The sequence below is a fragment of the Cytobacillus horneckiae genome, assembly GCF_002835735.1.
GTDB classification, from domain to species: domain Bacteria; phylum Bacillota; class Bacilli; order Bacillales; family Cytobacillaceae; genus Cytobacillus; species Cytobacillus horneckiae.
Map to the genome: position 1 here is coordinate 115,343 of NZ_PISD01000030.1, position 176,945 is coordinate 292,287.

Annotated in this window: 163 protein-coding genes and 4 pseudogenes (1 of these 167 cut by a window edge); 31 read left to right on the plus strand and 136 right to left on the minus strand. The window is 39.1% G+C overall.

The window, feature by feature from the left end; all coding sequences use genetic code 11:
* A protein-coding gene (locus tag CWS20_RS13970) for a M24 family metallopeptidase (protein WP_066189451.1) crosses the window boundary here: on the plus strand, positions 1-111 show its final stretch. The gene continues 1,023 nt to the left of window position 1, outside the view; only the last 111 of its 1,134 coding nucleotides appear in the window; the start codon falls outside the window, past its left edge; its stop codon occupies positions 109-111.
* A gap of 15 nt (positions 112-126) precedes the next feature.
* On the plus strand, positions 127-1,557 hold the full coding sequence (locus CWS20_RS13975; RefSeq protein WP_241504188.1) for a sodium:solute symporter family protein: 1,431 nt from the start codon (positions 127-129) through the stop codon (positions 1,555-1,557).
* Positions 1,558-1,646: 89 nt separating this feature from the next.
* Here CWS20_RS13975 and CWS20_RS29430 read toward each other — a convergent pair.
* The 15 genes and pseudogenes from CWS20_RS29430 to CWS20_RS14040 form a co-directional block, all read right to left on the minus strand.
* Positions 1,647-1,946: pseudogene (locus tag CWS20_RS29430) on the minus strand (transposase); the annotation flags it as partial.
* A gap of 25 nt (positions 1,947-1,971) precedes the next feature.
* A pseudogene (locus CWS20_RS29435) lies at positions 1,972-2,187 on the minus strand (IS3 family transposase); the annotation flags it as partial.
* 30 nt (positions 2,188-2,217) lie between these two features.
* Positions 2,218-2,406 (minus strand): TetR family transcriptional regulator C-terminal domain-containing protein, encoded by a 189-nt coding sequence (locus tag CWS20_RS13990; RefSeq protein WP_066189445.1) that lies wholly within the window; start codon positions 2,404-2,406, stop codon positions 2,218-2,220.
* Between the two features lie 71 nt (positions 2,407-2,477).
* Positions 2,478-2,648 carry a hypothetical protein gene (locus CWS20_RS28025; protein WP_157090475.1) on the minus strand — a complete coding sequence of 57 codons (171 nt, stop codon included), beginning with the start codon at positions 2,646-2,648 and terminating at the stop codon, positions 2,478-2,480.
* Positions 2,649-2,806: 158 nt separating this feature from the next.
* Positions 2,807-3,064 (minus strand): YiiX/YebB-like N1pC/P60 family cysteine hydrolase, encoded by a 258-nt coding sequence (locus CWS20_RS29310; RefSeq protein WP_142385387.1) that lies wholly within the window; start codon positions 3,062-3,064, stop codon positions 2,807-2,809.
* Between the two features lie 114 nt (positions 3,065-3,178).
* Positions 3,179-3,322: pseudogene (locus CWS20_RS13995) on the minus strand (thermonuclease family protein); the annotation flags it as partial.
* A 416-nt stretch (positions 3,323-3,738) separates the two neighbouring features.
* Positions 3,739-4,677 carry a fumarylacetoacetate hydrolase family protein gene (locus CWS20_RS14000; protein ID WP_066189442.1) on the minus strand — a complete coding sequence of 313 codons (939 nt, stop codon included), beginning with the start codon at positions 4,675-4,677 and terminating at the stop codon, positions 3,739-3,741.
* Positions 4,678-4,728: 51 nt separating this feature from the next.
* The gene (locus CWS20_RS14005) at positions 4,729-5,499 is read right to left on the minus strand and encodes an SDR family NAD(P)-dependent oxidoreductase (RefSeq protein WP_066189439.1); all 771 of its coding nucleotides are present in this window, start codon (positions 5,497-5,499) and stop codon (positions 4,729-4,731) included.
* A 35-nt stretch (positions 5,500-5,534) separates the two neighbouring features.
* Positions 5,535-7,004: an alpha-ketoglutaric semialdehyde dehydrogenase GucD gene (gucD, locus tag CWS20_RS14010; protein ID WP_066189436.1), complete on the minus strand. Its 1,470-nt coding sequence runs from the start codon at positions 7,002-7,004 to the stop codon at positions 5,535-5,537.
* A 51-nt stretch (positions 7,005-7,055) separates the two neighbouring features.
* Complete coding sequence (locus tag CWS20_RS14015; RefSeq protein WP_066189434.1) at positions 7,056-7,955, minus strand: fumarylacetoacetate hydrolase family protein; 900 nt, start codon at positions 7,953-7,955, stop codon at positions 7,056-7,058.
* Positions 7,956-7,982: 27 nt separating this feature from the next.
* Positions 7,983-9,266, minus strand: a complete 1,284-nt coding sequence (locus CWS20_RS14020; protein WP_066189432.1) for a TRAP transporter large permease — start codon at positions 9,264-9,266, stop codon at positions 7,983-7,985.
* A 1-nt stretch (position 9,267) separates the two neighbouring features.
* Entirely contained in the window at positions 9,268-9,750 is a 483-nt protein-coding gene (locus tag CWS20_RS14025; protein ID WP_066189429.1) for a TRAP transporter small permease, read from the minus strand.
* Positions 9,751-9,823: 73 nt separating this feature from the next.
* Complete coding sequence (locus CWS20_RS14030) at positions 9,824-10,837, minus strand: C4-dicarboxylate TRAP transporter substrate-binding protein (RefSeq protein ID WP_083957119.1); 1,014 nt, start codon at positions 10,835-10,837, stop codon at positions 9,824-9,826.
* Positions 10,838-10,913: 76 nt separating this feature from the next.
* Positions 10,914-12,086, minus strand: a complete 1,173-nt coding sequence (locus tag CWS20_RS14035) for a UxaA family hydrolase (RefSeq protein ID WP_066189426.1) — start codon at positions 12,084-12,086, stop codon at positions 10,914-10,916.
* The gene (locus CWS20_RS14040; protein ID WP_066191980.1) at positions 12,076-12,357 is read right to left on the minus strand and encodes a UxaA family hydrolase; all 282 of its coding nucleotides are present in this window, start codon (positions 12,355-12,357) and stop codon (positions 12,076-12,078) included. Before CWS20_RS14040 ends, CWS20_RS14035 begins: the two co-directional genes overlap by 11 nt.
* A gap of 422 nt (positions 12,358-12,779) precedes the next feature.
* On the opposite strand from CWS20_RS14040, the gene CWS20_RS28995 reads away from it, so the two are divergent.
* Together CWS20_RS28995 and CWS20_RS14050 are read left to right on the plus strand one after the other, a co-directional pair.
* Positions 12,780-13,439 (plus strand): FadR/GntR family transcriptional regulator, encoded by a 660-nt coding sequence (locus CWS20_RS28995; RefSeq protein WP_101226330.1) that lies wholly within the window; start codon positions 12,780-12,782, stop codon positions 13,437-13,439.
* A 265-nt stretch (positions 13,440-13,704) separates the two neighbouring features.
* On the plus strand, positions 13,705-14,568 hold the full coding sequence (locus tag CWS20_RS14050; protein ID WP_066189421.1) for a LysR family transcriptional regulator: 864 nt from the start codon (positions 13,705-13,707) through the stop codon (positions 14,566-14,568).
* Here CWS20_RS14050 and CWS20_RS14055 read toward each other — a convergent pair.
* The 4 genes from CWS20_RS14055 to tcuA all read right to left on the minus strand — a co-directional run bounded on the left by CWS20_RS14055 (position 14,565) and on the right by tcuA (position 19,286).
* Positions 14,565-16,073 carry a tripartite tricarboxylate transporter permease gene (locus tag CWS20_RS14055; RefSeq protein ID WP_066189419.1) on the minus strand — a complete coding sequence of 503 codons (1,509 nt, stop codon included), beginning with the start codon at positions 16,071-16,073 and terminating at the stop codon, positions 14,565-14,567. The genes CWS20_RS14050 and CWS20_RS14055 overlap by 4 nt on opposite strands.
* Before the next feature lie 37 nt (positions 16,074-16,110).
* Positions 16,111-16,572, minus strand: a complete 462-nt coding sequence (locus CWS20_RS14060) for a tripartite tricarboxylate transporter TctB family protein (RefSeq protein ID WP_066189413.1) — start codon at positions 16,570-16,572, stop codon at positions 16,111-16,113.
* Between the two features lie 18 nt (positions 16,573-16,590).
* On the minus strand, positions 16,591-17,586 hold the full coding sequence (locus CWS20_RS14065; RefSeq protein ID WP_066189411.1) for a tripartite tricarboxylate transporter substrate binding protein: 996 nt from the start codon (positions 17,584-17,586) through the stop codon (positions 16,591-16,593).
* Positions 17,587-17,780: 194 nt separating this feature from the next.
* Positions 17,781-19,286 carry an FAD-dependent tricarballylate dehydrogenase TcuA gene (tcuA, locus tag CWS20_RS14070; protein WP_066189408.1) on the minus strand — a complete coding sequence of 502 codons (1,506 nt, stop codon included), beginning with the start codon at positions 19,284-19,286 and terminating at the stop codon, positions 17,781-17,783.
* A gap of 308 nt (positions 19,287-19,594) precedes the next feature.
* Here tcuA and CWS20_RS28030 point away from each other — a divergent pair, with 308 nt between their 5' ends.
* Positions 19,595-19,747 (plus strand): hypothetical protein, encoded by a 153-nt coding sequence (locus tag CWS20_RS28030; RefSeq protein WP_157090474.1) that lies wholly within the window; start codon positions 19,595-19,597, stop codon positions 19,745-19,747.
* Between the two features lie 32 nt (positions 19,748-19,779).
* On the opposite strand, the gene CWS20_RS14080 is transcribed toward CWS20_RS28030, so the two are convergent.
* The 14 genes from CWS20_RS14080 to CWS20_RS14145 form a co-directional block, all read right to left on the minus strand.
* Positions 19,780-20,718, minus strand: coding sequence for a hydroxymethylglutaryl-CoA lyase (locus CWS20_RS14080; RefSeq protein WP_066189403.1), 939 nt, complete (start codon positions 20,716-20,718; stop codon positions 19,780-19,782).
* 12 nt (positions 20,719-20,730) lie between these two features.
* On the minus strand, positions 20,731-21,942 hold the full coding sequence (locus tag CWS20_RS14085; protein WP_066189400.1) for a CaiB/BaiF CoA transferase family protein: 1,212 nt from the start codon (positions 21,940-21,942) through the stop codon (positions 20,731-20,733).
* A gap of 36 nt (positions 21,943-21,978) precedes the next feature.
* The gene (locus CWS20_RS14090; protein ID WP_066189398.1) at positions 21,979-23,307 is read right to left on the minus strand and encodes an MmgE/PrpD family protein; all 1,329 of its coding nucleotides are present in this window, start codon (positions 23,305-23,307) and stop codon (positions 21,979-21,981) included.
* A gap of 20 nt (positions 23,308-23,327) precedes the next feature.
* A complete protein-coding gene (locus CWS20_RS14095) occupies positions 23,328-24,065 on the minus strand; it encodes an IclR family transcriptional regulator (RefSeq protein ID WP_066189396.1) in 738 nt (245 codons plus the stop codon).
* 46 nt (positions 24,066-24,111) lie between these two features.
* Positions 24,112-24,822: an ABC transporter ATP-binding protein gene (locus CWS20_RS14100; protein WP_101226331.1), complete on the minus strand. Its 711-nt coding sequence runs from the start codon at positions 24,820-24,822 to the stop codon at positions 24,112-24,114.
* Positions 24,822-25,550 carry an ABC transporter ATP-binding protein gene (locus tag CWS20_RS14105; protein WP_241504189.1) on the minus strand — a complete coding sequence of 243 codons (729 nt, stop codon included), beginning with the start codon at positions 25,548-25,550 and terminating at the stop codon, positions 24,822-24,824. Before CWS20_RS14105 ends, CWS20_RS14100 begins: the two co-directional genes overlap by 1 nt.
* Positions 25,522-26,535, minus strand: a complete 1,014-nt coding sequence (locus CWS20_RS14110) for a branched-chain amino acid ABC transporter permease (RefSeq protein WP_066189386.1) — start codon at positions 26,533-26,535, stop codon at positions 25,522-25,524. The genes CWS20_RS14105 and CWS20_RS14110 overlap by 29 nt, the downstream gene beginning before the upstream one ends.
* Complete coding sequence (locus CWS20_RS14115; RefSeq protein ID WP_066189383.1) at positions 26,532-27,401, minus strand: branched-chain amino acid ABC transporter permease; 870 nt, start codon at positions 27,399-27,401, stop codon at positions 26,532-26,534. Before CWS20_RS14115 ends, CWS20_RS14110 begins: the two co-directional genes overlap by 4 nt.
* A 264-nt stretch (positions 27,402-27,665) precedes the next feature.
* Positions 27,666-28,868, minus strand: coding sequence for an ABC transporter substrate-binding protein (locus CWS20_RS14120; protein ID WP_066189380.1), 1,203 nt, complete (start codon positions 28,866-28,868; stop codon positions 27,666-27,668).
* Positions 28,869-28,889: 21 nt separating this feature from the next.
* Entirely contained in the window at positions 28,890-30,272 is a 1,383-nt protein-coding gene (locus tag CWS20_RS14125; RefSeq protein WP_066189377.1) for a dihydroorotase, read from the minus strand.
* Positions 30,262-30,972 (minus strand): isochorismatase family protein, encoded by a 711-nt coding sequence (locus CWS20_RS14130; protein WP_066189374.1) that lies wholly within the window; start codon positions 30,970-30,972, stop codon positions 30,262-30,264. Before CWS20_RS14130 ends, CWS20_RS14125 begins: the two co-directional genes overlap by 11 nt.
* A complete protein-coding gene (locus CWS20_RS29000; RefSeq protein WP_101226332.1) occupies positions 30,969-31,181 on the minus strand; it encodes a hypothetical protein in 213 nt (70 codons plus the stop codon). The genes CWS20_RS14130 and CWS20_RS29000 overlap by 4 nt, the downstream gene beginning before the upstream one ends.
* Positions 31,175-32,350, minus strand: coding sequence for an FAD-dependent oxidoreductase (locus CWS20_RS14140; protein WP_158237007.1), 1,176 nt, complete (start codon positions 32,348-32,350; stop codon positions 31,175-31,177). Before CWS20_RS14140 ends, CWS20_RS29000 begins: the two co-directional genes overlap by 7 nt.
* Positions 32,351-32,469: 119 nt before the next feature.
* A complete protein-coding gene (locus CWS20_RS14145) occupies positions 32,470-33,801 on the minus strand; it encodes an MmgE/PrpD family protein (protein ID WP_066189368.1) in 1,332 nt (443 codons plus the stop codon).
* A 227-nt stretch (positions 33,802-34,028) separates the two neighbouring features.
* Between CWS20_RS14145 and CWS20_RS14150 the strand changes: the two genes are divergently transcribed.
* The 3 genes from CWS20_RS14150 to CWS20_RS14160 are packed head-to-tail and all read left to right on the plus strand — an operon-like array spanning position 34,029 to position 36,523.
* Entirely contained in the window at positions 34,029-34,784 is a 756-nt protein-coding gene (locus CWS20_RS14150) for an IclR family transcriptional regulator (protein WP_066189365.1), read from the plus strand.
* Between the two features lie 6 nt (positions 34,785-34,790).
* Entirely contained in the window at positions 34,791-36,035 is a 1,245-nt protein-coding gene (locus CWS20_RS14155) for a 3-isopropylmalate dehydratase large subunit (protein ID WP_066189361.1), read from the plus strand.
* Positions 36,032-36,523, plus strand: coding sequence for a 3-isopropylmalate dehydratase small subunit (locus CWS20_RS14160; protein WP_066189358.1), 492 nt, complete (start codon positions 36,032-36,034; stop codon positions 36,521-36,523). Before CWS20_RS14155 ends, CWS20_RS14160 begins: the two co-directional genes overlap by 4 nt.
* A gap of 135 nt (positions 36,524-36,658) precedes the next feature.
* Here CWS20_RS14160 and CWS20_RS14165 read toward each other — a convergent pair whose 3' ends face one another.
* From CWS20_RS14165 to CWS20_RS14175, 3 genes are read right to left on the minus strand one after another with little or no spacing between them, the layout of a single operon-like run.
* Positions 36,659-38,470 carry an ABC transporter substrate-binding protein gene (locus tag CWS20_RS14165; RefSeq protein ID WP_066189354.1) on the minus strand — a complete coding sequence of 604 codons (1,812 nt, stop codon included), beginning with the start codon at positions 38,468-38,470 and terminating at the stop codon, positions 36,659-36,661.
* A 27-nt stretch (positions 38,471-38,497) separates the two neighbouring features.
* Entirely contained in the window at positions 38,498-40,003 is a 1,506-nt protein-coding gene (locus CWS20_RS14170) for an ABC transporter permease (RefSeq protein ID WP_066189351.1), read from the minus strand.
* A gap of 13 nt (positions 40,004-40,016) precedes the next feature.
* A complete protein-coding gene (locus CWS20_RS14175; RefSeq protein ID WP_083957116.1) occupies positions 40,017-41,477 on the minus strand; it encodes an ABC transporter permease in 1,461 nt (486 codons plus the stop codon).
* A gap of 119 nt (positions 41,478-41,596) precedes the next feature.
* Between CWS20_RS14175 and CWS20_RS14180 the strand changes: the two genes are divergently transcribed.
* On the plus strand, positions 41,597-43,351 hold the full coding sequence (locus CWS20_RS14180; RefSeq protein ID WP_066189348.1) for an ABC transporter ATP-binding protein: 1,755 nt from the start codon (positions 41,597-41,599) through the stop codon (positions 43,349-43,351).
* A gap of 392 nt (positions 43,352-43,743) precedes the next feature.
* On the opposite strand, the gene CWS20_RS14185 is transcribed toward CWS20_RS14180, so the two are convergent.
* From CWS20_RS14185 to CWS20_RS14255, 15 genes are all read right to left on the minus strand, one after another.
* Positions 43,744-44,910, minus strand: a complete 1,167-nt coding sequence (locus CWS20_RS14185) for a nucleotide sugar dehydrogenase (protein WP_066189345.1) — start codon at positions 44,908-44,910, stop codon at positions 43,744-43,746.
* A gap of 95 nt (positions 44,911-45,005) precedes the next feature.
* Complete coding sequence (locus tag CWS20_RS14190) at positions 45,006-46,304, minus strand: lipopolysaccharide biosynthesis protein (RefSeq protein WP_066189339.1); 1,299 nt, start codon at positions 46,302-46,304, stop codon at positions 45,006-45,008.
* Between the two features lie 219 nt (positions 46,305-46,523).
* Positions 46,524-47,456, minus strand: coding sequence for an ATP-grasp fold amidoligase family protein (locus CWS20_RS14195; protein ID WP_206605389.1), 933 nt, complete (start codon positions 47,454-47,456; stop codon positions 46,524-46,526).
* 127 nt (positions 47,457-47,583) lie between these two features.
* The gene (locus tag CWS20_RS29315) at positions 47,584-48,774 is read right to left on the minus strand and encodes an O-antigen ligase family protein (RefSeq protein WP_066189336.1); all 1,191 of its coding nucleotides are present in this window, start codon (positions 48,772-48,774) and stop codon (positions 47,584-47,586) included.
* 472 nt (positions 48,775-49,246) lie between these two features.
* On the minus strand, positions 49,247-50,401 hold the full coding sequence (locus tag CWS20_RS14205) for a glycosyltransferase (RefSeq protein WP_066189332.1): 1,155 nt from the start codon (positions 50,399-50,401) through the stop codon (positions 49,247-49,249).
* Positions 50,402-50,405: 4 nt separating this feature from the next.
* Complete coding sequence (locus CWS20_RS14210) at positions 50,406-51,569, minus strand: glycosyltransferase family 4 protein (protein ID WP_066189327.1); 1,164 nt, start codon at positions 51,567-51,569, stop codon at positions 50,406-50,408.
* Positions 51,570-51,679: 110 nt separating this feature from the next.
* Positions 51,680-52,882, minus strand: coding sequence for an ATP-grasp domain-containing protein (locus CWS20_RS14215; protein ID WP_066189324.1), 1,203 nt, complete (start codon positions 52,880-52,882; stop codon positions 51,680-51,682).
* Positions 52,883-52,919: 37 nt separating this feature from the next.
* Positions 52,920-54,110, minus strand: coding sequence for an ATP-grasp domain-containing protein (locus CWS20_RS14220; RefSeq protein ID WP_101226334.1), 1,191 nt, complete (start codon positions 54,108-54,110; stop codon positions 52,920-52,922).
* On the minus strand, positions 54,097-54,735 hold the full coding sequence (locus CWS20_RS14225; RefSeq protein ID WP_066189321.1) for a sugar transferase: 639 nt from the start codon (positions 54,733-54,735) through the stop codon (positions 54,097-54,099). The genes CWS20_RS14220 and CWS20_RS14225 overlap by 14 nt, the downstream gene beginning before the upstream one ends.
* Positions 54,736-54,852: 117 nt before the next feature.
* Positions 54,853-56,079, minus strand: a complete 1,227-nt coding sequence (locus CWS20_RS14230) for a DegT/DnrJ/EryC1/StrS family aminotransferase (protein ID WP_066189318.1) — start codon at positions 56,077-56,079, stop codon at positions 54,853-54,855.
* Between the two features lie 377 nt (positions 56,080-56,456).
* On the minus strand, positions 56,457-57,341 hold the full coding sequence (galU, locus tag CWS20_RS14235; protein WP_066189315.1) for a UTP--glucose-1-phosphate uridylyltransferase GalU: 885 nt from the start codon (positions 57,339-57,341) through the stop codon (positions 56,457-56,459).
* A gap of 13 nt (positions 57,342-57,354) precedes the next feature.
* Positions 57,355-59,175 (minus strand): polysaccharide biosynthesis protein, encoded by a 1,821-nt coding sequence (locus tag CWS20_RS14240; RefSeq protein ID WP_066189312.1) that lies wholly within the window; start codon positions 59,173-59,175, stop codon positions 57,355-57,357.
* A gap of 215 nt (positions 59,176-59,390) precedes the next feature.
* A complete protein-coding gene (locus CWS20_RS14245; RefSeq protein WP_066189309.1) occupies positions 59,391-60,152 on the minus strand; it encodes a tyrosine-protein phosphatase in 762 nt (253 codons plus the stop codon).
* A gap of 109 nt (positions 60,153-60,261) precedes the next feature.
* The gene (locus CWS20_RS14250) at positions 60,262-60,960 is read right to left on the minus strand and encodes a CpsD/CapB family tyrosine-protein kinase (protein ID WP_241504191.1); all 699 of its coding nucleotides are present in this window, start codon (positions 60,958-60,960) and stop codon (positions 60,262-60,264) included.
* A complete protein-coding gene (locus CWS20_RS14255; protein WP_066189307.1) occupies positions 60,944-61,687 on the minus strand; it encodes a YveK family protein in 744 nt (247 codons plus the stop codon). Before CWS20_RS14255 ends, CWS20_RS14250 begins: the two co-directional genes overlap by 17 nt.
* A 225-nt stretch (positions 61,688-61,912) precedes the next feature.
* Between CWS20_RS14255 and CWS20_RS14260 the strand changes: the two genes are divergently transcribed.
* Positions 61,913-62,671 (plus strand): SGNH/GDSL hydrolase family protein, encoded by a 759-nt coding sequence (locus tag CWS20_RS14260; protein WP_066189302.1) that lies wholly within the window; start codon positions 61,913-61,915, stop codon positions 62,669-62,671.
* A 43-nt stretch (positions 62,672-62,714) separates the two neighbouring features.
* On the opposite strand, the gene CWS20_RS14265 is transcribed toward CWS20_RS14260, so the two are convergent.
* The 3 genes from CWS20_RS14265 to trhO form a co-directional block, all read right to left on the minus strand.
* Positions 62,715-65,966: a fibronectin type III domain-containing protein gene (locus CWS20_RS14265; protein ID WP_066189297.1), complete on the minus strand. Its 3,252-nt coding sequence runs from the start codon at positions 65,964-65,966 to the stop codon at positions 62,715-62,717.
* Positions 65,967-66,258: 292 nt separating this feature from the next.
* Positions 66,259-68,277, minus strand: coding sequence for a penicillin-binding transpeptidase domain-containing protein (locus tag CWS20_RS14270; RefSeq protein ID WP_066189292.1), 2,019 nt, complete (start codon positions 68,275-68,277; stop codon positions 66,259-66,261).
* A gap of 273 nt (positions 68,278-68,550) precedes the next feature.
* Positions 68,551-69,498 carry an oxygen-dependent tRNA uridine(34) hydroxylase TrhO gene (gene trhO / locus CWS20_RS14275; protein ID WP_066189289.1) on the minus strand — a complete coding sequence of 316 codons (948 nt, stop codon included), beginning with the start codon at positions 69,496-69,498 and terminating at the stop codon, positions 68,551-68,553.
* Between the two features lie 382 nt (positions 69,499-69,880).
* On the opposite strand from trhO, the gene CWS20_RS14280 reads away from it, so the two are divergent.
* Both CWS20_RS14280 and CWS20_RS14285 read left to right on the plus strand, forming a co-directional pair.
* Positions 69,881-70,768: a helix-turn-helix domain-containing protein gene (locus CWS20_RS14280; protein ID WP_066189286.1), complete on the plus strand. Its 888-nt coding sequence runs from the start codon at positions 69,881-69,883 to the stop codon at positions 70,766-70,768.
* Positions 70,769-70,812: 44 nt separating this feature from the next.
* Positions 70,813-71,013 (plus strand): hypothetical protein, encoded by a 201-nt coding sequence (locus CWS20_RS14285; RefSeq protein WP_066189283.1) that lies wholly within the window; start codon positions 70,813-70,815, stop codon positions 71,011-71,013.
* A gap of 68 nt (positions 71,014-71,081) precedes the next feature.
* Here CWS20_RS14285 and CWS20_RS28035 read toward each other — a convergent pair whose 3' ends face one another.
* Positions 71,082-71,228 carry a YwzD family small protein gene (locus CWS20_RS28035; RefSeq protein ID WP_157090473.1) on the minus strand — a complete coding sequence of 49 codons (147 nt, stop codon included), beginning with the start codon at positions 71,226-71,228 and terminating at the stop codon, positions 71,082-71,084.
* Positions 71,229-71,620: 392 nt separating this feature from the next.
* Here CWS20_RS28035 and CWS20_RS29320 point away from each other — a divergent pair, with 392 nt between their 5' ends.
* The 4 genes from CWS20_RS29320 (at position 71,621) to CWS20_RS14305 (ending at position 73,972) form a co-directional block, all read left to right on the plus strand.
* Positions 71,621-71,896: a helix-turn-helix domain-containing protein gene (locus CWS20_RS29320; protein WP_350339529.1), complete on the plus strand. Its 276-nt coding sequence runs from the start codon at positions 71,621-71,623 to the stop codon at positions 71,894-71,896.
* Between the two features lie 75 nt (positions 71,897-71,971).
* Positions 71,972-72,403 carry a tetratricopeptide repeat protein gene (locus CWS20_RS14295; protein WP_083957113.1) on the plus strand — a complete coding sequence of 144 codons (432 nt, stop codon included), beginning with the start codon at positions 71,972-71,974 and terminating at the stop codon, positions 72,401-72,403.
* Positions 72,404-72,564: 161 nt separating this feature from the next.
* A complete protein-coding gene (locus tag CWS20_RS14300) occupies positions 72,565-73,605 on the plus strand; it encodes a C40 family peptidase (RefSeq protein WP_066189281.1) in 1,041 nt (346 codons plus the stop codon).
* A gap of 55 nt (positions 73,606-73,660) precedes the next feature.
* Positions 73,661-73,972: a hypothetical protein gene (locus CWS20_RS14305; protein ID WP_066189279.1), complete on the plus strand. Its 312-nt coding sequence runs from the start codon at positions 73,661-73,663 to the stop codon at positions 73,970-73,972.
* 133 nt (positions 73,973-74,105) lie between these two features.
* Here the strand turns inward: CWS20_RS14305 and CWS20_RS14310 are convergent, their stop codons facing one another.
* Both CWS20_RS14310 and CWS20_RS14315 read right to left on the minus strand, forming a co-directional pair.
* Entirely contained in the window at positions 74,106-75,371 is a 1,266-nt protein-coding gene (locus CWS20_RS14310) for an efflux RND transporter periplasmic adaptor subunit (RefSeq protein WP_066189277.1), read from the minus strand.
* 15 nt (positions 75,372-75,386) lie between these two features.
* The gene (locus CWS20_RS14315) at positions 75,387-76,049 is read right to left on the minus strand and encodes a hypothetical protein (RefSeq protein WP_066189274.1); all 663 of its coding nucleotides are present in this window, start codon (positions 76,047-76,049) and stop codon (positions 75,387-75,389) included.
* 308 nt (positions 76,050-76,357) lie between these two features.
* Between CWS20_RS14315 and CWS20_RS14320 the strand changes: the two genes are divergently transcribed.
* From CWS20_RS14320 to CWS20_RS14330, 3 genes are all read left to right on the plus strand, one after another.
* Positions 76,358-76,849, plus strand: a complete 492-nt coding sequence (locus tag CWS20_RS14320) for a transposase (RefSeq protein ID WP_241504192.1) — start codon at positions 76,358-76,360, stop codon at positions 76,847-76,849.
* Positions 76,850-77,168: 319 nt separating this feature from the next.
* On the plus strand, positions 77,169-78,797 hold the full coding sequence (locus CWS20_RS14325) for an SWIM zinc finger family protein (protein ID WP_241504196.1): 1,629 nt from the start codon (positions 77,169-77,171) through the stop codon (positions 78,795-78,797).
* Positions 78,790-81,606 (plus strand): DEAD/DEAH box helicase, encoded by a 2,817-nt coding sequence (locus tag CWS20_RS14330; RefSeq protein ID WP_066189267.1) that lies wholly within the window; start codon positions 78,790-78,792, stop codon positions 81,604-81,606. Before CWS20_RS14325 ends, CWS20_RS14330 begins: the two co-directional genes overlap by 8 nt.
* Positions 81,607-81,660: 54 nt before the next feature.
* On the opposite strand, the gene CWS20_RS14335 is transcribed toward CWS20_RS14330, so the two are convergent.
* From CWS20_RS14335 to ssb, 3 genes are all read right to left on the minus strand, one after another.
* On the minus strand, positions 81,661-82,014 hold the full coding sequence (locus CWS20_RS14335) for a hypothetical protein (RefSeq protein ID WP_066189265.1): 354 nt from the start codon (positions 82,012-82,014) through the stop codon (positions 81,661-81,663).
* A 462-nt stretch (positions 82,015-82,476) separates the two neighbouring features.
* Positions 82,477-86,421 (minus strand): S8 family serine peptidase, encoded by a 3,945-nt coding sequence (locus tag CWS20_RS29005; RefSeq protein WP_066189263.1) that lies wholly within the window; start codon positions 86,419-86,421, stop codon positions 82,477-82,479.
* Positions 86,422-86,834: 413 nt separating this feature from the next.
* Positions 86,835-87,272: a single-stranded DNA-binding protein gene (gene ssb, locus CWS20_RS14350; RefSeq protein WP_083957110.1), complete on the minus strand. Its 438-nt coding sequence runs from the start codon at positions 87,270-87,272 to the stop codon at positions 86,835-86,837.
* Between the two features lie 271 nt (positions 87,273-87,543).
* Here ssb and CWS20_RS14355 point away from each other — a divergent pair, with 271 nt between their 5' ends.
* Complete coding sequence (locus CWS20_RS14355; RefSeq protein WP_066189260.1) at positions 87,544-87,975, plus strand: YwpF-like family protein; 432 nt, start codon at positions 87,544-87,546, stop codon at positions 87,973-87,975.
* Positions 87,976-88,049: 74 nt separating this feature from the next.
* Here the strand turns inward: CWS20_RS14355 and CWS20_RS14360 are convergent, their stop codons facing one another.
* The 7 genes from CWS20_RS14360 to spoIIID all read right to left on the minus strand — a co-directional run bounded on the left by CWS20_RS14360 (position 88,050) and on the right by spoIIID (position 93,217).
* Positions 88,050-88,343, minus strand: coding sequence for a hypothetical protein (locus tag CWS20_RS14360; RefSeq protein WP_101226336.1), 294 nt, complete (start codon positions 88,341-88,343; stop codon positions 88,050-88,052).
* 298 nt (positions 88,344-88,641) lie between these two features.
* Positions 88,642-89,064 carry a 3-hydroxyacyl-ACP dehydratase FabZ gene (gene fabZ, locus CWS20_RS14365; protein WP_066189258.1) on the minus strand — a complete coding sequence of 141 codons (423 nt, stop codon included), beginning with the start codon at positions 89,062-89,064 and terminating at the stop codon, positions 88,642-88,644.
* A gap of 124 nt (positions 89,065-89,188) precedes the next feature.
* On the minus strand, positions 89,189-89,464 hold the full coding sequence (locus tag CWS20_RS14370; protein ID WP_066191966.1) for a DNA-directed RNA polymerase subunit beta: 276 nt from the start codon (positions 89,462-89,464) through the stop codon (positions 89,189-89,191).
* A 15-nt stretch (positions 89,465-89,479) separates the two neighbouring features.
* On the minus strand, positions 89,480-90,322 hold the full coding sequence (locus CWS20_RS14375) for a flagellar hook-basal body protein (RefSeq protein WP_066189256.1): 843 nt from the start codon (positions 90,320-90,322) through the stop codon (positions 89,480-89,482).
* A 36-nt stretch (positions 90,323-90,358) separates the two neighbouring features.
* Positions 90,359-91,177 (minus strand): flagellar hook-basal body protein, encoded by an 819-nt coding sequence (locus CWS20_RS14380; RefSeq protein ID WP_066189252.1) that lies wholly within the window; start codon positions 91,175-91,177, stop codon positions 90,359-90,361.
* A gap of 187 nt (positions 91,178-91,364) precedes the next feature.
* A complete protein-coding gene (locus CWS20_RS14385) occupies positions 91,365-92,366 on the minus strand; it encodes a rod shape-determining protein (RefSeq protein WP_066189249.1) in 1,002 nt (333 codons plus the stop codon).
* A gap of 578 nt (positions 92,367-92,944) precedes the next feature.
* Positions 92,945-93,217, minus strand: coding sequence for a sporulation transcriptional regulator SpoIIID (gene spoIIID, locus CWS20_RS14390; protein ID WP_066189246.1), 273 nt, complete (start codon positions 93,215-93,217; stop codon positions 92,945-92,947).
* A gap of 657 nt (positions 93,218-93,874) precedes the next feature.
* On the opposite strand from spoIIID, the gene CWS20_RS14395 reads away from it, so the two are divergent.
* Positions 93,875-94,531 carry a LysM peptidoglycan-binding domain-containing protein gene (locus CWS20_RS14395; protein ID WP_083957109.1) on the plus strand — a complete coding sequence of 219 codons (657 nt, stop codon included), beginning with the start codon at positions 93,875-93,877 and terminating at the stop codon, positions 94,529-94,531.
* A 99-nt stretch (positions 94,532-94,630) separates the two neighbouring features.
* Here CWS20_RS14395 and spoIIQ read toward each other — a convergent pair whose 3' ends face one another.
* The 41 genes from spoIIQ to prfA form a co-directional block, all read right to left on the minus strand.
* Positions 94,631-95,569, minus strand: coding sequence for a stage II sporulation protein SpoIIQ (spoIIQ, locus tag CWS20_RS14400; RefSeq protein ID WP_066189243.1), 939 nt, complete (start codon positions 95,567-95,569; stop codon positions 94,631-94,633).
* Between the two features lie 172 nt (positions 95,570-95,741).
* Positions 95,742-96,770, minus strand: a complete 1,029-nt coding sequence (spoIID, locus tag CWS20_RS14405; protein ID WP_066189241.1) for a stage II sporulation protein D — start codon at positions 96,768-96,770, stop codon at positions 95,742-95,744.
* Between the two features lie 786 nt (positions 96,771-97,556).
* Complete coding sequence (murA, locus tag CWS20_RS14410; RefSeq protein WP_066189238.1) at positions 97,557-98,870, minus strand: UDP-N-acetylglucosamine 1-carboxyvinyltransferase; 1,314 nt, start codon at positions 98,868-98,870, stop codon at positions 97,557-97,559.
* A gap of 33 nt (positions 98,871-98,903) precedes the next feature.
* Complete coding sequence (locus CWS20_RS14415; RefSeq protein ID WP_066189235.1) at positions 98,904-99,650, minus strand: YwmB family TATA-box binding protein; 747 nt, start codon at positions 99,648-99,650, stop codon at positions 98,904-98,906.
* 210 nt (positions 99,651-99,860) lie between these two features.
* Entirely contained in the window at positions 99,861-100,109 is a 249-nt protein-coding gene (locus tag CWS20_RS14420) for a DUF1146 family protein (RefSeq protein ID WP_066189232.1), read from the minus strand.
* Positions 100,110-100,332: 223 nt separating this feature from the next.
* Positions 100,333-101,844 (minus strand): NADH-quinone oxidoreductase subunit NuoN, encoded by a 1,512-nt coding sequence (gene nuoN, locus CWS20_RS14425; RefSeq protein ID WP_066189230.1) that lies wholly within the window; start codon positions 101,842-101,844, stop codon positions 100,333-100,335.
* 6 nt (positions 101,845-101,850) lie between these two features.
* Complete coding sequence (locus tag CWS20_RS14430; protein WP_066189227.1) at positions 101,851-103,350, minus strand: complex I subunit 4 family protein; 1,500 nt, start codon at positions 103,348-103,350, stop codon at positions 101,851-101,853.
* Positions 103,350-105,215, minus strand: coding sequence for an NADH-quinone oxidoreductase subunit L (gene nuoL / locus CWS20_RS14435; protein WP_066189224.1), 1,866 nt, complete (start codon positions 105,213-105,215; stop codon positions 103,350-103,352). The genes CWS20_RS14430 and nuoL overlap by 1 nt, the downstream gene beginning before the upstream one ends.
* 60 nt (positions 105,216-105,275) lie before the next feature.
* Positions 105,276-105,590: an NADH-quinone oxidoreductase subunit NuoK gene (nuoK, locus tag CWS20_RS14440; protein ID WP_066189221.1), complete on the minus strand. Its 315-nt coding sequence runs from the start codon at positions 105,588-105,590 to the stop codon at positions 105,276-105,278.
* The gene (locus tag CWS20_RS14445; protein WP_066189219.1) at positions 105,587-106,102 is read right to left on the minus strand and encodes an NADH-quinone oxidoreductase subunit J; all 516 of its coding nucleotides are present in this window, start codon (positions 106,100-106,102) and stop codon (positions 105,587-105,589) included. The genes nuoK and CWS20_RS14445 overlap by 4 nt, the downstream gene beginning before the upstream one ends.
* Complete coding sequence (nuoI, locus tag CWS20_RS14450) at positions 106,099-106,518, minus strand: NADH-quinone oxidoreductase subunit NuoI (RefSeq protein WP_066191963.1); 420 nt, start codon at positions 106,516-106,518, stop codon at positions 106,099-106,101. Before nuoI ends, CWS20_RS14445 begins: the two co-directional genes overlap by 4 nt.
* A gap of 108 nt (positions 106,519-106,626) precedes the next feature.
* Positions 106,627-107,634, minus strand: coding sequence for an NADH-quinone oxidoreductase subunit NuoH (gene nuoH, locus CWS20_RS14455; protein WP_066189217.1), 1,008 nt, complete (start codon positions 107,632-107,634; stop codon positions 106,627-106,629).
* Positions 107,634-108,734 (minus strand): NADH-quinone oxidoreductase subunit D, encoded by a 1,101-nt coding sequence (locus CWS20_RS14460; RefSeq protein ID WP_066189214.1) that lies wholly within the window; start codon positions 108,732-108,734, stop codon positions 107,634-107,636. The genes nuoH and CWS20_RS14460 overlap by 1 nt, the downstream gene beginning before the upstream one ends.
* Before the next feature lie 4 nt (positions 108,735-108,738).
* Positions 108,739-109,812 carry an NADH-quinone oxidoreductase subunit C gene (locus tag CWS20_RS14465; protein ID WP_066189211.1) on the minus strand — a complete coding sequence of 358 codons (1,074 nt, stop codon included), beginning with the start codon at positions 109,810-109,812 and terminating at the stop codon, positions 108,739-108,741.
* Positions 109,813-109,815: 3 nt separating this feature from the next.
* Positions 109,816-110,328 (minus strand): NuoB/complex I 20 kDa subunit family protein, encoded by a 513-nt coding sequence (locus tag CWS20_RS14470; protein WP_066189209.1) that lies wholly within the window; start codon positions 110,326-110,328, stop codon positions 109,816-109,818.
* Complete coding sequence (locus CWS20_RS14475; RefSeq protein WP_066189206.1) at positions 110,319-110,693, minus strand: NADH-quinone oxidoreductase subunit A; 375 nt, start codon at positions 110,691-110,693, stop codon at positions 110,319-110,321. Before CWS20_RS14475 ends, CWS20_RS14470 begins: the two co-directional genes overlap by 10 nt.
* 568 nt (positions 110,694-111,261) lie before the next feature.
* Positions 111,262-111,669, minus strand: coding sequence for a F0F1 ATP synthase subunit epsilon (locus CWS20_RS14480; protein WP_066189203.1), 408 nt, complete (start codon positions 111,667-111,669; stop codon positions 111,262-111,264).
* Positions 111,670-111,691: 22 nt separating this feature from the next.
* A complete protein-coding gene (gene atpD / locus CWS20_RS14485) occupies positions 111,692-113,113 on the minus strand; it encodes a F0F1 ATP synthase subunit beta (RefSeq protein WP_066189199.1) in 1,422 nt (473 codons plus the stop codon).
* Positions 113,114-113,174: 61 nt separating this feature from the next.
* Positions 113,175-114,035, minus strand: coding sequence for a F0F1 ATP synthase subunit gamma (locus CWS20_RS14490; protein WP_066189196.1), 861 nt, complete (start codon positions 114,033-114,035; stop codon positions 113,175-113,177).
* 148 nt (positions 114,036-114,183) lie between these two features.
* The gene (gene atpA, locus CWS20_RS14495) at positions 114,184-115,692 is read right to left on the minus strand and encodes a F0F1 ATP synthase subunit alpha (protein ID WP_066189193.1); all 1,509 of its coding nucleotides are present in this window, start codon (positions 115,690-115,692) and stop codon (positions 114,184-114,186) included.
* A gap of 24 nt (positions 115,693-115,716) precedes the next feature.
* Positions 115,717-116,253, minus strand: a complete 537-nt coding sequence (locus CWS20_RS14500) for a F0F1 ATP synthase subunit delta (RefSeq protein ID WP_066189190.1) — start codon at positions 116,251-116,253, stop codon at positions 115,717-115,719.
* On the minus strand, positions 116,250-116,768 hold the full coding sequence (locus CWS20_RS14505; protein WP_066189187.1) for a F0F1 ATP synthase subunit B: 519 nt from the start codon (positions 116,766-116,768) through the stop codon (positions 116,250-116,252). The genes CWS20_RS14500 and CWS20_RS14505 overlap by 4 nt, the downstream gene beginning before the upstream one ends.
* Before the next feature lie 207 nt (positions 116,769-116,975).
* The gene (gene atpE, locus CWS20_RS14510; protein ID WP_101226337.1) at positions 116,976-117,188 is read right to left on the minus strand and encodes a F0F1 ATP synthase subunit C; all 213 of its coding nucleotides are present in this window, start codon (positions 117,186-117,188) and stop codon (positions 116,976-116,978) included.
* 77 nt (positions 117,189-117,265) lie between these two features.
* Positions 117,266-117,976 (minus strand): F0F1 ATP synthase subunit A, encoded by a 711-nt coding sequence (atpB, locus tag CWS20_RS14515; RefSeq protein ID WP_066189182.1) that lies wholly within the window; start codon positions 117,974-117,976, stop codon positions 117,266-117,268.
* Positions 117,977-117,982: 6 nt separating this feature from the next.
* Positions 117,983-118,372: an ATP synthase subunit I gene (locus CWS20_RS14520; RefSeq protein WP_066189179.1), complete on the minus strand. Its 390-nt coding sequence runs from the start codon at positions 118,370-118,372 to the stop codon at positions 117,983-117,985.
* A 5-nt stretch (positions 118,373-118,377) separates the two neighbouring features.
* Entirely contained in the window at positions 118,378-118,599 is a 222-nt protein-coding gene (locus CWS20_RS14525) for an AtpZ/AtpI family protein (protein ID WP_066189176.1), read from the minus strand.
* 284 nt (positions 118,600-118,883) lie between these two features.
* A complete protein-coding gene (locus tag CWS20_RS14530; protein ID WP_066191960.1) occupies positions 118,884-121,148 on the minus strand; it encodes a S8 family serine peptidase in 2,265 nt (754 codons plus the stop codon).
* 116 nt (positions 121,149-121,264) lie between these two features.
* The gene (gene wecB / locus CWS20_RS14535; protein ID WP_066189173.1) at positions 121,265-122,407 is read right to left on the minus strand and encodes a non-hydrolyzing UDP-N-acetylglucosamine 2-epimerase; all 1,143 of its coding nucleotides are present in this window, start codon (positions 122,405-122,407) and stop codon (positions 121,265-121,267) included.
* Between the two features lie 117 nt (positions 122,408-122,524).
* Positions 122,525-123,154, minus strand: a complete 630-nt coding sequence (gene upp, locus CWS20_RS14540; RefSeq protein ID WP_066189170.1) for a uracil phosphoribosyltransferase — start codon at positions 123,152-123,154, stop codon at positions 122,525-122,527.
* Positions 123,155-123,370: 216 nt separating this feature from the next.
* Complete coding sequence (gene glyA, locus CWS20_RS14545) at positions 123,371-124,612, minus strand: serine hydroxymethyltransferase (RefSeq protein WP_066189168.1); 1,242 nt, start codon at positions 124,610-124,612, stop codon at positions 123,371-123,373.
* Positions 124,613-124,740: 128 nt separating this feature from the next.
* Positions 124,741-125,109, minus strand: coding sequence for an anti sigma factor C-terminal domain-containing protein (locus tag CWS20_RS14550; protein WP_241504194.1), 369 nt, complete (start codon positions 125,107-125,109; stop codon positions 124,741-124,743).
* A gap of 189 nt (positions 125,110-125,298) precedes the next feature.
* Positions 125,299-125,844: a TIGR01440 family protein gene (locus CWS20_RS14555; protein WP_066189164.1), complete on the minus strand. Its 546-nt coding sequence runs from the start codon at positions 125,842-125,844 to the stop codon at positions 125,299-125,301.
* 18 nt (positions 125,845-125,862) lie between these two features.
* Positions 125,863-126,309 carry a ribose 5-phosphate isomerase B gene (gene rpiB / locus CWS20_RS14560; protein WP_066189159.1) on the minus strand — a complete coding sequence of 149 codons (447 nt, stop codon included), beginning with the start codon at positions 126,307-126,309 and terminating at the stop codon, positions 125,863-125,865.
* Between the two features lie 315 nt (positions 126,310-126,624).
* Positions 126,625-127,917 (minus strand): methyl-accepting chemotaxis protein, encoded by a 1,293-nt coding sequence (locus tag CWS20_RS14565; RefSeq protein WP_180321487.1) that lies wholly within the window; start codon positions 127,915-127,917, stop codon positions 126,625-126,627.
* Between the two features lie 20 nt (positions 127,918-127,937).
* Positions 127,938-128,399 carry a low molecular weight protein arginine phosphatase gene (locus tag CWS20_RS14570; protein ID WP_066189155.1) on the minus strand — a complete coding sequence of 154 codons (462 nt, stop codon included), beginning with the start codon at positions 128,397-128,399 and terminating at the stop codon, positions 127,938-127,940.
* A gap of 142 nt (positions 128,400-128,541) precedes the next feature.
* Entirely contained in the window at positions 128,542-129,090 is a 549-nt protein-coding gene (locus tag CWS20_RS14575) for a manganese efflux pump MntP (protein ID WP_066189153.1), read from the minus strand.
* 254 nt (positions 129,091-129,344) lie between these two features.
* A complete protein-coding gene (locus CWS20_RS14580; protein ID WP_066189150.1) occupies positions 129,345-130,388 on the minus strand; it encodes an L-threonylcarbamoyladenylate synthase in 1,044 nt (347 codons plus the stop codon).
* 176 nt (positions 130,389-130,564) lie between these two features.
* Complete coding sequence (locus CWS20_RS14585) at positions 130,565-131,011, minus strand: GNAT family N-acetyltransferase (RefSeq protein WP_066189148.1); 447 nt, start codon at positions 131,009-131,011, stop codon at positions 130,565-130,567.
* 85 nt (positions 131,012-131,096) lie between these two features.
* Positions 131,097-131,783 carry a stage II sporulation protein R gene (gene spoIIR, locus CWS20_RS14590; protein ID WP_066189146.1) on the minus strand — a complete coding sequence of 229 codons (687 nt, stop codon included), beginning with the start codon at positions 131,781-131,783 and terminating at the stop codon, positions 131,097-131,099.
* Positions 131,784-132,085: 302 nt separating this feature from the next.
* On the minus strand, positions 132,086-132,952 hold the full coding sequence (gene prmC / locus CWS20_RS14595; RefSeq protein ID WP_066189144.1) for a peptide chain release factor N(5)-glutamine methyltransferase: 867 nt from the start codon (positions 132,950-132,952) through the stop codon (positions 132,086-132,088).
* Positions 132,945-134,018, minus strand: a complete 1,074-nt coding sequence (prfA, locus tag CWS20_RS14600) for a peptide chain release factor 1 (RefSeq protein WP_066189141.1) — start codon at positions 134,016-134,018, stop codon at positions 132,945-132,947. Before prfA ends, prmC begins: the two co-directional genes overlap by 8 nt.
* A 220-nt stretch (positions 134,019-134,238) precedes the next feature.
* On the opposite strand from prfA, the pseudogene CWS20_RS14605 reads away from it, so the two are divergent.
* A pseudogene (locus tag CWS20_RS14605) lies at positions 134,239-135,208 on the plus strand (DMT family transporter).
* 73 nt (positions 135,209-135,281) lie between these two features.
* Here CWS20_RS14605 and CWS20_RS14610 read toward each other — a convergent pair.
* From CWS20_RS14610 to CWS20_RS14650, 8 genes are all read right to left on the minus strand, one after another.
* Entirely contained in the window at positions 135,282-135,728 is a 447-nt protein-coding gene (locus tag CWS20_RS14610) for a hypothetical protein (protein WP_066189135.1), read from the minus strand.
* Between the two features lie 166 nt (positions 135,729-135,894).
* Positions 135,895-136,509 carry a thymidine kinase gene (locus CWS20_RS14615; protein ID WP_066189132.1) on the minus strand — a complete coding sequence of 205 codons (615 nt, stop codon included), beginning with the start codon at positions 136,507-136,509 and terminating at the stop codon, positions 135,895-135,897.
* Between the two features lie 223 nt (positions 136,510-136,732).
* Positions 136,733-136,939, minus strand: coding sequence for a 50S ribosomal protein L31 (gene rpmE / locus CWS20_RS14620; protein WP_066189130.1), 207 nt, complete (start codon positions 136,937-136,939; stop codon positions 136,733-136,735).
* A 155-nt stretch (positions 136,940-137,094) separates the two neighbouring features.
* Entirely contained in the window at positions 137,095-138,363 is a 1,269-nt protein-coding gene (gene rho, locus CWS20_RS14625; RefSeq protein ID WP_066191959.1) for a transcription termination factor Rho, read from the minus strand.
* Between the two features lie 360 nt (positions 138,364-138,723).
* Positions 138,724-139,686 (minus strand): class II fructose-bisphosphatase, encoded by a 963-nt coding sequence (gene glpX, locus CWS20_RS14635; protein ID WP_066189126.1) that lies wholly within the window; start codon positions 139,684-139,686, stop codon positions 138,724-138,726.
* A 97-nt stretch (positions 139,687-139,783) separates the two neighbouring features.
* A complete protein-coding gene (murA, locus tag CWS20_RS14640) occupies positions 139,784-141,070 on the minus strand; it encodes a UDP-N-acetylglucosamine 1-carboxyvinyltransferase (protein WP_066189123.1) in 1,287 nt (428 codons plus the stop codon).
* A gap of 510 nt (positions 141,071-141,580) precedes the next feature.
* Complete coding sequence (locus CWS20_RS14645; protein ID WP_066189121.1) at positions 141,581-142,438, minus strand: class II fructose-bisphosphate aldolase; 858 nt, start codon at positions 142,436-142,438, stop codon at positions 141,581-141,583.
* 234 nt (positions 142,439-142,672) lie between these two features.
* The gene (locus CWS20_RS14650) at positions 142,673-143,041 is read right to left on the minus strand and encodes a response regulator (RefSeq protein WP_066189118.1); all 369 of its coding nucleotides are present in this window, start codon (positions 143,039-143,041) and stop codon (positions 142,673-142,675) included.
* A gap of 177 nt (positions 143,042-143,218) precedes the next feature.
* On the opposite strand from CWS20_RS14650, the gene CWS20_RS14655 reads away from it, so the two are divergent.
* Positions 143,219-143,746 (plus strand): DUF2529 domain-containing protein, encoded by a 528-nt coding sequence (locus CWS20_RS14655; RefSeq protein WP_066189115.1) that lies wholly within the window; start codon positions 143,219-143,221, stop codon positions 143,744-143,746.
* 315 nt (positions 143,747-144,061) lie between these two features.
* On the opposite strand, the gene pyrG is transcribed toward CWS20_RS14655, so the two are convergent.
* The 9 genes from pyrG to CWS20_RS14700 form a co-directional block, all read right to left on the minus strand.
* On the minus strand, positions 144,062-145,663 hold the full coding sequence (gene pyrG, locus CWS20_RS14660; RefSeq protein ID WP_066189113.1) for a CTP synthase: 1,602 nt from the start codon (positions 145,661-145,663) through the stop codon (positions 144,062-144,064).
* 306 nt (positions 145,664-145,969) lie between these two features.
* A complete protein-coding gene (gene rpoE / locus CWS20_RS14665) occupies positions 145,970-146,503 on the minus strand; it encodes a DNA-directed RNA polymerase subunit delta (protein WP_066189110.1) in 534 nt (177 codons plus the stop codon).
* A 561-nt stretch (positions 146,504-147,064) separates the two neighbouring features.
* Positions 147,065-150,331 (minus strand): fused isobutyryl-CoA mutase/GTPase IcmF, encoded by a 3,267-nt coding sequence (gene icmF, locus CWS20_RS14670; protein ID WP_066189105.1) that lies wholly within the window; start codon positions 150,329-150,331, stop codon positions 147,065-147,067.
* A gap of 169 nt (positions 150,332-150,500) precedes the next feature.
* Positions 150,501-151,136, minus strand: coding sequence for a TetR/AcrR family transcriptional regulator (locus CWS20_RS14675; RefSeq protein WP_066189102.1), 636 nt, complete (start codon positions 151,134-151,136; stop codon positions 150,501-150,503).
* 135 nt (positions 151,137-151,271) lie between these two features.
* On the minus strand, positions 151,272-152,411 hold the full coding sequence (locus tag CWS20_RS14680; protein WP_066189099.1) for an acyl-CoA dehydrogenase: 1,140 nt from the start codon (positions 152,409-152,411) through the stop codon (positions 151,272-151,274).
* Between the two features lie 33 nt (positions 152,412-152,444).
* On the minus strand, positions 152,445-153,575 hold the full coding sequence (locus CWS20_RS14685; protein WP_066189096.1) for an acyl-CoA dehydrogenase: 1,131 nt from the start codon (positions 153,573-153,575) through the stop codon (positions 152,445-152,447).
* 33 nt (positions 153,576-153,608) lie between these two features.
* Complete coding sequence (locus CWS20_RS14690; protein ID WP_066189094.1) at positions 153,609-154,460, minus strand: 3-hydroxybutyryl-CoA dehydrogenase; 852 nt, start codon at positions 154,458-154,460, stop codon at positions 153,609-153,611.
* Between the two features lie 24 nt (positions 154,461-154,484).
* A complete protein-coding gene (locus tag CWS20_RS14695) occupies positions 154,485-155,672 on the minus strand; it encodes an acetyl-CoA C-acetyltransferase (protein WP_066189091.1) in 1,188 nt (395 codons plus the stop codon).
* A gap of 244 nt (positions 155,673-155,916) precedes the next feature.
* Positions 155,917-158,025: a heterodisulfide reductase-related iron-sulfur binding cluster gene (locus CWS20_RS14700; protein WP_066189088.1), complete on the minus strand. Its 2,109-nt coding sequence runs from the start codon at positions 158,023-158,025 to the stop codon at positions 155,917-155,919.
* 243 nt (positions 158,026-158,268) lie between these two features.
* Here CWS20_RS14700 and cls point away from each other — a divergent pair, with 243 nt between their 5' ends.
* Positions 158,269-159,480: a cardiolipin synthase gene (gene cls / locus CWS20_RS14705; protein WP_066191958.1), complete on the plus strand. Its 1,212-nt coding sequence runs from the start codon at positions 158,269-158,271 to the stop codon at positions 159,478-159,480.
* An 18-nt stretch (positions 159,481-159,498) separates the two neighbouring features.
* Positions 159,499-160,455, plus strand: coding sequence for a UV DNA damage repair endonuclease UvsE (uvsE, locus tag CWS20_RS14710; RefSeq protein ID WP_066189085.1), 957 nt, complete (start codon positions 159,499-159,501; stop codon positions 160,453-160,455).
* A 47-nt stretch (positions 160,456-160,502) separates the two neighbouring features.
* Here uvsE and argS read toward each other — a convergent pair whose 3' ends face one another.
* The 4 genes from argS to speE form a co-directional block, all read right to left on the minus strand.
* The gene (gene argS / locus CWS20_RS14715) at positions 160,503-162,173 is read right to left on the minus strand and encodes an arginine--tRNA ligase (protein WP_066189083.1); all 1,671 of its coding nucleotides are present in this window, start codon (positions 162,171-162,173) and stop codon (positions 160,503-160,505) included.
* Positions 162,173-162,613, minus strand: a complete 441-nt coding sequence (locus CWS20_RS14720; RefSeq protein ID WP_066189081.1) for a YwiB family protein — start codon at positions 162,611-162,613, stop codon at positions 162,173-162,175. The genes argS and CWS20_RS14720 overlap by 1 nt, the downstream gene beginning before the upstream one ends.
* A gap of 238 nt (positions 162,614-162,851) precedes the next feature.
* Positions 162,852-163,724 (minus strand): agmatinase, encoded by an 873-nt coding sequence (gene speB / locus CWS20_RS14725; RefSeq protein WP_066189080.1) that lies wholly within the window; start codon positions 163,722-163,724, stop codon positions 162,852-162,854.
* A gap of 22 nt (positions 163,725-163,746) precedes the next feature.
* Entirely contained in the window at positions 163,747-164,574 is an 828-nt protein-coding gene (gene speE / locus CWS20_RS14730) for a spermidine synthase (protein WP_066189077.1), read from the minus strand.
* Between the two features lie 248 nt (positions 164,575-164,822).
* Between speE and CWS20_RS14735 the strand changes: the two genes are divergently transcribed.
* Positions 164,823-166,898, plus strand: coding sequence for a transglycosylase domain-containing protein (locus CWS20_RS14735; RefSeq protein WP_066189075.1), 2,076 nt, complete (start codon positions 164,823-164,825; stop codon positions 166,896-166,898).
* A gap of 195 nt (positions 166,899-167,093) precedes the next feature.
* Here the strand turns inward: CWS20_RS14735 and CWS20_RS14740 are convergent, their stop codons facing one another.
* Positions 167,094-167,600 (minus strand): YwhD family protein, encoded by a 507-nt coding sequence (locus CWS20_RS14740; RefSeq protein WP_066189073.1) that lies wholly within the window; start codon positions 167,598-167,600, stop codon positions 167,094-167,096.
* Between the two features lie 25 nt (positions 167,601-167,625).
* Entirely contained in the window at positions 167,626-168,285 is a 660-nt protein-coding gene (locus CWS20_RS14745; protein ID WP_066189071.1) for a site-2 protease family protein, read from the minus strand.
* Between the two features lie 327 nt (positions 168,286-168,612).
* Between CWS20_RS14745 and thmT the strand changes: the two genes are divergently transcribed.
* Positions 168,613-168,798 (plus strand): 2-hydroxymuconate tautomerase, encoded by a 186-nt coding sequence (gene thmT, locus CWS20_RS14750; protein WP_066189068.1) that lies wholly within the window; start codon positions 168,613-168,615, stop codon positions 168,796-168,798.
* A gap of 50 nt (positions 168,799-168,848) precedes the next feature.
* On the opposite strand, the gene CWS20_RS14755 is transcribed toward thmT, so the two are convergent.
* Both CWS20_RS14755 and CWS20_RS14760 read right to left on the minus strand, forming a co-directional pair.
* The gene (locus CWS20_RS14755; protein ID WP_066189065.1) at positions 168,849-169,358 is read right to left on the minus strand and encodes a YwgA family protein; all 510 of its coding nucleotides are present in this window, start codon (positions 169,356-169,358) and stop codon (positions 168,849-168,851) included.
* A 54-nt stretch (positions 169,359-169,412) separates the two neighbouring features.
* Entirely contained in the window at positions 169,413-170,714 is a 1,302-nt protein-coding gene (locus CWS20_RS14760) for an HD domain-containing protein (protein WP_066189063.1), read from the minus strand.
* A gap of 551 nt (positions 170,715-171,265) precedes the next feature.
* Here CWS20_RS14760 and CWS20_RS14765 point away from each other — a divergent pair.
* A complete protein-coding gene (locus CWS20_RS14765) occupies positions 171,266-172,006 on the plus strand; it encodes an RsfA family transcriptional regulator (RefSeq protein ID WP_066189060.1) in 741 nt (246 codons plus the stop codon).
* A gap of 47 nt (positions 172,007-172,053) precedes the next feature.
* Here the strand turns inward: CWS20_RS14765 and lipL are convergent, their stop codons facing one another.
* Both lipL and pta read right to left on the minus strand, forming a co-directional pair.
* On the minus strand, positions 172,054-172,890 hold the full coding sequence (gene lipL / locus CWS20_RS14770) for an octanoyl-[GcvH]:protein N-octanoyltransferase (protein ID WP_066189057.1): 837 nt from the start codon (positions 172,888-172,890) through the stop codon (positions 172,054-172,056).
* Positions 172,891-173,063: 173 nt separating this feature from the next.
* Positions 173,064-174,041 (minus strand): phosphate acetyltransferase, encoded by a 978-nt coding sequence (gene pta / locus CWS20_RS14775; protein ID WP_066189055.1) that lies wholly within the window; start codon positions 174,039-174,041, stop codon positions 173,064-173,066.
* Positions 174,042-174,383: 342 nt separating this feature from the next.
* Here pta and hemQ point away from each other — a divergent pair, with 342 nt between their 5' ends.
* The 3 genes from hemQ to gerQ all read left to right on the plus strand — a co-directional run bounded on the left by hemQ (position 174,384) and on the right by gerQ (position 176,250).
* On the plus strand, positions 174,384-175,136 hold the full coding sequence (gene hemQ / locus CWS20_RS14780; RefSeq protein WP_066189053.1) for a hydrogen peroxide-dependent heme synthase: 753 nt from the start codon (positions 174,384-174,386) through the stop codon (positions 175,134-175,136).
* A gap of 169 nt (positions 175,137-175,305) precedes the next feature.
* Positions 175,306-175,728 carry a cell wall hydrolase gene (locus tag CWS20_RS14785; protein WP_066189049.1) on the plus strand — a complete coding sequence of 141 codons (423 nt, stop codon included), beginning with the start codon at positions 175,306-175,308 and terminating at the stop codon, positions 175,726-175,728.
* A 30-nt stretch (positions 175,729-175,758) separates the two neighbouring features.
* Positions 175,759-176,250 carry a spore coat protein GerQ gene (gene gerQ, locus CWS20_RS14790; RefSeq protein ID WP_066189046.1) on the plus strand — a complete coding sequence of 164 codons (492 nt, stop codon included), beginning with the start codon at positions 175,759-175,761 and terminating at the stop codon, positions 176,248-176,250.
* Between the two features lie 139 nt (positions 176,251-176,389).
* On the opposite strand, the gene CWS20_RS14795 is transcribed toward gerQ, so the two are convergent.
* A partial coding sequence (locus CWS20_RS14795) for an ABC transporter substrate-binding protein (RefSeq protein ID WP_158237008.1) occupies positions 176,390-176,945 on the minus strand: 556 nt, incomplete at its 5' end.

The window sequence follows — 176,945 nt, forward strand, 5'->3', positions numbered from 1 at the left end:
TATATTCCTGGCGTTGGAGGATTCCGTCATTCAGATACAGTAGTGTTGACAAAATATGGTTCCCACTTAGTTACTGAATACCCAAGAGATTTGGATTCTCTCATTTTTTAACAACAACATCATCATGTGAAAAGGTGGAAACTTATGACTGGATATTTAGTTGCTGTTGGTGTCTACTTATTAGCTATGGCATTGATAGGGGTATATTTTAGTAGAAAATCCATTAGTGATAACGAAGACTTTATGGCTGCTGGAAGGTCGCTACCACTCTGGGTAGTGGCTGGTACACTTTTAGCTACTTTTACTGGTTCAGGTACAATAGTTGGAGGAGCCAGTTTCATTTATCAATATGGTCCTTTTGCAGCGATTTTCAACCTGTCTGGCGGAATCGTCGGAACAATTGTCTTATACTTCTTAGCAGGAAGAATAAGACAAGGCGAAGCTTATACAGTACCTGAAATTATTGAAAAAAGATTTGGTAACGTAGCAAGACTGGTTTCTTCCATTATAATTCTTTTTGCCTTTATAGGAATTACTGCATACCAATTCACTGGTGGAGCGTATGTTTTACAGATAACAACAGGGCTACCTGTAGAAACAGGAGCCATAATTATAGGCGTTTTAGTAATATTTTTAACAGTTAGTGGAGGATTATTTTCCGTAGCTTATACAGATGCGATAAGCGCACTATTGATCGTAGGTGGCTTTCTACTCGGACTTCCATTTATTTTAAATACAGTTGATGGATTTTCAGGTTTAGCAGCGTCACTACCCGAAGTTCAAAAGTCATGGAATGGTGGACTTAGCATTCCTCAACTTTTAGGTTATTTCTTGCCATTATTCCTTCTAGTATTGGGAGATCAAAATATGTACCAACGCTTTGCTTCTGCGAAAAGTCCAACTGTTGCTAGAAGATCTACTATAGGATTCTTTTTCGGAAGCATTACGGTTATCGGATTAACGATTATTTTTGCAACTGCTGCAATCGTCTTATTTCCAAATATCGCACCCGATACAGCAGTCTTACATTTAGCTACTAACGGATTACCAATACCAGTAGGCGTGATTATCCTATGTGCAGCTGTAGCATTTATCATTACGACTGCTACTTCATACTTGTTATCCGCTTCTGGAAATATTATTTACGATCTATTTAAAAGATATAGTAAAAAAGATATTAGTGATAAAAAATTACTAAAATATAACCGATATACTGTTATTGCACTTGGTGTGTTAGCTTATGCATTAGCAATGTACTTCCCAACTGTCTTGGAACTTCAAATGTATTCGTACACCATGTATGGTGCTGCTCTTACACCTGCAATATTAGCTACAATTCTGTGGAAAAGAGCTACAAAAGCTGGGATTCTAGGTTCCATGTTTGTTGGTGCAACAGGTACAATATTTTGGGAAGTTATCTTAGATAAACCGTTTGACTGGAACAGTGTTTTGTTCGCACTTCCCCTTTCTGTACTTACATTAATTATTGTGAGTTTATTGACTGGTAAGAATAAAGATAGAGAACTTGGAGTAGCAAGTGAGATAGATAAGGCTTAAAAGTTGGTATAATAAAATAAGTTTCAAATCAACTAACCACCCAAAGATAGCCAATTATTGAGGTGACCCCTAAAAGTTAGAATTTAATATTAAGCAGCTAATTGGCTTGTGTGAATCCGGTATTGAACGGGACTCATGCCTGCCAATTTTTGCTTTATACGCTTGGTATTATAATACTCTATATATGCTTCAATCATCTTCTTTAAATCTTCAAACGAGCATAGTTCCTCGCCGTGATACATTTCTTGTTTTAATAAACCGAAAAAGTTCTCCACTGGTGAATTATCTATACAATTGCCTTTCCGTGACATACTCTGGAATATTTTATTTTCCTTAATTGTTTTTAACCATTTATTATGTTGATAATGCCAGCCTTGGTCAGAATGAATTTTTTACACCGTCTAAACACTTGAATTCTGTAATATCAGTAGTTAACTTTTGATGGCATACATTTGTGTGAAAACGGCGATTAATACGGTTCTTCGCAATAGTCACAGTCCCTTTGTAAGAACCATACTTACGTGATTTTCTTATGAACTTATCCCCTTTGAGGCCTAACTTCTTCATGATACGTTGAACCTTTTTATGATTGACTTTATGTCCCCGGTTTCTCAATTCCAAATGGACACGACGATAGATCAAGATTGTCTTTTGCAAGTTCTAATGCTGTAAGGTAAGAACGACATTTTTTAAACCTTGATGCATGTCGTTGTACACTTTATTGCTCAGCTCATGAAGTGTTGTATCGACAAGAACTTTTGCGGAAAAAGCCAGCCACACCTCCATTTCTATTTTCCGCTCTACATTGATGGGGAGAACTTCACATACACTCTCTATGATAAATCCCAACGATACCGGCCCCATTGAAAGTAAGCGGATTAGCTAATTCTTCTTTTTTGAGGGTTCCACTGTTATTCAATTTATAATTTAGGTGTATAAGTAGGTGTGAATTCTATTTTTTCCTTATTTTCATAGTCTGCTATGTCATGTAAATCTCCGACGTTTAGAGTGTTTTTGGCAAATTCTTTACCGTCTTCTGTAGAAATAATATAACTTTTTTCTTCAAAAGGATGAGAGTAAATAAAATTCATTATTGCTTTTCCTGTCCTTGTTTTATCATTTAATTGATAAAAATATAAAGCCATTATAACAATAAATATTATTGCACCGAATATTTTTCATATATTCTCCTCATGAAAAATGCCACTTCTAAGCTTTAAGACACTTAAAAGCGGCAATATGTTTAAAATTAGTAGACTATCGTTTGAGAATCCTTTTCTAAGTCAGCTGGTGTAACAACTAGCACTCCATTTCCATCTAAATCAAACCCTTGCCTGTTCCAGGATTTCCAGACTAAAAGAGAGCAATAATATTTGATTTTCTGGTCTTTGGCTGCTGCTAAGCTGTATGGTTTTCCGACTTGGTCTTTTGCAAATGCAACAGCATTAGAATAATCCTTGTTTGCTGCCCCTTTAAACCCGGAGGATGGGGGAAACTTAGTCAGAATATTCGTTTATCATGGTGATATGATTAATAGGGAATGAGAGCATAGGTCTAAAGATGACGAAAATGGAAGCAGCAGAAATCTAAATTTATATATTTTATTACCTTGATTTACACTCTACATACCAATTTTTTCTGCGATTGCTTTTTTTTCAATGGTCTTAAACTGTTCTAAATATTTCTTATTGGGTTCAAAAACAACTACTTTTGCAAGCCCTTCCCGTAATAATTCTTCATTTAGCATACGGTCATCTTGTAGATATACATATGCGAGGTTCTATCGTAAGGATCTAACTTTTCAATGTCATATTCTAATTACACAGTTTGACCTTCTAGTAACTCTTTTGGAAATGCTGAAGCTTCTTCGCTATAAGGTTCTGGACTAGAGACATTATGTACGTAGACTGACTTAACATACTTTGCCCCCTAATAAATTTATAGAACGAATATTCACAACAAAGAAGCACCGTATACATTCACTTTAGCCACCTATCAGCTTCAATTAATCTGTAATTTTACTTACTCTGTGAGAATTAGCAGAACCTCATAAATATAATTATTACACTTCCTTTTTTCAATTTAGTAGCACGTCCATTACAGGCAACCTATATAAAAAAACTCCCACATAGAGACTTGTTCAACAGCCTCTACAATAGGAGTTCCTAGATTACAATAACGTTAATTATTTATAAGATTTCCGTCTAGTGCACTTGCATTTATTTTCTGTGAATCTTCTTTAAATATATTTGTTAATTTGCCAAGCTTTTCAATTTCAATTGTTACTTGATCTCCATCCTTTAGATAAACTCTTTGATTTTCAGGATAACCAAATGCTACTCCTTCAGGCGTACCTGTTAAAATAATATCCCCGGGATTTAGCGTCATATGTTCTGATATATAGCTTACAATTTCATCACATTTAAATATCATATCTGATGTATTTGAATTTTGACGAACTTCTTCATTTACTGTTGCCTTGATAGTTAGCTGATTGGGATTTCCAACTTCATTACTTGTTACTATATATGGGCCAATTGGGCAAAAGCCGTCACAGCTTTTCCCTAACAGCCATTGGTGTGTGCGAAATTGCAAATCCCTGGAGGATAAATCATTAGAATTACAGTATCCAAATACATAGTCTAATGCTTCGTCTTTTGTAACGTTCTTTGCTTGCTTTCCAATGACTATAGCAAGTTCTGCTTCATAATCATTTTCTTTAGAGTTGAATGGCAGAGTAATGACTTCATTAGTAGCTGCAATCGTATTATTATACTTATTAAATAATATAGGATAATCAGGCAAAGGCATATTGGATTCCTCTGCATGTTTTTTATAGTTAAGCCCTACACAGATAATTTTCTCTGGACTCGGGACAGCTGGTCCATAGATTAAATCATTTTCTTCCAAAAATAATTCCTCTTTATTCTCTTCAACTGCTTTTTTAATTAATGATTCTAGCAAAGGAATCAATCTCACATTATCTTTAATCATTTCTTTTATTTCTTTTGGAACTTCTGCATTGAATAAAGCTGCTGTTTTTTCAACATGTAAAACACCATGATCTGTTTTTACTCCTGCTTTTAATTGGCCATCCTCTTCAAATGTTAATAATTTCATGATTAGATCCCCCATTTTCATAAAGTCTTAAAACTAGGAATGAAAAACATACTAACTATTTTTCCCATTCACTACACCGCCATCAATCATAAATGGCGTCCCCATCATAAATTTTGATTCATCGCTTGCCAAATACAAGGCACCATGGGCAACATCAATCGGTTTACCTAAATCACCGCTTAGCTGCCTTTCCTTAATTTTAGCTATTGCTGCTTCAGGATCGGATTCCTTTGACAAATAATCTTCAACAAATGGAGTGTAGATTGTTCCAGGCATTAGAGCATTTACTCTAATGTGATAGGGCGCGTAATCGACTTGCATTGATTTGGTTAATGATAGTATGGCTCCTTTACTTGCAGCATAGGGCGCTCTATTGGCTAAGCCTATTTCAGCTATACAGGAAGACATGTTGATAATAGATCCGCCTTTATTTCCCATCATGAAAGGTAGGACGGCCCGAGAAACCAAGAATACGCCAGTAACATTCACCTCAAATACTCTCTTCCATGACTGTAAATCTAATTCATGCAATTTACCTATACCGCTTATCCCTGCATTATTAAATAGAATATCGAGGGTCTGATAGTGATTTTTTATTTCTGTCACCATCTGGTTTACACTGTTTTCATCCGTTACATCCACATTAATAAACATGGAATCCCCTTGGATTTGTTCAATTTCTTTAACTGTTTGATTACCTGAAGATTCATTGATATCTACAACAATAATCCGCGCACCCTCTTTAGCAAATAATAAAGCAGTCTCTTTTCCAATACCAGAGCCTGCCCCGGTAATAAGGGCAACTTTATCTTTCAATCGCATTGATTTCCCTCCGCTCCTCAAAAGATGAGATTTGATTAAGAGCCTTTTACAAAGACTGTTTTAATGGCTGTATAAAATTCAATAGCCGCTTGGCCTTGTTCCCTCGAATGAGAGCTTGATTGCTTCATTCCTCCAAATGGAGCCTGCAATTCAACTCCTGCACTTTCAGCGTTTATTCTAACGAGGCCAGCCTCGATATTTTCGATAAAATTAAGCATTTTTTGTATATTGGCAGTAAAGATAGACGCACTTAAACCAAATTTAACATCATTCGCAATATTAACGGCTGCTTCCATTGAGTCTACCTTGATTAAAGCAAGGACCGGTCCAAAGATTTCCTCTTGAGCAACGGTCATATGATTATCAACTTCATCAAATATAGTCGGTTCAATAAAATAACCATTTTCTCTCCCTTCATCTGAGAGACGATTACCTCCGAAAAGCAGTTTGGCACCCTCTTGCTTTCCTTTTTCTATATAGCGTAAAACAGTATTTAACTGCCGTTCACTTACACTTGGTCCCATCCATACTCCAGCATCTAATCCATTACCAACTTTAATCTGCTTAACTTTTGATACAAGCTTATCTTTAAATGCTTCATAAACATTACGATGGACAATGACACGGCTAGTTGCAGTACACTTTTGTCCAGTTGAACGTAAACCTCCGCTAATTGTCGCTTCTACTGCCAAATCTAAATCGGCGTCTTCCGCAACAATCACCGGATTTTTACCACCCATTTCAAGCTGGTATTTTGTTCCTCTTGCTAAAGCTGCTTGACCTACTGCTTTACCTACTACATCAGAGCCTGTAAAGGTAATTCCCTGTATATTTGGATGGTCAGCTATTCCTTGACCAATGACTGAGCCTTGACCTGTTACAAAATTGATTACTCCATTTGGAATCTTGGCTTCATAAAAGCACTCAATGATTTTTGCTGCAGTTGCTGCAGCTTCGGTTGCCGGCTTAAAGACAACCGTATTGCCATAAATAAGCGCAGGTGCTATTTTCCAAATAGGAATGGCAACTGGAAAGTTCCATGGCGTAATCACACCAATAACACCAAGAGGTGAACGTGTGGTAAACATAAACGCGCTTGGATCAGACGATGGAATGACATCACCAACTTTTCGCATTCCTTCACCGGCATAATACCTTAATATTGCCACACCACGCGCAGTCTCACCTTTTGCTTCAGGCAGCGTTTTCCCCATTTCACGAGTCATCATTTCTGCAATTTCATCCATTCGCATTTCAAGAATATCCGCCACTTTAAATAAATAGCTTCCTCGTTCAGCACCAGAAAGCTTCTTCCATTGTTTTTGTGCTCTCGCCGCTGATTCTACCGCTTTATCAAGGTCTTCCTTAGAAGAGTTTTGAACATATGCGACTATTTCATTGAAATTGGCTGGATTTATACTTTCTTCCACCTCTGAACTTTTGGACCCTTCCCATGATCCATCGACAAAATTTAGAATTGTTTTTACATCTGCACTTGTAACCATCTATAACTCCTCCTAAGAAATAAATTATTTTGAATAGTTACTTAATTTATTTTAGCTTACTGCTTGGTTGACCTGCACTTTTACAACATTGTTTAATATTCCAATGCCGGAAATTTCAATCTCAACCCGATCTCCATCTGCTAATGTGAATTCATTCGGAGGTACAATACACGTTCCTGTTAATAACACTGTCCCCGGAAACAGGATATTATCTCTTTTTAAATAGTGTACTAACTCCTCATATCGGCGTTTAAGCTGACTTGTATTCGCATTCCCTTCAAATAGGAGTTTTTCGTTGCGGAAAATACTGCAATGAATATTAAATTTGTACGGATCGGACACCATATCGGCTGGAAGAATCGCTGGGCCAATGGAGCAAGAGCGTGCCCATACTTTTGCTTGCGGCAAATAAAGCGGATTTTCTCCTTCAATATCACGGCAGCTTAAATCATTTCCAATTGTATAGCCAATAATTTCGCCATCACTACTAAGCACTAAACCCAATTCAGGCTCTGGAATTTGCCAATTCGAGTCACTTCTTAGGAATAGTTCCTCATTTGGCCCCATCGTCCGATCCTTTGTTGATTTAAGAAAGATTTCTGGCCTTTCTGCGTCATACACCTTATCATAAAAAGTTGTTGCGTCTAATTTTCCATTTGTCGCTTCATAATTACGGGCTTCCTTACTTTTTTGATAAGTCACTCCGGCCGCCCATACTTCCGGTGACTCGATTGGCACTGCCAATTCCAGCTCCTCCAGTTGTTCATTCAAAGGTAAACTATCATTAATTAACTCACTTAATAGATTAGCAGTTTTTATAGTTCTCTTCTTTGCTTGTTCAACTAACTCTAAATAATTGTTATAAGGCAATGAATAAATGTATCCTTGGTCTGTTATTGCTCCTAGGGATAATTTTTGTGATTGTTTTTGTAAATAACGAATAATCCTCAATTTAAACCACCTCATATTTTAGTCTATTTATGAAAAGATTGTAGGAATCCATAAAGAAATTCCAGGAACAAAGGCAATTAGCATCGCAGCAATAATTAATACGATTAAGAAAGGGATGCTGTGCTTAATAAAGTCTTCTACTTTAGTTCCAGTTATAGAACAAGTAGTAAACATGATTGTCCCTAACGGCGGTGTGAGCGTCCCTATACTTATACACACAATAAAGAAAATCCCAAAATGAACGGGGTCTATACCATATTGCTGGAGCATTGGCATAAATAAAGGGGTTAATATAATGATAGAGACATTCCCTTCTACAAACATTCCTACTATTAATAGGAAAATAAGAACGATAATAAAGAACATTATTGGCGAAGAAATATAATCTGCCATAAATACGGTCATTTGCTGGGGAACTTGCTCTAAAGTTAGAACCCAGGCAAAAGCTGAACCTGCCGCAATGATAATTAATATAGACGCAGCCGTATGTACTGTCTCCACAAGCGCACTTATAAGTTGTTTCAATTTCATCTCACGGTAAACAACTAAACCAAGAAATAATGCATAAAAGACAGCAATAGCTCCGGCTTCCGTAGCACTAAAAGCACCAAAACGAATGCCTCCAATAATAATAATTGGTAGGAGCAATGCAAGTAGCGCATCCTTCAAAGAGAAGAAGAATTCTTTTGCTGTAAATTTTTTCTTGTTTTCTGTTTCAAGATTATTTTTTTTAGCATGAAAATGTACATAAATCATGAATATTAAACATAGAACAATTCCGGGCAAAACCCCGGCCAGAAAGAGTTTCCCAATAGAAACATTTCCAACATATCCATACATAATTAACGCAATTCCTGGAGGAATGATTGGTGTAATTAAAGAAGTTGCAGCTGTTAAAACGGTTGCATAGGATTTGTCGTATCCTTTTTTAACCATTTCAGGAACCAATATTTTAGATTGCATGGCAGCATCTGCAATATTTGATCCCGAAAGCCCTCCCATTAATGTACTGAGCACTACATTTACTTGGGCCAAAGATCCAGGCAATGGACGAGTAATTACTTCTGCAAATCTAAGCACCCTCGAAGTAATACCTGTATAGTTCATCAATACACCCGCTGTCATAAAGAAAATAATGGCAAGCAGAGGGACCGATTCAATTCCACCTACCATTCTTTGAATAAGGACAGTACTTGAAAAGCTTTCATCAAACAAAAAGTAGACAGACGTACTAATTATTAAGGCAAAGGCAATAGGGACATTTAATAGAAATAGAACTATCAGGACACATAATATTACCGCTATTTCCAATTTAAGATCCGCCTCCATTCCCAGACTGAGATAGGTCAGATCTTATTAATTTTCTAGTAAAATGTATTGCCGTCAACAGCCCGCCTATCGGAACTGCAATATCAATAAATTGGTAGCTTAAACCAAGTACAGGAGTTAACTTATTTTCAGCATGAGAAGTTAAATCCAACCCGAGAAAAATTAATACATAAATGAGGGCATAGTATATCGCAACAGCTCGAACAATTGAACTAAGTATACGCAAAGGCTTTGGCATCTTTTTCACAAAGTAATCAACCCCCACATGGCCGTCACGCTTCATTGCAGAACTAATCCCTATAAAAACCATCCAAATAAATAAAGCTAAAGTAATTTCTTCCGCCCAAGATATCGGGTTATTTAACACAAAGCGAAAAAAAACATTCAGGCTGGTAAATACAATAATACCTGCGAGTGCAACAGTCGCAATGATATCATCAATACCTTTTAACCACTTAATAACCATCTTCTTTGCTCCTTTATCAAGAAAATGAAAACTAGTTTAATTGCAGATTAATATTCTTAGTAAGTTTTTATTTTTATGATGGTCGATTTTCAAGCAGCTCTACTATCCTTTCATAGAGGCCCGGCGTCCAAGACGGAAACTTATCATATACATCCTTTACCTTCTCTTTAAATGGTTCAATGTCAACTTCATGTACTTCTACACCCTGTTTTTTGAATTCCGCCAAGACTCTTTTATCTTCTTCCTCCAAAACGCCTCTTGCATATTCGCCTGCCTCATCACCTGTTTCCTTCAGCATTTGAACAACATCGGCTGGAAGTGAATCACTGAAATTTGTCCCAGATATCCAAGCAACAATAAATTTCTGATGGCCAGTTAAAGAGAGATGCTTCGATACTTCATGCGCCTTTACTCCTTCCAGTACAGGAAGCGGGTTTTCTGCACCATCAATTAATCCTTGTTGTAACGATGTATATAAATCGCCTAATGGTGTAGGAGTTGCTGCTGCACCTAAAGCTTCAAATGTCGTAATCGACATTGGATTATTAGGAACCCTAATCTTCTTGCCTTTTAAATCTTCTGGTATGGATACCTTTTCATTACTCAAAAGATGCCTTTCACCATATACAGTGTTTGTTGATACGATACTAATTTCCTTCTCATTTAGATCACGCTTTATTTCATCAAACCAGTCCGTTGTAGTTAAATATAATAATTCATCAAAATTCTCAACTAAATATGGCGCATTCATAATTCCTGCATCTGGAACATAGTCCATTAAAAAGTCATAACCAACCATTGTGATCACATTGCTCCCCATTGTTGCCTGTTCAAGCACATCCTTTTCAGAGCCTAATTGGGAGCTAGGGAAAAGTCTTAACTCAATTTCTCCATTGCTTCTTTCATCAACTAATTCCTTCCATTTTTTCGCAAGTTTATCAATAGGCTCACCTGGTTGATTTCCATACGCAACATTAATCACCAATTTTTCTTCAGATTCACCTGATGCAGTTGATGAACATGCAGCCATGGTAGCAACTAAGAATATTGAAACAACAGCTAACATCAACTTTTTCATTTGATTCATTCAAACCCTCCTCTTCCTCCAAATTCATTTAGCAGTGAATGTAAACTTGCCTGATTATTTTTCTTATTATTCTGAATTAAAAGGTCGGACCTATTCTCCATATCCCAAAGTCATGTTGTTTAAGGATTTCAGCTTTCGTAAGCTTGCCGGAGCTTACTAAGCCGATCTCATGTAAAATTCTTTTACCGACCTCTTCAACCGTCTCTTTTCCTTCTATTATTGTTCCCGCATTCAAGTCCATATTATCGCCCATCTTCTCGAACATAGAGGTATTCGTAGAGATCTTAATAACCGGGGCTATCGGCGAACCTGTTGGGGTGCCCCTTCCCGTCGTAAACAATACGACTTGGGCTCCTCCGGCAACCATTCCCGTTAGCTGCTCTATATCATGGCCTGGCGTATCCATCCACACTAAGCCTTTTTCTGTCGGTTCTTCTGCGTAATCTATCAATTCATTTAACATGCTTTTCCCCGATTTATTTGCTGCTCCCAAGGACTTTTCTTCTAATGAACTTAAACCTCCGGCAATATTGCCCGGACTCGGATTACCTGTTCTAATGTCGACCCCCATTTGAATCGAACGATTTTCCATAGCATTGATTACTTCATATACACGCTTGGCCACTTGATCATTTGCTGCTCTTTTTGCAAGTAAATGTTCAGCTCCAATTAATTCTGTTGTTTCTGCTAAAATCGAAGTCCCACCTAACTCAACGATCATATCGCTCACTGAGCCGACCGCAGGGTTAGCTGATAAGCCTGAACAAGCATCAGAGCCACCGCATTCTGTACCAATGATTAACTCGCTAAAATCGCACCATTCTTTCATTTGAGTTGACGCTTCTTGAACTAATTTTACTGCGGCCTTTGCACCTTCAGCAATCGTTGACAATGTTCCTCCATGGTCCTGAATAGAAATAGTCTCAACTGGCTTTCCACACTTAGCAATCTCCGCAGCAACGCTTCTTGCTTGATGGGTCTCACACCCTAAGCCTAAGACTACTACACCATAAACATTCGGATTTTTTCCCAACCCTACATAGGTTCGAAAGGTTTGTTCATAATCAACACCCACCTGTGCACAGCCGTGCTGATGAATGAAAGTTACTGTCCCCTGGACAAGCTCTGTTATACGCTGGGCTGTTTGAGTTGCACAAGTAATCGTTGGCAAGATTAATACATGATTTCGAACACCTACTTTACCATCAGGACGCCGATAACCTAAAAATTTCCCTTCGTTATTTTGCAACCTTGTCACCTCTTCCTCTTATTCCTTCAAGATTGTGAACATGAACATGCTCACCTTCTACAATAGCCATCGTTGCTTTACCAATTACTTCTCCGTACTTTAATATTTCATCGCCTTTTTTAATTGGACGTACTGCAAATTTGTGCCCAAATAATATTTCCTCTTTTATTGTTATTTTTAATGACAAATCATTGGAAAAGTTCACAATTACCTCTGTTTGGGTAGGTATATCCTGTAAAGCAACTGCAACATTATCAATCGGTCTCATCATTAAAGTTCGATACTTTTGTTCACTCAAAATGATTTTTCCTTTCTTTATTTCATGTTTTATAGATTCATATAGATAATCAAATACTTGTGGTGTGGTAGTACCAATGAAATGAGTAAATAACTTTAAAATCTCCTTTCTCCTTAACGTCTTGTCATCATTTTTCTAACTAAATAAAGCGTTTTCATTTCCAACGAAAAACTAAATCACGTGGTAGTACCAGGTACAATTGAAATATTACCATGTGTATAAGTATAATTCAATATATTTTTAATTATCTATATATTCTAATAAGATAAACTAGAATCTTAATTTAGATGACATATTTTGTTGTTCATCTCTCATATTATTTAATTTTCAAAATATTAGTGGTATATTGGTAGTACCTCATCAAATTTACATGAATTTTCATTAAGGTGGTATTTATGGTAAAGATTAATCCTATTAAAAAAATTACAGTTACGGAACAAGTGATGGAACAAATAGCTTCATGGATTACTTCCAATGAGTTAAAACCAGGAGATAAATTGCCAAATGAGCGGCTTTTAGCAGAAGAATTTGGAGTAAATAGAGGCAGGGTAAGAGAGTCCTTACGAGCGCTTGCACTCATAGGTCTCATTACAATCAAACCTGGAGAAGGAAGTTTTGTAAGTGAACACGAATCACCGATTCCAGCCGAGACGATTGTATGGATGTATTACAAAGAAATTGATAACTTCGAAGATATTTATGCAGCACGTAAATTAATAGAATCTGAAGTATTACTCGAAGCTTCCCAACATTTATCAGATAATGAAATAAATAACCTCGAAGAGATTTTGCAAAACTTAAATAATTTATCAATTAAAGAAAAAAACAACGCTGCTTTCCAACAGCTTCTAGATGAATTTGACCTACATTTAGGACTATGCAGCAGCAACAAAATATACAGTAAACTAATGCAAACGATTATCCACCTTCGCCATGAGTCAATGTTAAAAATTCTTAATGTGCCAGGCGCTTGGGAAAATAGCATTGAATGGCGAACAAGATTTATCCAGGCGATTAAAGATCGAGATACGGAAATGGTAAAAAAAAGCGATTGATTTCAACTTTACGAGAGCAAAGCTTTTTTATGCAAAGGTAGATTAACAGTAGAGATGCCATGAACCTTTCCCCAATTTATAAAAAAGAGAGAGAAAAAAACACTAATTACTCTCTCTTTTTTAATTTCATTATACTTCTATATTTGCTAGTTCTTTTGGAAAAGACCGGCAATCTTTTATATAAAAAATCCGCCAGTAAAAACATTTATATTCTGAAAAATGTGATAAATTTATAAATAAGCAGCTATGCAAAGGAGCGTTCATAGTGAATGATAAGGATTGGCTGATTTTAAAAACTGTGGCTGAGGAAAATAATATTACAAAGGCAGCTGAAAGATTATACATATCACAGCCTGCTTTGACTTATCGCATTAATCAAATTGAGCAGGATGTAAAAGTACAAATATTAGAAAGAAAGAAAAAAGGAATTAAGTTTACAGATGAGGGCAAATTTTTGGTGCAATATGCGAATGAAATGCTGCACCGACTTCAGCATGTGCAGGAAGAACTCGCTAATATGAGCGACCGTACGAAGGGAATCATTCGAATCGGTGTTTCCAGCAACTATGCAAGAATCAAGCTCCCTCCAATACTGCAAAGCTTTCTCGAGCAATACGATCGGGTTCAATTCAGCGTGATTACAGGCTGGAGCGATGAAATTTATAAAAGACTGCAACAAGAGGATATACGAATGGCCATCATTCGCGGGGAGAACGATTGGCACCATGATAAAATTCTTTTGGAAAGAGATGCAGTCGCCGTCATTTCAAAGGAACCCATACTGATAGAAGAGCTCCCTTCATTGCCGAGAATCACCTATCAAACAGAACCAAAGCTTCAGCAATTAATTGACGACTGGTGGAAAGAGCAATATCAGGTTCCACCGAATATTACGATGGAAATTGACAATATTGAAACGTGTAAAAAGCTTGTAGCGAATGGACTGGGATATGCGATTGTTCCGAGCCTTGGACTTTCGCAACTTGAAAATATTCATGCCCAGACGATTCAAGCGAAAAATGGAGACAATATTGAAAGGGAGACATGGCTTCTTTATAAACAAGAAGATATTCGCTCAACTGTCTCCCAAGCATTTATTGATTTTTTGAGGGAAAGAGAACAAGCTTAGGCAGATAGGTTCGTAGTATTTCTGCCTTTCTTGATTATTCCTTTTAAAACTGGTACGAATAAAAAGAGAACAGAAACGATAAAGATGGTTAACGCGATTGGGCTTTCATAAAAAATAGCCAAGTCTCCCCCTGAGATGGTTAATGATTGCCGCAATGATTGCTCCATCATCCCTCCTAAAATAAATGCAAGTATGAATGGTGCAGCTGGAAACGCAAATATACGCATGAGATAACCTAAAATGCCAAATAACAATAGTAAATACAAATCAGCTATATTAAAGCTAACCGCATAAACACCTAAGAAGCAAAACATGAGAACAAGCGAAATTAACAGCGGACGAGGGATTAGAAGAATCCGCGCCAAGTATGGAATCAACGGTAAATTCAAAATCAATAGAATGATATTGCCGATATACATGCTGGCAATCACCCCCCAGAACACATCAGGATGTTCGCTGACTAACAGTGGTCCAGGTTGTATACCTAGTACTAGGAAAGCGCCAAGCATGACCGCAGTTGTGCCAGACCCCGGAATTCCCAGACTTAAGAGAGGAACAAAAGCCCCTGTAGTTGCTGCATTATTGGCCGTTTCAGGACCTGCCAACCCTTTCAGTGATCCTTTCCCGAAATCTTCAGGTTTTTTGGCCAGCTTCTTCTCTGTAATATAAGCAATAAAGGAAGAAATGGTCGCACCAGCCCCCGGCAAAACACCTAAAAAAAAACCGAGAAAGGATTGCCTTGTCGTTGGGCCAGCAATTTCTTTCGCTTCATCCTTCGTAAGCTTTAAAGTGCCAATACTCTTTGCATCCTTTAAGCCACCAGCTTTTCGAAATAAAATAAGAAAAGCGACTTCTGCTATTGCAAAAAGACCCAATGCGATAACAAGAAAATCAATTCCATCTAGCAAATTAATATTGCCAAATGTGAAGCGGCTTGTGCCTGTTTGAGCATCAATGCCAATCATCACAACAATAAAGCCGAGCGTAGCCGAAATGAAGGCTTTAACAACAGAACCGTCGGAAAGGCTGGCAATGGCCAGCAATCCCAATAACATTAATGCAAAATATTCCGGTGGTCCAAAGCTGATCGCTACCTTTGATAGGAGCGGCGAGAATACCATTAGCAGCACCACGCCCACGGTACCGCCGATAAAGGAACAAATAGCTGAGATGGCTAAAGCCTTCCCTGCCTTCCCCTGCTGAGCCATTGGATAGCCATCAAAGGATGCCGCTACGGTCCCAGCGACACCTGGTGCATTTAACAAAATCGAAGAGGTTGAGCCACCATACATGGAACCATAATAAACTCCTGCCATCATCAGCAATGCAATCGCCGGATCCATCCCATAAGTGATCGGAATCATGATTGCAATAGCACTTATCGGTCCCAGCCCTGGAATCATGCCAATGATGGTTCCTAATAAGACACCTATAAAGACAAATAGAATACCTTGTAAACTAAAAGCTACCTGCAACCCTGTAAGCAGCCCATCAAACACACCCATTCTCATTCCTCCTTGTCATATAATTAATAGCTGCTTATTAGAACGGTAGAATGCCCGATGGCAAATTAACTGCCAGCACATAGTTAAACAGCAAATAGATGGAAACAGAAAACACAACCGCTGTAACGATCACTGTAGTCCATTTCTTATACCCTAAAAAAATTGAACAACTAATAATAAAAGCCGTTGTCATCATTAAAAAACCAAGAAATTCAAAGAAAAGTATATAAACAAGAAGCTGAAATAAAACACCTAGCAAAACATAAAGCTCCTTCTTTTCAATTTTCCTTTTTTTCCTCTGTTCTTCTGTATCACCATCTTTCGAAAAGAACAGAACGATAGACAGAAACATCAATAAGAACCCAAGCAGCTTAGGCACCAAATCGGCATCTACTGGGATAACAAACGGAAATGTCGGCAGTTGATAACATAAAACTAAAAAGAAGATGGAGAATAGAATTAAAACAAAGCCAATTTTTCTGTTTACAGTTTGAAACAATAGAATCCCTCCCTCTGTTTATTCTTTTTTGAATCCTGTTGCCTTTAACAGGCGGTCCATATCATTCTCCTGCTCTTCAAGAAATTCCGTAAACTCTGAGCTATCCAAATACATTGTGTTCCAGCCAAACTGCTCCTGAATTTCGGCAAACTGCTCAGTAGCTAGCATTTTTTCAAACAGCTTCTCATAATAGTGAATTTGTTCGTCTGTCATATTAGGCGGTCCCAGCACACCTCGCCAATTGACAAACTCCGCATCATAGCCCTGCTCCTTTACCGTTGGAATATCAGATAAGAAATCACCTTGCAGTCTGTCTGATGATGTAACGCCTAATATTTTTATTTTGCCGGCTCTAGCCTGATCGACCGCAACTGAAACACTCGTCGAAAACACATCTACACTCCCATTTAATAACGATGTAATTGCCCCGCCATCTTGCTCTGTAATGTACCTTACATTCTTCACATCAACGCCGGCCTCCATCGCAAATTGGACAAATTGCATATGAGCCATGCTGCCAGGTGTCGATGTTCCAATGACTGTCGCTGCAGTTGGATCTTTCTTTAAATCATCAAAAAGCTCTTGAAGATTATCCCACTTTGCATCCGCTCTAACTGCAAAGGCACCGTAATCTGCGATTAAATTGGCAAGTGGGGTAAAATCTTTAAATCCATACTTCGATTGTTCATTCAAATGAATAAAAATTAGCGGGGGAGATGCAACAAAGATGTTATGGGGGTCATTCCTGCGATAATTATCTGCCCAGCCAATCGCACCTCCTCCTCCAGGTTTATTGATTACACCAAAGCTTTTATTAGCCAAATTCGCTTCATCAATCACCTTTGCCACCATTCTTGCGGTCGTATCCCAGCCGCCGCCTGCTCCAGATGGCGCCACCAATTCCACTGTCTTCGCCGGCTCCCATTCTCCACTACTGCTGTTTGCTGCCTCACTTGAACAAGCACCTAGCATGAATCCGGCAATGCATATACTAGCCATTAAAGTACACTTCATCTTCCCCCTCCTTCTGTAAACGTTTGCATAATAAACAACATTTACACTATTAATAAATTGTTTATTTTTATTATTTAGAATTTTACATCCATTGAGGGAACTAGTGAAATATAAAATGTTTATCGGTTAAATAAAGAAATTTGATTATCTAAACGTAAAAAAGCTATCCAATAAAACAGGATAGCTTTCATCTCTTATTGAGGAATGCGCCTTTCTGTTACATAGGCTGCAGCAGATTGGCCGGCAAGCTTGCCAAATACAGCACCGGACATTAAGCCGGACCCGCCTGGATAATTGTCATAAAAAATTCCGCCGATCATTTCGCCGGCAGCAAACAGACCGTCGATAGGCTTCTCACCTTCTGCAAGCACCTTGCCCGTTGGATCAGCCTTAATTCCTTGAAAACTGAAGGTAATCCCGCATGTCACAGGGAAAGCATAAAACGGTCCTTCACTTACCGACAATGCCCAATTCGTTTTTGGCGGTGTAATGCCACTCGTACATTTGCTGTCTTTAATGGTCGGATTATATTCTCCATCCTGCACAGCTTTGTTATAAGACTGAACCGTTTCAAGGAAGCGCTCCTGCTGAACAGGCAGCTGCTCCACTAAGGCCTCGAGCGTATCCGCTTGATAAAATGTTGCTTCATGCAAATCATATTCTTTCCTTAGCATCGACCTTACTTGGCTGTCGAAGATTTGATACGCAATATGACCCGGCTGCTTTAATATTTCCTTCCCGTACTTTGCATACGTATAATTGCGGAAGTCAGCCCCTTCATCAACAAAGCGGTTGCCCTCCTTATTTAATAATAAGCCGAGTGGATAGGAATGCTTTTTGAAAATGTCCCCAGGCTTCTGGAAATCGCCGACCTTCGGCGCATTTGCATCTGTCCCAATCGCATGACAGCCATCTAATTGACCATATCTTTGCGCCCCCACTTCAAGCGCCATACTGATTCCATCACCCGTATTGTATTCAGTCCCTCTAACAATCGCATGCGCCCATTCTTCTCCAAGCTTCTCTTTCCTTACTGCTTTATTCGCTTCAAAGCTTCCGCAAGCTAGCACGATGCATGAGGTTTGTACTACATTACTTCCATCGGGCGTCTGCACTTGCAATGAGGAGACCTGCTCATCAGCCATATGGATTTTCGTCGCCTGCGCATCATACCATACATCAATCCCGAGCTGTTCGGCTCGTTCATTTAATGAACGAACCAAACCGATTCCCTTGTCTTTCGTCTTAACAGGCAATCCTCCCCAAAAATGAGAGACACCATCCTTCAAGAAAGACTGATTATCATAAATCAACTCAAACTCAATCCCATGCTCGCGCATCCACTGAATCGTTGGCAGCGACTGGCTCACAAGCTGCTGTGCTAGTTCAGGCGTGCTCTTTCCGCTCGTCACCCGCATTAAATCATCATAATAATTCTGCTCCGTATATGCCGGCATCACAATCTTCGCCGCCTCTTCATCGGAAATCTTCGGAATCACTTTGCGAATATCCGCCAAACCATTAAACGCAAACCGAATCGCCCCATCGGTAAAAAAGGAGTTCCCCCCTCTTTTATGCTTCGGCCCCTTCTCCAGCACTAGCACACGCGCCTGATTCTCCGCCGCGGAAATCGCAGCACACAACGCCGCATTTCCAGCGCCGACCACAACCACATCATAACGATTCTCAAACTCTCCCATCTAGAACCCCTCCTATAAGTAAGCTACCTTTTATGGAAAAGTTTAAGCGAAAATTTAATGAGTGTGAAATATAAGTTTTTTATGAGTGGAATAGAAAAATTTTTAGGAAGGAAGGCTTTTAATGAAAGAAGAACGCATGAGGCATCACAAATCACTTTTCGCAAACGCTTAAAGTTGCGTTATAAGACAAGTAATGAAGATAAGATCAAGGATGAATTGCTCAATAACTTGGGGATTCCGGTCTTACGAAATAAAACTTAAACCATAACCCCTTTTCTCCAAGTCGGAGTAGGAGGGAGGTGACCGTAATGGACGTACTAGTGGAATACCTATTAACTCTTGCTAAGGCAATAATTACTCAATTTGTTGCCTATCTATTCAGTATGATTCTTTATAAAAAATCCAAAAATAAAGCCGCCGGTAATACGACTCTCCAAAGAAAAATCACCCCCAAGTGCTAACAATATCGCATATGGAGGTGGATGATTTATGCTTATCCCAGCTTTTCTTGTGTTTTTGGAGCCAGGTGCAAGTCAGAGCATTTGCCGGCCTTCAAAATGAAGCTATCGGAATATTGCGGATATTTTATTTCTAATTCTTTTCCTAGCTTAATGACTTTATCCAAATCTACTCCAGTTAAAATACCCATCTCTTCAAAACCATGAATAAGGTCTTCAGAGGCGATATTGCCAGTTGCGTTTGGCGCATAAGGGCAACCGCCTAGGCCGGCAATGGCGCTATCAAAATCTCGCACACCCATTTCATAGCCTGCTACTGCATTGGCAAAGGCCATCCCTCTTGTATTATGCAAATGTAAGGAGAAAGATAATTCTGGAAATTTATTAGAGATATGTCCAATAATACGCTTGATTTTGACTGGATTCGCCATCCCAGTTGTATCAGCTAATGATAGCTGATAAATTCCCATATCTATATATCTTTTACAGATCTCCTCAATTCTCTCCAAAGGAACATCGCCTTCATAAGGGCACCCAAAAATGACAGAGATGCTGCCTGATACAGCCATAGAAGCTTCTGTTGCACGCTTCACTAAAGGCTCAAAGCCTTTCATTGCATCAAAGGTTTTGCTATTAGCGTTACTGATGCTGTGGGAATCTGTTGCTGAAAGCATTAGTTTTACTTTATCTACTTTTGCTTCAATCGCTCTTTCCAATCCTCGTAGATTCGGAACAAGCGCACGCAGTTTTACGCCTTGCTTGCGATTAATTTTTTGCAGGACTTCACCTGCATCGCGCAGCTGCGGGATCGCTTTTGGATGAACAAAGGATGTGACCTCAATTTGCTTAAATCCGCAGTCAATCATTGCATTAATCCATTCGACCTTTTCTTCTGTAGGGATGATGTCTGCCAGACTTTGAAAGCCATCGCGTGGACAAACTTCAGAAATAATGACTTCATCTTTCAAATTCATGTTGCTCCCTCCTTAGATCACATTATTTTCTTTTAGCGCCTCGATTTCCTCATGCTTATAATTAAGAATGCCAGATAGGATTTCCTCATTGTTCTCTCCTAAATCTGGTCCTACATTACGAACAGCTCCAGGTGTCTCAGAGAATTTCGGTATGATGCCAGGCATTTTTATTTTCCCAAGACGAGGGTGATCCACTTCTATGATATTTTGCCTTTCTTTGTAGTGAGTATCTTCAAAAATATCTTTAATACTATAAATCGGACTAATTGGAACTCCATAATCGTCTAACAGCTTTTGCAAGTCTTCTCTATTAAATTGTTTTACCCAGTCTGCTACAATGCCGTTTGTTTCTTCAAAACGGCTAAGCCGGGCTGCATTATTATGATATCTCTCATCTTCGAGCATATCTTCCCTGCCCATTGCAGCTGCTAAACGTTCAAAGGTTCGGTCGGAGCTGGTGACAAGTGACATCCAGTGCCCATCTTTTGTTTGAAATGTTCCTGCAGGACTGGAGTGTCCGCTTAAACCTGGCGTACGCTCTTTCACAATTTGCTTTTGATCGTATTCCGCTATAAGAAACTCCAGCATTCTAAACATAGATTCATATAATCCGATATCTATAAACTGCCCCTTCCCTTGTTTAGCTGTATCACGATGATATAGGGCTGTAACCGTCGCAAAAGCAACATAAATGCCCGTCACATAATCTGTTAGGGAAAAAGATGGACTGATAGGAGGGCGGTCTGTATATCCATGTAAATAAGTGAAGCCGCTATAGGCAGTCGCAGGGGTGCCAAAGCCGGCTTTACTGGCATTCGGTCCTGTCTGGCCATACCCCGTAACTCTTGTCATGATAAGGTTCGGGTTCTCTTTCTTTAAATCTTCGTAGCCAACTCCCCATTTTTCTAATGTTCCGGGCCGGAAGTTTTCTATTACTACATCAGACACTTTCACAAGCTTTCTTAAAATCTCTTTGCCCTCTTCTTTATGCAAATCTAACGTAAGGGATTTTTTATTTCTTGCCAAGGCAGGCCAGCGTAATGGCTCATCTTCACGAAAGGGTCCCATTCCTCTTAATGTATCCCCCTTACCAGGAATCTCCACCTTAATTACCTCAGCTCCAAAATCCCCAAGCAATGTGGCACCAAAAGGCGCCGCAATCATTGTAGACAAATCTAGCACTCTCTTACCAGTTAGAGGGCCATATTTCTGTGTATTTTCCATCGTTTTCAACCTCTCTTCTGTCTAAAAAATACGCTTCTATTGCAACTGCAATAAATCAAATAGCTTCTTCACATTCGTTTCCGCTTCTAAATTGAGAATAAAATCAATCATTTTTTCCTGTTGGGCGCTGCTATAAACGACAGATGTCAAAGCCTGAAATTTTTCTATCAATTCGCTTTCAGATAGTTTCTTACCCGGACCGCCCTTTGCAATGTCCACACGTTCACTATATTTATTTCCGTGTGCATCTATAACTTCCACTTGCGCTGGCATCTGATTAGGATAGTCCTTCTCCAGCTCCTCAGCATATTGAACAAACACCTTTTTAGCGAATGCTTTTATTTCTTCATCCTCGTGTAGCTGTTCTACGAATACAGTTTGATTCGCTTTCTGATGATATAGCTGAACAGCGATAGCAAAAGGAATGCTGAACTTCGATGACAGTATATTTTCATAATCCTGATGTGATAAGGAGGATGCCCTTGCATACGTATAAACATTTACTGTTTCGATTTGATCTGGATTAAGTTGTTGTTTGGCGATAATGGACTTAAAAGCATCAATTGGTGCATGTACATAACGACAAAAAGCATAAGGTTTAAAATAATTGAGCTCAATATCCCATGGCTCACCCTTAACCCTTTCTAAATCAGTCCAATTAAAGCCGCTACCGAGAATAGAGGAAAACACAGTTGAAATATTATTTTCTGGCGCCAAATGATTCGAACGGGCAAATATCACACTTTTCATTCCCATTTCGATCGCATGGCCTGCGTATATATTTCTGATCAATTTACCTTCTAACGCTGATGTCCATAAAGTCGGCAATGAGAAGCTGGCGCTTAAATTCAATCCTTCTTGAAATACAGCTTCATCTGCTCCATCGATTATTAGTGCAGTTGCTGCAGCGCCCATTACTCCCCATGTTCCATGGGCATGGGCTTCAGGCAATAGAGTCGTTGCTCTGCCAAACCTTGAACAGTATTCATAGCCTTTTATAGTCATACTAAGCAGCTCTTGTCCGGAAACATTTTTTCTCCCTTGCAGCATCGTAAGAATCACAGGAATCACATGCGCTGCTGGATGGCCTTTGCTATATTGGTTTCCTTCATCCATCTCTGTGGCCACACATGCCGCCCCATGTACTAGTCCCGCACTATATTTATCTGCATGGTAGGCTGTACCAAGCAGCTGATAGATGCCCGTTCCGGAAAATTGCTTAGCTAATTCGAGCGTATCCTGCTGCTGCATGCCAGCAATCAAAGCGCCTAATGTATCTAGCAATATCCATTTAGCAGAATCAATTGTTTCTTCACTAAAGTCTGACCAGACTGCATCATTTATTGCTGAAGCTTCCTTGATCAATCGGTCTTCTCCTCCTTCTTTTACTCAAAATACCCGAGGCTATTGCTGATTTGTCTGGCACCTTCATTTATTTTTGCGACCAATTCATCCTCATGTTCTGGTGTAAGTCTCTGAATGGGACCGGCAATCGTAAGGCTCGCAACCATCTCCTTGTTCTGATCAAACACAGGTGCAGCAATAGCAAAGCTGCCAGGGACCCTTTCACCTTTCGTCACACAAAAGCCACGTTCGTTGATTTGGTTAAGTTCTTCTCTAAGCGCTTGAATAGGTATATTACTGTTTTGCTCAGCTAGATTATCTAATATTTTTTCTAGGTCAGTTTCCTTTTGGAATGCAATCAATACCTTTCCTGAGGCACCTAAATGAAGCGGCTTTCGTTCTCCAATTCTTACAAAGTTCCGAACGTCCTGAGGACTATCAACCTTCTCAACGCATACTCTATTAAGGTCGTCTATTATATTGAGTTCCACTGTTTCGCTCGTCTCTTCTACTATTTTCTTCATAATCGGCATAGCTACATGCCTAAAATCTAATTGGCTTTGAACAATGCTGCCAAGCCTAAAGAAATTGACGCCTAAAGAATATCTATGTGTATCATTATTTCTTTCAATATAATCAAATTCTTCTAGTGCGTTTAAAATTCGAAAGACGGTGCTTTTTGGGTATCCCAGCTCCTCCTGCACCTCACTAATAGATAAGCTTGTTCGATCCATAGAATATAAAGATAGTATTTTAGCCATTTTTTCAATTATTTTCATTATGTGAGCTCTCCAGTCTATCAAAAAACTATTCGGTGCAAGGTACTTAATTGGCTAGTCCTAAATAGGATTCTCTTAATTTATTGTCCTTCATCAAAGACTCTGCTGTACCTTCCATTACTATTTCGCCATTCTCAATCACATATCCCCTGTCAGACATAGATAATGCTTGATGTGCATTTTGTTCAACTAACAGGACAGTGACTCCCTCTTGCTTAATTTCGTTAATGATGTCAAATACTTGTTTTGTTAATAACGGCGATAATCCGGTGGAAGGTTCATCTAACAAAAGAATCTTAGGTTCAGCCATCAACGCTCTTCCAATCGCAAGCATTTGCTGCTGGCCACCGCTGAAGCTTCCTGCCATTTGGTTTTCCCTTTCCTTTAAAATCGGAAAAAGCTGAAAGCAGTACTCGATGTTCTTATTCATATTTTTACGCGCCCCAGAAGAGTAAGCACCTAATTCCAGGTTTTCACGCACTGTCATTTCAGTAAATAACAATCTGCCTTCAGGCACCTGGATTAATCCTTCTTTGACAATATTTTCTGGCCGCATTTTTTGTATCTGCTTTCCACTGAACTCTATTTGTCCGCTTCCAGCAGAAATTAACCCCGATAGCGTCCTTAATAAAGTAGTTTTACCTGCACCGTTCGTTCCTAGTATACTGACTAATTCGCCGGAGTTCACTTCAAAGCTGATATTTCTTAACACCTGTAGATTCCCATATCCTGCATTCAGGTTCGATACTTTTAGCATTATGATACTTCCTCCCCTAAATACGCCTCTATTACAGTCGGAATTTTCATTACTTCTTGCGGATCGCCATCAGCTATTTTTTCCCCAAGATGCATAACAGCCAAGCGATCAGATAATGCCATTACCGCTGACATGAGATGTTCAATGAAGAAGATGGAAATTCCGCTGGCTCTTATATGCTTGATAAGCTCAATGAATTCATTTACCTCCGACGGATTCAGCCCTGACATCACTTCATCTAAAAAAAGAACCTCAGGACTTGTAGCAAGTGCCCTCGCTACTTCCACTTTCTTTTGATACGGAAAGGTCAGGTCTTTCATTCTGGAATAAGCAAAAGAAGAGATACCAATTAAATCTAGTTTTTCTAAAGCTAATCTTTCCGCTTCTTTATAGCTTTTTACTCGATTAAATGCGCCTACAATGACATTCTCCAACACGGTCAGATTGCCAAAGGGCTGCACAATCTGAAATGTCCTCGCAATCCCTTCTTTACATATATGCTCAGGTTTATTTCCAATCAGCTCTTTTCCTTTATACGTAACAGATCCTTCCTCCGGTTTGTGAAATCCGCATACTGAATGGAATAAAGTTGTCTTTCCTGCTCCATTTGGACCGACTAAGCCAACGATTTCCCCTTTGTTGAGCGTTAAGCTGACATTGTTTACCGCTACTAGGCCAGCAAAGCGTTTTGTCAATCCTTCAATTTTTAAGAGTTCCAACTTCTTCACCCCCGCTTATGCTGCTATCTTTATTTTTCTTTGCACTTTTTTTCTTCCCAAATTTGTTTTGGAACCATCCAACAATTCCTTCCGGCAAGTACAGCATGACAAGAATTAAAATGACCCCGTAAGCCATTAAATTAACGCCTACAAAGTTTCCGAACCAAGTGGTTGTAAGCTCGCCAATCGGAATGATAATAAGTGAACCTACGATTGGACCTAGAACTGTTCCTGCTCCACCAATGATAGCTGGCAGCAAAATATTGATCGAGACATCATTGGAGAAAGTCGTCGCAGGCTCAATAAAAAGCATATATTGCGCATAGAATGTCCCTCCAATTGCCGTTAAGCTTGCACTGATTGCAATAGCAATCATTTTATTCTTATACGTATTGACACCAAGCGATTGAGCAGCATCTTCATTTTCCCGGATAGCAACCAAGTTGTAGCCTAATTTGGAACGGCTGATATAATAGACTAGTGCCGTTACTGCTATAGCAAATATTAAAATGATGTAATAATAAGTCGTCCGCGAGCTAAATTGAAACATGAGTGGATCAGGTTTGTATGGAATAAGCACCCCAAGTGTTTTATTAAAAACGTCAAAATTCTGAATAATTATTCGTAAAATTTCGGCAAATGCCAGTGTCCCGAGAGAAAAAAACACACCTCTTAGCTTAAAGCGAAAGGATAAGTACCCTATAAAAAGGCCAATCACTGCTGCAATTACTGCGCCGATTATCAAGCCAATCCAAGGTGACATGCCGAGTTTAGTAAACAAAATGCTTGATGTATAAGCCCCTGTTCCAAAAAAGGCCGCATGTCCGAAGGAAAACTGCCCAGAGTATCCGCTCAGTATATTCCACGCCTGGCTCACCAACGCATAATACAAAATTAGAATCGCGATATGCATATAATACTGGTCCTTAACAACAAGAGGAAAAATCGCAAAAACAACTAATGCTAAGGTGATTAGAATAGGAGATTTCTTCATCGCGCTTTCCCTCCAAACAAGCCATTAGGTTTTGCCATAAGTACAATCACAAATATGATATACGTCATGAGCTCTTTCAAACTTCCTGGTAAAAATGCGCCTCCTAAGGCTTCGGAAACGCCAATAATGAGACCACCGATGATGGCTCCGATAAAATTCCCAAGTCCGCCAAGCACGACTACGACAAATCCCTTTAAAATAAAAGTAGCTCCAACTGTAGGTGAAGTATAGAAAAATGGCGTAATAAGCGACCCAGCGATTGCTGCAAGTGAAGCGCCCAAGCCAAAGGCAATATAGTTAATGCGGTTTGTGTTAATACCTGATAGCAATGCACCGTTCCGATTGATTGATGTTGCACGAATCGCCTTCCCGAGCATCGTTTTCTTAAGAAACAAAAACAGGGCTATAGATAATACAATAGCTGCAATAAAAGCGATTAGCTTCGGGACATTCACTCCTATTCCGCCTATATTTAGCGTTTGAATAAAACCGTCTAATTTTACACTGCGAAAGTCAGGGCTCCATAATATTAAAGCTAAATTTTCGATCACGAGCATAATTCCGAGCGTCACCAGCAATTGATTATGCTCCGGCGCATTCAGCATCTTTGATAAAATCGTCTTCTGAATAAGCGCGCCAATAAAAAATAAAGAAATTGCACTTAATGGGATAGATAAATAAGGATTGATTCCAAGATAGATAAAAGACCAGTATGAAATATACATGCCAAGCATTAATAATGCTCCTTGAGCGAAATTAATAATTTTCATTACGCCAAAGATCAAAGTAAGGCCAATTGCTACCAGTCCATATATGCCTCCCATAAGAATACCGTCCACTAAGGACTGCAAAATCAAAGTGAGCATCAACTTCCCTCCTATTCTTAGTCTTTTTATAAAAGTGAACTAAATCAGTTCCCCTGTAGAGAAACTCATCTCAAAAATGAAAATGAAGGGTTTGCGATTCTCCGAGGCTAACCGCTCGCTTCGGCGCTACGCGCCTTTAGTGTCTCGACTGTCTCGCTACTCTCTCACCGGAGTCGATCGGACACCTCTCCAATTTCAATTAAATTTTCCTATCATCACTTTCGAAGGCACTCTGAGGGAACGATATTTGTTCCCTGTTTATCTTTACTTTGTTGGCAATACAGGGTCTGCATTCTTGTATTCATCAGGGTAAATAACTTTTGTTTCTCCGTTGATGATTTGATTCAGGACGGCTTGAGCATTTGCATTTTGCCCACTTTCATCAAATACAATCGTATCCTGCGGAAGAATGTGCTCTGTTAGATTCGTTTCTGATAATGCCTCTTGGATTTTTGCACGGTCGGTTGAGCCCGCTCTCTCTACTGCATCAATCAGGACCTTCGTGGCAGTGTAAGAATATGCTGCATTCGGTCCCATATGTTTATTAAATTGGTCCTCATATTTTTGCGAAACTTCCAAAGCCAGTTCGCTTTGAGGATTGATAGAATAATTGACATCCATAATATGTTGATTAATATCTGTTTCATCATTTATAAATGCTGTATTACTAAAGGCTCCATTGGCTACACCAATGATTACCTTAGGCTGGAAGTTAGATTGATTTAATCCGTTTACTAGCAGCGTTCCGTCACGCAAATAGGTCGTTGCAATCACCGCATCTGGCTTAAGCCGATTGATTTTATTTATTGTTGAAGATATGTCTGCGGCTGTCGCAGCATGAGGGATATTATCCAATACATCAATTTGATGATCAGATGCCCCTTTCTCTATTAAACTGGCTATACTAGTTCCAAACACTGAATCTTCATGGACAAGAACAACCGTTTCTAAAGGCGTTTCACTCATTTCATTCAGAACATCGAAGTATTCTAAAAAGTTCTCAGCCATCATTGAAGCCGGCGGCTGCACCCTGAACGTGTATTTAAAGCCTCTTTCCGTTACCTCTTCGACTGTGGCAATATCGACAACAAAAGGTATGCCCGCTCTCTCCGCTTCTTGTGTTGCAGGCAATGTAACGCCACTTGAATAAGCGCCAATTACACCGACTACTTTCTCTCGATCTAGCCTTTGAATTTCTGACATCCCTTTTTCTGGTGCACCTTCATGATCTGCCTCGATCAATTCTACCTTCGCACCGCCTAAAGACTTGATTCCCCCTGCTTCATTGACTTCCTTCACTGCAAGTCTGGCTGCATCCCGCATTTCCTGTCCTTCATTAGCCAATCCGCCACTCAATGGATGAAGCGCGCCGATTTTAACAATATTCTCCTCGCCTGATTGTGCCTTTCCGGTACAGCCAGTCAATATGAGCAGCGTTGCCAGCATAAAAAAAACGATTTTTTTCAATTCCATCCCCCGCTTTTATCATTAAATGAACCTTCTGACAAACTTACCTCTACCACTTTCCTTCGTTGGCTTCCCGTTGTCTACAATTACTTCTCCCCTGCTGATGGTGTACACAGGCCATCCTACTGTCTCAAACCCATCAAATATAGAATAATCTGAATTCGAATGAAGCACTTCCGGGGATACCTTTTTCGCATTATCTAAATCGACAATGGCAAAATCGGCATCAGCGCCCACTTCAATTCGGCCTTTCGTTTCCAAATTAAAAGACTCCGCTACCTGATAGGATGTAATATCGGCAATTCTCTCAAGCGGAATGCCTCTCTTTACATGGCCTTCAGTAATCATCATTGGCAACAAGGCACCTGCACTTGGGAATCCGTATTCTGCCTCAAATACTCCATTACCCTTGGAGAATTTTGTAGCAAGTGATCCTGGCACATGGTCTGTCCCAATCGCATTCACAATGCCTTTCTTTATGCCATCCCATAAACGGTCCGAATCATATTGCCCATGAATCGGCGGGCCTACCTTTGCTTTCAATCCGGTCGACGATTCTTCTGTTAAGTTTAAATAATGGGGGCAGGTTTCTACTTTTACTCCTTTTTCGAGCAGCCATGGTGCCTTTTCAAGCACGTCGATACTGGCACCTGAAGTCAAATGAACAATGAAAACATTTCCGCCAACAATCGAATTAATATACAATGTGCTTAATAGTGATTCCGCTTCTGCAAAACCAGGACTTGTAAGAGACCATGTTTTCAGTCCTTCGTCCACACCCTCTTCTTTATAGTTCTTAATCAAGCTGCGATTAATATCCATATTCTCGCAATGAATCGCTAATAGCAGTTTAGGAGAGATAGATTTAAATTTCTCCAAAAGACGCATCAAATCATAAGAAGACAAGTTAATGCCATTGGAAATTTTAAATTTATCATTTAGTTGCCGTTCATAATTTCTAAAAAACTTAAAGGAGGTTAGTCCAAATCGTTTAACCGTCTCTTCAAGCTCATCAATATGCTGTTCTGTCAAAATGCCCAAGCTATATGTAAAATCGATATAACTATGCTTTTCGCCGATATCTTGTACTTTCGGGAAAAAGTCTAAATAGCTGACCGGTTGCCGGTCATAATTGACAAGCGTTGTGATTCCTCCAACCGCATGCTGTTTCGTATCGAGAAAATCTTCTTCAATAGAGTTATAGATTCCTAAATGCTGGTGGGCATCGATGACTCCAGGAAACACATGCAAGCCATTTGCATCAATCACTTCATCAGCCTGCACCTCATTTTCTCGACTGAAAACACCAGCGATTTTTCCATCAACTACACCAATATCAACAGCTTTTACTCCTTCTTTAGGGAAAACGACAAGACCGTTTTTAATCAGCTGATTAACCTTCAACTTTGACTCCTCCTTCTTGAAATTGTTTTAAATAAGTGTAAATTTCATCTGACGGCAGTACATCACAATATTTCATCCAAAGATCAAGTAGCCCGGCTTTATGCGAAAGCTCGATGCGATCATATACACAATCCTCGACAACTGCTACATTAAAATTATGAGTGACTGCATCAACCGCTGTTGCTCGTACACACCCACTCGTTGATCCGCCAACGATAATTAATGAATCTACACCCATTTTTACTAAATAACTAATAAGCGGCGTGCCAAAAAATGCGCTTGCATAGCTTTTATCAACGACGAGATCTTTGCTTTCCGGCTCCAGTTCAGAAACAATTTGCGCTTCTGGCCTTCCGTCAATATACTTAGAGTTATCTCGCTCAGCTTTAACCGCAAAAGAATCAAAATTTATTGTTTTCTTTTGTACATTCCTTGTATAAATCGTCGGTATATTTAATTGATCAGCAAACTTTTTCATTTCCTTAATTTTCGCGATGGCCTCCCATGCCTTTGCACCTCCGCCGCTTGGCCAAGTATCTAGCTGATCCTCAATCGGAAGGTTTGCTCCTACATAGTTATGCTGAATGTCTATAATGACAAGCGCTGGCTTGCTCCCTAACCCTCTCTTTTTTCCATAACCACCCTTTTGAATAACCAGTCTATCTACCTCAGTTAACATATCTTCCCATGGTCTTGTCATTTCACTTCCATCCCTTCATTTAAAATTGATAATGCCGCATGATCGCCTGCAATTTTCCCAAAACCTAATGCGGCTAAGAGGCCGTTGCCTGACATATAACCATAAGAATGGTCACCTGATATCCCGACCGCAGCACCTCCACCTGCATATAAATTCTGGATGGATTTTCCTTCTTTATTGATCACCTGAGCATGTGTATTAATTAGCAATCCACCTTGCGTATGGAAAAGAGCTGTGACACTTTAATCGCATAATAGGAAGAAGCTAACTTTCTCGGCCATTCTGTTCTTCCAAATGAATCAGTTCCTTCTTCAACTGCTTTATGAACTGATTTGAAGGTTTTATGGAGATGATCTGCTGGCAATTGTAACAAACTGGCTAGCTCATCGATTGAAGTACTTGTTTTAAAAGCTTCCATCTCAACAAGCTGTTTAAAATCTTCAATACTTATCAGCTGATCGTAAATATGCTGATCGATAATAATATAGCCGCATTGTCCTGGCTGTTTTAATACCTGGATAGCGAATTCTGAATATCCATGAGATTCGTCTCCAAACCGGTCGCCATTTTGATTGACCATAAAACCGCCCATCATGATGGTTCCCCATGTCACTAAGATGCCTTGTGATTCTGCAACAGCAGAGTGCCCTTGATAGCCTGTTAGCGAAGCAATAGATGCATCCACTTTCTCTCCCATCCTGATGGCATCACCTGTATTTGCTTCATAGCCGAAATAGAGGGCATCAGCTATTTCCGGAATATATTTACGCACCATCTCTTTATTTGCTCCAAAGCCATTTGTCGCTAGTATCACCTTTTTAGCTTTAATCCTCTGCACACCATCGCTTGTTTTTACTTCTATTCCAATCACTTCATTATTCTCATTTGTTATTAATTCGCTGACTTCCGATTTTACAAGCAAGTATATATTGTCCTTGCTTGTAACAGCTTGTTTAAGTTTTTTAATTAGCTCCAAACCCGATCTCGAGGGCGGTGCATGCATTCGAAAATTTCTTTGCCCTGGATACTTAAATTCCTTAACTAGTGAAAGCTGAATTTGCAGTGAATCAACCATCCATTCCACTAAATACCCCGATACTTTACACACCGCTAAAGTTAAATTGTAGTCACTCTCATAGTGGTTTTTCTTTAAAATATCCTCTGTCATCTCTTCTGCAGTCTCGAAAATTCCTGCCTCTTTTTGAAATCTCGTATTTGCTGCAGGAATCATTCCGGCACTGGCAGCTGTATTGCCTAATACAAATTCCGTTTTTTCGAATATACCCACCTCTAAGCCTTTTTCTGCTGCTGCTAATGCAGCCACCAAGCCGCAGCCTCCAGCTCCTGCTACAACTACATCTAACTCGGCATCCCACATATTGTTGAATCCTCCATATTGTTCCATATTGTGAAACGTGTTTCATTTAATCCTCATAGTAATCCTATATAAATCAAATGACAACTATAATGTCAGATTTATTTACAAAATTTTTTATTTTAAAATAATTCAAAAGCTGGTTTCATTAATTTTGTAATTGTTGAAGTATCTTTTATTTCTTCTAAAGATAAAATTTTATCTACAAGCATCCTTGCCTGCTCAATGCCGAAATGCTTACATAAAATGCTTTCATTTTTAGCAATTACGCTTTCTTCAAGATTAGCCTCATTGGAATCTCCGCTTGCTCCGCTCACTGCCATCGTATATTGTCGTTCGTTTGTCATTTTCAGCTCAACACGTGAATTCCTTTTATTTGGCAGTAATCTCGTCATATTTGGATTCTCATGAACAAATACTTTTTTGGCAAACATAAGCCTCTCTTCATGCTGTTTTCCCTTTGGATAAAATAAACTTGCTACAGCATATGGTATAGAAAATTTGCCTGCATACTCATTTTTCACATTTTGATTATTCAGCTTTGCTGCCATTGAATATGTAAAGATATCTACTCTCTCCACATCTTCAGGTAGAATTGTTTCTATTTCTAATATCTTATTCACTCCATCCATCGGAGAGTGGCAAAAACGGCAAAAGTCATAGAATTTAAAATACGTCTTCAGCAAATAGTATTCATCACCAAGATTTTCTGTTAGTTTCTCGCTTTGAAAGCGCTTCCCAATTATCCCACTCCCATAGATTTGTTCAACGGCATCAGGACTGCTTGAAAAACCAGCCTTTACAAGATGGTCAATTAAGAATGTATGCATATTATTCAAGCCGATATACACATCCCTTAATCGATGACCTTCAATCACGGGCTGCCATAAAGAAACATTCGGCAATGAGCTGCTTAAATAAAAACCACGCTCATACTCACTTGCTTGATAGTTTTTTAGCTTGCCTAAAGCAAAAACAGCCCCCATCACTCCCCAATTTCCATGTGGATGTATATCTTCACGCAAAGTAATTGCTGCACCTGCTCGTGCTGCGATCTCATAACCAATAATGAAACTTTCTAAAAAGCTTCTGCCATTGCACTGACTCGTTTCAGCATGGGCCAACAAAGACGGAAAGAAGTGACAACTCGGATGGCCTTTTGCAATTGGATTGCCTTCATCCATCTCCTCACTCACCATAGAGATGCCATTAATAAAAGCTGCCATCGGCGGGCTAACAAGAGCATCTCGCCCTCCAATTGTCGCAGAGCCCTCATAAGCTCCATTCCGACCTATATCCTCTTGCAGCTTAACCATGTGTGAAGATTGGTTTCCGTGAATGACGGCAGTAATTGAATCAAGAATGATTAGCTTCGCCCTTTGCAATACTTCTTCCGATACGTGATGAAGTTGAAAATTAATCGCGTACTCGCTTAATAATTTTTGATATTCCATTCAGTCACCTCCAATCGTTCCATATTGTGAAACGTGTTCTATTTTTAATAAATTCTATCATCATTTAAATTTTCAAGTCAATGAATTTTATCAAATGTTTTAGAATTAATTTTAAATTAAAATAAATCAGATAAATCAATTGACATCTTTTTTATCTTCCCTTACGATATCTGTATGTTCGTATAGTGAACACACTGTTCACAATATGCAATAAGGAGATAATCAATTTGAAAACAAATGACACGGTACAATCGGTTGAAAGAGCGATTGAACTATTATATTGCTTCACAGCGCAAACACCAGAGTTAACACTGAATGATTTCGTTAAACGTACAGGCTTAAATCGAACAACCGTCTTTCGATTGCTCTCTTCATTGATGAAAAAAGAACTGATTAGTAAAAATGAGGGGAAGAATACTTACCAGCTTGGCCTCCCATTTATTCATTTCGGCCAGATTGTCAGTGAAAATCTAGACTTAAGAAGAATGGCCTTGCCTGTTATGAATAGACTTACAGAAGTGTCTAAGGAAACGATAAGCTTGAATATCGTTCAAGGAGCAGCAAGAATATGTGTTGAAAAAATAGAGGGAAAGGAAGATATACGCCAGTTTATCCACTTAGGCATCCCCTACCCGCTTTATAAAGGAGCTTCCGGGAAACTGTTGCTCGCCTATTCCACTGAGGAACTAATTGAAGAAGTTATTGAAGGATCTGGAATGACGAACGATGAAACAAAGGCACTAAAAAAAGATCTCATACAAATCAAGGACCAGGGATTTGCCTTCAGTAGAAATGAACGGATTACAGGAGCATTTGCAATATCCACTCCCATTTTAAATAGCCAGCATGAGCTCATGGGCGGACTCTCCATCTCAGGACTTTCTGCAAGGCTAGATAATAATAAACAATTATTCATAGAAGCAGCTATTCAGTCAGCAGAGAAATTATCAGCTATGATGGGTTATCAAAAATTAGGAGGATGATTCATTATGGGACAAACCATTATTGAAAAAATCGTATCAACTCATGCAAATAAACAAGTTCACCAAAATGAAATTGCTATTGTCAATGTGGATGGTGTAATGGCTACCGACACAACTGCACCACTTACAATTAAAGCTTTTCAGGATATGGGTGGAGAAAAGGTGTGGGATTCTAAAAAAGTCTTCCTTATTATTGACCATGCTGCACCAGCACCTAACGAGAGAATCGCCAATCTTCATACGTTGATGAGGGAATTTGCGAAAGTACAGAATATAAAGCTTTACGATATCGGTGAAGGCATATGCCATCAGCTGATGGTAGAAAATCATCATGTGAAGCCGGGGCAATTGTTTTTAGGAGCGGACTCTCATACTTGTACATACGGTGCATTGGGTGCCTTTGCAACAGGCGTTGGATCAACCGATTTGGCAGGTGTCATGCTGACAGGGCAAACTTGGCTAAAAGTACCTGCTTCATATAAGATCACTTTAAATGGAAAGCTGCAAAGCGGTGTAGCTGCCAAAGATCTGATTTTATATATCGTCGGGCAGTTGGGAATCGAAGGCGCTACCTATAAAGCAATTGAATTCACTGGCCCTGCAGTCGATTCTCTCTCACTTGATGAAAGGATGACTCTATCCAATATGGCCATTGAAATGGGAGCTAAAGCTTGCTTTGTTGATACTACAGGATTAGAGCTACCATACGATTTCAACCATATATATGGTGATGATGATGCAGAATATGAGAAGGAATACGTTTTTAATGTCAGCCAAATTAATCCTGAAATTGCCATACCACACTCACCAGACAATGTAAGGGATATTGCAGAGGCAATTGATACTCCTATCCAAATGGCTTTTATCGGAAGCTGCACCAATGGCAGATTGGACGACTTGCACGTGGCTGCGGAAATTTTAAAAGGAAGGCGCATTCACCCAGATGTCCGCCTAATCATTGCTCCTGCATCCCAAAAGGTATTTTTAGATGCACTTAGAGATGGCACCGTTGAAACCTTAACAGCAGCAGGCGCTTCCTTCATCTCTTCCGGCTGCGGACCATGTGTTGGGACACATCAAGGAGTGCCAGGGAATGGAGAAAATGTAATTTCCGCAACAAATCGCAACTTCCAAGGAAGAATGGGCAATCGCCACTCCAATGTGTATTTAGCATCGCCAGCAACCGTGGCAGCCTCCGCCTTGAATGGAAAAATTACTGATCCTACAACACTTAAGGAGGCAGTTTCATGATTATTACAGGAAAAACACATGTATATGGAGATAATATCGACACAGACCGGATTATACCCGGAAAATATACTAAGACTCTTAATCTTCAAGACTTAGCTGATCATGTCCTTGAGGATTTAGACCCTGAATTCCGTTCAAGAGTGAAGCAAGGCGACATCATTGTTGGAGGAAGCAACTTCGGTTGCGGCTCATCAAGAGAACAGGCTCCTCTCGCTTTAAAAAAAGCAGGAATTTCTGCTGTTGTCGCTCAATCCTTCGCCCGCATCTTCTTTCGCAACGCAATCAATATCGGCCTGCCGGTCATTGAAGTAAAAGATCACTCTATCACTATGAATGATGAAGTAGAAGTAGACTTGCAGAATGGACAGGTTACAAATCTATCAACAAATGAGGTATATGAAGGAACGCAAATCCCTGAGGTCATGGTTAAAATCCTCAACGAAGGCGGATTAGTTCCTTATTTGAAAGAGTATAAATCTTATTCTTAACCTTATGAGCTGACTATTTAAAAGATCTTCTTAATATAATCCCAGCTCTTTGCAGAACCCTTCTGAACATCGAATCATTATTTTAGCCAAAAAAAGCATATCCTCATGTAAAGAGGATATGCTTCAAGCCATTGTTTAGTTACCTGATTGGTATTTTTCGAGGAATTCTTTTGCTTTGTCAGCGTCAGCTTTTAATTCATTGCCTGTGTTGACAAGCGGGCTAACGGTAGAAACGGCTTTGATTTTGTTACCTTGGTAGTAATCAATGATTTCATCCTGGTTGATGGAGTATAGCACAGCTTTTCTTAGATCTTCACTTTTAGATACTTCGCGTCCTTCTGTATTAAATAGAAGATAAGAAACCGCGTTGCTTTCCATGCTTTGCAGCTGCAATTTATCATCTTTTTCGACTGTGTCGTATTTATTTTCAGGTACATTGTAGAGAATATGTGTTTCGCCGTTGCGCAGTGCAGATAATGAGCTATCCACGTCTGCGATGAAACGAACGTTAATATTTTCAATTTTTGGCTCATTTTCTGTACCTGTCATGTAGCCAGGGTTTTTATAGAAAACAGCTTCGTAATCGTTTTTATGAGAAAGGATATACGGACCGCTCGCATATAGCGTGTTGTCGTATTGTGCCCCTTCAGTTATTGTATTTTGATCCCCGTAAGGAATATCTTTGTTCACGTCAAACTTATCTACATCATATGTGTTGATTGCTTCTACTTGCTTTTTAGATACGATACCAGCAGATTGGTGGGCTAAGTAGTTTAATACTTGCGGGAATGGCTCAGTTGTTGTCATTTTCACCACTTGGTATTTACCAGCCCCATTGTCCACAGCATCGTTATTGTCTACTAGCTCAGTAATTTCATTGTCTAAGCCTTCTTCAAGCGCCGCTCTTACAGATTCGTCACTGCCAGATTGCTTGATCTTCTCAAGTTCAGAAAGATCAGTTACCACTTCTGCTTTTTCAATATGCTCATGCAAGCTGTAGGTGCGGTGATCTGGCACAGAATCTTTATTTTTCGCACGGTCTAGCGAGAAAATAACATCCTCTGCTCCAACCATTTCACCTGTATCTACAGCTTCTTTATCAGTAATTTTTGCAAAATTAATATCATCCCTTAGTAAGAAATAATATTCAGAGTTGCCTTCAGCGATACTGAAGTTATGAGAAAGAGAACCATCCGCTGTCACTTTATCATCGTCTGTTAAGTTAACTAAGCGAACATACATATTGCTGTTAAGCATGTTAATGGAACCGTCATTTCCTTTAATCGGATCAAGAGATGTGAGTGTAGATATCGCTTGTGAAAGAATTAACGGATCTGTTGATCTTTTTGCTTCATCTTGGAAATCAATTGTCTCCCAAGCAAGTGAACGTGATTTAGACAAGCGGACAGAGTCCGGCTTTAATAAATCTTTATTTAATGCTTGTGTTTTATATGAGCTGTATAAAGGAGCAATATAAGCTTTATCAAATACAAGTGCTTGCTCTAGCTCTTTATACGTAGCCGCATACTCTTCAGGTGTTTGCGTGCTTGCCTCATCAATCAGTGCATCGACATCTTCATCAGCCATAATGCTGTAGTCGCCGCCGCTAATAAACAGCGAACGCACTGCATAATCTGGGTTACCTGTTACTGTCGTCCAGCTAGAGATTGCAACATCAAAGTTGCCCGCATCTTGCTGTGCTTTATAGCTGCCGTAATCAGGCTGTACATTTAGCTTCACTTTAAAGCCATTTTTCACGAGCTGATCGCGAACAATATTCATGTCCTCTTCATTGCTGCTCATACCTAAGATTTCAATCTCAGGTTGAGAGCTGTCTCCGCTTCCGCCTGAGCCAGAAGATTTCTCTTCCACATCAGACTTCGTGTTTACGCATCCTGTTAATATCAAAGTAAAAATTAACAAGAATGACAATATTGCTTTCTTCATTTCTTTCCCCCCTGGAAGTTATGTCTATTAATCTAGCTTAGGATCAAGTGCATCACGCAGCCCATCCCCAAGAAAATTAAACGATAATACAAGTCCGATGATAGCTAATCCCGGATAGATAGCCAAATAAGAATGAGACTCTAGATAGGCGCTCCCGACTTTTAATATATTGCCCCATTCCGGTATATGAGGTTCAATGCCAAGGCCAAGGTAGCTCAAACTGCTCGTCGCTATAACGGCCCCCCCAATCGTGAGTGTGGCCTTTACAATCATCGGTGCCATCGAGTTAGGCACGATTTGTTTAAAAATAATCGAAAGATTGCTAGAGCCAAGCGCTCTTGCGGATATGACATATTCCATATTCGAAAGCATCAGCACATTCGCACGCATCGTTCGTGCATAGGTCGGAATCGATCCGACACTTAAAGCTATTATTAATGTCACTGTATTAGAACCGAAAGCGGCGATAATAACGATTGCCAACAGAATTCCAGGTATCGCGTAAAGAATATCTAACAATCTCATCAAAATATTATCTGTTCGTTTGCCGTAGTAACCTGAAATCGCACCGAGAATGCCACCGATCACAAACGGAATGAGTGTTGATAAAACACCAACAATGAGCGAGATGCGCGCACCGAAAATAATTCTTGAGAAAAGATCCCTGCCAAAGTTATCCGTGCCTAACGGATAAGCTAGGCTTGGTGACTGCAGTATCGCTGCATAGTTGTTCTCAATAGCCATGTCATAATCGAAGGTCCAATAACTGCAGACCGAAATGGAAAAAATAAAGACGATGAAGAACATGCCGAGCATCGATGTCATATTGCCCGCAATTTTCTCCCAAATGTTATACCACTTATCAATTGTCGATTGATTACTGCTGAATACTTCAAGCAGCATAAACAAGCCGAGTGCAAGTGCAAATAGATTGCCAGTAAAGGAAATAAGCAACAGCATCATTCCGACAGTCAGCTTCCATTTCGGCGTGTTCGGCTGCTGCTTCTCCTTCACAATCAAAAACAACACGATGAGCTGAAACACAAGGATGGCTATTAAAGCAAACATTCCTGTTAAAAAAGTGTCAGCTACATAAGGCTTAAACAGATTCAACGCTGAGACAGCAATTACAAAAACTTGAGCCATCACCATGAATTGCGCAAAGATATATTGCGGTGTTTTCCTCTTCTTAATGAGGGAAATCGCAAATGAGGCCGTAAAAATATTGCCTGTCAAGATACTTAAAAGCTGTACATATCCCCACGCTCTTGTGGAACGCTGAATTTCCCCTTCTTGGTTCAGGTCACGCTTCACTTTATAGGTGATAAAAGCCTGTATCAGTGTAAAAAAGGCATAAGCGATAAACACTGAAAACAGAACAGGCTTCACCGCCATTTGTGAGAAGTCTATCCCGGCAATTAGGAAAATGAACGTTAATGCAGCCGATGTTACTAAGGTAAAATTCGCCTGAGCATATTCAGATGTCGCCTTTAAGGCGTATTTTTTCATAAAGCTTTGTTTTGGAGTAGACATGCTGCACCTACTTTTAATATTGTTTCATCTTCGAGCGGATGCGTGGATCAATGAAAGCGTACATAATATCGATTAATAAATTCACAATAGAAATAGTAATCGCAATATATACAACCCCGCCCATGATGCTTGGTATATCAGGGATAAATTGCTTATCGACAATATAGCTGCCGATACCGCTAATGTTAAATACTTTTTCTGTGACCGCAGCTCCTCCGAGCATACCGCCAAACATTAAGCCAATGACTGTGATAATGGGAATTAATGCATTTCCAAAAGCATGACGCCATAAAATATGACGCTCGCTCAAGCCCTTTGCCCTTGCCGTAATAATATAATCCTCATTGATTACTTCAAGTGTAGACGAGCGGGTCATTCTGGCAATCGATGCCATTAATCCTGTACCTAATACGACAGCCGGCATAATGATAGAAAGCCAATTCCCCGGAGTAAAGGTCGCTGGCAGCCACTTTAATTCAATCGAGAAGGTAAGAATAAAAATTAACCCTTGCCAAAAATTTGGAATAGACAGCCCGATTAATGCAATAAACATTAAAGTATAGTCAAGGAACGAATTCGACTTTGTCGCAGAGATGATACCAATTGGAATAGCAACGACAACAGCCAGCAATAAAGCAATAAAGGTTAAAATTAATGTAATTGGAATCTTACGGGCTATGCTGTCAATTACATCTTCATTCCCTGCAAAAGACGACCCTAAATCAAAGGTAAAAATGCCCGTGATTGCCTGCCATAGCTGCGCCCAATAAGGCTGATCCAATCCATATATTTGATTAAACGCAGCGATTTGTTCCTTCGTCGCCGTGACACCAAGAATATTAGCAGCCGGATCAAACGGAGAAATATACAATATAGTAAAAACAAAAAACGCTACGCCGATGATAACAAATAAACTGGAAATGAGGCGTTCAAAAATATATTTAATATACGGATTGAAATAGAGCAAAATCAATAGATATAAGAGCACGCCAGGAATTAAGGTTAAAGCAACGAATAAAGGCTGTCTTATCAACGATTGCATTGTTGATGCAAACGATAATCTTTCTTCGCTGTTTAGCATCATCATTTCCGCCACTTTTTCTTCCAGTAGCTTCTGAAATTCTGCTTCAGCTAATTTTTCTGCTTCCTGATTCGTTTGCTGCTCGCTCACATTTTGCCCAAAAAAAGAGTGCTTCCGCTTAAGCTGCTCAATATGCTTATCGATTAACTGCCCTTTCACATCAGCCTGTGCCAGTTCTGCCGCCAGATCCTGACGAAGCTGCTTGTGCGTATCATTCTTCCGCTTGAAGAGATAAATAAAGAAACTAATCACATAAACTGGTAATCCTATAATCAACATGACCCATTTCAAAAGTGGATATTGATTCATTTTCCAAAAAGTGTTACTTAACCTCATAAAAATAGCTGGAAAGTTAGATGAATGCTCTGATTTCAAGTTTCTTGCCGTTTCCATTCATCTGCTCACCTCCTCGTTCCCGATAATTCCTAGTTGTATAGTATATTTTAATTCTAGTATAATATTACTGTCAATATAATCGAAAGTAAACATCAAAAGTTTGGTAGGTGGAGAATGTGGGACCGTTATTAAAAGTAGACAATTTACGCGTATCCTTTATTTCACGCGAAAGAGAATTTGAAGCTGTTCGCGGTGTGAGCTTTGAGGTAAATAAAGGAGAAACATTAGGAATAGTTGGTGAATCAGGCAGCGGAAAAAGTGTCACTGCCCGTTCTATTATGCGACTTCTCCCATCCCCTCCTTCACTGCTGAAAGATGGAGATATACAATTTCTTGGCATGGACATGGTAGGCAAGAGTGATAAGGAAATGGAAAATATCAGGGGGAAAGATATCAGCATGATTTTCCAGGACCCGATGACCTCGTTAAATCCAACTATACGCATCGGCAATCAAATGACAGAAACGATGCTAAAGCATAATAAAGATTTATCAAAACAAACGGCCAAAGCCGAAGCGATCGAGTTGCTTAAACTCGTCGGCATTCCAAATCCAGAAGCACGCTATAGCCAGTATCCGCACGAGTTTTCCGGTGGGATGCGCCAACGTGCAATGATTGCCATGGCGTTATCATGCCGCCCAAAACTATTGATCGCTGATGAACCAACAACGGCGCTCGACGTGACAATTCAAGCACAAATACTGAACTTGATGAAAAATATGCAGGAGCGTTTTGGTACTTCGATCATTCTTATCACCCATGATCTCGGTGTCGTTGCCGGCATGTGCGACCGAGTCGTCGTCATGAAGGACGGAGAAATTGTCGAAAAGGGCACAACAGAAGAAATTTTCGAACAGCCAAAGCATCCATACACAATCAAATTGTTAAATGCGCTTCCGAAGCTGCATGAAAAGAAAAAAGCAAAGCCTGCACCACGCATTAGCGAAAATATCAATCCAAATGAGCCACTGTTACAGGTTCGCTCGCTGAAGCAGCACTTCGACATGGGTAAAGGCAATGTGCTAAAAGCCGTCGATGATATTAGCTTCTTCATTAAGCCTGGCGAAACTCTTGGACTTGTAGGCGAATCAGGATCAGGCAAATCGACGACCGGCCGGGCCATTCTCCGTCTAAACGAGCCAACAGCAGGCGAAATTCTCTATCAAGGAATCCCGGTCAACCAGCTTAATACTAAGGAAATGAAAATGATGCGGCGCCATATGCAAATGATCTTCCAGGACCCGTACGCATCTCTCAATCCGCGCTTTAAAGTGCTGGATATTATCGGCCAGGCATTAGATATTCATAAGCTCGTAAAATCAAAAGCAGAAAGAAGAGAACGAGTCGAGGAACTGCTTGAAATGGTCGGATTAGATGCAGCGCACGCCATGCGCTACCCGCATGAGTTTTCAGGCGGACAAAGACAGCGCATCGGCATCGCCCGTGCCCTTGCCGTTGAGCCAAAGTTCATCGTCTGCGATGAACCGCTCTCCGCATTAGACGTATCCATCCAAGCACAAATCGTCAAGCTCCTTGACGATCTCCAGCAGCGCCTGGGCCTGACCTATCTATTCATCGCCCATGACCTGTCAATGGTCAAGCACATCAGCGACCGTGTCGCCGTAATGTTTGGCGGCAAAATTGTTGAGCTCGCTGAAAGCGAAGAGCTCTACACCAACCCGCAACACGAATACACTAAATCACTGCTCTCTGCCATCCCCATTCCCGATCCAAAAATCGAGCGGCAGAAGAAACGCATATTACTAGAAGAACAAGAACAGCGCCGAGACAAATACCAGCTTGATCAATCTGAGTTGGTTGAGGTAAGTGAGGGGCATTGGGTGGCAATGCCGAGAGTGGTTGTGGAGTGAAATTGGAAAGCCCAGTTTTTTTGGAGGAACTGGGCTTTTTTTGTGAATTTGTTGTATTGCTTACGTATTAAAAATAATGTAAGTAAATTAGGATTGAAGTATAAATAAATGAAGCCGTTTTATTCTATTGAGAGGAATAATATTACTTTCGGGGCAAAACTGTAATCTTATTAAAGAAAGCGGTGCTATCCAACACTTCCAACCTATTAAATATTTCTCAAAATCAATCAGCGATTTTGTAGTTAAATTTTGTAGGGGCTGTCTGTTTTTACATAGAAGCCCCTTAAGTATATTTTCCATAGATAGTATCTAATTTTCATAAAAATATTTAATAGGAAAATGATAGAATCAATTAGCCTACTCAACACTATCCTTACAATTATTCCCTTGAACTAATCCCTACTAAACAAATCTCTAGTATAAACCTTATCCTCTACTTCTTTTAAATCATCAGATAGTCTATTAGCTACGATTACATCGGAAACTTTCTTAAATTCTTCAAAGTCATTAATTACCATTGAATTGAAAAATGTTTCTTCATGAAGAGCTGGTTCGTACACTATAACTTCAATACCCTTCGCCTTGATGCGTTTCATAACACCTTGAATAGCAGATTGCCTAAAGTTATCTGAATCCATCTTCATTGTTAGCCTATAGATACCTACTGTTTTAGGACTCCTCTTAATAATCATTTCAGCAATATGATCCTTTCTTGTCCTATTAGCATCAACAATTGCTGTCATTATGTTATTAGGAACATCGGAATAATTTGCTAACAATTGCTTAGTATCTTTAGGCAGGCAGTAACCACCATAACCAAATGAAGGATTATTGTAATGATGTCCAATTCGTGGATCAAGTCCAACTCCATTGATTATTTGCGCTGTGTCTAACCCTCTAATCTCTGAATATGAATCCAGCTCATTAAAAAAAGCGACTCTCATCGCTAAGTAGGTGTTCGCAAATAGTTTTATTGCTTCTGCCTCAGTTGAATTTGTAAACAGTAATGGAATATCTTCTTTTATTGCTCCTTTAACGAGTAAATCAGCAAAAACCCTAGCTCTATCTGTTTGTTCTCCAACTATAATTCTCGAGGGATGCAAGTTATCATGAAGTGCATTTCCTTCTCTTAAAAACTCAGGTGAAAAAATAATATTATCTGTTTCAAACTTCTCTTTTACCTTTTCTGTATAACCTACCGGAACTGTTGATTTAATTATCATAATCGCATCTGGATTAATTGATAAAACATTAGCAATGACTGCTTCAACCGTTCTGGTGTTAAAATAATTTTTTTCAGGGTCATAATTAGTTGGTGTGGATATAATGACATATTCAGCATCTTGAAATGCTCTATAATTATCAGTTGTTGCAGTTAGGTTTAATTCTTTATTTGCTAAATATTCCTCAATATCATTATCAATAATAGGAGACTTTTTATTGTTAATCATATCTACTTTTTCTTGTAGTATATCAAGAGCTATTACCTCATTATGTTGGGCTAATAATATTGCATTGGATAATCCAACATATCCCGTTCCAGCTATGGTAATTTTCAATTAAGACGCCTCCTTAACAGTAGTTGTATTAATCAGTGCCGATATTAATAGTTACGTTCTATCTAAATTTATTTATCAAACATAATATCATTTACTTAAGAGAAACTATTAGCTTTGTCATATTTTTTACTTATTTTAAGCGTTATCAGTATTAAGCCTAAATTAAGAATTGCACCTGATATTCCAAAAAGCGCGATTGCCACCTTATCACTAGAAAAAACAAAATAACCAATACTTAACATAACTATTCTAGTTATTAACATAAAGATAGTATATTTTAATTGAAATGCTTGTGCTGATAATACAGGAAGAGATTTTACACTTGGTAAGTTTATAAAAGCAAAAAAGGACCAAAGTGCAACCCATCTTGCATATTCTCCAGCATTCAACCATGCAGAACCGAATATAATACTAAAAAGCCAAGGACCAAATATAATTACAATTCCAAAAGGAATTATACCAATAATTGCAAGTGATATTGTTGCTTTTTTAATCAACCTTGTTAAGTTTTCATTATTATTAGCAGCATCGGATACTCTTGGATAAAAAACATCCCCTACTGATTTACCAATTAATTGCACTGGTAGATTTAGTACAGTTTTACTGATGGAATAAAACCCAGCAGATACCGGACCAAAAAAGCTTGTTAACATTAAAATAGGCAAACTTTGAGAAAGGCCATTTAAGAATACTTCTGGAGCTCTGAATACTGGAAAATCATAATATTTCTTAAGAAGTGTTTTTTTGAAGGCACCTTTACTTTTCAAATCAAATAGATGATCCCCATCTTTTCTCCTGACAAATAAAAACATTAAAGCCGCTTTAAGACCTTCTCTTAATGATTGTATAATGACTAATATTTGTGCCATCGGATAAAAAAGACCTATTCCAACAATACTACCTTGTGATAGAAGAGCTTGAATAAAAGTTACTTTAGCAGTTATTTTAAATTGCTTCGTACGAATAAGCCATTGCTCTGTTACTTGAAGTATTCCTGCACAAAGAATTGTTATTGGTATTAAATAAAGAAAACCTCCAATTTCATTTAGATGAAATAAGTCAACGATTGTTTGGTTAAATAACCAAAGTAAAAGTGATATTATTACAGCAGTAATTATACATATAGTTAAAGAAATTTTTATCAGCCCTTTGGCCTCTACATCACTCTTAGGCAACACAATAGCAATCGGATATGTAAGAGAAGCTATTGGAGTCAATATTGCCACTATGGCCATAAACGTCCCCATTACTCCATATGCTTCTGGTCCATACAAACGAGTAATAACAGGAGACATAAATATCGAGATAACCTGTGCTGCAGCTGTCCCAGTAGCCATTATCATTACATTTCGGACAAAGGGATTTGAAATTATACTATTAATTTTATTTTTCATTTGCTTTATTCCCTTTCAAAGCATAGACAGAATACTTCAAAATATAATTTCCAACCTTAGTAAAAAAACGATTAAGAACTTTTGGTGATAAATGGAAAAAAGGCAACTAGCTATTTATCTAATTGCCAATCTTCACATTGTTTTTGAGTATTTATAGTAGTATGTTTTTTTCTATATATTTAAATAGTATCTATATTACATTGTTCAATCATAAAAATATTATGAAGTTCTGTAATTCTCCCAAATGCCTCCTAAAACGTTATCGTATTCTCTTGGGTAAATCAAATCATATCCACAACCATTAGTAAATGTCATTTCACCAAAATAAATTTTCCCATCAACATTATATAAATCAACTCTTACATGAGAAAATCCAGCTGCTAATTTCTCAGCTAAAACAACCATCTTATTGAACTGTGCTGGTTTTGCAATTTCTTTTTCAGTATTTTTCTTTGATTGTCCCCAAGGTTGTAAATTCCAATCAAGATCATAAACATTCCTTCTATGATCACCATGTCTATCAACATCAACCCAACAATAATAAGCTTTACCATCAAAACAAAGAAATTTAAAATCCTGCAAGTTCTGTTCCTTTGTCTCAATAAATTGCTCAGAATATATCTTTCTAGTAATTCCAGAATAGTGTAATTCAAAGCCATGGCTATAACCAAAATCAGTCTTTAGCCATCCGTTAATTAATATCTTGGCGGTTTTTTTATCAAATTCATTTTTATTATTAACGATGATATTAGTACCAGAACCATGATTAGTTTTTAGTACAAAAGAGTTTGGGAGTAAATTGAAATTAATTTCATCAAATGATTCCCATTCACCTAAGAGTGGAATAAGATATTCCTCACCAATAATATTTTTAACATAATCCCTGACAAGAATTTTATCAGAGTACTCGGTCATACGTTTATCTTGATAGTATATTTTTCTCCACTGCATTTTATCTGTATATTTTTTCGGATTTTCCCATTCTATTTCTTCTTTAATTCTTAAAAAATATTCTTTTTCAATTATTCTTTTCATTTCTTCTATGCTCATGTCTTTACGCTTTTCACAAATTCTAATAGTTTTATAAAACCTATATTTGAGATACATTCGATAAATGATTTGATTTTTTTTCAACATTTTCTTAATATCCAAAATCAATTCCTCCATAAAGTTAATTTTAATCTTATTCACAATGCTATTTATTTTCCTCATGCACATGTAAACAATCTTACAGTTTCTAAGTTCTATGAGAATAAAATCAACTTTAACTATTTAAAATTCAAGCGTCATAATAATAGGTTGAAATCGTTTCTATTCGAGGAATCAATACAAAAAAGATACTAAACATAAGATATTCTGTAGATAAAAAAGGTTCAGAAATCCACATTACGAAATATGCACAACAAGTCCCTATTAGAACCCTTTTAACAAGATTATTTTTACATTTCGATATATTTCTACCAAAATAAAATAAACCTATAATCAAAAATACTAATGAAACCAAACCACCTCGAAATGCCGTATCTAAATAATAATTATGGGATCCATGTACATTCCCTATGTACTGCCATATTACTTCTGAACTTTGAACCCCATACCCCCAGATGGGAGAAGATTTAATACTATTTATTGCATTTATCCAAAGTACATCGCGATTGGAGAAGGTAAGACTTTTTCCAAATAACCCAACAATATTTTGAAGGAAATTACTCTCATGTTTTAAAACTACAACCATTATAAAAACAACTAATGACATAACAAGCATAGAAAAATAGTTAAAAAATGATAGATTCTTTCCCGATCTCTTATATACAACAAAAAATGTGAACACAAGGCATCCTATAACAGCCGTAACTGACCAAGAATTTATGAATGTTATCCATACCATTAAGAGTAATAACCAACTTTTCATTCTAATCTTCTTGAATTTTAATAAGTCATACAGAAATGCAAAGCACAATCCTGGGAGAACAACCTTTATTACACTATTTGTATTTCCAAACACATACTGTGGGAAATTAATATTATTTGTAATTGAAGGTATACCGTTTGGATATACCAACATTGTAAATAAATTTGTAACTACATAAATGTACAGGAGAAAGTAAATAGCAGACAGAAAATACAAAAATTCATTTTTACTTTTAAGAGAATTATTGACAAGTAGCCCAAAACCGATAGAAAATGCAAATAATGAATAATATTCAGAGTTGAGCGAGTTACTTATAATTGAAGAAACTAATATTAATAAATAATAAAATATAATAAAGCATATACCAATATTAAAATTTATACGTGGCAATTTTATAATGTAAAATAACCCGATTATTATCAGAGAAATTGCAAATAAAAGTTGATTAACAAACGGCATTATTCCTAATACTGAAAAGAAATAAGGCTTATAAAAAGGATAAACTATAATTATATATAGCAGCTGTTTAATATTTAAATTTAAGTTATATATTTTCATAAAAACATCCCCAGTTCATATAACAATCTCTCTCATTAGATATTTGTATATTATACGGTGCCTTCTAATATACAAATTAACATTTTTAATCGTGAATATATTTGATAGATTGTAAACTTAAGTGCGTCAGTATATATACAGTGATAATGTTATTCATATCGCAAATCTTTGTATAGAAAAAGTCACCATTTTAACAGAATTCACTCTATGAGTTACCATCATCATACCACTTATGTACGCGCACAAAAGGTGAAAGCTAAGGGTGTTTTTCAACTTTTGTATAACGCAAAATAATTTATTCACATCGATTAAAATTCTGGATAGATCATCAAAATCCATATAAGGAGCATTACCGCTACCTCTGAAAAGAGACTACAAATAACTAATTATTACTAACTCTAGAAAATCTATTAAAATATTTTGATAAATCAAACACCTTGATAATAATTTACCATAATTATAAATTCACATATTAAAAAAGATTATCTATTAGCTCTATATATTTTTTATTTTGTATGCTTCTTGAGTATTTTTCTGCATTCCCTGCGTTGGTCAATAAACTAATGCTATCTTCTTCAACTTTACTAACCGCTTCCATTAAATCTTTTTCCGTATAACAGGAGAATCCATTTTCAAACCTTTGCACCAATCGATCTAAATGAGTATTCTTCTTTCCCAAATAAATTAACGGCTTATTCACAAAAACATAATCGTAGAACTTGGTTCCCATTGCACCTTTTCTAATATCAATAATCACGCATGCGTTTGAATTTTTAAGCAGTTCAATTCCATTTGTATAGTTTACAAATCCAGTATTTACATATTTTTCCAAATCAAACCCACTAATCCTCATTGCTTCTTCTGTTTCTTTTTCGGGTAGCCCAATGTGCAGAACAAGTAGATTTGGATATTTCTTACTTAATGTATCCATAGCACTAAAGAATTTAATACCATATTCTACAGAGTAGTAGGAAAGTTTCCCAAATACTGCTATTACAAGTCTATCATGGTAAGGATAATCTACTGTGTTTGTTATATTTTTCAATTGTTCATCATCATATCCATTTGTAATGACTTCGAATTCTTCCCTCTTATATACTTTTTTTAAGATTTGACGCCATTCTTCAGTAACAGTAACTACTAAATCGGCGCATTTTATATTCCTTCTTTCAATCGGTAAGTAAACTAATTTTTTTATAAGGTTAATAGGTTTAAAGAAATCAATTTTATTCCTCATATCAAAAATCCATAAATCTCGATAATCAATGATACATTTAGTGTTGTATTCTTCTTTAGCTACTTTACATAGAGGGATTGTGTAATAAGGTCCTGCCGTAATGAATACTAAATCGAAATTTTTTTGATCCATTATTTCTCTAAAAACTTCTTTATAACGTTTGCTTGCTTCGAAGTATCTTACTGATTGATTCACTTTCACGGTATAGGTTTTAAGGTTTATTAATTCCACATCACTATTTGACAACTTATCAATTCGCTCATCATATTCGTTTCTTATTATGGTTAGTTCATGCCCCTTTTTTAGCAACTCTTTAGCTAAACTGGATATTCTTACAATTGCCACTGTTGCACTTGGTGGAAAAAAAGGAGAAACTATTAGTATTTTCAATTCTTTACTCCTTATTAACTTCTTTATTTATGCAGCTACTGTATATAGAAAATAACTTTTCAGCAATTGCCCTCTCACTAAAGTTCATTTTTGCAAATTCAGCAATTTCATAAGATTTGTTGATAAAACGCTGTTCATACATTTTTTCCATTGCACTTGCTAAACTTTCAAGATTATCAACTTTGAATAAAAAGCCTCTTTCTTCACTGATATACTGTTTTAGAGGTGAGGTATCGGCAGAAATCACTGGTTTTCCGCAAGACATCGCCTCTACTAATGGAACCCCAAATGTTTCGAATGAACTCGCCGTAACATAGGAATTACTACTTGCAAGTATCTGAGCAGTTTCTTCTCTTTTCAAAAAACCTGTTAGTCTAATTTTATGTTCCATATTTAGTGAGACAATCTGCTTTTTTAAATTGGTATATTCCTCACCGCCACCAACAATTATGAGTTCTACATTAGTTACATCCTTAAATTTTTTTACAAACGCTTCAATAACTAAATCAAATTTCTTATCCTTTACCAGTCGACCAATAGAAATAAAACGATATACATCATTTTTAGTTTCTTTTTCACGTGAAAATATAGGAGCTACAACATTAGGTACTATAATAAAATCTCTTTGTACTCCTGTTAATTCTTCAATACTCTTCGGCAAAAATTCATTAACACAAAGAAATTTATCTGCTCTCTTTGCTATCTTCCTAAGTAACTCTATTTGTTGAACCGTTAATTCCTTGTTTTGTACCCTTGAATAATGCTCTGTAATGACTATTTTACTCCCCAAGGAAACTAAATACTCCCATATTTCCTCTGTTAAAGTAATAATCGGGAAATGAATATGGATAACATCTGGTTTTCCTAATTTAATTATTGCCTTTCTAAGAATATTTACACTTAATTTAGATTTAATTTTGTCAAAAATTCTGTTGGGAACCCCCCCTATAGGGAAATATTTCCCATACGTAACAATACTACTATCATTTTTCAAAATGCTATTTATCCTTCGTAGTCTAAAAATCGAACGATTATCACAAAAGCTATATAAAATACTAATTTTATTTTCAGAGAGATTCGAAACAGCCTGAGCCTGTTCATATTCAAAGATACCAACCATCCCTGTTTCAACTTCTGGATAACTTCTTCCCAATATTAATAGTTTCATATTTTTCCTCTTAGTCTGTCAGAATTAATTAACACAAAACAATAATTGATTTCTAATAATTAAGTATCATAATTTTAAGTAAGAAAAACATATTTAATAAGCTATCTTATTTACCATAGCTGCAATATGATGTCATTTTCTATTTGCTTTATTTTCATTTCACATTCCTCATAAGTATTGCCTCTAACAATTACTTGTCCAATGCAATCATTTGAATTATTAAATGCTCTTATTTCATCACCAGGTTTTTTAAAGAATGTAACTTCAAGAACTTCTTCATCAAAGGATCCAGTGTATTCTATTTTTTTGAGTATTCCAGTATCCTTTTCAGAAAAGAGCATTTTAGCTAGACCAGCACTAGTTTCTTTATCACGCTTCTCCCATATTTCTTTAGGGTTATCACCTATTGCCATAGCTACAATCATTTGATAATAGTTAATACCAAAATTTATAGAAACCAATTCAGGAAGACAATTAGCTCCAACACGACCTGTAAGTTCAATGATATATACCTTTCCATCCTTAACAATTAGATCCACATTTACAGCACAATTATTAAGATCAAGAGCTTTTATTGCGCCACGAACACATTCTTCTGCTTGGCTTAATATATCTTCCGAACATTTAATAGGTACAAAATGTCCTACTGGAATTGCAGTATGGCTCATGAATGTATCGTCTCCGTGCGGCATAACAAATAATACTTCCCCATCATAAACGAAAGACTGTGCGCCAAATTCCCATCCTTCTATAAACTCTTCGACTATACAATACTCCCTTTTGGTATCGAGCATGGCACTTCTATATCCCTCATAAGCTTCTTGTTTAGTATGTGCAATATATATTCCTTTACTTCCCTGTAAATCAGTAGCTTTTATGATAACGGGCAACATTATATTTTCTAGAGATTTACTAAGTTCTTCCTCTGAAGATACTTTAAAAAATTTAGCGGTGCTAATCCCGCTCTCCATCAGTGCCGTTTTCATCTTTAACTTATCCTGACATAACACTGCTGCATTTTCTTTTAAACCTATCAAATCCAATTGTTCACAGGATCTCCCTAAGGAAGTAACTCCGGTATCCAAACAACATGTAGCTATACCATTTAAATTTAAACCTTTCGCCTTTGACAGTACGTCATCTGGGTTAGAAATATCCATATAACATACTTCATCTGAAAGGCTTATACCTGGTGGATTATTGTTTGGCATTGTGCCAACCACTGTAACGACTCCCATATCTTTGGCAGTCTTTATTAATCCAACTTGTCCTCTTCCTGCTCCCAAAACTAATAAACGTTTATTTTTATCCATTAGATTATCTCCTTTGATTTTTTATTTCTAATCATTTTTATTCGATTTCTATTGAGATTGCAGAAAGAGCTTTTTCACAAGTGTTCATCGCAGTGTATACAGTTGAACCTTGAGCAATTACATAGCCTAACCTATCATGGCTATTGAAAACCCCTCTTGATTGATCACCTATATTCTTTAACATCTTAATTTCATTAACCCCAACTATTTGACTAGCTAAGCCTAATCCATCAATCTTTTTAATGAAACCAACATCCCCGGTGATATACTGTATGGCACTTCCTTTTTTAAACTTAGTCTTCAAATCTACTTCTTCACCACAAGCTAGGGTGATTACTGCCTTCATCATGTCCACCCCAGTCGAGAGTGGTACCAAATGAGTAGATATAAAATCACCACCCATACGTGCTCCTAGTTCAATTAGCTTTGGACCTTCATTGGTAAACATTATTTCGACATGAGCTGGACCATTATTAATACCTACAGCTAAAACAGCTTTTACAGCAAGGTCTTTAATATTCTCAATATTCTCTTTACCAAGTCTACTCGGTTGGGTATGACGCGTTTCTACAAAATGCGGCGCACCCGTTGTCAATTTATCAGTCACTGCTAATATATGTACTATTTCATTCACAACTACTATTTCTACGCTCACTTCTTTACCATTCATATATTCTTCAATGATTACTCCTGTTTTAGGACTATGTTTCAAGCTATACGAAATAGATTTCCTTAATTCCTGAGGGCTCTTAATAAGTACAACGCCTCTGCTACCTGAACTATCTATTGGTTTACTTATACATGGATAAGTTAATTTACTTTCAATGCTATCGAGTTGTTCGACCTCTTGCAAAATATAATACCAAGGGTGTGTAACTCCATGAGCTTCAAAAGCCTTTATCATCTCCCCTTTGTTTGTAGATTTTATTGCCGTATCATATGAAATACTATTCAGTCCAAGTTTTTCACAAGCATATGCTACAGCACGCATAGGCATATCCGTTGCTAAGGTAATTACTCCATCTGCACAAAAATCTTTAGCTGCTTCATAAATACCATTCTCATCAATTGTACTAACGTTATAATATTTGTCCGCATAAGAAACACCTATAGCATTTTGATTATAATCAGCAACCGCAACCTTCATTCCCATTTCTTTTGCTTTTATAATTGCTGGTAGCTGTAAATACGAGCCACCTACTATAAGTAGTTTTTTATTTTCTATCATTATGATTACCTATTTCGATACCTTTCTTTTTAATTGAATTTGTATTAATATTTTTCGCTAAAAGGACAGTATTCACTGTCTGAAAAATAATTTTAATATCCAACCAAAAAGATATATGATCAACATAATAACAATCATTTATATATTTTTCTTTTTGTGGAATAGAATTTCTAAAATACGCCTGATTATATCCTGTTATCCCTGGTCTAACCGAAATTCTTTTCCATTCAATTTTATTGAAGGATTCCAATGATTTAGTAGTCAAATTGGGCCTAGGACCTATTAAACTCATATCTCCTTTTAACACATTCAGAAATTGTGGAACTTCATCTAATGACGTTTTTCTTAAGAAACGCCCAATTTTTGTTACTCTAAAATCTGTATCTCCGTTATATGTAGAAGAATCATCATTTCTTATATCAGGCGCATTAACATACATAGATCTAAATTTATACATTTTAAATACTTTGCCGTTAAGTCCTCTTCTTTCAGCATTATAAAAAACCGGCCCTCGATCCTCTAAATATATAAATGGTGATAAAATCAAAATTAAGAGAATAATAAATGGCAATGCTACTAGACCAATTAATATATCTAACAACCTTTTGAGTAGTTTTTTATACATTATTTCCCCCACTTTACATATTTCTCACGAATAAAAGATTTATTATTACTAGAAGATATAGAAAAAATAATTATGGTTATTGTAATTCATGAAGTAATCACTTGATTCACTTTTAATTTATATTTTTATCACTTCAGACATAGCTCTTTTTAAGCTATCAATTATATGATGTACATCATCTACGCTTAACAAAGGATGTAGCGGCAGAGTAATTTCATTCACATACTGTTTATAAGCATTCGGGTACATATTTATATCAAACCCTAAATCCTTATAAGCCGTAAACAAAGGCAAAGGCTTATAGTGGACATTACAAGCAACCCCCATTTCAGCCATTTTAATAATTATTTCATTTCTTTCTTCTTCACTAATTCCATTAATCCTTAGTAAATAAAGATGGCCCGAAGAAGTAAATCCTTCTCCATAATGTTGTAAACTTTGAATTCCCAGTGGTAAGAGTGTTTTATCATATGCCTCAATAATCTCTTTACGTCTTTTCTGTAGACCTTCATATCTATCTAACTGTATTAAACCTATACTTGCCATAATATCAGTCATATTGCACTTATAAGCAGGGTAAACAATGTCATATTCCCATGATCCTTTTTGTGTTTTGGAAAGTGCATCTTTTGATTGACCATGGAGACTATACAACATGTATTGATTATAAAGCCAATTATCATCTAAACCGAGGTCTCTACGCCAAACGACTGCTCCACCCTCAGCAGTTGTCAAATTCTTTACCGCATGAAAAGAAAAACAAGTAAAATCAGCGACTTGCCCACAGTTTAAACCATTTCTTTTTGCTCCAAATGCATGAGCAGCATCGGCCATTACAATGACTCTATTAAATAACCATTGAAGTTCATTATTTGGCTTAAACAAGTGGGTTTTATTTTCTACAATTTCATATATAGCATCGTAATCACACATCTTTCCGGCAAGGTCAACAGGAATAATCATCTTCGTTTTTTCTGTAATTGCATTAGCCAGTTTTGTATAGTCCATTTCAAAAGAATTAGGTGCAGTATCAACTAGTACAATCTTTGCCCCAACATGTTCTATAATAGAGGCAGATGCCGTATAAGTATATGCTGAAGTAATAACCTCATCGCCAGGTCCAATTCCTAGGATTCGAAGAGTAAGCTCCATTGATGATGTTGCAGAATTTAAACAAACTGCTTTGTCAGTACCAACGTATTCTGCTATTCTTTTTTCAAACTCTTTTGTTCTTGGCCCTGTTGTAATCCATCCAGATTTCATTGTTTTTATTACTTCTTCAATTTCAGTATGCGTAATATCTGGCGGAGAAAAGGGAATATTCCTTACTTTTATATCATTCATTTTAGTTCTCCTCAAATTTATTCGAATATTTAATTACAAATATTTATTTCTTTAGTCTCTAAGTAGTTAGTTAAAACTAATTTCAATTAACTACTTAACTACCAAACTTTTAAAAATTTTAACAATGCCACTGATTAAGTACATAACTATAGAAGTGAATATATTTATAATTTAACAGGGCATCCAACCCCACCTCACATCACACTACCGACAACTAAGTATCTAAGGCATTTCAGCCCACAGCATAACCGAGTGCCTTCATTGATATAGGTAAGAAGACATCACCTTTTGTTCTTGTATCTAACTTATTTACAAAAAATACTCTAGATACTCCAAATTTAAACAGAATATCTAGAATTGATTTGTCCATATAAACTCTATATTTTATTGACTTGCATCTCGCTTAATTTCGCGTCTAAAAATGTCATTAAGTCACCTTTTAATTCTGGATCTTGCAGTGCCATTTCAATTGTTGTTTTAATGAAGCCTAGTTTTTCGCCGACGTCATGACGCTGGCCTTGAAAGTCATAGGCAAAGACTCTTTGGATTTGGTTTAGTTTTTGAATGGCGTCGGTTAGCTGGATTTCTCCGCCGGCTCCTAATTCCTGCTCTTCTAAGAACATGAAGATTTCAGGTGTTAGTATATAGCGGCCCATGATCGCCAGGTTGGATGGTGCGGTTCCTTGCTTTGGCTTTTCGACGAATTGATTGACTTGGTACCGTCTTCCTGTTTGCATTGCCGGGTCGATAATGCCATAGCGATGGGTTTCCTCTTCAGACACCGTCTGTACCCCGATGATTGATGAGAGGGTCGATTCGTACTCGTCCATTAGCTGACGCAGGCAAGGTTTTTCGGATTGGACGATATCGTCTCCGAGCAATACAGCAAAGGGCTCATCGCCAATGAATTTGCGGGCGCACCAAACTGCATGTCCCAAACCATTTGGTTCTTTTTGTCTAATATAGTGAATATCCACTTTGGATGACTCTCTTACCTTTTCAAGCAGATCAAATTTTTGCTTTTGAATGAGGTTTTCTTCAAGTTCAAAGGAGTGATCAAAATGATCTTCAATCGCTCGCTTCCCTTTGCCTGTCACGATGATGATGTCCTCGATTCCTGAGGCTACTGCTTCTTCTACGATGTATTGGATCGTTGGTTTATCTACGATTGGCAGCATTTCCTTTGGCATTGCCTTTGTTGCTGGCAGGAATCTCGTTCCTAACCCAGCCGCTGGTATTATCGCTTTACGTACTTTTTTCATGATAAATCCTCTCTTATTTAACGATTGATAAAATATTGTTCTTCCTTTTATTTGCTACATTTAAGACAAACTCTCTAATTTCTTTCGAATTCATTCGGCTAAATTGTTCTATTAAATATTGAACTTCATTTTCCTGATCTAAGACGGCTTTGCCAATAAAGATTTTTGGGAAGACGGCTTGTTTGTGTATCTCTTTGTCACCGAGCAATTCCTCATACATCTTTTCACCAGGGCGAATGCCCGTATATTGTATTCCGATTTCTTCTATTGTATAGCCAGATAATTGGATTAGATTTTTTGCCAAGTCGACAATTTTGACCGGTTCTCCCATATCTAATACGAATACTTCTCCGCCTTCAGCAAGTGAGCCAGCTTGGAGAACAAGCCTTGAAGCCTCAGGAATAGTCATGAAATATCTCGTCATATCCGGATGTGTGACAGTAACAGGCCCGCCGATTTGTATTTGTTTTTTAAATAGCGGAATTACACTGCCTCTGCTGCCTAGCACATTTCCAAATCGTACGGCAACAAACTTGGTTTTACTATGCTGGTCCAGCTGCTGTACAACCATTTCTGCGATTCGTTTCGTAGAACCCATTACATTTGTTGGATTGACCGCTTTGTCTGATGAAATCATCACAAAGGTGTCGACGGAAAATGTGTCTGCAGCTTCAGCGACATTTCTTGTGCCAAGGATATTATTTTTCACTGCTTCTTTCGGGTTGTACTCCATTAGCGGAACATGTTTATGTGCAGCTGCATGATAGATGACATGCGGCTTATATCTATCCATTGTTTCAAAAATTCTTTCCCTATCCTGAATATCTGCAATGACAGGGATGATTTCTATTTCATCCTTATATTGATTTTTTAATTCCATATCAATTTGATAGATTGAATTCTCTCCATGACCCAGTAATAAAATTTTGCTCGGCTGGAACTTGCAAATCTGGCGGGAAATTTCTGATCCTATCGAGCCGCCTGCACCAGTAACTAATATGGTTTTGCCTTTAATTGTTTTTGATATGCTCTCTATATCAAGTTCTACAGGCTCACGGCCAAGCAGGTCTTCCACTTGTACATCACGAAATTGATTGACCGATAGTTTGCCGAGCATAATATCTTCAATTCGAGGCATTTTTACAGTTTTCGCTTTTGTTTTTGCGCATTCATCAAATATTTTCTGCATTTCCTCCTTGCTCAAAGAAGGAATGGCAATAATGATTTTATCAATTCGTAACTTTTCAACTGTATTGCTTATTGTTTGTGAATTCCCAACTACTGGGATACCGTAAATCTGCAATTTGTATTTCGTCGGATTATCATCTATAAAGGCTACTGGCAAGATGCCCGTGTCTCGGTTATTTTTTAATTGCTTTACTAACATCGTTCCTGCCGCTCCTGCACCAACAATGAGTGCACGTGATAGATTTGGTTGCGGCTTAATATATCTATCTCTGTAAATTCGCCATGAAAAGCGCGATCCACCAATCAATATCACATGGAGCATCCACGTCATAATCAAGGCCCTAAAATAAATATCCCCTATAATTACTTGCTGAAAGATAGCAGTCATGAGCACCGACCAAGTGACTGCCTTTACAATCGCAACTAGCTCCCCTACACTGGCATATTCCCACGCTTTGTTGTAAAGCTTGTAGATTGACGCAAATAAATGATGTGATATGAGCAGTGTAATAGAAGTTACTAATAATACCTTTGATGTGAAAATCTGCAGCTGCGGATGGAGTATAAAATAACTGACATAGATGGCTGATAAAACGATTAAAGAATCTAACAGCACCCAAAATGTCATTCTTTTTTGATAGGTCATTTGATATCCCCTCTTATCAATAATGATTCCTAGTTGTTTTAATCTTTATATGTATGATCATTCGCGTCAATTCAAGTAGATCGTTTTACCCAATATATATAAAAATACAACATTTGTCTTATTTTCAAACATTACTTTATACCTATAAAAAGACAATAGTTAATACCGATATTATCAATGATTACAAGATTATCTGAATTTTTGATAACAAAGACCTAAAAGATACCTAGGATCTTTTTCCTTTTTATTTTCGTTGGTATTTCTTTATAAATGTTTTGCCCATCCACGACTAATTGTGCGTTTTCAGTTAATAAATAAACCATATCCATTCCGTATTCTTTTTCAATTACATCTAAGGCTTCATTGAAACGAAAGGATCGACTAGTAATGTTATGTGCATCTGAGGCGATAAAATGAGTGAGGTTCGCTTCGATGATTTGTTGTGTAAATTTCTTTATATTTTTGCCAAAATGTCCACATACACTGGATGAAGTTATTTGGGTTAGCGCTCCCTTATCAACCAAGTTATATAATATGTCAGGTTGTTGGATTAGCTGTGCATTTCTTTCTGGGTGAACAATAATCGGTATGATTCCTTCTAAAAGAAGGTTATATAAGAGGCCCTCTGCATATTTAGGGACGTGATCAGCCGGAAATTCAATAAATAGATATTGTGTTTCACAAAGTGTTTGGATCTTACCTTGATTGTAATCCTGAAGGATATCACCGTAGATTCTCACTTCTTGGCCTGGATAGATAGTTAGTGGGATGTTTTCTGCTAGTAATCTATCATTTAAATCTTTTACACCATTTACAATTTTTTGTTTTTCGTTTTGATACTTATGGTTGTAATGAGGAGTGGCAACAATCGACTGAATTCCATTATTTATAGCTTCTTTTGCCATTTCTATACTATCTTCCATTGTTTGTGCGCCATCATCCATATCCGCTAAAATATGACAGTGCAAATCAACCATTACCAAACACCTCCATTATTTCCTTTTTTGTAAATTAACTGATTATTTTGTCATATTATCACTATTCACTTTGTTAGTTAATAGCGAAACATGTCGAATGACACATTTCCTATTTACCGTAATAATAGTATTGATCAGATTCCTTCATTTTAACGTTATTTAGAATAACCCCTAGTATTTTCCCCTTTGCCGCTTGCAGCAATTCTTTGGCCTTGAGCAGCTGGTCCTTCTCTGTTTTTTTACTTTTCGCTACTAATATTGTTCCGTCACATTTATTAGATAGAATTTGTGCATCCGTCACTGCAAGCAATGGCGGTGTATCGAACATGACTAAGTCATATTGGTCTAAAGCTTCATCTAAGAAGCGATCCATCGCTTTCGATCCTAGCATTTCTGAAGGATTTGGCGGGATTGGTCCGCTCGTTAATACGGACAAATTTTCAATATCAGTCTCTTGTACAGTGTCTATAATTGAAGTTTGGTTAGATAAAATATTTGATAATCCACGCGTATTTAATAGATTAAATGTATAGTGAGCCGTTGGTTTACGTAAGTCTGCATCAACGATGAGCACCTTTTTTCCCTGCTGAGCAAAAACAACGGCAAGATTTGCTGATGTAGTGGATTTCCCTTCTGATGGCCCTGCAGATGTCACCATGATGGTTCTAACCTCTTCGTCCAATGAAGAAAATTCTATATTGGTCCTTATTGTCCGGTATTGTTCTGCAACCGGGGACTTCGGTTTAATTTTCGCAATTAATTTCCTTCTTGTCTGCATTGCTGATTGCTTCTTACCTTTCAGTGCCAACTGACTCACCCCTTACACTTGCTCTCCGAACTGACCGGCTTGTTTGTTCTTCCATTTCGTCAATCGTCGCAATTTTGCCTAATAGAGGCAATCCGATTACTTTTTCAATATCTTCTTCATTTTTCACAGTATTATCGAGGTATTCCAGAAGGAAAGATAAGCCAACTCCGGCCATTAAACCAACAACAAGGGCGATAGCGATATTTAATAATGGCTGCGGCTTCACAGGTGATTGATTCTCTCCTACTTCAGCCTTTGCAAGGATCGTTACATTATTGATTTTCATAATATTTGCAATTTCCTTTTGGAAGACTTCAGCTGTTTTATTTGCAATAGCTGCCGCCTGCTCTGGACTTTCATCCTGAACAGAAATGTTTACAACTTGAGAATTTTGTTCACTTTGAACGGTAATTTTTTCATTTAATTGTCTCGTTGATTCTGATAAATTAAGCTCTTGCTTTACGATATCTAAGATTGCTGGACTCTTGATGATGACATTATATGTATTGATTAATTGCAAATTCGTTTGAACTTCAGTCGTACTATATTGTTGATCTTCTTTTGCTTGATTTACTAAAATTTGTGTAGAAGATTGATAGATTGGCGTTAAGATAAAGTAACTAACCACTCCGCTAATCATAACAGCCGCTAATACAATAGAAATAATTAGGACTATTCTCTTCTTCAATATTAGAAATAATTCTTTTAGACTAATAGTTTCTTCCATCATTTCCTCCTGGCAACTTATTAAAACAAAGTATAGTATAACACAATTTTAGACAATTAATTGCATAATAATATCTATTTATCCCAAAATTTAATATTTTTTTTGGCAAGTTTTCTTTTGTATACTATTATTTAACAATAACCTCTAGTAATTTAGTAGTATATTTTTATAATTGGTAGTAATTACATATTTTTCAGATTAATTAGGTCAATTGGGGGTATTAATGTGAGGAATTTACTTGTTTTTTTATTAGTTGTTGTTTCTGTAGGTATTTTATTTTTTAGCCATAGTTATTGGGAAGAAAAGACTACATTTACGAGTGGAATGAAAACAAATGAGAGGAACGAAGATTTGACTGTAGATGAGCGCGGCAGTGGCGGTGATGATTATTTAGGAAAAGCAGGAAAATGGCCTCAGTCTGCAAAGTATCGATATGAGAAGCTACTGCTAGAGGAAATCCCTTTTCAAATTGTCATTGCCGGTTCTTCTTCTAACATGGAGAATGAGAGAAGCTGGGCAACCTTAACGAAGGATGCTATTAAACGAGCTTATGGAGAGACTGCGACCGTAGATTTGCTTTCATTTGCCGGAAACTCTGCCGAATTCGATGTTGAGAATATTACTGGGAATGAACCTGACTTAGTCTTGTTAGAGCCGTTTTTAATGGCGGATAATTCTTTAGGTTTTATTTCTTATGATGAACTGTCTGGTTGGATAGATGATATTTATAGCGCAAACGAAGAAGCAACAGTTATTCTTCAGGCTGCCAATCCTTTTTATATGCCTGAAAAGTATCAGCAACAAGTGAATGAGTTAATGGTATTTGCAGAAGAGAATAATCTTGTGTTTTTAGATCATTGGGAAGCTTGGCCAGATACAGATGATGACACAATCTCTGATTACCTCACAAACCTGTATTATCCTAATGAACTCGGTCATGAGCTGTGGTCCGATTATCTAATTAACTATTTTATTTCAGAGTAATGAAAAAGGGAGGCTCCAATTTTCTGAAGAGCCTCCCTTTCTATTATCCTTGGACTTTTCTCTTTCTTGAAACGAGGAGTAAAATCATTCCTGCTAACAAGATGGTTACGCCCATCGCGATGTAATTGTACATATTTGTTGATGTGTTTGGCAGTTTTTTGCCTGTTTGTTTCTTTTTGTCTTCACCCTGCTTGTTTGGCTTAGAGCCGAAGTTTTGCTTTTTATCATCGATAATGTCTGATGGTTTTTTAGAGCCGCCTGGCGTTTTGCCTGGTGGTGGTGTTTGCCCGTCTCCATCACCTGGGTTGCCGTCCTCGCTGTCAGTAGTTGCTTTTGAGAAAGTATAGCCAAGCAGCTCATCTTCTTCTGACCATGCATAAAGCTCTACTTTATAAAGTGTATCTGACTCTAGTTCTTCGAATACATATTCTAATGTATCTGGTTCAACCGAATCATAAATCTCGCCATCTAAGATTAAATCATACTCATAAACTTCTTCTTCGCCTTCGTATACCCATGCTGCATTAATCGTATCTGTAGTTGTTTGAATGTCTGTGAAATATAAATCTTCACTTAATGTATGAACAAGCTCGTATGCCCAATCAACTTCTTCACCATCTGCATTTACCGCTTCAATCTCAACTTCATAGCTAGAATTTGGCGCTAAACCAGTGTATAAGTAGCTGTTAGCTGAAGCTGGAACGTTGTCAACTTTCTCTCCGTCAAGGTACAGATTATAGCTCTCAATCTTTTCCTCGCCTTCATATGCCCAAGTTACATTTACAGAATCATAGGATGATTCCCAGTCGGAAATATAGAAAAACACTTCCTCAGTCGCTTCACCGTAATCAACCATGACTCCTCTTGCAATCAATTCTTCAATGACCTTCATCGCGTCTGAGCCTTCAGAAATATCTAACGTCTGGATATTGACTAAAGATACGTAGAATAAATATGGAAGGTCAAGCAATGTCTTAATATTCGTTAATTCTGTTTCATCCGCAACTAACATTTGTAAATGTCTCATGCCTTTTAACGGGCTAAGGTCTGTTACCGGGTTGCCAGTAAGAATTAAAATCTCCATTCTTGAAAGCATATCTGTTGCTGCCCAGTCAAGGCTAGACATTGCAGTATAAGCGGCTGATAAACCGAGAATAGGCAAGTTAGATAATGCACTATAGTCTGATAGCGGGTTGAAATCAACTGTTAAATATTGAAGTCTGTTTGCTCCTTCTAACCCTTTCAAACTTGCTAATTCATTGCCAGTAAGATCAAGCTCCACTAGATTATTTAATGATGATAGGTTCGGTAGCTTCTTAAGGTCATTTCCTGCTAAACCTAATGCATTAAGGTTTTTAAGGCCAAGAATCGGTGAAAAGTCTTTTACGCCTAAATATGAAACATATAGTGACGAGAGGTTTGTCAGTGATTTTATTGGATGAAGATTTATTACACCTGTTTCATCAAGATCAAGATAAGCAAGTTTTGTTAGTCCTTGAATCGGTGTTAAATCTACAACCTTCGTGCCCCATAGAGAAAGCGTTTCTAGGTTTACTGCCTTTTCTAAGCCAGAAAGGTTTTTAATATTTTCTCCATCTACCATTAGTTGTGTTAATCTTTCCATGTCGCTTTCTCTTATATCTCTATCTAAACCTAATGTTCTCTTAATCGCACTTGCCAGGTTTTTATCCTTGATTTTCACAGCTTCGCCAGTTGGTTCTTCTGCTGTTTTAATTTTCATAGTTAATTTACCAATGAGGCGATTGCTTTCATATGCTTTAATAACAATTTCATATTCTGTATTTGCCTTCAGATTAGTAAACGTTTTATCCCAAGTATCACCTGAGAGCTCTTCCTTTTTTCCATCAATAGATACGATAAAGCTGTCTGGATAGGAATCAAAATTGGCTTCTGGCCAATAATCCCATACGACTTGAATTTTTGATTCATTAACAAAGCCTTTTTCCACATAAAGATTTAGGTCAGATTCATAATCGCTGTATACGGTAATGCCTTTCGCTTCAAGCTCACTTATTACTTTTTGCGCTGCTGGACTCTCAGCAATCCAGAGTTCACCGTACAAATAAACGATTTGTAAGTTTGGCATAGATTTTAAGAAATCCAGATTTGGTAAATTTGTATGGGACACATAAAGTTCCTTAATGTTTGTTAAACCTGTGATGACACTCGTATCCTTGATAGTTAAACCACTAACATCCAGAGTATTTAGTTTATTTAGATTTTTGATCGGAGAAAGATCTGTAATACTGTTATAGCCAATAAATAATTGTTCAAGGTTTACTGCGTGCTGCAATCCTTCTAATGATTCAACAAATAACCAAGAGATGGATAATGATTTTAATTTTTCAATATCTGTTTGATAGATTTCACGCTTAAGTCCTAGTTCTTCTTGTACTGCTAAATAAAGTGCTTCATCTTTAAATTCAACTGGCTTTCCTTGCGGAGCAGGTGAAGTTTTAATTTCAAGCTCGCTAGATACAGCCACTTTTCCATCTTTCAAGCCATCAATTCTGATTTTATACGTTTTATCAGCTTCAAGGCCTTCTATGTGATAATAAGATTGATAACCTGGTAATGTTGCTTTTAGTTCATCATTGACGTAAACTTCAAAATCTTCTTCATCATTCGGATTCCATGATATTTGTGCAGACGTGTCTGTTACACGGTGTGCAACTGCTCCAAATTCATGAACTGGCTGCTCCTCTGTTTCTTCTGTTTTCTCTTCTTCTTTAGCAGGATTTTCTTCAGGAGCGGTCGCTGTTTCTTCTTCAGTAGCTGGTGCTTCTGTTTCATCCGGCTGCGCCGGTTCGCTCTCTTCTGACTGAGTTTCATCCTTAGTAGAAACAGTCATTTGGTTACTTGACGTTTTTTCTTGAGTGATGGAGTATGTATACTCATCATTCTCTATTACTTTCTCGTCAGTATATTCATAAACTGTGTATACCTTTGTTTGATCGGGATTTTTTTCTGTAGCAAGCGGTTTAAGCGTAACAAGAACGAGTTCTTCGTTTTTCTTGATTGTGAACGCTTGTCCCTCTTCCGGTAAAGTTAGCTCTGTATCAGAAACAATACGCCATTTAAGCTTTACTTTTCCCTCTTCAAACTTTGGTTCCTGCAGCTGAATGTCGAATGCTGCCTCTGTTGCTGTTGTTGCCTCAGTGCCCTCAGTATCCGTATTTTCTTCAATTGTGTCTGTTGTTGTCGCATACACAGATGATCCGAAGATAGAGAATACCAACATCACACTAAGTAGCAGATGGAAATATTTCTTCATTGATAATTACTCCCCCTTTGTATGTTACTGGAAAATCTTCCTTTTATATTCTAAATCTAAGAGAATCATATAACGAACATTCAAAAAAGTATAGACACTTCTCGCTATATATTTTTCGACAAAATTAGATATTGACACCAGATCTCCAACTGCTTACAAACCCTTGTCGAAATACGTTCAATTTTGTCGGTTTATGGAGGATTTTGTAGGTGACAGGTACCTATTTTAAATAGAACAAGGGACTTGCCTTCGGCAAGTCCCTTGTTTAGTGCTTTATAGTGTATAGCGGGTATTATTGAAAACGATCTTTGTTTGCTTTGAAGGTGTCTGTTACTTTGTCGATGACGATTTTGGAGCCACCTTGTTTTTCAACGCCTTCTATCATCATCGAAATGAGCAGTTTAGGATTTTCAGGATTATAGGCAACAAACAAGCCATTTTCCTGACCTTCTTCATCCGCGCTAAGCTTTAGCTCAGCTGTGCCGGTTTTCCCTGCTAGCGGGTAGCCGTCGATTCTCGCTCCTCTTGCAGTCCCGCCTGGTTCATTGACAACCTTCTTCATCGCAGTTTCTACGGTTGCAGCAATATCTTCACTAATAACGTTTTCCTTCCATACTTGGCTCTTTTCATCGTTAAGCTGCAAAATCGGCTTGATGATGGATCCCTTGTTAATGAAAGCTGTATAAGCAGTTGCCAAGTGAACGACACTCATTTCCACATGACCTTGTCCATAGCCTGAATCAGCAAGAAGGATTTCTGTACCAAGTTCACCGATTTGCGAGTTCTCAATCGGGAAATCGAATGGAATGTCCTCTTCAAATCCAAAATCCTTCAGTCCTGCAGTGAATTTATCATTTCCTAAATTAAGTGCTGCTTGGGCAAAGTAGATATTATCAGAAATCATCATGGCCAAGTCAAAATCGACTGGCTTGCCTGGATCAGAGACTCTCGTTACTTTATAAGTGCCCCATGATTCACCCTTGCCCCATTTTAACCCTTTAATATCCATCGCGTCATTTGGGTTCAGCGTTCCTTCCTTAAGCCCAACCGCACCAGTAATCGGCTTAATCACAGAGCCTGGTGCATAAGTGTGCTGGAACCGATTAAGAAACGGCTGGTTTTTATCATTTTCCAGCTCTTCTAACTTTGCACCCGTGTATCCTAATGTCGCTTCATTCGGATCAAAGCTTGGGCTGCTGACAAGTGCCAGTGTTTCGCCTGTCACCGGATCGATTGCCGCGGCTGTACCCTGTTTTCCATCAAGTTGTTTATAAAGATCCTCCTGGAGGGTTAAATCAATTGTTAACTGAACATTGTCGCCATTTTCTACCGGTTTTTCAGCTATGGTTACTTCTGACCCGTCCTCTTTATTTATACCAATTGTCACTCCATTGGTCCCTTTTAGTTTCTCTTCAAATACGCTCTCAAGTCCTCTTTTTCCAATGACATCATTGTTCGAATAGCCTTTGTCTTTGTTTTTCTCCAAATCATCTGCTGTAACTGTAGCAACATTACCGATAAGATGTGCTGCCGCTTCTCCTGCAGGGTAGACTCTTCCTTGTACATCCTGCTTCAGGACACCTGGAAGTGCAAACAGCTTCTCTAATAATGATTGATTATCTGGTGATACTCTTTTAATCGGTACAAAATGCTCAGGCTGTACCCAATCTGCTTCAATTGTTTTTTTCACTTGATCAGCAGACATATTGAGCAGCTTCGCTAATTCTTCTATTGTTTTATCTGCCTGATCACCCATTTGCTGGGGAACGACACCGATTTGATAGATTGTGCCGTTAAAAGCAAGTATATCTCCTGTGCGGTCAACAATCTCTCCCCGCTGTGCCGGAACAGTCTGATAAGAAATCTTATCTTTCGGTCCAAGCTCTGGAAAAATATAAGTTGTATCCCAATCGATAAACCAATTTTCCTCGTCCTCAGCTTCTTCTTTAACAAGTGTAGCCTCATGTGTAAATTTAATCTCGCCAGCAGCACTATTCATCTTAGCTGAGAAAGGTAAATCAATTGTTTTCTCATCTTTATTTATTTCTTTTTCTTCATCTTTTTTATATGTAATTTCTAGGTCAGTAATGTCCAAGTCTTTATATACTTTCTCATAACGCGCAACAAAATCCTCTTTGCTAATTGCTTCTTTTGCTTCGGTTGAGAGCAAGCGATACATTTTATCAAAATCCTCTTTATTCCAATATTCGATATATTGTGATAATCGATCTTCCGGATTCACATCTTTATTACATGCACCTAGTACAACCAAAAACAAGATAGAAACACTAAATACAAGTATCTTTCTCATCTATCTCCCCCCTGCTACCATTTTACCATTGAAGTAGTAAATATTTCTATAGAGAGGCAATAGGGTTTTGTGTCTATTTATCGTTCTTTTGAATATGAAAGGCTCTCTAGGAAAAACTTTTGTTTTTACTGGCTAATGAAATCGAAAAAATAGCGGAATAGGTAGATTGTCCGACCGTCTTTGTGGAACACCTTGTTTACTAACTCCTCGGCAGCATCCAATTCCTCACTTCAAAAAAAGCTACCGACATTGTCGACAGCACTCTAAAATTTATTATGAAAGTACAGCTAATCTTTTTTCCACTTCTTCTTCAGTTAAGCCGTGCTGCGCAATATAGCGGTTACGCGGATGTGTACGACAGTGGTCTGAGCAGCTGCGCAAATATTTGTGTTCGTTTTCTTCGGAGCAAAGGATTTTTTTGTTGCACTCAGGATTGGCACAGTTTACATAGCGCTCACATGGTTCGCCTGTGTAGTAATCTTTACCAACAACAACATGTTCCTTTTGGTTGACTGGTACAGCGATTCTTTCATCAAATACGTATAGCTGTCCATCCCAAAGATCGCCTTGTACTTCTGGATCTTTACCATAAGTTACAATTCCTCCATGAAGCTGGGCCACATCCTCAAAGCCTTCTTCTAAAAGCCAGCCAGAGAATTTTTCACAGCGAATGCCGCCTGTGCAATAAGTAACAATCTTTTTGTCACCTAACATTTCTTTATTATCTTGAACCCACTTAGGAAGGTCACGGAAGTTTGTAATATCTGGACGAATCGCCCCTCTAAAATGTCCAAGGTCGTATTCGTAATCATTTCTCGCATCCAATACAACAGTATCCTCATCATTTAAACTCTCGTAAAACTCTTTAGCGCTTAAATATTTTCCCGTTGTTTCATTTGGATTAATATCATTTTCTAATCGAAGCGTCACAAGCTCTGGACGATAGCGAACCTTCATTTTTTTAAATGCATGTTCATCTGATTCATCGATTTTGATGATCATATCAGCAAAACGTGGATCTGCTTTCATATGTTCAATATAACGATCCGTTTGTTCTACTGTTCCTGAGCAAGTACCGTTGATTCCTTCGTCAGCAATAAGAATACGTCCTTTTATCCCTAACTCTTTACAAAAAGCTAAATGCTCTTGCGCGTATTCCTCACCATTTTCAATTGGTACATACATGTAATACAGTAATACTCTATAAGGTTTTTGTTCCATTTTACTTTTTCCACCTATCACTTTTATATTTGCAAGATATAATGGTTCAATAGGTTTTTAACACCATTTTCTTACTGATAATATTATAACAAATTAAACAAGAATTATTTAGTCTATTTTCGACACCTTTTTTTGGCTAAATAGGAAAGGCTAACTTAGCTTATATGTAGAAGGTGTTCCTAAAGCTTTCTGCCAAGGCATAACGAATCCATAGGCGTTGTTTCACAGGTCATTCTTCTCCTACTATAAGTAAGTAAACTGCTTTCTAGCCAGTATAATCGAATAAACAAAAAATAATCGAAAATACCCATATCTGAATATTTATAATTATTGATTAATATATACAATCTATCATATTATTAGAAGTAAAGGAGGTATCGATATGAGCCTTGATACAGTAAGCTTTGGGGAAATTCTCAGCGATCTTCGCCACTACAAGAAAATCGGGATTGAAGATCTTGCATATGAGATTTGTTCAGTGGAAGAGTTAATAGAGTTTGAAAAAGGCAAGAAATATCCCACCTTAGATCAGTTATATGAAATAGCCGCTAGACTGAATGTCGAAGTAAGTCATTTCATTAACTACGCATCCTCGAGTACCTTCAATTATGTAACGGCTGTGTTTCAATTAATAAAAAAATATAAACGTGAACGGGACTATGAAGCGATTTACGAGATTGTCAAAGGAGAGAGGGATAATCCGCTATTCAAGCAAAGTTTATCGCAGCAGTTTATGCTGTGGCATGAAGGCATTTGCAAGTATTACTTGCACAATGATTTAGCTGAGTCAGTTCAGCTGCTATACAGAGCGATTGATTTAACGAATCCGGACAGAAGCAATCTTTCTGAAAATGAAATTGAGATCCTCACAAGCTTGGCAATTATTAAATTTGAAGAAAAAGATTATATTTCAGCAACCAATATGTTTGAGGATGCACTGGATAATTTGGATTCTCTCCCACATATTCTAGATCCAAAAGTAAAACTGCGGATACTTTACGGATTATCGCAGACTTTGTCTGGAAGGGATATGTATAAAGAATCTTTAAAATATAGCAATCTAGGACTTAATTATTGTATAAATAATGAACTTCTCTATCTATTTGGAGAATTCTACTACCAATCTGGTGAAAATTATATAAAAATAAACGAGATTGATAGAGGAATTGAATATATTAATAAAGCAAAATCAGTCTTTTTGCTCCAAAATGATGAAAAATTTGCCAAATTAGTAAGTTTAGAGCTAGATAAATTATTAGAAAAGTGTTAATATTTAATTGTAATATATTTCAAATTTCGAAAGGAGTGTAATGCATGAAGAAGTTAGTTTCTGCTTCTGTTGTGGCTTTATCTGTTTTCGCTTTTAGTGGTTTTGCTGGTGCTTCAGGACTCCCTACTCAACATGGTGCCGAAGGTCTGCCTACTCAGCACGGACTTCCTACTCAACATGGTGCCGAAGGTCTGCCTACTCAGCATGGACTTCCTACTCAACATGGATTACCTACACAACATTAATAATTAAACATACGATAGAAGGCATCTCCCCGCCAGGAGGTGCTTTTTTCTTTTGTTCATGCTGTATTCTATGATTTTGTCGAATAGAGGAGAGTTTCAAGATCAGCTGCAATGCTATCAAGCATTTGTTGAAGTTTAATGTCATTATTACTAGTTCCTGTTTCATACGCCTTTGTAAGCACTTCTAACAGGAACGAATCGTTCTCGTGGTTCAATTTATTTCTATCCTCCTACATATCATTAGGTATATAATACTAAAATATTCTGAAAACATCAATAGATTAAATTAAAAAAGTACCGTTTCCATAGAATTTTTGGAAACGGTATAAAAGAGAATTGATTTGATAGGATAGAGATCCAAAGAAATGCGTTATATTAACGACCTATAAGGGTATTAAAACACAAGTCGGATAATTATGTATTCATAATAATCAGCGATATTCTAAAATTTCTCTGCCTTTTTCGATCAATTTGACTACTTTTCTTTATTAATTATAACTCTAGGAATATCGAAAGGATTGATAGAGATGGATTTTTCTGCGATTGGAAAAAAGTAAAAGAACTGCGCAAAAGTTTAGGACTATCACAGGCTGAATTAGCAGAAGGCATATGTACTCAAGCACAAATTAGCAAAATTGAAAACGGCGATGTGATTCCCCTCGCCTCGACACTCTACTTGCTTGCCCAGCGATTAGGCTTAAGTGTTGACTACTTTTTTGATATTAGTTTATCTCCAAGGCTAGATTATGTACATGAGGTATCAGAGCAATTGAAGTTAGCACGGAAAAGAGTGAATTATGCATTGATAAAAGAAATTGTTAAGGCAGAAGAAAATAATCCATTATTTATAGCTAATAAATATCACCATCAGCTTCTCATTTAGCATAAGGCCATTTATTGTTATCATCTCCATCGCAATTTTGAGCTTGCCGTTCAATTGATAGAAGATGCAATCGCAATGACATTTGAGAAAGTACCTAGCGAAAGAGAGATTGAAATTTATTTTAGTAAAGGGATATTCTTTGCAGAGGAAAAACGACATAAAGAGGCACTTGAAATCTATCAAGAAGCTGACAGACGATTAAAAAATCTACTTTACTTAAAGGATACAACAATTCGCTCACGCATTTCTTTTAACTTGGCAAAGTCCCTGACCAATTTAGAACAATATGAGAAGTCGATAAACACTTGTCATTTCCCCATAAAAGAATGTCTACAAAACGATGATTTTTATTTATTAGGTGACCTTAACTACCAAATTGGTTTTAACTACGAGCTACAGAAAGAGTGTCAAAAAGCAATTATTTTTTATGAAAAAGCATTTTTTATTTTTACAATGCAAGGAAGTCCGTTTATTCAAATTGTTACCGATAAAATTAAGAACTTATAAAGTCAGATTTTGTCGTAAGTCCTTTATTCACATGTCTTTAGTCATCGATTTTTGCAAGTTTTGCTGTTTTTTTGTCAAAGGATGTAAAAAATATGATTCTATAGCCGATATTATGATAGAATTTACCTTAAAATATAGCAAAAAAGGAGAGATTACGAGACGTGAAAAAACAAATGGTGTCGCTAGCTGCAGTCGCTATAGTTTCCTCTGCTTTTGCCGCTCAGGCGTCCGCAGATTCGACGCATACCGTAAAAAAAGGTGATACACTGTGGGAATTGTCAAAGAAATATAACACATCAGTTGCTCAATTAAAAAAATGGAATAATTTAAGTTCGGATTTTCTACAAATTAATCAGAAGCTGATTATCTCGGGTGATTCTTCAACAACTTCTAAACCTAATGCTCCTGCAAATCAGCCTCAAGCTAAGAATACATATAAAGTTGTATCGGGTGACACTTTATCTAAAATTGCCAAACAACATAATATGTCAGTAAAAACACTGAAGGATTTAAACAAGCTGACTAGCGATCTTATTTTTCCAGGACAAGTCTTTACCGTTTCTGGCACTGCCAGCGGAAGTAACAATAACAATAATTCTTCACCATCTCCTGCTCCGGGCGGAGGAAATTCGAATAGTGGAGTATATGTCATTAAGCCCGGTGACACTCTGAGCGGAATTGCAGCAAAAACAAATACAACTGTCAGCAATCTAAAAAAGTGGAATAATCTAAAGTCTGATTTTATTCTTGCTGGCCAAAAGCTTGTACTTAACGGGAATCAAGGCGGCAGCGGTAAGCCTGCGGAAACAAAGCCTTCAACTCCTAATGAAAATGTATCTGGCAATGCAGCTGCTATTTTAAATGAAGCTAAGAAGTACCTTGGAACACCATATGTGTGGGGAGGTTCATCTCCTAGCGGGTTTGATTGCAGCGGGTTCATTTATTATGTGTTAAATCAAACGGGTACGAATATTGGACGTACTTCAACTGAAGGCTATTATAGCCGCTCATACTATGTGGACACCCCTCAGCCTGGAGATATTGTATTTTTCGAAGGCACATATAAGAGTGGACCCTCTCATTTAGGATTTTACTTGGGGAATAATGAATTTATTCATGCTTCCTCTAATGGAGTTGAGATTACTAACCTTAATAACTCTTACTGGAAAAAGCATTTTGACGGGTTTAAACGATTTTATTAAGACACCTTCTCAGGTGTCTTTTTAGTAAAATACTATTTTAATATGAGGTGAGAAAGTGGACTTATTATTAATTATTACTATTTTAACCTTGCTATTGCTTTTACTAAGTCTATTATTAATTTATTCTAAAGTTTACCGTAAAACTCTCGGCAGACTAAGCTTTGTTTTAATTCTCTTTGCAATGCTCTCCTTTCCTCATTACTCTATTATTCGCAAGGAAAGTCAGGCTCTGCTTAGTGTTGATTTAAATACGGTAAGTACTGTGTTTTTAATCACTTGGATAACAACGGCTATTTGTTTATTGATAGGTACTTTCTTTCGCTTTGGTGTAAGAATTGAAGATGAAAGTGATATGTATATGAATTAAAAAAAGCAGCGGAGAATTTCGCTGCTTTAGTGTATTGATAAAGTTTGGTTTACTGTGAAGAAGAGGTCTCGCCTGTCCCGCCGAACGCAAGCGGTAACATCGAAAATCCCAAGCGCTCATAATGATGTTGCTTTTATCTAGCTAGGAAACCTTTTGTAATTGATTTTGCGATTTCACCGCCTGATAATTTCCGATAGCTTGCTTTCGTGTTTTGCGTTGGAGCTAGCCGCGTAATAAAAGGCTGATTTGCTTTTATAAAAAGAGGTCGTTCCATAGCGACAAGCTCGCTGTATTCAAGTCCTGATTTAACCTCTTGTGTTTGGTTGAGCTTTAGCCCGGGTTCGATTTTTCTCCTATCAACAATGCCTCCTGTGCCTAGGACATAACTATAATAATTTTCCTCCCCCTTCTTCACTCCTCTTACAGGGATCGTTAATGCGTCAGTCACTTCATTTGTTATGATTTTCAAATTGACATGCTGTCCATAAATATTTGTTTGTTCCATCTGTTCTTCGAGTTGAACTGTAAAGCGGTAACTGTTTTCTTTTCCCACTGCAGGTTTTTTATTTGGATACGTAAATACTTCATCTACTACGCCATTAATTTGTTTATTGCTGTTATCGTAAGTAATGAAAACCTTCATACCAGGCAGAACTTGCTGAACTTCATCCTCGTTAAGGTTGCCTTCGATTTTCTGATCGTTGGAGATAATTGTTATGATCGGATTGTCCAGTTCATGCTTAATATCTTTGACTGTTCCAGATAGCTCGCTTGTTTCCGTTAATTGCATGAGGGTGGTATCTGTCGATTGAATCAAGTCTTCATATTTTTCGATTTCAGTTTCCAGCTTGCTTTTTTCCAGCTTTTTATCTTCGATATCTCTCGCAATGGATTGGCTTATGTATGGGCCTGCATCAAAAGGATGTACTTCCACGACTACTGAATCGCCATTGTTAGTTGTTGCTCTATTTGTTTGTGATGTTGTGTTTGTATTAGTATTTGGTTGAATCCTTGTCATATCGGAAATATGCTGATCAATGCTCGTGATTTCTTTTCTTAATCGGTCGATTTCAGCCTGGAAGGACGCTCTCGTAGCGTTAATATCCTCTGGCGAGTATTGAAACAGCTCCGTTCCCGGTTCCACCGCTTCCCCTTTCTGAACTAAAAATCCGTCAAAACTGCCATTATTAGGGTCGTAGTAAAGATGCTGTTCTTCCTTTGGAATGTAGACACCCGCTGACGGCATTGTTTCTAGCAGATCCTGCTCCTTGACCGAGGTCCACTTTGTTATATAATTGACACGCCTAATATCCTCCTCGCCCTTAAAAATCAGGACGATGTTCACTGTAAGAAAGATGGCTATAGCCAGAGCCAGGGCTGTAATTAGCTTCCACTTCATGAAGGAATCCCTCTTTTAAATAATATTTTCAAACTTAATATAAGATAAAAGTGCCGCAATGATGGCGACAAATACGTAAAAACCAATGAGTGTGAAAATGAGGAAACGCGGTGATTTCTCAGATAGGTTTTTATAGTATATATATATAAGAATAATAGCCCAGATTTTAAATAATGTAATATTGGAAAAAAAATGAATAATGAGCTCGATTGAGGTAAACGCTTGAGCAATAATTCCAAATGAAAATATGTTCGATTCCACTCCTACTCCGAGAATAAGATTTATAGGAATACTGATTAGTTTTTCTAATAGAAAGATCATAAATATAATCAATTGCACGATTAATAGTTTTCGATATTCAACATCTAACAACGTCCAAAAGAATAGGGATGGTATGAATATGGCTAACAGCGACCAGACAAGCCCCCATAATATTTGTCCAGAAGCAAATAATGTTTTTTGCGCTTCATACTCTCCTCTTGAAAGGTCAGTTAAAGCTTTTGAAACAGATTCACTGCCAATGCCAAAATATGCCGAAATTCCTACGATTATCATACTTGCGATTGCCAGCAACAGGATAGGCCTCCATAAGCCGACAAAACTCTCCTCTTTCCTTAACTGATATGAAATAAAACGCGGTTCTCTCAGCCCACGAAAAAGAGGTACTCGATAGCCCATAAAATATGTCCCCCAAGCCAAAATTTACTAGTCTACCTATATTGTAACTTATAAATCATATTTTTGAATAGTTTAAAGTTACCAATAGATAAAAGCTTAAAACCGCGTTGGTGCCTGTCACCTCCAGGTTTCGACACGGAATGTCGAACCTTGGAGGTGACAGGCACCAAGGAGTATTCATCATACAAATATTAGGAGGTAATAAAATGGTTAGAAAGAGAAGAATCTGGAGTCCGGAGCATTTTCATCATGTGGGGAATCGAGGGAATTGGCAGGAGAATTTGTTTAGGGAGAGGAGGGATTATTTCGTGTTTTTGAAGATTTTAAATCGTGTCCATCAGTTTAGTAAAATGGAAATTTGCAGCTATTGTTTGATGAGCAATCATTATCATCTGCTTATTCGGACCCGTTCCATCCCTTTATCAAGTGTAATGAGGAGAATCAATAAAAGCTATACAGATTATTTTAATGAGAAATATGAAGTAAGGGGGCATTTGTTCGAAAAACGTTTTTTCAGCAATCCCGTTTACGATGATTATGGGTTGTTAGAAGTTAGTCGCTATATTCATATGAATCCAGTTGACGCAAAGATCTCCTCAACCCCTCAGAACTATTATTGGTCAAGCTACAAATATTTTTTCTCCCCATACATTAAACAACCCAATTTTTTTACCTCAAATCCAATTGTTTCATCTTTTCCAGGAGAGTCGATTCATGCAAAAAAAGGAACGTATTGCCAATGGTTAGAAAGAGCTTACCGCCTGGATAGTTTATATAAAAAGAATGATTTAGAGCAATAATATTTTCTTTTGATGCTGTTTTCACTTTATCAAGGTAGATGAATCCAACTCCAATGAAATTATATAAACCTTAAAGAAACGCACTGTCATTCTGGTTTGTGCGTTTCTTTCGTTAATTTAACTTTAAATTCGCCCTATATAAACACTGCTTCCTGCAAATATTAAGATGCAAAAAAATACACTATATATCCAACCCTCTCCCCCACTACAACCTAGCATCTAAAAATGATATAATTAAGGAATGCAAAAAAAGGGTACCTGTCACCTACAAAATTCGACATGGATGAATAGGAATGTTGTGAAGGAGGGTGTGTGTTTGATGGAGTTGATGATTCCGGAGAGGTTTTTGGAGCCTTTGGAGGTCGCGGCGAAGAGGATTGCAGAGAGTTTGAATCCAAATCAGCCTGAGGATCAGTCGCTTGTTCAGAAAGGGTTGATTTTATATCGTCAGGGACTTGTCAAGAATGTCCGGTTTGAGCAGTCGACGATTAAAGCCGTTGTGCTCGATGTGACTCGTGTGAATGTTGAGCTTAACCTTGATGACTTCTCATTCAGTACTTGCTCTTGCCCTGCCGAAGAATATTGCCGCCATCAAATGGCCGTCTTTTTCCACCTATTATCAAAGAAAAACAGTGTATCAACTTGGCTAGAAGGATGGCGTTTACCAATTAAGGAGAAAAAAACGCTGGCAGAGCTCGGGCTAAAGCGGGCAAAGGATTTAATTAAAAATGAAAAGGATGCTGAACCGGATTATGACCGCTGGATTCAGTTATTTAATGAGAACTTCGAAAACATTATGCTGCAATCAAGTAAATATCCGAAACCGTATGTCGTTCCTGACCTTTTTCACATATATTTAAGAAGAATCAATGCTAGCTCTCCAATGAAAAAAGAATGGAAATCACTTTACCAGCTTATCTGCTCCATCCATTCCTTTGATTTATTGGATCGTTTTGCTGCTGATTGCGGTCATGATACGGATGATATCAATCGCTATTATCTTCACCTTTTTCAGGACTTGATGGAAGAAGCGGTTGTCATGATGAAGCGATTGTCTGCTGTCACCGTCCCCTTTGCTTTCGATTCTTATATCACTAAGCTAAAAGATCATTCAGCAAACTTAATTCATAATACTAGCACATTGGTTGAATATGAACGGACCCAGCTTTATCGCCGCCTTTGGACTAATTTTTTCAAGAATAAAGACTGGCGTGAAGCTGAACTGGAAAAGTTAAATACATTCGATGATCCATCTACTCTTCCTATGATTGTTGGAAAGGCGCATATTCATATTCTGCTGCATAACGATGATGCTGCACTTGCTATGTTGCCTAAGGAAGATGGAGAATTCGCACCGTATCTTTTTTACTGGATAGATTATTTTAATGGCCAAAAAGAATATACGAGGCTGGAAGGCTTTATCGAAAAACTTTTATCAAATACAAGACATTATTTAGAGACGGAATATTATCATCATAAATGCGTAGAATTTGTAAAAATCGTACTGGATGTGATTACACCTTATTGCAGTCACATGAACCGGAGCGACTTATATGAAAAAGCACTGATGGAAACATTGCCATACAGCTTTTATTACTATGAGGAGTTCCTTTTCGAACAGGCTCAGCTAGAAAAATGGACCGACCTTCAGGCTCTTATTGGCATCGGTCTAACAGACATTCCTGAAAATCGTTTGAAGGTGATTGAAAAAGAATATCCGCAGCTTTTATTGCCGCTCTATCATCAAGCGATTCAAAAGGATATTGATATGAAAAACCGTGACCATTACCGCCATGCTGTCCGAAAAATGAAAAAGCTGCGCACACTATATAAAAAATTAAAACAGAGCGAACAATGGGAACAATTTTTAGAAGAGCTATTGGAAAAAACTAAACGTCTTCGAGCCTTCCAGGAAGAGTGTAAAAGGGGTAAGCTCATTCATGCTTAAAACTAGATATATTCATATAAAAATAAAAAGAATAAATCACGACTCCTTTCTCATTTATGCACTAAATGAAAAGGGGCGTCCCCTTAACCCATTAGATTGGAAACCGATGCTGTTTCATTCACATGCAGAAAGCTTCTATGGGACGATGGTTGAAGATAAAAATATTGATGGCATCCACGGGTTTATTCTCGACAGCTGGTCATTAATTACTTTATTTGCGACTGAGCAATTCAATCGTCTCATTGAGTGGGACTGGGACGAGGCGGCAGAAATTTGTTTATCCTCAGCCCCCATACTTAAAGAATCCATTGATGAAAAAATGTGGATGCCTGACTTTTCATCATGGGAGAATGACGAGTTCCGGTGGGCACTGCCGACCGATGTAATTGATGAATTCCATCACTCCTTCTGGACTCAAACCATCGGTTCAGAAGAAGTGAAACCATTTGTTGAACAACTTTTTCATCATGCGCTTGATCACTATTTAAATCGCAATAAACAAGCAAAGGCTGCGTTTGGTGAAAAATTAAAAGCACTTCGCAGTGAGCATTTGTCGCCGAAAGCCTTAACTGCTTATTTTGATGAGGAAAGCTGGCAGGAATGGATTCGCGTCAGCGCGAATCCTATTCCGTTTACCATTGGATTAAAACTTGAGGAGCCTGCGGAGTTAGATGACAGCTGGGAGCTTTCTATTTTTTTGCGAGGAAAAGAAGATCCTGATATCTTTGTTGACTTTAAAGACTATTCAAATTACCCGCTTAACTGGCATGATTATGAAGATGACATAGAAAAAGAATTCAAGCGCTGGATACAAGTGTTCCCATGGCTGCAAGGTGAAAAAAACAAGCTCACAACCCAATTGACCGAAGATGAAGCGTGGACATTCCTTACTGAAGCGAGTGAAACATTGCTTGCACTCGGGGTGGAAATACTTTTACCATCCTGGTGGCAGGCAATGCAAAAGGCTAGCATGAAAGTAAAGGCCAAAGTAAAAGGTTCCAGCAGCAATCGTCCTTCATTTGTCGGCTTGCAAGCGATGCTTGATTATGATTGGCGCTTTTCCATGAATGGCATTGACCTTTCTGAAGAAGAATTTCGTACAATGGTGGAAGAAAAACGGCGACTTGTTTATATCCGTGGCCGTTGGATTAAGCTTGATCCACATTTTGTGCGACAAATTCAGGATCTCATGAAGCAGGCGGAAAAGGAAGGCCTGCATGTGCGCGATTTAATTGAGCAGGAACTTCTTCATGAGGAAGAAGACAGCGATGATTTGTTAAACGATAAGGCTTTCGCCAAGATCCAGATTGAAATCAACCGCCAATGGAAGCAAATGGTGAAACAGCTGCGCAGTATTAAAGATATTCCGCAGGAAATGGTTCCTACAAGCTTCAAGGGTGAACTTCGCCCCTATCAGCAGCTTGGGATGAGCTGGCTATTATTCTTGCGGCAATTTGGATTTGGTGCCATATTAGCAGATGATATGGGACTCGGGAAAACCGTCCAGCTATTATCCTATATCCTTAAAGTGAGAGAACAAGGTGAGGACGGTCCTGCTCTTATTATTTGCCCAACATCAGTGCTTGGAAACTGGCAAAAGGAAATAGAACGGTTCGCACCTAAACTGAATGTCCATCTGCACTATGGAACACACCGCCTGAAGGGGCAAGACCTTAATAAAGCGGTGATGAATGCAGATATAGTTTTAACCTCTTATGGTTTAACGCATTTGGATATTGAAAGCTTGGAGCAGGTTGAATGGAGCTCTGTCAGCATCGATGAAGCGCAAAATATTAAAAATGCACAAACTAAGCAATCTCGTGCAGTTAGAAAATTAAAAGGCAAGCACCATATTGCACTCACCGGTACGCCGATGGAAAATAGATTAACTGAGCTTTGGTCCATATTCGATTTTACGAATCATGGCTATTTGGGCAGCCTTGGCCAGTTCCATAAACGCTTTGTTCTTCCAATCGAGAAGGATAATGATAAAGGGAAGGTTCAACAGCTGCAGGCGTATATTCGCCCCTTTCTATTGCGCCGTACGAAAAAGGATGAAGATGTGGCACTCAATCTGCCGGATAAACAGGAACAAAAAGAATACTGTCCACTCACAGCCGAACAAGCATCTCTATATGAACAGCTCGTTCAAGATACTTTTGCCCAAATTGAAAAGCTGACTGGCTTCGAAAGAAAAGGTTTAATTTTACAATTATTAAGCCGATTAAAGCAGTTATGCAATCATCCAGCACTGTATTTGAAAGAATTTACCGGGGATGTATCAATTGGGCGTTCGACAAAGTTAGAGAAGCTGGATGAACTTGTCAGCGCTGTCCATCACCAGGGCGAAAGCTGTTTAATATTCACCCAATATATTGAGATGGGGAAGATGATCCAGAAAATGCTTGAAGAAAAATATGGATTTGATGTGCCATTTTTAAATGGTAGTGTACCTAAAAGTGAACGGGATCTTATGATTGAACGCTTTCAAAAGCAAGAATTTCCAGTTTTTTTACTGTCATTAAAAGCTGGGGGGACGGGTCTGAACTTAACAGCCGCCAATCATGTGATCCATTATGATCGATGGTGGAATCCAGCAGTTGAAAATCAAGCAACTGACCGGGCATACCGCATTGGTCAGAAGCGTTTTGTTCAAGTTCATAAACTGATTTGTACAGGAACTTTAGAAGAGAAAATTGACGCCATGCTCGATCAAAAGCAAACGCTAAATGATCAGATTATCCAGAGCGAAGGCTGGTTAACAGAGCTTTCTACGGATGAGCTACGTGATTTAATTTTGCTTTCCTAAGCTTACTGTGTTGCACTGACTGCCCCTAAAGGAGTTATTTCCTTAGGGGTATTTTTAATTTTGTAACCGTTTACTAACAACACCTGGGGCATTTCTCTTATTTGTCATGTATGTCACACGCTCTCCATCCTTAATGAGGAAACAAGATAAGAACTTTAACAAGTCTCCCGCATGTACATCGTGTACGAATAATATTTTTTTCTCAAATTCAAGCTTATATTGTGGTGGTTGTTTCTTGATGTAGTGAAGAATGATTGGGGTATTTTTCTTAATTGGAAGTTTGTGATATGTTGAAATTTCAGGACGTTTAATCAGTTGAAGGGCGTCATAAAATGTCGGCTGATGGTTAATATTAATTTGATTTTCCCCCCTCTTAAAAAAATAAAGATATCTTTCTCTTTCTTTCAAATGATCAGCCTCCTTTCGCCTATATTTAAACTGCTAAAAATAAATGGTCAATCCGCTAGCCTCTGCAAAGCGCAGCAACCCCTAACCTTAAATTATAATTCGACGAAACATTGCACATTCCTCCCAGTTCTTAATACCCACATCAATATTTTTAAACTTTTTTTCGAGCTTGTCGAAATTTGTGGGTGACAGGTACCTTTGTCGAATTATGGAGGTGACAGGTACTCAAAAAATCCCCCAGCCGCTTTGCGGGTGGGGGATTTTTTGAAATTTTTTGATTTTGATTTTGATTTTTTGATTTTTTGATTTTTTGATTTTTTGATTTTTTGATTTTTTGATTTTGATTTTTTGATTTTGATTTTTTGATTTTGATTTTGATTTTTTGATTTTGGGATTTAATTTTTTCTCTCTTTCATTCTTCCTTTGTCCTTACCGTGAATTTACTTTGTGTAAGCATAAGGTTTATAAGCTTATTTTAACACCGATGCCTGGATTGCCAGTGGTAATCGGCTTGGTAGGTGAAGGTGCTGGGGCTTTAATGCCGCCACCGCCACCCGGAAGCTCAGGCTTAATGATTTTTCCTGGTTTTTCAGGGACTGGGTTCGGGTTGAATTTCCCTCCGTCTGGTGTTTCGCCAGTTTCCGGAGCTGTTTCACCTTCACCAAGTTTGAACAAGTCCAATGTTCTTACTGTTTTGTTTCCTGCAAGGTCTGTTGCTTCAAATGTAAATTGGTTAGGGCCCTCTTTTAGCTCTAATTCAATTTCTTCAATGACATGCTCGAAGCTTCTCATTTCATATGGAGCTTGGAACTCCTTGAAGAACAGCTCGTCTCCATCTAAATAGAAGCGAATTTCATCAAAATTATCAGCCACTCTCACATCAACAATCGGATTGTCAGCACCATGCTCGATATACTCGCTAGCAGGAGCGCCGATTACTTCAACTTCTGGAGCTGTTGCATCAACCATGATTGTGCGCTTGAATTTAGAAACATTCCCTGCAGAGTCAACTGCTTTCACTTCAAATGAAGGAACACCATCTTCAAAATGAAGCGTTGTATCGAATGTATACTCAGCTTTCTCTTCATTGTAAGTTAACTCTACGTCTTGTCCAGCAATCGTAAATTCGTCAATATCAGACTCATCTACTACCTTTCCGGTGAATTTAACATCATTTGTATTTACCGTACCTAATGCGTCTGGACTATCCAAATAAACCTCTGGCGCTTTTTTATCATGGTTCACTTCAGTTACCTCAGCCTCAACTGCTGTTTTGTTGCCAGCAAAATCATAAGACTCAACAGTTACTACGGAACCAACTTCTAATTCTTCACCAAATGCGTATTCACTTGCATCTCCAGCAAGAGGCTCATCAAGAACAGTCTCGCCATCTATTAAAATATCTAAATAGGATATGCCAGAACCGCCTTCATTATCCTCAGCATTAATGCTTAATGCTGTATTATCCTCAACAACATCAAACGCCACTTCCGGTGCAATTGTATCGATTTTAACTGGAATCTTAACTGATTGCCACTCAGCATCAGGGAAGTCAATAACCGATTTAATTTCAAAATAATATTGACCATCGGCAGCTACCTTGTTTTTGATTTTCCCGTCCCATTTCCAACTAGGATTCAATTTATAATACGAACCGTTTCCACGATCATAATAGTCTTTACGCACTTCATTTTCGGTGCGCAGCTTTCTTAATTGCTTGCCGTCTTCATCAACGATATTGAATTCTACCTTTTTTGCATTTCGCAAGAAAGTAAGAGCTGGAATGAACGCTTCCTGAACTTTATCTCCATTTGGAGAAATTGCTATTTTATCCGCTTCAAATTTTCCGTTGATCGGATTATATCCTAAATAATTATAGCTGTCATTTTCCGCATAAACTGCTCCAGCCATACCGTAGAAAGAATCATCATCATACTTCAATCCATCCAAAATAGGCGCTTGATCCCAGTTGCCTTTAAAGCCAACATACGGAACAGATAATTGCGGATGTGTATCTGCTGAATCAGTTAATGTCACATAACCTTCAACAAAATATCCATTCGGGAATACTTCATCTACATCAACTGGAGTCGTCCAATCACCAGTGCGGCTAGGATCTACCACTTGAGCATTACTCACGTCTGCGACTACTGTGAATGTGACTGAACCTCCAGCTGGAACAGTAATTTCAGCTGAATCCTGACCATCAACAGTAACATTTACATTCAATAACCCTTGCGTTTCAAGCTCGTCTACTGCCCATCCTAATTCTCCATAGGCAGCAAAATCAGTTTGAATATTGGCTGCAGCATCATAGGTTACATCTTCGTCACTAAAGTTTTGAGCCTTTAAAGTGAATTCGAACTGATTGCCCACCTCTTTCAAAGCAACCTTTGCTTCATCCGTTTCGACTTCTGTGACTACAACAGGCGTTGAAAGAGCTGAATGAAGCTGCATAATTCCAGAGCCTTGACGACGTGGAGAATATGGCAGGTTCCATTCAAGTGAACTATTCACTGTTCCTTGATCGACAACAGGCTGAGCTGTATTCATCATAATATTTTTCGCAGTATACACACGATCATAGCCGATTAAATCAAAGTCCGCATCTACTCTTTGTAAAACAAGGGCTGCACCACCGGCAACGTGAGGAGCTGCCATAGATGTACCGCTCATCATTCCGTATTGTCCATTTTCTAAAGTAGAATATATTTGTCCACCTGGTGCTGTAATTTCCGGTTTGAAATCAAGGCTAGGCGTCACACCCCATGAAGTGAAATCACTCATTTTTCCGCCTTCAGGGTTTGGCGCTGTTGTTTTTTCACCTTCAAATGTAAAAGTCACTTTTTCACCACCACGAATAGCTGATACAATTTTGTCCCCATCATTCTTAAGCATGAATAATTGAGGAATTGTAATGCTTGGATCAGATGCCATGTTTACATAGCCATCTGCATTATTGTAAATAATTACTCCAACCGCTCCAGCAGCTTGTGCATTTACAGCCTTTTCAATAAACGTTAATCCTCCGCGTTGAACCATCGCATACTTTCCAGAAACATCTGAGAGTTCCTCAGGGTATCCTAAACCGCCATCAGCCACATCAAAAGTTTTTGTTTCAACATCATTTGGATGCTTGCTTCCAGCAGATAAGAATGGTGATTCACTAGATTCCCCGCCAAACTCTACTTTGACTGCATCAAGATCCATAAAATGATTTTCAATTGAAGCCACTTGAAGTGAATCATAAGAAATACCTGGTGCACCCACTACACCTACATCAGGGTTTTCAGAAGTGGGGTTAGCGAATCCATTGCCAAAGTGTGCAGAGTTACCCGCAGAAATTGACATTAAAATACCGTTTTCAACTGCTCTGCCAACCGCTTTATGCTCAGCTGAATCAGGAGATACAAAACTCGCTGGAGAACCTAAGCTCATGTTCAGCACGTCTGCACCAAGAACGATTGCGTCATCAATTGCCTTTACATAAATATCACCATATGTTGAGCGAAAGTTTGGATCATTGCCAAAAACCTTTAATCCTAAAATTTGCGCTTCAGGTGCGACACCCTTAATACCGCCGTCATCTTCGTTTCCATTAGCTCCAACAGTGCCCGATACGTGCATGCCATGCATGTTGGCACCTGGTGCTACATCCTGGATAATGTCATTTTCGTCCATATAGTTATAGGCATATGGAACTTTTTCTGTATAGTATGAACCCGACAGGTCGCTATCTCTTTTAATGCGGTCGACCTTACTCTCTGTCAAATCCACTTCTGTTTCATCTGATAAAACCATATCTTGGTGACCTGGGTCAATACCCGTGTCAATCACGCCAACGACCATGCCATTCCCTTTATAGCCATAGTCTCTCCAAGCTTCTTGCGCTTGTACTAATTCTTTACTGTAAACCATATCTGGCGCTTCTTCAGGTCGCTCATATTCATTTACAACTTCAACCGAAGAGACATTTTTTATTTCTTTTACTTTTTCTATATCTCCGTACATCATTTCTGCACTGAAGCCATTCACAACCGTTGTAAAGCTTTCATGTTCTACCAATTTAACTTTGTTTTTCTTCACTTGGTTTTTTACTGCTTGCTGCTCCGCTAATTTTTCATTTGTGAGCTGCTTCTTTTTTGCCTCAGGCAATTCTTTATACATTTTCTTTTGTTTTTGGGCATACAGAATGGTTGGGTCACTCTTCATTTCAACGATGACACGAACAATATCTGTATTTTTATACTGCTTGTCCACCTCGCTTTTTTCAAGCTTCTGTAAAGTGGTCTGATTCTCTTTTGCTTTTGTATTCTCGACCTTGTTCGGCACTGCGGCTGAAACAGAACTTGAGAACACGAGCAGAAAAGCGATTAAAACGACTAGAATTCGGCTTTTCCTCACCATCCAACTCCCCTTTTTTATAATTCAGAATTTTTTTATTTCTATTTAAAGGTAACACAACCATTTTTTTAGTTTTAGAGTACTAAAGTACTGATTACCAAAATTTATGATAGGTCCTTTTATTTATTTTTAATCTTCTGATTTATTTACGCAAATTAGAGGCTATGCTGATTTAACGCATAAAATCAATAAGAAAATGCCAATGCACTTTTGCATCGGCAATAATGGGGAGAAAGATCGAGGATGTTAATTGATTTTCTATAATGAGGCTTTTGCGGGGATTGTCCTGAATGATGATAAATTATGAAAATGTCCTTAATCCTTCAGTATTTCTCTCATTGGAGTCTCGTGATTCATGGATATACATTTCCAATTGTATAACGCGATGATATAATTCATCCACACGCTGATTAGATCTACCAAGCATCTTTATTAGACTTTCCAGCAAGGACTCTGTCGCTTTCACTTCGACTGATTTCCCTTCCATCTCGTCTCATCTCCTCTTTTTTTAAAGATCGTTCAGGCATCTCTTTTCTTTTATTATCCAAAAACTGAACCTGCTCCGCTATCACTTCTGTCACGAAAACACGCTTTCTATCGCTATTATCGTAGGATCTAGTTTGAATCCTGCCTGTAATACCAATAAGAGACCCTTTTGTACAATACTGTGCAAGATTTTCAGCCGTTTTCCTCCACAATATACATTGAACGAAATCAGCCTCCTTTTCCCCGCTCTCATTGCGAAATTGCCGATTAACAGCCAGTATTACGTTCAACACAGATCGTCCATCCGGTGTACTTTTTAACTCAGGCTTACGCGTTAATCTCCCCACCAGAATCACTTGGTTAATCAAAGTCATTCCTCCTTTCTTTTAATAGCATAATGTCATGATCACTCGTTGTAAAAAAAGGATAATTGAATTTTCCACACCATTTATCACTAAAAAATGGACAATAAATTGTCAAAAATTGAATTTTCATATGTTTTTTTCTTATGAAAATTCAATTTTACATTATGCGACATATATTTTTCGACAAACTGGAAGTTTCCAGGAAAATTCGCTTTCTTATTTTCGTGTGATATAATTTTGGTAATCGACAGCGAATAAGAAAGGGAGGGGTAGCATGAAGACATTTAAGCTAGTGTCAATGCAGGTATGGGATGAGGATGAGCTTGTGGATATCACTCTTGAAGATGGCTTAATTATCAATAAAGAGGATGAGAAAAGCAGGTGGCTTCTCGAGGCCTTTATTGACAAGAAGTTTCTGTCTTTTTTTTCAAAGCTAGAGAAAAAAGGGCAAGAGGTCCCGCTACAGGTTGTCATTTCTAAAAAGGATAATGACCCTGCCCATTTTATGACAAAAATATCTTCAATTAATGAGTTTGTAGATCAAATGAGCGTGTTGTTTGAAGGTAAAATACGAAGCAAAAGAAATGAATTTGCCGAAGTGCTGTTAGGTGATTTAGTTTCGAAGGGATTGTCAGGAGACAAATTGTTGAATGAATTCAAAGGACAAATGAAGCGGGCGCATCGATTAGCTAGTGCAAAGAAATAAGCAGGTTGGCTACAGTGCTTTTTAAAGAAAAAAAAGGACAGGTTTGACCTGCCCTTTTTCTTTAATGATGGTTATTACATATTGTCATTATTCTCTTCATCTTCAAGAAGTGGATCATTTTCGTTCTTATTATCTTCATTCATTCCATCATCATCTTTGTTGATGTCATCTTGATCATTATCATAAACGTCGTTTCCGTCGTTCGTGCCGTTATTGCCGTTGTTTTGGTTATTATCTTCGACACCACCAGGCTCTTCGATCATGTCGTCATCTTCTGGAGGTGGCTCCTGATCATTCGCTCCACAACCTACAAGTAACATTGCGGATAAAGCTGATCCTCCAAGTATCTTTAAAAGATTTGATTTCACGTTAGAAAACTCCCTTCAAGTTTAATCTTTCTTAGGTCGACCATATCGGTCTCTTGATATCTTTCCCTAATCACCATACAACTTGCAAAAAGTCATCTTGAAATTTTTTCCGATTTTATGCTGCAGCATTACTATTAGCATTCACCTTGCATAAAAAAATAAACGTGAAATAGTCAATGTAATGGGATTGTTATCGAGCTGTAAAGTTCTTGTGAGGATTCTCTTTTCTGCAAAATTAAACATAAATTCAGCAATGCGGCTATAATAAAAACCGCCAAATTGATTGGCGGTTAAAGGTTTATTTTAGCGCAAACATGATTTCTGTTTCGCAGACAAGTTCTCCATCGACAGTAGCTATGCCTTTACCCTTGCCGATTGGTCCTTTTACACGGGTCATTTCCACTTCTAGACGAAGCTGATCTCCCGGTTTTACTTGTCTTTTAAAGCGGCATTTATCTATTCCTGTAAAGAATGCAAGGCGGCCGCGGTTTTCTTCTTTTTTGAGCATAGCAACTGCACCTACTTGAGCTAATGCCTCAACAATCAGTACGCCAGGCATAACTGGGTAGTCTGGAAAATGCCCATTAAAAAATTCTTCATTGGCGGTTACATTCTTTATGCCAATTGCTTTTTGACCTTCTTCCACTTCCAAGATTTTATCAACTAATAAAAAGGGATAACGATGAGGGATAATTTCTTTAATTTGTGTGATGTCTAACATTTTAGTACCTCCTACTAATAATAGGTATTACTTTCATTTATATTGTACTAAAAATATGAAAAAACGCAAAGTTTGATCTTCCATAATACAAAAAAGAAGGAGTCACATAGTTCTCCTTCTTTTCCTACTGTTTCTTAACGAGGTCAATAATATGCGACCAAGTTTCCTTTTTGAAGATGTCTGTAGCATTACCCTCTCCGATTACACCGTAGCCGAATGCTGCTCCCCCAATAATGCAGATGGCAAGCAAAACAATGACAATGATGATACGAAGCCAAATTGGAATGAGGCGGACACGAATGCGCTCTTTCGGTGACTTGGCCTCTTTGGCTGCAGATTTTTCCCTATTTAGTTTTTCTGTTCCCTTTGTTGATTGTTCTTGTTCGTTATTTAGTGACATATAATTTTTTCCCCTTTAACGGATTCCATTAATTAAACCCATCATTTGGTCAGCCATGGAAATAGATCGAGACTGGAATTGGTAGGAGCGCTGTATATTCATGATATCTGTCATTTCCTTACCCATGTCAACATTAGATTGTTCCAGCATGCCTTGAGATAATGCTATACCGTTGCTCATCTGGCCATTTAAATCTGTATAAATGTCAGCTGCTGTTACGTTTAAAGCCGCCAAATCATTAGGCAGCCCCAGCAGATTGCCTCCAACCTGTTCTAAAAACTGTGGCTTACGCACCAATGATATACCTAAATCGATTTCTTGTGAACCGCCATTGTTCAATTGCACTTGAAGACGTCCATTATCAAGTAATTTATAATTGCTTGCATCACCAGAAATAATAATAGGATTATTATTCTGATCGAGAACTGCATGTCCCTCACTTGTTACGAGCATATTCTCATTTTGCCCTGTTGGCGTCAAATAAAATGCGCCGTCTCTCGTAAACCTTAGAGAGGCACCATTCTCAGTTTGCTGAAGCACACGAAAGTATTGTCCTTCGGTTGTTAAGGCAAAATCCAACGGGCGGTTTGTCGTGTTAAGGCTTCCTAAGTCCGCTACCATTTGCGATTGGCCCAGCTTGGCACCAACCCCCTGTCTAATGCCTGCGGGGGTCATTCGATTAATTTCAGGGCTCTCATTAGGATGATTATTAAATTGCTGGACAAGCATTTCAGAAAAGCTCGTTTCTCTCCGCTTATAACCGGTTGTGCTCACATTCGAAAGATTATGGCTTGCGATATCCATTTGCTTTTGCAACTGTGATAAAGTGTTCGTTGCGGTGATCATTGTTCTATTCACTTAATCTCCCCCTTTTTCGGGATCTTCATTAACTTATTAGCCAATTCTGCCAACTTCATTTGCGACTTTCTCCATACTGCGGTCATATGCTTGCAGCACTTTTTGATTTGCCTCAAATGCGCGATAAGCTGTCATCATATCAGTCATTGTTCTGCTTGTATCTACATTCGATTGCTCAAGATATCCTTGCTGGAGCTTAAACTGAATATCTCCATTACCATAAGCAATTGGCAATGCACCATCCTCAGCTGCATAAAGGCCGTCCCCTTCTTTTACAAGACGATTTGCATCTTCAGCATAGGCAACACCTATTCTTGCTGTTTCTCCTCCAGAACCGGTCAATAATCCTTCTTCTGTAACCGTAAAGTCATCACTGGATAATTGAATCCGCTGACCGCCTTCATCAAGAACATAGAGCCCGCTGGCAGTCGTCAAAAACCCCTGTCCATCAAGAGTGAAATTACCATTTCTCGTATATCTCACGTCTCCTGTAGGGCCTGTTACAGTAAAAAATACAGAAGCATTTTCAGGTAGATTTCCATTAACTAAAGCTATATCAGTATCCATGCTGGTTTCCCGAATATCTCCTTGTGCAAATAACGGAACCGCTTCCTGCATGTACACACCTGTGCTAATGCTGCCGACAGTCGGATTTACTGGCAAACTTAACCCTTTTTTTGTTGGTATCGTTTGCTGATCATACCGCTTAAGCAGCATGTCCGAGAAGCTGCTCATTGCAGATTGATCAGCCTTGAAGCCCGGTGTATTGGCATTAGCCATATTATTTGTTAACATTTCTGTTCGTCTTTGCTGAGCAAGCATGCCTGATGCAACTGTATAAAATCCTCTGAACATGATGTTCACCCCTCATTTTCACTAGATATTCCATATAGTCTATATCGGAAAATAAAGCAATTTTTTTATAGCAGGAGAAACTGCCTCCTCATAAGGCCCTTTCTCTTTCAAACGCGTATATCAAAATATAGCTAAAAAAGGCTGGCCTAACAGAGATGCTCTATAAGGTCAGCCATATCTAGTTATGTTAGCTTAATTTACGTCTTGGCAGCTTATCAATATTATCAAGCATGATGCCAGTTCCAACCGCAACGCAATCCATTGGATTTTCTGCGATTAAGACAGGAACTTTAAGTTCTTCAGCAAGCAGCATGTCGATGCCATGAAGCAATGCTCCACCACCAGTTAAGATTACGCCGCGGTCAATAATATCTGCTGAAAGCTCAGGCGGTGTTCTTTCAAGGACGCTTTTTGCGGCATGAACAATTACATCTACAGGCTCTTTTAACGCTTGCTCGATTTCTTCAGAGTGAACAGTAATCGTTCTAGGAAGACCTGACACCATATCACGGCCTCTTATGTCCATACTTTCGTTTCTTAAGCCTGGGAACACCGTTGCGATGGAAGTTTTAATATCTTCAGCCGTTCTTTCCCCTATAAGGAGTTTGTACTCTTTCTTAATATACTGAAGGATTTCATTATCAAATTTATCTCCAGCCATTTTAATAGAAGATGAAGTAACGATATCACCCATTGAAAGTACAGCAACATCTGTTGTACCTCCACCGATATCTACAACCATATTTCCGCTTGGCTGAAAAATATCCATCCCAGCCCCGATCGCCGCAACTTTAGGTTCTTCTTCTAAGTAAACTTTCTTTCCGCCGCTTTTCTCAGCCGCTTCTTTAATTGCTTTCTGTTCTACACTTGTTACGTTAGTTGGGCAGCAAATTAAAATGCGTGGCTTTGATAGAAAGCCCTTTACATTCAATTTATCTATAAAATGCTTTAACATTGCCTCAGTGACGTCAAAATCAGCAATGACTCCATCCTTTAACGGACGAATGGCTATAATATTCCCAGGTGTACGTCCAACCATACGGCGAGCTTCTTCACCTACAGCCAGTACTTTATTAGTGTTTTTATCAATCGCTACAACAGATGGCTCATTTAGTACGATTCCACGTCCCTTTACGTGAATCAGCACATTGGCAGTCCCTAAATCAATCCCAATATCCCTAGCAAACATTTTCTTTCTGTTCCTCCTCGCAACTTTTCGATAACACCATATGCTGCTTATGATTAATTAAGCGAATTTACTTATTCAAGGCATAAGTAATTAGAATCGCTCAAGCTTTGCATACAAGAGGTCTCTCTTGTTAATTACCAGCAAACGACGTCTCTATTTTACGCTTCCGCATTGATTTCTTTAACATGCAAAATCTTTTCTCACGAATGAGAAAAGATGTATTTATGTATCAGTTGCCTCCACGTCATTATAGCAAATCAAGTTCATTATCCTAATTTTATATTTTAGCACAACTATGAAGGAATAAGTAACTATTTGTCAAAATAATTGTGACATTTTAAGGATATTTGACTTATGTTGTTAGACCTTGTCGTTTTTCACTTCAACTCTGTATGATTTTGCATAGCAAACGGGCAGTTTTTTTTGAATTTCTAAAAACTGCCCGCTTGACTATAAAATAAATTATCGAGTTACAATTTATAGCCCGCTGAACGCTTAAGTTTTGAATGAAGTGAATGTATTCAATTCTTTCTTTTCTTAAGGATAGAGAGGCTATCCGAAGCGCTTTTCGCATTTTATTATTTGATGGGTTCTTCCTCAAGCTCTTCTTTTTTGTATTTCATTTTTGTTGCTTCTCCTCCACGCAAATGTCGGATTGATTTATGGTAATCTAATATTTCCTTTACTTCATTTGCCAGGTCAGGATTAATCTCAGGAAGTCTTTCTGTTAAATCTTTATGGACTGTACTTTTGGATACGCCAAACTCCTTCGCGATTACGCGAACTGTTTTTCTCGTCTCCACGATATACTTTCCAATCTTGATAGTTCTCTCTTTGATGTAATCGTGCACACCACTCGCCCTCCCTAAATTGGATGTTGAGAAGTGTGAAATGAGACTCGCTTTTAACTTTGTCTTATAGTGTGTGCCGTACAAAAAACAAATAACTCGTACGGTAGAAAGAAGAACTTTCTTACCTGCTATATTTAAACATGTCCTAAGGATAATTCACTATTACTTCATAAAACGATCCCTCACCTCAAACATTCTCTTTGTAAGGTTTGTAACAGTTTATTAGCTTGGGTCAGATTATATGCACAAAAAACAGAAGTGGGACAGTTTATTTTGGTTATTTTTTAGAAAATTCATATTTTTATAAACCGCACCTTAAGTCTTATGAAAAAAGGATGAAAATATGCTTATTTTCCATTCTTTTTTATAGTTCTTTTTCCTTCTTTTTCGACATATTTTTCAATGGAGGTAGAATGGAATTTATCTTATTCTCTTCAATATAAATCATTGTGCCTGATAATTGGATTTTTATTGGCGGTTCATAACGCCCTTCATCCTATACTATAGGAAAAAGGATTCTTTAATTCACTTCACCTTTACATCTCTTTTTGCCTATTGTTGTTTTTTCGTCTCCTGAATTAAACTGAATCAGAATTCACATCATTACATAATCATGGTTATACATCTATAATTTTCCAATAAATTGAAGGGGTCAATATGGGTAAAATGATTAAACCACGTAAAGAAAGATTGATGGAAGCAAGAAAAAAAAGACAAAAGGCAAGGCACCGGAAGCTCGCTGGTATAGCTTTTGCAGCCGCAATTATTGCTGGCTGCTTCATTACATTTGGCGGAAATATGACAGAGGCTGCATACATTGTGAAGGAGGATGATACCCTTTATCGCATCGCTAAAAATCATGCTGTTTCTGTTAATGAAATAAAGGAACTTAACCAATTGTCTGATGACAAAATTTTTGCCGGACAAAGTCTTGAAGTTCCATCAGTTGAGTTCTATAAAAATTTAAAAAACAATGCAGCATTACATATCGTTTCTCCTGGTGAAACCCTTTGGGGAATCGCCTCACTCTATGATCTATCTGTTGAAGACTTAAAGAGAATGAATCAGCTTGATAACGACATTGTCCTAGCAAATCAACGGTTAATCGTTATGGATGAGCTTTCATTAAAGAAAGCAAAAATAATCGGTGCAGCAGATGATCTCATTTTAGAATTCCAAAGCAATAACGAGTTCTTCGCCCTAAAAACGCCGTTTCACTCAGCAGCAAAGCTTCAAAGCTTAGCAGGGAAAGAACTGTTCATAACCTACAAAAACAACTCGCTCATCAGCATAAAACAGCAACATTCACCATAAACAACACACAACAAAAAGGAAATATCCTGCTAAACCACAACAGGATATTTCCCGAGAAATGTCGAAATATGGGGGTGACAGGCACCCCTATATTTCTTATTATGCGTCAGCAGATTCTGAAGAGTTTTCTGATTCAGTGTCTGTTTTTTTGTCAGTTTCTGGGTTTGTTTCTGGGTTAGTATCTGAGCCAGAGTCTGTTTCTGTGTCTGAACCTTTTTCAGTGTCTGTGCCTTCTTCTGCATCAGTTTTGCCTTCGTCGCTAGGGGCAGATTCTTCGTCTGTACCGCCTTCGATTTCAGTTGCATCATCAGCAGGCAGCTGTTCAGTTTTATCTTTAACTGTTTCAGATTTCTTCAATTCACTTAAAGACTTATTAAAGAAAGATTCTGGATTTACAGCAATTCCATCTTTACGTAGTTCAAAGTGAACGTGTACGCCCGCTTCTTCATTGATTAAGCTTTTTCCTGCAGTTGCAAGAGCCTGTCCTTGTTCTACTACATCACCTTCAGCTACGCTCATATCAGTAACTGATTGATAGCGGCTAACAATTCCTTCATCATGCTCAATCTCAATTACATTTCCTAATAGCGAATCTTCTTGAACTTTAGTGACAGTTCCACTTAATGAAGCACGAACTTCAAATGGCTCGCCATCCGGCATTGCAATATCAATACCTGTATTTGGATGATAAGTATTGTTGTAAAATACTAATGCCGCCTCTTGTTCAGCATCATCAGCTTCTAAATCATAAAATCCTTTTTGAATCACAGCAGTATCTGTTTTTTCAACCGGCATAACAAAATTTTCTAACGCTCTGTTCACCTCTAGTGCAGGCTCATCGTTTTTGCCTGGAACATCCGTGGCATTATAATCAAATTGGTCAGAATCTGTAGCACTGTTATTGCTGTTTTGGAACCAAAGAACCCCACTAAGTATGAGTGCTGCACTCGCGATGTAGATTGCTGGAAATACCCAGCGCTTTTTCATAAAACGTTTGAAACTAGAATCTTGAGAAGACTTTTTTTCTTCCTCTCTCATTTTTCATCACCTCTGCAATCAGTGTGAACAGATTACAGAAAATATATACATTTTCAAAAAAAATTTTTTGGTTTATTTTTTGCAATAGAAAAAGAAATATACACATTTTTGCAAAATAATTTCTTCCTTCCCATTAAAAATAAAAGAGAGGCTTTTTACAGCCCCTCTCTTCCTATTTCTTTGCTGTCATTTTCGCAAGCATTGTGTCTGATTTCGATATTTCAACATCTTTATAATAATGGGAGACAATCTCCGTATAATTTTTCCCTTCTGCCGCCATACCATTTGCGCCATATTGGCTCATACCTACGCCATGACCATAGCCCTTCGTCCTTATAACAATCTGGTCGCCGTTTCGCTTCCACGTGAAGTCAGTTGATTTAAGATCGAGCTTCGTACGAATATCGGTGCCCTTAATAACTGTTCCATTTATATCCACCTGCCCTACACGATTGCCTGCCGTTTTCTCAATAAATTTCCCTATCTCATTTCCAGCAGGCACCTTTACGCCCAGCTTCTTTTCAAACTCGCCGATAGATATCACTTTTTCATCTGTGAACTTAGGCGTGTCTATATCCCACGGACTTTCTACGCTTTTCAAATATGGTGTTGCATTCGGCCATACTGATTCAGCATTCTCCGTGTACCCGTTGCTCGTTGAAAAAAATGCCGCTGTAATTGGATTACCATCATAAGTAAGAATCTGGCCGCTTGTAGCACGGACAGCCTCCTGAATACGAGCAAGCTTCCAATCATAATCGCCCTTCCACTGTTTCTTTAATTCTTCATTATTTTTAAACACTTGGTGGTTGGTAGAGTCTGTTACTATTGCTCCACTAGGTACATCTGAATCTTTTCCTTGCATCATATGCTGTATGATATAGGTTCGCGCAGCTAAAGCCTGCGCCTTGAGAGCTTCCTTTTCAAACTCTGCCGGCATTTCCGCTGCAACGACACCAACTAAATACTCCTCAAAAGGATGTGTCTCTACTTCCTTTGAATTCATGCGATAGACAGATACATCCATGCCCGGTTCCATCGAAGTCTGCGGAATGTTTTCATCTACCTTCTCTTTACTTTCGGCTTTTGGTTCACCGCTTGATTTTTCACCTGAAAACGGCAGAACAAGCATTGCAGGTATTAAAAGTGTGACGGCAAATAACAGTGATGCTACTACGACGAGTGGTTTGAATTTTGTCATGTGTTAGCCTCCATAATCAATCAGTCTCCTTCAATCTTATGGGGACAAAAAGGCAATTATGACAAATTTCTATATTAAAAATGGGGGCCTATACATTGAGCTTTTCATTTAAATAGGAGGAAATGATGAGCATATTTTTTGCTTTTTCCACAGTTTCTCATTTTAGTTGGACGGGGAGGCAAGTTTCTTCCTAGCTTTCATCGACTGGTTCTCTGTCACTTGGGCGCAGAGACGTGCTCTCTTCTTCCTTTCATCGACTGTTCTCTCTGTCACTTGGGCGCTGAGACGTGCTCTCTTCTTCCTTTCATCTGCTATTCTCTATCACTTGGGCGCTGAGATCTGCTCTCTTCTTCCTTTCATCCACTATTCTCTATCACTCGGGCGCTGAGATCTACTCTCTTCTTCCTTTCAGCGGCTATTCTCTATCACTTGGGCGCTGAGACGTGCTCTCTTCTTCCTTTCATCGACTGTTCTCTATAACTTGGGCTGAGAGACGTGCTCTTTCCTTCCTTTCAGCGGCTTCTCACACTCAATTGGAGGCTGAGACGTGCTCTTTCCTTCCTTTCACTGACTATTCTCGCTCCAACGGGTGCTATGATGCTTTTTTCCCTTGCACCGGCTTTTTGACTTCAAAGATCAGACTATTATGTATGGCATTCGTTCGCAACAGACTTCCATTAATGGCTGTTAGTTCAACTCCATTATCTTCACGATCAACGGTAAATAAAAAAACCGCAAAAATCAGTCGTCTGACTTTAGACGTGCTGCTTTTGCGGTCTGAATTCACTATGCATTTAAATCTGAAATATACTTCTTTTCTGTTGTTGTCTCTTCTTCCACTTCTGTTACTCGTTCGATATCAGCACCAATACCAGCTAATTTCTCATGGAAATTGACATAGCCGCGATCTAGATGCTTTAGTTCGGTAACACGGGTAACTCCGTCAGCAACAAGGCCTGTTAAAATTAACGCAGCGGCTGCACGAAGATCTGTCGCAGCAACTTCTGCACCTTGAAGATTTGATGGTCCATTCATTATAACTGAACGACCTTCAATTTTAATATCTGCATTCATACGGCGGAATTCTTCCACATGCATGAAGCGATTCTCAAATACTGTCTCAGTGATGACACTTGTGCCATTAGCATGAAGTAATAAAGCCATCATTTGAGATTGCATATCTGTAGGGAAACCAGGATGAGGCATTGTTTTAATATCTACTGCTTTTAATTGCTTCGGACCGATGACGCGAATGCCGTCAGCTTCTTCAATGAAAGTAACACCCATCTCTTCCATTTTTGCAATTAATGATGTTGAATGTTCAGCTACAGCACCTTTAACCAACACATCTCCGCCCGTGATCGCAGCTGCTACCATAAATGTACCTGTTTCAATGCGGTCAGGAATAATATGATGCTCAGCTCCAAATAGAACATCTACACCTTCGATACGAATCGTACCTGTTCCAGCTCCACGAACTTTAGCACCCATTTTATTAAGGAAATTAGCTAGATCAACAATTTCCGGTTCTTTTGCAACATTTTCGATAACTGTTGTACCGTTTGCAAGGGTAGCTGCCATCATAATGTTTTCCGTAGCACCTACGCTAGGAAAATCAAGATAAATTTTTGCTCCATGTAAGCGGCCTTCTGGTGCTTCCGCTTCGATAAAACCGTTTCCAACTTTAACAGTTGCGCCCATTGCTTCAAAACCTTTAAGATGTTGATCGATTGGGCGTGAGCCGATTGCACAGCCTCCAGGTAATGCAACTCTCGCTCTTCCATTTCGTGCTAAAAGTGAACCCATTACTAAAACAGAAGCACGCATTTTACGCACATATTCAAAAGGCGCTTCTACTTTTAACTCTCTAGATGCATCAACGATTACTGTATTATTGTCAAACCCCACTTCGGCGTTTAAAAAACGTAATACTTCATTAATTGTATATACATCGGAGAGAGTTGGGACATCACGAATTACGCTTTTTCCATCACTTGCTAATAATGTTGCAGCGATTACCGGTAAAACAGCATTTTTTGCACCTTCAACTTTGACTGTACCGCTTAACCGATTTCCGCCGCGGACGATGATTTTTTCCAAAGTGTATTCCCCTCCGCGTCCATTTTCTCTATATTAATATTCAATCGTAATGATGGGTGTGCCGATAACTATAGTTGTCTTAGCGCCCAACCCTTCTTTTCTTAAACCAATTTGCAAATTCATATCCTCGCCATTCGTCCGAATAGACTCTTTAAACTTCGGTGTGTAGGCAGATGTTGACATAAAATGCTCTTCTTTTAATGCTTCTATCTCTTTCGCATTAAATGCTGTTAATAGCTCTTTCATTTTTAAAGGCATAGACTCACTCATCTTACCACTGAAATCACCTATGATACAAGAGAAAATTCTGGGATTTCCACGAAAAATGTCGACTATACGGCCTTCTAATTTTTCACCCAATTTCTCTTGCTCCTTCTCCTCTAAATCAGCACCGTTTGCCTCATAAATTAAATACGTTTGTACTTCATCATTTATGGGGGTTGAAAGAATTTTTATTGATTCCGTCATTGATCCATTTTCACGTAAAACACCTACAGCCTCATATTGTTCAGCAGTATCCTGGACTGTCCATTCCCATGTAGAAAATGTCTGTTTTACCTCATTAGTATATGCTTTTACCTCATGAAGGGTTTTTAAATCTTCCACATTTTCCCTTGCATGGATAGACCATTCTTGAATCAAAATATTCTCGTCATGTAATACTTGCGCCAATTCAAAAAGAGTAAGATCTGATTGTGCTGCATTCGATTGATTGCCGAAGTAAATCAAAGTGATTCCGACAATGCCAATTATGGATAATAAAAATGAATTTTTTTTCATTTTTTTCTCCCTCCCTTAGTACCATTGTTACCAAAGAGGGGATGCTCATACTTGGGAATTGTCGTCACATTTAGACAATCTCTCTACCGTGTCCAACTTTGAAAAATCCTTCACAAAAAATATGTATGAATTCCCAAATTTTCAACAGCAACACAATGCATTGTACTCAAAATTCCTATAAAAGAAAACATGTACGAAGACCTATATTTGCTACAAAATCACATTCTGAAAAATAAGAGGTAACTGTTGGGACCAAAGAAGATAATCCAGGAAGAAGTTGCTAACTGTTGAACCGATGACAATCGATAGCAAAATGTATAGCAGCCTTGCCTGCACCACATGATTTGGCTTGATCAGTTTATCAATTCTTAATGCCTGAAGCGCCCACCATGAGAGAGCAATAAATACTAAATGAGATAAGATGCTCATCAGGGCTTCATGACCAAAACTTGCGATCACATGACCACTCCTTATCTTGTCTTAACATCACTCTTATTTTATCCTACGTTCATCGAGAAAGAAAGCGTACATATCTCACTCCTTTTGACGTAACTGACATGTAAAAGGTTTCACAAAAACTTATTTTCGGAATTATTAATTTTTATCAAAAAATCCCTTGCTTGTTTTCACTTTCTTCCGCAGCAAAAAAGAAGGGACGCATCCCTCCTCCTATACCCGTTTTCTATTGAATAAAATCATTAAATGATAAAAAGTTCCCATGTAGAAAATCAAATGCAATATTCGGAAATACCCCTAATATGACTGTTACCGCTACACATAAACTGATAACTATAACTGCAGGTGGAGAAAAGCTAATTTTCGTTTCTTGCTGAGGCTGCCTAAAGAATACGGCAGCGAGCACCCGGAAATAGTAAATGTACGAGATGACAGTTGTCGCAATTAGTAAGCTAGCAAGAATATAATGGGTCGGCTCTGTACTTAAAGCACCCATGAAAATATTTAACTTTCCTATAAATCCTGAAGTACCAGGTATACCAGCAAGTGATAAAAAGAGTATAGCCAGGCTGACAGCTAAAAATGGCGAGCTTCGATAGAGCCCTGCAAATTCATTTATTTGTACCTTTTTAGCCTTCCATGCAGCTACTTGAATAATGGCAAACACACCTAGCGTCATAAAGAGATATGCTCCTAAGTAAAACCATAATGTTTCAATCATAAATGGCGAGAACGCGGTGACTGCAACTAGCAGATAGCCGGCATGTGCAATACTTGAGTATGCAAGCATCCTTTTTATATTGCTCTGCCTCAGCGCGACAATATTACCGATTAACATGGTTGCACCTGCGATAACGGCGAGATAATTTTGCAGGCTTAATATTAAAGAGTTATTGCCTGAAAGATCTGGCACTTGGAAGAACACGCCGATAAATATCCTAATGATAATAATAAAACCCGCAGTTTTAGATACTACACTTAAAAACGCAGTAACTGGCAACGGCGCTCCTTCATATACATCAGGTGCCCACATATGGAACGGCACCGCTGATATTTTAAATGCAAGCCCTACTACAATCATAAGAAATGCCAGTGCAAGCAAAAATAAATGTTGCTGCTGATCAATGGCTCCAAGCGCTGCAGCCATTTCTTTTATATTGGTTGTACCTGATATCCCATACACATAACTCATACCAAACAATGTAATTGCAGTAGCAATTGCGCCGTTAATTACATATTTCATTGCCGATTCATTGGATGGCAGATAATTCTTCCTCATCCCAACTAAAATGTACGAAGAGATTGAGAGCAATTCCAAGCCAACAAATAAGGTAATTAAATCACCGCTTGAAGACATCACCATTACCCCGAGAAGTGCGGTGAGAAATAAATAGTAAAATTCTCCGCGGTATTCTTCAAGCTTCTCTTCCGGCTCGTAGGAAATAGCCAGAAGCATGGCAAGCGCGGCTCCGATAAGCAGCAATATCTTAAATGCAATCGCAAAGGAATCGAGCCTAAACGTGTCATACAGTATCGATACCGGGGTATCTCCGATTAAAGTAAATACTGTGATTAATGCGGCAATAATACTTGCAAAACTTAGCCACCCTAGTAGTTTCCGATTAAAAGATCGCGGCAGAAATAAATCCAGCAAGGAAAGCACGGCTACTACGCCAAGGATGATGAATTCCGGTGTCATTGCGCTCCAACGATACGATAATAATGTCTCAAGATCCATCCCTCATCACCCTCCTAACCCAATCACGATAGTTTCAATTGTATTTGTTAATCCGCTGGCTATTAAATCCGGGTATACCCCAATGGCTACAATCAAACAGACAAGAATGACAGCCGGTATTTTTTCAATCGTCTCCATATCCTTCACTTTATTAGTTGTTTTTCCTTCTCCAAATGTAATCGACAATACCGCTCTCAGTAAGTAGACAGCTGTCAATATTATGCCGAGGCATCCGACGGCTGCCAGTATAGGCATCGACTTGAATAATCCTAAAAATGACATAAACTCTGCGATAAAGCCGGACATCCCTGGAAGTCCCAATGAACCGAGCGCTCCCACAAGCAAGAATCCAGCAGTAACTGGCATTGCCCTCGCCATACCGCCTAGTTCGGCAAGCTTGGTCGTTTCATATCTCTGATAGAAAATGCTAACGAGCCAGAACAATAATGCTGCTAATAAACCGTGAGAGACCACTTGGAAAATGGCTCCTTGCACCCCCGCACTATTTATTGCGCCAAGACCGATGAGTACGATCCCCATATGCGAAATAGAAGAATAGGCCAGCACCTTTTTAAAATCTGTCTGGATTAGTGCGAGAAAGGCGCCATATAACAGATTAATTACTCCGAGAATGGCAATCCATGTAGCTAATGATTGGAATTGTTCTGGAAAAAAGCCAATTCCAAACTTTATTAAACCGTATGCACCAATTTTCAATAGAATCCCGGCATGCAGCATAACAATGGACGGCGGTGCTTCCACATGGACGCGTACCATCCAGCTATGCAATGGAAAGATTGGTAGCTTGACTCCAAAAGCAATAATTAAAGCGATAAGCAGCGTCATTTTCGTCGACTCTGATAAAATAGCCTTGTTGCTCAGAATGGACATTAATGCCTCAATATTTGTTGTGCCTATCTTGGCAAACAGAAACATAATGACAATAAGCAATATAGCTGAGCCTATGCCGTTATAAATTAAAAAGCTGAGCGCAGCTTTTTCCTTTTCAGCATATCCCCATTTTCCAATAAGGAAGAATGTTGGAATCAGTGTAATTTCAAAAAAGATAAAAAATAGGATAAGGTTGCCTGCTGCAAATACGCCAAACATCCCTATTTGCAGTAGCAGGAAAAGAATAAAGTAGCCTTTCCATTCCTTTTTTATATGAATGGATGCGATGGCAGCTAGTGTAGAAAGCAGCGCGGTCAACACGAGCATCAAAATCGAAAAGCCATCGGCTCTCAGCTCATAATTGACGGAATAGACCGAATTAAACACTTCTGGATTCGCAAACTGCATCCAGCTCACTTTTTCAGCGAAGTCACTTAATTTAGCACCTAATTGAAATGCAATATAAAGATAAAGTGTCAATATCAGCGCAGGTATTGTGGCAAGCACACCAATGAGCTTAATTGCCGACTCCTTTGTTTTCGGAGTAAAAGCTAATACTAAAATACCTAATAATGGGGAGAACACGATTAAAGTTAGCAAGTATGGAAATGTCATTATAAGTACCCCCCTGTCAACGCAAGAACTATGACTAGTACTGCTAATCCTAAAAAGGCGACTGTTCCGTATGTCTGTACCTGCCCGTCCTGCATTCTTGATCCTAGCTTCGATAAACCTGTTATGAAGGCTGTGATTAACTTAATTAACCCTTCGACGATAATGACTTCAAACAATCGAGCGACTCGACTAAGAATGGATGCAGCTTTTACTACAGTAAAATGATAAAACTCATCGATATAATATTTTTTATTTACGAGCTGATAAGCATATGGCGCTCTTGAAGAAAGCCAGTCTCTAGAAAGAGACTTTCTGCTGTATATTAACCAAGCCAATGCAATTCCAAGTAATGAAACGGCAGTAGCCAATCCCATTATCCAAATTGGGCCTTCAATATGTCCGTGACCGAGAGCCGCATTTCCGTCTGTGAGCCAATCGCCGAGAAAGGATCCAAACCACGGGGTATTGATATATCCTGCGAAGATAGCTAAAAAGGCGAGTACCCACATCGGTACCGTCATTACATTTGGTGATTCCTTCACATGATTTGTATCACCTCTTGCCTCTCCACCGAAAACAAGAAAGAACAGCCTAAACATATAGAATGCGGTCATGAATGCAGCGATGATTGCGAGCAAGAATAGAATGGTATGACCATGAACCCATGTTGCCACTAAAATTTCATCCTTGCTAAAAAAACCTGATAATAATGGAACACCGCTTATGGCTAATGTTCCGATTAAAAATAAAGGACCTGTCAGCCTTAATTTTTTCCATAACCCGCCCATTTTCTCAATGTCCTGCGTATGAACCGCGTGAATTACGCTGCCAGCAGCAAGGAATAACAATGCTTTAAAAAATGCGTGTGTAGTTAAGTGGAAAACACCGGCAACATAGCCAGCCGATCCTAATGCAAGCATCATAAAACCTAACTGACTAACCGTGGAATAAGCAAGTACTCTCTTAATATCCTTTTGCACAAGGCCGATGCTGGCTGCAAAAATGGCGGTAAATGCCCCAACGATCGCAACTGTCATTAATGCCGCCTCACTTGCCGCAAATACCGGGAACATTGTGGCGACTAAATATACGCCGGCTGCCACCATCGTTGCTGCGTGAATAAGGGCTGATACAGGTGTCGGTCCTTCCATTGCGTCCGGCAACCAGCTATGAAGAGGAAATTGCCCAGATTTACCGACTGCACCAATGAAAATAAGTATCGCCGTTAACGTAATCATTTCCGAAGAAATAGTACCAGCGGACACTGAAGCAAATATTTCATCATATTCGAAGCTTCCAACCTGCCAGAATAAGAGAATCATGCCAATAAAGAGAGCCACATCGCCAATCCTTGTCATAATGAAGGCTTTCTTTGCTGCAGCTTTTGCTTCCTCTTTATAAAAATAAAAGCCAATTAATAAAAACGAACCTACACCTACAAGCTCCCAGAAAATATATGTTTGCAATAAGTTGGGTGATAGAACAAGTCCAAGCATGGCGAACGTAAATAATCCTAAGTAACTATAAAAAACTGATATCCGTTCATCTCCCTGCATATAGCCTTTCGAATACATATGTACAAGGAAACTGACAAGCGAGACAATGACTAGCATCAGTGCATTTAATTGATTCACTTCAAATCCCGCTGTTAACGTAGCATCCCCTATCGTTAGCCAAGTGGCTTCTGCCTTGTATGTAGGGTTCTCAAAACGAGCGACGAGCACCAACAAGGAAACTATGAAACTGGCAAATGTGAGAAGCATTCCGATATAAGGAGCTGCACTTCCCCATTTTTTACCGTAAACGATAAGCAATAAAAATGATAATAGCGGGAATAGCGGTATAATCCATGCGAATTCCATCATTTTTACGGGTCCCCTTTAATGAATACGCTAGGCATTAGCGTATGTTCTTTTAGCGAAAGATTAATGTTTTAATGCATCAAATTCATCTACATTTACAGTTTTGCGATTCCGATAGATGGCGATGAGAATCGCTAATCCGACTGCAACCTCTGCCGCAGCAACTGCAATGGCAAAAAGCGCAAATACTTGCCCGTCTATGGACGGCATCATCCCGAATTTACTAAATGCAACAAGATTGATGTTGCCTGCATTGAGCATTAACTCAATTGATATAAGGACGATGACTGTATTTCTTTTCGTTAATGCCCCATACAATCCGATGCAAAAAAGAACGAGAGCCAGTGTAAGATAAGCAGAAATCGGTACCGTACTCATTCTTTATCAGCCTCCTCTAGGTCATCCCGTTTTGCCAAAATGATTGCACCGATGAGTGCAACAAGTAGAATGACTGATGTAAGCTCAAACGGAATCACATATTTGGAATAAATCGCGAGTCCTATTTGCTCAGTATTATTTTCATGCAGTGTTGTTGCTTCTTGCGTAAATTCAACATTATATATGCCTAAGTAAAAGACAAGCCCGAAGCCTAAAATACTTAGGAAAATCAAGATTTTACGTATGCGTCCTGCTTTTGGTTCACTATTATCATTATGTCGCGTCAGCATGATTCCAAAGAGCATCATGATGGTAATCGCACCGGAATAGATGAGGATTTGAACAACAGCAATAAACTCGGCTGACAGCATAACATAAACGCCGGCGACGCTTATGAAAGTAAATACTAATGCAACAACCATATGAACAACCTTTGTCAGATTGAGCATCATCACACCGCCGACGATGGCGATGAGCGCCAATAGCATAAAAATGAGAAACTCGCCGCTCATGCCTTATTCTCCTTCCGCAAATTCTGATCGTTTTCATCCAGCCACTGTAAATCCTTGAATAGCTCATCTCTGCTATATTCAGCCAGCTCAAAGTTATTCGTCATAATAATCGCTTCTGTTGGACAAACTTCCGTACATAAATCGCACAGAATGCAGATTTCAAAATTAATATCATAAGTTTCTATGATTTTCCCGCGCTTTTTTGGATCTGGATGTTTTTTTCCTGTAAGCGTTATACAATCTGTAGGGCAAATATTGGCACATTGGTTACAAACAATGCATTTTTCAGGATAAAATTTTTGTATACCACGAAAGCGATCAGGTAATGGCAACGGCTCATTAGGATAATCATATGTTAGCTTTTTTTTCGTTAAATTTTTCAAGGTATATGTTAAGCCTTTTGCTAAACCAAGCATCATTTTCCATCCCTTCTTGTTTAGAAAACCTGGTGTTCGCCAAGCCCTTTCGGCGAATGCCTTAGGCCTCCTTGCGATCATTTCAGAAAAGTTTACATATCTGATTAGCTAAAAGATGTTTAATAGCTCTTTAAGAAGTGCTGTTAAGAATATGTTTGCCAGTGCAACCGGCAACAGCACCTTCCAGCCAAACTCCATCAATTGGTCTGCCCGAATCCTTGGAAAAGTGACACGGAACCAGACAAGAACGAAGATGACAACTATAAACTTTAAGGCAAACCAGACTGCCCCTGGAATAAACCCTAAAAACGGAAGCGGCAGCCATCCCCCTAGGAAAATAACTGTAATAAGCGCAGACATTGCGAACATATACACATATTCAGCTAACATAAAGAACGCCCATCTAAATCCTGTATATTCTACGAAATAGCCGGCAACAAGCTCCGATTCCGCCTCAGCTAAATCAAATGGGACTCTGTTAAGCTCGGCAACAGCGGCGATAAAGAAAACAACAAAAGCAATCGGCTGCCATAATATAAACCAGCCACTTTCCTGCGCAGCGACGATTTCATTCAGATTCATACTGCCTGTTAAAAGAATGATGCCGATGACAGACATAACGAGCGGTATTTCGTAGGAAATCATTTGTGCGGCGGCCCTCATGCCGCCCATTAATGCATATTTATTGTTCGATGCCCACCCTGCGGTGACAATGCCGACGGTTGTTAAACCTGAGATCGCAATGTAATAGAGCAGCCCAACGCCGATATCCGCAAATTGAAAGCGGTCCGTAAATGGAATGACTGCCAGTACCATGAAGGCCGGCGCAAACGCAATCATTGGTGCTAAAATAAACAGCGGTTTATCGGCGATTTTAGGCATGGTGTCTTCTTTTATTAAAAGCTTTAGAACATCGGCGACGGTCTGCAGCAACCCCCAGCGACCGCCAACTTGATTAGGACCATGTCTAAGCTGCATAAACCCCATCACTTTACGTTCTGCCAAAATCGCATAAGTGACAAACCCTAAAACAGCAAATAATAGGATGAGTGCGAGAGCAAAGAAGATGGCAAAGTTCAGCCAGCCTGCTTCTGACGTTAATAATCCTTGAATCATCAGCCATCCACCTCCCCTAGTACAATATCAATCGCACCTAGTATCGCAATCAGGTTTGCCATATTTTGACCGACAAGCAGCTTTGGCAGAATTTGCAGATTATAGAAAGAAGGCCTTCTAAACTTCAAGCGATACGGTTCTTTTTTTCCATCACTGGCTATAAAGCAGCCAATCTCACCACGCGGAGATTCGATTCTAACGAAGGCCTCACCTTGCGGCGGCTTAATAATCTTAGGTACTTTCCCTATCATATCGCCTTGTGCCGGAATCTGATCTGCAGCCTGTTCCAGTATCTTTAAGGATTCCTCTATTTCTTGCAAGCGAACCTGGTATCTGGCCCACGCATCCCCTGTCTCTGCAGTGATAGAATCAAATTCAAAGCGGTCATAGATGGAATAAGGCTCATCCTTGCGCAAATCCCATTTCACACCGGTGCAACGCAGATTGGCGCCGCTCAATGAATAATTTAATGCCTCTTCCTTTGTATACACCCCTATGCCTTTTACGCGATTTAGGAAGATTTCATTGCCGGTGACAAGCTGATCATAACCCTTCAGCTGTTCACGCATATAAGGAACGAACTCTTTTACTTTTTCAATCCACCCCTCAGGCGCATCCCATTTTACTCCCCCCACGCGCATATAGTTGAAAGTTAAACGTCCGCCGGAGATTTCGTTAAGCAAGTTAATAATCATTTCCCGTTCTCTAAAGGCATAAAGAAATGGGCTTGTAGCACCTAGGTCAAGCAAGTAAGTCCCCCACCATACGAGATGGCTGGCAATGCGGCCAAGCTCCATCGTTATTACTCTTAAATACTCTGCTCGTTCCGGTATTTCGATGTTCATCATCGTTTCAACTGCATGGCAGAGAACATAGTTATTTGTCATTGCTGCTAAATAGTCCATGCGGTCCGTGTAAGGGATAATCTGTGTAAATTGGAGATTTTCAGCCAGCTTTTCTGTACCGCGATGAAGATAGCCAATGACAGGTGTAGCTTCTATGATCATTTCTCCATCTAACTTCAACACGAGCCGAAAAACGCCATGTGTACTCGGATGCTGCGGTCCAACATTTAAGAGCATCTCTTCTGTTCTAATCATTGGGCTACACCTCCACATCATAAGGTTCATAATCTTTGCGGAGCGGATAACCAACCCAATCCTCACCAAGCATGATGCGATGCAAATTAGGATGACCCTTGAAGCGAATCCCGAGCAGATCATAAGCTTCGCATTCCGGCCAATTCGCCCCCGCCCATAGCGGTGCAATTGAATCAATTACCGGATCTTCACGATCGATTTTCACCTTTAATGCTACTGATTGTTTATTTTTATAGGAGTATAAATGCGTGTAAATTTCCATATGTGTTTGAAAATCTGTGCCATGAAGCTCTGATAAGAAGTCAAACCCTAATTGCTCATTATATTTAAAAAACTCTGCCAGCTTATAGTATGTTTCCGGCTTGGCTACTATAGTGGGGACATCCTTGCTTAGCCTATTAATATAAGACGCTTCCAGCATCTCACTTCCAAAATGGCTTTCTATAATTTTTATATATTTTTCTAATATTGGCTGGTTTGGTGAAGGCTTAATATCCTCAGGTTCCGTTTGACTTTCTGCTTTCGCACCGCCTCCTGATTTCATTTTCGCTTTCGCAGCGGCGGCGGCTTTCGCTTTGGCGGCTGCAATTGCTTTTGCCTTTTCCTTCTCAAGGTCGCCTGCGCCTGATTGCTTCGCTTTAGCTGCTGCGGCGGCCTTTGCTTTCGCTGCGGCGGCAGCTTTCGCTTTGGCTATATCTAGTGGGTCAGTTTTTGTGGAGGCTGGGTCTTCTTCTTTCGATGCTGCTTCTTTAGCTTCCTTTTTCGCTAATGCGGCGGCTTTTGCTTTGGCGGCTGCGGCGGCCTTTTGTTTGGCAATATCTAGAGGTTCGGCTTCTGTGGAGGCTGGGTTTTCTTCTTTCGATGCTGCTTCTTTAGCTTTCTTTTTCGCTAATGCGGCGGCTTTTGCTTTAGCGGCTGCGGCGGCCTTTTGTTTGGCAATATCTAGAGGTTCGGCTTCTGTGGAGGCTGAGTCTTCTTCTTTCGATGCTGCTTCTTTAGCTTTCTTTTTCGCCAGCGCAGCGGCTTTTGCTTTGGCGGCGGCTTCTTTCTTTAATTGTTCTACATCCTTTTGATCCATTGGTTAAATCACCCTCTTTCCAGTCTTTGCCTCATAACGGATTTTCTCCTTTAGCTTGTTTACTCCGTATATTAAAGCTGCTGGATTAGGCGGACAGCCCGGTATGTAAATGTCAACAGGTACAACTTGATCTACACCCTTTACAACCGAATAGGATTTCACATAGGGTCCGCCTGCTGTTGCACAGGAGCCCATTGCGATGACCCATTTTGGCTCGGGCATTTGATCATAAAGTCTTCTTATGACTGGCGCCATTTTTTTCGTCACCGTGCCTGAGACAATCATGACATCTGATTGGCGTGGCGACGTTCTGAAAAAAGATCCAAAACGGTCCAAATCATAATGCGAAGACCCAACACCCATCATTTCAATCGCACAGCATGCAAGGCCAAACGTCATCGGCCATAACGAATTGCTTCTCGCCCATCCTTTTAATTGTTCTAACGTCGACATAAAGACATTACGTTGGATTTCTGCCATTTCTTCCTGAGTAATATTCTCCAATTTCAAGTCCATTTTAGCACCTTCTTTTTCCAAGCGTAGATGAGGCCAATTAAAAGCATAAAAACAAAAATAAGCATTTCAATTAAGGCAAAAATACCAAGCTTCTCATATGCGACCGCCCATGGGTATAAAAAGACAGTCTCGACATCGAAAATAACAAAGAGAAGTGCAAACATATAATAGCGAACAGTAAACTGAACTCTGGAATCATGAAATGGATCAATTCCACTTTCATAAGTTGTATACTTATTCTCATTAGGCTTATAAGGGCGCAGCAGCTTACCTAAAAACAGAGCAACAACTGGCAATAAAATTCCTAAACTCAGGAAGGCTAGCACAATCAAATAGTTATTTTGATATACATTCCAAAGATCCAAAATCATCCCCCCACGGTTGTTTAAACTATTCTAAATATTAAAAATGTAATCGCATTCATTATAGCATTATTACCGAATGCTGTCGATAACATCAGCCTTATTTTGGCAAATGAACATATTGCCTTATTAGAACTATATGAATTGTTGTCCAAGATATTTCTAAAATGGTGAATTTGGGGTGACTTTCTTTGGTGACTGTAGCAAGATGGTTTAGTGGCTAAGCATTTATAATGGCAATAATCGTTTAGTATTACGAATGATTCTTCATTAATTTTGTTAATTAAAATGACAGAATCGCTCCAAATGAGGCAGAGGGTATATTTGCTGTTTAAAGTGACGGGCTTTCGATTTTTCCCTTGGTCGTCACTTTATTTGTGGTTTAAGTGGCGATATTTCTCTTTTTCTCCTTGTTCATCACTTTATTCACTCGTTTATAATGACGGTCCTACTCCCGTTACTCCTTACGCATCGTTAAATATCCATTTTAGAAGTTAACGCTTCTATAGTAAGCTTGGTTCGCTTAAAATATAAAAACCCCCTCAAGCTCGCACTTAAGGGGGGTACTTTATTAAATATTTCTCTCCGAAACATTGATTCGATTCATTGCACGTTGAAGTGCAAGTTCAGCGCGTTTGAAGTCAACGTTTTCACGTTTTTGCTCGTTCAGACGCTGTTCTGCACGATCTTTTGCACGCTTAGCGCGATCGAGATCAATATCTCCGGATTGTTCAGCAGATTGCGCTAAAATCGTTACTTGGTCCGGACGTACTTCTAGAAAACCACCGTTGACAGCAATCAAATCAGTTTGATTTGCTTTTTTCAAACGGACAGCTCCAATTTGTAACGGTGCAACCATAGGGACGTGGCCTGCTAAAATACCAAGCTCTCCACTTTCAGCTTTCGTACTTATCATTTCCACATCTGACTCATACACCGGGCCATCGGGAGTAACAACACTGACTTTAATCGTCTTCATTTTTTACCCTCCTGGTCCAGAATTAAACCTCTACGCCCATTTTCTTAGCAGCTTCAATAACTTCTTCGATACGGCCAACTAGACGGAATGCATCCTCTGGAAGGTGGTCATATTTACCGTCAAGAATTTCTTTAAAGCCTTTAACTGTTTCTTGTACAGGTACATAAGAACCTGGTTGACCAGTGAACTGTTCAGCCACGTGGAAGTTTTGAGATAAGAAGTTTTGGATACGACGAGCACGTGCTACTAATAGCTTGTCTTCGTCACCAAGCTCATCCATACCTAGGATGGCAATGATATCTTGTAATTCTCTATAACGCTGTAATGTTTGTTGAACAGAACGAGCAACATCATAATGCTCTTCTCCAACTATTTCTGGTGAAAGTGCACGAGAAGTTGATGCTAATGGATCCACGGCAGGGTAAATACCCATTTCAGAAAGCTTACGCTCAAGGTTTGTTGTAGCATCTAAGTGAGCGAAAGTTGTTGCAGGAGCCGGATCCGTATAGTCATCGGCTGGTACGTAAATTGCTTGGATAGATGTAACAGATCCTACGTTTGTAGAAGTGATACGCTCTTGCAATTTACCCATTTCAGTAGCAAGTGTCGGCTGGTAACCAACGGCAGATGGCATACGGCCTAGAAGGGCAGAAACCTCTGATCCTGCTTGAGTGAAACGGAAAATGTTATCCATGAAGAATAGAACGTCTTGTCCTTGCTCATCACGGAAGTACTCAGACATTGTTAAACCAGTTAGGGCAACACGCATACGTGCTCCAGGCGGCTCATTCATTTGTCCGAATACCATTGCCGTTTTCTTAATAACACCAGAATCAGTCATCTCATGGTAAAGGTCATTTCCTTCACGAGTACGCTCACCTACACCAGCGAATACTGAGATACCGCCGTGCTCTTGTGCGATGTTATTGATTAATTCCTGGATTAATACGGTTTTACCTACACCGGCACCACCGAATAGACCGATTTTACCACCTTTGATGTAAGGCGCAAGAAGGTCTACTACTTTAATTCCAGTTTCAAGAATTTCTACTTCTGTAGAAAGCTTTTCAAAAGTTGGTGCTTCTCTGTGGATTGAATCACGACGTACATCAGCCGGAAGGACTGGATCTAAGTCGATCGTTTCTCCTAATACGTTGAAAACACGGCCTAGAGTGACATCACCAACTGGTACAGAAATCGCTGCACCTGTGTCAATTACTTCACTACCACGCTGTAAACCATCTGTTGTAGACATGGCAATGGTACGAACTGTATCATCACCTAAATGAAGGGCAACTTCAAGGGTTAAGTTGATGTCAACTTCAGATTCGTTACGCGCTGCGTTTACAATTGTCAATGCGTTATAGATTTCAGGAAGCTGACCGCTTTCGAACTTTACGTCAACAACCGGACCCATAACTTGAAGAACGCGTCCTTTGTTCATCTTTTTCCCTCCTAGTAAAAAATGCATTGGCGTATTTCGCCATTCTTTTTATAAGAAAAGTCTATTCTAGAGCAGCTGCTCCACCGACGATTTCTGTAATCTCTTGTGTAATCGCTGCTTGACGTGCACGGTTGTAGCTAAGGTCAAGTTGATTAATTAAATCACTTGCGTTATCCGTTGCATTTTTCATTGCTGTCATACGTGCAGCATGCTCACTTGCTTTACTATCTAATAAGGCACCATAGATTAAGCTTTCAGCATATTGCGGCAGCAACACTTTCAAAATTTCTTCAGCGGATGGTTCAAACTCATAAGAAGTCAGCTTATCAGAACCGTTAGTGATTTCTGTAAGCGGAAGAATTTTCTTCGAAGTCACTTCCTGAGAAATCGCACTGATATAGTGACTGTAATAAATATATAATTCATCAAAATTTTCATCAGAGAACATTCCAACCGTTTTGCTCGCAATATCTTTAATTTCGGCAAAAGATGGCTGATCAGCAACCCCAACAATATCGAGAATGACATTCGCGCCTTTGCCTTTAAAGAAATCAAGAGCCATACGGCCAATCGCAATGATAACATATTCATCGTTTGATTTATGACGCTTCTGAATTGTTTGGTATACAGCCTTCAAAATACTACTGTTATATGCACCAGCAAGACCACGGTCAGATGTAATAACAACATAACCAGTCTTTTTAACAGGACGGCTTACTAGCATCGGATGTGATGCATCAGCACTTCCTAGCGCAATTGAAGCAGTAACGTCTTGAATTTTTTCCATGTAGGGAACGAATGATTTCGCATTCATCTCAGCACGGCTCATTTTCGCAGCTGATACCATTTGCATTGCTTTTGTAATCTGGCTCGTTTTCTTTGTGGAATTGATTCGATTTTTAATATCGCGTAATGATGCCACAGGTTCTCACCACCCTCATACTAAGTGTGTCCGGCTTATCACTTTAGAAAAAGCAACGAGCCTTTCCTCATCGTTCGATCCTGTAAAAGATCATGCATGAAAATGCAGGAGGGGATGTAAAATCCCATCCTGTCACTATCTGCAATGATTATTCAGAAACAGCAAATGTTTTCTTGAATTGGTTAATTGCAGCAACCATATCTTCATCAGCTGGAAGCTCTTTCGTTGTAACGATATGGTCAAGTAATTCTCTATGATTTTGGTCTAACCAAGAAAGGTACTCAGATTCGAAACGGCGGATATCTTGTACTGGGATATCATCTAAGAAGCCGCGAGTAAGCGCATAAAGAATCGCTACTTGTTTTTCAACTTTAAGCGGCTTATTAAGATCCTGTTTAAGAACCTCTACAGTACGAGCACCACGGTTTAATTTAGCTTGTGTTGCCGCATCTAGATCAGAGCCGAATTGTGCGAAAGATTCAAGTTCACGGAATGACGCAAGGTCAAGACGAAGTGTACCTGCAACTTTTTTCATCGCTTTTATTTGTGCAGATCCACCTACACGTGATACAGAAAGACCCGCGTTGATCGCCGGACGAACACCGGAGAAGAATAAGTCAGACTGTAAGAAGATTTGTCCATCAGTGATGGAGATAACGTTTGTTGGAATATATGCAGAAACGTCACCTGCTTGAGTTTCGATGAATGGAAGAGCTGTAATAGAGCCAGCGCCTTTTGCATCGCTCAATTTAGCAGCACGCTCTAATAAACGGCTGTGCAAGTAGAATACATCCCCTGGATATGCTTCACGACCTGGAGGACGACGTAATAGTAATGAAAGTTCACGGTAAGCAGCTGCTTGCTTTGTTAAGTCATCATATACAACAAGAACGTGCTTGCCATTGTACATGAATTCTTCAGCCATTGATACACCAGCATATGGAGCTAGGTATAGTAATGGAGCTGGCTGAGATGCAGAAGCTGTTACAACGATTGTGTAATCTAATGCACCTTGCTTACGAAGTGATTCTACCGCATTACGTACAGTAGATTCTTTTTGTCCGATTGCAACATAGATACAAATCATATCTTGATCTTTTTGGTTCAAGATTGTATCAACTGCTACGGAAGTTTTACCAGTTTGACGGTCACCGATGATTAACTCACGTTGTCCGCGTCCGATTGGCACTAATGCATCAATCGCTTTAATACCTGTTTGAAGTGGCTCGTGTACAGATTTACGATCCATAACACCAGGAGCTGCGCCTTCAATAGGACGAGTTTTAGTAGTATTAATTGGACCCATACCATCTACAGGCTGTCCAAGTGGATTCACCACGCGTCCGATAAGTTCTTCACCTACCGGTACCTCCATGATGCGTCCTGTACGGCGGACCTCGTCACCTTCTTTAATGTCAGTGAATGGCCCTAAAATTACGATACCGACGTTACTTTCTTCAAGGTTTTGCGCCATACCCATAACGCCGTTTGAAAATTCAACAAGTTCGCCAGCCATGGCATTATCTAAACCATGAACACGTGCGATACCGTCACCAACTGAGATAACAGTACCAACATCACTCACTTGAATTTCCGCCTGATAGTTTTCGATTTGCTTTTTTATCAGCGCACTGATTTCTTCAGCTTTGATGCTCATGAGTTTCACCCCTATCTACGAATCTTAGCCTAACAATTGTCGTTCAAGTCTATCTAGCTTTCCGCGCATGCTGCCGTCGAAAATTTTATTTCCGATGCGTAGCTTAACGCCGCCAAGAAGGTTTGAATCAACTATATTTTCAATCCGAAGTGATTGTTTTCCGACTTTAGCTGCAAATGTTGCAGATATTGCATTGCGCTCGTCATCTGTCAATGGACGAACTGAATAAACTTTTGCCTCAGCGATGCCCTTTTGGTCATCAGCCAGACTGATAAATTGATCGACCACATCAGAAATATGATCTTCACGATGACGTTCGATTAAGATTAATAATGTATTTAATACATATGTGTTAGCGGATGCAAATGCTTCCTTCACAATCTCTTTCTTCTTCTCAATTGGAAGCTTCGGAGATTTTAACACTGCTTTAAATTCAGAGTTATGATTTACTACGTCTTTCACTGCACGAAGCTCATCTTCCATTTGGTCAAGAAGCTGTTGTTCATTCGCAAGCTGGAATAGAGCTAACGCGTAGCGCTTTGCTACTAAAGAGCCCGTCATCGCTTCTCGCCTGCCTCTTGAATGTATTCGTTAATTAGCTTTTCTTGATCTGCTGCGCTTAATTCCTTCTCAATTACTTTAGAAGCAACAAGGACAGATAATGAAGCAACTTGTTCACGAATAGCTGCAACGGCTTGTTCTTTCTGCTGCTCGATTTCAAGCTTAGCAGATTCTTTCATGCGGTCAGACTCGGAGCGAGCTGTAGTGATGATTTCTTCACGTTGAACTTCGCCTTGTTTTTTCGCACTTTCAATCATTGCTTGCGCTTCTGTACGCGCTTCTTTAAGAAGGGCTTTTTGCTCTTCTAATAATTTCTTCGCTTCTACGCGGCTTTCTTCTGCAGCTGTGATTTCATTAGCGATGTGCTCTTCACGCTGTGTCATGATTCCCATTAGCGGGCCCCATGCGAATTTTTTAATTAACGTTAGTAGAATGAGGAACATAGCTAGTTGGAATAAAATATCCCCACCGTTAAATCCACTTGCTGCACCTAATACAAAACTATCTAATAACACCTTCGATTCACTCCCTTCAAGAGACGTTCACTAAAGGACTAACTATTTCAATCCATACGGAAAATATTAATAAACATTAGAAAAACTTGGGCGTAGCCAAGTTCTATCGGCGAAGGCCTTAGTTTTTCTTATTTCTTATTAGCTAAAGGAAAGGCGAAGGTCCACTATAAATGATCTTCGCCATTTTAAAAGATTAAGAGCAGTTAATTAGCCACCGATAACCATGAACGCGATAACTACGCCGATGATTGGAACAACCTCAACTAACGCTACCCCGATGAACATTGTTGTTTGAAGCATACCGCGAGCTTCTGGTTGACGCGCCATACCTTCAACTGTTTTTGAAACGATAAGACCGTTACCGATACCTGCACCTAGTGCTGCTAAACCGACTGCAATTGCTGCTGCTATAAGACCCATTATTTGTTTCCTCCTTAGAATATTAAATAAAATTATTTATACAAAAATGTTTTGTTCATGTAATGAACAGGTATATATTAATGGTCTTGGCTCACTTTGTGAGACATATAAACCATTGTTAACATACAGAAAATAAATGCCTGGATACTACCGATAAACACTGAGAATCCTTGCCATACAAGCGTTGGTAGAACAGCAACAAGCGTGCCCGCAAACCCTGTAGCAAGTGAACCTGCCAATAGTGTGAGAAGAATCTCCCCGGCAAAAATGTTACCGTAAAGACGAAGACCCAGTGTCAATGTGTTGGCAAATTCCTCAATAATTTTAAGTGGGAATAAAAACCACATAGGTTTAAAGAAGCCTTTCCCATATTCTTTAAAGCCATTCACTCTTACACCATAGTAATGTGAAAGCCCAACCACCATCGCTGCCAAAGTTAATGTAACAACCGGATCAGCTGTTGGTGATTTCCACCATAGAGTATGATCATAGGTGATTGCGAATGGTAGACCAATCATGTTTGAAATGAACACATACAAGAGAAGGGTAATCCCTAAAACGTGGAATCTTCCTCCATCTTTCCATGCCATGTTACTGTTAATGATGTTTCTAACAAAGTCCATTACCCATTCAAAAAAGTTCTGCATTCCTGTAGGTTTCATTGCCAGACGGCGTGTTGAAATTACAGCAATTACGAATACGATGGCACTAACCACTGTAATCATTAAAATATTAGACAAGTTAAAAGTTAACCCCATAAATTTTACCAATGGAGCTCCGTGATCCATAAATATTCACCTCTCTTCCCGCTTTCTACGTATATGAAAAGATTGAAGAAAAAAATCTATCATAATGACTATATAGGATGTCATTAATCCCAACACAACACTGATGAGGTGAAAATGCTCTGGATACTCTAAAGCGATGATTACAGCAAAGGCTGCTGACGCCATCCGCGAGACGGTTCCAAGTGAGCGCACCTTTTCCCCATTCTCGACCGCTTTACCGAACTGAATCGTTTTTCTAACAATCAGCCATAGATTGAAGAAACTAAGCGCTGTACCAAGAATGAGCCCTAGAAAGATAGATTGATAAGACGTAAAGCCCCAGCCAAGAACAAAGAACGACAACAAAAAGAACATATATTTACGTTGTCTTGTAAAGCTGTGTTTAATTTCCGGCATTGTTGTTATTCTCCTGTAAAGAATTGTTGGACTAGACGTAGCATGGCATAAATTCCTGCGGATAACCCCAGCAGTAAACCTATTATTAAAAATAGCGGCTCGGTACCTACCACCCGATCCAGCCATCTCCCTGCAAAAATACCGAGAAGGATTGAACCTACTAATTGAGAAAGAATCGCGGACATTAACACCATTGCTTTGTATGGGCGGCGGTCTTTATGACGCATTAAAAACGCATCCTCTCTTATAGAGAATGGCAGGAGGTTTTCTGAGGTTAAAGCTAGCTTTTTTCATTGATCTGACGCGGAAAAACTGTCATGAACAATCTTTTGAAAACCCTATCAATTATACCCTTTGTAAGCATACAATAGGGACTTGTCAATGTCAATGCGTTTAAGTTGAAAAACGGGAGAACGCAAATGGTCAAAATTTGGATGTTCACACTTTTTTCATATTTGTTTTTTCGTCTTACTATTGCAATAAATGAAAAATTATGCATTAATTTTTACAATTATTTTTCAATTATAACTTTTTCATTCTTAACCGAAGTATCTTTCTCTTCTATTTCTCCGTTTGGCCCTACAACTAAGTACGTTTGAATCCAATCCTCTTTTCCTGATTTTCTAGCAAATACTTTTGCGATATAGAGTCCTTGGTCAGGTAAATTCTCTGGCTTTAATACTTCTTGAATTTGACCTTTCGCTACTCCCCTTTTCCAGTCCAAAAACCCTTCAAATTTAAGAGAACCTGAATCAAAAATGGCGATGCCAAATTCGTCTGCCCCACCTGGTAAATACACTTCATAGCGATAAGTGCCCTTTTTATCCCCTTTGCCAAAACCAAATCCCATGACCCGAGGATAGTCTGGTTCTTCCAGTACATAAAGATAAGGAATTTGTATCTCTCCATTACTTGATTGCAATGTTAATCTTCCGTCATAGATTTTTTCTTTTAATACTGAAGGGTCTGCCGACATTGTTACAGTCAGCTTCCTTTTTTCATGAGACTTTAAATTAAATGATAATGGAAGCTCCCATTCAATGCCTTTCTCTTTATGCGGAATAACAAAGGAGTATGATTGCTCATTATCACTCATATTTTCCACCGTTATTTTTGCACTATGTTTATGGTGCTGATCAGCAAGCTTAAACTTTCCAAATTGTAAAGATGCAGGAAGCACAAGAGACTGACTATTCATCGCTTCTTTCAGCTGAATGCGACCAGCGCCTTGTTCATATGCTCGGTATTGCTCTCCAGCTTCATTAAAAATAGGCTTCGCTGTATTCATAAGCAGCGCCTTGATTTTCTCAGGCTCCCAATCCGGGTGAGCTTGTTTCAGAAGGGCAGCGGCGCCTGCTACATGGGGCGCAGCCATACTTGTTCCTTGCAACGGGAGATAACCACCAGGAATTGTGCTGTTAATAGCCACACCTGGCGCGACTACGTCCGGCTTGATTTCCCAAGTGGACGTAACAGGCCCGCGAGAACTAAAATCTGCTAAAATATCCTTTTCTTCTATTATGTATGTTCTGGCAAATGCTTTTGTTTTAGTAATTTGTTCACGTAGCAATTTCCCATCTTCTTTAGACAAGGCTGTAATAGGAATGGGCAGTTCCTTTTCTAAATTGCCCATAAAATTCCCTTTTGTATTGTTATAAATGATTAGGGCAGCGGCGCCTGCTTCAAATGCATTCATGCTTTTTTCTGTAAATGTAAGTTCGCCTCGCTCAGCTAAAACAATCTTTCCTTTTACATTAGCTAGCTCGTCCTTCTTTGCTAATCCTCCGTCCACAATTTCATATGATTGATGCAAGTCCCAGTCCATTGACCCTTGCATTGGATTTAATCTCACTTGAAGATCTCCTATTTTCAAATAAGGAATTTGCATAGTCGGCGTTGATGCACCAACAGAAATTGCCTTTGCTGCTGTCCCTGGAGAACCAACTGTCCATACACTAGGACCAGAGTTTCCTGACGAAGTTACAGCAATAATCCCATGATCTACGGCTTTATTTAATGCAAGGCTGATTGGCAGATCAGGTCCATTCACATTATTGCCTAATGATAGATTCAGTACGTCGACTTTGTCTTTAATTGCTTGTTCTATCGCTGCAATAACCTGTTCTGTTGTTCCACTTCCTCCTGGTCCAAGCGCACGGTAAGCAATAATGGTTGCCTCAGGGGCCACACCTTTTACTTTTCCGTTAGCGGCGATGACTCCCGCAACATGTGTACCATGAAAAGTGTTCAAGCTGCTCATTTTTTTCGTTTCCATCGGATCATCGTCCCCATCGACTAAATCACGTCCGCCCCCATAGCTGCGCATCAAATCCGGATGGCGATAGTCCAAGCCCGTATCAATCACACCTACTGTGACACCTTTCCCTGTCAACCGCTCATTCCCTTCATCAAAATAACCTCTAATTGCCTCCCCGCCAATTAATTTAATATTATCCTCAGATTGAACTGTGTACGTCTGAACCGTGGAAACAACAGAAATGTCAGCAACTGCCTTCACCTTTTCTATATTCGCTTTTGTCCCGCTAATAGAAAAGCCATTCAATGCATATTGAAATGTTTGACGGATTTTGACTCCTGCGGCTTCCAGCTTATCTTTCGAATTCTTTACACTCTCACCTTTTTTTAATACCACTATCGCAATTTCCTCTTCCTGCAGAGATTCCTCCGGCAATGGCGGCAGCTTTAAATCCGTTGCATAAGCATGTGTATGTAAAATTATTAAAAATAAAAATAAGACAGAAATGTATTTTCTCATGATGCCACCCCTTTTTAATATAGGGTCTGCTTTTTTTATTGGAGTATTCATCATTTGATCTTTTGTGCGTGCATGAGTTTTTCCCAACAAAAAAAAGACTGACAAAGTCAGTCTTTTCATTGAAATGCTTCCGGTCGCTCATTTTTTTTCTTAAAATAATAACGGATTGCGTCTGCTATTCTCATGGATGCTTGGCCATCACCATATGGATTGGCCGCTTTAGCCATTAATTGATGGGCGTTTTCATCAATTAGCAGCGTTTTAGCCATTGCATAAATATTTTCTTCTTCCGTTCCTGCCAGCTTTAATGTTCCTGCGGAAATACCTTCTGGACGCTCCGTTGTATCACGAAGGACGAGGACTGGAACACCGAGTGAAGGAGCTTCCTCCTGCACCCCACCTGAATCAGTTAAAATCAAATAGGCTCTGGAAGCAAAATTATGAAAATCAATGACCCCCAGCGGCTCAATTAAATGAATGCGCTCATCACCATCTAATATTTCCGCGGCCACTTCCCGGACAGCAGGGTTCAAATGAACTGGATAAACAACTTGAATATCTTCATGCTCGTCCACTAAACGTTTAATGGCTTTAAACATATTGCGCATCGGTTCGCCTAAATTCTCGCGGCGATGTGCAGTCAAAAGCACCAAACGGTCTGATCCAACTTTATCTAACACTTCGTGATGATATTCATTTTTTACTGTCGTTTTCAACGCATCAATGGCCGTATTCCCAGTTATGTAGATATGTTCAGGCGATTTATTTTCATTCATTAAATTATCGGCTGATTTTGTCGTTGGTGAAAAATGCAAATCAGCAAGGACCCCCGTTAATTGGCGGTTCATTTCTTCAGGATATGGCGAGTATTTATTCCAAGTACGCAAGCCTGCCTCAACATGTCCAACCGTTATTTGATTATAAAAAGCAGCAAGGCTGGCGACAAAAGAGGTAGAGGTATCACCATGAACAAGGACAATATCCGGTTTTGTCTTCTTCATGACTTCATCAAGCCCGCTTAGCACTTTAGTAGTTACATCAATTAATGTTTGCCGAGCCTTCATAATATTTAAATCATAATCGGGCTTAATTTTAAAAATATCCAAAACTTGATCGAGCATTTCGCGATGCTGAGCAGTCACGGTTACAATCGATTGGAAATCTTCAGGGTACTTCGCCAATTCTAATACCAATGGAGCCATTTTAATCGCTTCCGGCCTTGTTCCGAAAATCGTCATCACTTTAATTGGACGATTCATTTGTAGACCCTCCTTCTTTTTAGAGAAATAGGAAGACTGCTTAGCTGCTGGCCATCCTAATTGATTACCGACATTTTAAAAAAAGCCCGTCAAGATGACGAGCATTGTTAAAATTTCTTATTTTGTTCCAAATAAACGGTCGCCTGCGTCACCAAGACCAGGTACGATATAACCTTTTTCATTTAATTTTTCATCTAGGGCTGCGATGTAAATATCGACATCAGGATGCGCTTCTTTCAGTGCTTCTACTCCTTCAGGAGCTGCGATTAAGCACATGAATTTAATGCTTTTTCCGCCGCGTTTTTTAAGAGAATTAATGGCTTCGATTGCTGAACCGCCTGTGGCAAGCATTGGATCTACAACGATGAAATCTCTCTCTTCAATATCACCAGGGAATTTTGCGTAGTATTCAACTGGCTTTAAAGTAGCCGGATCGCGGTATAAGCCGACATGTCCAACTTTTGCCGCAGGGATTAATTTCAAAATGCCGTCAACCATACCAATTCCTGCACGAAGGATTGGAACGATGCCGATTTTCTTCCCTGCTAATACTTTAGACGTTGTTGTTTGTACAGGTGTTTCAATTTCAATATTTTCTAAGGTCATATCTCTAGTAATTTCAAAGGCCATTAAAGTTGAAACTTCATCAACAAGTTCACGGAATTCTTTTGTCCCTGTCGTCTTTTCACGAATGTATGTAAGCTTATGCTGGATTAATGGATGATCGAACACATATACTTTTGCCATTAAAATCTCTCTCCTTCTACTTTAAAAAGTTCAAAATACACTTCGTACTATTTTACAGAAAAAAATGTGGTGGAGCAACTATGATTATAGATGGTTAATAAAAATGAAATTTTACTTTACCGCTTACTGTTGCTATAACAATAAGCGGCAACAAGTTGAATCCCATAAATTCACAAAAATCCAGCCTATAAAAATAGACTGGATTTCTAATAAGTATTATCTTTCAGGATATAAGATAAATTTACTTGTTAAAGCTTCGACGCGTCGACTAGCTTCAGCAAGCTTCTCTTCATCTTCTACATTTTTTAATGTAAAAGCGATGATAGAAGCAATTACTTCCATATCTTCTTTTCCAAAGCCGCGAGATGTAACGGCAGCTGTACCGATACGAATACCGCTTGTTACAAACGGGCTTTCCGGATCAAATGGGATCGTATTTTTATTAACAGTAATTCCCACTTCATCCAATACCTTTTCGGCAACCTTGCCTGTTAAGCCAAGAGAACGGACGTCTACAAGTAAAAGGTGATTGTCTGTTCCGCTAGATACTAGGTCAATTCCTTCTTTTTGCAGGCTTTCTGCTAAGTGCTTTGCATTTTCAATGATGCTGCTTGCATAGTCTTTGAAGCTATCTTGCAATGCTTCACCAAATGCAACTGCTTTAGCAGCAATTACATGCATTAATGGACCGCCTTGAATTCCAGGGAAAATAGACTTGTCAATTTTCTTCGCAAATTCTTCTTTGCAAAGAATCATTCCGCCGCGAGGTCCTCTTAATGTTTTATGAGTAGTTGTTGTAACAAAATCTGCATATGGAACTGGATTTGGATGTAGTCCAGCCGCAACTAGACCGGCAATATGAGCCATATCAACCATTAAGTATGCGCCTACTTCATCAGCAATTTCACGGAATCGCTTGAAGTCAATCACTCGTGGATAAGCACTTGCACCTGCAACGATTAATTTCGGCTTATGTTCACGTGCTTTTTCTAAAACATCATCGTAGTTAATTGTATGAGATTTTTCATCAACACCATATTCTACGAAATTATATTGAATGCCACTGAAGTTAACAGGGCTTCCGTGTGTTAAGTGGCCTCCATGGGAAAGATTCATACCAAGTACTGTATCGCCTTGCTCTAAAATAGTGAAGTATACTGCCATGTTTGCTTGTGCACCTGAATGAGGCTGTACATTTGCATGCTCTGCACCAAAGATTTGCTTCGCACGGTCTCGCGCTAAATCTTCCACTACGTCTACATGCTCACAGCCACCATAGTAACGACGGCCAGGGTAACCTTCAGCATATTTATTTGTCAGAACAGACCCTTGTGCTTCCATGACCGCTTCACTTACAAAGTTCTCAGAAGCGATTAACTCAATCTTCGTTCTTTGGCGTCCTAGTTCGTCTTGAATCGAATTGAAAACTTGCTCGTCCTGCTGCGCTAAATGCTTCATACAATATCCTCCCTTATATCTGCCACACTATTTAAAAGATTCAATAGCTTAATTGTGAAAATTCTATTATATTCTATCATGTTTTTTGTGAAGGTGACAGGCACGAGCTATGATTTTTTCTCTGTCTTTTATTCTTTGCGCCAATTCCAATAGTGCATGTCTCCTAGAATCGGAGCCTTCAATTGAGGCTGTTCTTTTAGCTTGAGCAGCTCCTTAACTGGTCCGGTAACGACCGCCCCATAAGGAATGAAACCGTTCTCTTTTGTATAATCTCTGCGCTCTATTAAATGGCTTAAGCCAAGAAAATCTTCATAGTAGCTTTTGGATTCATTATCAATAAGATGATCCATATTATTAAGCATCCGTTTTTTGCTTTCATCTAAATATTCTTCTGTCAGTCGATAAGAATAAGACTGCGACATATAGTCATCATCTGCATTACTTCCCCTATCAACCCTACTTCTATGCCCCCTCCCGGCATGTTTCATGTTGTTCATTCTATTACAACGTATAACTAGCGATTTTGTTAAAGGTTTTGGATTTTTTTCTAATAGGGAGGAATTCATTTATTGGTTGGGGGCGGTGTTTTAGGGGCATAGCTTTTAGTCGGAATGTTTTCGGAATAAATTTAAAGCAATGGACGCAAAAAACCCCATTGATAGGGGTGCTTACTTAGTGTAATCCTCTTATTCATATATTGCCCGGTTGCCGCCAATTAGCTTCGGCCTGGTTGTAGCTAGTGTGACGTGGGCCGCGCCGATTGATTTGAGAGAGGTTCTAATTGGAACAACAACATGCTTAAGATGCATACCGATGAAGGTGTCGCCGATATCGATGCCCGCGTCTGCTTTTAGATGTTCGACGACGACTGGATCTTGCAATTGTCTGAACGCATAAGCTGCCATCGCACCGCCGGCCTTGCGGATCGGGACGACACTTACTTCGTCCAGCCCATGCGCATTCGCAACAGACCTTTCGATTACAAGCGCTCGGTTCAAGTGTTCACAGCATTGAAAAGCTAGCTTGACGCCGGTTTGTTCATTTAACTGCTTCAATCGTGCAAAAATCATTTCTGCAACCTGCTCTGTACCCGCTGTACCAATGCGGCGATCCGCAACTTCACTCGTACTGCAGCCGATTAAAAAGATTTTTTGCTGATTTAATTGGACCTCTTTGCTAAATTCAGTGATGATTTGGTCAAGCTGTTCTGCCCACTGCTTCACTTGTTCCATTTAAGGTCTCTCCTTATGTTAAATATGTTCCGCTTCGTATTTCGTTATTTTTCCAACCCGATTCTCATGGCGTCCACCTTCGAAATCAGTTGATAACCAAATTTTCGCAATATCTCGCGCAAGGCCTGGTCCAATCACCCTTTCACCCATTGCTAAAATATTGCTGTCATTATGTTCCCGCGTCGCTTTTGCACTGAACGTATCGTGAACAAGCGCGCAGCGGATACCCTTTACTTTATTTGCAGCAATGGACATTCCTATTCCTGTCCCACAAATGAGAATCCCTTTATCGAACTCCCCATTTGCCACCTTTTCTGCAACAGGCAATGCATAATCAGGATAATCTACAGACGTCTTACATTCACAGCCAAAATCAACGTACTCAATGTTAAGCTCCTCTAAAAGGCTCTTTATTTCTTCGCGGATGTTTATGCCGCCGTGATCTGAAGCGATTGCTACCTTCATTTAAATCATATCCTCCATTCAACTGACTCGCTTTATGCTTATATTTTGACACAAATGAGTTAAATTATAAAGTTGAAATCTGAACTCAGGGCATAGAAAAGGCAGGTGAAAACACCTGCTTGAAAGTGTAGGCAAAGTAAAAATAGAGAATTTCAATTGGATTTGGCGCCAGCGTCAGCTCGACTACTACGGAAGCAGCGAGACAGTCGAGACATTTTAGAGGCTCAACTAGCTGGGTAAGCCGCAGAAAACCACTCAAATAATTAGAAATGAGTATGTCGATAGCCTTAAGGAGGTGAAAACACCTGCTTTTCGTTATATTTTAAACTTTGTAATATTATTTTTTAAATGTTCAGCCTGGTCCTTAAGCTCCTTGACTAATTTATCAACATTTTCGATGACTGCTGTTTGCGCTTCTGTTGATGCAGAGACTTGCTGGGCACCGGCTGACGTTTCTTCAGCAATTGCCGCAACTTGCTGCGATTGTGCAGATGTTTCCTGCATTGTCCTCATTTGATTGTCTGCTAAATCGGTGATCGTCGAAACGGACGCAGCCATCTGGTTGACTGTTTTTGTCATTTCTTCGATCACTGCATTTGTGTCTGTTCCTTTTTGCGCTTCATTGTTAGCAGACTCTACTTGATCTTTAATTTGGGAGACCACGTTTTTCACTTCTTCTTGAATGTTTTGAATGAGTCCGGAGATGCCCTGAACCGCCTTAGCGCTTTCATCTGCAAGCTTGCGGACCTCTTCAGCAACTACTGCGAAACCTTTGCCATGTTCGCCGGCTCTCGCTGCTTCAATAGAAGCATTTAATGCCAGTAGATTTGTTTGTGCAGCAATATCACCTACTAATTGGATAATTTGCTCTACTTTTGCCGCATTCTCTTCTAATCTTTTGACTGTCTGTAATGACCTCTGATTTCCTGCTGCCAAAGTTTCTATTCCTGTAATTAATGAGTGGATGGCTTTTTTTGAATTGATAAGATCATTGACTAATTCCGTTGAGACACCACCTGAGTATTTTGCCTTCACTTGAACTTCTTCGGCGATTCGAATAACCTCTTCCACTAATTCTGCTGTAGATTGTGTAGCGGCTGCTGAACTTTCTGCACCATGTGAAATTTCTGATATCGTAATAGAAATCGCTTCAGCCTGTTCTGCTGCTATAGAGGATTCTTTGGATATGGCAATCACTTTTTCATTCGTGGATTTAAAGTTCTCATCTATGCGATCTACCATCTCTTTTAAACTTTCAAGCATTTGATTAAATGCAAGTCCAAGAGAACGAATTTCATCGTCTGATCTAGATAGTTTTACCCCGTCTTGAAGGTTGCCATTTGCTGCTTTTAATGCAGTTTGTTCAAGATCATGCAATGGTTTTATTATTAGCCCAGCTGCAAAAAAGGCTAAAATGCCTGACCAAAGTGCTCCAAGCATTAAAATAATTAAATTAAACGCGACTTTATTTATTGGAATGATGTTTTCAATAAGCGGATAGATAAATTGGATGCATACCGCACTGATTGAATAAGTAATAACTGCCAGCACAGAGATGAGAAGTACTAATTTCTTTCGTAAACTAAATTTGAAATTCCGTTTTTCCATGATTGCCCCCTGAAAATTGTTTATTCATCATTTCTTTGAGGATCGTTCGTGATGATTTCTGCGATTTTTTCTATCTCTTGATTTAATTCTAGAAAAGTTTGTTTATATACCATCAAAGGGCCACCAAATGGGTCAAGAATGTCATGATTAATTTGACCTTGAGCATATTCCTTCACCGTGAATGTCTTCCCCGCAGCATTTGAGAATTGTTGTAAAATGGCATGCTTATGACTGGACGTCATAACAAGAATATGAGATGACCAATTTACAAGTTCTGCTGATAATTGAGAAGAGCGATGATCGATATGAATTCCTTCCTCCTGCAGCACCTGCTTCGTATGTAAAGAGGCATCACTCCCGTTTGCCGCGTATATTCCAGCTGACTTCACTTCAACCCCAGGAAGATTCTTGCTCCGCAAAATCGCCTCTGCCATGGGGCTCCTGCACGTATTCCCTGTACATACAAACAAAACATGAGCCATAAAGCTCGCCTCCTTTATCTTTCATTATAATCCAAAACTCCTATTTCACATAGAAAAAACAGGGTACCTGTCACCGACATCTTTCGACAAGCAATGGAAACCTTGTCGAATTATGTAGGTGACAGGTACCCTAAAAAACATTCTAGAGCAGGAGTTTGATGCCGAAGGCTAGGAGAATGCCGCCTCCTAGGGATATGCTGTATTTGCCTAGCCAGCTTTGGACTTTGCGGCCCAAGAGGAGACCCGTCCAGGTTAGGGCCATGGCTGTTACACCAAAAAGCGTGAGTACCAATGCGGTTTTTGCACCGAATATCCCTAGTGTCAGCCCAACTGAAAAACTATCTAAGCTTACACTTAAGGCAAATATGATTAATCCCATTCCAACAGGAGTAATCAGACTTTCCTCTTCCTTCTTCATACTTGACCAAAGCATTTGTGAACCTAATATAATCATTAATCCTCCACCTATATAGGAAGCAATATCACTAAATTGATCTGTTAAAAATCTGCCGGCCATCATGCCCAGCAATGGCATCATTACATGAAACAAACCAATAGTCACGCCGATTTTGAATATTTGCCTATATCTGAGCTTGTACATTCCCATCCCTAAACCGACGGAAAAGGCGTCCATTCCTAATGCAAAAGCCATTAGCCCGAGCGTGAGCACCTCGCCAAATATTACTGTCATTTCGTCTGCCTCCTTGGACTTGCTAATTCAGCATATGCACGTCCAAGCGCGTTTAGAATCTTGGCAGGCTCACATTTTTCTTATAAAGTTTATCCCCTTTTGGCCACCCCAAGGGGCATACCTCCTTCTATGGCGAGATAAAGTGGTCGGGAAACCAACTTTAATACCACGCTTGAAGCTCTTTAGAACCCCCGGCATAGCCAGGGGTTTTCGAAACCACAAAAAAAGCGCTGACAACCAGTCAGCGCCAAATATCAATTAGTAATGATTCTATGTCCAGCCGCTTTAATTAAACGATTCATTACCGCAGCCCCAACACCCTCTGTTGAAAAAATCTCTCCATAAATAATATCAACATTTTCATGATTTAGCTGCCGCAATGCATCGTACAATCCTGATGCAACTGTTCTTAAATCAGCGCGACTTCCGCATGTAATTACTACATTTGCATCATAATAATTTTTATTCTCTTCTGTCGTTAGAACCCCTACTGACAAGCCTTCTTTTCGTTTTTCTGAAACGAGCTTTTGCATGAAAGCTCTTTCCCCATCTACTAAATAAAGCGGAGCATCCGGGGCATAGTGCTTATATTTCATCCCAGGAGATTTAGGCGCTTGTTCGCTGTCCTGAAGCGCCGGATCTAGCCTTACTTCTCCTATCGCTTCCATAAGCTGCTCCTTCGTTATCCCACCCGGTCTTAATATAGTGGGAATATCCTCTGTACAATCGATAACCGTCGATTCTACACCTACCCCTGTTGGGCCGCCGTCCACTATCCCTGCAATGCGTCCATGCAAATCCTCCCATACGTGATTTGCTGTCGTCGGGCTCGGCTTTCCGGAGCTATTAGCACTTGGCGCTGCAATAGGCAAACCTGTTTTCTTTAATAGCGCAAGAGCGACTGGATGATCAGGCATTCGAATAGCTACTGTTGATAACCCAGCCGTTGCCAGATCCGATAACGCCCCTACCTTTTTATTAAAAATCATTGTTAACGGTCCCGGCCAAAAAGCGCTAATCAGCTTTTCAGCTTTCTCCGGAACCGACTCTACAAATGCTTCCAGCTGAGAACGTTCAGCAATATGAATAATTAATGGATTATCTGCCGGTCTTCCTTTTGCAGCAAAGATTTTACTTACCGCTTCATCACTTTGTGCATTCCCGCCTAATCCATAAACCGTTTCTGTTGGAAAAGCGACCGTCTCATTTTTGATTAGTTGGTCTGAGGCTTGTATAATTTGTGGGTAACTCTGCAAATTATCCACAATTTTATCCACCGACCACCTTCTTGTGTCCATATATATCCACCTTCAATTATTATTTCATTTGGATTAAAAAAACCCTTAGATTCTTTACTTTTTTGTCATTTACCTTTGAAAGTATAAAAGAAGATGGGGGATAACTCAAGTCTTTATCCACAAATTGTGCATAAACGGCATATTTCTGTGCATAACTTTGTCGATCTATCCACAAATCAAATAGAAAATTGCAAAAAGAAAGAGTTATCCACAGATAAAATATGCTGAATATGCTCAGATTCTAAAAGATTAGCTGGTAATTCCGCCTGCTCTACCTGCTTAAAGCCAATTAATAAGAAAAATTGCAATGTACTTCGTTTATTTGATGCTAAAAAAAGGGAGGATAACTCCTTTTCTTTTGCCAATGCAAAAATCTGCTGTAAAAGATATAATAAATCTTCCTGTGCAGTTTCGGATTTCATCGCTAGCGACCTTAATAATCCACAATCACCATGCGGTTCAACCCCTATTCCTGCTTTTAACTCTCCCTGTGCATCCTCCATCAAAATAAAATGATCTATTGCTTCAGCTACACCATCTGTACTTAAATTGGCTTCCTTCAAAAATTCAGTGACTCTATTTACATCACTTTGCTCTGCATATTTTACAACACTAGTCGTCATTACGTTCACCCTCTATCATTTTTTATATTCTATGAATATGAAGGGTCTTAAAAAGCTAGAACTAATTATTACTAGAATCGAAAATTTAACCAAAAATCTTTTCCCACAGCTCTACTAAAAAGAACTTAACCTCTACTTCCTCTTCATCTTCTCCTGTATATACAGGATTTTCTTCATTGTCTTTCTCTTGTTTGCTTTCCTTTTCTTCATCCTGTACAGCTAATTTCTCTTCTTGTTCTTTCGGTTCCTCTTCAAAACCGTCACTTACTGCCACACCATTTGAAAAATCAAGAAAACATAATGGCGGAAATAATACACACCACCAGTTCGCCCCATCGCCATCACCAAGTGTGATAAGAATAGCTTCATATTCGCCTGCTGGATAAAGAAACTGACCGTAAAGCTTTGTCGGAAAATCAACTTTATTAAAATCTGTTTTTACCGATTGATTTGAGCCCTCTTCTTTTACCACTCTTTCGGCAATCTCCTGCACTTCTGGAAGCTTAGATTTAATCAATGTTCTTGCTTCTTCGATTGAAGTTAAATCCGATACCCATTCTGTAATATGCTTATTGACTTCATCACGCACTTTCCGTTTTATCGCTTGGTCTTCTTCCATATCGCTATTTGCAAGAATTCTTAATCGAATAGCTTCGCTTGGTATGACAAGCGGCTCATCAGCTACAACCTCTGTTTGCGGTATATATAAACTAAACAAAGTGCCTAATGATAAAATTAAAATATATAAGTTCACGATTACTTTTGTATTCATCTTCCTGCACCATCCCTTCACTATCCTCATTGTGGTCAGAAAGACAAATTCTTAAACTATTAAAATTAAAAAAGAATTTCACGAGGGAAAAACTATTATTATGGGGGAAAAGATGCTGTACAGGTCAAGGCTATCTATTAAAAAAAGGAACCACAAAGCGGTTCCTAGGCTGGAGAAACTTATTACAAAATAAAAATGACCGCTCGCTATTGAGCAGAGCAAGTGTCGGGCGGACACCTCTTTCAACACCAGGGGAACCACAAAGTGTGCCCCCAATTTGAATACCGATGAGCGATGGTTAATTAAAAACCAATCTCAGCAAAAACCATCCGATCTTTACCGTTTATATCATTCACCACTTCTACAAAGGCATCTGGAAATGCTACCTGCAGCAGATTCGACACCGCTTTACCTTGGCCCATGCCCACTTCCAAGCCAATAATAGCTTTCGGCTCAACAGCATTTGGCAGCTCCTTTATTAAGCGGCGATACAGATCGAGTCCATCATAACCAGCAAATAATGCGCGATGCGGCTCATGATCTGTAACTACCTCAGACATCCATTCTACGTCTGCATCAGGGATATAAGGTGGATTGGAAACGACAACCTTAAATTTTTGCTCTTTTTTGATAAAGGGTTGGAGCAAATCTCCTTCTACAAATTGAATTTCAGCCTGCAACTTTTCAGCATTTTCCTTTGCCAAATTCAAGGTTGGAAGATAGATATCTGTAGCGGTAACACCAAGCTCGGGACATTCTAGTTTGAGCGTAACGGCTATTGCCCCGCTGCCTGTACCAACATCCACTAGCTTAACTTTTTCATTGAAATTAAATCTTTTTTTCAACCGTTCAATTATACCGACAACCAGCTCCTCTGTCTCAGGACGGGGAATAAGGACATCTTCATTGACGGTAAAAGTCCGGCCATAAAATTCTTCATAACCAATAATATATTGAATAGGTTTTCCCTCTGCATGCATTTTCACAGCTGCTCTAAAACATTCTTCAACCTGAGCTGGCAGTTCTTCACGCAAATTTGCTAGGAAAGTAGAGCGATTCATTTGCAAATAATGACGCAGTAAAAGCTCGCCTGCATTTTCATCCCGCTTATATTCTTTTAAAAAAGAAGAAGCCCAGTTGAGGGCTTCGTAAACTTTAGCTTTACTCATTTGATGCGCTATCCAGCTTTGCAGATTGCTCTTCAAGAATTAATGCATCGATTACTTCATCGAGCTTTCCTTGCAAGATTTGATCAAGCTTTTGAATAGTAAGGCCAATGCGGTGATCTGTTACGCGGTTTTGCGGGAAATTATATGTTCGAATCCGCTCAGAACGATCACCTGTTCCTACTGCAGATTTACGCTGCTGATCATATTCTGCTTGTGCTTCTCGTTGGAATTTATCGTACACACGTGCACGTAAAACCTTCATAGCTTTTTCTTTATTTTTTATTTGCGACTTTTCATCCTGACAGGATACAACTGTTCCGGTAGGCAAATGCGTTAAGCGAACAGCTGACATCGTTGTATTTACACTTTGTCCGCCAGGGCCGCTGGATGCAAATGTATCGACACGAATATCTTTTTCATGAATGTCAATTTCCACTTCTTCAGCCTCCGGCAGAACTGCAACAGTTGATGTGGATGTATGGATACGTCCGCCCGATTCTGTTTCAGGTACACGCTGCACACGATGTGCGCCATTTTCATATTTCAGTTTTGAATAGGCGCCATTTCCATTAATCATAAAAATGATTTCTTTATATCCGCCCACTCCAGTTGAACTAGTTTCAATTACATCGATTTTCCAGCCCTGTGTTTCAGCGAAGCGGCTGTACATGCGATATAAATCACCAGCAAACAGTGCTGCTTCGTCACCGCCAGCTGCACCGCGGATTTCCATAATAACGTTTTTATCATCATTCGGATCCTTCGGGATAAGTAAAATCTTCAAGCGTCCTTCCAAATCTTCCACACTTGTTTCCAGCTCAGCTAACTCTTCCTTTACCATTTCACGCATATCAGCATCCAGTTTTTCTTCTAGCATCGCTTTTGCATCTTTAAATTGCTCATACACATCTTTATATTCGCGATATGTATCAACAGTATCTTGTATATCCGACTGCTCCTTGGAATATTCGCGCAGTTTTTTAGGGTCATTCACAATTTCAGGATCGCTTAAAAGCTCATTTAATCTTTCATAACGGTCCTCAACAGATTGAAGACGATCAAACACAGACATTCACCTCTAAGTTATTTATTAAACGAACGTTTATTTTCACCCTCAAAATAGGGGAATTATCGGCACCTATAACATTCTAATTATAGTATAGCTGTTTCCAGCAGTCAAAACCATACCGCCACAATATTAGAAAATTCAATGATTATTATTGAAGCAACTGGATTTATTTAATATAGTTGGTTTATACATCATTAAAAGTTGAGGTGCATAGAGCTTGAAAGCGATTCTCTTAGGCGTGCTTGCCGCGTTCTTTTTTTGCATTTACCTTTATATTTAACTCGTCCATGGAGATGGATGGCGGAAGCTGGCTATGGAGCGCCTCTCTCCGATATTTTTTCATGATACCCATGCTGCTGATTATTGTAGCTTTGAGACGCAACTTACGGCAGGTTTTCACAGAAATGAGAAGAGCCCCAGGAAAATGGGTGCTTTGGAGCTTTATTGGCTTCGGATTATTTTATGCACCAATTTGCTTTGCTGCCGCTTATGGTCAAGGCTGGCTTATTGCTGCGACATGGCAAATCACCATCATCTCCGGATCGTTGCTTGCGCCACTATTTTACGAAACGATCCAAACGAAGAATGGACCTATTCAAGTAAAAGGCAGAATCCCTTATCGCGGCTTAATGATGAGCCTGATCATATTAATTGGCGTTTTTATCATGCAGTGGGAGCATTCCACACAGGTCTCTCTTCAAGATATGCTTTTATGCGTGATTCCAATTATTATTGCTTCTTTCGCCTATCCTTTAGGCAACCGAAAAATGATGGAAGTAACGAATAACCGGCTGGATGCCTATCAGCGAGTCCTTGGGATGACGATTGCCAGCTTGCCATTATGGGTGATTCTTGCAATTGTCGCACTGCAAACAACCGGCATCCCAAGTGCTGGTCAAGTATATCAATCCGGTCTTGTCGCTCTTTTTTCCGGCGTATTTGCCACTGTACTATTCTTTGCAGCAACCGATCTAGTTCGTGGCAATATGCAAAAATTAGGTGCAGTTGAGGCAACCCAATCATTCGAGGTTTTATTTGCTGTAATCGGGGAAATCATTTTCTTATCTATTGCCTTTCCTTCCCCATTATCTTTATTCGGCATGGGCTTAGTAGTGATTGGCATGGCACTTCATAGCTATGTATCGACTCTACCTGCCAAACAGCCAAAAATAGAAAGAACTGCTTAATCATCGTTCCCCTAAAAGCTTAGGGGAACGTTTTGCTTTTAACAAAAAAAGACGGCACTCTTGGCCGCCTTACTCACTCTGTATAATCTTCCCTAATTTTAACGTCAACATAATACGTTGGCACCGCACGCACTAATTTCTTTTGCAAAGCTCCCTTTGCTTTGTTTCGCTCTTCGTCGGAGTTAAATTTATGTTGTGTGTAGACAGTTACATTCATTTGCTCGCCATCAATCCAAATAGCGCCCGGCTCATAGTCGGTAAACTTCTCTATCACTCCACGTGCCTTACCGATGTCGCTTCGTTCACTGACTTTATCTCCGTTTGTATTAAGAAGGTTAGGGTTTTGCTCATACATGGAAAATTCCTTCACATTATCTGAACGGTGACCTGTGCCACTATTGAGTCTTACTGTATTGGTATCATCTAATTTATATTCTTTATCTGCATTATTTGCTTCATGTGACGATGAACAGCCTGACATGAGTACAAAGAACAAAAAGCCTATCACAAATTTCTTCATTTTTTGCCACCTCCTGTTGGTAGGTTGCCCAATTTCAACAAAGGTGTTTCAGACAATTTTTTCATGAATTTTGCAGGTGCTTTTATGTAAAGAATATTAATTTATAAGGCGAATTTACCATAAAACGAATAAAAATCTGCATGACCGACGCCGTGCAGATTTCAGGTTATTTCATGATTTTAATTGGCTGCTGATGTTTTAACGGTTTACCGATTACTTCGTGATGATGGCGGCAGCGCGGCTCATATGACTCGGAAGCACCGACAAGGATGACTGGGTCATCATAGGATGCTGGCTTGCCGTTAATAAGCCTTTGCGTTCGGCTGGCAGGGGAGCCACAAATCGCACATACAGCCTGAAGCTTCGTAACTAATTCAGCAATGGCCATGATCGCAGGCATTTGACCGAACGGCTCTCCGCGGAAATCTTGATCCAACCCTGCTGCAATGACTCGATGACCATCATTTGCAAGCTTCTGAATCACATTAATAATTTCATCATCGAAAAATTGTACCTCATCAATAGCAATGACTTCAATATCAGAAGTGATAAATTTTAAAATATCGCTTGCGCTTGCAACAGGCTGGGCGATAAAAGAGGAGCCATTGTGAGAAACGACAGATTCTTCACTATACCGCTTATCAATTTGTGGTTTAAATACAGCGATTTGCTGCTTTGCAAATTGGGCTCTTCGCACACGGCGAATTAGTTCTTCCGATTTGCCCGAAAACATGCTCCCGCAAATCACTTCAACCCATCCATGGTGATTCATTACATACATGAAAGGCCTCTCTCCTTCCCAAAAATCTAAGTGGCACCTGCTGTTAGCTTACAGACAAAGATTCTCCCTAATGCCTACCTCAAAGCTAACTATTAGGATGTCACTAAAAACTCTTCTTTATTATGAATGTCGAAAAATGTCGGTACCTGTCACCGACATTTTTCGACATTCAATAAAAAACAGGCAAGAAATTTTACTTGCCTGTTTTGGTTGTTTATTCAAATTACTGCTGTTTGATGCCGTATTTTTTGTTGAAACGGTCAACACGTCCGCCAGCTTCAGCGAATTTTTGACGTCCAGTATAGAATGGATGGCACTCAGAGCAAGTCTCAACGCGGATCTCTTCTTGTACAGAACCTGTTTCGAATTCGTTGCCGCATGCGCATTTCACCATTGCTTTTTTATAGTTAGGATGAATACCTGATTTCATTCTTTTCATCTCCTTCCGCCCTGAATCATTCTGAGACAGAGTTATATAGTTACGGTTACCCGTAATCTTCAAAAACACACTGGAATTATTATAACAAGGACCAGCAGAATTTGCAATAAACGTTTTTGAATCCTATTTTCCATTTAAACCCACAATTAGTGCGAACGTTTTGCCTTCATTTCTTCAGCTAAATGAGCAAAGAATTCCTCGTTGGACTTTGTTTGTTTTAGCTTGCGCATGAACTTCTCGGCAAAGTCAGGTGAATCTGTCATGGATTTACGGATTGCCCATAGTTTATCAAGATGATCCTTAGGAATCAACAATTCTTCCTTACGTGTACCAGAACGGCGAATATCGATGGCAGGGAAAATTCTTCTTTCAGCAAGAGATCGATCAAGGTGAAGCTCCATATTCCCTGTTCCTTTAAACTCTTCATAGATGACATCGTCCATACGTGAACCAGTATCAACTAATGCTGTAGCTAAAATTGTTAAGCTTCCACCCTCTTCAATATTACGTGCTGCACCGAAGAAACGTTTCGGGCGATGGAACGCCGCCGGATCAATACCGCCTGATAAAGTTCTTCCACTTGGAGGAATGACAAGGTTATAAGCTCTCGCCAATCTTGTAATACTATCCATAAGAATGACTACATCACGCTTATGTTCTACTAAACGCATAGCACGCTCAAGTACAAGCTCAGCAACCTTAATATGGTTTTCCGGCACTTCATCGAACGTAGAGCTTACAACATCTCCAGCGACAGAACGTTCAATATCTGTCACTTCCTCAGGACGTTCATCAATTAACAGAACAATCAGCTCTGCTTCTGGATGGTTCGTTGTAATACTGTTAGCGATTTCTTTTAAAAGCATTGTTTTCCCCGCTTTTGGTGGCGCAACAATCAGACCACGCTGTCCAAAGCCGACAGGTGCTAGCAAATCCATTATACGTGTAGAAATATGTCTTGTAGTCGTTTCCAAATTCATATGGCGATTTGGATATAAAGGGGTTAATCCAGGGAAGTGGACACGTTCCTTCGCAGACTCTGGGTCATCTCCATTTACTGCTTCAACTTGCAGCAAACCAAAATAGCGTTCATTTTCTTTTGGCGGACGAACTTTACCCGATACTTTATCACCATTTCTTAAATCAAAGCGGCGAATTTGTGAAGCGGAAATATAAATATCCTCTGAGCTTGGCGAATAATTAATTGGCCTTAAAAATCCAAAGCCCTCAGACTGGATAATCTCCAATACACCTTCCATAAAGAAATAACCTTCTTGCTCCGCTCTTGCTTTTAAGATGGCAAAAATTAGTTCTTTCTTTGATAACTTGCTATAATAAGAAACTTTATATTCACGAGCAAGCTCATAAAGCTCTTTTAACTTCATATTTTCTAAACTTGAAATATTTAATCCCATTTCGACACCACTCTTTAGAATTTTCAATCATTTTCCCCATATGCGATAGCACTATACTAATAAGCAGTTATAATATGGTTGGAAAAAGGAAAGATATTTTTGAGGCTTCCTGAAGTAATAATTGAAGAGTAAAAAAATTCCCTTCATTAATAAGGAGGAAAATCTGGATTGCAGCTTGTGGCCAGATTCTTTTTTATGTTACTGGTCATCATAGACATTGCTATCCTATATAAAATAATCTTTATTTTACCTCTAATCGTTCATTTGGACAACTGTATTTTTTTCTATATGATGAATGATCTTGTTGGAAGGAGTTGTTGCAGGTTAGGGGGACCGGATAACCCGGCCCTGACTGCATCATTATTTAATTACTAAATTGGGCTTTTTCTTAAAGCTGTGACGGCCTTCGATGAAACGAACAGTACCTGATTTTGCACGCATGACAATAGAATGAGTTGAACCGTAAGCGCCTTTGAATTGGACACCTTTTAATAGTTCACCATCTGTCACTCCTGTTGCTGCAAAAATTGCATCGTCGCCCTTCACTAAGTCTTCCATCAGCAGGACTTTATTTACATCAAGCCCCATCTTAATGCAGCGTTCTACCTCTCCATCGTTTTGCGGCAAAAGCTTCCCTTGAAGCTCTCCACCAAGACACTTTAATGCAACAGCAGCCAGGACTCCTTCTGGCGCTCCACCTGAGCCGAATAAAATATCAACACCAGTGTGGTCGAATGCAGTGTTAATAGCCCCAGCAACATCGCCTTCATTGATTAATTTGATTCTCGCACCTGCATCGCGTAGCTCCTTAATGATATGCGCATGACGGTCACGATTTAAGACAGTTGCTACTACGTCTTCAATATCTTTGTTTTTTGCTTTTGCAACAGCTCTTAAGTTGTCAATAATCGGCGCGTTAATATCGATTTGTCCAACAGCTTCAGGTCCAACTGCGATTTTATCCATATACATATCAGGCGCATTTAAAAGATTTCCACGGTCTGCTACTGCTAAAACAGCCAATGCGTTCCAGCCGCCAGAAGCAACAATGCTTGTTCCTTCTACTGGGTCTACAGCGATATCTACTAATGGTCCATTGCCAGTCCCAAGTTCTTCACCAATATAAAGCATTGGTGCTTCATCCATTTCGCCTTCGCCAATTACAACTGTCCCTTGCATTGGTACTGTATTGAAAATATCTCTCATCGCAGTAGTGGCTGCGCCATCTGCATCGTCCTTCATTCCGCGTCCCATCCAGCGTGCAGAAGCTAAGGCCGCACCTTCTGTTACACGGACAAGTTCCATTGATAAACTTCTTTCCATTACAAGTTCCTCCCCAATCTTAGCTCTATTTCAATTCTTCTTTGATTGAAATGGATGCATACTCTTCGCTGATTTGCATTTCAGTATATAATATTACTTATGCGTTTTTCATCTGCTCTAATTCTTGGTCAGAGAGTTTTTCACGCCAAATCGTTGCTCCAAGGCCATTTAGTTTTTCAACTAAATGACTGTAACCGCGGTCAATGTGCTCAAGACCAGTCACCTCAGTTACTCCCTCTGCCATTAATCCAGCAATCACTAGCGCTGCACCTGCTCTTAAATCACTCGCCTTTACTTTTGCTCCCTGCAGCTTGATAGGTCCATTAATTATCGCTGAACGACCTTCAACCTTAATATTGGCATTCATTCTTCTTAGCTCATCTATATGTTTAAAGCGTGCACCGTAAATCGTATCTGTGACCATACTCGTACCTTCTGATCCAGTTAACAGTGAGGTTAACGGCTGTTGAAGATCTGTCGGAAATCCAGGATAGACAAGCGTTTTAATATCCACCGCTTTCATCTTTTCAGCCGGCCCGACAAATACTTGGTCATCACCCGCTTCAATTTGCACACCCATTTCCCTTAATTTAGCAATTAGAGATTCTAAGTGATGAGGAATCACATTATCAATTAATACGCCATCCCCTGATGAAGCAGCAAGTATCATATATGTACCAGCTTCAATTCTATCAGGAATTATCGTATGCTGGCAGCCATGTAAATGCTCCACACCGTCAATGCGAATGACATCTGTACCTGCACCTTTAATTCTCGCACCCATATTTGTTAGCAAAGTTGCCACATCAATAATTTCCGGTTCTTTAGCTGCGTTCTCAATGATTGTTCTACCCTTTGCTCTTACAGCTGCAAGCATGATATTTATTGTCGCACCGACACTGACGACATCTAGATAAATACGAGCACCGTGAAGTTCATCTGCACGAAGATAAATGGCACCTTGTTCGTTTGTCACACTTGCTCCAAGTGCTTCAAAACCCTTTATATGCTGATCGATTGGACGAGGACCTAGATGACATCCCCCCGGTAAACCAATGACAGCTTTATTAAAGCGGCCAAGCATTGCCCCCATTAAATAATAAGAAGCTCGCAGCTTTTTCACTTTTCCATTTGGTAAAGGCATAGATATCATTGAAGATGGATCGACTGTCATATTATTGTCTGTAAAATCAACTGTTCCACCAATTTCTTCAAGCAATCCTTTTAAAATTTGTACATCAGAAATATCCGGCAAACCTTCAATTGTTACAGGCGAATCTGCTAAGATCGTCGCGGGTATGAGGGCAACCGCACTATTTTTGGCACCGCTGATTCTCACCGTCCCCTTCAAAGGATGACCGCCCGCAATCATAAGCTTTTCCATTTTGAACTCCCTTCTAAGCCGTAGAAAGCTAGCCAATTGGCTGCTTTTTTTCATATAGCATAAATAAGCTTGTCCTATCAATATTGAAAATCCTTATCATTCTATCCATCAAACATTTAGCAAACACGCAGAATCCCGTATTTAATATAAACACAGGCCAGCGACTTCTTTACCATTGTAGTCTTTTTGTTGAAAAATTAAGCATCTTTATGTTAACATGTCTTGCCAGTTTAAAAAAGCTTCCATACCCTAGGAAATATTTTATCATACTTTTTCTCATAGCTTTTTATTTAGTTTACACGAAAAATATCTAGGAATGTAAAAGTAGATAAAAATGTTATGAATATGTAAATTATTTGGAATAGAATTGAAGAAATATATTCTTGCGGCAATTATATTGCAGGTTAAGGAACACTATTAGCGTGGCAAGCAAACATCGGCTTTTATTGAGGTGAACATTTAAAATACGGAAACCGCTTAATCATTATGCGGTTTCCGTTTTTTGTTAAATTAAGCTTTTCCCGCAGATCCGAATTCGCGAATTTTGCCAATAACCGTTGTTTTGATTGCTTCACGAGCTGGCCCTAAATATTTACGAGGATCATACATTTTTTCATCTGCAGCTAATACTTCACGTACTTTTTTGGCAGATGCAATTTGGTTTTCTGTATTTACATTAATTTTCGCTGTTCCAAGAGAAATTGATCTTTGGATATCTTTTGTTGGAATACCAGTTCCACCATGAAGAACAAGAGGCACTCCTGTTAAGCCTCTGATTTCCTCCATTTCAGCAAATCCTAAATTTGGCTCGCCTTTATAAGGCCCGTGAACTGAGCCTAATGCTGGAGCAAGACAGTCAATTCCAGTGCGTTTAACAAGTTCTTCGCACTCTTTTGCATCAGCATAAATCACGCCATCAGCTACAACATCATCCTCTTGTCCGCCGACTGTTCCTAGTTCCGCTTCTACGGATACACCTTTCGCATGTGCATACTCAACCACTTTAGAAGTTGTTTCTACATTTGTTTCAAATGGATCGTGTGAAGCATCAATCATAACAGATGTAAATCCGGCATCAATTGCTTCTTTGCATTTATCATAACTTGAACCATGATCAAGATGAATCGCAACCGGTACAGTAATATTGTAATCCTCCATCAATCCTTCAACCATCTTAACAACGGTTTTGAAACCGCCCATATAACGGCCGGCACCTTCGGATACACCTAAAATGACAGGTGATTTCTCTTCTTCAGATGCTTGAAGAATCGCTTGAGTGAATTCTAAATTATTTAAATTAAATTGACCTACAGCATAGCCCTCTGCATTTGCTTTTTTTAGCATTTCAGTCATAGAAACTAAAGGCATATGTAACTTCCTCCTTATGATGATCGTCGTTTTTACCCATGTTAGTCATTCTATAACAGGTTAACCTTTACGATATATGTTTATGTACCCCTTTTAGACATGACAAAAACGAATACGATTCTTTGAAATTCCATTTGTATCATACCAAAATGAAACAGGAAATGCTATGATTAGGCTGCATTTTATTCTAATAAGATGTACTATATGCATAAAAAAAGCACCTTTTGTATGTCACTATTTAGGTACTGGTAGATACTTTTTCACTGCTGCTCTTATGTCATCAATATCAAAGGGCTTTGCAAAATGGGTTAATGCGCCCAATTCCTTTGCTTCTTGAATCATATCCAGCTCTCCATAGGCAGTCATGATAATTACCCTAATATCATTGTTGTCTACTCTCATTCTTTTTAATATTTCAATTCCGTCCATTCCAGGAATTTTCATATCGAGAAGCACAAGATCTGGATTATGTTTTGAAACGATATCAAGTGCCTGTACCCCATTAGCCGCTTGAAATGTTTCATATCCTTCTTTTTGCAACACCTCATTGAGCAAGATTCTGATCCCAAATTGGTCATCTACAATCAATATTTTCCCTTTCATAGTGCACCTCTCATTCCTTATTGTCAATATCAATTCCCATATGTTATTTATCTATGTTTGTTAAATTCGACTTAAAAATGTAATTTCCTGCCTTGGATTCTTAAATTATCGCAATTTTACCTTTGCTTCTTATTTCAATATAATTAAAGCACATAATAATAACAGGAGGAACTTTTCATGTTAAAAATGTTTTCAACTCAGGTGTTTGGGCTATTTAAGCGTCTAAACGAAAATAAAGAGGAAGCAATAGAGGATATAGCACGCATACTTGCTCAGGCTAGTGTAGGAGATGGAAAAATTTACATATTTGGCACAGAAGAGATGATGGCTGTAGGTCTTGAAGCAACTGTCGGTCAAGAGCCTCTTCCCTCAACGGAAATTTGGCATGCTGGTACAGAGTTTAATGTAATAACAGATACAGATAGGTTTCTTATCATCACAAGGGAATCAAATCACCAAGAGGCATTGCGTTTAGCAAAGTATCTCTCAGACCGGTTTATTCCTTTTGCAACAATAAGCGCCAAAGCAGTGGAAGGGGAAGAGCAGCTTGTAGATTATTCTGATGTGCATATTGATTTGCAGTTGAAGAAGGGCCTGCTTCCAGATGATGCAGGCAATCGCTTTGGTTATCCATCATCAATGGCCGCATTATTTGTTTATTATGGAATTAAGTTTACGATAGATGAAATGTTGGATGAGTACTGAAACTTTGAATGATTCCTCTGCAGGGAGTTTTAATAGCTCCTTCAGGGGAAACACCTGTTTTATTCCGCTCTTGCTTCTTATATCACTCTTCTTCAGCGGAATAAACCCGTTTTTTTCCGCTCTTGCTTCTTATATCACTCTTCTTCAGCGGAATAAATTCGCTTTTTTCCGCTCTTACCTCTTCTATCACTCTGATTCAGCGGAATAAATTCGTTTTATTGGAACGATGCTTCTATTTGCAAGCTTCTTTACTCATATTCGCAAGCAAAAAAAGACGACTTCACTATTAATAGCGAGTCGTCTCTTTACTTTTTATTATTCGTTATTTTTCAAAGAAGCGCCAACAAAGTCACGGAATAGTGGCTGTGGACGAGTTGGTCTTGAAGTGAATTCTGGGTGGAATTGAGATGCAACGAACCAAGGGTGATCTTTCAGTTCGATGATTTCCACTAAGCGACCATCAGGGCTTGTTCCAGAAAAAACAAATCCTTCTTTTTCCATATCTTGGCGATAGTGATTGTTAAACTCATAGCGATGACGATGGCGTTCGTAAACAACTTCATCTTGGTATGCTTCATATGCGATTGAACCTTCAACTAGTTTACAAGCTTGCAGGCCAAGTCGCAATGTTCCGCCAAGGTCCTCAATGTCCTTTTGCTCAGGCAGCAGGTCAATAATCGGATGGTTTGTACTTGGATTGATTTCAGCGGAATGCGCGCCATCTAAGCCTAATACATTTCGTGCAAATTCAATAGAAGCTAACTGCATCCCTAGGCAAATGCCGAAGAATGGTTTTTTGTTCTCACGCGCATACTGAGTAGCTAGAATTTTCCCTTCTACTCCTCTATCTCCGAATCCACCTGGAACGAGAACACCGTCTACGTCAGCAAGAAGTTCGCTAACATTTTCTTTTGTTACATGCTCTGCATTGATCCATTTTACCTCTATTTCTGAATCATTTGCATAGCCTGCATGTTTTAATGCTTCAACAACGGAAATATAAGCATCTTGAAGCTCAACATATTTGCCGACAAGACCGATTTTTGTTTTTCTAGAAAGGTTAAGCACTTTATCTACAAGCTGCTTCCATTCTGTCATATCTGCTTCTGCACAGTCCAATTTCATTTCTTTGCATACAAGCTTGTCCAAGCCTTGCTCTTGAAGTGCTAATGGGATTGTATATAGCGTGTCAGCATCGCGGCACTCAATAACCGCTTCTTTATCAATATCACAGAATAGGGCAAGTTTATCCTTCATATCTTGAGATATCGGCATTTCTGTACGTACAACTACGACATTTGGCTGAATGCCAAGGCTTCTTAATTCTTTTACACTATGCTGTGTTGGTTTTGTTTTCATTTCACCAGCAGCTTTAATGTATGGCACGAGTGTACAGTGAATATACATAACATTATCACGGCCGATATCGCTTTTAATTTGGCGAATGGCTTCAAGGAACGGTAATGATTCGATATCGCCAACAGTACCGCCAATTTCAGTGATGACCACGTCTGCATTTGTTTCATGGCCAGCACGGAATACTTTATCTTTAATTTCGTTCGTGATGTGTGGAATAACCTGAACTGTACCGCCATTATAATCGCCGCGGCGCTCTTTGCGTAGAACAGTTGAATAAATTTTTCCAGTTGTTACACTGCTGTATTTTGTTAAATTAATATCAACAAAACGCTCATAGTGTCCTAAATCCAAGTCTGTTTCTGCTCCATCACCTGTTACATAAACTTCACCATGCTGGTAAGGACTCATTGTACCTGGGTCCACGTTAATGTATGGATCGAACTTTTGAATCGTTACGCTTAATCCTCTGTTTTTAAGCAAGCGACCTAATGAAGCTGCAACAATCCCTTTTCCTAATGACGAAACCACGCCACCTGTAACAAAAATATATTTTGTCATTGATAATTCCCCCTTAACTATACGTAGTTTGTGCATTTACTCTTTGTTTAAAAAGATTAAAATGATCTTTTATAAAAAAACCTAGCAGAAACTCTGCGCTCTCTATGTCTGTATGGCGAATGGCTCTGCTTAACCTATACTGCAACATCGTACATACACTAACCTAAGCTTTCCTTAGCAAAAAATAAAAAGCGCTCCACTTACTTAAATAAGTAAGGGAGCGCTATTAGCGTATCAAATAAATGATCGTTCCTTTTTAAAGGAGCCCAAAAATGATTCTACAAGGCTGCAAGAAAAAAGTCAAGGCTATAATTTTTCTTCTTCATCCTCATCTTCTTCATCTAAATCCTCGTCATCGAGATCATCTATTAATTCATCGTCATCTTCAAATTCTTCGTCCAAATCCTCGTCATCATCCGTATCATCAAGCAGGTCGTCTACCTCTTCATCATCTAAATCGTCATCAAAATCATCAAGATCATCGTAATCGATATCTTCCTCATCATAATCCTCATCATCGTCCGCAACTTTCTTCGCCTTTTTCTTTTTAGGCTTAATGACAGTTACGACTTCTTCTTCATACTGTTCTACTGGATACCAAGCACGAAGTCCCCAGCGGTTATCACCTAATCCGATAAAATGTCCTTCTATATTCAAATCTGTGTAGAATTGAGCGATTTTGGATTTTACTTCATCTTCTGAAAGACCTAGCAGATTTGTCATTTCATCCATAATATCTTTGAAAGCCATCGGTTCTTTTTTGCTCTTCAAAAGCTCATGAGCAACCTCAATTAATGACATTTCTTTTAATTGCTCTTTTGAGTATCCATTTAAACTCATGCTCAGCACTTCCTTTCCCTATGTAACGCTATATATTTAGCGAAAAAAACAATTGGAGTAACGATAATATTAACAGTAATAAAAACTGATTTCTCATTCCTTACCTCTAACTAGGCAAAAGAATGCATATTCTTCATTATAAACAAATATTTAGTGTTTATGCTAGCTATATTAATAAGTTTTCCTACTTTTTACAGGAATCCTTTTCTTCCTTTACCGCTTTACTGTACATTTTATATGCCAGCCACATGAAAAAAAAAGACAGCAAAAAGAAGCCAATGGCCCCTAGCTGTTTTTTATATAAAATTTGAGTGCCCACCAAGCAGCCTATAAATACTAATGCAATAAGTATCGTTCTCACACGTGTCCACATCCTGAGATCATAATCCATGAAGTTATCTCAAATAATATAACCATTATATAAATATTCCCCTTGATTGTATATCATGAGTAAGATAAAGTGAAACTTCCATCAGTGGGAGCTATCTGCCGGTTCATGCACTACAAATAAAAAAACCGTACACAATAGGCTCACAGCATACGCTGTAAGCCTCATTTCATTTACATATTGCGACGATACTGGCCGCCGACTTCATATAAGGCATTTGTAATTTGGCCTAGGCTGGCAACCTTTACTGTTTCCATTAATTCAGCGAAAATATTTCCGCCGCTTACCGCTGCTTCTTTTAACCGTTTAAGCGCTACTTCTGTTTCCGTTTTATGCGCTTCTTGGAAAGCACGAAGATTGTGTATTTGTGTTTCCTTTTCTTCTTTGGAAGCTCTGGCAAGTTCCATATTATCCATTTCTTCTTCTGAAGGCGGATTAGGATTTAAATACGTATTCACTCCTATAATTGGCAGTTCGCCAGTATGCTTCTTCATTTCGTAGTACATTGATTCATCCTGTATTTTCCCACGCTGATATTGCGTTTCCATCGCACCTAAAACGCCGCCGCGATCATTAATTCGTTCAAACTCCTGCAAGACTTGCTCTTCTACTAAGTCTGTCAGCTCATCAATAACAAAAGCACCTTGCAATGGATTTTCATTTTTAGATAATCCATGTTCTTTTGTAATAATCATTTGAATAGCCATCGCACGGCGAACAGATTCTTCAGTTGGTGTTGTAATCGCTTCGTCATATGCATTTGTATGAAGCGAGTTACAGTTATCCTGCAATGCCATTAATGCTTGCAGCGTCGTCCGAATATCATTAAAGTCAATTTCCTGTGCATGCAAGGAACGGCCTGAAGTTTGAATATGATATTTTAACTTTTGGCTTCTTTCATTGGCGCCATATTTATCTCTCATAACTGTTGCCCAAATGCGGCGTGCCACACGGCCAAGTACGGTGTACTCTGGGTCAAGTCCATTTGAAAAGAAGAATGAAAGGTTGGGCGCAAAATCATCAATTTTCATGCCTCTACTTAAATAATACTCAACATAAGTAAATCCATTTGCAAGAGTAAAGGCGAGCTGGGAAATCGGATTCGCTCCTGCTTCGGCAATATGGTAGCCGGAAATGGATACAGAATAATAATTGCGAACTTTCGAATCAATAAAATACTGTTGAATGTCTCCCATCATCCGCAAGGCGAACTCAGTGGAGAAGATACATGTGTTTTGCCCTTGATCCTCTTTTAAAATATCCGCTTGCACTGTCCCCCGAACCGTACTTAAAGTATAGGCTTTTACTTCCTCAAGCTCTGTTTGATTTAAAGTTCTGCCCAATTCATCTTCCTTCGCCTGAATTTGCTGCTGAATTGCAGTGTTCATAAACATGGCCAGAATGATAGGTGCAGGTCCATTAATTGTCATTGAAACAGATGTGGATGGATGGCAAAGATCAAAACCGTCATAAAGTTTTTTCATATCTTCAAGCGTACAAATGCTGACCCCGCTTTCTCCAACCTTCCCATAAATGTCCGGGCGATAGTCTGGATCCTCTCCATATAAAGTAACAGAGTCAAACGCTGTGCTTAAACGTTTCGCATCATCATCTTTCGATAGATAATGAAAACGGCGGTTTGTCCTTTCCGGTGTTCCTTCACCGGCAAATTGCCTTTTAGGATCCTCTCCTTCGCGTTTGAACGGGAAAACACCAGCAGTATAAGGGAAAGAACCTGGTACATTCTCGCGATAGACCCAGCGAATAATCTCACCATAATCCTTATACTTAGGTAAAGCCACTTTAGGAATTGACAATCCTGATAAGCTTTTTGTTTTTAATACGGTAATAATTTCTTTATCGCGAATCTTCGTGACAAACTGCTCGCCATGATATTTCTCTTGGAGGTCGTTCCAGCCGTCAAGTATTTTCTTAGACTCTGGTGTAAGCTGCTCAAGCACCTTTTCTTTTAAAGCTTGAAGTGCTGATACGACCGCTTCCTCTGCATTCCCACCCTCTAATGCAAGTATGGTTCCTTCTATTTGGAAAAGTTTCCTTGCCAAGTTCGCCTGGTCTTCCGCTTTTTTATGATAGGAACGGACAGTCTCTGATACCTCACGCAAATAATAGCGCTGTTCATTCGGGATAATGACATTTTGCTTTTCTACAATGGCATTCTTTTCATAGCTTGTTTTCCAATCAGTGCCGGCATTTTTATTAATCGCTTCAATCAAATTAGCAAAGACCGCATTTGTACCCGGATCGTTAAATTGACTGGCAATTGTACCATAAACTGGCATTACATCCAGTTCTTTTTCAAAAAGCATATGGCTGCGCTGGTATTGTTTTTGAACTTGGCGTTTAGCATCCTCAGAACCTTTTCGTTCAAATTTGTTAATTACGATTAAATCAGCATAGTCGATCATATCGATTTTTTCGAGTTGTGAAGGCGCACCAAACTCACTTGTCATTACATACATGGACGCATCACAAATTTCTGTAATCCCTGCGTCTCCTTGGCCGATTCCACTAGTCTCAACAATGATTAAATCAAATCCGGCGGCTTTGACGACGGAAATCGCATCTTTAATTGCCAGCGAGAGTTCACTTTTTGATTGTCTTGTCGCCAAACTGCGCATATACACGCGCGGATGAAAAATCGCATTCATACGGATACGGTCACCAAGCAATGCTCCGCCTGTTTTTTGTTTTGTAGGGTCAACAGACAAGATAGCTACTTTCTTATCTGGAATATCATGAATAAATCGGCGAATTAATTCATCTGTTAATGAGCTTTTACCTGCTCCACCTGTCCCTGTAATACCGATAACCGGCACTTTTTTCTCTAATGATTTTACTTTTTCCATTACAGGATCAAGGGTTGCCGCAAGTTCCTTTTCCATGCTGACATGATGCTCAGCCACTGTAATAAGACGGGCAATTGCATTTATATTGCCTTCAGGCAGCTTTTCAAGTTGGTCAGCCACTTCTGTTTGGAAGGTCGGATAATCACATTCCTCAAGCATTTGATTAATCATCCCTTGCAGGCCGTTTTTACGCCCATCTTCTGGAGAAAAAATCCTGGCAATCCCATATTCATGAAGCTCTTTAATCTCTTTTGGAATGATGACACCTCCTCCGCCGCCATAAATGCGGATATGCGATGCCCCTTTCTCTGCCAAAAGATCATACATATATTTAAAATATTCGACATGGCCACCTTGGTAGGAAGACATCGCAATCCCTTGAACATCTTCTTGGATGGCGGCATTAACTACTTCTTCAACAGAGCGGTTATGCCCAAGGTGAATGACCTCTGCGCCGCTTGCCTGTATAATCCGTCTCATAATATTAATTGAAGCATCATGCCCGTCAAATAAGCTTGAAGCTGTAACAAAACGCACATGATTTATCGGCTTATATATTTCAACAGTGCTCATTGTTTATTCCTCCTCTGAATTGTGGCTATATTCTCCACTGGTTATGGCCACTGAAACAATACTGCCTAACATAGAAGTCCTATTACATGATGTTTAAACAGCTAGGCGACAATTGGTGTAATATTTCACAAAAACTTATTAATATTCAGATAATATACAGTAAAATTTTTTACTCTTGCTTTATTTTTGGTTGTATCGCTTGGAAAAGTAAGTCCGTTTGCAATTGAATATAATCATCAATCGTAAACATCTTCTGGAGTGACCATCGTCGAAAAGCCCACATTTGCCCCTGTACAAAAATATTATGTGCAATCATTTTTACCTTTTCTTCAGGTAAATGCAACTCACCGTTTTTAATACATAATTCTATGACATGCTCAAACATGGCAACCATTTCAATTTCTTTTTTTAGTACATAGGGCAGAGCATCTTTTGATAGCGATTTCACCTCCTGGTACATGACAAGCACTTCATCCTGCATGCCATCCACCACTTTAAAATAGTCAGTTATCCCCTGCTTCAAGCCTGCTATTGTTCCCTTATTCGTATCAAGGACCTTTTGTAGATGCTCTCTTACTTTGTCATATATGCTGTCACAGACGAGGTAAAGAACGTCTTCTTTCGTGCCAATATACTCATATAGTGTGCCAATACTGAATCCGGATGCCTTTGCAATTTCTCTTGTTGTTGTCCGGTGAAACCCTTTTTCGATAAAAAGATTGACAGCGCCCTTGATCATTTGGTCCCGCCTTTTCTTAACAAGACGTTCATCTTTAACAGATGCTTGCACTTCGCGTTTTTTCATCGTTTTTTAACCGCCTTTTTTCATGCCCACCTATATTCTATGAACTAATGGACAACAGAGAATAGAGAAAAATCTATTTCATACAACTCCCAAAGGCTGTTCACCTTTTCCCAATGAACAACCTTTGGCTGCAGCTTATTTCGTGATCATTCTGGAAATAACTAACCGTTGAATTTCTTGTGTACCTTCATAAATTTGAGTGATTTTTGCATCACGCATAAAGCGCTCAACTGGATAATCTTTCGTATAACCGTATCCACCGAAAACTTGAACAGCATCTGTTGTTACTTTCATTGCTGTATCACCAGCAAAGAGCTTAGACATAGCAGATTCTTTTCCATATGGCAGACCTTCTGACTCTAACCAGGCTGCCTGATAGGTTAATAGCCTTGACGCTTCTACATTCGTAGCCATATCTGCTAATTTAAAGCCGATTCCTTGCTGTGCCGCAATTGGCTTGCCGAATTGCACACGCTCTTTCGCATAGGCTGCAGCTGCATCCAATGCGCCTTGTGCGATTCCAACCGCTTGGGCTGCGATTCCGTTTCGACCTCCATCAAGGGTCATCATCGCAATTTTGAAGCCATCGCCAATTTCTCCTAATACATTTTCTGCAGGCACCTTACATTCTTCAAAAATGATTTCTGTTGTTGGTGATGAACGAATCCCTAATTTCTTTTCTTTCTTGCCGACTGAGAAGCCTTCAAAGCTTGATTCAACGATAAAAGCTGTTGTTCCCTTATGTTTGTTTGCTGGATCTGTAAGAGCAAACACAACATAAATATCTGCAACGCCGCCATTTGTAATAAAGATTTTAGAACCATTTAAAACGTAATGGTCACCTTCTAATCTGGCTGTTGTTTTCATTCCACCTGCATCTGAGCCACTGCCAGGTTCTGTCAAGCCGTAACCGCCAATTTTTTCTCCTTGAGCCATTGGCTTTAAAAATTTATGTTTCTGCTCTTCGCTGCCGAATTTGTAAATTGGCCATCCGGCAAGTGAGGTGTGTGCGGATAAAGTAACCCCAGTAGAAGCACAAACGCGAGATAATTCTTCAATAGCGATGCAGTAAGCAAGATAATCACTGCCAATACCGCCATATTCTTCAGGCCAAGGAATTCCCGTTAAGCCTAACTCTGCCATTTTATCGAAAATTTCACGATCAAAGCGCTCTTCTTCATCACGTTCAGCAGCAGTTGGCGCTACTTCATTTGCAGCAAAATCACGCACCATTTTTCTAATCATTTCATGTTCTTCGGTCAATTGAAAATTCATGATTCATCCTCCATCGTCCTTAAGGTTTGATTATTATAGTTGTTTGCTGATTACTAATCTTTGAATCTCGCTCGTTCCTTCGTATATTTCTGTAATCTTTGCATCACGGAAATATCTTTCTACCGGATAGTCCTCTGTGTAGCCATAACCGCCAAACACCTGGATCGCTTCAGTTGTGACCTCAACAGCTGTTTTAGATGCAAAAAGCTTTGCCATGGACGCTTCTTTTCCGCATTTCAAATTATTTTGACGCAAGTTTGCAGCTCGATAAACAAGCAGCTTTGCTCCTTCAACCGCTGTTGCCATATCCGCCAGTTTAAACCCTACACCTTGCTGAGCTGCGATTGGCTTGCCAAATTGAACACGTTCTTTAGCATAGTTAGTGGCTGCTTCAAGTGCAGCTTCTGCAATGCCTAGCGCCTGAGAAGCAATGCCAATGCGGCCGACATCGAGATTTGCCATCGCGATCTTAAAGCCTTCCCCTTCTTTGCCAAGCAGATTTTCAGCTGGAACTTTCATATCTTCAAAGCTTAATTGAAGTGTTCTTGATCCATGAAGCCCCATTTTATGCTCGTCTTTTCCAATAATTAGACCAGGCGTATCTTTTTCAACAATAAAAGCTGAAACGCCCTTACTGCCCAGCTCTGGGTTTGTCGAAGCAAAAACGATATAGACGTCCGCTTCTCCGCCGTTCGTAATAAAAACTTTGGAACCATTTATAATATAGTGGTCTTCTTTCTTCACTGCTTTCGATTTTAAACTGCCTGCATCTGAACCTGCACTTGGTTCCGTTAAACAGAACGCTCCTAAATATTCACCTGAAGCCAGTTTAGGAACATATTTTTGCTTCTGTTCTTCCGTTCCGAAATAGACAATCGGATTTGTTCCGACAGAAGTATGAACAGATAGAATCACTCCTACTGTCGCACTTACTTTAGAAATTTCATTGATGGCAATGATATAAGACGTGAAATCCATTTCAGAACCACCGTATTGCTCTGGAATCGGAATGCCCATTAAGCCGAGCTCGCCCATTTTCTTTAAGATTTCACGAGGGAATTCTCCTTTTTCCATCTTATCTACAAATGGAGCGATTTCCGTTTGTGCAAAATCACGCACCATTTTTCTCATCATTTCCTGCTCTTCTGTAAATCTCAGATTCATGTTATAAACCTCCGATGTCGTTAAAGTCTATTATTATTCGTAAACGTAGAAGCCTCTTCCTGTCTTTTTGCCTAACCAGCCAGCTTTTACATATTTTCTAAGTAATGGACATGGGCGATATTTGTCATCACCAAAGCCCTCATGAAGTGTTTCCATAATATACAGGCAAGTATCAAGCCCAATAAAATCAGCTAATGTAAGTGGGCCCATCGGATGATTCATACCTAGCTTCATCACTTCATCAATTGCTTCTTCAGATGCAACCCCTTCATATAATGTATAAATCGCTTCATTGATCATAGGCATTAATATGCGATTAGATACAAACCCCGGGAAATCATTTACTTCAACAGGAACTTTCCTCAGGTTCTTTGTCATTTCTTCAATTGTTGTATAAACATCATCAGCCGTAGCCAGGCCGCGAATAATTTCTACAAGCTTCATGACAGGTACTGGATTCATAAAGTGCATGCCAATCACTTTTTCAGGACGGTTCGTTGCCGCTGCAATTTCTGTTATTGGCAAAGACGAAGTATTACTTGCCAAAATGGCATGTTCAGGTGCAATTTCATCCAGCTCACTAAAGATTTGAGATTTGATTTCCATATTTTCCACAGCTGCCTCAATGACTAAATCAACATCGCTAGCATCTTGAAGGGTTGTAGACGGTGTAAATCTTGCCAGGATTCCTTCCATTTCTTCAGCACTCATTCTGTCTTTTTCTACTTGGCGTGAAAGATTTTTCTTGATTACACCTAATCCTCGTTCCACAAACTCTTGTTTGATATCATTCATATAAACACTATATCCTGCTTGCGCACATACTTGAGCGATTCCTGAACCCATTTGCCCCGCTCCGATAACCATCACTTTTTTTACTTCCATCATTAAATCCTCCGTTCTCTTTCTTTAGTTTTTAGGCACTTCAATCATGATTGCATCTCCCTGACCACCGCCAGAACAAATCGCCGCAATTCCAACTCCGCCTCCGCGGCGTTTCAATTCATGCATAAGTGTTAAAATAATTCTCGCTCCGCTTGCGCCAATTGGATGTCCAAGAGCAACCGCACCGCCGTTTACATTTACTTTTTCGCTATCTAAATGAGCAATTCTTCCGCTTGTAAGGGCAACGGCCGCAAATGCTTCATTGATTTCAAATAAGTCGATTTCATCTAGTGATTTACCTGTTTTCTTTAATAGTTCATTTATAACTAGGCCTGGTGTTTGCGGAAAGTCCTTCGCTTCTACTGCTATTGCAGTATGTCCTAGAATAATCGCACCAGGTGTTTTGCCTTCTTTCATTGCTCTTTCCTCGCTCATTAATACGAGGGCAGCCGCACCGTCATTTACTCCAGGTGCATTTCCAGCTGTAATGCTTCCACCTTCGCCAAATGCAGAGCCAAGTTTTGCAAGTCTTTCCAGTGAAGTATCTTTGCGCGGAGATTCATCATCTGCAACAACTACAGGATTACCTTTTCGCTGAGGCACCTCTATCGGGACAATTTCCTCTGCAAACTTGCCCGACTCTATCGCTTTGTTTGCAAGCTGATGACTTCTTAATGCCCACTGATCCTGCTCTTCCCTGCTAATATCAAAAGCTTTCGCTGTTTCATTGCCGTATGTCCCCATATGAACACCTGTAAAGCTGCAGCTTAAGCCATCGTGTGTCATTAAATCCTGAACCATACTGTCACCCATTCTCAGGCCCCATCGCGCTTTAGGCAGAATATATGGAGCATTACTCATTGACTCCATTCCGCCCGCAACGATGATGTCTTCATCACCTGTACGTATGATTTGATCTGCTAACGTCACACTGCGCATCCCGGATGCACAGACTTTATTAATTGTTTCTGTCTTTACTTCCCATGGCAGTCCTGCTTTTCTAGCTGCCTGTCTTGAAGGGATTTGACCTTGCCCACCCTGCAGGACAGAGCCTAAAATCACTTCTCCCACTTCAGCAGGATTGACTTCCGAACGATTAAGGGCTTCCTTTACAACAATGCCTCCGAGATCTGAAGCTGTAAAGCTGCTCAATCCACCAGCAAATTTTCCAAAAGGGGTTCTTGCTCCAGCAATAATGACCGTTTTACCCAATTTAACCCTCTCCTTTTAAACTATAAATTTATAATTATCTAAAAACAAAAAGGATAAATGCACGAAACTGACTGAACGCTCGCTCAAGTTATGAGCAAATAAAAAGGAAATATTATCCTCTGTTATGAAAGCGCTTTATTTACTTTTATTTTACACGAAAAACAAGAGGAATTGAAACAATATCCTAAAAATTCATAAAAAATTATTTTTTTGAATTTTTATAACTGCTTCAATTCCCCATTAATTAAGATGCTAAGGTTTGTTCGCCGATTACTGCTTTTTCTAGAATTTCAGCTACATCATAAGTTTGGACTGTTTCTTCAACTTCCTTCGCTTTTGTCCCATCTGACAGCATGGTTAAGCAATAAGGACATCCAGAGCTGATTACAGAAGGATTAACAGCCAGCGCCTGCTCTGTACGAGCTACATTGACGCGGTTTCCTGTTTCTTCTTCCATCCACATGAGTCCTCCGCCAGCACCACAGCACATGCCTGTTTCGCGATTTCTTTCCATTTCAATCAGTCTGACTCCTGTTATGGACTTTAAGATTTCACGAGGCGGATCGTACACTTCATTGTAGCGTCCTAAATAACATGAATCGTGGAACGTAATGGTTTCATTTACTTCGAATTGCGGCTTAAGCCTTCCATCCTCAACAAGCTGCGCTAACACTTCTGTATGGTGATATACCTCTTGAGTTAAACCAAAGTCAGGATACTCATTTTTAAAAATATTATATGCATGCGGATCGATAGTAACGATTTTCCTCACTTCATTTTTCTCGAACTCTTCAATGTTTTTCGTAGCAAGCTCTTGGAATAAGAACTCATTACCTAAACGTCTTGGTGTATCACCAGAGTTCTTCTCTTTATTGCCAAGAATCGCAAATTTCACGCCAGCTTCATTTAGAAGTTTTGCGAATGAAAGTGCAATTTTTTGGCTTCGATTATCATAGGATCCCATAGACCCTACCCAGAACAAGTATTCATATTCCTCGCCGGATTTTTTCATTTCCTTCACAGTAGGAACATGAACGTCCTCACGGGCTTCTCTCCAATCTTCACGCTCTTTACGGTTTAATCCCCATGGGTTACCTTGACGCTCAATATTGGTCATCGCTCGCTGTGCATCAGCATCCATTTTTCCTTCTGTTAAAACTAGGTAACGGCGAAGGTCAATGATTTTATCAACATGCTCATTCATTACCGGGCATTGGTCTTCACAGTTACGGCATGTTGTACAAGCCCAAATCTCTTCTTCAGTAATGACTTCACCAATTAGGCTTGGGTTATATTGTAGACTTGCTGCTGCTTCTTCAGCACCTTGTCCGCCTGCAGCGATTGCAATTTGGTTTCCTTTCGTATTTGCAAAGGCAAAAGTCGGTACCCATGGCTGCTTTCTAGTAACAGCTGCGCCGTGATAGGTTAAATGATCACGAAGCTTTAAAATTAAATCCATTGGAGAAAGCATTTTACCAGTTCCAGTTGCTGGACACATATTTGTACAGCGACCGCATTCAACACAAGCATATAAGTCAATCATTTGAAGCTGTGTAAAATCTTCTATCTTACCTACACCAAATGATTCTTGTGATTCATCTTCAAAATCAATTGCCTTTAATTTTCCTGGGTTATCTAGTCGATTAAAATAAACATTCACAGGCCCTGCAATTAAGTGTGCATGCTTGGACTGCGGGATATACACAAGGAAAGCGAGCAGGAATAGTAAGTGAATCCACCAGGCAACATAGAATACAACTATAGATGCAGTCTCACCAATCCATGAAAATGCTACAGCAAACAGAGATGCTACAGGCTCAGTCCAGACTGGATCATGCCCGTGCCAGATCATGCTCATTCCGTTTCCAAGAAGAACAGAAAGCATTAATCCCCCAATAAAGATGAGGACGAGACCTGATTTGAAACCTCTTTTTAAACGAACGAGCTTTTCAATATATCGGCGATAAAAAGCCCAAACAACTGCGACCAAAATCATTAATGTAACGATTTCCTGGAAGAAAGTGAATCCAGGGTATAACGGTCCAAGCGGCAAATGCGCCCCCGGGCTAATTCCTTTAATAATAAAATCAATTGCACCAAATTGTACTAAAATAAATCCATAGAAGAACATGACGTGAATGGCTCCACTTTTCTTATCCTTCAATAATTTTTTCTGTCCAAAGACATTAACCCAAATTTTGTTGAGCCGTTCCTTCACATTATTATCAAATTCTGTCTTCTTACCTAGCTTGATATATCCATATCTTGTCTTTATTAGGTATACGAATAAGCTGGCCGCGTAAGCGATTACAAGAATCGTTGCAATAAGGTTAATCCATAATAAAGTATTCATGTTGTCTACTCCTTTCCAGTATAATAATTCAGTAATTGAAAACTATTCATTTTTAGGAGAAAATTTTAATACAATAAAATTTTCTGAAATTAATACTTAGTTCCATTATATAATGAATGAGCATTCAGTCAACATGTTTTTATTTATTTTTGGTCTTTTTTCTATTGATGTAATGAGCGATAATAGAAAATGAATCTGTGGAAATACTATCTAGAAACACATTCATAGGAGATGATCAAGTTGATGATTCTATTTACCGTTGCGGTCATCTTGCTGGTTGCTTTCATATTTATTTTTCTTTTGTATATTGATTATGTTTTCGGCCGCAAGAGCCATCTAAAATCAGTCAGTAAAACGAACCCCTCCCATTCTTTCAGTACACTTTCGATTTTTGTGGACGGACCTTCATTATTTGATGATTATTTTGCTGAATTAAAACAAGCTAAAAGCCATATCCATATTTTATTTTATATTGTTAAAGACGAAGGAATAGGCCAAGACTTTTTAACCATTTTAAAACAAAAAGCGCGTGAAGGTGTCGAAGTCCGTCTCCTGCTAGATTGGGCAGGTAGTTTACCGATTATTCTGAATAATAAGCTTAAAAAAGATTTAAAAAGTCATGGAATAGAGCTTGCCTTTGCCAATTCACCTACGTTTCCCTTTCTATTTTACAACGTTCAAGCAAGAAATCATAGGAAAATCTCAGTTATCGACGGAAAATTCGGATATATTGGCGGATTTAATGTTGGACCGGAATATATAAACTTAGATCCAAAGCTGACTCCATGGCGCGATTATCATTTAAAAGTCACTGAAGAAGGTGTCATCGATCTTCAAAAATCTTTTTTAACTGATTGGAATAATGCTGCAAAAGTGAACCTTCTTCAAAATGAAGCCTACTTTCCAGCCGTTTCAAAGGGATTGATTCAACATCAATTCATAACAACTGATGCTGCTTTTTTAGAGGAAAAATATTCTGAGCTCATTAAAAACGCTAAGCATTCAATTGAGATAGGGACACCTTATTTTATTCCCGGCCCATGCCTTTTGAATGATTTATTAGATGCGATACACCGCGGTGTATCTGTCACTATTCTTATTCCGTATACGACTGATCACTTGCTCGTTAAAGAAGCCTCTTATCCTTATTTGCGGAAATTAATTAAAGCAGGTGCAGAAGTTTATGAATATAAAAACGGTTTCTATCATGCTAAAACAATGATAGCCGATGATATCGCCGTAATTGGCACAGCCAATTTTGACAAAAGAAGCTTTTATTTAAATTATGAAATTAACTGTTATATTACGGATGCAAGCTTCCATGCACAGGTGAGAGAAATCTTCAAAAAGGATATGAGCAAATCAGAGCGAGTAGCGCTTAAGGATATTTCAGGTTTCAACCTAATCAGACAAGGGAAAGAAATACTTGCGCGTTCGCTCTCATTATTTTTATAGAAAACAGGTGCTGACAAGGTGAAAATCAGATTTGGTTACGTCTCTCATGCAATCAGCCTTTGGGATGCTTCTCCGGCAAAAGCATTGACTTATACTCGCTATCAGCAATTGCCTAAAATGGAAAGAATGGAAAAGCTAAAAGAAGTTACCAGGCAAAATATTGCTCATACACTTAGAATGGTCCATTATAACATTGCACATGAAATTGAGCTTTACCGGCTATCAAGCTCGATCGTTCCACTAGCTACCCACCCTGAAGTAATGTGGGATTTCCAGGAAGCCTTTAAATCCGAATGGCTGGAATTGGGAGAGCTAATTAAAAAATATCAGTTGCGTGTCAGCTTTCACCCTAATCAATTTACACTATTTACCTCTCCTCGTGAAGAAGTAACTGTAAACGCAGTTGTAGACATGCAATATCATTATAGAATGCTCGAGGCGATGGGGCTTGAGCATAAAGGAATCATCAATATTCATATTGGCGGTGCTTATGGAGATAAAACTGCAGCCATTGATCGATTTCACAAGAACTTACCATCTCTGCCTGAAGAGATAAAAGCGAGAATGACACTTGAAAACGATGATAAAACATATAATGCAGAGGAAACGCTAACCGTTTGTGAACGAGAAGGAATTCCGATGATTTTTGATTATCATCACCATAGGGCAAATTTAGGAGAGCAAACTCTTGAAGAGCTTCTTCCCCGAATTTTTGCTACGTGGAAGACAATTGGCATGCTTCCGAAAATCCATATTTCCTCACCGAAATCGGAAAAAGCATTCCGCTCTCATGCAGACTTTGTTGATTTAGAATTTCTTAAGCCTTTGCTGCAAATGCTTAAAGAGATGAATACAGATGTAGACTTCATGATTGAAGCAAAGGCAAAGGACCAGGCCATGATGAAGCTGGTCGAAGATATTGCTGCGATGCGGGGAATGAAGAGAGCAAGTGGCGGATCTGTGATATTCAGGTAAAATCAGCAACAAGAAAGCCGGCATCATTTTTGATGCCGGCACATATTTTACATTTTTTCCGGAGCAGAAACGCCAATTAATGATAACGCATTTTTCAAAGTAGTTTGCACTGCTTTAATTAATCCAAGTCTAGCTTTTGTTCTTTCCGGATTTTCTGTATCAAGAACTTTTTCAGCATTATAGAAGCTATGGAAAGCTGATGCTAAATCGTAAATATAATTTGTGATGCGGTGCGGCATGCGTTTTTCGGCAGCCTCAGCTACTGCCTGCGGGAATTCCCCAATTTTCTTCAAGACATCAAGCTCTTTTTCAGCCCCAATTAATGAAATATCCGCCTGCTGGTCAACTGAAAACCCTTGCTCCTCACCTTGTCTTAAAATGCTTGAAATACGTGCATGGGCATATTGCGCATAGTATACTGGATTTTCATTTGATTGAGAAACAGCCAGGTCCAGGTCAAAATCTAAATGCGTATCTGCACTTCTCATCGCAAAGAAGTAGCGAGTCGCATCAAGGCCTACCTCTTCCACAAGGTCACGCATCGTAACCGCCTTTCCTGTACGTTTGCTCATTTTCATTTTTTCGCCGTTTTTATAAAGGTGAACAAGCTGGATAATTTCAACTTCTAGTGCACTCTTTTCATATCCAAGCGCCTGAATGGCAGCGCTCATGCGCGGGATATAGCCGTGATGGTCTGCTCCCCACACATTAATAATTTTTTCAAAACCGCGTTCTAATTTATCCTTATGATAGGCAATATCTGGTGTTAAATAAGTGTAAGAACCATCATTTTTAATTAATACACGATCCTTATCATCACCATAAGTTGTGGACCGGAACCAAGTTGCCCCATCCTCTTCGTATATATGACCGTTTGCCTTTAATGCCTCTAATGCCTTATCAATTTTGCCATTGTGATAAAGAGATGTTTCAGAATACCAAACATCGTATGGCACACGGAAATCTTCCAAATCATTTTTCAATTTCTCCATTTCGTACTTTAAACCGTACTCACGGAAAAAATCGAAGCGTTCTTTTTCATCTGCTTGCACAAATTTATCGCCATAGTCTTCTGCTAGTTTTTTACCAATATTAATAATATCTTCACCGTGATATCCATCTGCCGGCATTTCTTTTTCATGGCCAAGCGCTTGGAAATATCTTGCCTCTACTGATAATGCCAGATTATTAATCTGGTTACCTGCATCGTTAATATAGTATTCGCGTGAAACATCATAGCCCGCTTTCGCAAGAATGTTACATAATGAATCCCCTACTGCTGCACCGCGTGCATGCCCTAGGTGAAGATCACCTGTCGGGTTGGCTGAAACAAACTCAACTTGCACCTTGCGGCCGGCACCAACGCTAGTTTCACCATATGAATCGCCAGCATCTAACACTGCTGGAATCAATTTTGTTAAATAGCTATTATCCATGTAAAAATTAATAAAGCCTGGTCCCGCGATTTCAATTTTTTGAATCGATGCTTTTGACTGATCGAAATTGGCTATTAAACCTTCTGCAATCATACGTGGTGCTTTCTTTGCTACACGCGCTAATTGCATGGCCATATTTGTAGAATAGTCACCATGCGCTTTTTCTTTCGGAATTTCCAGAATGACGTCAGGAATTTGCTCTTCTGCTGCAAGACCAGCTTTGACAACAGCATCTTTTATTTCCTGCTTTAAATTATTTTGAACCTGTTCAACGATATTCACTATTTTTCCTCCTCGAACGTGATTGCTAAATGGTACGTACCCGCACGGGAACCTTGCATTTTTAGTTCATACAATAAGTCAATGGATCCCATACTTTTGTCTTCTTCAAAAGAATGAACCATTCTTTTCGTTAAAGTCATCATTTCAAAAACGCCATAGGGCGTTTCATAGCTCCCTCTTAAGCTTTTATTCATTCTAAAAGGAAGGCGCATTTTAACCGAGCCACTTCGTAAAATAAGGCCATCCTGCTCAGAAATTTTTACAATCGTTTTTACCAACCCGTCTTCCATCGCTTCCTCATACTGAAGGAAACGGGCGCTATCTTTTTTATAGTATCGTCCAAACGCAGTTAATTCAAAAGTCTCTTTATCTTTTCCATTGCGTATGTCCGTTTTCACTTTAATCTTTACCGGTACTTGTTCAACTGGACGAATAGACAACGGCTGCACATCCTTTTTGTCTGCTTTTTCATAAACCGAGCAGAAATTCTATAACCTTATTAGTATAAAACAAAATGAGGTCGTGTACCAGTCGGGATTTTATTGGAATTCGCTTATTCGCTAACTAATGTCAACTTCGTGCTTTTTTGCGTCTCTCTCCGACTTTTTGCGTCATTCTTCGACTTTTTTCACCAACCGCAACAAAAAGACACCAAGAAATTTCCTGGTGTCTTCAATCTTATTTAACCCAACCTAATATCATTTCGCGAATGAGCTTGCTTGCTGTGTTTGCAGTTTGCTCGGATGGGTCATAAATCGGCGCGACCTCCACAAGATCTGCACCGACAACATTTACTTTAGAATGAGCAATTTCATGAATGGATGCAAGCAGTTCTTTAGAAGTAATGCCGCCTGCGTCAACTGTACCTGTGCCTGGTGCGTGTGCTGGATCTAGAACATCAATATCGATTGTCACATAGACCGGTCGTCCAGCCAATTTTGGCAGTATCTCTTTCAATGGCGCGTGAACTTCAAATTTCGAAATATGCATGCCGACTTCTTTTGCCCAGACGAACTCTTCCTTCATTCCAGAACGGATGCCGAATGAATAGACATTTCCAGGGCCAATCAGTTCAGCCGCTTTTCGAATCGGGGTACTATGTGATAACGGTTCGCCTTCATAGTCTTCGCGAAGATCGGTATGTGCATCCATATGGATAATTGCAAGGTCCGAATATTTCTTATACATTGCCTTAATGACAGGCCAGCTGACTAAATGCTCGCCGCCCATACCTAACGGAAATTTACCATCAGCTAGCAGTCCATCAATATATTTTTCAATCATATCAATGCTTTTTTGCGGATTTCCGAACGGAAGCGGAATATCTCCAGCATCAAAGTATTTTACTTCTTCTAGCTCACGGTCAAGATAAGCGCTGTACTCTTCTAAGCCGATTGAGACTTCGCGGATACGTGCCGGGCCGAAGCGGGAGCCTGGTCGATAGCTGACTGTCCAATCCATTGGCATGCCGTAAAGAACGGCTTCACTTTCATCATAATTCGGATGGCTTTTTATAAAGACATTACCGGAATATGCTTCATCAAAACGCATAGGGCTTTCCTCCGTTAAATAATTATTTAACTAAATCTTGAACAAATTTAGGCAATACAAATGCTGCTTTATGCAATTCTTTTGTGTAATATTTTGTTTCGATTTCATGGAAACGGTCTTCGCTTACTGCTAATGGGTCGTGTTTTTTTGAGCCGATAGTAAATGCCCATAATCCGCTCGGATACGTAGGAATATTGGCTACATAAAGGCGTGTAATCGGGAAGATTTCTTTTACATCCTTTTGTACGTCGCGAATTAAGTCCGCTTTAAACCAAGGGTTATCAGATTGCGCTACGAATAGGCCATCTTCTTTCAAAGCTTTTGAAATCCCCGCATAGAATCCTTTAGTGAAAAGATTTACCGCAGGTCCAACCGGTTCAGTTGAATCAACCATGATTACATCATATTCATTTTCACTTTCCGCAATATGCATGAAGCCATCGCCAACCTTCACTTCAACACGTGGATCCTCTAATTTTCCGGCAATTTCCGGCAAGAATTTTTTAGAGTACTCGATTACTTTTCCATCGATATCTACAAGGGTTGCTTTTTTCACACTTGGGTGTTTCAGCACTTCGCGGATTACACCGCCGTCTCCTCCGCCAACAACAAGGATGTTTTCAGGATTTGGGTGTGTAAATAAAGGAATATGTGCAACCATTTCATGATAAACAAACTCATCCTTCACAGATGTCATCACCATGTCATCTAACAGCAGCATATTGCCCCACTCTTCTGTTTCTACCATATCTAGTTTTTGAAATTCCGTTTGCTCTGTATGTAAAGTTCGATTCACCTTCATTGTGATACCGAAGTTTTCAGTTTGTTTCTCAGTAAACCAAATGCTCATTAATAACTCATCCTTTCATATTAGAAAAGTATTTCTTAAGTGCTCAGTTTAACTTTATCGTTCCCTAAAAGTTAAATGACAAACATGAGAATCAGTATAGTGCATTCTAGCAAAATTGCAAGCAAAATTTTTACCTGTGGAATTCATAGAAAAATGTTTAAAATACGCGTTTAATTTCAATACTATACTTATATCTTTTTTCTAGATTCTAATAAATTTCTCTAAGCAGAAAATCGGGGGTGGTATATATGGAAATTATGACAGACAAGCGATTTAGAAAAGCAGGAAAGTATTTGCGGGCTCTTATAATTATTAGCTTAATAGGTTTTGCCTTGGCAGTCTTCCTATTCATCGGAATTTTCATTTATGCCAAAATACTAGGGCCTCCTCCGCTGGCGGTTCCGCAATCAACGCTATATTTAGCGAATGATGGGGCGGTTATCGGAGAAAGCAATAATGGAGAGAAAAGGTATTGGGCGGATATTACAAATATTAGCCCGCATTTAACAGATGCTACCATTGCTATTGAGGATAAAGGATTTTACGACCATCATGGCTTTGATTATAAACGGATTGCTGGCGCCATCATGGCTGATATAAAAGCAATGGCAAAGGTGCAGGGCGCCAGTACGATCAGCCAGCAATATGCAAGAAACTTGTTTCTTGAGCATGATAAAACATGGAAAAGAAAGCTAAATGAGGCTTTCTATACGATACGCCTTGAAATGAACTATTCTAAAGAACAAATATTAGAAGGCTATTTAAATACCATATACTATGGAAATGGCGCTTATGGGGCACAGGCAGCGAGCCAATATTATTTCGGAAAAGATGCAAATGAACTGAGTCTCAGTGAAGCGGCAATGTTAGCTGGCATTCCGAAAGGACCGAGCATCTACTCTCCGCTAGCATCAGAGGAAAAGGCAAAATCGAGGCAAAAAATTATTTTGCAGGCAATGCAAGATAACGGCTATATAACTGAGCAGGATGCGTCTAAAGCGTTAAATGAAAAGCTTGTTATAGTTGGAAAACATCAGCATACGGTGACAAAGACCGCACCGTATTTTCAGGACGCAGTCAAAACTGCGTTAAAGTCTCAGTTAAAGCTTGATGATCGGACGATTGAATTGGGCGGCTTAAAAATTCACACAACATTGGATATGAATAAGCAGGCGGCAGCAGAAAAAATAGTCGCTGACAGGATTGCACAGGATTCAGACATACAGGTTGGGATGGTCGCGATGAATCCAAAAAACGGCTATATCGAGGCGATGATTGGCGGCAAAGATTATAGTGAGAGTCCATTCAACCGGGCATTACAAGCGATTAGGCAACCAGGATCAACAATTAAGCCATTGCTTTACTATGCTGCGATAGAGCAAGGATTCACACCATCTACCACGATATTAAGTGAACCGACCACTTTCCGTTTTGATGATGGCAAATCTGAATACTCACCGCATAATTATAATAGCAAGTATGCAAATGGCGAAATTACGATGGCGCAGGCTCTTGCTTTATCGGATAATATCTATGCAGTCAAAACCCATCTTTTTATAGGGGAAGATTCACTAGTTGAGGCAGTGAAGAGGTTTGGCATTCAATCTAAAATGGATAAAGTCCCTTCTCTTGCACTAGGTACTTCAGGCATAAGGGTGACGGAGCTCGCGAATGCATACAGCATGCTTGCGAATGGCGGAAAACAAACCTCTCCAGTCTTGATTACTAAGGTGGAAGACTATAAAGGAGATGTCATTTACGAAGCTAAAAAAGAGAAGGAACAAGTGTTGAGCCCTGATTCAGCCTTCGTTGTGACCCATATGATGACAGGCGTTTTCGATCCAAAGCTGAACGGCTATGCGAGTGTAACAGGATCAACAGTGAGCGGAAAATTGACGAGGCAATATGCTGCGAAGTCAGGTTCTACAGAAACAGACAGCTGGATGGCAGGCTTTTCACCACAGTTGGTTACTGCCGTATGGACAGGATATGATAAAGGGCAAAAGATAGAAATAGTCAATGAAAAGTCTTATGCTAAAGAAATATGGAGCGATTTCATGGAGGAAGCGCACAAAGGTTTACCTGTTCAATCCTTTAAACCGCCAGAAAACACTGTTGGTGTCTATGTTGAGCCTGGCAGTGGCAAACTTGCAACGGTCAATTGTCCGGTAAAGCGCTTGACTTACTTTGTCGCCGGAACTGAGCCGACCGAATATTGCACTGATCATCTGCCGAATCACGAAATGACACCTGAAAAATATCATAAACATCATCATAAAGTTAAAATGCCATGGTATAAGAAGATTTTCCCATGGACTTCATAATTTCATCACAAAAAAGGCAATTGACTATAAAATGAAAAACCTCGGCAAAAGCGCCGAGGTTTTTCGTGTCCTAGTCCTATAAAGTGCTTAGCACTGATAATAAGTTTACTTTTTTTATCAGCTCGCCGCAAGAGGTTCTAAAAGCACTTCAACAAACTGTCACAAATACGCCACATTTTTGGCGGCAATTCCCTTTTACACTTGCAAATCTGCTTTTAATTGTTCTGATGAGCGTTCCCACATTCCTGCATCATGGTTTTGCAGAAATTCAGCAAGTATTTTCTTTGATTTTCCATCCATATGGTCAACAATAATATGGCGCTTAATTGATTTATCCATTCTGTTCACATGCTCAGGAAGAGATTTATATCCGCGGCGAATCGAGCGGTCAACCGTCATTTCGCAGGCTGTAACCCCCGCATAATAAGTACCCTCTGCTTTCCGGTCGATCGTTACCCATATTAGCCAATAAGGCTTTCCATTCGGGACTTCTTCCTTCGTTTTAAGAAACTTAATTCCTCTTTCAACCGCACTTCTTGCATGCATCGCTCCAATTTCAATTGAAGCTTCGCCTTCCTGAACATCTATAATGACAGGAGAGACGTTATCAAGGCTTAATGAACCTACGCCAAACCCTCCATGGCCTTCAGTTGGATCATTTTTAATGATATTAAATTCTAGCTTTTTCTTTTTTTCTGTCATGGAATTTTCCTCCTTAAATCATAGTTTATCTTATAAAGAGCCATTCGAAGAACGCTGTAAGTCCTCCGCCTAATGACGGCAGGATTGTGTTAAATACTGGGCTGATCGTGTATTGGCTTAGAGGCGTAATCACTAATATGATGAAAATAAGCGAGCCATACACTTCATATTGAGTCATCTTTGCGCGCAGATTAACTGGAACTAAATCCGCAATGATTCTGTAGCCATCGAGTGGCGGAAGCGGCAAAAGATTAAACACAAACAGCATGAGATTAATCCAGAAAAATATACTTAAAAATTGAGGTATTGCGCTTGGCAATTGACCAGCGAGTCCTAAACTTATCATCGCATACCCAAAGATAAGCGCAATAATAGCCAAAATTAGATTGCTGAGCGGACCAGCAATTGATACGCATACACCGGAAAGCCTCGGCTTTTTAAAATAAAAGCGATTAACCGGGACCGGCCTCGCCCATCCGAAGCCTGCAATAAAGATAAGAATGGTTCCAATTGGATCCAAATGCTTCAGCGGATTTAATGTTAGTCTTCCTTGATTTTTCGCTGTCGGGTCTCCGAATTTATAAGCGACAAACGCATGAGCTAATTCATGTACCGTAAAGGCAATCATTAATGTGATGGCTACATAAGGAATATCCCTAATTGGATATGCTAAAAATTGTTCCACGCCTCTATCTCCTTTTTATAGCTAGTAGGAAGATTAAAACTTCATAATCGCATGTAGGTCTCATTTCTTATATTTTCTACTAGTAATTGAAACTGAGGCATCCGCCGCAAAGACTTGGTGAATACCATGTTTTTCTTACCCCTATCTACATCCATATGTAAAACCATGTATGAGTTATTCATAATAAAGTATACCGCATTATCCAATCAATGTGAAAACATGCATAGACGATATTTTCGTTCTTGAATAATTTAAAAAAATGTGAAAAACTATAAACAATTGCCGTAAGAACGGCTCTATACATATCCAATCAAAGGAGGCTCCACAATGCCATACGTTACAGTAAAGATGCTCGAAGGACGCACAGAAGAACAAAAAAAAGCACTCGTTGAAAAAGTAACAATCGCTGTCAGCGAAACAACAGGTGCACCAAACGAAAACATCACTGTCTTCATAGAAGAAATGAGCAAAAACCACTACGCAGTAGGCGGAAAACGACTAAGCGACAAATAAATAGAGGTACCTGTCACCTACAAATTTCGACAAAGACAAAGCCCGACCTGTTAGTGGGTTCGGGCTTTGTGTTTTAGTTGGGTGATGTATTCGTAGGCTTGGTTGATTTCTTCTTCGGTATAGCGCTGTTTGCTTTTTAGGGTGAAGATTTTTTCAGCTACTTCTTCTTTTGATAGATTGTCAAAGTAAAGGACAGTGGATACGAGCTCAAGGAATCTTGCAGATTGGCTATTCATATGCTCGAGGCAATCTTCTAAATGAGGCATTGATACTTCATTTAAGTTTAAAAACTCTGCACCCGATTCAGTTAAGGTATACCGGTATTGGAAGTAGCCCCCCTTCTTCTCTCTTACTTCGTTGAGAAATCCCATATTGCAAAGCTCTTCTATTCTTAAAGTTAACTCTTCGGAATACGGGCCGTAAAAGTGAAAGGCAAACTTTTCATGAAAAGGATAATCAATCTTTTTCGCGATATATATCATTTTCTGCAGCTTTTTTCGGCCGATTATTTCATTGGAGGCTGCAATGGCATGCATGATTTTTGCGTGATCTTTCAGCAAAGTGATTCATCTCCTAGTCTATTTATTTCCATATTCATTGTTTTAGCAGCAGTTCTATTCTAGTTCAAGCAGCTCGCGAATCTGCCTTTTAATTTGCGGATGGTTACGATCATCATAAATAACATTTGCTGGATAATATAGCTTATGATCTGTTCTTCGTTTTCCGGAAATGGCATCTACAATGGATGATTCACGGGAAAGCTCGCGAATATCACCATTTTTCAATTGTAAATGAATAGGCAGGCGCTCCTCTTCTTCACCCGGACGGTAGAAATCATACGGAAGGTCTGAGGAGGAATCGACAACAAGATAATATTCTGGGTCAATGCCCGCTTTCTCAAAAAGCTCTGAAAGCTGCGTTAACTTCTTATATTCCTTTGCAGGATCAAATTCCGTATATTTAAAAAGGTTGCGGTCTAGAAAACGGCAGGCTAAATCGCGAAGGATATCGTCTTCCTCTTCCTGCCACATTTGAAAATAATAAAGGATGATAGCTTCATCCAGCTTAATATAGTCATTTACCGTCATTTCGCCTTTAAACAAAGAATAAAAATGAATCGGTTCATGTTTAAACTTATAGTTCGCTTCATATAAATCTTTTGCGCGGTGGAGGATTTTTGTTAAAATCACCTCTGCACTTCTTGTAACCGGGTGGAAGTATACTTGCCAATACATTTGGTAGCGGCTCATTATGTAGTCTTCGACGGCGTGCATGCCGCTTTGTTTAATTACGACTTGATCCTCTCTCGGCCTCATAACTCTCAAAATTCTCTCCATATCAAAATGGCCATAGCTAACACCGGTAAAATAGGCATCACGCTGTAAGTAATCCATGCGGTCCGCATCAATCTGGCTGGAAATTAAACTGACAACGAGCTTATTCTTTGAGGTTTTTGCAATAATTTCCTCCACTTTACGCGGAAAATCCTCTCCCGCCCGCTGCAATACTTTATTTACTTGTGTATCACCAAGAATAATTTCCTTTGTAAAATTTTCGTGGTCGAGGTTAAATACCTTTTCAAACGAATGCGAAAAAGGCCCATGACCTAAATCATGAAGAAGCGCTGCACATAAGGCGAGCAAACGATCATCATCATTCCATTCCTTACGCCCCTTAAACACATCATCAGATATTCTTCTCACAATCTCATAAACACCCAGAGAATGATTAAATCGGCTGTGTTCAGCACCATGGAATGTTAAATACGTAGTACCGAGCTGCTTAATTCTTCTAAGCCGCTGAAATTCTCTTGTGCCTATTAGATCCCATATAAGCCTGTCCTGTACATGAATATAGCGGTGTACCGGATCTTTAAATACTTTCTCTTCGCTCAGTTTTTCTGACGAATATGCCATTCTCGCACCTCCGCTTCTACAATGGCTTATCGATTAACCAAATATGTATAAACATATGAAGTATATTAACATTTGTAATTATTTTTAAACATTGATATTTATTAAATACTTAATTCATTATAAAAATTGCCAATGTTAATGCCACTTTTCTAAGACAGCAAGGCAGTAATGCTTTCTATATTATAGCTTTCCCGCCGCAAGGTTTCATCCCATTTTTTTGAAATTATCGCATGTATTATGCCTAAAAGGCTTTAGGGTGGGAATGAAAAAGATCTAAATTTTTTTCGACAATTTTAAATGAAAACGAAAATATTGTACATGCTTTATGATTTTAAAAGCAATATGTAAACAGTTGAATAATTGGCATATAAAACCATACCTATCTATTAATAAATCGGGTTTTCGGCTTGTTTAATCAGAATCACACCAACAAGAGCTAATCTCCATTTCAAAAAAATCTACTATCCTTTTAATCATCAAATGTATAAAACCTCGCATTCTTGACAATCCTTATTTTAAAGCATAATAAAACCTTTTAGGGAGTTGGAAATATGAAGTTACGACAGGATGCATGGTCAGAGGAAAATGATTTATTATTAGCAGAAACCGTACTGCGCCATGTAAGAGAAGGAAGTACACAATTAAACGCTTTTGAAGAAGTTGGAGATAAGCTCAATCGCACATCAGCGGCTTGCGGTTTCCGCTGGAACGCAGTTGTCCGCCACCGATATGAGAAAGCTCTTCAACTAGCAAAAAAACAACGGAAACAAAGACAAAGAATGCTTGGGAAAGATCAGGGTGGAAAGAAAAAGCTCCTTTATTCTCCGCCAGTGCCAACGATGGAAGAAGTGGAAATGGCTATCGAGCCTGTGAACGATTTATTATTTGAGGATACATTGGAAGCATCGTATTCAGAGGTGCCTGAACCTGAAACAAAAACGGTGCAGCCCGCTATGGCTTATGCTGGCGTAGCAGATGATGCGCCAATGAGCATGGATAAAGTCATCGCATACTTGGAATCTTTAAATCACTCGAGTATTAAACTCGATATTTTAAAAAATGAGAATGAAAGACTGAAGCGGGAAAACGCAGATATTAAACGAAAAAACAGCGAACTCGAAAGCAAAATAGGCAAGCTCGAGCAAAATAGCGTGACAATTCAGGAAGATTACGAGACGTTAATGAATATTATGAACCGCGCTCGTAAACTGGCAATACTTGACGATGAAGAGCGTCCTGCAACAAAGTTTAAAATGGACCGCAACGGTAATTTAGAGAAAGTTGCAGAATAACTGTGAAACAACAATAAAAGCCGCGACAGTCATGTCCGCGGCTTTTATTATCCTAATATCTTCTCGTTTCTTTCCACGACACGCTCATAATAGCTTTTAAACATTGGCACTTCTTCAGCTGTTAGCTGGCCGGCAGAAATGCGTCCGCTTACATTTTTAAGCGCTCTTAAAAATCGAAGCATCACATCTTGAATCGACAATTCCGTATTCAATAGTTCAGACAGAGAAGCCATTACATCCGGATCAACATCTGGATACGTAAACTTCGTCTCTGCCTGCCTCTTGCCAATGCTGTAAAACTCCTTTATTAAAGCGGCCCGCTCACTTCCGCTGCCATCCACACAAAGATAGATTTGCACCGCTACCCCTTTGCGAAGCCGCCTTTGTGATATACCGGCAAACTTCTGATCGCCGATGCTGAGATCGTAGCTTCCCGGACAGTAGGAACGAACAATTTCCTTCGCTTCTATTTCAGCAGAAAAATCAGCAAACATTTCTTTTATGAGCATCCACATCGCATCATAGCCACGATTAATATCTATCCCTTTTTCATTTTCCGGAAATACAAGCGTAATATTGAGCACACCCTCATCCAGTACTACTGCTAGTCCGCCTGAATTTCTAACAATCACATCATAGCCCTGCTCTCGCAAATATTGGATGCCTTCCTGCAAATGAGGGAGCTTCGTATCTTGAATTCCAAGCACGACTGTTTTATCATGCACCCAGCTTCTTGCGGTCGCCGGCGCCAACCCTCCGCCAACTGAGGCACAAAGTGTATCATCCATGCCAAAAGATTGTAATGCACTTATATAAAGAGCTGAAACAGACTGATCAATGATCCGCCAGTCATCCTGCTTCAATAAATCCAATAAGTCTTCCATTTCTAGCTCTCCTTCAACATTTATTAGCCAGAATTATTATAGCAATTGATGTTGAAAATAGGAAGTTCGCTTGAATTAATTCAGCTGCATCAATAAAACCTGTGGCTCTTAAATAAAAAAAAGCTGCCCAAATGTGATTTTTATCGACTAAATGGACAACCTTCCAATATTTCCTATTGATTTAATGCCTGAGCAGCTGTAATTAAAGCCAGCTTATAAACATCTTCCTCATTGCATCCTCTTGAAAGATCGTTCACTGGCTGGTTAAGCCCTTGCAGTATTGGGCCAACTGCTTCAAAATTCCCTAAACGCTGAGCGATTTTATATCCAATATTGCCCGCTTCGAGACTAGGGAAAATAAATACGTTTGCTCTTCCTTCAAGCGGTGACGCCGGTGCTTTCTTTTCGGCAACTGCTGGAACAAAGGCTGCATCAAATTGAAGCTCTCCATCAATGACTAGCTGAGGCTCTCTTTCTTTTGCTACCTGCACTGCTGCAATGACCTTCTCTGTTTCCGCTGACTTCGCTGATCCCTTCGTTGAAAAGCTGAGCATGGCAACGCGAGGGTCGATATCAAACATGCTTGCAGTCTTCGCGCTTTCAATAGCGATTTCAGCTAATCCCTGGCTATCTGGTGCGATATTAATTGCACAATCTGCAAATACGTACTTTTCCTCTCCGCGAACCATGATAAAGACACCTGACGTTCTTTTTACGCCCTCTTTCGTTTTGATAATTTGCAGGGCCGGCCGCACGGTATCAGCAGTTGAATGCGCTGCACCACTTACGAGCCCATCCGCCTTATTTGTATATACGAGCATCGTTCCAAAATAATTTTCATCAAGGAGAATTTTCCGCGCTGCCTCCTCTGTTGCTTTGCCACTTCTTCTTTCAACGAATGACTGAACTAACTCCTCCATCAGCTCATAATTAGCGGGATTTAATATAATCGAAGAGTGAAGTGAAATTCCTAGTTGCTTCGCCTTCCCTTCAATTTCTTCTTTGTTTCCAATAAGTATCGGTGTAATCATTTCCTCCGCTGCAAGGCGTGCCGCAGCCGTTAATATTCTTTCATCTGTACCTTCTGGAAAAACAATTTTCATCGCTTGGCTCGCAACTTTATCCTTTATACTTGTAAATAGTTTGCTCATCCAATCTCCTCCAAACTTTATAAAAACAATATCTCTATTCATAGAGCATGAATTCATACTCGAAAAGCTTGCTTTAAAACACATATTGCACTTAAAAATAAAAACAAAACCTTCTAGTCCATTACAATATGACATCAACAAAATAGCAAGTGAACAGGTAAATGTCCCTTTTTTCAAAAAATTTACCTGTGTTTAACAAAACTTTACTATTTTATAAATTATCCAATTTAGTTGGAGACTAATCAGAAAGTCAGCTGTTCAAGTTTTATTCACATGTTCTATGGCTAAACTATGGTATAGTAAGGGTGTTGATTATAGTACATAAATGAGGGAGCGATTATAATGAGCGAAGCAGCTAAAACTTTGGATGGCTGGTATTGTTTGCATGATTTCCGTGCAATTGACTGGACTACTTGGAAAATGATTTCAAGTGACGAACGTGAAGCAGCTATTCATGAATTTCTTTCACTAGCGGACAAATGGAACACCACTCAATCTGAAAATAAAGGCAGTCATGCCCTTTATACAATTGTTGGTCAAAAAGCTGATTTTATGATGATGATTTTAAGACCTACAATGGAAGAATTGAATGAGATTGAAAACGAATTCAATAAGACGAAGCTTGCAGAGTATACAATCCCAACATTCTCTTATGTTTCCGTTGTGGAATTGAGCAATTATATGGCGGGAGATTCAGATGAGGATCCATATGAAAATCCTCATGTGAAAGCAAGACTTTACCCAATTTTACCAAAAGCAAAATATGTTTGCTTCTACCCAATGGACAAGCGTCGCCAAGGCAATGATAACTGGTATATGCTTCCGATGGAGGAGCGCCGCGAATTGATGCGCAGCCACGGAATGATTGGCCGTACATATGCCGGGAAAGTCAAGCAAATCATTACCGGATCTGTTGGGTTCGATGATTATGAGTGGGGCGTAACACTATTCTCTGATGATGTCCTTCAGTTTAAAAAGCTCGTTTATGAAATGCGCTTTGATGAGGTAAGTGCTCGCTATGGCGATTTTGGCGCCTTCTATGTAGGAAATATTTTAAGCGAAGGCAGCGTCCGCAAATTTTTACATGTGAATTAATTGGTTAACAAAACTCTCACCATTAGACGGTGGGAGTTTTTTATTTTTCTTCTTTTAAGGTCATAAAAAAACAGGCCCCTACATAGGTATAAATAGTGAGTTTATAAGAACAATCCTATATTATCCATTCACCATTCAACATGATAAGCAAAAAAGAGAGGTGAATTTAATGGGTGTCATTCCTTATACCGAGGAGGATGTAAAGCTTTTGGCCAGGTTGATTCGTGCCGAGGCCGAAGGGGAAGGGAACCTGGGCATGATGATGGTAGGAAATGTCGGTGTAAATAGAGTTCGTGGCGATTGTCTTGATTTTCGCGATATCCGGTCTATCAGACAAATGGTATTTCAAAGTCCAGGTGGCTTTGAAGCAACACAAAAAGGATATTTTTATCAGGCTGCTAGACAAAATGAGCTAGACCTAGCAAGAAGAACGATAAAAGGCGAAAGACAGCACCCAGCAAGCAATGCTTTATGGTTTTTCCGTCCAGGTGGAGCTTGCCCTGAGCAATGGTACAATCAATGGAATTCTGGACGCTATAAAGCTCACTGCTTCTATATACCGACTCAAGCTGATTGTCCGACAGTCTATTAATTTTAAATGAATCTTCAGGAGGGAAGAGTTATGACTCAACAAAATTATCCTTATTATGGATACCCGCAACAACGACAACAACCACAACAACAGCAGTACAATCAGAATGTCCAAAAAGTCCAACCGCAAGCTTATAATGGGCAGCCTGCTCAAGGTGCCTACCCTACTGCACCAATAGGAATTATGATTCCGACACAAGGGGTTCCAACTTCATCAGGACCTCAAGTACCGGGCATGCTGCCATTAGAGCAATCTTTTATAGAAAATATTCTCCGGCTTAATCGTGGGAAGCTTGCAACAGTTTATACAACTTTTGAAAATAATACCCAATGGAATGCGAAGGTTTTTAAAGGCATTATTGAAGCAGCTGGCAGAGACCACCTAATCATTAGCGATCCTGAAACTGGCGTAAGGTATTTAATCCCGATGATTTACTTAGACTATGTAACTTTTGATGAAGAAATAGAGTATGATTATCCACATGGTAGCGGGCAGGGAATGGTTCAGTACACACCTAGATAAATAGAGTCACCCTTTAAGTAGTCATTTTGACTACTTTTTATTTTGCCTGCTGGCTGCCTTTTTCTTTTAAGCCTCAATCGTAATTTCAATGTAAAAAGCTAACCACTCATTTTTCGACGTGGTTAGCCTATGCGCTCGATTAATTAAACAGCTCAGGGTAAGCTGCTTCTGCCAAAATTTCTACTGCTTCACCGATTCGCGGCCCTGGACGGGACATAATATCGCTATCAAGCAATTTCACTTCCTCGGCTTCCACTGCACTGATTTGATTCCAGCCTTTTCGGGAGAGGATTTCTTCAACTGGATTTTCTACATAGCCAACAGTTGTTGTGATTAATTCAGGATTTCTGTCGATAATTTCTTCTTCAGAAAGCTTAATCCATCCTTCCATATCCGCAAAGATATTCTCTACGCCTGCTTTATTCATCACTTCCTGTTGGAAGGTGTTCTTTCCTGTAGTATAGATGTCTGGCGCAGGACTGATTTCAAAATAGACTTTTTTCTTTTCATCGACTGAAGCAATTTTTTCTTCGACTTCCTTGAGTTGCTTCTGGATTCCATCAATGATTTCATCGCCTTTTTCTTCTTCACCCATAACTGCTGCGATTTGTTCAATGTCACCGTACACATCATCAAAGGATAGGGCAGATTCAATAACAAAAACAGTAATACCTGAGTGAACTGCACCCCAATTG

What these genes read in the sequence shown, in the direction of transcription:
- CWS20_RS14315 (WP_066189274.1), bottom strand. Translation starts at nt 76,049, where the DNA reads ATGGGCTATCGAGTACCTCTTTTTCGTGGGCTGAGAGAACCGCGTTTT.
- CWS20_RS14210 (WP_066189327.1), bottom strand. Translation starts at nt 51,569, where the DNA reads ATGAAACTATTAATATTGGGAAGAAGTTATCCAGAAGTTGAAACAGGG.
- CWS20_RS14145 (WP_066189368.1), bottom strand. Translation starts at nt 33,801, where the DNA reads ATGGAATATCAAAAATTATTAAGCGAGTACGCGATTAATTTTCAACTT.
- CWS20_RS14190 (WP_066189339.1), bottom strand. Translation starts at nt 46,304, where the DNA reads ATGAAAAATAAAATTAATAGTATAATTTCAAATCCCTTTGTCCGAAAT.
- CWS20_RS14470 (WP_066189209.1), bottom strand. Translation starts at nt 110,328, where the DNA reads ATGGACTTGAAATTGGAGAATATTACTCAGGAAGAAATGGCAGAAATC.
- CWS20_RS14610 (WP_066189135.1), bottom strand. Translation starts at nt 135,728, where the DNA reads ATGAAGAAATTTGTGATAGGCTTTTTGTTCTTTGTACTCATGTCAGGC.
- CWS20_RS14555 (WP_066189164.1), bottom strand. Translation starts at nt 125,844, where the DNA reads ATGGAACAAGTGAAGCAGTGGGCAGAACAGCTTGACCAAATCATCACT.
- lipL (WP_066189057.1), bottom strand. Translation starts at nt 172,890, where the DNA reads ATGGAAGACTTATTGGATTTATTGAAGCAGGATGACTGGCGGATCATT.
- CWS20_RS14270 (WP_066189292.1), bottom strand. Translation starts at nt 68,277, where the DNA reads ATGAGAAAGATACTTGTATTTAGTGTTTCTATCTTGTTTTTGGTTGTA.
- CWS20_RS14005 (WP_066189439.1), bottom strand. Translation starts at nt 5,499, where the DNA reads ATGCGATTGAAAGATAAAGTTGCCCTTATTACCGGGGCAGGCTCTGGT.
- CWS20_RS14085 (WP_066189400.1), bottom strand. Translation starts at nt 21,942, where the DNA reads ATGGAAAATACACAGAAATATGGCCCTCTAACTGGTAAGAGAGTGCTA.
- trhO (WP_066189289.1), bottom strand. Translation starts at nt 69,498, where the DNA reads ATGGAACAAAAACCTTATAGAGTATTACTGTATTACATGTATGTACCA.
- atpB (WP_066189182.1), bottom strand. Translation starts at nt 117,976, where the DNA reads ATGGATCACGGAGCTCCATTGGTAAAATTTATGGGGTTAACTTTTAAC.
- CWS20_RS14220 (WP_101226334.1), bottom strand. Translation starts at nt 54,110, where the DNA reads ATGATAGAAAATAAAAAACTACTTATAGTAGGTGGCTCGTATTTACAG.
- CWS20_RS14370 (WP_066191966.1), bottom strand. Translation starts at nt 89,464, where the DNA reads ATGTCACTAAATAACGAACAAGAACAATCAACAAAGGGAACAGAAAAA.
- CWS20_RS14225 (WP_066189321.1), bottom strand. Translation starts at nt 54,735, where the DNA reads ATGTATAAAAAACTACTCAAAAGGTTGTTAGATATATTAATTGGTCTA.
- CWS20_RS14055 (WP_066189419.1), bottom strand. Translation starts at nt 16,073, where the DNA reads ATGGGTGTGTTTGATGGGCTGCTTACAGGGTTGCAGGTAGCTTTTAGT.
- CWS20_RS14110 (WP_066189386.1), bottom strand. Translation starts at nt 26,535, where the DNA reads ATGAAGAAATCTCCTATTCTAATCACCTTAGCATTAGTTGTTTTTGCG.
- CWS20_RS14500 (WP_066189190.1), bottom strand. Translation starts at nt 116,253, where the DNA reads ATGACGGGCTCTTTAGTAGCAAAGCGCTACGCGTTAGCTCTATTCCAG.
- CWS20_RS14080 (WP_066189403.1), bottom strand. Translation starts at nt 20,718, where the DNA reads ATGAATTTGAAAGATGAAGTCATTATTTCTGAAGTTTGTCCACGCGAT.
- CWS20_RS14325 (WP_241504196.1), top strand. Translation starts at nt 77,169, where the DNA reads ATGGAGTTGATGATTCCGGAGAGGTTTTTGGAGCCTTTGGAGGTCGCG.
- CWS20_RS14130 (WP_066189374.1), bottom strand. Translation starts at nt 30,972, where the DNA reads ATGACAAGACCATGGGAAGATATGTTAACTGAGGTAGATAGACTGGTT.
- nuoI (WP_066191963.1), bottom strand. Translation starts at nt 106,518, where the DNA reads ATGCTTGGTTTAGCAAAAGGCTTAACATATACCTTGAAAAATTTAACG.
- CWS20_RS14690 (WP_066189094.1), bottom strand. Translation starts at nt 154,460, where the DNA reads ATGGAAGTAAAAAAAGTGATGGTTATCGGAGCGGGGCAAATGGGTTCA.
- speE (WP_066189077.1), bottom strand. Translation starts at nt 164,574, where the DNA reads ATGAGCATTTGGTTTACTGAGAAACAAACTGAAAACTTCGGTATCACA.
- CWS20_RS14585 (WP_066189148.1), bottom strand. Translation starts at nt 131,011, where the DNA reads ATGACGACTAGTGTTGTAAAATATGCAGAGCAAAGTGATGTAAATAGA.
- CWS20_RS14580 (WP_066189150.1), bottom strand. Translation starts at nt 130,388, where the DNA reads ATGGACACAAGAAGGTGGTCGGTGGATAAAATTGTGGATAATTTGCAG.
- nuoN (WP_066189230.1), bottom strand. Translation starts at nt 101,844, where the DNA reads ATGGATCTTGAGACATTATTATCGTATCGTTGGAGCGCAATGACACCG.
- CWS20_RS14175 (WP_083957116.1), bottom strand. Translation starts at nt 41,477, where the DNA reads ATGGAAACGGCAAGAAACTTGAAATCAGAGCATTCATCTAACTTTCCA.
- CWS20_RS14685 (WP_066189096.1), bottom strand. Translation starts at nt 153,575, where the DNA reads ATGAATCTGAGATTTACAGAAGAGCAGGAAATGATGAGAAAAATGGTG.
- CWS20_RS28995 (WP_101226330.1), top strand. Translation starts at nt 12,780, where the DNA reads ATGGTAAAGATTAATCCTATTAAAAAAATTACAGTTACGGAACAAGTG.
- gerQ (WP_066189046.1), top strand. Translation starts at nt 175,759, where the DNA reads ATGACTCAACAAAATTATCCTTATTATGGATACCCGCAACAACGACAA.
- hemQ (WP_066189053.1), top strand. Translation starts at nt 174,384, where the DNA reads ATGAGCGAAGCAGCTAAAACTTTGGATGGCTGGTATTGTTTGCATGAT.
- CWS20_RS14645 (WP_066189121.1), bottom strand. Translation starts at nt 142,438, where the DNA reads ATGCCTTTAGTTTCTATGACTGAAATGCTAAAAAAAGCAAATGCAGAG.
- spoIID (WP_066189241.1), bottom strand. Translation starts at nt 96,770, where the DNA reads ATGACAAAATTCAAACCACTCGTCGTAGTAGCATCACTGTTATTTGCC.
- CWS20_RS14520 (WP_066189179.1), bottom strand. Translation starts at nt 118,372, where the DNA reads ATGCCGGAAATTAAACACAGCTTTACAAGACAACGTAAATATATGTTC.
- CWS20_RS14415 (WP_066189235.1), bottom strand. Translation starts at nt 99,650, where the DNA reads ATGAAAAAAAATTCATTTTTATTATCCATAATTGGCATTGTCGGAATC.
- CWS20_RS14115 (WP_066189383.1), bottom strand. Translation starts at nt 27,401, where the DNA reads ATGCTCACTTTGATTTTGCAGTCCTTAGTGGACGGTATTCTTATGGGA.
- murA (WP_066189123.1), bottom strand. Translation starts at nt 141,070, where the DNA reads ATGGAAAAGCTTATGATTGCGGGCGGTCATCCTTTGAAGGGGACGGTG.
- CWS20_RS14465 (WP_066189211.1), bottom strand. Translation starts at nt 109,812, where the DNA reads ATGGATCAAAAGGATGTAGAACAATTAAAGAAAGAAGCCGCCGCCAAA.
- CWS20_RS29005 (WP_066189263.1), bottom strand. Translation starts at nt 86,421, where the DNA reads ATGGTGAGGAAAAGCCGAATTCTAGTCGTTTTAATCGCTTTTCTGCTC.
- rpoE (WP_066189110.1), bottom strand. Translation starts at nt 146,503, where the DNA reads ATGAGTTTAAATGGATACTCAAAAGAGCAATTAAAAGAAATGTCATTA.
- CWS20_RS14030 (WP_083957119.1), bottom strand. Translation starts at nt 10,837, where the DNA reads ATGAATCAAATGAAAAAGTTGATGTTAGCTGTTGTTTCAATATTCTTA.
- CWS20_RS14100 (WP_101226331.1), bottom strand. Translation starts at nt 24,822, where the DNA reads ATGCTAAAAGTATCGAACCTGAATGCAGGATATGGGAATCTACAGGTG.
- CWS20_RS14615 (WP_066189132.1), bottom strand. Translation starts at nt 136,509, where the DNA reads ATGTATGTAATGAATCACCATGGATGGGTTGAAGTGATTTGCGGGAGC.
- CWS20_RS14385 (WP_066189249.1), bottom strand. Translation starts at nt 92,366, where the DNA reads ATGTTTGCTAGGGATATTGGGATTGATTTAGGGACTGCCAATGTGCTG.
- thmT (WP_066189068.1), top strand. Translation starts at nt 168,613, where the DNA reads ATGCCATACGTTACAGTAAAGATGCTCGAAGGACGCACAGAAGAACAA.
- rpiB (WP_066189159.1), bottom strand. Translation starts at nt 126,309, where the DNA reads ATGAAGGTAGCAATCGCTTCAGATCACGGCGGCATAAACATCCGCGAA.
- nuoH (WP_066189217.1), bottom strand. Translation starts at nt 107,634, where the DNA reads ATGATTCAAGGATTATTAACGTCAGAAGCAGGCTGGCTGAACTTTGCC.
- CWS20_RS14530 (WP_066191960.1), bottom strand. Translation starts at nt 121,148, where the DNA reads ATGAGAAAATACATTTCTGTCTTATTTTTATTTTTAATAATTTTACAT.
- CWS20_RS14160 (WP_066189358.1), top strand. Translation starts at nt 36,032, where the DNA reads ATGATTATTACAGGAAAAACACATGTATATGGAGATAATATCGACACA.
- CWS20_RS14380 (WP_066189252.1), bottom strand. Translation starts at nt 91,177, where the DNA reads ATGTTCAGAGGATTTTATACAGTTGCATCAGGCATGCTTGCTCAGCAA.
- pta (WP_066189055.1), bottom strand. Translation starts at nt 174,041, where the DNA reads ATGAGCAAACTATTTACAAGTATAAAGGATAAAGTTGCGAGCCAAGCG.
- CWS20_RS14680 (WP_066189099.1), bottom strand. Translation starts at nt 152,411, where the DNA reads ATGAATTTTCAATTGACCGAAGAACATGAAATGATTAGAAAAATGGTG.
- tcuA (WP_066189408.1), bottom strand. Translation starts at nt 19,286, where the DNA reads ATGGGAGAGTTTGAGAATCGTTATGATGTGGTTGTGGTCGGCGCTGGA.
- nuoK (WP_066189221.1), bottom strand. Translation starts at nt 105,590, where the DNA reads ATGAGTACGGTACCGATTTCTGCTTATCTTACACTGGCTCTCGTTCTT.
- CWS20_RS14395 (WP_083957109.1), top strand. Translation starts at nt 93,875, where the DNA reads ATGGGTAAAATGATTAAACCACGTAAAGAAAGATTGATGGAAGCAAGA.
- atpA (WP_066189193.1), bottom strand. Translation starts at nt 115,692, where the DNA reads ATGAGCATCAAAGCTGAAGAAATCAGTGCGCTGATAAAAAAGCAAATC.
- CWS20_RS14310 (WP_066189277.1), bottom strand. Translation starts at nt 75,371, where the DNA reads ATGAAGTGGAAGCTAATTACAGCCCTGGCTCTGGCTATAGCCATCTTT.
- CWS20_RS14265 (WP_066189297.1), bottom strand. Translation starts at nt 65,966, where the DNA reads ATGAAGAAATATTTCCATCTGCTACTTAGTGTGATGTTGGTATTCTCT.
- CWS20_RS14170 (WP_066189351.1), bottom strand. Translation starts at nt 40,003, where the DNA reads ATGTCTACTCCAAAACAAAGCTTTATGAAAAAATACGCCTTAAAGGCG.
- glpX (WP_066189126.1), bottom strand. Translation starts at nt 139,686, where the DNA reads ATGGAAAGAAGTTTATCAATGGAACTTGTCCGTGTAACAGAAGGTGCG.
- CWS20_RS14445 (WP_066189219.1), bottom strand. Translation starts at nt 106,102, where the DNA reads ATGAGCGGCGAGTTTCTCATTTTTATGCTATTGGCGCTCATCGCCATC.
- spoIIR (WP_066189146.1), bottom strand. Translation starts at nt 131,783, where the DNA reads ATGAATACAAAAGTAATCGTGAACTTATATATTTTAATTTTATCATTA.
- speB (WP_066189080.1), bottom strand. Translation starts at nt 163,724, where the DNA reads ATGCGTTTTGATGAAGCATATTCCGGTAATGTCTTTATAAAAAGCCAT.
- CWS20_RS14240 (WP_066189312.1), bottom strand. Translation starts at nt 59,175, where the DNA reads ATGACCTATCAAAAAAGAATGACATTTTGGGTGCTGTTAGATTCTTTA.
- rpmE (WP_066189130.1), bottom strand. Translation starts at nt 136,939, where the DNA reads ATGAAATCAGGTATTCATCCTAACTATAAAAAAGCAATGGTGAAATGC.
- CWS20_RS14575 (WP_066189153.1), bottom strand. Translation starts at nt 129,090, where the DNA reads ATGACAGTAATATTTGGCGAGGTGCTCACGCTCGGGCTAATGGCTTTT.
- CWS20_RS14760 (WP_066189063.1), bottom strand. Translation starts at nt 170,714, where the DNA reads ATGGCATATTCGTCAGAAAAACTGAGCGAAGAGAAAGTATTTAAAGAT.
- CWS20_RS14355 (WP_066189260.1), top strand. Translation starts at nt 87,544, where the DNA reads ATGAAGACATTTAAGCTAGTGTCAATGCAGGTATGGGATGAGGATGAG.
- gucD (WP_066189436.1), bottom strand. Translation starts at nt 7,004, where the DNA reads ATGGTTACAAGTGCAGATGTAAAAACAATTCTAAATTTTGTCGATGGA.
- CWS20_RS29315 (WP_066189336.1), bottom strand. Translation starts at nt 48,774, where the DNA reads ATGAAAATATATAACTTAAATTTAAATATTAAACAGCTGCTATATATA.
- rho (WP_066191959.1), bottom strand. Translation starts at nt 138,363, where the DNA reads ATGGGATTAAATATTTCAAGTTTAGAAAATATGAAGTTAAAAGAGCTT.
- CWS20_RS14655 (WP_066189115.1), top strand. Translation starts at nt 143,219, where the DNA reads ATGTTAAAAATGTTTTCAACTCAGGTGTTTGGGCTATTTAAGCGTCTA.
- CWS20_RS14700 (WP_066189088.1), bottom strand. Translation starts at nt 158,025, where the DNA reads ATGAATACTTTATTATGGATTAACCTTATTGCAACGATTCTTGTAATC.
- pyrG (WP_066189113.1), bottom strand. Translation starts at nt 145,663, where the DNA reads ATGACAAAATATATTTTTGTTACAGGTGGCGTGGTTTCGTCATTAGGA.
- glyA (WP_066189168.1), bottom strand. Translation starts at nt 124,612, where the DNA reads ATGAAGCATTTAGCGCAGCAGGACGAGCAAGTTTTCAATTCGATTCAA.
- CWS20_RS14430 (WP_066189227.1), bottom strand. Translation starts at nt 103,350, where the DNA reads ATGACATTTCCATACTTGCTAACTTTAATCGTGTTCTCCCCATTATTA.
- upp (WP_066189170.1), bottom strand. Translation starts at nt 123,154, where the DNA reads ATGGCAAAAGTATATGTGTTCGATCATCCATTAATCCAGCATAAGCTT.
- CWS20_RS14230 (WP_066189318.1), bottom strand. Translation starts at nt 56,079, where the DNA reads ATGAATGATATAAAAGTAAGGAATATTCCCTTTTCTCCGCCAGATATT.
- nuoL (WP_066189224.1), bottom strand. Translation starts at nt 105,215, where the DNA reads ATGATGGAATTCGCATGGATTATACCGCTATTCCCGCTATTATCATTT.
- fabZ (WP_066189258.1), bottom strand. Translation starts at nt 89,064, where the DNA reads ATGTTAGACATCACACAAATTAAAGAAATTATCCCTCATCGTTATCCC.
- icmF (WP_066189105.1), bottom strand. Translation starts at nt 150,331, where the DNA reads ATGAGCACTGTTGAAATATATAAGCCGATAAATCATGTGCGTTTTGTT.
- CWS20_RS14255 (WP_066189307.1), bottom strand. Translation starts at nt 61,687, where the DNA reads ATGGAAGAAACTATTAGTCTAAAAGAATTATTTCTAATATTGAAGAAG.
- prmC (WP_066189144.1), bottom strand. Translation starts at nt 132,952, where the DNA reads ATGAGTAAAGCTAAAGTTTACGAAGCCCTCAACTGGGCTTCTTCTTTT.
- CWS20_RS14040 (WP_066191980.1), bottom strand. Translation starts at nt 12,357, where the DNA reads ATGATGAGACCGATTGATAATGTTGCAGTTGCTTTACAGGATATACCT.
- CWS20_RS14675 (WP_066189102.1), bottom strand. Translation starts at nt 151,136, where the DNA reads ATGAAAAAACGCGAAGTGCAAGCATCTGTTAAAGATGAACGTCTTGTT.
- CWS20_RS14065 (WP_066189411.1), bottom strand. Translation starts at nt 17,586, where the DNA reads ATGAAGTGTACTTTAATGGCTAGTATATGCATTGCCGGATTCATGCTA.
- cls (WP_066191958.1), top strand. Translation starts at nt 158,269, where the DNA reads ATGATTCTATTTACCGTTGCGGTCATCTTGCTGGTTGCTTTCATATTT.
- CWS20_RS14550 (WP_241504194.1), bottom strand. Translation starts at nt 125,109, where the DNA reads ATGAACAACATGAAACATGCCGGGAGGGGGCATAGAAGTAGGGTTGAT.
- atpD (WP_066189199.1), bottom strand. Translation starts at nt 113,113, where the DNA reads ATGAACAAAGGACGCGTTCTTCAAGTTATGGGTCCGGTTGTTGACGTA.
- spoIIQ (WP_066189243.1), bottom strand. Translation starts at nt 95,569, where the DNA reads ATGAGAGAGGAAGAAAAAAAGTCTTCTCAAGATTCTAGTTTCAAACGT.
- CWS20_RS14245 (WP_066189309.1), bottom strand. Translation starts at nt 60,152, where the DNA reads ATGGTTGATTTGCACTGTCATATTTTAGCGGATATGGATGATGGCGCA.
- CWS20_RS14525 (WP_066189176.1), bottom strand. Translation starts at nt 118,599, where the DNA reads ATGCGTCATAAAGACCGCCGCCCATACAAAGCAATGGTGTTAATGTCC.
- CWS20_RS14570 (WP_066189155.1), bottom strand. Translation starts at nt 128,399, where the DNA reads ATGGCTCATGTTTTGTTTGTATGTACAGGGAATACGTGCAGGAGCCCC.
- galU (WP_066189315.1), bottom strand. Translation starts at nt 57,341, where the DNA reads ATGAAAAAAGTACGTAAAGCGATAATACCAGCGGCTGGGTTAGGAACG.
- CWS20_RS28030 (WP_157090474.1), top strand. Translation starts at nt 19,595, where the DNA reads ATGGACGTACTAGTGGAATACCTATTAACTCTTGCTAAGGCAATAATT.
- CWS20_RS14165 (WP_066189354.1), bottom strand. Translation starts at nt 38,470, where the DNA reads ATGAAGAAAGCAATATTGTCATTCTTGTTAATTTTTACTTTGATATTA.
- CWS20_RS14765 (WP_066189060.1), top strand. Translation starts at nt 171,266, where the DNA reads ATGAAGTTACGACAGGATGCATGGTCAGAGGAAAATGATTTATTATTA.
- CWS20_RS14460 (WP_066189214.1), bottom strand. Translation starts at nt 108,734, where the DNA reads ATGATTAGAACAGAAGAGATGCTCTTAAATGTTGGACCGCAGCATCCG.
- wecB (WP_066189173.1), bottom strand. Translation starts at nt 122,407, where the DNA reads ATGAATCGTCCAATTAAAGTGATGACGATTTTCGGAACAAGGCCGGAA.
- CWS20_RS14295 (WP_083957113.1), top strand. Translation starts at nt 71,972, where the DNA reads ATGACATTTGAGAAAGTACCTAGCGAAAGAGAGATTGAAATTTATTTT.
- CWS20_RS14785 (WP_066189049.1), top strand. Translation starts at nt 175,306, where the DNA reads ATGGGTGTCATTCCTTATACCGAGGAGGATGTAAAGCTTTTGGCCAGG.
- CWS20_RS14480 (WP_066189203.1), bottom strand. Translation starts at nt 111,669, where the DNA reads ATGAAGACGATTAAAGTCAGTGTTGTTACTCCCGATGGCCCGGTGTAT.
- CWS20_RS14025 (WP_066189429.1), bottom strand. Translation starts at nt 9,750, where the DNA reads ATGGTTATTAAGTGGTTAAAAGGTATTGATGATATCATTGCGACTGTT.
- CWS20_RS14740 (WP_066189073.1), bottom strand. Translation starts at nt 167,600, where the DNA reads ATGACAGAAAAAAAGAAAAAGCTAGAATTTAATATCATTAAAAATGAT.
- CWS20_RS14095 (WP_066189396.1), bottom strand. Translation starts at nt 24,065, where the DNA reads ATGAAAATAATTGAAAAAATGGCTAAAATACTATCTTTATATTCTATG.
- CWS20_RS14565 (WP_180321487.1), bottom strand. Translation starts at nt 127,917, where the DNA reads ATGGAAAAACGGAATTTCAAATTTAGTTTACGAAAGAAATTAGTACTT.
- CWS20_RS28025 (WP_157090475.1), bottom strand. Translation starts at nt 2,648, where the DNA reads ATGAATTTTATTTACTCTCATCCTTTTGAAGAAAAAAGTTATATTATT.
- CWS20_RS14280 (WP_066189286.1), top strand. Translation starts at nt 69,881, where the DNA reads ATGAGCCTTGATACAGTAAGCTTTGGGGAAATTCTCAGCGATCTTCGC.
- CWS20_RS14155 (WP_066189361.1), top strand. Translation starts at nt 34,791, where the DNA reads ATGGGACAAACCATTATTGAAAAAATCGTATCAACTCATGCAAATAAA.
- CWS20_RS14330 (WP_066189267.1), top strand. Translation starts at nt 78,790, where the DNA reads ATGCTTAAAACTAGATATATTCATATAAAAATAAAAAGAATAAATCAC.
- atpE (WP_101226337.1), bottom strand. Translation starts at nt 117,188, where the DNA reads ATGGGTCTTATAGCAGCAGCAATTGCAGTCGGTTTAGCAGCACTAGGT.
- CWS20_RS14215 (WP_066189324.1), bottom strand. Translation starts at nt 52,882, where the DNA reads ATGGATAAAAATAAACGTTTATTAGTTTTGGGAGCAGGAAGAGGACAA.
- CWS20_RS14650 (WP_066189118.1), bottom strand. Translation starts at nt 143,041, where the DNA reads ATGAAAGGGAAAATATTGATTGTAGATGACCAATTTGGGATCAGAATC.
- CWS20_RS14000 (WP_066189442.1), bottom strand. Translation starts at nt 4,677, where the DNA reads ATGAAATTATTAACATTTGAAGAGGATGGCCAATTAAAAGCAGGAGTA.
- CWS20_RS14285 (WP_066189283.1), top strand. Translation starts at nt 70,813, where the DNA reads ATGAAGAAGTTAGTTTCTGCTTCTGTTGTGGCTTTATCTGTTTTCGCT.
- CWS20_RS14735 (WP_066189075.1), top strand. Translation starts at nt 164,823, where the DNA reads ATGGAAATTATGACAGACAAGCGATTTAGAAAAGCAGGAAAGTATTTG.
- CWS20_RS14140 (WP_158237007.1), bottom strand. Translation starts at nt 32,350, where the DNA reads ATGTGGGATGCCGAGTTAGATGTAGTTGTAGCAGGAGCTGGAGGCTGC.